Below are 174,826 nucleotides of genomic sequence, written 5' to 3'. Positions count from 1 at the left end.
GACTACATGAACTCCCGCTACGGCAGCCCCGTCGGCGCCTGGAACTTCTGGCAGACCCACCACTGGTACTAAGCCACCAGTGACCGCCTGACGGCGCGAGCGGCAAGAAGTGCGAAGGCCCCGGTGGCCGGACCTCCCCAGGTCCGGCCACCGGGGCCTTCTTTTTCCCATCCCACAGGGTCCGTGTCGCCCGCTGCCTGCGGCCGACGGGCGTCTTTCGGCCGCCGGGCGGCCGCCTGAGCCGCCCGCGCCGCCTACAGCCGCTGGATGATCGTCCCGGTCGCCAGGGCGCCGCCCGCGCACATGGTGATCAGCGCGAATTCCTTGTCGCGGCGCTCCAGCTCGTGCAGCGCGGTGGTGATCAGCCGGGCGCCGGTCGCGCCGACGGGGTGGCCGAGCGCGATGCCGCCGCCGTTGACGTTGACCTTCTCCAGGTCCTGCCCGAAGACCTGGGCCCAGCTCAGCACGACCGAGGCGAAGGCCTCGTTGATCTCCACGAGGTCGATGTCCTTGAGGGACATCCCGGCCTTGCCGAGCACCGCCCGCGTCGCGTCGATCGGCCCGTCCAGGTGGTAGTGCGGGTCGGCGCCCACCAGCGTCTGGGCGACGATCCGGGCGCGCGGCCGCAGCTTGAGCGCGCGGGCCATCTTGCGCGAGGCCCACATCACGGCGGCGGCCCCGTCCGATATCTGCGAGGAGTTCCCGGCGGTGTGCACGGCGGTCGGCATGACCGGCTTGAGCCGGGACAGCGCCTCCATGCTGGTGTCGCGCAGGCCCTCGTCGCGGTCGACCAGGCGCCACATGCCCTGGCCGGCGCCCTGCTCCTCCTCCGTCGTCGGGACCTGGACGGCGAAGGTCTCCCGCTTGAACCGCTCCTCGGCCCACGCGGCGGCGGCCCGCTCCTGGGAGAGCAGCCCGAGCCGGTCGACGTCCTCGCGGGTCAGGCCCCGGTGGCGGGCGATCCGCTCGGCGGCCTCGAACTGGTTGGGGAGGTCGACGTTCCACTCGTCCGGGAAGGGCTTGCCCGGGCCGTGCTTGGAGCCCGAGCCCAGCGGCACCCGGCTCATCGCCTCGACCCCGCAGGCGATGCCGATGTCCATGACCCCGCCGGAGATCATGTTGGCGACCATGTGGTTGGCCTGCTGGGAGCTGCCGCACTGGCAGTCCACGGTGGTCGCGGCGGTCTCGTACGGCAGGCCCATGGCGAGCCAGGCGTTGCGCGCCGGGTTCATGGACTGTTCGCCGGCGTGCGTGACGGTGCCGCCGACGATCTGCTCGACGCAGTCGGGCTGGATTCCGGTTCGGGCGAGGAGTTCGCGGTACGTCTCGCCGAGCAGGTAGGCGGGATGGAGGTTGGCGAGCGCTCCCCCGCGCTTGCCGATGGGGGTGCGTACGGCTTCGACGATGACGGGTTCCGCGGCCATGAGCTCGTCCTCTCCTGCACTGTGCCGGCGCGGCGGGCCGTCCCGGCACCCCGCCCGAACTAGTACGCGTTCTAGTTCTCCCCGCAGTCTTATGACCTGTAACCCCGGCACGCAAGGGTCTTGCACGTGCCTTACACGGATTCCACACGCAACAGTTGGCGCGAGGACCCTTGTCACTTCTAGAACTCGTTACTACCTTCAAGCCAACTTCTGATGGGCCGTCAGACCTTGGAGTCGCCCGATGTCGTGTCCCGCGCTGCCCGAAGGCTTCGACGCCACCGATCCCGACCTGCTCCAGGACCGCGTCCCCTTCCCCGAGTTCGCCCAGCTGAGGCAGACGGCGCCCGTGTGGTGGTGCCCCCAGCGGCGTGGCGTCACCGGCTTCGACGACGACGGCTACTGGGTCGTGACGCGGCACGCGGACGTCAAGTACGTCTCCACGCACCCCGAGTTGTTCTCCTCGACCACCAATACGGCGATCATCCGCTTCAACGAGCACATCCAGCGTGAGCAGATAGATGCCCAGCGCCTGATCATGCTGAACATGGATCCGCCGGAGCACACCCGCGTACGCCAGATCGTCCAGCGCGGCTTCACCCCGCGGGCCATCCGCGGCCTGGAGGACGCGCTGCGCGACCGGGCCCGGAAGATCGTCGCGGAGGCGCTGGCCGCATCGGCCGACGGCAGCTTCGACTTCGTCACGCAGGTCGCCTGCGAGCTCCCGCTCCAGGCCATCGCCGAACTGATCGGGGTACCGCAGGAGGACCGGCTGCGCATCTTCGACTGGTCGAACAAGATGATCGCGTACGACGACCCCGAGTACGCGATCACCGAGGAGGTCGGCTCGAACGCGGCGGTCGAGCTCATCGGCTACGCCATGAACCTCTCCGCCGCCCGCAAGGAGTGCCCGGCCAAGGACATCGTCACGCAGCTGGTGGCGGCCGAGGGCCAGGGCAACCTGGGCTCCGACGAGTTCGGCTTCTTCGTGCTGCTGCTCGCGGTCGCGGGCAACGAGACCACCCGCAACGCCATCAGCCACGGCATGCACGCCTTCCTGACCCACCCCGAGCAGTGGGAGCTGTACAAGGCGACCCGGCCGGCGACGGCCGCCGAGGAGATCGTCCGCTGGGCCACCCCGGTGGTGTCCTTCCAGCGCACCGCCACGAAGGACACCGAGCTGGGCGGGCAGAAGATCAAGGCGGGTGACCGGGTGGGGCTGTTCTACTCCTCCGCCAACCACGACCCCGAGGTGTTCACCGACCCGGACCGCTTCGACATCACCCGCGACCCCAACCCGCACCTGGGCTTCGGCGGCGGCGGACCGCACTTCTGCCTCGGCAAGTCCCTGGCCATCATGGAGATCGACCTGATCTTCAACGCGCTGGCCGACTCGCTGCCCGACCTGCGGCTGGCCGGACCGCAGCCGCGGCGGCTGCGGGCCGCCTGGCTGAACGGCATCAAGGAGCTCCGGGTCAGCCGCGGTTGACGGCCGGCCCGTGGTCCACGACGGCAGGGGCCGCTCCTCCCACGCCCCGGCCCCTGCCGTCCGCGGTACGCACCGTTCCGTTTCCGTCGGGGCCCGTTCACGTCCGGGGCATTGTCCCGGGGGCGGCCTGCCGTCAGACTGCGCGGATGAATCTTCAGGCAAGCGGGCCTGCCGACTGCGTGGAAGCGCGCTGGCAGCGCCTGCCGACGACATGGCGGCTGATGCACGAGCGGGACGGTTCCCCGGTCCTGAGCCGGGGCGTGCTCGCGCTCATCGACGCCGCTTCCGCAGAACCGTCCCTGCGCCGGCTCTACCCGTTCACCACCCAGTTCACCCTGTGGTTCAGCGCCCGCACCAGCCACCCCTTCGAGGTGACGGCTCCGGCGGTCGAGCCGCTGCGCGACGGCCGGTTCCGCGTCCTGAGCCCGACCCAGAAGCGCGTGATCGGCGAGGCCGACACCGCGGAGGCGGCGGTCGCCCTCGTCGTGGCCGGCCTGGCCGGGGCCCCGGGCCCGGACGCCTGATCCGTACGGGGAACGCGGCCTGATCGCGCCCGAGTGGCGCGCCGGCCGCACCCGGCGGATCCTGACAGGACGCGGCGATCCACCGAAGGGGTGCCGGGACGGGTACGAGACCCTCCCGGCACCCCTTCGTCGCGCCCGTTCCCCGCCTCCCCCGCGTGCCCTACGCCCGCGTACGCGCCGCCGCGCCCACCCGCTCCGGCTCGCGCGGCCGCGGCACGCTCAGCCCGGCCGGCAGGACGGCACCGCGCGGCCCCGACAGCACGTAGACCAGCCCGAACCCGGCGGTCACGACGGCCGCACCGCCGACCGCGTCGAGCACCCAGTGGTTGGCGGTGGCGACGATCGCGCACACCGTGATCAGCGGGTGCAGTGCCCCGAGGAGCTTCTGCCAGCCCTTGGGCGCGAGCGTGATGATCACGATCCCGCACCACAGCGACCAGCCGAAGTGCAGCGAGGGCATCGCCGCGTACTGGTTGGAGATCGCGGTCATGGCCCCGTACTGGGGATGGGCCAGGTCCTGCGGTCCGTGCACGGTGTCGATGAAGCCGAGCCCGGGCATCAGCCGCGGCGGCGCCAGCGGGTACAGCCAGAAGCCGACGAGCGCGAGGACGGTGGCCAGGCCCAGGGAGGCGCGGGCCCAGCGGTAGTCGCCCGGCCTGCGCCAGTACAGGACCGCGAGGATCGTCAGCGGCACCACGAAGTGGAACGACGTGTAGTAGAAGTTGAAGAACTTCTCCAGCCAGGGCGTGTTCACCACGGCGTGGTTGACGGCGCGCTCGATGTCGATGCCCAGCGCCCGCTCGACGGCGTGGATCTGGCTTCCGTTCCCCTCGGCGAGGCTGCGGCTGGTGGGCGCGGCGGCCCGGATGTGCGAGTACAGGGAGTACCCCACCCGTATCAGCAGCAGCTCCAGCAACAGGTTGGGGCGCGACAGCACGCGCCGCCAGAACGGCATCAGCGGCACCCGCGACCACCGGGCGGCCGCCGGCCGGCCGTACGCCGTCGGGACGGGCTCGCGCCAGTACGGCGAGGAGCGCGGCAGGAACGGCACCGCGCAGGCCGCCGCCAGCGCGGCGAGCAGCAGCACGTTGTCCCGCACGGGGGCCAGCGCGGCCAGGTTGGGCAGCAGCACGTCGGCGGGCAGGGTCATGGCGAGCACCACGGCCACCGGCCACACGGGCCGGTCCGCGGCGCGCTTGCCGACCTTGCCGGCCACCGCGAGCAGCACCCACAGCAGCTGGTGGCGCCAGCCGGTCGGCGCCACGGCGACGGCCACGCAGCCGGTGACGGCGACGGCCAGCAGCAGCTGGCCGTCGCGGGCGTAGCGGGCGGCGCGGCGCAGGCCGATCCAGCCGATCCCGGCCGCGAGGGCCACGTACAGCAGGATCTCGCCGGGGCCGCTCAGGCCGAGCCGCAGCAGCGCACCGTGGACGGACTGGTTGGCGAGGCTGTCGGGGGAGCCGCCGAGGCCGGTGCCGGCCAGGTGGTGGACCCAGTACGTCCACGAATCGCGCGGCAGGGCCGCCCAGGACACGGCGGTGGCCGCGGCGAAGGTCACGGCGGCGGCCTTGGCGGTGGGCCGGCGGCCGGTGAGCCACAGCAGCGGCGCGAAGAGCAGCAGGGCGGGCTGGAGCGCGGCGGCGAGGCCGACGAGGAAGCCGGCCGGGCGCTCGCCGGGCACCCGGAAGACGGCCAGCAGCACCAGCAGCACGGGCAGGACGGCGGTCTGGCCCGGCGAGGCGGCCGCGCGGACCGGCAGCGACACCATCATCAGGGCGACCAGCACGGGCGCGGCGAGCAGCGCGGTGCGCCTCGGCACGGGGTCGGGCAGGCCGCGCGCGGCGACCAGCCCGACGGCGGCCACGAAGAGCAGCGTCACGCAGGTCCAGGCCACCTCCAGGGAGGGCGCCGCGAGACCGAGGAACGGCTTCAGGACCAGCCCGGCGAAGGGGGTCCCGGTGAACTGGCCGCCGTCGTACAGCGACCCCGGAAAGCCGCTGGGGAGCCTGAACTCGCTGAGCCACTCGCCCGGTGGCACGCGCAGCACGGCTGCGGCCTGTCTGACGGCGAGGACACCGGCCAGTGCCCACAGGAGGAGCCGTGCCGCTCCCAGCCTGCCGCTACCGCCTATGACCCCGGCATGTCCGTTCGCACCACTGTGCTCTGCCGCGTTAGCCACGCCTCGCCGGCCTCCCGCCCTGTTGACCGCAACCTTGACTTCGCCTGGCTGCCGCGTTTCATGCACCACTTGATTACCTGGGGACGACGATATCCCGCAGAGGATCCCTAGGATGGCGGGCATGAGCATCGTGAAGATCAACGCACTGACCGTGCCCGCCGAGCAGCGGGAAGTCCTGGAGCAGCGGTTCGCCTCGCGGGCGGGCTCCGTGGAGGGTTCGGACGGGTTCGAGTGGTTTGAGCTGCTTCGTCCCGTTGAAGGCACGGACCAGTACCTGGTGTACACGCGGTGGCGGTCGGAGGAGGACTTCCAGGCGTGGATGGAGGGGCCCATGAAGGCGGCGCACCAGGGTGGCGGCGCGGGTCCGGGCGGGGGCGAGCGCCCGAAGCCGGCGGCCTCGGGGTCGACGGTGTGGTCGTTCGAGGTCGTGCAGCAGGCGGCGCCGAAGCCTCAGGGCTGAGGCCGGGGGCGGGGCCTCGGTCCTGCGGCCGGGGCGGGGCCTCGGCCCTGCGACCGGGGCTCGTCCTGCGTCGGGGCGGGGGCCCGGTACTGCGGCCGGGGCGGGGTGGGGCGGGCGGGGAGGTCAGCCCCAGAAGCGGTCCTCCTCGTCGATGTCCTGCGTGCACTCGTCGATGTCGGTGATCTTCCCGCCGACGATCGTGAAGAAGAGGCCTCCCTGGATCTCGATGCCGTGGTCCCCGCGGTCGCCGCGGGCCGTGTGGAAGGCCATCACGTGGCCCCGCCCGTCGACCAGCACCGCGTGCAGATCGACCTGGAAGGTGCCCTTCGTCTCCTCGCCGATCCTCCGGTAGAGGTCGAGGACGGCCTCCCGGCCCTTGTGGTGCCCGGAGAGGGGATTGCTGCCCGGGACGTGGTGGACGACGTCGGCCGTCATCAGCGTGCCCATCATCTCCATGTCGCCCTTGCCGAAGGCCTCGTAGCCGCGGCGGATCAGGGCAGCGTCAGGGTGCTCGGACATGGCGTCTCACGCCCTCCGTCTGGGGGATATGCGTCTTTTCCTATCATCGGCCCGTACCTGTGGATATTCCACGCGGCGGGATGTGCGCGGACTTCACAATGGCGCCATGGACATCAAGAGCACGAGCACCGGATCCACCACCACCGCCTCCGTCGGCAACTGGACCGTCGCCGCTGAGCACTTCGCCACACCGGACGCCACCGCGCTGCGCCGCGCGTACTACGCGGAGGTCGCCGGCCGGTACTGGAAGCGGCCCGCCACGGAGGCCGAGATCGACGAGGGCCTGCGGGACGATCCGGCCGACGGCCTCGCCCCGCCGACGGGCCAATTCGTGGTCGGCCGGCTGGAGGGAACGCCCCGGGCCTGCGGTGGCATACGGCTGCTCGACCCCGTCACCGCCGAGCTCACGAGGGTGTATGTGGACCCGCGCGCCCGCGGCACCGGCGGCGGGGCGACGCTGCTCGCGGCCCTGGAGGCGGCGGCCCGCGCGCTGGGCGCCGAGCGGGTGCGCCTCGACACCCGCTCGGACCTGGTCGAGGCCCGGGCGCTGTATGCGCGCGAGGGCTACCGGGAGATACCGGCGTACAACGCGGGGCCGTATGCGGAGCACTGGTTCGAGAAGCCCCTGGTCTGACGCCGCCGCCGAATGTCCGGCTCCGGACCGTGTCAGCCGGAGGCGGGTGCGAGGTCCGCGCCCCGGAAGGGCAGGCCGGTCACGGCGTCGAGGGTGACGACCCGCATGCCCGCCTTCGGCCGGTCCGTCGCCCCGGGTGCCGGAGCCGACGGCCCACCGGCCGGGGAGGCGCTCTTGAGCGAGGTGATCCAGCACGGGTGCCAGGTTCCCCGGGCGTCCTGCTTGGCGATCAGCTCGCTGCTGGTCACCTCGGCGTCGGGATGGGCGGCGCGGGCCTTCTCCTGGGCCTCTTCCTTGGTGAGGACGGCTTTCGGCAGCTGCGGTGCCGCGATGTTGCTCGCCGAGAACGCCAGGATCTTCCGGTCGCCTCCCACGATCACGTCGAGCCGCATGGGCATGAGGACGCCGTCGACGCGCGAGCGCCACGACACCAGCTTGGCCTGGCTGTCCGGCCCGCCGGCCGCCGTCACCCGGGTCGTGTCCGAGGGCGGGGCCCAGGGGAAGTGGGTCTTGGCGAATGCGGAGGCCGTCTCGCGGACCGCGTCGTCGGCGATCGGCGGGGCACCGGGCCGGTCGGGCTCCACTGCCGCGAGTCTGCCCGACCGCACCTCGCGGGACGGCCAGTCGACGACCAGGCTTCCCGACCGGGTCGCGATCTCCAGCCTGCCGGGTTGCCCGTGGGAACCGGGCGTGTACTGAACGTTGTCGGTCGTCACGGAGTCTCCGAAGAACTCCTGGGCGGCGGCCGTGGCCGCCTTCGTCTGCGCGGGATCCGCCCGGTGCCCGTCACTCACGTCGGACACGGTGATCAGGAGTGTGGGCAGCGCGACGGCCGCGAGCAGGCCGGCCCCGGCCGCGCCGATGAACGAGGTCAGCCGGATGTCGGCACGCCGGCGAAGGGGCGGCGCCCCGGCCGCCGCGTGCCGGGGGACGAACCGGCACCACGCGTACCCGGCGGCGCAGCCCGCGAGCGCGCCGAGCGCGTTGGCCGCGAGGTCGCCCGTATCGCAGGCGCGGCCCATGCCGGGGGTCAACGCCTGGGCCACCTCGACGGCTCCGGACAGCACCGCGCAGGCGGCGAACACGGGCAGCGGGCGCCGCGTGAGCAGCGTCGTGAAGAAGGCGAGGGGAATGAACAGGGCGATGTTGAGGAGGCCTTGCTGCGCGATGAGGCTGCCCAGTACATCGCGCTGCACCGTGCACACGCGGGAGGCGGGCGCCTGGGGGTGCAGCCGGTAGAGGGTCGCGGCCAGGACCAGCGCGCCGGCCGTCGTGGCGGCGACGGACACCGAGGGGGACACGGCGTACCTGCGCCCGAGCCACCACGCGGGACCCCCCGCGAGCAGTGCCAGGGCGGCGAACAGGAGCAGGAGTGACAGGTGGCCGCTAAGGGCTGCTTCGATCACGGAAGGGCAATCCTCGGGAGGAGGGGCGGGGTGGAGCGGGCCGGCTCCACCCGGGGGTGGAGCCGGCCGCGGAATGCCGGTCAGCGACCGGCGATCACCGGGAGCCGTCGCAGATGCTGACGGGGGCGTTGTAGAAGGTCCCCTGGCCCTGAACGGCCATCCAGCCGACGATGTCGTTGCAGTCGTCGAAGCCCAGCCAGTCGAAGCCCTCGCTGTGGTCGGTCCCCGCCGACTGGCTGAACCAGCCCTTGTCGTAGCTGTAGCCGTGGTAGTTGAAGCCCAGCTTGGCGGTGATGTTCCCGCCGCCCGTCTTCTCGTAGGTCTCGGACATCGTCCACCACGAGCCCTCGTGGACGTTGTCGGGGCGGATCGACGTCCACAGCTTGCCGTTGCTGAGCTTGGTCATCGAGATGCCGTAGTCCACGTTCCCGGCGGACGCGGCGGGGGCGAGGACGAGGACGAGGCCCAGTGCCACCAGAGAACCCGCCATGGCCATGACAGAGGTGCGCTTGCGCATGTGCTTGTGTCTCCTTGATTCGGTGCGGAACGGGGTGCGCGCTCTGCGCGATCTAGCAGATGGTCACGGGGGCGTTGTAGAAGGTGCCCTGGTTCTGGACCTTGAGCCAGCCGACCACGTCCGCGCAGTCGTTGAAGCCGAGGTTGTTGAACGACTCGAACGAGCTGTCGCCCGCACTCTGCGTGAACCAGCCCTTGTTGTAGCTGTAGCCGTGGTAGTTGAAGCCGTACTGGGCCGTGATGGTGCCTCCGCCGGCCTTGCCGTACGACTCCTCCATCCACCAGTAGCCCGTGCCGTCGTTCTGGGGCCCGATCATGGTGTTGAACTTCCCGAAGGTGAGCTCGGTGACGGACCAGTACTTGCCGGCGTTGCCCGAGGCCATCGCGGCGGGTGCGCCGGCGACGGTCGCCGCCAGGAACACGCTCGCGACGGCCAGGACGGGACGAATCCTCAATGCAGTTCCTCACGTAAAAGGTCACTGATCGAACGGATTCGAATCTAGGCAGGAGTCGATCGGCACACTGAACGGTCAGTGCGGGACTGCTTGACGCTCAGCGCGCGGAACTCGGTGGGGCTGACCCCGTACGCCTCGCGGAAGGAGCGGCTGAAGACCACCGGACCGCTGAAGCCCCACCGGGCGGCGATGGCCTGCACCGGGCGGGCGGCGAGATCGGGGCATGCGAGATCGGCGCGGCACTGCTCCAGCCGGCGCCGCCGGATCCGGGCCTGGACGCTCTCCTGCCGGCCCTGGAAGAGCTGGTGGAGACTGCGCACCGAGATGTGGTGGTGGGCCGCGATGACCGAAGGGCTCAGCTCCGGATCGCCCAGGTTGTGCTCGATGAACGCACGGATCCGCTGGAAGAGGGCCTGTTCCCGGATTTCGGAGGGCAGGTGGTCCTCGGAGTCCAGGTGCTGGGCCAGACAGGCCGCCGCCAGGTCGAGGGCGACCGCGCCCATACGCCGTAAGTCCTCCGGCTCGCACTCGGCGCCGTGGTCCTCGAGGGCCGTCATGAACGAGGCCAGCAGCGCCGCCACCCCGCGGTCACCCCGCATGCGGCGGGCGAGCAACCCGTCCAGACGCTGGGTGCGCAGCGGCACGACCGCCCGGGGAAGCATCAGAATCGTCGCCCGCACCTGCCCGCCCCCGTCGAGCATCGCGTTGTCGGAGGGCCGCGAGGTGTCCCAGAGCATGAGGTCCCCGGGTCCGACGGTGCACTCGTTGCGGTGCTGGGACATCGATGTGGCGCCCTTGCGCACCAACGCCAGCTGGTACTGCTCCGGGTCGCCGCGCCGGATCATCGCGGCCGTGCGCCGCGAGCGCACCGGCGACAGGTCGAACCTGGCCACACGGAGTTCTCCCAGGTCCAGTACGGCGGCCTCGCCCTGGAAATCGGCGGGCCGCTCGCTGCTGAGCGCGGCGGGCATCACCTCACGCGAGATGATGTCCGCGTACCAGTCGAACCGCTCCCCCGCGGGCACCTCGCCCGACGACACCACTGACCACATCTGCGCCCCCCAGCTCGAACCGTTCCTGCACAGCCAAGGATGCAGAGATACGTGGCAGAGGCAGCCGTATTTCGTCAGTGCGCGGCGTGGTCGCGGCGGGCAGCCGCATCGAAGGGCTCCTCGGCGTCCGATCCGCAGAGCTCCGTGTTGATCTCCTTGACCAGCTCGACCAGGTCGGTCGGCCGGTCCGGGCCCCACCAGTCGCCGAGCAGTTCGGCGAGCGACTCCTCGCGGGCCTCGGCGAGCTTCCCGGCGGCCTCCCGGCCGGGCCCGGTCATCACCAGCGGCAGCCCGTCCCGTACGGCCAGTCCGCGCTCTTCGAGCTGGCGCGCGGCATCCGTGATCACCTTCAGCGGAACGGTGGTCCGTTCCGCGAGCACCGCGGGCTCGGCGGAGCCGTACTTCTTGATCCGCAGCAGCAGCCAGCTGGCCGCCGGCAGCAGGTCGAGGCCGGCCTTCTCGGTGATCTTCTCGTAGACGTGGCGGCGGCCCTCGCGGGTGCCGAGGACGGTCAGCGCGCGGGCGACCTCCTCGCGGGAGGAGCGGTGGACGGGGTTGGAGGCGAGGGTCTCGGTGACGTCGGGCGCGGTGACCGAGGCGCGGAGCACGTCCTCCTTGAGGAACCAGGCGACGACGAAGGCGACGAGGACGATGGGCACGGCGTAGAGGAAGACGTCGGTGATGGAGGAGGCGTACGCGTCGAGCACCCGCGGCCGCAGCGCGGCGGGCAGCCGTCCGATGGCCCGCGGATCGGCCTCCACCAGCGCGGCCGTACCGGGCGGCACCGGAAGCCCGGCGAAGGCGGTGGCGAGCTTGCCGTCGAGCCGGTTGGTGAAGATCGTGCCGAAGATCGCGACGCCGAAGGAGGCACCGATGGAACGGAAGAACGTGGCGCCGGAGGTGGCGACGCCGAGGTCGGCGTAGCTGACGGCGTTCTGCACGACCAGCACCAGCACCTGCATGACCAGACCCAGTCCGGTGCCGAAGACGAAGAAGTAGACGCTCATCTCCCAGGTGCCGCTGGTGCGCTCCAGCTGGTGCAGCAGGAGCAGCCCGATCGCGGTCACCCCCGTGCCCGCGATCGGGAAGACCTTCCACCGTCCCGTGCGGCTGACGATCTGGCCGGAGGCGGTGGAGGAGATCAGCATGCCGAGCACCATCGGCAGCATGTGGACGCCGGACATCGTGGGCGAGACGCCCTGCACCACTTGGAGGAAGGTCGGCAGGTAGACCATCGCGCCGAACATCGCGAACCCGATGACGAAGCTGATCACCGAGCAGAGGGTGAAGGTGCGGATCCTGAACAGCCCCAGCGGCAGGACGGGTTCGACGGCCCGCCGCTCCACGAACAGGAAGACGGCGAGCAGTACGGCCCCGAGCACGGCCAGGCCGATGATCCGCTCCGAGCCCCAGCCCCAGGTGCCGCCGAGGGAGGCGACGAGCACGAGGCAGGTGGCGACGCAGGCGATGAGGAACGTGCCGAGGTAGTCGATGGTGTGCTTCAGCCGCCGCACGGGGATGTGCAGGACCGCGGCGATGACGACGAGCGCGACGAGACCGATGGGGAGGTTGATGTAGAAGACCCAGCGCCAGGAGAGGTTGTCGACGAACAGACCGCCGAGCAGCGGCCCGAGGACACTGGTCGCACCGAAGACCGCACCGAAGAGGCCTTGGTACTTGCCGCGCTCGCGCGGCGGGACGATGTCGCCGACGATCGCCATCGACAGCACGATCAGCCCGCCGCCGCCCAGGCCCTGCAGGGCGCGGAACCCGATGAGCTGCGGCATGTCCTGGGCGAGCCCGCACAGCGCCGATCCGATGAGGAAGAGCACGATGGCGCCCTGGAACAGCTTCTTGCGCCCGTACTGGTCGCCGAGCTTGCCCCACAGCGGCGTGGCGGCGGTGGCGGCCAGCATGTATGCGGTGACGACCCAGGACAGGTGCTCCATCCCGCCCAGCTCGCTGACGATCGTCGGCAGGGCCGTGGAGACGATGGTCTGGTCGAGCGCGGCGATCAGCAGGCCGAGCAGCAGGGCGCCGATGGAGACGAGGACCTCGCGGGAGGCGTGTTCGGCGGCGGGGCCGGACCGGTGCGGGTCGGGAACGGGTTGCGCGGGGTCCGTGGTCACATCCTGAGCCATCCGCTCCTCCTCGGGCCGGATCAACATGTCCATCCTGAGCGGTGTGGCCGGATATGGCCTCTCGGGCGGGTTGGGCGGGCCCCGGAGGGTCTGCATAATCGCAGGCAATGGCCAGGGAGGGATTCCAGTGAGCGCTGAGCGCTGTCCAGAATGCGACGCCGTGGGCGTCGACTGCGGGTGCGCGCCGGGGGCCGGTTTCGAGCCACTGCGTGTCCGTCCGTACGTGACGCTCCCCGAGCCGCGTCAGTACGAGGACCCGCCGCCCGCGCAGCCGGTACGGGGCGTGGTGGCCGGCGCCGCGGGCGGGTACGCCCACCCCGGCGAGGCGCCGCGGGGCGACGACACCCCGGCGTACGGCATGACCGTGGCCTGGCCGGACTCCCCGCCGCAGGCGAGCTGGCCGGCCGAGACGGCCCGGCTCCGGGCGATCCCGGCGGAGGGCGCCGGAATAGGGGACGGGGGCCGGGGGAAGGCCGGGAGCGGGGGCTCCGGAAAGCGGTCCGGCGCCACCCGCCGGCGGCGGCTCCCGACGGTCCTGGCCGGCGCGGGCACGGTGGTCGCCGTGGGCACCGCGGCCCTGGCGCTGGGGATGCTTCCGCGCTCCGGCGACAGCGACACCGTCCTGCTGGACGCCAAGCCGTCGGCGCCCGCGGCGAGCGTGGCTCCGGCCGGCCCCACGCAGCCGGCGGCCACGCACAGCCCGTCCCGCTCCGCCTCGGCCTCGACTTCGGCGTCGCCGAGCGCCTCCAAGTCGGCCTCCCCCTCCGCCTCGCCCACCACCTCCCGCAGCTCGGCACCCCCGTCCCCGACCACGTCGACGAGCCCGAGCCGCACGCAGAGCTCACCTCCCCCGGCCCCGAAGGCCCCGACGCTGAGGTACGGGGACTCGGGCCCGGAGGTGGAGAAGATGCAGCGCCTCCTGGCGGGGCGGGGCTACTACCGCGGCAAGATCAACGGCAAGTTCGACAGCCGTACGGAGAACGCCGTCTCGGACTTCCAGTGGCAGAACGGCATCGACGACGACTGGGGCGTCTACGGCCCGCAGACCCGACAGGCCCTGGAGGGCACGGGCTGACCGAGGACGGGGGACTGACGGGGACTGGGGTCTGATCGCTCCCGGAACGGCTCCGGTGACGCGGAGTGGCGCAAACCACCCTCGGTTTTGTATCGTGTAGGAACAAAGTGGTTCCGCCCGCAACCCCTGACCGGTGGGCGGAACCGCTTGTTCTCTTTCCCGCCCCGTCTGGAGCACCGCCGATGTCGGCCAGCACCACCAGCACCACGACCACCGCCCCCGCCGTCCTCACCACCAAGGCCCTGCTCCTGGACATGGACGGCACCCTCGTCAACTCGGACGCGGTGGTCGAGCGCTGCTGGCGGGAGTGGGCCGTGTCGCACGGCCTGGATCCGGAGGAAGCCCTGAAGGTCGTCCACGGCCGGCAGGGCTACGCCACGATGGCGATCCTGCTGCCGGAGCGCCCGATGGAGCTCAATTACGCCGAGAACAGCGTGATGCTCGCCCGTGAGACCGCCGACACCGACGGCGTGGTCCCGATCGGCGGAGCTGCGCGGTTCATGGCCGCGATCGACGGACTGCCGCACGCCCTCGTCACCTCCGCCGACGCGGCCCTGGCCACGGCCCGGATGACCGCCGCCGCCCTGCGCATGCCCGAGGTACGGATCACGGCCGAGTCCGTCAAGGCCAGCAAGCCCGACCCCGAGGGCTTCCTCATGGGCGCCGCGGAACTGGGCGTGGACCCCGCCGACTGCATCGTCTTCGAGGACTCCGCCGCAGGGATCGCCGCGGGCCTGGCCGCGGGCATGCGCGTGATCGGCATAGGCCCCCGAGCCGCGGCCCACGCCCCGACGGCCCACGTCCCCGACCTGACGTCGATCCGCGTCACCGCGACCCCGGGCGGGTCGATCGAGCTCACGCTGACGACCGGCGCCTGAACACGAGGCGGGATCACCGGGGCCTGAGCTCCGGCCGGGCGGCGTCAGAGGGAGTCCGGGGGTTTCCCGACAGTCCACTGTCCTTCCGTGTCGGTCCGGTCCGTCAAGGGCGCTCCCTGCGGTCGCGTCGCTTCGCGATGGCCTTCGGCCACCCTTGACTGCCCGGCCCGCCCCGGAATGCCATAAGACTGTCGGGAAGCCCCCGAAGGACGGTCAGGGGGACGGTCAGGCCAAGAGGTGCGTCAGGGATGCGAACCCCACCACCCGGTTCAGCCACATCCGCCTCACCAGAGCCACCATCCCCGGCCAGGCCGGGGGACGCCCCAGATCGCTACGCGCTCCTCACGTCTCAGCGACCGGCGACCGCCTGTGGCCGGACATAAGCCGCCCAGACATCGTCCATGGCCCACCATTTCGGCGTCTGCGGCCTGCCTGGCGCCGAGAAACGGAAGTCGGAGGCGACAAAGGTGAGTGAGAGGCGACGCAAGGGAGTTGGAGGCGAGGAACGGGTGTTGGAGTGGGAGGGATGGGTGTTGGAGGGGGCGGAACGGGGGTTGGAGGGGGCGGAACGGGCCTTGGGGTGACGAACGGGCGGCCTTGGGGCCAAGGACGGTCGAGAGGGAGCCTGATGCCGGACTTTTCAACCTCTCAGTCAGGCAAGGCCCCTAGCGGGTCCTGATCGGCCACCAAAAGGGACAAACAGGCCGCAGGCGCCAGACCGGAAGGGTTGGTGCAGGCCGTGGGCGGCTTATGTCCAGCCACAGGCGGTCGTCGGACGCTAAGCCGAGTGGAGCGCGTAGCGATCTGGCGCCCCCCTGGTCATGGCCGGGGACGGTGGTTCCGGGAGGGAGGTGTCCGGTCGGGGAAGCTTGGCCGCGTATCGCTGAGGGCCCGTCCTTGAACATGTTCCTCCCGGCCATTCCTTCGGGGGCTTCCCGGCAGTCTTATGGCATTCCGGGGCGGGGCGGTCGGTCAAGGGTGGCCGAAGGCCATCGCGAAGCGACGCGACCGCAGGGAGCGCCCTTGACGGACCGACCCGACACGGAAGGACAGTGGACTGACGGGACGCCCCCGGACACACCACCGACCCCGAGTCGACAGACCCCGCCCCTCCCCCCGAAGCCCCCGCCCCACTCCCCCGACCCCGACCCGCCCCACCCCACCCCCCAACCACGTTCCGCCGTCGCTTCCGGATCGCCCTCCCGTGAAAGAACGAACCGGGGCTTGGCAGGCATGGGCCGGGGCCGGGAGCATCCCGTGCGGCGGTGCGTGTGAGACTCCTGCGAGCGCTGCCGGGACGAACCTCTGCCGGCGGTCCGGCAAGGGTGGGGCGCACATGAACAACAAGGTCAAGGGCCTCGCGGTCGTGGCCGCCGGGCTCGGCGTGCTGGTGGCCGGGGGTCTGCTCGCCCCGGACGGCGAAGGGTCCTCCCGCGGCGGCTGGAAGGCCGAGCCGGCCTCGGGTGCGGCGGAGTACACAGGTCCGGACCCGGTTCAGGAGGAAGTGCTCCAGGACTTCGAAGCCGCGACCACGGCCACAGGCGTGGGTCCCGCCGGCGACGGCGTGAACGCGGTCGGCTGCGTGGCGGCCCGGAATCACCTCGGCTCGACGAGCGGCGCGCAGCTGACCGTGATCGTGGACCGGCTGGCCGGCCGCGGCTGGCGTGTCACCCAGCGCCGGACCACCCCGGTGGCGGTGGCCTTGACCAAGGGCGCGTGGAGCCTGGTCGTCACTCCCGAGCCGCCGGGCGGCACGCCATACCTCTCCCTCTTGGCGATCCGCGACACCCCCGACTGCGAGGAACAGCCGACCTCCCCCTGAAGCGCTCCCCTCAAGCGCCCCCTGAAGCACTCCCCCGAGGCGGCTACTGGCCCACCCTCCCGTCGATCCGCTCCCGCAGGAAGTCGGCGTGGCCGTTGTGGCGGGCGTACTCCTCGATCATGTGGACCAGGACCTCGCGGAGCTCCATCGGCTCTCCGCCGCAGTCTCCCGTGACGTCCAGGCCGGGGGCCCCGTCCACCAGCCGCTCCGCGAAGACGACCTCCGCCCGCCAGGTGGCCCACGCGTCCGCGACCGCCGCCGGGTCGGCCACCGCCCCCGTGAAGTCCGCCGTCGGATCCTCCGGGGTGCGGTAGTGCCGTCGTACGTCCTCGCCCGCCATCACGTGGCGGAACCAGTACTGCTCCACCCCCGCCAAGTGCCGCACGAGGCCCAGCAGGGACAGGTTCGACGGCTCCACCGCGCGCCGTGCCATCGCCTCCGCGCCGAGGCCCGCGCACTTGAGCTCCAGCGTCAGCCGCTGGTCGCGCAGGTAGCCGACGAGGACGGCGCGTTCGCCCCGGAACCCACCGTCGGTGCGGGTGTCCTCGTCGGGGTGGACGAACATGTTGGACCAGCCGAAGCGTCGCTCGGCTCCGGGCGCGCCCGCGGAATCACCGTTGTCGATCACGCCCGCGAGCGTGCTCCCGTACGTACGCCTCCCGCAAGGGGATATCCCGGCCTCCCCGCCTGACTGTCCTCAACCGGCGACTCAACCGGCGACTCAGCCGGCGACTCAACCGGCGACTCAACCGGCGACTCAGCCGGCGACTCAGCCGGCGACTCAGCCGGCGACTCAGCCGGCGATCGCCTCGTACAGCGAGAACGCGGCCAGCGCCGCCATCACGCCCGCCGCGACCTTCGTGATCAGGCGCAGCGGCACGTACTTCATGAGCGTCTTCCCGCCCAGGATCCCGATGCCCGCGACCGCCCACAGGGCCAGGACGGCGCCGAGGCCGACCGAGACGGGGCTGTCGTACCGCGCGGCGAGGTTCGCGGTCATGATCTGGGTCAGGTCGCCGAACTCGGCCACGAGGATCAGCATGAATCCCGCCCCGGAGACCTTCCAGAAGGACTGGTCGGCAGGTGCCTTGACCTCCTCGTCCCCGTCGCTCTTCTTCAGGAGCAGCATGGCCGCGCCCGCGAGGAAGAGGACCCCGACGACGGCCTGGACGAGCCGGTGCGGGAGCAGGGTGAGCACGCTGCCCGCGGCGATGGCGAGCGCGACGTGCACCGCGAAGGCGGCGGCGACGCCGGCGAAGACGTACGAGGCGCGGTAGCGGGTGCCGAGCATCAGTCCGGCGAGGGCCGTCTTGTCGGGGAGCTCCGCGAGGAAGACGACCCCGAAGGCGATCGCCGTGACGGTGATGCTGAAGGTACTGCTGAACACGGGGCGGAACCTCAATCGGTCGGGCAGGACGCCATCGGTACCGAGAGACCTGGGGTGTTTCAGGGGTCGCTTCGGCTCGGCGGCGCCCTGACTGCGTCCACGCACCCGCCGTGGACGGGTGCAGATGAACAAGAACAGGACACTGCGGCCGAAGGTCTCGCTGGCCGACCGCTGTGCGCGGCCTGCCTCCGGGCGCCGGCTGGGGTGACCCAGCAGTATGTCGACGGTCCGGCGAAGAGCTACTCCCCTTCTGCACTCCACAGAATACGTGACGGCCGCCGCGGCCCGAAATAGGCCGTTGGTCCCGTGAAGGCAGCCGGACCTGCCCATCAGGACCCCCACCCGACCGGGCCCCGCCCTCCACCGGGCGCACCCTCCCGCGCGGAGTCCCAACTTCCGTTTAATCCATGCCAGTTGTCCGCCCCAGACGTGACGTGCCCATGTCGCAAACCTGTAACCTTGCGCCCGCCGCCACGCAATCTGGCGCCGCCACCATGGCCGCGCCCCTCCGGGGCTGACCGGCCACAAACCCCCGCATCCAGGGAGCCCCCCTCATGGCCCTCAAGAGCCTCATATCCGGTGTCTACGCGCGTCGAGTTGGCGTGCTCGCGTCAGTAGCCACGCTCGCCGCCCTCACCTCCCTCGTGAACGCGCCCGTCGCCCAGGCCTCCCCGCCCGCCCCCATCAGCGCCGCGGCCGCCCGCTCGTACCTCGCCACCGTCACCCCGAAGACGGAGGGGTCCCTCAGCGGCTACAGCCGCACCCTCTTCCCGCACTGGAGCACCGTCTCCGGCAGCTGCAACACCCGCGAGACCGTCCTGAAGCGCGACGGCGTCGGCGTCGTCACCGACTCCTCCTGCGCCGCCGTGAGCGGCAGCTGGTACTCCGAGTACGACGGCGCCACCTGGACCAACGCCGCCGACCTCGACATCGACCACGTCGTCCCGCTCGCCGAGGCCTGGCGCTCCGGGGCCAGTTCGTGGACCACGTCCAAGCGCCAGCAGTTCGCCAACGACCTCACCCGCCCGCAGCTCATCGCGGTCACGGACAACGTCAACCAGGCCAAGGGCGACCTCGACCCGGGCAAGTGGCTGCCGTCGCGGACCGCGTACCGCTGCACGTACGCCCGGATGTGGGTCGAAGTGAAGCAGTACTGGGGTCTGAGCATGGACTCCGGCGAGAAGTCGGCCCTGGTGGGCATCCTCAACGGCTGCTGACACCCGCCCGCCACCCCGCCCTCGCCCCTGTCCCTCCACCCACCCCTCGCCCCGTCCCGCCGCCCCGGCCGTTCACCCGGCCTCTCCCCCGCCAGGGGGAGGCCAGGCCCCCCTTCCCCGTCGTACCGTGATCGAAGGGGCTACGGAGGAGGGGGAGTTGCATGGCCGGATTGCGTCTGGGGCCACTGCTTCGCTACGTCGACTGGGACACGGGCGGTTCGGCCACGATATGGGTCGAGGCCGACCGCCCGTGCACGGCCGAAGTGCGGTGCACGGGCGGGGCCGGCGGCAGCGTGCGCACCTTCCAGATCGCCGGGCACCACTACGCGCTGGTGCCGGTGACCGGCCTGGCCCCGGGGAGCACCACGGCGTACGAGGTGCTGCTCGACGGCGTGCGCGTCTGGCCCCTGCCCGACACGGCCTTCCCGCCGAGCACGATCACCACCCCCGCGGTGGCCGCGGCCGGGCGGCCCGCCCCGGGGCTGCGGCTGACGTTCGGGTCGTGCCGGCAGGCCGCGCCGCCCGCCGGCAGGCACGGGCCGCACGGTCCGGACGCCCTCGACACGCTCGCGGCGCGGCTGGCCGGCGATCCGGACGAGGTGCGGCCGGATGTGCTCCTGCTGCTGGGCGACCAGGTGTATGCGGACCAGCTGTCGCAGGAGACGAGACAGTGGCTCGCGGCCCGGCGGGATCTGCGGGAGGCTCCCGGCGCGCAGGTCGCGGACTATGAGGAGTACACGCGGCTGTACTACGAGTCCTGGCTCGACCCGGAGATCCGCTGGCTGCTGTCCACCGTCCCCAGCCTGCAGATATTCGACGACCACGACGTCATCGACGACTGGAACACGAGCGCGGCGTGGCTGGCGGAGATGCGCGCGACGCCGTGGTGGCAGGAGCGGGTGCTCAGCGGGCTGATGTCGTACTGGGTGTACCAGCACCTGGGCAATCTCTCGCCGGCCGAGCTGGCGGCCGACCCGCTGTACGAGGCAGTGCGCGCGACCCCGGACGGTACGGATGCACTGCGCGCGTTCGCCGCCGCGGCCGATGCCGATCCCGGCTCGGTGCGCTGGAGCTACCGGCGGGACTTCGGCCGGTCGCGGCTGCTGATGGTGGACACCCGGGCGGCGCGGGTGCTCGCCGAGGGCGGGCGGGCGATGCTCGACCCCGCGGAGCAGCAGTGGCTGCGCGACAATGCCCTCGCCGGGCACGGCGGTTACGACCACCTCCTCATCGGGTCCTCCCTGCCGTGGCTGATGCCGCCGCTGATCCATGACGCGGAGGCGTGGAATGCCGCGCTGTGCCGCGGTGAGCGGGGGCCTCGGTGGGCGCGGATCGGGGAGGATCTGCGGCGGCGCAGCGATCTGGAGCACTGGGCTGCGTTCCCTGCTTCGTTCGCGGCGCTGAGCGATCTGATCGAAGAGGTGGGGACGGGGCCGCGGGCGCCGGCGACGGTGTGCGTGCTGTCCGGAGACGTCCACCATGCGTATGTGGCCGAGCCTCGAATACCCAGTACGGCGCGGATCTTCCAGTTGACGTGCTCGCCGGTGCACAACTCGATCCACACGGTGGTGAAGTGGGGCTTCCGGCTGGGCTGGTCGGGGACGGGGCGGTGGCTGGGCCGCGGGTTCTCGCGGCACGGGCGAACGGGCCGGCCGCCGCTGAGCTGGCGGCGTACGGGCGGGCCGTGGTTCGGGAACCAGCTGATGACCCTGGCCCTGGCGGGCCGTTCGGCCCGGCTCCGGCTGGAGCAGGCGCACAAGGGCCGCAAGGGGCGGGCCGGGAAGACGGGCCGGGGGCCCGCCCGGCTGGTGACGGTGCTGGACCGGGATCTGACGTCGGCGGACTGAGCGGAGCGGGGCCGGTTCCCCGCACGGCGAGGCAGAACGGCATGAAGGGAGGAGCCGGTGGCCCGAGCTGACAGACTGTGCGCCCGGGCAGCCCCCGGGCATACGGCGCACCAACGCCAGGCGTACGCTGTATGGCTGTCAAGCCGCCCCTGCCGCTCCCCCGCGACGTCGCGGCGCTTCACGCCGAAGCACGTCAACCGGACTGGGGAGTCCCGCCTTGTTTGAGACTCTGGGGTCGCTGACAGCGAGCCCATGGATCTACGTCGTGGTGGCGGTGTCCGTCGTGCTCGACGTCTTCCTGCCGGTGCTGCCGAGCGGGGTTCTGGTGATCACGGCCGCGGCCGCCGCGGCCGCCGCCGGTGCGGCCGGGCCGGTGCCGGTGGCCGTGCCGGCGCAGGTGCCGGACATCCTCGCGCTGCTGGTGATCGCCACGACCTCGTCGGTGCTGGGTGACATGGCCGCGTTCCGGCTGGCCCGGCGCGGCGGGGCCCGCCTGGACCGCGCGATCGCCCGGTCCCGTCGGCTGACCCGCGCCCAGGAACGCCTGGGTACGGCGCTGGCCCGCGGCGGCGGCGCCCTGGTGGTGATCGCCCGCTTCGCCCCGGCCGGCCGCTCGGTGGTCTCCCTCGGCGCGGGCAAGACCCACCGCAAGGTCATGGAGTTCCTGCCCTGGTCGGTGCTGGCGGGCATGGCCTGGGCCGGGTACAGCGTGGCCCTGGGGTACTTCGGCACCCAGTGGCTCGGCGCCACCTGGCTCGGTACGGCGGTCTCCGTGATCGCCCTCTTCGCCGCGGGCGCCCTCGCGGCCTTCGTCATCCGCCGCCCCGCCCCGGCAGCGGCCCGGGCGGCGTAGCGACCGCCCCGGGACGGCTCCTCGGAGTCCGCCCGGATCCCCCGGGTGGAGCAGTGCCTCACCCGTTCACCCGGCCCCGATCGCCGCCCCGGGCCCGGGCTCCTAGCGTCCACAGCACGGCGCGCAACCGAATCCGCGTCACATCCGTGCCCTGGCCGCGCCGTTTCGAGGAGCCCGAGGAGTTCTCTCCATGCCCGCCACGCCGCTCGCCCAGCCGCCGAACCTCCGCCTCCTGACGAGGGCCGCGGCCGCGGCCCTCGTCCTCGCCGCGGCCACCCCCGCCGCCTTCGCCCACGCGGCCTCCCCCTCCGCGAACGTCTCCCCCACCGCCGTCGCCCCCGGCGGCCGGGTCAGCCTGAACGTCACCGGCTGCGGGACCAAGACCGGTACGGCCTCGTCCAGCGCCTTCGGCGACGTACGCCTGACCCCCGGCAACCTCGAGGCCACCAACCTCATCGGCAGCGCCACCGTCTTCAGCAACGCCAACTCCGGGGCGTACACCGTCACCTTCGAATGCGGCGGCTCGGGCGGTCAGCGCGTCACCGTCTCCCTCCAGGTCGCCTCCGGCGCGGCCCGCGGCGGGCTGGGCGGCAGCATCGGCGCGATGAGCCCCGGCCGGATCGCCCTGGGCGGCGCACTGGCCGCGGGCGCACTGGGCACCGGGGTCTGGATCCTCCGTCGCCGCTCCCGCCTGGGCTGACCGGCACGGGCGACGCACCCGGCTCGTACGAGTACGAGCCACTGCGGCAGGAGCAGCACGTCAAGACAGGGCCTAGGGGGTGTCTTGTCGATCAGGCCGGATCAGGGAGCGGCGGCGGGCGCCGTGGATCGCAAGGCGGACGAGGGAGGCGACGCGGTGGGGGCACCTCCCAGCGGTAGCTGGGGGACGTCGGCGACCGAGGACAACGCGGCGAGGCGCGGTGCCCACCGCCGCGAGCCCAGCATGATCGGCGAGACGCCCCCTAGGCGGTGACGGCGGCGGTGACGGCCGCGCCGCCGCCCCTGACCTGCAGGCCGTCCAGCAGGTCGCGCGTCGCTTCGGCGATCGCCTCGACGGCGGCCTCGAAGACCTCCTGGTTGTGCGCTGCGGGCGCCCGGAACCCGGACACCTTCCGTACGTACTGCAGCGCGGCGGCGCGGATCTCCTCCTCGGTGGCCTTCTCGGGGATGGCGGGCGGGCGCAGGGTCTTAATGGAACGGCACATACACCCACTATCCCGCTACCGGGGCAGCTCGGCCCCGGAAAGTTTCATGATCAAACCTGCCTGCAGCCGTGCCCGCAGCACCGGATCCGTGACCTCTTCCAGCAGTTCGACGGCCTGCTGCAGCGCGGCGGCGGCCCGCCGGTCCTCCCGCAGGGAGGCGGTCTGGTCGGCCATGTGCCGCAGGGCGATGTCGGCCCGCCGGTGGAAGAGCTGCCCGACGAGCGTGATGACGAGTCCCACCGAACTGGTCACCACCCCGAGGTACAGCTCGCCACTGGTCTCGGCCTTCCAGACCGCGAGCGCCACCCCGAGCAGCAGGACGGCGGCCCCCGCCCCGGCGAACCGCTGGCTGGTGACGAAGCTGCTGCGGGCCTGCGTCAGCCCGTACGCGTAGTACTCGACCAGCACGGACGTGAACTCGGCGTCCCCGTGCCCCTCCCGCCGCCCCGCCGGCAGCCCCCCGACATCGGCGTACTTGGGATCCCCCGCACCACCGCCGGGCTCGGCAACCTGCGCCAACAACCGCGCCCGCTCGGCATCACGCCGCCGCTCGAACCCCTCCCTGGCCGCCCGGTCCAGCCGGACGTACGCCACGCCGCCGACGACAGCGGCCAGCAGCCCGACGCCCCCCACCACCCACTCGCCCATCCCCCGACGATCCCACGCCCCCTCGACACCCGGTCAACCCTCCGAACACGCCAAAGGCCCCCGCCCGCAACCGGTCGGGGGCCTCCGTGCAACGCGCCTCAGCCATGAATGTCAGCGACCAGCCGCCGACCGGTTCGCTTCTCGGCATCGCTGGTGTCGGCACGTGTCGTTCCACTGGTGCAGCCGCCGAAGCTCCTGCAAGGCGGCGACGGGGAAGGGGTGCTCTCCCCACTTCTTTCGGTACCCGGCCTCGCCGTGCGTCCGCAACACCTCCTCGGCGGCCTCCATCACCGCGTGGCTCAGCACGCTGCGGGGCTGTGTGGTGCTCCAGGAGAGGACGCCCGCGTCGTCGGGCTCGTCCCAGCTCGTCGTCAGGTCCGGGAACCGGTAGATGTCGACGCCCACGCTCGCCCCTTGGCGCCGCAGTCGCCACCTCGCTTCGGCCGGTTCGAGGTCGAAGGAGATCCGCTGGACGGTCGAGTCCCCATAGAGCCCGACCATCGCGTGCAACGTGTCGGCCAAGGCGTCCGTGAGGTAGCTGACGATGTCCGTCCACTCCGAAGCGCCATCGGCAATACGGCACGTGGCCCACCCGGCACCGCCCAGTTCCCAGCCGAACCGGAGATCCCCCGTCATCCTCGCCCTCCCGACCCCGCCGGCCGGCCGGCGGTGGATGTCACTTGTGGACGCAAAAGACCCCCCGCCATGATCGGCGAGGGGTCTTCGTGCTGGTGGGCGTGGACGGTTTCGAACCGCCGACATCTGCTTTGTAAGAGCAGCGCTCTACCCCTGAGCTACACACCCGTGGATGAGTGGACAGCCTACATGGCGGGCGCACCCCCCACGCAAACCCGTATCCGTGGGGGAGAATGGACCGGAGCATGGCGGAGGCGGTACGGGAGAGGGATTGTGACGACGGCATCCCGGCGGTGGTTCGGCGGGCGGGACGAGAGTCGGCGGGCGGATGCGCAGGCGGCGAAGGATGCCGCCGCGGCCGCGTTCTACGAGCTGGACACCGCGCAGCGGGATCTGCGGATCTCCATGGAGACCATCGCGGCGGCCGACGGGTCGCCCGCGGCGCGGCAGGCCGGGGAGGGGTTCGCCGCTCTCGGGCAGCGGATCGACCAGGTCAGCCACGTCTACATCGAGGCCGTCGACGCGCACGACCTCGATCGCGTCGATCTCGAAGGGGCCGTCGCCTCGCGGGCGCGGGAGCAGCTGACGCGCGCCCGTGACGAGCTCGTACGGGTCAAGGGGGAGCTGGACCGCTTCGCCCAGGGGCTGCAGCCCCTGCTGGACAAGGCCGAGACGCAGCTGGCGCGGGTGGCGCCCGCGCGGGAGCGGGCCCGGGCCGCGCTGCTCGCGGCGAGCTCCGCCCTGGACGGCGTACGGGCCCAGGGGATGCGGGCCGACGAGTTCGCGGCGCGCCTGGCCGCGCTCGGGCCCGAGCTGACCCTGCTGAACCAGGGCGCCGCGCAGCACGGGGTGCAGGAGACCGTTCAGCGCGCGGACCGGATCCTGCGGGACGCGGAGGCGATACGGGCCGAGGTGGCACGGCTCCCGGAGCGGGCCGCGGAGATCGACCGGCGGCTGGTGAGCCTGCGGACCCGGGCGCAGGCTCTGCGCAACCGGGCGGACCGGGTGGATCCGGTCCTCAGTGAGCTGCGCCGACGGTTCAGTGCCGCGTGCTGGCAGGACCTGCAGCACGTGCCGGAGCAGGCCGTACGCGACGTGGCGAAGGCCGAGGAGCAGCTGAGGGAGGCCGCTCGGGCGCGCGAGGAACAGCGCTGGGCGGACGTGGCTGCGCTGGTCGAGTCGGTCCGGGGTGCGCTGGACGCCACCGACGAGGCGGTGTCGGCAGCGCAGGACCGGCTGTCGCGGCTGGAGGCGGTGGCGCGGGACCCTCAGGCGGAGGTGCAGCGGACCCGGTTCGCGATCCGGGACGCGCAGCGGCTGGCGATGGAGGGCCGCAGTGTGCCCGATCCGCGGCACGCGCGGCCGCTGGACGAGTCGGTGGCGCGGATGGAGCGGGCGCTCGCCGCGCTGGAGGAGCGGCACCCCGACTACTGGCACTTCCTCCAGGAGATGGAGCAGGTGCGGCAGGGCGTGGGGCGGGTCGTCTCCGACATCCGCGGCGGACGCGGGAGCGGCTGAGTCCGCGCGCCCGTCCGCGCTTGTCGCGGCGGGGGCGCGGGCGGATGCTGGAAGGTGGCTGGAATAGGAGGGCGTGATGGCTGCCCACGTTTCGCACACCTCTCGTGCGCCCGGCGCACCCCGCACGACTGCATCGCGCACGACCGCACCGCGCACGAGCCCACCCCCCGTGAACGCGCCCCACGCGGCGTACGGGTGCCACGAGCCCCACGAGCACTACGCGCCGTACGTGTCCCACGGACCGATCGAGCTGCCCGCCCCGCACGTCCCGTACCTGGTGCGGCGCGTCGCGCGCCCGGTCAACACCCGGCTCGACGAGCACCTGCCCACCGACCACAAGCTCAGCCAGGTCTACCGGGTGGGCGCGGGCCTGATGGGACTGCTGCTCATCGTGTTCGGGATCCTGGGGCTGATCGACCAGATCGGGTTCTTCGACACCGGCGGCGCCACGGTGCTCGCCCTGAACACCAACGGCGCGCTGAGCGTCCTGTCGATCTGCATCGGGCTGCTGCTCCTCGTGGGGATGGTGATCGGCGGGAACTTCGCGTCCACCCTCAACATCGTGCTGGGGATCGCCTTCATCGTCAGCGGGTTCGTGAATCTGGCCCTGCTCGACACCGGGATGAACTTCCTGGCCTTCAAGATCCAGAACGTGCTGTTCAGCTTCGTCGTCGGCGTGATGCTGATGTGGTTCGGGATGTACGGGCGGGTGGGCAGCGCCCTGCCGCACGACAATCCGTACTGGCGGGCCCGCAACCCCGAGCAGGCCGCACGCGAGGACCGCGCCGCCGGGCTGAGTCGGTGAGTCACGGCTTCCGGACCGGACCGGACGGCTTCCGGTCCGGAACGATCCGGTCCGGACCGATCCGGCCGTGCCGGCAGGCCCCGGCTCTGTAGCCTGGGGCCATGCCCCGTTACGAATTCCGCTGCCGGACCTGCGAAGACACCTTCGAGGTCAGCCGGCCCATGGCCGAGTCCTCCGCTCCCGCCGACTGCCCGGCCGGCCACGCCGACACCGTGAAGCTGCTCTCCGCCGTCGCCGTGGGCGGTACCAGCAGCGCCCCCGCCCCGTCCGGCGGGGGCTGCTGCGGTGGTGGCGGCTGCTGCTAGGGGGCGTCCGCCGGCGTCAGCGCTTGCGCGACAGGGTGAGGCCGTCCGAGATCGCGAGCAGCACCGACTCCATGCGGGTGTCCGCCGCGACGTGCTCGTTGTACGCGCGGACCCCCGCGGCCGAGCCCGTCGCGGACTCGTCCAGGACGCTGCCGTGGAAGAGGGTGTTGTCCGTGACGATCAGCCCGCCCGGGCGCAGCCGCGGAACGAGCTCCTCCCAGTAGGCGATCTGGCTTTCCTTGTCCGCGTCCACATAGGCCATGTCGATGTGCGGCTCCCGCGGCATGGCGCGCAGCGTGTCCAGCGCCGGGGCGATGCGCAGGTCGATGCGGTCGGCGACGCCCGCCGCCTTCCAGGCCTCGCGCCCGTACGCCGTCCACTCCTCCGAGACATCGCACGCGACGATCACGCCGTCCGCCGGCAGGGCCTGTGCCATCGACAGGGTGGAGAAGCCGGTGAAGGTGCCGACCTCGACGATGTGCCGGGCGCCGGTCAGCCGTACCAGGAAGGCCAGCAGGGGCCCCTGTTCCTCCGCCGACTGCATGCCGGCGACGTCCGGGAACTTCTCGTACGTCGTCGCCACCAGCCCCCGCTGGACCGGGTCCAGCGGGGGGTTGTGGTCGAGCATGTAGCGGTACAACTCGTCAGTGATCTTCGTGCTGTTGCCCTTGGTCATGCACCCAGTGTGCCGACCCGGACCGCCGGTTGACCGCGGATCGACCGCGGATCGACCGCCGATCGGCCCCGGTCGGCCCCCGGTCGGCCCCCGGCCGGACCGGTGGGCCTACCGCCCGGCCTCCCGGGCCACCGCCCCCGCGAACGCCCGCACGATCTCCTCGCCCGCCAGCACGCCCGCCGCCGCCAGGGCCGTGACGTTCGGCGCCGTCCAGCCCGCGTCGGCCAGCTCCCCGTGCCCCGGCCGCCAGGCCGCGTCCGCCGCCAGCAGCAGGTCCGCGTCCAGCAGCGAGTCGCCCGCGGCGAGGGTCGTGGTCGCGCCCGTACGGCGGGCCACCTCGCGCATCGCCGCGCTCTTCGTCAGCGGCCGCGGCACGGCGTAGATCTTGCGCCCCTGGAGGGAGACCGTCCAGCCGCGTGCGTCGGCCCACTCCGTCAGCGCCTTGACCCACTCGTCCGGCACCAGGGCCCGCTCGACGACCAGGTAGGTGAAGAGGTCCTCCGCGATCCGCGCCTTGCGCAGCCACGCCGGGTCCGCCGTCGCCAGCAGGTGCGCGTGCACCTCCTCCAGCGGGGCGCACTCCTGCGCCAGCCGCGAAGCCACCTGGCGCCGCCAGTCCCGGTCCGGGAGGCCGTCGACCAGCAGCTGCCCGCCGTTGGCGCAGATCGCGTACGGCGCCGGCCGCCCGGGGAAGCGGATGCGCTGGTACTGCTTGCGCGTACGGGTCGTCGTCGGGACGAAGACCACCGCGGGATCGGCCGCCAGCTCGGCCAGCAGCGCCGCCGCCGTCTCCGTCATGTACGACAGCGGCTTGCTCTCGTGCACCTCCACGCACAGCAGCCGCGGGGCCACCGGGTCGGGCATGGTCAGGCCGAGCGCGGCCGTCGAGTAGATGAGCGTGCGGTCGAGATCACTGGCTACCAGGACAGTCACTTGGAGGTCACGGCCTTTCCGTCGGCGCCGGTCGCGCCACGCGTGAAGCGGGGGTGGATGAGTCCTACGCAGGTGTAGGGCAGCCCGTCGACCTCTTCCACCGGCACGCCGCGCTGCTCGGCGAGCAGCCGTACGTGGTCCAGGTCGGCGCCGGCGCCGCGCTGCGCCAGGATCTTCCACGGCACGCGCCGCAGCAGGACCCGCGTCGTCTCGCCGACGCCGGGCTTGACCAGGTTCACGTCGTGGATGCCGTACTCCTCGCTGATCCGCTCGACGGCCGCCCAGCCCTCCCAGGTGGGCGTCCGGTCGGCCGCGAGGAGCTCCTTGACCTCGGCGTCGACGGCCTCGGCCACCTCGTCGAAGCGGGCGGCGACGGTGTCGATGAAGGCGGTGGAGACATCGGCTCCGGCGAGCTCGCGGTAGAACTTCGCGCCGTGGAAGTCGGCGGGTCCGACCAGGTCGGACCTGAGGACCGTACGCGATATCAGCCCGGAAACGGTGGAGTTGAGGCAGGCGGAGGGGATCAGGAAGTCCTCGCGGGTGCCGTACGTGGACACGCAGGACCCGGGGTCGGCGAGGACCACGATCTCCGGGTCGAAGCCCGGGCCCCCCGCCTCCCGAGTGGCCCGCAGGGCCGCCGCCAGCTCGCGCGTGATGGCGCCCTTGCCCGTCCAGCCGTCCACGAAGACGACGTCGGCGGGGTCGTGGTGGGCGGCCAGCCAGCGCAGCGCGTTGGGGTCGATGCCGCGGCCCCGCACGATGGAGACGGCGTAGTGCGGCAGGTCCAGGCCGTGCCGGGCCCGGGCCCAGCGGCGCATCAGCACGCCGACGGGGGTGCCGGCGCGGGCCAGCGAGACGAGCACCGGGGAGGGGGAGCGCTCGGCGAGGACGGTCTCGGTGACCGTGCCGACGGCCCGGGCCATGCGGGCGGCGGACGCGGTCAGCGCGCTCCGGTACAGCTCCTGGTACTGGGGCGAGGGCTGGTACTCGACGGGCAGCGACTCGGCGTAGTGGGCGCCGCCCGCCTGGATGGCCTCCTCGCGCTCCTCGGTCGGGGCCTCGAGCGCCACGTCGGAGAGGTCCTGGAGCAGCCAGCCGCAGTCCTCCGGGGCGTACGAGGAGAAGGCGGGGCCGCGCAGCGGCTCGGGCAGGATCGGCTCGGGCATGATCGGCTCCCGCCGGTCGCAGGAATCGCCGCGGAAGGGCTCGGGGACGTACGAGGGGCCGTGCGCCGGAACGTCCGCCGGGACGTACGACGGCACCAGCGCGAGCAGGACCCGGCCGGCGTGCGGGGCCAGACGCGCGAGGAGCCCGTCGGGACCGTGCAGCGCGGCGGTGTCCCCGTGGCCGTCGACGACGGCGACGACGGTGTCGAAGCCGGCGCCCGCGACGTTGTAGGCGTACCGGTCGCCGGGACCGTCGGCGGGGGCGTCGTGGGCGGGGAAGACGAGCCGGGAGCGGATGGCGTAGCCGGGGTCGTCGACGGCGAGCACGGGTGAGCGGGTGGTGGTCGAGAAGCGGACCTCGGCCGCCGCCCCGGACTCCTCCAGGGCCCGCGCGAGGCGCAGCGGGGCGTACATCAGCTCTTCGTTGCCGAGTACGAGGACCCGCCCGGGCTCGGCTCCGAGCGCGTCGGCGAGCTGTCGGGCCAGCGCGGGCAGCGCGGCTTCGAGCCGGGCGCGGTGCTCGGGGGTGAACCCGTGCCGGCCGCCGTCGGGGACCCCGGCGGGCCAGTCCAGCACGACGCGCCCGGCGGGCGCGGCGGGCGCGAGCGGAGCCGCAGCCGGAGCCGGACCGCCCGCGTCCCGGCCCTCGTACTCCTCGACCAGTGCCTGCCCCTTGGCCAGGACCCCCTCGGGGAGGTGCACGGTCCCGGAGGCGAGCGCGATGAGGTCGACGCGGGCGCCGATCTCGGCGGCGAAGGCGGTGAGCCGCTCGCGGTCGGCCGGGGAGCGCATGTCCACGAGGGCGACGACCACGTAGTGCTCGCGGGGGTGGCGGGCGTGCAGGTCGCGGATGGTGTTCAGGACCGTGTTGCCGGTGGAGAACTCGTCGTCGACGAGGACCAGCGGCCCGCTGCCGGCCAGCAGCTTCGGGTCCTGCGGCAGCAGCAGGTGCGAGGTGGCGTGCGAGTGGGCCTCCTCGAACCCGCCGGCGGGCTCGACCCCGGGCACGGGGCGGCGGGTGGAGTGCAGGTAGGGCGCGGCTCCGAGCCCGTCGGCCACACAGTGCCCGAGCCCGGTCGCCGTCTCGGCGTACCCCAGGACCACTGCGGCGGCGGCCTCGTCGCCCAGCAGGGCCCGCACCCGCTCGCCCAGCCCGTGCCCGGCCGCGTAGACGGCCCGCGGGGACTGCGGGACGTGCTTGCCCAGCACCTGTGAGACCAGCAGGTGGGCCCGCTTCGGGTTGCGCCGCAGGGCCAGCCCGAGCAGTTCGTCCAGCCGTGGCGATCCGGGGTCGCCGGCCTCCTCCAGGCGTACGCCCAGCCGCTCGGCCACCCAGGTTCCCGACCACACCGCGTCGATCGTCTTGCCCTTCTCCGTAGTCGTCGCCGTCACGGGTCCGCTCACAGCTGGAGCCCGGCCGTGAGGAGGTCGACGAAGCCGACCTCCTCCTTCGCCACACCGAAGACCTCGGCGCGCAGCATGGTGCGCTCGGCCCAGGCCCGGTGGGGCTTCACCTCGTTCATCTTGTTCGTGTAGGCGGAGCGCATGACTCCGCCGCCGCCGCGCTCGGGGCGCAGGATGTCCTGGGCGTCGCTGAACTCCTCGTGGGAGACCACCGACAGCGCGTGGACGGGCGTGACGTGGGCGGGGTGGATGCAGGTCTTGCCGAGGAGCCCGTTGGCCCGGTCGAGTTCGATCTCGCGCAGGAGCCCGTCGAGGTCGTGCTCGATGAGGGCGGTGCGCAGTTCCTCCACGCCCTCCTGGAGGAAGGGGCTGCGGCGCAGCTGGGGCTTGAAGAGCCGCTGCTGGCTGCGGAAGTACTCCCAGACGGGTCCGGTGACGGTGAAGCCGGTGCCGTCGGCGCGGCTGAGCACGTTGACCACGTCGGCGATGACTCCGGCGACGATCTGGACGTCGTAGGCGGTCATGTCGGGGGTGCGGCGCAGTCCGTAGACCGAGCAGAAGTCGGTGACGCCGAGGCGCAGGGCCAGGACGCGGTCGCGGTACCGGTTCACGGTGCGGGAGATGCCGGCGAGGGCTTCGACGCGGGTTTCGAGGTGGAGGAGGTCGGGGGTCTCCAGGACGGGCATCGCGTACAGCGGCTGCCGGCCGTCGGCCGCCTCCGCCTGGGCGACGGCGTCGAGGAAGGCGGTTCCACGGCTCTCGGTGAACTTGGGGAGTACGAATCCGGCCAGTCTGCGGGCGGAGCCGCCGAGGCGGTGCACGAGGTCGGGTATCTGCTCGGGGGTGCGGACCCGGATGAAGAGGAGCGGGAGCTCTCCGCCGTCGGCGTCGAGGGCGGCGAACTGCCGGACGAGGTTGTCCTCGGCCCCCGCGACATCGGCGTCGCTGATCGAATCCTCCAGGCAGAGGACCATGGAGACGACTCCGCGGGCGGCCTGCTTGCGGACGTCGCCGGCGAGGTTCGGGCGGGTGGCGGGGCTGTAGAGGGTGGCTCCGAGGGCGGCGGCGAGGATGCGGGCGGGGGAGGCGGCGGTGAACTCGGCCGGCTCCTGGTGGAAGAGGTCCTTACGGACGGTGGGCGATATGTGCCCAAAGTGACGCATGTGCTTCCCCCGTACTGCCTCGGCGGCCCCAGTGGCGTGGCCGGTAATAGTACGTACGAACGTGAGTCAAGAGTTCCTCAAGTACATGAAGTTCAGGTAACCCTCTTGCACCATGCCCAGGTCTTTCTTCCGCGACAAGGCTCCACGGGGGGCCGCGTTGTTCCGCGCCGCCCCGGGAGGGCAGGATGACGGGCATGACGCACGCGATGCAGAAGGGCTCGAACATCCCGGTGACCGCCGTGGCGGTCCGGGCGGTGCTGCGCTGGACCGGCGGCTCCGAGGTGCCGGACGTGGACGCCTCGGCACTGCTCGTGGGCCCGGACGGGCGCGTGCGCTCGGACGAGGACTTCGTGTTCTACAACCAGCCCCGGCACCCCTCGGGGGCCGTCTGGCGGCTCGGCAAGAAGCAGCTCGGCGACGGGATCACCGACGCCGTACAGGCGGACCTGCGGGCGGTGCCGCCGGTGGTGGACCGGATCCTGGTGGTGGCCTCTGCCGAGGACGTGCCGTTCCAGCAGGTCAGGGATCTGCGGATCCTGCTGTACGACGCCACGGCGACCGGCGGCTCCGAGCCGCTGGCCTTCTTCGACGTGCGGCCCGAGACGGGGGCCGAGACGGCCCTGATCTGCGGGGAGCTGTACCGCCGCGGGGACGGATGGAAGTTCCGCGCGCTGGGCGAGGGCTACTCGAACGGCCTCGTCGGGCTGGCGACCGACCACGGGATCTCCGTGGACGAGAACGCCGCCGAGGACGCCTCCGCGGCCGCACCCGCCGCCGGGCCGGCCGACGACCGTACGGCCGCGATGAGCCCGCCGGTCCCGCGGCAGGCACCGCCGGCGCCGGTGACGCAGGCCCCGCCGGCCGCGCAGCCGGCGTACGGCTACCCGCAGCCGGTGTCCCCGGCTCCGGTGCCGGTCCCGGCGCCTGTCCCGGTCGGCGACCCGACGTTCCGGCTGCCGGTGCAGGGCCCGCAGTTCCTGCGTCGCTGACGCGCTGCCGGCCGGGGCCGCCGCGGCCGGTCCGCAGCCTGGCCGGGGCCCGCGTCCCCGGTCAGGCCTTGGTGCTCTTGTAGCCCCGCCCCCACTGCAGGCCCCACCCGTACAGCCGGTCCAGCTCGGCCTGGAACCCGTACACGAACTTCACCTCGCGCCGCACGATCAGCTCGCCCTTGACGTGCTCCATGGAGAGCACCGCGCAGGAGCGGGCCTGCGGCTGCCGCTCCTCCAGCGGGATCTCGATCCGCGGCCCGGTGATCGGGTAGAGGGTGATCATGGCGTGCGTCCGGTCGAAGGCCGGCGTCTGGTCGTAGATGTAGACGAACACCAGCAGCCGCTTGATCTCGTCGGCGTGGTCGAGGTTGACGAAGACCGTCTCCCCCGACGGCGCCCCGAACCGGTCGTCGCCGCTGAGCTTCACGTACGGCGGGCTGTTGATGTCCCCGTGCAGGTTGCCCAGGGGCTGGACGACGCCCCGGGTCCCGTCGGCCAGCTCGTAGAGGCAGCCGAGGTCGAGGTCGACGTTGACCATGCCCTGGGTGTGCGCCTGCACCATGTCGGGCTTGAACAGCTTGAACGGATGGCGCAGGAGCCGGCCGCCCTCGCCTCCGCCGCGGCCGCCGATGTCCGAGCTGCGCATCCGCCAGGACAGGTTGACCCGCAGGTTCCCGTGGACCGCCCCCTGTTTGGTGAGCGACACCGTCGGATGCCGTTTGGTCAGCTCGATCGCGGCCGATCCGCTGCCCGAGTCGAACTGCAGGGCGCGGCTGCCCCTGATGCCGTCGAAGAACCCTTCGAAGAATCCCATTCCCCTGTCCCCCCTCATTCTGTGTAGGCGGGGCGGCCTACGCGGACGGGGCGGCCCGGCAGTCCGCAGACCAGCCCGGCCGCCCCGCAGTTGGAGCGTTCCGCATTACCGCCGTGATCATGCCTCGGCGGTGGAACCCTCCAGTTCCAGGCGCTTGTTGCGGCGCACCGAGGACCAGAAGGACCAGGCGATGAGGATCACGCCGACGAGGCCGGTGATGACCTCGTTGATCTCGTACTGGATGGTGACGAGCAGGATGACGGCGAGCGCGCCGATGGCGTAGTGCGCGCCGTGCTCCAGGTAGACGTAGTCGTCGAGGGTGCCCTGGCGGACCAGGTAGACCGTGAGCGACCGGACGTACATGGCGCCGATGCCGAGGCCGAGGGCCATGAGCACGATGTCGTTGGTGATGGCGAAGGCGCCGATGACCCCGTCGAAGGAGAAGGAGGCGTCGAGGACTTCGAGGTAGAGGAACATGAAGAAGGCGGCCTTGCCGGCCATGGCGACGGCCGAGACGGGCTTGCCGCTCTTCTTGGCCGCTTCCTCGGCTTCGTGCTCGGCCTCCTCCTCTTCTTCGAGACGGTTCTCGAAGTAGCCGGAGAGACCGCCGACGATCATGTAGGTGATCAGGCCGGCGATGCCGGAGACCAGGACGGTCTGCGCCTTGTCCACGTGGGCGCCGCCGTGCTGGTGGGCGTTGGCGGCGAAGGTCGCGGACGTGACCAGCAGGACGATCAGCGCGATGCACGCCGACAGCATGTCGATCTTGCCGAGCTTGGCGAGCGGCCGCTCCAGCCATGCGAGCCACTGGATGTCCCGGTCCTCGAAGATGAAGTCGAGGAAGATCATCAGAAGGAACATGCCGCCGAAAGCCGCGATCGCCGGGTGGGCGTCCGTGACCAGCTGCTCGTACATGTCCTTGTTGTTCAGCGCCAGATCGACGGCCTCGATGGGCCCGATGCCGGCGGTGACGGCGACGATCACGACGGGGAAGACCAGGCGCATGCCGAACACGGCGATGAGCACACCGATGGTGAGGAAGATCTTCTGCCAGAAGGCATTCATCTTCTTCAGGATTCCGGCGTTGACCACCGCATTGTCGAAGGACAGCGAGATCTCAAGGATGGACAGGATCGCGACGATCCCGAGTCCGGTCATTCCCCCGTAGAACCCCGCTGCGACCAGACCGAGCGCAGTGACTGCGAACGACCAGCCGAAGGTTTTGAGAACCACTGGCACCCCATCGTCTTGTACGGCTTTACGAAACGTTGACCCCGAAGTCTAGAGCGATGCCCCGGAGCCCCGACGCGTACCCCTGCCCCACCGCTCGGAACTTCCATTCGCCGCCGTACCGGTAGACCTCGCCGAAGATCATCGCGGTTTCGCTGGAGGCGTCCTCGGTGAGGTCGTAGCGGGCCAGTTCCTGGCCGTCCGAGTCGTTGACCACGCGAATGAAGGCGTTGCTGACCTGGCCGAAGCTCTGCCGGCGGGCCTCCGCCTCGTGGATCGAGACCGGAAAGACGATCTTGTCCACCTCGACCGGGACCTTGGTCAGGTCGATGATGATCGATTCGTCGTCGCCCTCACCCTCGCCGGTGAGGTTGTCCCCCGTGTGTTCGACGGAGCCCTCGGGGCTCTTCAGGTTGTTGTAGAAGACGAAGTACGCGTCTCCCAGGACCCGGCCGTCGCGGCACAGCAGCGCGCTGGCGTCGAGGTCGAAATCGGCCCCCGTGGTCGAGCGCGCGTCCCATCCGAGACCGACCAGGACCCGGGTGAGGTTCGGTGCGGCCTTGGAGAGGGAGACGTTGCCCCCCTTGGCGAGTGTGACGCCCATGTTGTGGTCCTCCCCGGACGACGTGGTGATCGCGGCGCGCCCCGCGTGGCGGGCCGCCGGTGAAGCTCGCCGGTGCATCTCTGCGGTGCACCGTCGCAAAGCACGTCCGGCGCCGTACACACAGTGCACGGCGCCGGACGGGTGACTGCTGGCAGGCTCAGACGTTGACGCCGAAGTCCTGCGCGATGCCGCGCAGGCCGGAGGCGTAGCCCTGGCCGATGGCGCGGAACTTCCACTCCGCTCCGTTGCGGTACAGCTCGCCGAAGACCATGGCGGTCTCGGTCGAGGCGTCCTCGGAGAGGTCGTAGCGGGCGAGCTCGCTGTTGTCGGCCTGGTTCACGACGCGGATGTACGCGTTGCGGACCTGGCCGAAGCTCTGCTGGCGGCTCTCGGCCTCGTAGATCGAGACCGGGAAGACGATCTTGGCGACATCGGCCGGGACGCCGGCCAGGTTCACCTTGATCGCCTCGTCGTCGCCCTCGCCCTCACCGGTGGTGTTGTCACCGGTGTGCTCGACCGAGCCGTCCGGGCTCTTCAGGTTGTTGAAGAACACGAAGTTCGAGTCGTTGGCGACCTTGCCCTGGTCGTTGGTCAGGATCGCGCTGGCGTCGAGGTCGAAGTCGACACCGGTGGTGGTGCGAGCGTCCCAGCCCAGACCGACGATGACCGCCGTCAGATTCGGCGCGGCCTTGGTCAGCGAGACGTTTCCGCCCTTGCTGAGGCTGACTCCCACGGGTCCTCCATTGGGTTCATGTGTGGGGCGGTGCCCCGTCGTGCGGTTTCTACCGGGATCAACGCTTCGATCCTAGTGACGGGTTCCCGCCTGTCGGCGTCTTTCCCGGTGAACAGTTCGCGGAACCCGCCCGAAGTGCGGCGATTGTGCGGCGGCCCGACGGGTCCGGGGTATCGCGGGTGCTCCGGGAGGCTCCTCAGAGGCTGTCGAGGGCCTTGATGTACTCGTTCAGGTCACGCGCGTCGGGCAGGCCGTTGACGACGGTCCAGCGCACGACGCCGTCCTTGTCGATGATGAAGGTGCCGCGGACCGCGCAGCCCTTGTCCTCGTCGAAGACGCCGTACGCGCGCGAGGTCTCGCCGTGCGGCCAGAAGTCCGAGAGCAGCGGGTAGTCCAGGTTCTCCTGCTCGCCGAAGACGCGCAGGGTCGGCACGGAGTCGTTGGAGACCGCGAGGAGCTGGACGTCGTCGTTCTGGAACCGCGGCAGCTGGTCGCGCAGCTCGCACAGCTCGCCGGTGCAGACACCGGTGAAGGCGAACGGGTAGAAGAGCAGCACGACGGCCTTCTCGCCGCGGAAGTCGGAGAGCCGCACGGTGGCGCCGTGGTTGTCCTTGAGCTCGAAGTCCGGGGCCTTGGTGCCGACCTCGATCGCCATCTCTCGCATCCCTTCGTTCCCGCATCCCTGCGTTGGGCTGTTCGGGTGGGTCCAGCCTAGGGGGTGTCGTCAAAGTAGCTTCGTCCGCCCGTGAGGGCGGGGCCGGCGGGGTCTGGTGCGTGTGATCGCAAGGCGGAGGTGGGGGTCCCCCCGCCGAAGGCAGGGGGAGGAGGCGACGCTCGCGTCGTCGACCGACGACAACGCGGCGAGCGCGCGTGCCAGACCCCGCCGACCAGAAGGGACTTTGACGACACCCCCTAGGACACCCCCCGGGCCGGTCAGGGCCCGGAACGCACGCACCCCGCCGACCGGAAGGGATTCCGGGGCGGGGTGCGTGTCCGCTTGGCTGCGGGGCGCGGCTCAGCGCTTGGCCTTGGCGGCCTTCGGCGTCACCAGCTTGGTGGAGGTCCACTCCTTGCCGACGGGCAGGCCCTTGGCAAGGGAGAGGCCGGCCGTTTCGGCCGCCTCGCTGATGTCGCTGGCCTCGACGTAGCCGTCACGGCCCGTCTTGGGGGTCAGCAGCAGGATCAGTGCGCCGTCCTCGACCAGCTCGGTCGCATCGACCAGGGCGTCCGTCAGATCGCCGTCTTCGTCGCGGAACCACAACAGCACCGCGTCGGCGACGTCGTCGTAGTCCTCGTCGGCGAGCTCGCTGACGAGCTTCTCGACGGCGTCACGGAATTCCTGATCGACGTCGTCGTCGTAGCCGATCTCCTGGACCACCTGTTCGGACTGGAAACCCAGCCGGGCGGCCAGGCTCTCCGCGTGGTCCGCGGTCGCGCTCACGGGGTGCCTCCTGCTCATGTTCGGTGAATGTCTTCGGCGGCGCGCGTACGCGCAGCATTGGGCGTAGTCCACACGGGCGCGGCGGATCGCGCAAGTACCCGGCCGTCGAGACCGTCGAAACGGTGACGATTACGGCCGTCTCGCCGCAACTTTCAGCCTTCCCGTGTGCACGTCTGGTGATTCATCCCACACCATTCCAGCTCATTCGGCATCATCGGCGACGCTCGGCGGCTTTCCTACCTGTTTGAGGGACGAACGGTCTTGCGAGCCCGCTGATCTTCCTGGGCGTAGGGTGGCGATCGGCCGGACCTGACGCTCATGGCGCCCGAATCTCCGCGGACTCCAGTGATTACCCAGTGGTACGGGTGACGATTCGGACCGAGCGTAAGACGATGGGAGGCGGCGAAACCCCATGGCACGACTCCCCTGACAGCGAAGGAACAGCGTGGCTTCCGCATCCGATCGCAATCCGATCATCATTGGCGGCCTGCCGAGCCAGGTCCCGGACTTCGATCCGGAGGAGACGCAGGAGTGGCTCGACTCCCTGGACGCAGCCGTCGACGAGCGCGGCCGTGAACGCGCCCGCTACCTGATGCTGCGACTGATCGAGCGGGCCCGCGAGAAGCGCGTGGCCGTGCCCGAGATGCGCAGCACGGACTACGTCAACACGATCGCCACCAAGGACGAGCCGTTCTTCCCCGGCAACGAGGAGATCGAGCGCAAGGTCCTGAACGCCACCCGGTGGAACGCGGCCGTCATGGTCTCGCGCGCCCAGCGTCCCGGGATCGGCGTCGGCGGGCACATCGCCACGTTCGCCTCCTCCGCCTCCCTCTACGACGTGGGCTTCAACCACTTCTTCCGGGGCAAGGACGAGGGCGACGGCGGCGACCAGATCTTCTTCCAGGGCCACGCCTCCCCCGGCATCTACGCGCGCGCCTACCTCCTGGACCGGCTCTCCGAGCAGCAGCTCGACGCGTTCCGGCAGGAGAAGTCGAAGGCCCCGTACGGCCTGTCCAGCTACCCGCATCCGCGGCTGATGCCTGACTTCTGGGAGTTCCCGACCGTCTCGATGGGCCTCGGCCCGCTCGGTGCGATCTACCAGGCCCGGATGAACCGGTACATGGAGGCGCGCGGGATCGCGGACACCTCGAAGTCACACGTTTGGGCGTATCTCGGTGACGGCGAGATGGACGAGCCGGAGTCGCTCGGCCAGCTGTCGATCGCCGCCCGCGAGGGCCTGGACAACCTGACCTTCGTCGTGAACTGCAACCTGCAGCGGCTCGACGGCCCGGTCCGCGGCAACGGCAAGATCATCCAGGAGCTGGAGTCCCAGTTCCGCGGTGCCGGCTGGAACGTCATCAAGCTCATCTGGGACCGCTCCTGGGACCCGCTGCTGGCGCAGGACCGCGACGGCATCCTGGTCAACAAGATGAACTCGACGCCGGACGGGCAGTTCCAGACGTACGCGACCGAGACCGGCGCGTACATCCGCGACCACTTCTTCGGCGACGACCAGCGGCTGCGGGCGATGGTCGAGAACATGAGCGACCAGCAGCTGCTGCACCTGGGCCGCGGCGGCCACGACCACAAGAAGATCTACGCGGCGTACGCGGCGGCCAAGGCGCACAAGGGCCAGCCGACGGTGATCCTGGCGCAGACGGTCAAGGGCTGGACGCTCGGCCCGAACTTCGAGGGCCGCAACGCGACGCACCAGATGAAGAAGCTGACGGTCGACGACCTCAAGCGCTTCCGCGACCGCCTGCACATCCCGATCACCGACGCGCAGCTGGAGAACGGCGCCCCGCCGTACTACCACCCGGGTCCGGGTTCGCCGGAGATCCAGTACATGCACGACCGGCGCAGCTCGCTGGGCGGCTACGTGCCGACCCGCGTGGTGCGCGCGAAGCCGCTGCAGCTGCCGGACGAGAAGACGTACGCGGCGGCCAAGAAGGGCTCGGGCCAGCAGTCGATCGCCACGACGATGGCCTTCGTGCGCATCCTGAAGGACCTGATGCGGGACAAGGAGATCGGCAAGCGGTTCGTGCTGATCGCCCCGGACGAGTACCGCACCTTCGGCATGGACGCGTTCTTCCCGAGCGCCAAGATCTACAACCCGCTGGGCCAGCAGTACGAGGCGGTCGACCGCGACCTGCTGCTCGCGTACAAGGAGTCCCCGACCGGCCAGATGCTGCACGACGGCATCTCGGAGGCGGGCTGCACGGCCTCGCTGATCGCCGCGGGTTCGGCGTACGCGACGCACGGCGAGCCGCTGATCCCGGTCTACGTCTTCTACTCGATGTTCGGCTTCCAGCGCACGGGTGACCAGTTCTGGCAGATGGCCGACCAGTTGGCGCGTGGTTTCGTCCTGGGCGCGACCGCCGGCCGGACCACCCTGACGGGTGAGGGCCTCCAGCACGCCGACGGTCACTCCCAGCTGCTGGCGTCGACCAACCCGGGCTGTGTGGCCTACGACCCGGCGTACGGGTACGAGATCGCGCACATCGTCCAGGACGGCCTGCGCCGCATGTACGGGCCCGAGGCGGAGGACGTCTTCTACTACCTGACCGTCTACAACGAGCCGATCCAGCACCCGGCCGAGCCGGCCGGGGTCGACGTGGACGGCATCCTCAAGGGCATCCACCGGGTCTCCGCGGGCTCGGCGGGCTCCATCGGCGCGCAGATCATGGCCTCGGGCGTGGCGGTGCCGTGGGCGCTGGAGGCCCAGCGGATCCTGGCCGAGGAGTGGAACGTCCGGGCGGACGTCTGGTCGGCGACCTCCTGGAACGAGCTGCGCCGCGAGGCCGTCGAGGTGGAGGAGCACAACCTGCTCCACCCGGAGGAGGAGCAGCGCGTCCCGTACGTGACGCGGAAGCTGTCCGGCGCCGAGGGGCCGTTCGTGGCGGTCTCGGACTGGATGCGGTCCGTCCCGGACCAGATCTCGCGGTGGGTGCCCGGCGCGTACACCTCGCTGGGTGCGGACGGCTTCGGCTTCGCGGACACGCGCGGCGCGGCCCGGCGCTTCTTCCACATCGACGCGCAGTCGGTGGTGCTGGCGGTGCTGACCGAGCTGGCCAAGCAGGGCAAGATCGACCGCTCTGCGCTGAAGCAGGCGGTGGACCGGTACCGGCTGCTGGACGTCGCGGCGGCCGACCCGGGCGCCGCGGGCGGCGACGCGTAGCGCCGTGGCGCTGCGCGGGGCGGATGGCTGACGGCGGCGGGCCGGGGCGTGCGGGAGTGCGCCCCGGCCCGCCGCCGGTTGCGCCGGCTCCTGCGGCACTGCGCGGACGGCCGCGGCAGTGCGCCGCTCGGCTTCGCTTTACCCGTTCCTTACGATGCTCCGTATGAAGGAACCCTCCCGCCAGCTGCGGTGGGAGCGGCGGAGCCAGACCCCGCTGCTCGTGCTCGCCGCGGCCTTCACCGTCGCCTACGCCGTGCCGATCGTCGTGCCCGACGCGGACGCGGCCGTGCACCGTGCGTGCGCGGTCACCGAATGGGTGGTGTGGGGGGCCTTCGCCGCCGACTACCTGATGCGGCTGGGCCTCTCGACGGCCAAGAAGGCGTTCGTACGGACGCACTGGCTCGACCTGGGCGCGGTGCTGCTGCCGATGCTCCAGCCGCTGCGGCTGCTGCGGCTGGTCTCCACGCTGCTGCTGGTGGGCCGGCGGGCCCGGATGGCCCCGCAGATCCGGCTGACCACGTACGTGGCGGGGGCGGTGGTCGGGCTGCTGATGTTCGGCTCCCTCGCCGTGCTGAGCGTGGAGCGGGACGCTCCGAACGGGAACATCAAGAACCTGGGCGACGCCGTGTGGTGGAGCTTCACCACGATGACGACCGTCGGGTACGGGGACCACTCCCCCACCACCGGGCTCGGCCGGGTGCTCGCGGTGGGGCTGATGCTGTCCGGGATCGCACTGCTGGGTGTGGTGACCGCCAACATCGCGGCCTGGTTCATCTCCCGGTTCGAGCGCGACGACCGGGTGGAGCGGGCGCAGACCGCCGCGATCGCCGAACTGACCGCGGAGGTACGGGCGCTGCGCGCCGAGATCGGGCGCCTCGGCGGGGCCGCGGCCGCTTCCGTGACGGCCGCTCCCGACACTGCGGCCGCCCCGGGCGCGGGGGCCGGCGTACCGGCCCGGGTGCCCGAGGCGGCCCCGGCGGCGGGTGCCGCTACCGTTCCCACACCTTGAAGGCCCGGATCAGGTAGGGGGATTCGGGGAGCCGTACCCCGTCGCCGGGATACGTCTGGAACTCGCCGGTCTCCGCGCACTCGGCCGACTGGTAGGTGGTCACCGGCCGCCCGGTGCGGTTGACCAGCGACTGGGCGCTGGTCCCGGCGGGCAGCGCCGTACAGCTGTTGATGTCCAGGGTGCTCAGCTCGTGGGCGTGGCGGGTGCCCGTGAACTCCGGCCTCGCCCACAGGCACAGCTGCCCGGTGGCGCAGGCGGGGGCCTTGCCCGGCGGCGGACCGGCGGCGTGTGCGGCGCTCGCCGTGCTCGGGATGAGCGCGGCGAGGGCGAGGACGGTCGCGGCCAGGACGGTGGTGGACCGTGCGGGTGAACTCGTACGCATGACGGGTCAACTCCTTGTGGACGACGGCGCCCCGGACGGTTCCGGAGCGCCTCGGACACCACGCTGACCTGCGAGGACGGCCGGGCGGAAGGGGTCGGAGGCCGGTCCACCCGGATAGGCGACAGCCCCGCCGGAACCGTCCGGCGGGGCTGTCGCGCGTACGCGGTTGACTCGTGCGCGAGGGCGTCGGAGCCGGTGGCCGGCCCGGCTCAGATGTGTGCCGCGCCCGCGCCCGGGGCGGCGTTCTCGCCGCGCTTGGTGAAGCAGGCGACGACGGCGGCGAGCACCGCGACGCAGCCTGCGACGGTGAAGGCGGTGCTCATGCCGTCGACGAAGGTGTCGTGCGCGACCTTGGTGATCGACGAGGCGATCGGCTCCGGGGTCCCCGGCTGGACCGGGGCGATGCCGACCTGGACCCCCTTCTCGGCGAGGTCCAGCTGCTCCGGGGTGAGCGCGGGCAGCTCCGCCCGGTCCCAGTTGTCCCCGAACGAGTTGCCGACGGTGGTGGCCATGACCGCACCGAGGACGGCGGTGCCGAGGCTGCCGCCGACCTGCATGGCGGCCTGCTGGAGCCCGCCCGCCACACCCGAGAGCTCGAGCGGGGCGTTGCCGACGATGACCTCGGTGGCGCCGACCATGACGGGCGCGAGGCCGACACCGAGGAGGGCGAACCACAGCGACATCTGCAGGGTGCTGGTGCCCGGGGTCAGCGTGGACATCCCGAAGCAGGCGACGGCGGTCGCGACCATGCCCGTGACCAGGGGGATCCGCGGACCGACGGCGGTGATGGCGGCGCCGGCCAGCGGCGAGCCGATGATCATCATGCCGGTCAGCGGCAGCAGGTGCAGACCGCTGTCGACGGGGCTCATGCCGTGCACGTTCTGCAGGTAGAAGGTGACGAAGAACAGGCCGCCCATGAAGGCGAAGGCCATCAGCACCATGAGCACGGTGCCCGCGGACAGCGGGAGCGAGCGGAACATCCCCAGCGGGATCAGCGGCTCGGCGACCTTCGACTCCCAGACCGCGAAGAGCACGAAGCAGACCACGGAGCCGATGAGGAAGAGCATGGTCCGGGTGTCGCCCCAGCCCCACTCCGAGGCCTTGATCAGCGCCCAGATCAGCGAGAACATCGCGACCGACAGCAGCAGGATGCCGACGGCGTCGAAGGACTTCGGGGCGTTCTCGGCGCGGTGGTCGACCAGGATGAACAGGCCGAACGCCAGCGCGACGATGCCGACGGGCACGTTGATGAAGAAGACGGACTGCCAGCTGACGTTCTCCACCAGCAGGCCGCCCACGATGGGCCCGGCCGCGGTCGAGGCGCCGATGACCATGCCCCAGATGCCGATCGCCATGTTGAGCTTCTCGGCGGGGAAGGTGGCGCGCAGCAGGCCCAGCGCGGCGGGCATCAGCAGCGCTCCGAACAGGCCCTGGGCCACGCGGAAGGCGATGACGTACTGGACGCCGGACGAGAGCCCGATCGCGGCGGAGGCCGCGGCGAACCCCGCGATGCCTATGAGGAAGGTCTGGCGGTGGCCGAAGCGGTCGCCGAGCTTGCCGGCGGTGATCAGCGAGACCGCGAGGGCCAGCAGGTAGCCGTTGGTGATCCACTGGACGTCGGCGAGCGAGGCGCCGAGGTCCTTCTGGATCGCCGGGTTGGCGACGGCGACGATCGTGCCGTCGAGGGTGACCATCATGACGCCGATCGCCACGGCGAAGAGGGTCAGCCAGGGGTGGCCGCGCAAACCGGTGCGGGCCGGAGCCGGACCCGATTCCTTGGCGAGGGTGATCTGACTAGTCATGCGGACAGGCTAGTGACAGCGACTGACACTTCACAAACGGCTTAACGAGGCAGTGGCTGTCAGGTCGGTCACAGGTACCCTGACCGCTCACTCAGCGTCAGGATGTGCAGGCCGAGCCTGCGGAAAGGACACCCCTCGGTGATGACCGACGAGCGGCCGGTACCGGTGCCGGCGCCCGGACTGCGCGAACGCAAGAAGCGGCGCACCCGGGACGCGCTGCTGCGCGCCGCCCTCCTCCTCTTCATCGCGCAGGGGTACGAGCAGACCACCGTCGACGAGATCACCGACGCCGTGGACGTCTCCCAGCGCACCTTCTTCCGGTACTTCGCGAACAAGGAGGAGGTGGCCTTCGCCGTCCAGGACCTGGTCGAGTCGCACTACGTCGCCGCGCTGCGCGCCCGGCCGCCCGCCGAGGGCCCCTTCGAAGCCCTGCGCGGCGCGGTGCTCGGCGCCTGGGACACGCTCGACGAGGCCCTCTCCGACGTGGTGCCGGTCGACCTCTACATGCGTACATACCAGCTCATCGAGTCGACCCCGGCGCTGCTCGCCGTGCACCTGCGCCGCTCCACCGAGCTGGAGGAGCGGATCGCGCGGCTGATCGCCGAGCGCGAGGGCCTGGACGTGGACGCGGACCCGCGGCCCCGGGTGGCGGTCGCCGCCTTCTCCGGGGTGATGAGGGTCACCGGGCGGCTGTGGGCGCAGGACGAGGACGCGAGCGTGGCCTCGATCCGGCGGATGACCGAGGCCTGCCTTGACCAGATCGGCCCGGCGCTGGCCGCGGACTGGCGCTGAACACCCGTACGGGGTCGCACGGTCGACCGTGAACCCGGTCACCCTGGGCTCCGTGGCCGGATCCGGTCTCCTACGCTGGTCCCAGTGAACCTGCCCGGCCTCGCCCACTCCACCGCCGTTGGCGCCGACCCGCGCCCCGCCGCCCTGCGCACGCTGCTCGCGCTGGCGGTGGTCTTCATCATGCTGGCGACCACCGGCTGGACCGCGGTGCACCGGCCCGACGCGGGCACCACCCTGCGCACCGCCGCCCTCGCGTCCTGGGCCTCGGCCCGGATCGACGGCCGCCCGGTGCCGCCCGCCGACGCCCCCGTACGGACGGTGGCCCGGTTCTTCGCCGGCCTGGACGGATCCCAGCGGGCCCGGCTCGCCGAGGGGTACCCCCTGGTCGTCGGCAACCTCGACGGGGCGCCCGCCGCCCTGCGCTACCGGGCCAACCTGCGCGGCCTGGAGCTGGCCCAGCGGGCGGAGGAGGCACGCAGCCGGGACGTCAGCCTGACCCCGGCCGACCGCACCACGGCCGGCCGGCGCGCCCACCGCTTCGAGTCCCTGGCCGAGCCGGGCCGGCAGATCCTCGCCTTCGACCCGACCGGCGGCGGCCGCGTCGCCGAGGTCTTCGGCGACCTCGACCGGGCGAACCGCGTCTCGGTGGTCGTCCCCGGCGTCGACACCGACGTGCTCACCTTCGAGCGCACCCAGCGCCGCCTCATCGCGCCCGTCGGCATGGCGCAGTCGCTGTACGAGGCCCAGCGCGCGCAGGCTCCCGGCAGCCGGACCGCGGTCATCGCCTGGGCCGGCTACACCGCGCCGACCGGGGTCGGGATGGACGCGGCCACCGGCCGGATGGCGGTGGACGGGGCCGTACGGCTGGAGTCCCTGGCGGCGTCGCTGCCCGGGGACGCGAGCGTGGCGCTGTTCTGCCACAGCTACGGCTCGGTGGTGTGCGGGGTCGCCGCGCACGCGCTGCCGCCGTCGGTGACGGACGTCGTGGTGGCGGGCAGCCCGGGCATGCGCGCGGAGTCGGTGGCCGACCTGCACACCTCGGCCCGGGTGTGGGCCACGCGGGACACCGGGGACTGGATCGCGGACGTACCGCACCTGGAGGTCGGCGGGGTCGGCCACGGGGCGGACCCGGTGTCGCCGGACTTCGGATCGCGGGTGCTGTCCTCGGCCGGGGCGAAGCTCCACACCGGCTATTTCGAGCCAGGTACCGGATCCCTGGACAACTTCGCCAAAATCGGAACCGGCGCATTCGGTTCCATCACGTGTGCGACCGGCGACGATGCGTGCCGGCGTGGAATTTCCGGGACAGAAGCGGACTGACACGTGTAGAGCCCTGGAAAACGGGCTTGGCATCGAGGGGGACGCACAGGGGTGCGTCCCTTTACCATGTGCCGCATGGGTGACGTACTGGCCGGAAATCATGCCGTCTGGGAGTTCGACTCGGACTCGGTGCTCATCCGCTTCGCACGGGGGTTGAGAACGCCGAGGACTCCGAGACTCCTGCACGCCCTCGGGGAGCGGCGCATCCCCTTCGAGGCGTTGGCGGGGGTGAGCGTGAGCGCGACCGGATCCGGGGGGAAACGGGACGCGGTGGTCCTGCGCGCCGTGCCGCGGACGGGTGCCGATCCGCTGATGGAGGCCGCCGCCGGGCAGCTGCGGGAGGTCTGCGATCCGTACCGGCTGGTGCTGCCGGCCGACCGGGCCGGGCAGGCCGCCGAGTTCGCGGACGCCGTACGGGACCGGCTGGGCCCCGAGGCCGCCGAGCCGGCGGAGCGCTTCCTGGTCCGGGTTCCGGAGCCGCCGCTGCAGCTGAAGGCGTACGACGCGCGGATCGGCTTCGACGGCTCGGCCGTCACCTTCCACTGGTCGCGCACGGGTGCCACGAGCACCAAGTGGAAGGCGGGCGACCAGCGTTACCCGCTGGCCGCGCTGAGCGGCATCGAGTGGAGCTCCCCGGAGCGCCCGGGCGGCCACCTGCGGCTGCTGCTGCGGGACGAGGCCGCCGATCCGCGGCCGGACCACGACCTGGCGGCCGCGGTGTTCGCCGTCGGGTACGGGTCGGTGCACGAGTCGCTTCCGTTCGCGGCGGCCGTGCTCGCCGCCCTGCGCGGCCGCACCCCGGTGGCCTCGGTCCCGGCGGCCCGTACGGACGAACGCCTGCACCACCTGGGCGAGTTGTACAGTGCGGGCCTGCTGACGGACGCGGAGTACGCGGCCCTGCGCGACCGCTTCGCCGCCGAAGCCTGACGCGCGACCGGTCCGTGCCCCGGCCCGCGACCGACCGCACCGACCGCACCGCCACCGCCGCCGTTGCCGGGAGGCCCCCCGGCGACGGCGGCGGCAGGCGAGGGATCAGCCCTCGCGGCCCGCGGACGTCCAGGTCATGTCCGGGTAGCGGTCGCCCGCGACCTGGGCGGCGATCGGCTCCAGCAGCGCCAGCTCCGCCGACGTCAGCGTGATCCGGGTCGCGGCGGTGTTCTCCGCGAGGCGTCCGGTCTTGCGGGTGCCCGGGATCGGGACCACCGTCAGCCCGTGCACCTGCGCCCGCTGGTGCACCCAGGCCAGCGCGATCTGCGCCGGGGTCGCCCCGTGCGCCTGCGCGATCTCCCGGACCGGCGCCAGCAGCGCCGCGTTGACCTTGGCGTTGTCGCCGGTGAACCGGGGCTGGAAGCGGCGGAAGTCCGCCGCCGACAGGTCGGCCGAAGCGTCGGCGAACGCCCCGGTCAGGAAGCCGCGCCCGAGCGGGGAGTACGGCACGAAGGCCACGCCCAGCTCCGCCGCCGCGCCCACCGCGGTGCGCTCCACGTCCCGGCTGAACAGCGACCACTCCGACTGGAGGGCCGCGATCGGGTGCACCTCGTACGCCTCGCGCAGTTCGGGGCCGGTGACCTCGCTGAGCCCCAGGTGGCGCACCTTGCCCTCCTGCACCAGCTCGGCCATCGTGCCCACCGACTCGGAGAACGGCACGGCCGGGTCGCGCCGGTGCATGTAGTAGAGGTCGATCACATCGGTCCCGAGCCGGCGCAGGCTGTCCTCCACGGCCTTGCGGATGTACGCGCGGTCGTTGCGGATGCCCCGGTGCTGCGGGTCGTCGGTGCGCTCGATGCCGAACTTGGTGGCGAGGGTAATCTCGTCCCGGTGCTCGGCGACGAACGGCGCGATGAACTTCTCGTTGGCGCCGCGCCCGTAGCTGTCCGCGGTGTCGAAGAGGGTGACCCCGGCGGCCAGGGCCGCTTCCAGGGTGTCGCGGGCGCGGGCCTCGTCGGTCTCCCCGTAGAACTCGCTCATGCCCATGCAGCCGAGGCCCTGGACGCCCACCAGCGGGCCTCCCTTGCCGAGTTCGACCTGCTCGATGGTGTTGTTCTGCGTCATTGCTGTGTCGCCTTCCCCGCGGTCGTTCCCATGGCATACATGTCGATCTTGAAGTCCAGTACGGCGAGCGCGTCGTTCAGCTCCGCGATCCGCGCACGCACCTCGCGCCGCGTCTGTTCCAGCAGTTCGCGCCGCTGGTCGACGGTGTGCTCGCCCTCGCGCACGAGTTCGGCGTAGCGGACCATGTCGGCCACCGACATCCCGGTGGCGCGCAGCTTGCCCACGAAGGCCAGCCAGTGGAGGTCCTTGTCGCTGAACCGGCGCTGTCCCGAGTGGGAGCGGTCCACGTGCGGCATCAGGCCGATCCGCTCGTACCAGCGCAGCGTGTGCTGGGTCAGACCGGTCCGGGCCTCGACTTCGCTGATCGTGTACCGCGTCTGCGTCAGGCTCATGGCGACCACGCTAAAACCTTGGAGTGCACTCCAAGCAAGTAGGCTCGGCCGCATGGAGAGCGTGGAGACCCTGCAGAGCCTGCGGACCATCGAAAACTGGCCGGTGCCGACCGCCGCGGCGGCCGTGGTGCGCGCCGACGGGAGCCTGGCCGGCTCCCACGGCCCGCTGGACCACCGCTTCGCGCTGGCCTCGGTGACCAAGCCCCTCGCCGCGTACGCCGCGCTCGTGGCGTACGAGGAAGGGGCCATCGAGCTGGACGAGCCGGCCGGGCCCGAGGGCTCGACGGTCCGTCACCTGCTCGCGCACACCAGCGGGCTGGCCTTCGACGAGCACCGCGCGATGGCCGCGCCCGGAACGCGCCGGCTGTACTCGAACGCCGGTTTCGAGGTGCTGGGCGACCACATCACCAAGGCCACGGGCATCCCGTTCGCGGAGTACCTGCACCAGGCGGTGTTCGAGCCGCTCGGCATGGCGTCGACCACGCTGGAGGGCTCGCCCGCCAAGGACGGGGTCTCGACGGTCTCCGACCTCGTCCGCTTCGCCGCCGAGCTCCAGGCGCCGCGGCTGCTGGACGTGCGTACGGTCGCGGAGGCCACGTCCGTGGTCCACCCGGGGCTCAAGGGGGTGCTCCCGGGGTACGGGATCCAGTCCCCCAACGACTGGGGGCTCGGCCTGGAGATCCGCGACGGGAAGTCCCCGCACTGGACGGGCGCCTCGTCCTCGCCGCGCACCTTCGGCCACTTCGGGCAGGCCGGCACCTTCCTGTGGGTGGACCCGGACGCCCGCGCCGCGTGCGTGGCGCTGGCCGACCGCGCCTTCGGCCCGTGGGCCGTGGAGGCCTGGCCCCCGTTCACCGACGCGGTCCTCGCCGAGCTCGCCGGCCGCTGACCGCTGATCGCTGACCGCCGGCCGCCGATCCGTCAGGGCAGCTCCCAGATCAGCAGCTCGCCCGGGGATCCGGCGACGATCTCCAGGCCCTGTTCGCCGGTGATCCGCGCCGCGTCCCCGGGACCGAGCTCCTCCCCGTCCAGGCGCAGGTCCCCGCGCACCACGTGCAGGTAGATCCGCTCCGCCGCCGGTACGGCGACGCGCTCGCCCGCGCCGGGCCGGCGGACGTGCAGGACGGCGCCGGCCGCGGGGATCTCGTACGGGGTGCCTTCGGCGATCTGCCGGACCAGCGTGTACGAGGGCTCCCCGCCCCCGGCCAGCGGCGCGAGCCACGTCTGGACGAAGCGCAGCGGCACCGCGCCGTCGTTGCGTTCGATGTGCCGGGCGCCGGACCCGGCGGACAGGTGCTGCACGTCCCCGGGCCGGACCACGGTGCTCTCGCCCGTGCTGCCCTTGTGCGTGAGCTCGCCCTCGACGACCCAGGTCACGATCTCGGTGTTGCCGTGCGGGTGCTCGTCGAAGCCGGCGCCCGCGGCCAGCCGCTCCTCGTTGCAGGCCAGGACCGGGCCGAAGCGCAGGTTGTCCGGGTCGTAGTGCCGGCCGAAGGAGAAGGCGTGCGCGGTGGTGATCCCGGCGTCCGGATCCCCGCCTGCGTACCGGTCGGCCCCGCGGCGTACGTCAATCATGGAAGTCACCGTAGCCCCCCGGTGGCGGGGCGCCACGGGACCGGACTCCGCGCCGCCGCCCCGATAAGGCAGTCTTGTCCCGTGCCCCAACCCGAACGTGAGCATTCCCCCGCGCATCCCGCTCCCGCCCATCCGCACGCCGCGACGCTGCGCCGACTGGAGAAGTCCTCCGGCCGGCTCGCCGCGAACGCGATCGCGCGCATGGACGAGACCCTGCCGTGGTACCGGGCGATGCCCCCGGAGAACCGGTCCTGGATCGGCCTGGTCGCGCAGGCCGGCATCGCCGCGTTCACCGAGTGGTTCCGGCACCCCGAGACTCCGCAGGCGATCTCGACGGACGTCTTCGGGACGGCTCCGCGCGAGCTGACCCGGGCGATCACCCTGCGCCAGACCGTGGAGATGGTCCGGACGACGATCGAGGTCATGGAGACCGCGATCGAGGAGGTCGCGGCCCCGGGCGACGAGTCGATCCTGCGCGAGGCGCTGCTGGTGTACGCCCGGGAGATCGCGTTCGCGACGGCCCAGGTGTACGCGCAGGCCGCCGAGGCGCGCGGGGCGTGGGACGCCCGGCTGGAGTCCCTCGTCGTGAACGCGGTGCTGTCCGGCGAGGCGGACGAGGGCGCGCTGTCGCGGGCCGCCGCACTTGGCTGGAATTCGCCCGAGCACGTGTGCGTGGTGCTGGGCACCGCGCCGGAGGGCGACAGCGAGCTGACGGTCGAGGCGATCCGGCGCGCGGCCCGCCACCACAAGCTCCAGGTCCTGACGGGCGTGCTCGGGGACCGCCTCGTGGTGATCGCGGGCGGCAGCGACAACCCGATCCAGGTGGCGAAGTCCCTGATCGGACCGTTCGCGGCGGGCCCGGTGGTGGCCGGTCCGGTGGTTCCGGATCTGCTGAACGCGACCAAGTCGGCGCAGGCCGCGGCAGCCGGGCTGAAGGCCTGTACGGCCTGGCAGGACGCCCCGCGGCCGGTGCTGGCGGACGATCTCCTGCCCGAGCGCGCGATCGCGTCGGATCCCTCCGCCCGGGAGCAGTTGGTGGAGGAGATCTACAGACCGCTGGAAGAGGCGGGCTCCGCGTTGCTGGAGACGCTGAGTGTGTATCTGGAGCAGGCGAGCAGCCTGGAGGGCGCGGCGCGGATGCTGTTCGTACACCCGAACACGGTGCGCTACCGGCTGCGACGTGTGACCGACGTCACCGGCTGGTCACCCTCGGATGTCCGATCCGCGTTCACGCTGCGGATCGCCTTGATCCTCGGGCGTCTGGCCGACGGCGATCAGCAGTCCTAGACTTTTGTCGGACATCAACAATTACCCCGACGGTTCTTCGTCCCTGTCCCCACGGGCGGCGGGGACCGTCCACAAGAGAGAGTGTGAGGGTGCTCGTACTCGTCGCTCCCGGCCAAGGCGCACAGACGCCCGGCTTCCTGACTCCCTGGCTCGACCTCCCCGGTGCCGCTGACCGCGTCGCCGCCTGGTCGGACGCCATCGGGCTCGACCTTGCCCACTACGGCACGAAGGCGGACGCGGACGAGATCCGCGACACGGCGGTGGCGCAGCCGCTGCTGGTGGCCGCCGGTCTCCTGTCCGCTTCGGCCCTGGGCTCTTCGACGGCCTTCGGCGCCGTCGCGGGCCACAGCGTCGGCGAGATCACCGCCGCCGCGTACGCCGGTGTGCTGACCGACGCGGACGCGCTGTCGTTCGTACGGACCCGCGGTCTGGCGATGGCCGAGGCCGCCGCCGTCACCGAGACGGGCATGGCCGCGGTGCTCGGGGGCGACCAGGCGGTCGTCGTCGCGCACCTGGAGAAGCTGGGTCTGACCCCGGCGAACATCAACGGCGCGGGCCAGATCGTCGCCGCAGGAACGATGGAGCAGATCGAGGCCCTGGTGGCCGAGAAGCCCGAGGGCTCCATGAAGGTCGTCGCCCTCAAGGTCGCGGGCGCCTTCCACACGCACCACATGGCTCCCGCGGTCGCCGAGCTGGAGAAGGCCGCGCAGGCCCTCGCCCCCGCCGACCCGAAGCTGAAGTACGTCTCGAACAAGGACGGCCTCGTCGTCACCTCGGGCGCCGACGTCGTCGCCCGCCTGGTCGGCCAGGTCGCGAACCCGGTCCGCTGGGACCTGTGCATGGAGACGTTCGGCGAGCTGGGCGTCACCGGGATCATCGAGCTCAGCCCGGGTGGCACTCTGACGGGTCTGGCCAAGCGCGCGCTCAAGGGCGTGCCGGCCGTGGCCCTGAAGACCCCGGACGATCTCGAAAAGGCCGCCGCGCTCATCGCCGAGCACGCGGCCTGAGAGAAGGAGCCCACACAGCATGTCGAAGATCAAGCCTGCCAAGGGCTCCCCGTACGCCCGCATCCTCGGCGTCGGCGGCTACCGCCCGACCCGCGTGGTCTCCAACGAGGTCATCCTGGAGACGATCGACTCGTCGGACGAGTGGATCCGCTCCCGCTCCGGCATCGCGACCCGGCACTGGGCCTCGCCCCAGGAGACCGTCGCCGCGATGTCGGTGGAGGCCTCCGGCAAGGCGCTGGCCGATGCCGGCATCTCGCCCGAGCAGATCGGCGCAGTGATCGTCTCCACGGTCTCGCACTTCAAGCAGACCCCGGCCGTCGCGACGGAGATCGCGCACCGGATCGGCGCGGTCAAGCCCGCCGCGTTCGACATCTCCGCGGGCTGCGCCGGCTTCGGCTACGGCCTGACGCTGGCCAAGGGCCTCGTCATCGAGGGATCGGCCCGGTACGTCCTCGTCATCGGCGTGGAGCGGCTGTCGGACCTGACCGACCTGGAGGACCGCGCGACGGCCTTCCTGTTCGGCGACGGCGCCGGCGCCGTGGTCGTCGGCCCCTCGGACGAGCCGGCCATAGGCCCCACGGTGTGGGGTTCCGAGGGCGACAAGTCCGAGACGATCAAGCAGACCGTGCCGTGGGACGAGTACCGCAGCACGGACAGCGAGCAGAAGTTTCCGGCCATCACGCAGGAGGGTCAGGCGGTCTTCCGCTGGGCCGTCTTCGAGATGGCGAAGGTGGCCCAGCAGGCGCTCGACGCGGCCGGGATCACCGCGGAGGACCTGGACGTCTTCATCCCGCACCAGGCAAACATGCGGATCATCGACTCGATGGTGAAGACTCTGAAGCTGCCGGAGCACGTCACGGTCGCCCGTGACGTGGAGACCACCGGCAACACGTCGGCCGCCTCGATCCCGCTCGCCATGGAGCGGCTCCTGGCGACCGGAGCTGCGAAGAGCGGCGACACCGCGCTCGTCATCGGCTTCGGGGCGGGGCTCGTCTACGCCGCGACGGTCGTTACCCTCCCCTAGGGCCCGGGATCCACATCCCGCCCCGTTTCACCCAGTTAGCTAGAGAAGGAGCGCCACATGGCCGCCACGCAGGAAGAGATCGTCGAGGGTCTCGCGGAGATCGTCAACGAGATCGCCGGTATCCCCACCGAGGACGTCGCGATCGAGAAGTCCTTCACGGACGACCTCGACGTCGACTCGCTCTCCATGGTCGAGGTCGTCGTCGCCGCCGAAGAGCGCTTCGACGTCAAGATCCCGGACGAGGACGTCAAGAACCTCAAGACGGTCGGCGACGCCGCGGACTACATCCTGAAGCACCAGGCCTGAGCCTGACGAGCGTTTGTCGCCACCCGGCGGTGGCGCCGTGACAATTCAGCACCCTCTGAGACGTGGAGAAAGAATTCCTGTGAGCCCGACCAATCGCACCGTGGTCGTCACCGGTATCGGCGCAACCACTCCGCTGGGTGGCGACAGCGCTTCGACCTGGGAAGGTCTGCTCGCCGGTCGTTCCGGCGTCAAGCCCCTCGAGGGCGAGCGCTTCGCCGAACTCCCGGTTCGTATCGCCGCCCCGGCCGCCGTGGACCCGAGTGAGGTCCTGCCGCGCCCGCTGGCCCGCAAGCTGGACCGCTCGGCCCAGTTCGCCGTCATCGCCGCCCGTGAGGCGTGGGCCGACGCCGGCTACACCGCCCCGGCGGGCGAGGACGCCGCCATCCTGCCCGAACGCCTGGGCACCGTGATCGCCTCCGGCATCGGCGGCGTCACCACCCTGCTCGACCAGTACGACGTACTGAAGGAAAAGGGCGTGCGCCGGGTCTCCCCGCACACCGTCCCCATGCTCATGCCGAACGGCCCCTCGGCCAACGTCGGCCTGGAGGTCAACGCCCAGGCGGGCGTGCACACCCCGGTCAGCGCGTGCGCCTCGGGTGCCGAGGCCATCGGCTACGCCGTCGAGATGATCCGTACCGGCCGCGCCGACGTGGTCGTCGCGGGCGGCACCGAGGCGGCGATCCACCCGCTGCCGATCGCCGCTTTCGCCAACATGATGGCGATGTCCAAGAACAACGAGAACCCGCAGCAGGCCTCCCGCCCGTACGACAAGGCCCGTGACGGCTTCGTCCTCGGCGAGGGCGCGGGCGTCGTCATCCTGGAGTCCGCCGAGCACGCCGCCGCGCGCGGCGCCCGGGTCTACTGCGAGGTGCTGGGCCAGGGCCTGTCCGCGGACAGCCACCACATCGCGCAGCCGGAGCCGACCGGCCGCGGTGTCGCGGCCGCGGTGCAGAACCTGCTGGACAACACGGGTCTGGACCCGGCCGAGCTGGTCCACCTGAACGCGCACGCCACGTCGACCCCGCAGGGTGACACGGCCGAGCTGAAGGCCCTGCGCAAGGTCCTGGGCGACGACCTCGACCACATCGCGATCTCCGCGACCAAGTCGATGACCGGCCACCTGCTGGGCGGCGCCGGCGGTATCGAGACCGTCGCGACCGTGCTCGCGCTGTACCACCGGATCGCCCCGGCGACCATCAACGTCGACGAGCTCGACGAGGACATCGACGCGGACATCGTCGTCGACGAGCCGCGCAAGCTGCCGGCCGAGGGCCCGATCTCCGCGATCAACAACTCGTTCGGCTTCGGCGGCCACAACGTGACGCTGGCCTTCCGGACCGTCTAGTCGGCGGGACAGTACGTACGAAGGGGCCCGCCCGGCACTCGCCGGGCGGGCCCCTTCGGCATGTCCCGGCCCGGGACTCAGACGACCTGGTGGAGCCAGCGGACCGGGGCGCCCTCGCCCGCGTAGCGGAAGGGCTCCAGCTCGTCGTCCCAGGGCTTGCCGAGCAGTTTGGCGATCTCCGCCTCCAGGTCGGTCTCGCCGCGGGCGGACCGGGCGAGGGCGGCGCGCAGCCGGTCCTCGGGGATCAGGATGTCGCCGTGCATGCCGGTGACGGCGTGGAAGATGCCGAGCTCCGGGGTGGAGCTGTAGCGCTCGCCCTCGGCGGTGGGGCAGGGTTCCGCGGTCACCTCGAAGCGCAGCAGGTGCCAGCCGCGCAGTGCGGAGGCGAGCTTGGACGCCGTGCCCGCTTCGGCCTGCCACGAGAACTCGGCTCTCCAGGTGCCGGGCGAGGCGGGCTGCCTGATCCAGTCGAGGTTCACCCGCACCCCGAGCACGCCCGCAACGGCCCATTCCACGTGCGGGCAGAGCGCGCGCGGAGCGGAATGCACGTACAGAACTCCACGTGTCGTCACCGGGACCTCCAGTGTGGGACGAGGTCGGGAATAAACTCCAGAAAACGGACAGTATGTGACGTGATGTAATGTAACGGAAATTATTTGACAATGCGCAACGGGACCTGCGGCCGAAACGCCACGGGAAAAAGCTACCGTGCGCCAGGGGTCATGGTGTGACGTACGGTCGGTCCGAGGCCGCCGAACACCGAGCATTCACTCAGCAGGACGCCCCCGGAGGACGTGGGGCGACGAGGAGGGGAACCATCCGATGCGCACCACCGCCACGCGACTGCGTGCGCGCACGTCCCGGCGCCGGACCCTCGCGGGCGCGGGCGCGGCGGCGGCCCTCCTGGCCGGGTTGCTGACCGGGTGTCAGTCGGGCGGGTCGGATACGCAGGGTGAGCGCGGGGCGCAGGCCGGGCCGCGCTGGAACACCGCGCCCTCGTCGATCGCCGCCGTCGGCGACTCCATCACCCGCGGTTTCGACGCCTGTTCGGTGCTGGCGGACTGCCCCGAGGTCTCCTGGGCCACCGGGAACGACCCGGCCGTCCACTCGCTCGCCGCCCGCCTGCTCGGCGAGGCGCAGGTGCCGGCGCGCAGCTGGAACCACGCGGTGACGGGCTCCCGGATGGCGGACCTGGCGGGGCAGCTGGCCTCGGCCGCGGAACACAAGCCCGACCTGGTCACGGTGATGGTGGGCTCGAACGACGCCTGCCGCCCCACGGCTTCGTCGATGACTCCGGTGGCGGAGTTCCGGGCCGGCTTCGAGAAGGCCCTCGCCGGTCTGCGCGCGGCCTCCCCCGCCTCCCAGGTGTACGTCTCCAGCGTGCCGGACCTGCAGCGGCTGTGGGAGCAGGGCAAGGACACGCCGATGGTGCGGCAGATCTGGAAGCTGGGGATCTGTCAGTCGATGCTGGCGGACCCGCTGTCGGCGGCCGCCGGTGCGACGGCCCGGCGCGAGCAGGTGCGGGCGCGGGTGGTGGAGTACAACGAGGCGCTGCGCGAGGTCTGCGCGAAGGACGCGCTGTGCCGCTACGACGGCGGCGCGGTGTTCCAGTACCCGTTCGCCGCGGACCAGTTGAGCCGCTGGGACTGGTTCCACCCCGGCAAGGACGGACAGGCCCGGCTCGCGGAGCTGGCGCACCGCCAGGTGACGGCGGCCGAGCCGCCGCGCTGACTGGGGACATGGGGACCGGGGGCGGGTGTCAGGGCCCGCCCCCGGTCCGGTTCATGGGTGTTTTCAGGCCACCTCGGAGGTCCTAGATCTCCAGGGTCGCCGTCAGGCGCGTGTCGCCGTGGGCGTGGCTCGCGCGGACCTCGTACGTGCCACCGATCCGCTGCCAGCGACCGGCCGGCTCGTCCCAGACCTCGAAGGCCCGGGCGGGCAGGGCGATCTCGGCCTCGACGCTCTCACCGGGGCCCGCCTCGACGCCCGCGAAGGCGGCCAGCCAGCTCGCCGGGCGCTCCGCGGCGCCGGACGGCGCGGCGGCGGGGGCGAGGTAGACCTGGACGACCTCGCGGCCGGGCCGGCCGCCGGTGTTGGTGACGCGGACCCGGGCCGTGGTGCCGGTGACCTCCAGCGACTCGTACGCCCAGTCGGTGTAGCCGAGGCCGTGCCCGAAGGGGAAGGCGGGCGCGATGCCCTGCCGCTCGTACGCCCGGTACCCGATGAAGAGGCCCTCGGTGTACTCCAAGCGCCCCTCGGTGGGGATCACCTCGGTGACCGGCGCGTCCGCGAACCGTGCGGGCCAGGTGGTGGGCAGCCGCCCGCCCGGCTCGGCGAGCCCGAGGAGTACGTCGGCCAGCGCGGCCCCGCCCTCCTGCCCGGGGAACCAGGTCAGCAGGACGGCGGCCACCTCGTCCCGCCACGGCAGCTCGACCGGGGAGCCGGCGTTGACGACGACCACGGTGTTCGGGTTGGCGGCGGCGACGGCGCGCACGAGGTCGTCCTGGCGGCCCGGCAGGCACAGGTCGCTCCGGTCGAAGCCCTCGGACTCCACGCGCTCGGTGGTGGCGACGACCACGATGGCGGTGTCGGCGGCGCGGGCGGCTTCCACGGCCTCGGCGATCAGCTCGTCGGCGTCGCGCCGCGGGCCGAGGTGGAGCAGCGAGAACATGATCGCCCTGAGCGGCAGGGTGCTCGTGTCGGGGACCTGGAAGGTCAGCGAGACCTCGACGGCCTCCCCCTCGGTGAGGGTGACGCGGCCGCGTTCGCTGGGGGCGCCGAAGAAGGCCTCGAACGGGTCGGCCTCGTTGCCCATCGGCTGGACGCCGTCCCAGAGGGTCTCGCCGCCGACGGCGAGGGCGAAGGCGCCGAGCCCGCGGGTGCCGAAGGCGTGCTCCCCGCTCTCGCGCGGCACGAACGTCCCGGTGACCTCGATGCTCGCCATGGTCTCGTACGAGGCGCCCGCGGGCAGGTCGTCGCCGATCCACTGGACCTGGCCGGTCGGCAGGCTGCCCTCGCCGAGGACGGCGCCGGAGGCGTCGCGGCAGATCGCTCGCAGCTCGAAGCCCTTGTCGGCGGGGGTGAGTTCGTCGGAGGGGTCGGCGCCGACGGCGAAGGTCAGGGCCCCGTCCGGGAGGGCGGCGCCCAGCCCGTCCAACGGGGAGACGATCCGCTCGGGGAAGACGGTGGCCGAGCCGCCGCCGAGGACGCGGGCGTCACGGGCGGCGGCGCCGAGCAGGGCGACGGTGCGGCCGACGGACGCGTCCAGCGGGAGGGCCCCGTTCTCGTTGCGTACGAGGACGAAGCCGCGGGCGGCGAGCTCGCGGGCCAGCGCCTGGCCGTCGATCGGGGCCGGCGCGGCCTCCACGACGGCCGGGGCGCCCTCCAGGATCCCGACGCGGGCGGCCAGGCGCAGGACGTTGCGCACGGCCTCGTCCACGGTGGATTCGGGGACCTCGCCGGCCCGTACGGCCTCGGCCAGGGCGGGCCCGTAGACGGTCTGCGGTCCGGGCATGGCCACGTCGAGGCCGCCGAGGATGTCGCCGACGGTGGAGCGCGCGGCCATCCAGTCGGAGACGTTGTACCCGTCGAAGCCCCATTCGCCGCGCAGGACTTCGTTCACGAGGTACTGGTTCTCGGTCATCGTGCTGCCGTTGACCTGGTTGTACGCCGTCATGATGCCCCAGGGGTGGGCGTTCGCGACGATGGCCTCGAAGGGCGCCAGGTACAGCTCGCGCAGCGGCCGCGGGGCGATGACGCTGTCGACGGTGAAGCGTTCGGTCTCGGCGTCGTTGCCGACGAAGTGCTTGACGGTGGTGCCGACGCCGCCGTCCTGGACGCCGTTCACGTAGCCGGCGCCGATGGCGCCGGTGAGGTACGGGTCCTCGGAGTAGCACTCGAAGTGCCGGCCGCCGAGCGGGGAGCGGTGCAGGTTGACGGTCGGGGCGAGGAGGACGTGGACGCCCTTGCGGCGGGCCTCCTGCGCGAGGAGGCGGCCGGCGCGGCGGGCGAGCGCGGGATCCCAGGCGGCGGCGAGCGCCGTCGGGGAGGGCAGGGCGATGGACGGGTCGTCGGCGGTCCAGCGCACGCCGCGGACCCCGATGGGGCCGTCGGACATGACCAGGGACTTCAGCCCGATCTCGGGGACGGCGGGCAGGGACCACATGTCCTGGCCGGGCAGCAGGCGGGCCTTGGTGTCGAGGTCCAGCTTGCCGAGCGCCGCCTCTACGGCGTCGTGGCGGACCTGATCGGCATCGGTCACGGCCGTGCCTCCTCGTTGAGTGCGTGCGGGTGCGTGCGGGTGCCTGCGGCGGGGTGCGGTGCGGTTGCCGCCGGGTGTCCCCCATCGTGGACCTGATACCGGTAGAGCGGTAGGGTTCGTAATGTGTTCGTGATGTTCCGATAACGTACGTACGGTCCCGCCGCCGCGGCGGGGCGCGGCGTGAGCGGAAGAGGTGCCGGGGCGATGGCCAGGGCGAGGAGCGAGGAGCGGCGCGGCGACATCGTCCGCGCGGCGGTCGAGGTGATCGCGGAGCGCGGCTACCGCGGTGCGTCGCTGGGCTCGGTGGCCGAGCGCGTCGGCCTGACCCAGCAGGGGCTGCTGCACTACTTCCCGACCAAGGAGGCGCTGCTGGTCGCGGTGCTGGAGGAGCGCGACCGGTGGGACACCGGCGGCGGCTCGCGCGCCTCGGCCGGCACCTGGCGCCTGGACCTGCTGGCCTCGCTGGTGGAGTACAACGCCATGCGCCCCGGCATCGTGCAGACCTTCTCGGCGCTGCTGGGCGAGAGCGTCACCGACGGGCATCCGGCCCGGGAGTTCTTCACCGAGCGCTACGCGCAGGTGCGCTCCGAGATGGCGGCGGTGCTGCGCGCCGAGTTCGGCGACCGGCTGCCCTCGGGCCTCACCCCGGAGGAGGCGGCCCCGCTGCTGACCGCGGTCATGGACGGGCTCCAGTACCAGTGGCTGCTCGCCCCGGAGTCGGTGGACATGCCGGCCGCCTTCCGCTCCTTCCTGACCCTGCTGCGCGGGCCGGAAGGGGCGTAGGGGGTTGTCCGCACCGTCCTACGGGCGGCCCAGCAGCGGGTCGTGGACGGCGCAGGGCGGGCGCCGGGCCGGACCGGGGGCCCGGTAGTAGACCCGGTCGCGCAGGCGTCCCGTCCAGGGATCGCGCTCCGAGCGCCGCTTGACCAGGAGATGGCGGCTGCTGCCCTGCTTCAGATGGGTGCGGTACTCGGCGAGCAGCGGGTCCGCCGGGCCGAGGAAATCCCGGATCTGCTCCTCCACCAGGCAGAACGGACAGTCCGCGCCGGGCATGAGGTGGAACTGTCGGCCCTCGGGGTGGGCATCGTCGGCGAAGGCCGTCAGGGCGAGCGCGCCGCTGAACATCACGCAGACGCCCACGACTTGGGGGCCCGCGGCGTCCGCCGCCTGCCGGATCAGGCCCCGGAGGCCTTCGGTGTCGACCCGCTGGATGCGGGCGGCCAGGGTCCGCACCGCCGCCAGCAGGCTGTGGACCGCGGCCACCAGGGACACGAGGGCGACGGCGGCCACGGCCCAGGCCGGCCCGGTGGCCGCGAGAAGCCACAGCACGCCCGCGTTCAGGAGGGCCATGAGGAGCACGGCCACCCGCAGCCCGGCCCCGCTCGTGCGGACCAGACGGTACGACACGACCAGGAAGGCGCCGGCGAGGACCGGGTCGATCCAGTCGGGCATCGGCGGTTCCTCCGTCAACTCCGGTGAACGCACGGACCGTTACAGCATCGCCCGACCGCCCCGCCACGTCGACCCCCGTACCGGCCCCGGGTGTTCGGGACCCGGCTGGCATGCTGGGCGCGTGAAGATCGCAGCAGCGCAGCTCACCTGCGTCCCGGCCGACATGTCCGCCAACACCGAGCGGGGCGTCGCCCTCGCCGCCGAGGCCCGGGAGCAGGGCGCCGAACTCGTCGTGTTCCCCGAGCTCACCCTCACCGGCTACGAGTTGGAGGCCCTGGCCGCCGACCCCGGGCTGTGGCTGGCGGACGCCGAAGACCCCCGGCTGGACCCGCTGCGCTCCACCGGCATCGCCGTCGCGGTCAACGCCGCGCTGCGCACCGCCGGTCCGCTGCCCGCCCTCGCGACCCTGGTCTACGGGGCGGACGGCAGGCACGTGACGACGTACGCCAAGCAGCACCTGTACGGGCACGAGCAGGGCGTGTTCGCGGCCGGAGAGAGCCCGGGGCGCTTCTCGCTCGGCGGGATCCGCTTCTCCCTCGGCGTCTGCTACGACAACCACTTCCCGCGGCTCACCGGCCTCGCGGCGGCCGACGGCTGCCGGGTGCACCTGGCGAGCTCCCTGTACGGCACGGGCGACGGCATCCGGGAGCGGGCCACCGTCTACCCCGGGATCGCCGAGGAGCACGGGCTGTACGTCGTCCTCGCCAACCACGTCGGCCCGGCGGGCCCGTGGACCGGCTGCGGACGGGCCGCGGTCTGGGCCCCGGGCGGCGCGCTGCTGGCCGAGGCGGACGACCGTACGGCCTCGGTGGTGACGGCGGAGGTCGGCGCCTGAGGGCCCGGACGTCAGCCGATCGCCGGGACCTTCGAGTGGCGTCCGGAGCGGGTGGTCCCGTCCCGTTCCGCGGGAGCCTCCGCCACCGCGGGCTCGCGGTCCCGCACCAGCGCCGGGAGCACCAGGGCGAACGCGGCCGCCGTGTAGACGGCGGTCCACAGCACCCAGCCGCCGGGCGGCGCCCAGTGTGCCGAGAACGGCACCCACGGCCCGTTGACGCCGACCGCGAAGCGCCGCAGCGCCCAGAAGAACGCCGCCGCGTTGGCCAGCGCCAGTCCGGCGACCCCGAAGCCGACGAGACGGCGCCACGGGAACCCTCGCTCGGGCGCGCGGCTCGCGCAGATCAGCACCGCCATCAGCGGCAGGCCCACGGCGAACGGCAGCAGGTAGCGGCCCTGCCAGACCATGCCGAGCTGCTCCGCCTGGGAGGCCTGGGCCACCACCGGCACCACCACGATCCCCACGAGCATGCCGACCAGGGCCACCGCCTCGCGCCCGCGGCCGTACGCCAGCCCCAGCGCGGTGACGACCGCGATCACGCCCAGCCAGACCAGCCAGGTGAAGGCGGGCGCCGGGGTGTCCAGCCAGCCGAAGTAGCCGAGCATCTGGTGGACGTACGTCTCGGTGTTGCCGAAGGTCTGCCGGGCCGCTTCCTTGGCGGTCAGCGTCTTGGGCGTGTTGATCACCGAGTTGTCGGGGTGCGCCCGCGCCCAGAGCAGCGCTCCGGCCATGGCCAGCCCGAGCAGCCCGGTCCACACCCACAGGGCCTTGCGGCGCAGTACCGAACGCAGGACGCCGCGCCGGGCGAGCAGCAGGCCGAACAAGACCGCGCCCGCGAACCAGATCAGCCCCAGCGGGCGGATGTTGATCAGCACGAGCCCGCCGATGCCGACCCGGGCCAGCCGCCGGTTCAGCAGCCGCGGATCGGGCGACATCAGGATCGACAGCAGGGCGGTCCACACGAGGATGCCGGCGGCGATCTCACCCCCGCTGGGGTTGACCATGCCGGCCATGTAGAGGGCCATCGGCGTGGCCGCGGTGAAGACGCCCAGCAGCGCCACCGAGCGCCGGCGCCGCCACTCCGCGGCCGTGACCACGGCGCTCGCCAGCAGGGCCGAGCACAGCGCCGCCGACATCAACCGCATCAGGTACAGGCCCTTGGGGCCGTCGACCAGCAGGCTCGGCCAGCCGGTCACCAGGTAGTACGCCGGGTGGTAGCGGCCGGCGGCGGTGGTGACCTGGACGGTCTTCTCCGAGTGGCCGATCGCGGGCGCACAGGAGGCGGGCTTGTCCTCGTGCCAGGCGTAGCACTCGTGCTGCTTGGGCAGCGGCTTGTACCACTCGGGGAGCTGCACCCCGGTCTCGGCGAACTTGCCCTCGATGCCCGCCACCATGTGCGGGACCATCACCTCGGGGCCGCCGATCTGGCCCCGGGCGACGGCGGCCGCGCGGATGAAGTGGGCGTGCTCGTCCGGGGAGCCGCCGAGGGGGGTGGCGGCGGACCAGGAGGCCGCGAGCGTGAAGAACAGCGCGAAGGCGATGGCCCAGAGCCGCTTCGGGGTCCGGGCCGACCAGTCGGCCAGGCGCGTCAGTGCGGAGATCATCGCTTCCTTCTGATCATCGGATGTAGCTCAGCCAGCTCTGGTCGCCGTCCTTGGAGCACTCGCCCTTCGGCGCGAACTTCGGACACGTCCCGTCCTGCTGCCGGATGGTGTGCGAGACCCAGGGCAGGATCCGGTAGGTGCCGTCCTGCGCCGGCATGTAGCGGTCGGACATCGAGGAGGACACGGTGCCGAGCAGCAGCAGGAGGGCGCAGAGGGTGCCGATCACGGCACCCTCGCGGCCGGGGAAGCCGGTCCGGACCGCGGCGGGTGCGGACGGCTCCGCGTCGGCGGGCGCGGTGGCCCCGGAGGCCGTGCGCCGCTCGGCCGGCTTCAGCGAGACCAGGTGCGCGACCAGCGCGCACAGGATCAGCCCGCAGTAGAGCAGCTGGTTGTTGGTGCGCGTGTACAGCTGGACCGTCTGCGTCTCGTACATGTGCGAAGCGATGTACATGCGCATGACCCACGCGCTGATGAACATCGCGGCGATGGTGACGACCAGCGGCTTGCGCAGACCCAGCCAGATCGCGGCGCCCAGGCAGAGGAAGGTCACGAGGGCGAACAGCCCGACCCCGCCGAACTCCCCCGGCGGCGGCCAGTCGCCCACCTTGCCGGGCATGTCCGTGCGCCACATCAGGTAGTAGGCGGGGTCGGTGAAGTTGTCGAAGCGGAAGTTGTAGTCCTTGGTGGTCTGCCCTTCCTTCAGCATGACCATCAGGTAGCGCCCGGCCACCACGAGGAACGCCGCCAGGGCGCTGCCCATGAAGGCCGCGCCCTTGAGCCGGCCGCTCTTCCACGGGAAGTACAGCAGGGCGGCGAACAGCACGCCGGCCGCACTCCACAGGAACCAGCCCGAGTACGTGAGGAACAGCACGCCCAGCACCGCGCCGAACCCGCCGCCCTTGAGCAGCAGCGGGCGCCAGCCCTCGGTGCCGCTGCGGCGCAGCGCCACGACCATGGCCACCAGCACCGGGATCAGCAGGACCAGCACGGTCTGGCTGTAGGGCTTGTACGCGTCGATCAGCGCGAAGGCGGGCGCGACACCGAAGGCCAGCGCCCGGACGGGACTCAGCAGCAGCCGCCAGGCGAGGTAGACGAGCGGGCCGAAGGCGGCGGCGCCGAGGATCTGGAGGTCCTTGAACGCGTACGCGGTGTTGCCGCCGTGGAACCACTCGGCGTAGTAGCCGAGGGTGTAGAGCGGCATCGGCGGGTAGACCGGTGAGCCCGAGGGCTGACCGTTCGCGACGGCGTGGGCCCATTCCACGATGCGGCCGCTGTCGCCGTTGAGGCCGAACATCGGCCACGGCGTGCCCAGCAGCGCGACGACGGCGCCCGCCGCGACGAAGCCGCTCGCCAGGCCGGCGAGGGCGGCGGCGGCCAGGCGCGTGGCGAGGTCGAAGTGGCGGCCGCCGCGCAGCCGCATCGCCAGCACCACGGCGCCGATGAAGAGGAGCCCGATCAGGGCGAACCGCAGCTGGATCGCGGCCAGGCCGCTGACCTGCGCGATCCGGTTGAGCGGGTTGAGCTTGAAGCCGCGTGCCAGCAGCGGGAGGACCAGGGCCGCGGCGAAGGCCACGAGGGCCTCCATCAGCAGGAGCCCGCCGCGGGAGCGCAGGGCGCGCCGCGGGGCCCGGTCCGCGTCCGAGGACTTCGAGCCGCCGGGGGCGTTCGCGGCCGGTCCGCTCGGGGGAACAGGGCGCACGGCCGCCGGCCCCTCGGTACTGACTGTCACTGACGGAGTCCCTACTGCTGGTCGGTGCTCGGCGCAACGGCCGGTCGTCGTCGTTCTCGGCGATCCACTGCCCGGCTCCGAGCCCACGGCTTCGTCGCCCGGAAGCTCCGACGGTTCCGACGGCTCCGAACGATGGCGGCGGGCGGCGGACTCAAGGACGGTGTGGGACGGCCTCGGCTCGTGCCGCCACGCATACTATCGGTCCGCCGGTGACGGCAACCGGTCCCGGAACCGCGGCGGTGGCAGGCCGGGACGGCCAGGTCAGTCGAGGGCCCCGAATCCTGCGAGCAGGAAGAGCAGCACCCAGCCGCCCAGCGACAGCCAGCCGAGCACCAGGCCGATCGTCGCGAGCCCGGTGCCCTCGTCGCCCCGCGCGCGGATCTGCGCCTTGGCGATGTGCCCGGTGGCCACGGCGCCCAGGCCCGCGGCGCCGAGCGTCGGCAGGCTCAGCACGCCGAGCGCCAGCGAGGCGATCGCCATCCCGTTGACCCGGCGGGCGGGCATCGGCATGGGCAGCGGAACCGGCATGGGCATCGGCCCGTACGCGGCGGGCAGCCCGGCGGCGGCGGCGCCGAACGGGCCCGGCATCGGCCCGGCCGGCAGGTCCGCGACCAACTGCGCGAGCTGGCCGTACGTCTGCGCCTTGTACGCGGCGTCGAAGCGCTGCCCGTACTCCTCGCGGGAGAGCCGGCCCTCGGCGTAGGCGGCCTTGAGCACGTCCACCGTCCGGTCCCGGTCGGTGTTCGAGGCGCGCATCGAGGACTGCGCGCTGGGCGCGGGCTGCCACGGCTGCCCGTACGGCTGCTGCTGCGGGCGGACCGGGTACGGCTGCCCCCACGGCTGTTCGGCCATCCGGCCACCTCCCGAAGCCCCTGCGCGCGGTACGCGTCTCTCCAGGATGGAGGACGAACGGACCGCCACGATAGTTGCGGGACCCGCGGGCCCACACCTGTGACGAGGACGACGTGTGTGATGGGGTGTCGGGCATGACCGACTTCGAGACGATCACGGTTCCGGCCCGCCTCAGCGGATACCCCGGGGTGGCCTTCGGCGGCTACGTGGCCGGGCTGCTGGCCGCGCGGGCGGCCGCGAAGACCGTACGGGTGGACTTCCGCCGGCCGGTGCCCACGGACGTCCCGGTCCGGCTCGCCCCGACCGCCGACGGCGGCGCCCGGCTGGTGGACGGCGAGCTCCTGCTGGCGGCGGCCGGCCCCGCCGAACCGGCCGTGGAGGCTCCCGAGCCCCCGTCCTGGGAGCAGGCCTCGGCCGCGGCCGAGGCCTACCGGGCGGCGCCTCCGGACGGGATGGTCGACTGCTTCGGCTGCGGTCTGCACCGCACCCCCGACACCGGCCTGCGCCTGCACTGCGGCCGGGTGTCCGGCGGCCCGCTGGTCGCCGCCGCCTGGACCCCGGGTCCCGCGCTCGGCGATGCGGACGGGCTGCTTCCGCCCGAGCTGGTGTGGGGTGCGCTGGACTGCCCGGGCAACGCGGCCGGGCGGCTGCTCGACGACCGGCGGGCCGGTGCCGTCACGGCGGCCCTGACCGCGCGGCTGCTGCGCCCGGTGCCGGTCGGCGCCGGCCTCGTCTCGTACGCCTGGCTGCTCGGCAGCGAGGGCCGCAAGTACCGCGTGGGCACCGCCCTGGCCACCGCCGACGGCGATCTGTGCGCGATCGGCGAGGCCCTGTGGGTGGAACCCCGCGCCTAGGCCCTGTGCGGCCCGGCTACTGCGCGTACGGGTTCTGCTGCGGCGCCTGGTACCTGGGCTCGGCCGCGTAAGGCCCCGGGTGGGGGGACTGCTGTCGCGGGGCCGGGTGCTCCGGGTGGCCGGGCTGTCCCGGGTACCCCTGCCGTGCCGCCGCGTCGGGGCCCTCGGCCCCGTCCCGGTCCCCGTCGGCCTGCTCCTCGTCCTCGCCGCGCAGCTCCCGGACCATGAGCGTGGCCCCCGCCACCGCACCCGGCATCAGGAACACCGCGACCAGCGGCACCAGGAACGCCAGTACCAGCGGGACCCCGAAGCCGAGCACCATCGCGCGGCGTCCGCGCAGCAGGGCCAGCCGCTCCTTCAGCTCCACCTCTCGGCGCTGGAGGGCGACGGCGGTGAGCTCCTCGGTGAGGAAGAACCCGGACACGCAGAACCCGATCGCCGGGATCACGGTCTGTCCGACGACGGGGATGAAGCCCAAGGCGAAGAGCAGGATCCCGTACAGCAGCACCCGGACGAGCACCTTGATGCTGTCCCGGGCCGAGATCCACAGCTCCCGGGCCAGCGGCAGCCCGGATTCGGGGGCGTCGCCGCCGACGCTGCGGTCGACCTGCTCCGAGAGGGACTCGTAGAACGGCTGCCCGATCAGCAGGGTCACGGCGGTGAAGGTGATCACCGCGACGAAGAGGCCGAGGCAGAAGACGAGGGCGGTCAGGAAGCCCCGGAACAGGCCGAGCCACGGCGCCGACCAGTCGTCGGCGAAGGGGGTGGCCCAGGCGGTCAGGTCGTCGGCGCCGTAGCCGAGCCCGATCAGCGCGCCGGTGTACAGCACCAGCGCGAGCAGCCCCGGCAGCAGGCCGAAACCCAGCCACCGGCCGTGACGGAACACCCATCTCTGTCCGGCCAGCAGATGACCGAATCCCCCCGCAAGATCACGCATGGGGCACAGCTTACGGCGAAGGCCGCACCCCGTGACCGGGGTGCGGCCTTCGCGCGGCGAGCGCGATCAGACGGCGAGCTCGACCGTGATGTTGCCGCGGGTCGCCTTGGAGTACGGGCAGACCTGGTGGGCCTTCTCGATGAGGTCCTTGGCGGTGGCGACGTCCACGTTCGGGATCGAGGCGGAGATCTTGACGATCAGGCCGAAGCCGTCGTCGTTCTTGCCGATGCCGACCTCGGCGGTGACGGTCGAACCGGAGATGTCCGCGTTCTCGTTGCGGGCGACGACACCGAGCGCGCCCTGGAAGCAGGCGCTGTAGCCGGCGGCGAACAGCTGCTCCGGGTTGGTGCCGGCGCCGCTGCCGCCCATCTCCTTCGGCGGGTTCACGACGACGTCGAGCTGACCGTCGTTGGTCGCGACGCGGCCGTCGCGGCCGTTCTCGGCGGTGGCCACGGCGGTGTACAGAACGTCGGACTGCTGGATGGACATGTGAAGAGATCCTCCTGGTATGCGCCGTGACTCGCGCCCACGATCACGACGGCCTGGGGTGAGCCTAACCGGTGAAGGAAACGATCATCTTTCCGGTGTTCTCGCCGCGCAGCATGCCGAGGAAGGCCTCGGTCGCGTTCTCCACGCCCTCGACGACGGTCTCGTCGGCCACGAGCTCACCGGAGCGCAGCCAGCCGGCGACGTCCTGGACGAACTGCGGCTGGAGCCCGGCGTGGTCGCCGACGAGCACGCCCTGCAGGCGCAGCCGCTTGCCGATGACCAGGGCCAGGTTGCGCGGGCCGGGGGTCGGCTCGGTGGCGTTGTACTGGGCGATCGCCCCGCACAGGGTGGCGCGGCCGTGCACGTTCAGGGAGGAGATGGCGGCCTCCAGGTGGTCGCCGCCGACGTTGTCGAAGTAGACGTCGATGCCCTCGGGGGCGGCCTCCTTCAGCTGCTCGCCTACGGGGCCGTTCTTGTAGTTGAAGGCGGCGTCGAAGCCGTACTTCTCCGTGAGGAGCGTCACCTTCTCGTCCGAGCCGGCCGAGCCGATGACTCGAGCGGCGCCCTTGATCTTCGCGAACTGGCCGACGAGGCTGCCGACCGCGCCCGCCGCGCCGGAGACGAAGACGGTGTCACCCTGCTTGAAGGAGGCCACCTCGAAGAGGCCGGCGTAGGCGGTCAGGCCGGGCATGCCGAGCACGCCGAGGTAGGCGGAGAGCGGGGCGAGCGCGGCGTCGACCTTGGTGGCGTGCTTGGCGTCCACGTCGGCGTACTCGCGCCAGCCGAGGCCGTGCAGGACGTGGTCGCCGACCGCGAACCGCTCGTCGGCGGAGGCGACGACCTCGCCGACCGCGCCGCCGTCCATCGGCCGGTCCAGCTGGAACGGCGGGACGTAGGACTTCACGTCGTTCATCCGGCCGCGCATGTACGGGTCGACGGACATGTGCAGGTTGCGCACCAGGATCCGGCCCGGGGCCGGGGCCGCGACCTCGACCTCGCGCAGGGCGAAGTCCTCGGCGACGGGCCAGCCCTGCGGACGGCGGACGAGGTGCCACTCGCGGCTGACGGCAGGGATCTCAGACATGTGCGCTCCCGAATCGAGGAATCGACGAATACTTCAGTAGGTGAAACAACCATGCGCCTGGATATTTCATGTTGTCAAGTAAATGGGTACTCTGGATCCATGCCCAGTCGTCGCGCAGATCCCCTGACCCTTGAGGTTGTCGAGCTCATCGGCTCCGTCGTGGCCCGCTACCACGAGGAGTACGAGGACGCGGCCGCCAGCCACCAGCTCACCGGCGCCCAGGCGCGGGTGCTGACCCTGCTGTCCCTGGAGCCGATGCCGATGCGGCGGATCGCCCAGCAGCTGAAGTGCGAGCCCTCGAACATCACGGGCATCGTGGACCGGCTGGAGTCGCGCGGCCTGGTCGAGCGCAGGCCGGACCCGGCGGACCGCCGGGTGAAGCTGGCCGCCCCGACGCAGGAGGGCCTGCAGACCGCGGACCGGCTGCGCGAGTCGCTGGACTTCGCGCGCGAACCGCTGGCCGGGCTGTCCACGGCCGAGCGGGCGGTCCTGCGGGACCTGCTCAAGCGGATGCTGGGCTGAGCGCCCGGGGCACTACTCGGTGCAGAAGATCTGCCACCACTTGCACTTCGGCGGCTGCGGCGTCGGGCTGGGGCTCGGCGACGGCGGCTGCGCCGACCCGGAAGCACTCGGCGACGGCTTCCCCGACTGGCTCGGCTTTACGGACGGCCCCGGCCCGGTGGCCCCCTTCGTCGGCCCCGTCCTGCCCGACGCGGAGGCGGACACCGTCGGACCCGGCTGCGCGGACCCCTCGGCGGACGCCCCGGGCCCGGCCGGCTGCGTACCGCCCGCGGTGGCCTTCGCGGACCCGGAGGCCTTCACCGGCTTCAGCGCCGTGGGGGCGGCGGGAGTCCCCTTGCCGCTCGGCAGCGGAGCGGGATCCTGCGGGCCGTTCCCGTCGGTGAGCACCACCTCGGCGGCCCGGTCGGTCGTCTGCCCCTCGGTGACGATCCGGGCCAGCACGACCGTGCCCCCGACCGCGAGCGCCAGGCCCAGCCCGAGCGTCAGCAGCGTCCGGCGGCGCCTGCGGTGCGTGGCGCGGCGCCGCGACCCGGCCCGACCGCCCCGGTCCGCACCGGACAGGACGACGAGCGAGTCCGCGAACGGATCGGCGAGCGGGTTGTCTGCCGCAGTCGGCGCGGAGCCGTACGGGCCGGCGGGCGCGGCGGACACCCCGGGCGCGGCGGGTGGCAGGTACTCGATCGGGGTACCGCAGCCGGCGCACGCCAGGGCGCCGTTGAGGTGTCTCCGGCACGCGTGGCAGTAGTCCATGACGACCGCACGCTACGTGGTTCCCCGCAACATCCGTATCGCGGGTTCGTGGAGGTCCTGTGTGGAATCGTGGCCTCCATGACTGCGTCCGCATCCCCCGGACCCTTCGGTCCGGCCGCCTTCCAGCTGGTGCTCCTGCGTCGGATGGCGGACTTCCGGCCGGACCTCGCCGAGGAGGCGCGGCGGCGCCTCGGCGCCTCGCTCGCCGAACAGCGGGAGGCGAACAAGCGCTGGCAGGCGATGGTCCGCTCGCCCCGCTCGCGCGGTGCGCTGGCCCGCTACCGCTCGGTGCTCGGGCCCCCGGAGTCCGCACAGCCGCGCACCATCGGCGATCTGGAGTGCGAGGCCCTGCTGTGGCCGGTGCCGCTCTGGCCGGACCTGCGCTTCGAGGTGCTGGCGGCGCCGGACGGGGCGGTGTGGAACGAGTGGCTGGTCCGGGCCCCGGGTGCGCGGGGGCCCGTACTGGAGACTCCGCAGGACCTGGCCCCCTGGTCGGCCACGGTCGACGAGGTGGCGCGGGCCTTCGCCCCGGTGCGCCCGCTGGAGGGGACCGCGCCGACCCGGTGGCGTCTGGCGTTCAGCGCGCAGGGGCGGCCGTGCGTGGCGGAGTTCACGTACGGCCTGCTCCAGCGCGTCGCGGTGGACGGGGTCGAGCTCTAGGGGGTGTCCGGGCGACTACGAGGCGAGGAAGGCCCGGACCCCGGCCGAGGTGGCGTCGTCCCCCAGCAGGTCGTTGTGGGCCAGGCAGCCGACCGGCATGTTGGCGGCGCCGGTGAGCGGGACGCTGTTGTCGGGGTTGACGACCTCGTCGCAGTTCGACCAGAAGGTCGCGTACTTCACCGCGCCCGGGGTCTCGTCCCCGGCGTTCAGGTTCTTCACGACGTACGAACCGGGGGTCATGTCCCGGCACGCCTGGTCCCACAGGGCGCAGGCCCACGCGGTGGAGGTGCCGTGGTTGGGGCCGGCCAGCGAGACCCAGTGGCCGACGGTGGCGGTGCCGCCGCCGAACTTCACGTACCAGCGGGCGACCAGCGAGCCGAGCGAGTGCGCCACGATGTCCACCTGGGCGGCGCCGGTCTGCCGGCGGACCTGGTCGACGTACGCGCCGAGCTGTCCGGCCACGACCTCGTTGACGGACTGGTGCGTGTCGTAACCCCACGAGAAGAGCTCGGAGTCCGCGTACCCGGCGGCGCGCAGGTCCTCGCGCAGGCCGCCCCAGACGCCCGGGTCCGCGTTGTAGCCGTGGACGAGGACGACCGGGTTGTGCGGCTGCACAGGGGTGGCGGCCTGGGCCGGGAAGGGGGCGAGGAGCGCCAGGCACAGCGTCAGGAGCGCGAGCAGTTTCTGGCGGGGCGTCAGCATGGGGTCCCCTTTACCTTGTTACGCGCGAGTAGCGCGGTCAGTGGCGGCATGGTGCTGCCTGTCGGTACAGAAATCCACCCCCGTGCAGCACCTCTCGCCCCGTGCGACACACCCGGCCGGAGCAGCCCAACGGGCGCTATGACCCATTCGCCCGAGAAGATATGAAATGCAACCGGCAGCCGCCGGACTCTTGCGCCAGCGCTCTCGGGAGGATCTGCCGTGACCGTCAGTCTTGAGCAGTTGCGCCGCTGCCACGTCGCCGTCGACCTGGGAGCAGCCAGGACCCGCGTCTACGTCAAGGGCGCCGGCCTGGTCGTCGACGAGCCCAGCGTCGCCGCCGTCAACACCCGCACCGGCGCGCTCATCGCGGTCGGTTCCTTCGCCGAGCGGATGACGGGCCGCACGCCCGACTACATCCGCGTCGTGCGCCCCGTCTCCGGCGGCACCGTCGTCGACATCGAGATGGCCCAGCGGATGCTGCGCCACCTGCTCGGCGAGAAGCTGCGCCGCGCCCTGCGCCGCAAGCCCCGGCTGCGGGCCGCCGCCTGCACCCCGCACGACGCCGACCCGCTCGCGCAGCGGGCCGCCGTCGAGACGATGGTCGGGCTCGGCGCCCGGCGCGTCGAACTCGTCGACACCCTGATCGCGGCGGCCGTCGGCTGCGGCCTGCCCGTGGAGCAGCCGACCGCGACGATGATCATGGTGTGCGGGGCCGCCGCCACGCAGGTCGCCGTCCTCTCCCTCGGCTCGATCGTCACCGCGCAGCGGATCCCGGTCGGCGGCGAGGCCATCGACCACGCCGTCGTCCAGCACCTGCGCCACGCGCACGAGCTGATGCTGCCGAGCCAGGCCGTCCGGCCGCTCCAGGTGGCCCTGCACGGCAACGGCATCACCGACGGAGGCCCCGCCTCCACCCTCATCCACGGCCGCGACGTGGCCACCGGGCTGGCCCGCTCCGTCCACGTGGACACCGCCGCCGTCCGGGACGCCATCCACACCCCGCTGACCGCCGTCCTCGACGGCATCGGCAAGGTGCTGCGGGACTGCCCGCCGGACCTGGTCGCCGACCTGACGGACCGGGGGATCATGATGGTGGGAGGCAGCGCCCTGCTGCCGGGCCTGGACCAGATGCTGCGCGACGCCACCGGAATGCCCGTCGCCATCGCGGAACGGCCGGACGTGTGCGCCGTGCTCGGTCTCGGCATGATGCTCGAAGGGAAGATCGCCCCGATGGTCCTCAACCCGCTGGCCGAATGACGAACGCGGCGCCCGGGCCGGCCGATCCCGCGGAACGGGCCGGGCTGCCCGTGCTCCTGGAGGCGGTGCTCAGCGTCGGCTCCGAACTGGAGCTGCAGGCCACCCTCCAGCACATCGTGGACTCGGCGACCGAGCTGTGCGCGGCCCGGTACGGAGCGCTCGGGGTCATCGACCCCGAGCGCATCCGGCTGACCGAGCTGTACACGGCCGGAATGAGCGAGGCGGAGCGCGCCGCCATCCCCCGGCTGCCCGACGGGCGCACGGGCCTGATCGGCACGCTGATCACCGATCCGCGCCCGCTGGTGCTGGAGGACCTGACGAAGGACCCGCGCTCGGCGGGGTTCCCGCCCGGCCATCCCGACATGCACAGCTTCCTGGGCGTGCCGATCCGGGTCCACACGGAGGTCTTCGGCAACCTCTACCTCACCGAGAAACAGGGCGGCGGCACGTTCACGGACGAGGACCTCGCGCTGGTACGGGTCCTGGCCTCGCAGGCGGGGATAGCGATCGGCAACGCCCGGCTGTACGAGACTGCCCGCCGCCGGGAGCGCTGGATCGAGGGCGCCGCCGCGGTCACCACGACCCTGCTGGCCGGCCGCCCGGCCGCCGACGCGCTGATGTGCGTGGCCGAACGGGCCCGGCTGCTCGCGGACGCTGCTGCCGGGGTGGTCCTGCAGCCGACCCCGGAGGGCGGCATGGAGATCGTGGCCGCCTCCACGCACGGGGACCCCGGGGACCTGGTCGGCACGGCGATCGCCCCCGGCTCGCCGGTCCTGGTGCAACTCCTCGGCGGCGAACCCGTCTTCATAGAGGACTCGGCGACCGACCCCCGGATGACCACCCACGTGCGGGAACGATTCGGCCCGAGCATGATGCTGCCGCTCCAGAGCGGCGGCCAGCTGATCGGCACCCTGGCCCTGCCGCGCGCCCGGGGCGGACGCCCCTACGACGCCGTGGACCGGCTGCTGGCCTCGCAGTTCGCCTCCCAGGCCGCGCTGGCCCTCGTACTGGCGGACGCGCAGCACGACCGCGAGCAACTGGCGATCTACGAGGACCGCGACCGGATCGCGCGGGACCTGCACGACCTGGTGGTCCAGCGGCTGTTCGCCACCGAGATGATGCTGGAGAGCACGAAGAAGCGCTCCGCGTCGGCGCCGGCCGGGGACACGGTGGGGGACGAACTCGGCCGGGCGGTGGACGAGCTCGACTCCACCATCCAGGAGGTCCGCACCGCCATCTTCGCCCTCCAGCAGCCGCCGAGCGACGCCCCGACGACGGTCCGCGGCCGGATCCTGCGGGAGACGGGCGGAGCGGCGGTCCTCCTGGGCTTCCAGCCGTCGGTCCACTTCGCGGGCGCGGTGGACGCCCTGCTCCCCGAGCCGGTGACGGGCGACCTCCTCTCCGCCCTGCGCGGCGCCCTGGCCGCGGCCCACCGCCGCTCGCAGGTCACCTCGATCGAGGTCGTGGTGGAGGCGACCCCGACCCGCGTCCGCCTGAAGGTCACGGACGACGGCCGCACGGAGTCGGGGGCCCGGGGGACGACGGTGGACTGGGAGTCGGCGCTCTAGGAGTCGGCCCTGTGGGAGCCGGCGCTCCGGGAGCCGGCGCTGTGGGAGCCTCCGTGCGGCCGTACTACGTCGCGGCGGGCCCGTGGGCGCCCTTGAGGGCGATCCGGGTACTGGACTGCGCCACGCCCGCCTCCCGCTTGAGCCGGCGCAGCAGCGCGTCGAGCGCGGCGGGATCGGCGGCCCGGGCCCGCACGAGGTAGTCGTACTCCCCCGTCACGTGCACCACCTCGGTGATCCCGGGAAGCGTGACGACCCGCTGCTCGAACTCCTCGTTGGTGGTGTCCTGCCGCAGGCTCAGGTCGATGAAGACCACCAGCCCGCCCCGGGTGTCGGCGGCCGGATCCACGATGACGGTGAACCCGCGGATCACCCCGTCCCGCCGCATCCGGCGCACCCGGTCGGCGGTGGCGTTGGCACTGAGCCCGACGCGCACGCCGAGGTCGCGGTACGAGATCCGCGCATCCTGCTGCAGGATGCCGAGGATTTCCCTGTCGAGGCGGTCCATACCGCGATTCTCGCAGTCGAGGCCGATAAGCGCCGCTGCACCCGACGCCCTTGCGCCCACTCTCGTCGCCATGAACGGATTTCTCTCCCCCGCGTTCTCGGGGGCGGTCGCGGGCCTGGGCGTGGCGATGCCGATGGGTGCGATGAGCGTGCTGCTGCTCCAGGAGGCGATGCGACACCGCCGCACGGCGATGGCCGCGGCGGCGGGCATCGCGGCGGTGGACCTCGCCTACGCGGCCGCCGCCACGGCCCTGGGCCCCTGGGTGGCCTCCCACGTCGCCCCGATCGAGGCCTGGATCCGCCTGCTTTCGGCGGCGATCCTCCTGTCGATAGCCGCCCACGCCCTCCATCGCAGCCGCGCACTCGCGGCCCCCGCGGATCCGGCCCCGCCGGCGTCCGGGGCGCCGGATCCGGAGCGGAGCCACGGAACCGGGCGCGGCGGGGCCGCGGCCCGGGCCTTCGCCCGCTACGTCGGCCTCACCGCCGTCAACCCCACCACCGCCCTCTACTTCGCCGCCCTCACCACCGCCCAGGCCTCCGCCCTCACCACCCCCGCCACCGCCGCCGCCTTCCTGGCCGGCGTGGCCGCCGCGTCCCTCCTGTGGCAGCAGACCCTCGTCGCGATCGGCGCCGCCGCCGGCCGCCGGATCTCCCCCGCCGCCCGCGCCTGGACCTTCCGCCTCGGCTACGGCCTCGTCGCCGCCTACGCCCTCAAGCTCGCCTTCCCGCTTCCCTAGGGGGCGTCGAGCCGGGGCCCATAGGGTGGGCCCGTGACGACGACCCGCCTCTCGGCCCGCGCGGCCATCGCCTCCGTGACCGACCCCGGCAGCTTCGCCGAACTCCCCGCCCCGCAGCGGGAGTCCGCCCCCGACGGGCCCCTCGCCTGGGCCGGGTACGACGACTCCCGCGCCCGCGCCACCGCACGCACCGGCGAGGATGAGTCCGTCGTCACCGGGACCGCCCTCATCGGCGGCCGCCAAGCCGCCCTGATCTCCTTCGAGTTCGGCTTCCTCGGCGGTTCCCTCGGCGAGCGCACCGGAGACCGGCTCGAAGCCGCCTACACGTACGCTCGCGAACACCGGCTCCCCCTCGTCTCGCTGATCGCCACCGGCGGCTCCCGCATGCAGGAGGGCATGCTCGCCCTCACCCAACTCCAGCGCGTGGCCCGCCAGTGCGTCCTGACCCGGGCCGCCGGGCTCCCGCAGATCGCCGTGCTCCGCGATCCCACCACCGGCGGCGGCTGGGCCACGCTCGGCGCCGGGGCGGACGTCGTGCTCGCGCTCCCGGGCGCTCAGGTCGGCTTCGCGGGCTCCCGGGTGCGGCCGGCGGACGCGGACCCGGCGGCGTACACCGCCGAGGGCCAGTACGCCGCCGGACACGTGGACGCCGTCGTCCCGCCCGCCGGGCTGCCCGCGGCCCTCGCCGACTGGCTGCGCGTCCTGGCCGCGCCCCGCTCCGCCGAACCGGTCGCGCCCCCGGCCGCGCTGGCGGACGTACCTCCGCCGCCGACCGGCTGGGAAGCCGTACGGCAGGCCCGCCACCCGGACCGGCCGCGCGCCGAGGCGTACCTGGAGGCGTACTTCTCGCTCCGCCTGCCCCTCTGCGGGGACCGGGCGGGCGGCACGGACCCCGGGATGCTGTGCGGGTTCGGGCTGCGGGAGGGGCGGGCCGTCGCGTACGCCGCCCAGTGCGGCACCGCCACCCGCCCGGCCGGATACCGTACGGCGGCCCGCGTGATCCGCCTCGCGGACCGGCTCGGGATCCCCGTGCTCACCCTGGTCGACACCCCCGGCGCGGCCAACGACGCCGCCGCCGAACACGCCGGAGCCGGAGCCGCCATCGCGGACACCTTCGCGGCGGTCGCGGCGGCCGCGGTCCCGGTCACCACCCTCCTGATCGGCGAGGGGGGTTCGGGCGGAGCCCTCGCGCTGGCCGCGCCGGGGAACACCTGGGTCACCCCGGACAGCTACTTCTCGGTGATCGCCCCCGAGCTGGCGGCGGCCATCCTCAAGCGCCCCGCCTCCGAGGCCCCGTCCACGGCGGACCAACTCCGCATCCGCCCGCAGGACCTGGTCGCCCTGGGCGTCGCGCGCGGCGTGGTCGGGCCCGCCTGACCGGACTCCCCGCGTTGTCAGAGGCGTCGGCCAGGATGTCCGTCATGACGGACGGAATAACCTGGCTGGCCGCGCCCCAATCGATCGCCTTCGGCGGCTACAGCGTGGTGATGGCCCGCGGGCTCACCCCGGAGGAGCTCGTCGGACGCCTCGCGGAGAGCGTGCACGGGCCCGAGCACACGGCCGTACCGGTGGGCGACCTCACCGGAGCCGAACTCCTCGCCCTGCTGGTCGACTACGAGGACATCGGCCTGCGCCACGGCCGCAGCGGCGAGTGGTCGTACGCGGTCGCGTACGGGGGCTGGATGGGCGAGTTCGGCGGCAGGCCGCCGCTCTCCCGCGGGGGCGTGGACATCTGCCACCTGGAGTTCGAGGAGGAGAACGGCAAGCCGGTCCCGCCGCAGTTCGCGCACACCCGTGACGGGGTCCTGCTCAGTGCCTTCAACCTGCACCTGGACGGCTCCTGGGGCTACGACGGGGTCGACGGCGAGCCCGGGACGGCCTCGCGCCTGCAGGCCGCGCTGACCGCCGCGGGCCTCCCGGCGGACGAGGGCACGGACGACGACGCGGACGACCGGGAGGTCCACCGCACCGCCCTCGGCGTGCTGGAGCGCCACTTCGGCCTCTCGCTGCCCCGGGAGGAGATCGTGAGCGGCACGCTGCCGGCCGTACTCCTGGAACCGGCGTGAGCGGCCGTACGAAGGCCTGCCCGCGGGAGGGCGGCGAATCCGCCGCCCCCGCCGGACACGGCCCGGCCTACGCCTGCGGCGTCCTCGCGTCGTAGCGGGCGAACCCGCGCCAGCGCAGGGCCAGCAGGAGCAGGACCAGGACGCACCCGAGCCCGCCGCCCGTGATCGCCACGGCCGGTGAGGTCAGGTCGGCGGCGGTCCCGGCGAGGAAGTCCCCGAGCCGGGGCCCGCCCGCGACGACCACGATGAACACGCCCTGCAGGCGCCCGCGCATCTCGTCCGGGGTCGCGGCCTGCATCATCGTGGAGCGGAACACCATGGAGATGGTGTCGGCGCAGCCCGCCGCGGCCAGGAAGAACAGCCCGAGCCACAGGTTCCGGGTGAGCCCGAAGACGGCGATGGCAAGCCCCCAGGCGGCCACCGAGATCAGGATCGCCAGCCCGTGCCGGCGGATCCGGCCCTGCCAGCCGGAGAACAGCCCGCCCAGCAGCGCCCCGACGGCGGGCGCGGCCACCAGCAGGCCGACGGTCTTGGCGTCGCCGCCGTACCAGAGCACGGCGATGGCCGGGAACAGTGCCTTCGGCTGGGCCAGCACCATGGCGGCCAGGTCGGAGAAGAAGGTCATCCGGATGTTGGGGCGGGTGCCGAGGAAGCGCAGTCCGTCCAGTACGGAGGCCCGCCCCCGCTTGCCGCCCTCCCGCTCGGGCAGCATCGCGGGCAGCCGCCACACGGCGTAGAGCGCGGCGCAGAAGGTGACGGCGTCGATCAGGTACGCGGCCTGGTAGCCCCACCAGCCGACGATGAGCCCGCCGAGCACCGGGCCGATCATCGTCCCGGAGGTCATCGTCACCGAGTTCAGCGCGTTGGCGGCGGGCAGCTGCTCGGTCGGCAGCAGCCGCGGGATCATCGCGGAGCGGGCGGGTCCGTTGAGGGCTCCGCACACCGCCTGGAGCGCGACGACCGAGTACAGCAGCCAGACCCGGTGGTAGCCGAGGAGCGCGGCGCCGGCCAGCGCGATCGACAGGGCCGTCAGGCCGAGGGAGCTGTAGAGGCCCAGCTTGCGCCGGTCGAGGGTGTCGGCGATGGCCCCGCCGTAGAGGCCGAAGACGACGAGCGGGACGAGGGAGAAGAGCCCGACGAGCCCGACCGAGAAGCTGGAGCCGGTGATGTCGTAGACCTGGAGCGAGATCGCGAGGGCGGTCATCGCCTGGCCCATCCAGGAGATGGTGCTGCCGACCCACAGCCGCCGGTAGTCCGGGGAGGTGCGCAGCGGGGTCAGGTCGGCGAATATCCGCGTCGCGCGTCGGGCGGGTGTGGGCGTGGGGGTGCTCGTACCGGTCACAGCGGATGATAACCAGCGGGTGTTCGGCGGCCCCAGGCGTTAACGGGCCGGGAACCCTGCCGCGGCGCCGCCTGCGGCCCGGCCCGGTCCCGCACGCGCACCAGTCGCCCCACCCGGATCCGCGGCCTCAGGCCGGGCCGTTCCTTGCCGGTAACTCGCCACTGTCACACGACATTTGACTGAATCGACGTGCGCTCCTCCCCTCCCGTTCAGCTCATGATGAAAAGACTCGTATGTCCAGGGAGGCGTAGTGATCGAACCTGGCAACAGCACCACGAGCACCGGCAGCGCGGACAACGGAGTCCACGCGACCCCTCTCACAGCCCCGCTGACCGTGGGGGTCGAGGAGGAGTTCCTCCTCGTCGACGCCCGCACCTTCCGGGTGGTCCCGGCCGCCCCGCTCGTCCTGGCCACCGCCGCCGGCCTGCCCCACGAAGTGCACCCGGAGGGCACCCGCTACCAGGTGGAGATCTCCACCCCCGTCGCCGACTCGGCGCCCGTGCTGCGCGCGGAGCTCGCCACGCTGCGGCGCACCCTCGCCCGGGCGGCCCGCGCCCACGGCTGTCGGCTGCTGGCCGCGCCCTCGCCGGTCGTGGCCGTGGAGGGGCCGCTGCACCTGACCGACGACGAGCCGCGCCAGCGCGAGCAGCACCGCCGCTTCGGCTCGCTGACCGACACCCTGGTCAGCTGCGGCCGCCACATCCACATCGGGACCCTCGACGTGGACACGGCGGTGGCGGTGTCGAACCGGGTCAGACCATGGCTGCCGACGCTGATCGCGATGGCCGCCAATTCGCCGTTCTGGGGCGGCCGTGACACGGGGCACGCCAGCTGGCGGGCGATGGCCTGGTCGGGCTGGCCCTCGGCCGGGCTGCCGCCGCACTTCACGTCCACGGCCCACTTCCGGCGCTCGGTGCAGACCCTGCTCGGCTCCGGGGCGGCCCTGGACACGAAGATGGTCTATTGGGACCTGCGCCCGTCCGGGCACTGGCCGACGCTCGAGATCCGGGCGCCCGACATGTCCCCCGACATCGACACGGCGATCCTCCAGGCGGAGCTGGTCCGCGCCCTGGTGGCGACGGCCCTGCGGGACATCGCCGAGCTGCGTCCGGAGCCGGCGCTGCGGGACGACGTACTGCGCCTCGCGCGCTGGCGGGCGGCCCACGACGGACTGGAGGGCTTCGGCCTGGACCCGTACACGGGAGCGGAGATCCCGGCGGCGGACCTCGCGGAGGCCCTGCTGGACCTGGTCGCCCCGGAACTCGCGGCGTCGGACGAACTCGACCACGCGGCCAAAACCCTGGGAGGCCTCCTGCGCGACGGCTCGGGCGCCCACCGCCAGCGCGCGGCCTTCGCCCGCCGCCAGGACCTGAACGACGTACTGCGCCACTTGGCGGACGAAACCGAGAACTTCTAGCCCGCTCCCCCTGCGGCCGCAGGCTCACCCTCGCCTGCGGCCTATCAGGACCGCCCGGAACGTGGGCCTATCCCCGGAGGAAGGCGTGGATCGCCGAGGCGATGGCCGTTCCGAGCGGGATGGGAACGGCGTTCCCGATCTGGGTGGCGATCTCGTTCTTGCTCCCGCACCAACGGAACGTCCTGGGGAATCCCTGGATGCGCGCCGCCTCGTAGTGCGTGATCGGACGCAGCTCCGTGGGGTGGAGGTAGCGCCCCTTCTCGGGCTTGAAGAATTCCGTCCGAATGGTCACGGACGGAGCACTCGTACGCAGTCGACCCATGACGTCGCCCGTTCCGTTGGTGTGCCTGTCCCAGCTCTCCGTCGAGAGGTATTCGACGGGAGTCGTCACACCGGGCGGATTCGGCACGTCGAATACCTGGACATCTCCGCTCTCCTCGAGCGTGAACCACTTTCCCCGCAAGTCTTTCCGATTTCCACCCGGCGGAATTGCCTTGTATCGGGCTATCGAAAGAGGCTTTGGATTGCGGCCGATGTGCAACTCGGTCGTGCTGAAAGTGCCCGCGATCTCGGAGCCGATCTCGGCGATACGCTTCTCCCTGTTCGGGAGTTCGGTCCCCCGGATGGAGAGCTTCTTCGATTCGGCAAAGACACTGCCGACGGGTCGCCAATGGTCGACGGCGTCATCGAGGCCGTCGAGAGTCTGCACGCCGTCACCCTTGACGCTTTTCGGCGGCTGCTTGTGCGTCGCGACCGGATAGGACATCCGCCGGTCCTTAACAGCATCACGTCGGACCCCGATGACGATGGCGCGCTTACGCGCCTGGACGGCGCCGTGATCCGCCGAATTCAGGACATAGCGCTTGTTCTTCACCTCCGCCTTTTCGCCGAGCTGGTGCCCAGGCGGATCGACCAGCACATAGTCCTCCAGCTGGCCACCCGCCCCCACCTCTCCGAGCAGGTTGAGGAACTCGTCGGACTTCACGAAGTCCACGACGTTTTCGATCACGAAGACCTTGGGGCGAATCGTGCGGACGACCCGTACGTATTCCTCCCAGAGGCGATTGCGTTCCGCGCCCTTCTTGTCCCGATTCAGGGCGGAGAACCCCTGGCAGGGCGGACCGCCGACCACCACGTCCACGTCGTACTCGGCCGCCGTCGGTTCCCACTCCTCGATCGGACCGACGTGCACCCGCGCCTGCGGCAGGCTCGTGTCGGTCCGGCCGCTGCCGAAGTTCGCAGCGTACGTCGCGGCGGCGGCCCTGTTGTGCTCTACGGCCGCGAGGCTGTGGAAGACCGGCCCCCCGTCGGTAGCTCCGCCGGGCCGGAATTCGTGGAACCCCTGGGTGAAGCCGCCACAGCCGGAGAAGAGGTCAACGACGGTGATCGGGTCGGAGTTGTGGGGACGGGGTTCGCGCATAGGGGTGATCCTAGTCGTGGAGAGCCGCTGCGATGGCCCGCCCGACGGCGGCCGCGAGCGGCGGGGGCATGGCATGGCCGATCTGCCGGTACTGGGACGTCTTGCCGCCAGAGAAGCGCCAGTCCTCCGGGAAGGCCTGGATCAGTGCGGCCTGGTCCAGGGTCAGTCGCGGCGAGCCGTCCTCGGGGAATGTGTCGTCGGGAACGCCGTCGCCGAGGCTTGTCCCGTTGACCCGAAGGGTGGCCCACGCCTTCTTGCTTCCCGTCGGCCCCAGATCGGCTCCGCCCCGTCGCTCCGAGCCGCCGACGAGAGCGGGCGCGATCCGGTCGGCCTCCTTGATCCATTGCGCCGCCCCCGGCCACCCGCCGCGGGCCATGGACGGGCCGAGGACATCACCGACGGTCGGAGGAACCTCGTGGTCCGGCTCGGGCCAGACGAAGCCGGCGGCGTACTCGCGGCGCAGAGCCACGAGGAAGCCACTGTTTCGGTTCTGCGGCACCCCGAAGTCCGCGGCGTTCAGGACGCGCCATCGCGGGAGATACCCCATGCTCAGCAGCTCGGCCTCCATCCACCGGCGCTCTTCGGCGAAATTCTCGCCCTCCACCAGTTCCGGCAGGTTCTCCAGCAGGATGGCCTTCGGCCTTATCTGGAGCGCCAGTTGCACGGCGCGGTTCAGCACGTTCCTTTCCTCGTTGTCCTCGGCGCGGCCGACGGTGGCGGAGGACTTCACCCGCGGTAGTCCACCGCTCACGAGATCGACGCCGAGGATCTCCGGACGTTCCTCCGGCCGAAAGTGACTCAGGTCCATGCAGATGACGTCCCAGGCAGGCCGATTGAGGTCGATCGTGAAGCACGCATCGGCCTTGCTGTCGATCAGGACGACCGGATCGAACCCCGCGCGCTCGAGGCCGAGGGCCTGGGCGCCCGCGCCCGCGCAGATCTCCACTGATGTGAAGCGGCGAGGGGTGGCCGGGACCCGGCGATCCTGTCGAGGCAAGCCGGGGTGCATCGATGCTCCGGATTCGGGCGAGGCGGCTGCCACGGCGAGGCTGCCCGCATGGGCCACGGACCCCGCTCCCATCCCGCCGACACCACGTTGAGCCTCGACGGCTTCCATGGCCACCCTGCGCAGCTCTTCGTCCAAGGCGTCTTCCTCCACCCCGTCGAAGAGGACGAACGGCGCCAGCCTGAGCAGTCTCTTGAGGAAGTCACGGAGAGTGTCACGCTCGGTGACGGTGGTGAGGTCGAGCCCACTCCAAACCCGCAAGATCGCCCGGACGAGATGAGCACTCCCGCCCAGAGCCGCCCGACGCGCGTAAATCTGGTCGAACGCCGCCTCTCCGAGGATGTCGAGGGCGTCGTACGGCTCGGGACGGTCGGGGGAATGGACGAGTTGCGCCCGCCACCACAGTCGCCCCAGCACGTGCCGGGTCAGGTCGGTGCCGAGGACGCGGTCCCCCGGCGGCTTCGGATAGCGCCAGAAGGCGACATCGGGCAAAAGCACCAGGGCGAGGAAGGCCCAGACATCGGGCGCAGCCGCCTCGGCCGGCACCATGTCCATCTCCTTGTGCAGGAGGACGGCCAGCTTCAGGTCGAACTGCGCCCTGCGGGTCCGGTCGCTTTCACCCGGAAATCCCGCCTGCTCCGCCAGGCCCACGACGAGTTCGCGCAGTTCGCGCAGTCGGGCGTTCGGTACCCGGTCCCCGCCGGTGGCCACGTAGACCGCCGCGTCGTGAGCATCGGCCACGCGGCCGGTCAGCTCCGAAATCTCCAGTCGCGCGTACCCCTCGAAGAGGGGCTTGGCCTGCGCGGAGAGCAGCCGGGGGTAGAGGAAACTCATCATGCAACCTCGAAGATTCTGACCGCCGCCTGGAGATCCGAGGCGAACAGCGCCGGCGCCTGAAGTCGGCGTAGCCGGACATCCGTGATCGATTGCCCGGGGAAGAGCCTGTCGAAGAGACCCAGCAGAGTGGAGCCGAGCGATCCCTCGGGAAAGTCCGCCTCATCGGCGAAGTCGTCGCTGTTGAGTCCGTGCTCGATCATCACGCGCGCCACGTCCGCGTACACGGCGGAGAGCACCACGCGGTCGACAGGCCGGGGGCGGCCCGCGTTCCGGAAGGCGGTGGTCGTCACCGCATTGCGCTCGTTGACGAGCAACAGCAGCGAGCCCATGGTGGCGCTCTCGAGGCCTCCGCTGATCTGCAGGTGCCACGCAGCCCCTTCGGGAAACGACGTGCGGGCGAAATCGATCACCGCCATGGGGTACTGAGGCGCATCACCCTGGAGTCGTACCGACGCACGGTCGCTCCACAGCACCGACCCTGCACGGCGCGGCGCGGCAGGTCGTGCGAAGTCGAGATGGTCGGCCAGGAGCAGTGCCGTGTCCAGACGGACCACGCCGCCCAGGTCCTCACCACGGAGACGGACGTCGATCGGGACGGAGACGACCCCGGAGTCCGTCAGCCGCACCTGTCGCGCGGGCCCGCTGAGCCTGGACCCGGTGGCGGTCCACACCGTGGACAACATGAGCGGCGCGTCGGCGGGGAGGCCCGACCCGGCACGGGCACGATCCAGGTCGACCCGCACGACCCTGACCACGTGCAGGTCCATGCCGTAGTCCCAGTCCGGCAGCGCGTCCGAAAGCGGCAGCTCGCCGTCCTCGACCACACGGCGCCACCCCTCGGCGCTCACGACGTCCTCGGGCGGAACGCGGTACGGCAGAACGCGCCTGCTCACGGGCCTGTCACCGCCTCGACACGGACACCGATCTCGGTCATCGTGTCGGCTGCGGGCCTCACGAGGGCTCGCCAGACGCCGTTGCCGCCCTCGATCACACAGTCCTCCGGCTCGTGGAACCGCTCTTCATTGTCCTGCCAACCGATCAACGTCGGCATGCTCGCGCCCACGGGCGGATCGGTCTCGCGGACCCCGGCCCCGGGGAGCACGACGGCCAGTTCGATCCTGACCCGTTGCTGCCCGGGAACCGGCAGTCGGAACTCTTGGACAAGCAGCGAGTCGGCACCGCGATCCTCGTAGTAGGGCTCGCCGACGTACTCCACCCGTGGTCGTCGGCGCGATGGCGTCCCAGTGTCCCCGGCAGCGGTTGCGCCTGAGCGTGAAGCGTTGCCGACCGCGGTCGAGGACGACCTGCCGTCCGGGGACGGCGAGGAGTCCGCCTCCGGCTTGCGGCGCCGCGGATCATGGACGGCCGTGCTGCCGGGCTTCCCGTAATCGGTCGCCCCGCCAACACCCCAGGTCCCTCCCACCAGCCCGGAGAAGTGGCTGCTCGCCGCTCCGAGGGCAACGCTGCTCGCACCCGGTCGGACAGTGCCGTGCAGACTGAGGAGACCCTCGAGTGCCTCATCGATGCGGGTGAACGTCGTCTTCACGAAAGTGCTCTCCGGGTACGAGAGCGACTGCGGATGCCACGCGTCGTGTGTGGGAGGCTCGGCCTTCGCGTAGACCTCGTCCATGCTCACGTCGGCACGAAAGACGCCCGCGTACCCCTGGTTCTCGCTCGGCGGCTTCGGTCCCCGGCGATAGGTGACGACGAGTTCGGCGGGACGCATGAGACACACGTGGTGGACGAGATCCTCGACGTCCATCAGTCGAGAGGCGCGCGTCGGTTCCAATGGTGGTAGGACCCGCTTGACCAATCCGAGGCGTCCCAGATACCGCTTGGGACTCTTGCACTCCAACCGGCTGCCGCCGGGTCCCACCATGTTCTCGTATGCGGCGACGAACAAGTTGAGCGGACGAGTCTGTCGAGGGTCCGGCACCGGCTGTGGAACGCCGTCGCACGACACGGAGAAACGCATGGCCGGCGGCTCGCCACCGACGGAGATCATCTTGGGCCACAGGTGCCAGGCGAGTGAGTCGGCCAGGTACGAGGTGGCCTCCATCGGCTTGAGTTCGTCGAGGTCCGGGTCGACGACGACGATCGTCGTGCCGGTCTCGTCCGGACCGAACGGCTTGAGTCCAAGACGGTGCGCGACGGACTCGGCCTCGGATCCGACAAGCGGCTCCACCACGTCACCGGACGTGTCGCCCCACCAGTGTCGCCCCGTGTAGCGCCGACTCCCCCCGGGCTCGGCCCCCGTGTAGCTCTTGTACAGCGTGCAGCCGATGAGCCGCGTCTCGGCGCCCTGCACGGTCCGGCACCGCGAGTGCACCAGGACGGTACCCGGACGGGACAACAGGAAGAAGATGCCCTTGCCGAAGCCGTACGTCCCGCCACCCAGAGGTGTGTCGCGGGGCTCGCCGATGTTGCGGATGAAGTTGACGAAGTCTCGGTCGGGCCCCACCGCCGCGTCGGCTCGGGTGGGCCCGCCCAGACCTCGTGTGCCTCGGTCGGATACGGCGAGCACGCGGATCGAACCCTGCTTGAGGGTGTCCCGGAGGGGGAAACGCTCCGCTCCGGCCGGCGCACCGTTGAGGAGCATGCGCCGCCAGGCCTCGGCGTGCCCGGGGCCGACCGTCCACAGGTCGATCCCGTAGTCGATCGGCGCGGAGGAGTCGAGCGGGCGAGCGTCCCAACTGTTCTGCGCCGACTCGCGCACCAGGATGGTGAGGAGGTCCAGTTCGGGGCGACCCAGCTGATTACGGATGCCTTCGGCGGCGCTCGCACCTTCCGGCGGGTACGGCTGTGAGTACCAGGACGGCTGCATCACGCGGCTCCCTGCAACAGACTCTCGACCGCCCGGGAGACCTCGGACGGTTGCATGGGAAGAGGGACCGCGCCCGACAGGTCGACGGTGTAGGAGACGTCCAGCACGGACACGGGCACGCCGGCCGCCATGAGCGCCTGCGCGGTCAGTCCTGGGAACTCCGGGCCCACCCGGTACCACCGCTCCTCGCGCACGGCGAACCGAACGTCCTGGTATCTCTCGGCGTCTGTCACGCGATATCCGACACGGGCCAGCGAGTCGAGAAGGGCACTCTCGTCGTCGCACAGACGCAGCAGTCGATCGACGAGCCCGGGGACGGTCTCCCCTACGGTGGGGCCGGCCGCGCGCCGCAGCCCCATCCATACGAGCGACAGTTGCCCGCCCGTGGGCGCTTCGAGCTGGTCGAGGCCGTGTATCCGGGCTCGCCTGCCCTCATCGGCCGTGCTCGTCTTCACCTCGACGGCATCGGTCGCACCGGAGAAGTCGTGGCGGTGGCCTTCAGGACCCGACCACAGACGGTGTGCGCTCGGGTCCAACTCCAGCAGCCGGTGCAGCACGGCGAGTTCGCCGAACAGACCCGCGAGTTGGTCCGGCCCAAGCAGCGTCCCCTGCGTGCGGAAGAGGGACCGCCACCGGTCCAACACGCGGTACAACGCTTTGACCGGGTTCTCGGGCAGTTCCTGCGCGGCGCTCATGATGTCGACACACAACTCGGTGAACAGATCACCCAGGTCGTCGCGCAGGCAAGAGAGATCTGCGTAGAACTGATACGCCTCCTCGTCCTCCAACGGCCGCTTGCGCAGACGCAGACCCGGACCGTCGAGACCGGCGCGCAGCCGCCTGTCGGACGGGATCGGTATCAGGATGTGGCGTCGACCCTCGTAGTCGATCCCGACCACGAGCGGTCCATGGACGACGTCGACCGGAAGCGGGTCGACACGCAGACGCCCGTCGCCTGTGGGTGCCTCGGCCTCCAGCCGCACCCAACTCTGCGCCATGACCCGACGGAATGCCTCCTCGCTCACGTGTCATCGCCCTCGAGGAGACTGAACACGTCCTCCTCTTCCAGCAGACCCACGGGGAGCTTGGCGGAGATGTACTTCTCCACGGTGCTGTCCTTGCCCACCGACTCGGGGAACACGAGTCCGACGCCGATCACGTGTTCCTCGGCCCCCAGCGCCTCACGTGACCCCTCCTTGGAGGGGTGCGGCTCGGAGTCCTTGTCGATCGGGTACAGCACCAGGAGACCGGTGTCCGGCGCCTGGGCCTTCCGCAGTTCCTTGATGCCCGCCTCGTTGAGTCGTGAGGTCTCCCCGGTCAGGTCGACGGCCGCATCGCGGCGGCTCATCAGCGTCTTGATGTCCGCCGTGCCGTCCTTGGCACCCTTGCTCTTGAGGCGGGCACGAGTGATGCGGCCGACGGTCACGTCGGGCCCAAAGGTGTAGTCCTTCTCCCCGACCGGATTGCCGATGACAGCAACGTTCCACCGTCCCAAGGAACCGGCGTTCGAGACCCGCTTGCGGATGTATCCGACGATCAGGTCGGCGTCGTTCTCCGGGGAGTCCTCGTGGAACTTGTAAGTTTGCAGGAAGTCGACGACCCTCTCGTGAGGTACGTCACGGAAAACGTACCGGCCGTCCTCGGGGCATTCATCGGCCCGCACGGAAGTGGCCACCGATGCCTCGACCAGCATGTGTGCGGCCTCGGCATTCCGGCGCAGCCACGCCGCGTCGGTCTGGAAGTAGTGGGTCTGCACGCGCCGGCCGCTGTAGGAGGAGGCAGCCGTGACGGCATCGCGCATTTTCGCGGCCGCGGTCACCCTCAGCGACGGATGGGTCCGCAGGCGTACGGCGAAGGTGAGGGGGTCCTCGCTTTCGGTCAGGTAGACGTCGATGTCGCGACGCATCTCGGTCTCCACCGTGGCGAGGTGACGGAACCACTCGGCGAGCTCGTCCGTCATCCAGATCCTGGGCAGATCGGCATAGCCGTTGCGGAAGCCGAACCAACGACCCATCTGCAGCAGGGTGTCGTAGGCGGAGACGGCTCGGACGAAGTAGCTGACGGAGAGGCCCTCGAGCGTGAGTCCACGGGAAAGGGTGTTGCCGCCTACCGCGATGGCGACGACCGGGCCGTTCTCGTAGTCGAGGCGGTCTTCGCTGCTGGAGTTGTCCATGATGACCCGGCAGTCGTCCAGGACTGCCGGCAACACCTGGAGCAGCTCGTCGAACGGCACGGGCTTCTCGCCGAACTCCTCGGCCGGGACACGAGCGGTCTCCTCTTCCCACAGCCGTCGAAGTCCTTCGACGGCTGTGGGGTCCGCCAGGGACTGTGCAACACGCTTTCGCAAGTGCAGCAGAGGCTCCCTGAAGCTGTTGTGGACAGAGGTGTTGACACTGGTGTGGATCAGCATCGTGTTATGCGGGTTGCCTGTTCCGCGTACCCGCCGAGCTGCCGTGACCAGCCAGAAGTACTCGACGGCGCGTCGCAGCGTGTCAGTGATCACGGGCTCGAAGCCTTCGACTTCGTCCCGTGTCATCGGCCGCACGCAAGGCACGTCATCCTCTGGAACGGACCTGATCATGTCGTGACCGTCGTCGACCTCGTTCGGGTCCTCACCGTCGAGTGCGTAGCGGCCGAACAGGACCTCCGTACCGAAGTGCCCCTTCGGCTTGGGCAGGTTGACGACGAAGTGCTCGGGATAGAGGTCCCGGCTGCTCGGATCGATGAGGAGGTTCGCAAAGGGTGAGGCCGTGTAGCCCACGTAGGCGGACTTCGGCAAAGACTTCATGATGGACAGGATGAGTGGGTTGATCGATTTCGTCGCCACCGTCGCCTGGTCGGCCTCGTCATCGATGATCAGCGCCGGGCAGTCCTTGAGGTAGTCCGAGGCGCTCTCCAGCCATCGGGACAGCTTGCGCAGCACCGTCGCGTTCTTCTTGACCACGCACAGGACATGGGTGTTGTTGCTGCTGCCGAAGTAGGCCGCAGGATTCTGCAGCGGCGTGAAATCCCTGTCGAGCCCCGTCAGCTGGGACCACCGAGAGGGGTTCGGTTCCACCAGCTGCTGGACGAGCCGAGCCTGGGTCTGCCGCCGGAGGCCGTTGTGGATGCCGGCGAGGACGATGAACAGCTTGTAGCCACGATCCGCCGCCTTGGCCATGACCGAGGTGAAGCTGGTCGTCTTGCCCGACTGGACGTAGCCGACGACCAGACCCTTCGTGGTGAAGGCCCGTTCCTTGGGGTGATTGAGAAGGGAGGTGATCCGCGTGGAGGAGTCGTCGAGACTCCGGATCGCGGGTTCCTGCGGCCAACCATCCTTCCGGAGCAGTTCGGCGATCGCCGGCCAGTACTTGTCACCCGGCTGCGGCCCTGTGTACCAGGTGTCCCGGTTGCCGAGGACCACGGACTGCGGCTCCTCAAGCTCCTTGATCCGGATCGTGTCGGCTTCGTGCCGCTCACGGATGCGCTGCATGACGTCCTGGCTGACGCCGAATGCCTCCAACCGCTTCACAGCCTCAACCGGAGGGAAACGATCGAGGAGGGCCACGAACGTCTCATAGTTGTCGTTGAACTCATCGGTCATGGCCTCGACCGCCCCCGGTTCTCGCTCGTTTTGGCCGGTGGGGTCCTCGGGGCCCTTCCGCCTCCACGGTTGTTCAGTGAACGACGCGGGCGCCCCGAAGAGCGCACCGACGTAGCACCCTCATGCAACGTCACACATTATTGAGCGAATCCGTCTTGCCGCACAGGTTCTCAGCCATGATCCACCGCTCAGGGTGGCCACCGGCATGCCGCAAATCAGAAAATACCCTCCATAAAACGACAAAAGTTCGACCATACCCAGACGTCCCGGCGGCGTCGGTGACGGTGCCGGCGCGGAAGCCGCACGTGAAGCGATCAGCCGGGCAGCCTTAAGCAGGTTGGCGGGGTTTGCGAAAGGAGCACTCGCCGTCGTCGACGGGGAGACAGGCAGGGGGCGCGGCCTGGGCAGTCAACGGAATCCTCAGGCACTGCTTCGCCGGCTACCCTGCGGGGCCTCCTGCACAGAGGGTGCGCCGAGGCCGCACCGCGGGCATGCGGGGCCGGGGCCGGGCGCGCAGCATGGGAGTGGGGCCGTCCTCCCGCGGCCCCTCCCGCCGCCGGACCGGGGCGATCACCGCGGGCGTCGCCGGCCGAGGGGCGGCGAGGCACGCCTGCCCGCCCGCGCCGTTCTGCCCGTACACCTGGAGCCCCCCATGTCCCCTCTCCCGGTCCCCGGCAGACCCCGGTCCGCCCCCGCGGCCTTCGCGGCGGTCCTGGCGGCCGCCCTGACCGTCCTGCCGAGCGGCGCCGCCCACGCCTTCACCGGCGCCAACCACGAGGACATCACCCGGGCGGCACTGCCCTGGGAGCCCGTCACGCTGACCGCGATGGCCGACGCCCACGACGGGGCGGTCAACGCCAACGACCGCCGCCCCTACTTCGACGTCGGCACCCTGCACTGCGACAACGCCGACTACCTCGCCCCCCGGTACTCCGCCGGCTACCCCCGCACCCGGGACGAGGCGACCACGGAGCTCCTCGCCTGCATCCGCACCTCCGTCGCCCGCTTCCGCAACGCGGTCCGGGCCGCCGAGGGGCTCGTCGACGCCGACGGCAGGGTACGAGCCGACCAGAGCGACCTGTCCACCCCCTGCACCTGGGACGAGAAGCCCGGGCGGGCCAAGTGCGCCGTCCTCGAACAGCTCGGCCGCGGCTGGCACCAGATCGAGGACTTCTACGCGCACTCCAACTGGAGCGACCGGCCCGCGGCCGGTCCCATCGGCCTGGGCAACCCGCCCGGCCTGGAGCGCACGGACCACCCGCCGTTCCTCGACATCCGCCGCTACATCGCCATGGCGGACGCCGACTGGACCCGGCAGGCACGCGAGGGCATCCCCGCGGACCTCGCGACCGGCTGCTACCCCGACTTCGATTCCACCGGCGTCAAACCCGCCGACTGCGAAGGCCGTGTCGCCCACAACCTCACCCTGAACAAGGACACGGCCGCGTCCGCGCGCGCGAAGACGGGCGACAACTTCCGCCGCGCGACCGCCGGGGCCACCGCCGAACTCACCCGCCAGTGGAACGACTTCAAGGCCGAGCTGCTCACGGCGTACCCCGATCACGGGCGCGGCGCACAGATGGCCTGCGCCCTCGTCCACGACGATCCGGCCGCCGCCTGCCCCTGACGGCTCAGGCCGCTTGGGGGGTGAAGGGGAACAACGCGTCCGCTCCCGGCCGTACGACGCCGTAGCTGCTCTCCGGCACCTCGTTCCAGGCACCGGGCAGATCGCCGAGGGGCTCGGAGACGACGAGGCGGGTCTCGTCCGAGACCTCCTGCAGGAACGCCATGTCGGGGTGCAGCTTGCGCAGGCTGTCGACGCGGCTGCTGTAGAACAGCGACCTGGACTGCCCCTGGCTGGAGTACCGGAAGGCCCAGACGCTCTCACCGTCGCTCACGGCCACCGTCATCTGCAGCGGGAACTCCACGCCCTGCTCGCGGCCGACGCGCTCCACGACTCCGGCCATCCGCGCCACGGCGCCCGGCGGGTCCTCGTCCAGGCCGAAGGTGACGGCGAGGTAGAACATCACTTCGGAGTCCGTCGTCCCCTCGATGTCGAAGAACAGCGCGGGGTCGACGAGCAGGCAGAGCTCCCGGCGTATGAGGTGGAAGTCGGCGATGGACCCGTTGTGCATCCACAGCCAGCGGCCGTGCCGGAAGGGGTGGCAGTTCGTCTGCTGCACGGCCGTTCCGGTCGAGGCCCGGATGTGGGCGAAGAACAGCGAGGACTCGACGTGATCGGCGATCTCGCGCAGGTTGCGGTTGTTCCAGGCGGGCCCCACGTCCCGCAGGACCGCCGGGGTACTGGCGTGATCCGTGTACCACCCGATGCCGAAGCCGTCGCCGTTCGTCGTCTCCACACCGAGTCTCGAGTGCAGGCTCTGATCGATCAGCGAGTGCGCCGGCTTGTAGAGAATGGTGTCGAGCAGAAGAGGCGAACCTGAGTACGCGAGCCATCGGCACATGGGCGACCACCTGTTCCTCGTTCTCCGGCGCGGTCCGGCGGCGGTTTCGAGGAGCAGACTCCAGCGCTGTCAGACACTCGGAACCGGGGTCTTCCCCGCTCCTCGGGGAGAACCGCCACGTGTCGCATTCCGCCCGCCACCGCTCCGCGAACCCCTGATGCCCATGGTCGGCCCAACCCCTGGTGATCGCCACGCGAACAAGGTTGGCGGCATGCTCCTTGGCGACGGAGGGCCGAACGCCTGGCCGCGCAGCCAGCGCAAGGGGTCAGCCGGCCACCCGCCCGAGAACCCGTGGCACCGCGCCCGCCCTGCTCGCCCCGAAAGCAGGCCGAAATCGCGAACTCCACCCATCCCAGGCTCACTTGCTCTTCACTCGTTGGGGTGTAGCGCCACTCCACAGCCTTGACTGGGCCGTGAACGGTTTTCACGCTGAGACGGCTCGCGTGAGCTTCATTCACAAGGGGGGGTCTTGCCGAGCGTAGGTGAGCCGGCCGACGAGCTCGTAGGAATGTTCGAAGTTGCACAGATGGCAGGTGTCGGTCGAACAGTCGTAGCCAACTGGCGCAACCGCGATGGGCGCTTTCCTGCCCCGATCGCGGCTCTGCGCAGCGGTCCGGTCTTCCACGCCAGCCAGATCCGCCGCTACCTCAAGCGGAGGAAGAAGCACATGGCCTACATCATCTCGACGATCAATCTGAAGGGTGGGGTCGGTAAGACCACCACAACCGTTGCGCTTGCGGAGTTCCTGTCTGCCGAGTTCAACAAGAGGGTCCTGGTAATTGACCTCGACCCGCAGACCAACCTCACCACCGTGCTCATCGGAGAGGAGAAGTGGAAGCGGCTCAACGACAAGGACCGGACCCTGGCGACCCTATTCAAGGACGCCCTTCGACCAGAAGACGAAGAGTCGAGGTTCGACATCGCGAACGCCCTCCAGCGTCGCGTCTCCCCGATCGACGAAGTGAGGAAGGTGGATCTCCTGCCCTCGTCGCTCGATCTGATCGACGTCCAGGACCGCCTGGCAACCATGTCTCCCGGACGTTTCTACTCAAACAACCCGACAGATCTGCTACGCAAAGCCGTAAAGCCGATCATCGACGACTACGACTACGTACTCGTCGACTGCCCCCCCGAACCTCGGAATCGTCACGCTGAACGGGCTTCGAATCTCGGACGGCTACATCATCCCGACGATTCCGGACGTGCTCTCGACGTACGGGATTCCGCAAATTCAGCAACGCGTCAAGGCGTTCGCCGACGGCTTGGGCGAGACAATCACCGAAATCGGGATCGTTGTCACCAAATTCCGCAAGGCGTCGACGGTCCACACAAATACGGTACGTCGACTCGAAAATGACCCTCAACTTCCGGTCGTCCTGTCGTCTTACGTACCCGAAGCAAATCAGATTGCCGCATCGGCAGAGCACGTCAGTGCCAGCACTCTGCGACAGAAGTACGGATACCAAGGCCAGCACGATATCTTCCGCGCCTTGACGAAGGAGTTCATCTCGCTGGTCGAGGAGAAGGTATGACAGAAAATCCGTGCACCGAAGGGCCGACCGCCACTTCGCCCGTGGAACCGGCGGGCCCGGCTCTGGCCACCTCTACGACCAACCCCTCGGCGGACTCTCTCGGCGCGGACGTCCAGCACAGCGCGGAGGCGCTGCTGCAGCTCGGGGCTTCCCATCCGGAACTGGCCAGAACCTTGGCGCGCGTGATCGAGGCGATCGCGTTGGAAGCGTCTCGCACAGCACGCTTCTCCAAGACGCTCGGCAAGGCGCTCTCCGGCCCGACGGACACCGCCCGGGAACATGCGGTGGAACGCCGACAGCGGTCCAGTCGACGAGCGAAAGGCTTGATCGACCCCTTCGCCGTTTTTGCGGAGGCCGGCGAGGACGGGATGCGTGCACGGCTCGCGACACTGGATCTGGAACAGCTCAGGGACATCGTCGCCGAACACGGCATGGATCACGACCGGTTGGCCATGAAATGGAAGGACCCCCAGCGCGTCATCGAACGCATCGTCGAACGCGTGGAAGCGAGGAGCAGTAAGGGATCCGCTTTCCGCAGCAGCACCGGCGGCCCTCCCGCCGGGGAAGACTGACGGCGACGAGGAGCGCGGCTGACGGCAGAATCGTCGACATGACCGCCTGTGAGGGCCTTCCCCCGCCGGGCAGGCCCTCACTCTTCGGTGAGCCGACCTTCGTCGAACGGGTCCGCGCTGCGGCGAGGTGTGCGGGCCCCCACCGGACGGCGTCGACTTCGTCCGGCGGGTGATCGTCGTCCGACAGCAGATCGCGCAGGTGTCCGGGCTCAAGAAGCGGGACGTGCCGGCGGCATGCCCGCACCCGGATCACGTCCGCAAGCTCTTCAGTGGCCTGATCCACGCCGCCCCGTTCAAGGACGGCACGCACCCACCCGGCGGGCAGGGTCGGCGGGCATGACGCTCGCCTCGAAGTGCCTCGGGTGCTTCACCGTGACGATCACCACAGACCCGTACGCGACCGAGGCGGCGGCCTCCCTCGCGCCGCGCCCGGGGCGCGAGCAGGTCCAACCGGGGGACTCTCACTCCCAGGTGGTTCCCGGCCAAAGGCTTGAGCCTGGCTCACCGAGGGCGCGGCAGCCCCTGCAAACGCCAAAGCCGCAGGTGAGAACGATTCTTCACCTGCGGCTCGCAGTGGGGCGGGTGGGACTCGAACCCACGGCCGACGGATTATGAGTCCGCTGCTCTAACCGGCTGAGCTACCGCCCCTTCACGGCGTGGCGCGTACATGTGTGCGCGCCGTCTGCCGCAGCATAGCCGCTCATACGATCTCCTGCCTCGGATGCCTCGCATGATCGGCTTCGCCTGCTGAGGGAGACCGTTCTGAGGGCTGCCCGGTTCCAGGACCGGGGCAAAAAGAAAGAGGACCTCGCGTGAGGTCCTCTTCTTTCACGCTCCCCCGACTGGACTCGAACCAGTAACCTGCCGGTTAACAGCCGGCTGCTCTGCCAATTGAGCTACAGGGGACTGCGCTCCCCCGACTGGACTCGAACCAGTAACCTGCCGGTTAACAGCCGGCTGCTCTGCCAATTGAGCTACAGGGGATTGCTGCGGTGCACCGAACAGCCCACCTCCGGCCTTGCTGGAGGGGCGAGCGCCCGTTGCGAGTCATAGATTAGCGCAAGCAGGGGGGTGCTCCGCCAATCGGTATCGCCAGCGGGCCGGGCACCACACGACGAAGGGTGGCAGGCATGCGGTACAAGGTCACGTTCGTGGTCGGACTGGCCCTCGGATACGTCCTCGGCACCCGCGCGGGGCGCGAGCGTTACGAGCAGCTGAAGAAGTCCGCGCGCGGGTTCGCGCAGAACCCGGCGGTGCGCAACGCCGCCGAGAGCGCCGGTCACACGGGGCGCGAGTACGCCGGGAAGGCCTTCGCCGCCGTGAGCGACAAGGTCGGCGACGCGGTGCCCGCCTCCCTCGCCGGGCGGGTACGGGGACTGCGCGACCGGGCCGGCGGCGGCTCCGAGGATGAATGGGGCACCAGCAACACCTGAACCGCGGGAACCAGGCGGGATCCGGCGCCTCCGGGCGGCGGATCCCGCCCCTGCGTGCGGCAGAATTCTCCGCATGGGGATAGTCGCCGGGCTGGACAGCTCTTCCGCCTTCACTCGCATCGTCGTCTGTGACACCGACACCGGTGCCGTGCTGCGCCAGGGGTACGCCCCGCATCCGCAGCCCGCGGGCGATCCCGAGAGCGTCCACCCCCACGAGACCGACCCCCAGGCCTGGCTGCTCTCCCTCGGCGAGGCCGCCGGCGGCGGGCTGCTCGAAGGCGTGCAGGCCATCGGCGTCTCCGCGCAGCAGCACGGACTGCTGCCGCTGGACCAGCAGGGCGCCCTCGTACGTCCGGCCCTGATCGGCAACGACAAGCGCGGCCAGGTCGCCGCCGCCGACCTGATCGAGGCGCTCGGCGGCCGGCAGGCCTGGTCCGAGGCCGTCGGATCCGTCCCGCACTCCGCCCAGCCGGTGGCGAAGCTGGCCTGGCTGGCCCGCACCGAGCCGGAGGCGGCCCGCCGGGTGGCGGTGCTGATGTCCGCGCACGACTGGCTGGTGTGGCAGCTGCTGGGCCGGCCGGCCCGGCGGACCACCGACCGGGGCGGCGCCTCGGGCACCGGGTACTGGTCGCCGGCCACCGGTTCCTACCGCCCCGACCTGGTCGAACTGGCGCTCGGGCACATGGCCCTGCTGCCCGAGGTGCTCGGGCCGGCCGAGGCCGCCGGGATGACGCCGGAGGGGCTGCTGATCTCCGCCGGCACCGGGGAGACCATGGCCGCCGCGCTCGGACTGGGCCTCGGCCCCGGCGACGCGGTGGTCTCGCTGGGCGCGTCCGGATCGGTGATGGCCGTGCACCACGAGGCGCTGTCGGAGCCGGGCGGGCTGATCACCTCGCTGGCCGACGCCAGCGGCATGCACCTGCCGGTGGTGAACACCTCCAATGCGGTACGGGCGCTGCGCGGCACCGCCGAGCTGCTGGGCACCGATCTGGAGGGGCTGTCCGCGCTCGCGCTGAAGTCGACGCCGGGTGCGCACGGCCTCGTACTCCTGCCGTACCTGGAAGGCGAGCGCACGCCCAACCTGCCGCACACCGCCGGGACCCTGTCCGGGCTGCGGCGGGACTCGATGAAGCCGGAGCACCTGGCGCGCGCCGCGTTCGAGGGCATGCTGTGCGGGCTGGTCGACGCGCTCGACGTGCTGCGCTCGCGCGGGGTGGAGATCCGCCGGGTGTTCCTGCTCGGCGCCGCGGCCGAGCTGCCCGCCGTACAGGCCGCGGCTCCGGGGCTGTTCGGGACGCAGGTCGTCGTACCCGCGCCGGCCGACTACGCGGCGCTGGGCGCGGCGCGCCAGGCCGCGTGGGCGCTCGGGGTGCAGCAGGGCACGCTCGCCCCGCACACCCCGCCGGTGTGGCCGGGTCCGGCGGCGCAGGTCTTCGAGCCGGGCGAGGAGTACCCGGCCTGGCAGGCGGTGCGCCAGCAGTACATCGCGACGCGGGAGCAGATCCACCCGGGGGCCTTCCAGGGCTGAGCGCGACGCACGCTCGGGCGCCGGGCCTACTGCCGTTGGAGTACGCCCGGCGGCCGGTCTACTCCTTTTGACCGGCCTTTGCGAAAACCGGTGGGGATCGGCCGCGCGGTGGCCGAAGATGGAGTGAACCCCCTCGATCTTGCCGACCGGAGCCTGCGCGTGCTCATACGACTTCTGCGGACCCATCTGGGTCCGTACCGGAAACCGATCGCCCTGCTCGTCCTGCTGCAGCTGCTGCAGACCAGTGCAAGCCTCTACCTGCCGACACTGAACGCCGACATCATCGACAACGGTGTCATCAGCGGGGACACCGGCTACATCCTGCGCTTCGGTGCGCTGATGCTCGGCGTCTCCCTCGTCCAGCTCGTGTGCAACGTCGGCGCCGTCTACTTCGGCGCCCGCACCGCGGCCGCCGTCGGCCGCGACATCCGCGCCTCGGTCTTCGACCGGGTGCAGAGCTTCTCCGCGCGGGAGCTCGGCCAGTTCGGCGCGCCCTCGCTGATCACGCGTACGACGAACGACGTGCAGCAGATCCAGATGCTGGTCCTGATGACCTTCACGCTGATGGTCTCGGCGCCGATCATGTGCATCGGCGGCATCGCCATGGCGCTCTCGCTCGACGTGAAGCTTTCGGGCGTGCTGCTGGCCGTGGTCCCCGTCCTCGGCCTGTCGGTCGGTGCGATCGTCTTCCGGACGCGGCCGCTGTTCCGCAAGATGCAGGTCCGCCTGGACACCGTGAACCGGGTGCTGCGCGAGCAGATCACCGGCAACCGCGTGATCCGCGCCTTCATCCGCGACGACTACGAGAAGGAGCGGTTCCGGGAGGCCAACGCCGACCTGACCGGGGTCTCCCTCGCCGCCGGCAAGCTGCTCGCGCTCATGTTCCCGACCGTGATCGTGGTCGTGAACGTCTCCAGCGTCGCCGTCATCTGGTTCGGCGCGATGCGCGTCGACAGCGGCGGCATGGAGATCGGTCAGCTGACGGCCTTCCTCGCCTACCTGATGCAGATCGTCATGTCCGTGATGATGGCCACCTTCATGTTCATGATGGTGCCGCGCGCCGAGGTCTGCGCCGAGCGCGTCCAGGAGGTCCTGGACACCGAGTCGAGCGTGGTCCCGCCCGTCGACCCCGTGCGCAAGCTGCTCGCGCGCGGGCAGCTCGAGCTGCGCGGCGCCGACTTCCGCTACCCGGGCGCCGAGGCGCCGGTGCTGCGCGGGGTGGACCTGGTGGCCCGCCCCGGCGAGACCACCGCGGTCATCGGCTCCACCGGCAGCGGCAAGTCCACGCTGCTGGGCCTGGTCCCGCGGCTGTTCGACGCGACCGGCGGCGATGTGCTGGTCGACGGTCAGGACGTACGCCGCCTCGACCCGGAGCTGCTGGCCAAGACGGTCGGCATGGTCCCGCAGAAGCCGTACCTCTTCTCCGGAACCGTCGCCTCCAACCTGCGGTACGGGCGTCCCGACGCCACCGACGAGGAGCTGTGGCACGCGCTGGACGTGGCGCAGGCCAAGGGCTTCGTGTCGGAGCTGGAGGGCGGTCTGGACGCGCCCATCACCCAGGGCGGAACGAACGTCTCCGGCGGCCAGCGCCAGCGTCTGGCCATCGCCCGCACGCTGGTGCAGCGCCCGGAGATCTACCTCTTCGACGACTCCTTCTCCGCCCTCGACTACGCGACGGACGCGGCGCTGCGCGCGGCGCTCGCGCGCGAGACGGAGGAGGCGACGGTGGTCATCGTCGCCCAGCGGGTCTCCACGATCCGCGACGCCGACCGGATCATCGTGCTGGACGAGGGCCAGGTCGTGGGCGAGGGACGCCACCACGAGCTGATGGCCGACAACGAGACCTACCGGGAGATCGTGCTCTCCCAGCTGACGGAGGCGGAGGCCGCATGAGCGGGCCCGGAGGACGGATGATGATGGGGCCGGCCGAGCGGTCCATGGATTTCAAGGGCTCGGGCAAGCGGCTGCTGAGCCAGATCGCGCAGGACCGGGGCAGGCTGTGGGGCATGGTCGCCGCCGTCGTCGGCAGCGTCGGCTGCTCGGTCGTCGGTCCGAAGATCCTCGGCAGGGCCACCGACCTCGTGTTCGCGGGGATCGTCGGCCGGGAGGTCGGGCAGAAGATGCCGCCCGGCACCACCAAGGAGCAGGCGCTGGCGGCGATGCGCGCCGAGGGCCAGGGCGGGATGGCGGACATGCTGTCCGGCACCGACTTCACCCCGGGCAAGGGCATCGACTTCGGTGCGGTCGGGACGGTGGCGCTGTGGGCGCTGGGCGTCTTCGTCCTCGCCGGTCTGCTGATGCTGGTCGCGACGCGGCTGTCGAACCACATCATGAACGGCACCGTGTACCGGATGCGCGAGGAGCTGCAGGCGAAGCTGTCGCGGCTGCCGCTGTCGTACTTCGACCGGCAGAAGCGCGGCGAGGTGCTCAGCCGGGCCACCAACGACATCGACAACATCGGTCAGACGCTCCAGCAGACGATGGGCCAGCTGCTCAACTCGCTGCTGACGATCGTCGGCGTGCTGGCGATGATGTTCTGGATCTCTCCGCTGCTGGCGCTGGTCGCGCTGGTGACGATCCCGGTGTCGGTCTTCGTCGCGGCGAAGATCGGCAAGAAGTCGCAGCCGCAGTTCGTGGCGCAGTGGAAGTCGACGGGCGCACTGAACGCGCACATCGAGGAGATGTACTCGGGCCACACGCTGGTCAAGGTCTTCGGACGGCAGAAGGAGTCCGCGGCGGTCTTCGCCGAGCAGAACGAGGCGCTGTACCGGGCCTCGTTCAAGGCGCAGCTGGTCAGCGGGATCATGCAGCCGGTGATGTTCTTCATCTCGAACATCAACTACGTGCTGGTGGCGGTCGTGGGCGGTCTGCGGGTGGCCTCGGGCAGCCTGTCGATCGGTGACGTGCAGGCCTTCATCCAGTACTCGCGCCAGTTCTCGATGCCGCTGACGCAGGTCGCGTCGATGGCGAACCTGGTGCAGTCCGGTGTCGCCTCGGCGGAGCGGGTGTACGAGCTGCTCGACGCGCGGGAGCAGGAGCCGGACGCCGTGGTTCCGGAGCGTCCGGAGCAGATCCGCGGCCAGGTCACGCTCGACAAGGTGGCCTTCCGCTACGAGCCGGACAAGCCGCTGATCGAGAACCTGTCGCTGACGGTCGAGCCCGGCCACACGGTCGCGATCGTCGGCCCGACGGGCGCCGGCAAGACCACGCTGGTGAACCTGCTGATGCGGTTCTATGAGGTCACGGGCGGCGAGATCGCCCTGGACGGGGTGGACATCGCGAAGATGACCCGCGAGGAACTGCGCGGCGGCATCGGCATGGTGCTCCAGGACACCTGGCTGTTCGGCGGGACCATCGCGGAGAACATCGCGTACGGCGCGGCGCGCGAGGTCACGCGGGCCGAGGTCGAGGAGGCGGCGCGGGCCGCCCACGCGGACCGCTTCATCCGCACCCTGCCGGACGGCTACGACACCGTGCTGGACGACGAGGGCGCGGGCGTCAGCGCGGGCGAGAAGCAGCTGATCACCATTGCCCGGGCGTTCCTGTCGGACCCGGTGATCCTCGTGCTCGACGAGGCGACGAGCTCGGTGGACACCCGTACCGAGGTGCTGATCCAGAAGGCGATGGCGCGCCTCGCGCACGGCCGTACGTCCTTCGTGATCGCGCACCGGCTGTCCACGATCCGCGACGCGGACGTGATCCTGGTGATGGAGAACGGCTCGATCGTGGAGCAGGGCACGCACGAGGAGCTGCTGGAGGCGGAGGGCGCGTACGCGCGCCTGTACGCGGCGCAGTTCGCTCAGGCGGTGGCCGAGGTCGACTAGCGTCGAGGTCTCGGCTTGGTGTGGGGGTGCCCTCGGGAGGGGGCACCCCTTCTCCGTACCGGGCTCGGGTGCGCGTACTCAGTCCAGGTAGCCGCGGAGCTGGTCGGCGAAGGCGTGGTCGCGGAGCTTGTTGAGCGTCTTCGACTCGATCTGCCGGATCCGCTCGCGGGTCACGCCGAAGATCCGCCCGATCTCCTCCAGGGTGCGCGGCCTGCCGTCGGCCAGGCCGTAGCGCAGCTGTACGACCTTGCGCTCGCGCTCGCCGAGGGTGGACAGCACCGCTTCCAGGTGTTCGCGGAGCAGGAAGAAGGCGGCGGACTCCATGGGCGAGGCGGCGTCCCCGTCCTCGATCAGGTCGCCGAGGGCGACGTCGTCCTCCTCGCCGACCGGCGCGTGCAGCGAGACCGGCTCCTGGGCGAGGCGCAGCACCTCCAGTACCCGCTCGGGGGTCAGCTCCAGGTGGACGGCGACCTCTTCGGCGGTGGGCTCGTACCCGCGCTCCTGGAGCATGCGGCGCTGGACGCGGACGACGCGGTTGATCAGCTCGACGACGTGGACGGGCACGCGGATGGTGCGGGCCTGGTCGGCGAGGGCCCGCGACATCGCCTGCCGGATCCACCAGGTGGCGTAGGTGGAGAACTTGTAGCCGCGGGCGTAGTCGAATTTCTCGACGGCCCTGATGAGGCCGAGGTTCCCCTCCTGCACGAGGTCGAGCATGGTGAGCCCGCGGCCCACGTAGCGCTTCGCGACGGAGACGACGAGCCGCAGGTTCGACTCGATGAGGCGCCTCTTGGCCATCCGGCCCATGACGACGAGCTTGTCGAGGTCGAGGGCGAGCCGCAGGTCGAGGTCGGGGGTGTTGCCCAGCTTCTCCTCGGCGAACAGGCCGGCTTCGACGCGGCGCGCGAGCTCGACCTCCTCGGCGGCGGAGAGCAGCGGGATCCTGCCTATCTCGCGCAGGTACTGGCGGAACAGGTCGGCGGAAGGACCCGCTCCGCCGGTGTCGGCGCGCCGGCGGGGCTCGGGCACCTGCTCGATGAGCTCCAGTACCTCGGGCTCTTCCGGTTCCTCGTCCACGGCCTCGACCTCGGGCTCTTCAGCCGCGGTGGCCTCGGTGTCCTGGACGGGCGGGCTCACGTTGACGGTCAGGATCTGGGTCTGCACGGGGGCGACCTCCAGGGCTCCGAGGACGGGGGCACCGCACTTCAGTGTGGGGTACGACACATCACTGCCACGAGGGGCGTGCGTGCACTTTCTGAGTCCGGTGCGTGACCGGATGGTTACCCCCCGCCGGGAATCCCGATGCGGATCGGACGCATGTCCGAGAGTTCGATGCCGTGCGCACGCCCGCCGGTTCCCGGCCCGGGCGCTCGGGCCGGTGGACGGTCGCCGGAGGTGACCTGCGGTCAGGCCGGCTCCACGCGGACCGCGCAGACCTTGAATTCCGGCATGCGCGAGACCGGGTCGAGGGCCGGGTTGGTCAGGGTGTTGGCGCGGCCCTCGCCCGGCCAGTGGAAGGGCATGAAGACCGTGTCCGCACGGATGGCGTCCGTGATGCGGGCCGGGGCCACGGCGCGGCCGCGGCGGGAGACGACCGCGAGCGGGGCGCCCTCGACCGCGCCGATACGGGCCGCGAGGCGCGGGTGGAGTTCCACGAAGGGGCCGGGGGCGGCCGCGTTGAGCTCGTCCACGCGGCGGGTCTGGGCGCCCGACTGGTACTGGGAGACCACGCGGCCGGTGGTGAGCAGGACCGGGTACTCGGCGTCCGGGACCTCGGCCGCGTCGCGGTGGGAGACGGGGGCGAAGCGGGCCCGGCCGTCGTCGGTGGCGAAGCGGTCCAGGAAGAGGCGCGGGGTGCCGGCGTGGGAGTCGTCCGGGCAGGGCCAGAAGACGCCCTGCTCGGCTTCGATGCGGGCGTAGGAGATGCCCGAGTAGTCCGCGGGGCCGCCGGCCGAGGCCCGGCGGAGCTCCTCGAAGACCTCCTCGGGGTCGGTCGGGAAGCCCTTCTCGATGCCGAGGCGGCCGGCCAGGCCGTGCAGGACGTCGAGGTCGGTGCGGACCCCGGGCGGCGGGGTCAGGGCCCGGCGGCGCAGCAGGACGCGGCCTTCCAGGTTGGTGGTGGTGCCGGTCTCCTCGGCCCACTGGGCGACGGGGAGGACCACGTCCGCGAGGGCCGCCGTCTCGGAGAGGACCACGTCCGCCACGGCCAGGAAGTCCAGGGAGCGGATGCGGCCTTCGACGTGGGCGGCGCGGGGGGCCGAGACCACCGGGTTGGAGCCCATGAGGAGGAGGGCCTTCACTTCCGTGCCGAGGGCGTCGAGGAGCTCGTACGCGCTGCGGCCGGGCCCGGGCAGGCTGTCGGGGTCGACGCCCCAGACCTCGGCGACGTGCGCCCGGGCCGCCGGGTCGGTGAGCTTCCGATAGCCGGGGAGCTGGTCGGCCTTCTGGCCGTGCTCGCGGCCGCCCTGGCCGTTGCCCTGGCCGGTGAGGCAGCCGTACCCGGACAGCGGGCGTCCGGCGCGGCCGGTGGCCAGGCAGAGGTTGATCCACGCGCCGACGGTGTCGGTGCCCTTGGACTGCTGCTCGGGCCCGCGGGCGGTCAGGACCATCGCGGAGGAGGGCGCGCAGAACAGGGCGACGGCCTCGCGGAGTTTGGGTACGGGCACGCCGGTGATCCGCTCCACCAGCTCCGGCCAGTGCGCCATGGCCGCGGCGCGGGCCTGCGCCCAGCCGGTGGTGCGCCCTTCGATGAACTCCTCGTCGGTACGGCCCTCGGCCACGACCAGGTGCAGCAGGCCCAGGGCGAGCGCGAGGTCCGTGCCGGGGCGGGGGGCGAGGTGCAGGTCGGCCTGTTCGGCGGTGCGGGTCCGGCGCGGGTCGACGACGATCAGCGTGCCGCCGTTCGCCTTGAGTTCGGTGAGGTAGCGCAGGGCGGGCGGCATGGTCTCGGCCGGGTTCGAGCCGACGAGGACGAGGCAGCCGGTCCGCGGGATGTCCTCCAGCGGGAAGGGGAGTCCGCGGTCCAGGCCGAAGGCCCGCTGGTGGGCGGCGGCGGCCGAGGACATGCAGAAGCGGCCGTTGTAGTCGATCTGCGAGGTCCGCAGGGCGACGCGGGCGAACTTGCCGAGCGCGTAGGCCTTCTCGTTGGTCAGCCCGCCGCCCCCGAACACCCCGACCGCGTCGGGTCCGTGCGTTCGGCCCGTGCGGGCGAGGCCCTCGGCGACGGCGTCGAGGGCCTCCTCCCAGGTGGCCGGCTCCAGCCGTCCCGTGGCGTGGGCGCGGACGAGCGGGCCGGTCAGGCGCACCCGGGAGGAGAGCACGGCGGGGGCGGTCCGCCCCTTGCCGCACAGCGCGCCCCGGTTCACGGGGAAATCGGCCCGCTCCTCCACCACCACGCCCGTGCCTCCCGGCTCGGGGCGGAGGAACATCGCGCACTGCAGCGCGCAGTACGGGCAGTGCGTGGCGGTGGCGGAATCCGGGGTGCGCATGGGGCCCAGCCTGCGCCGCCGGTGTTACGCCGGCCGCCGCCCCCGGTTACGCGCCCCGTACGACCACCTCAGCGCGGACCGCACCCCCCGGTGAGGGCGTGCGGTGCTCGGGCCGGGCCGGCCGGTGGCCGGTCAGGGCCTCGACGGCGGCCCGGCCGTCCAGCCGCCGTCCACGGCCAGTTCGGCGCCGGTCATGTACGCGGCGGCGTCGGAGAGGAGGAAGGCGACCGCCGCGGCCGTCTCCTCCGGGGCGCCGACGCGGCCCATCGGGGCGCCGGGGAAGAGGCCCTCGCCGGCCCGGATGCCGATCGGGGCGGTCATCGGGGTCAGCGTCATGCCCGGGTGCACCGAGTTGACGCGGATCCCCGCCTCGGCGAGCTCCACCGCGCCGATCTTCGACAGGCCGCGCACACCCCACTTGGAGGCCCCGTACCCGGCGGTGAGCGCCAGGCCCATGAGCCCGGCCGCGGAGGAGATGTTGACGATGGAGCCGCCGCCGTTCGCCCGCAGCAGCGGTATCGCGGTCTTGATGCCGATGAACGTGCCGACCAGGTTGATCTCGACGACCTGCCGGAAGTGCTCGACGCTCTCGTGCTCCAGCAGCTGCCCGGTGGCTATGCCGGCGTTGTTGACCAGGCCGTCGATCCGGCCGAACTCGGCGACCGCGTGATCGAGGGCGGCCTGCCAGTCGGCCTCGCTCGTGACGTCGTGCCGCAGGAACCGCGCCGCGCCGCCGAGCTTGGCGGCCGTCGAAGCGCCTTCCGCCTCCAGCACGTCGGTGATCAGCACGCTGCCGCCCCCGTCCACGACGGCCCGCGCCGCCGCCGCGCCCAGCCCGCGCGCTCCCCCGGTGATCACGACGGTCTTGCCGGTCAGATCCACAACGGCCACGGTCCGCACCCCCGACGAAGACATATGACTAATCGGCATACTCAGCCGACGGTGCGTCAGTCTGCCAGAGCGGCCAGGACCCGCGACACCCCCTGCTCCTTCGGCCCCAGGAACCGCGGCTCCGGCTTGAAGGCCGCGTCCAGCGCCGCCTTGCCCGCCGCGAAGACCTCGCGGGTGCCGCCGTAGTACCAGGTCGCGTCGTGCTCGTCGTCCACCCCGACCCCGTACGCGTCCAGGCCCGCCGCATCGCACAGCGCGACGGCCCGGCGTATGTGGAAGCCCTGGCTGATCAGCACCGCCCGCTTCACCCCGAAGATCTCCTTGGCCCGGACGCAGGAGTCCCACGTGTCGAACCCGGCGTAATCGCTGACGACCCGGTCCTCCGGCACCCCGTGGGCCGTCAGGTACGTCCGCATCGCGTCGGGCTCGTCGTACTCGGTGCGGCTGTTGTCCCCGGTGACGAGCACGACCTTGACCTTGCCCGTGCGGTACAGCTCCACCGCCGCGTCGAGCCGTCTGGCCAGATACGGAGTCGGACGCCCGTTCCACAGTCCCGCCCCGAAGACCACCGCCACCTCGGCGGCCGGCGCGTCGGCCGTGGTCCGCAGCCGGTCCGCGGCCGCCGCGTGCGTCCACGCCGAGGGCAGCAGGAATAGCACGCACCCGGCCGCCACCGCCTGGACGGCCCGCCGCCGCCCCGCCACCGTGCTCATCCAGCCCGGCATCAGCTTCCGCTTCGACTTCCGCTCCTGCTTCCGCTCCTGCTCCTGCTCCTGCTCCTGCTTCGGATTCCGCTTCATGATCGGTCCCCCCGTTGCGCCACACGTCGTTCGCACACATTGACGATCTACGGCCGCACCCCAGTTCCCCCCACCCCGCCTTTCACTCGTACGAATGAGCGGGTGAGCTCCCGGTAAACACCCGTCACCCCTGCGCAACGCCACCGACATCTCCGGCCCGCAGGATCGGTTCATGACGGAGCTGGTGCACCCTCCCGAGTCCCTGTCCCTCCCCCTTCCCCCCGCCACCGCCACGGAGCTGCTGACCCGGATCACGGCCCAACTCGGCACGCAGCTCAGCGGATTGCGCCCCTGGCGCCCGGCCGGGGACCGGTCAGACGGAGCCCCCGCATGCAGCCCACCCTCGTCGCCGTCGCCCACGGCAGCCGCGACCCCCGCGCCCTCCCCGCCGTCCTGACCCTCCTCGACCGGATCCGCGAGCTCCGCCCCCGCCTCGACGTCCGGCTCGGCCACATCGAGCTGAACCGGCCCCTGCTCGGCGAGACCCTCCGCACCGCCAGCGGCGCGGCCGTGCTCGTCCCGCTGCTCCTCGGCCGCGGTCACCACGTCAAGCGGGACATCCCCGCGGCCGCCGCCCGCGCCGCCCACCTGGACACCCGCGTCGCCGCCCCGCTCGGCCCGCACCCCCTGCTGGTCGAGGCCCTGTACGAGCGGCTCCTGGAGGCCGGCTGGGCCCCCGGCGCGGGCACGGCCGTCGTCCTCGCCGCCGCGGGCTCCCGCGACCCCGACTCGGCGGCCGACACCCGCCGCAGCGCCGCCCTGCTCTGCGAGCGCCTCGGCGGCGCGCCCGTCGTACCGGCCTACGCCTCCGGCGCCGGCCCCGCGGTCCCCGACGCCGTCCGCGCCCTGGCCGCCCGCGGCCACCACCGGATCGCGGTGGCCTCGTACTTCACCGCCCCCGGACGCTTCGCCGCGCAGTGCGCCGCCGCCTCGCCCGGCCCGGCGGCCGCCCCGCTCGCCGACCACCCGGCCCTGGCCCGCCTCGTGCTCCACCGCTACGACGAGGCCCTGGCCCGGCGGCTCACCCCCCTGCCCGTCGACACCCCCCTGAAACTGGCCACCGCGTAAAGACCTCGCCCGCGCGGATTGCTCGGATTGGTCGCATTGTCGGTGTTCCCGGTTACCGTCTGAGCATGGAAGGCATGGAACGCACCGGCACCGCACCCGTCCCCCACCCCGACCCCGACGCCCCCGGCGCCCCGTACGACGCGTCCGACACCGAGCGCTGGGCCGCCGAGCCCGACAAACGCCCCGGGCGGACCGCCTTCCAGCGCGACCGGGCCCGCGTGCTGCACTCCGCCGCGCTGCGCCGCCTCGCCGGGAAGACCCAGGTGGTCACCCCGGGCAGCCGCTCGTACGACTGGGACGCCAGCCCCCGTACCCGCCTGACGCACTCCCTGGAGTGCGCCCAGGTCGGCCGCGAGCTCGGCGCGGCCCTCGGCTGCGATCCGGACCTGGTCGAAGCCGCCTGCCTGTCGCACGACATGGGCCACCCGCCCTTCGGGCACAACGGCGAGGAGGCGCTGAACGAGTTCGCCAAGGACTGCGGCGGCTTCGAGGGCAACGCCCAGTCGCTGCGCCTGCTCACGCGCCTGGAGCCGAAGCGGTTCGTGCCCGACCCGGCCACCGGCGAGCTCGTCAGCGTCGGCCTCAACCTCACCCGGGCCTGCCTGGACGCCGCCACCAAGTACCCCTGGGCCCGCGGCGGTCACCCCACCGAGCCCGACTCGGTCAAGTTCGGCGCGTACGAGGACGACCTGCCGGTCTTCGAGTGGCTGCGCCGCGGGGCGCCCGCGGACCGCAAGTGCTTCGAGGCCCAGGTGATGGACTGGTCGGACGACGTGGCGTACTCCGTCCACGACTTCGAGGACGGGCTGCACGCCGGGCACCTCGACCCCAACCTCCTCTTCGCCGAGCCCGAGCGCACGGCGATCTGGCGGGTCGCGATCGGCCGGTACGTGCCGTCCGACACCGAGCCGGAGGAGCTGCGCGAGGCCCTCGACCGGCTGATGGAGCAGGAATGGTGGCCGCACGGGTACGACGGGTCGGCCGTCGCCCAGGCCCGCCTCAAGGACGCCACCAGCCAGCTGATCGGCCGGTTCTGCCTGGCCGCCGAGGGCGCCACCCGCGAGGCGTACGGCTCCGGCCGGCTGACCCGGTACGCGGCCGAGCTGGTCGTCCCGCGCGAGGCGCGCAACGAGTGCGCGGTCCTCAAGGCGGTGGCCGACCTGTACGTGATGCAGCGCGACGAGCAGGAGCGGCTGCGCGCCGACCAGCGCATCGTCCTGGCCGAACTCGCCGAGGCCCTCAGCGCCCGGGCCCCCGAGGGGCTGGACCCGCAGTTCCGGGCGATCTTCGATGCCGCACCCGACGACAGAGCGCGCAAACGTGCGGTCATCGACCAGATCGCGGCGCTCACGGACGCCTCCGCGCGCTCCCTGCACGCCCGGCTCACACGGCGCGCGCGCCGCCCCCTCGGGTGAGCCGATCGGGCCATTCCCCCTTCACGCGGCAGGCTCAGTGCGGGACGCTCGCATGTGGTCGCATGTGGCGGAGAGGTTATGAGGAGGCATCAGGTGGTCGACGCACACCGGACATTCGTCATCGTCGGCGCAGGGCTCGCCGGGGCCAAGGCGGCGGAGACGCTGAGGTCCGAGGGGTTCACGGGGCGGGTGATCCTGGTCGGCGACGAGCGCGACCACCCCTACGAACGGCCCCCGCTGTCCAAGGGGTACCTCCAGGGCAAGGAGGAGCGCGACAGCGTCTTCGTCCACGAGCCGTCCTGGTACGCGAAGGCCGACATCGAGCTGCACCTCGGCCAGCCCGCGGTCCAGCTGGACCGGGAGGCCCGCAAGGTGGTCCTCGGTGACGGCACGGCGCTGCAGTACGACAAGCTACTGCTGGCCACCGGGGCCGAGCCGCGCCGCCTCGACATCCCGGGCACGGGCCTGGCCGGGGTGCACCACCTGCGCCGGCTCGCCCACGCCGAGCGGCTGAAGGGCGTACTGGCCACCCTCGGCCGGGACAACGGCCACCTGCTGATCGCGGGCGCGGGGTGGATCGGCCTGGAGGTCGCGGCCGCGGCCCGGGGGTACGGGGCCGAGGTCACCGTGGTCGAGCCGCTGGCGACCCCGCTGCACGCGGTGCTCGGTCCGGAGATCGGCCGGCTGTTCGGGGACCTGCACGCGGAGCACGGGGTCCGCTTCCACTTCGGCGCGCGGCTCACCGAGATCGTCGGGCACGACGGCATGGTGCTCGCGGCCCGGACCGACGACGGGGAGGAGCACCCGGCGCACGCCGTGCTCTCGGCGATCGGGGCGGCGCCGCGCACCGCGCTCGCGGAGACCTCCGGGCTGGCCCTGGTCGACCGGCAGCACGGCGGCGGCATCGCGGTGGACGCCTCGCTGCGGACCAGCGATCCGAACGTGTTCGCCGTCGGGGACGTGGCCGCCGCGCACCATCCGCTGCTCGGGACCCGGCTGCGGGTGGAGCACTGGGCGAACGCCCTCAACGGCGGCCCGGCCGCGGCGCGGGCGATGCTGGGCCAGGAGGTCTCGTACGACCGGGTGCCGTACTTCTTCTCCGACCAGTACGACGTGGGCCTGGAGTACTCGGGGTACGCCCCGGCGGGCGGCTACGACCAGGTGCTGATCCGCGGCGACGTGGCCAAGCGGGAGTTCATCGCGTTCTGGCTGTCGGACGGGCGGGTGCTGGCCGGTATGAACGTGAATGTGTGGGATGTCACCGAGCACATCCAGGCCCTGATCCGCTCGAAGACACCGGTCAACCGCGAAGCGCTGGCGGACCCGTCGGTTCCGCTGGAGTCGCTGGTGGAGGCATAGGGCACGCCCCGCGGGGAGCCCGACGGTCGCGGCAGGGGGCCTGACGGGTTTGCGGGCGCCCGGCCGTAGACTTCACGGGTGGCAGGACGGATCAACGACGACGATGTGAAGGCGGTACGGGACGCGGTCCCGATCGACGCCGTGGTCTCCGACTACCTCCAGCTGCGCAACGCGGGCGGCGGCAACCTCAAGGGCCTCTGCCCCTTCCACGACGAGAAGTCCCCGTCCTTCCAGGTCAGCCCCAGCAAGGGTCTCTACCACTGCTTCGGCTGCCAGGCGGGCGGGGACACCCTCGACTTCATCATGAAGATCGACCACCTGTCGTTCTCGGAAGCCGTCGAGCGCCTCGCCGGGCAGGCCGGCATCACCCTCCGGTACGAGGAGGGCGGGTACACCGCCGGCACCAGCGGCCGCGGCGAGCGGATCCGGCTCGTCGAGGCGCACAAGGCGGCCGCCCAGTTCTACGTCGAGCAGCTGGGCGGCGCCGAGGCCGAGATCGGCCGCAGGTTCCTCGCCGAGCGCGGCTTCGACCAGGCCGCGGCCGAACACTTCAGCGTCGGGTACAGCCCGGCCGGCTGGGACCACCTGACCCGCTTCCTGCGCGGCAAGGGCTTCAGCGACAAGGAGCTGATCACCTCCGGCCTGGCCCAGGACAGCCGCAGCGGCAAGCCCATCGACCGCTTCCGCGGCCGGCTGATGTGGCCGATCCGCGACATCAGCGGCGAGGTGGTCGGCTTCGGCGCGCGCAAGCTGCGCGACGACGACAACGGGCCCAAGTACCTGAACACGCCGGAGACGGCGATCTACAAGAAGTCCCAGGTGCTGTACGGCATCGACCTGGCGAAGAAGGAGATCGCGAAGACCTCGCGGGCCGTGGTGGTCGAGGGCTACACGGACGTGATGGCCTGCCACATGGCCGGGGTCACGACCGCGATCGCGACCTGTGGCACCGCCTTCGGCGGCGACCACATCAAGATCCTGCGCCGTCTGCTGATGGACAACGCGACGGCCGAGGTGATCTTCACCTTCGACGGTGACGCGGCCGGGCAGAAGGCCGCGCTCCGCGCCTTCGAGGACGACCAGAAGTTCGCGGCCGAGACCTCCATCACCATCGCCCCCGGCGGCATGGACCCGTGCGACCTGCGCCTGGCGCAGGGGGACGCGGCGGTGTCCGCGCTGGTGGAGGCGCGTACCCCGCTGTTCGAGTTCGCGCTGCGGCACATCGTGGCCCGGCACAACCTGGAGAACCCGGCGGGCCGCGCGGCCGCGCTGGACGAGGCTGCGCCGGTCGTCGCCAACATCAAGAACATCGCGATCCAGCACGAGTCGGCGGTCCAGCTGGCGGGGATGCTCGGCATCCGCGACGAGCAGTTCGTCGTCAAGCGGGTCGCGCAGCTGGCGCGCTGGGCACGGGAGCGGGGCGGCCAGGGCGGCGGGCAGCAGCAGGGCCGCGGCCGGCCGTCGCCGGCGTCCTCGTACGAGGCGGCCCCGACGGCGGGCGCCCCCGTGGGCGGCGGACCGGCGCTGAACCTGCGCAGCCCCGCGCACCGCACCGAGCGCGAGCTGCTCAAACTGGCGCTCCAGCGGCCGGCCCTGGTCTCGCCGGCCTTCGACGCCTACGGGGTCGACGAGTTCACCGCCCCGCCCTACGCGGCGGTCCGCGAGGCCATCCAGGCCGCGGGCGGCGCCTCCCTGGGCACCGACGACTACCTGGCCCGAGTCCGCGACGCCGCGCCGAACGACACGGTCCGCGCGCTGGTCACCGAGCTGGCGGTGGAGGCCATCCACGCCAAGACCGTGGACGAGGTCTACGCGGGGGTCCAGCTGGTCCAGGTGCGGCTGCGCGCGGTCGACCGCCGGGTCCACGACATCCAGGGCACGATGTCGCGCCTGGGCACCCAGGCCCCGCCGGAGCAGCTGGCGGCGGTCCAAGAGGAGCTCTGGGTCCTCCAGCAGTACGGCCAGCGCCTGCGCAACCGCGGCGCCGAGGGCCTGTAGGCCCGGCATGATCCGAAAGACACGGCCTAGCTCCGTCTTCTGAACCAGTCGCCGCCCGGTATCTCGGTGCCGGACGCGCGCAGCCGCCGGGCCAGCAGCGGGGCCGCGAGGTAGACCCAGGCGGCGGTCCGGGTGCCGTCCGGGCGGACCGCGTTCCGGCACACCCGGTCGTAGACGTTCAGCGGCCGGTCGGGGCCGTGGTACTCCTCCAGCCGGTCCAGGTCGGCCAGCAGCCTCCCGTACACGCCGGGCGCCGCGGTGACCAGCTCGCCGACGATCTCCGACCCCGGGTGCTGGACGGCGTACGGGTAGCCGGGACCGTCGTACAGGAGGGCGTCCGGGAGCCGGGCGGGCTCCTCGGCGGCCGTGCGGCCCCGCAGGAACAGGTCGTGGTTGACCTCCCCCGGGCGCAGGGTCCCGTAGACGAAGAAGGGGAGCTCGGCGGTCATCCTGCCTTCACCTGCGGCCGATCGGCTGATGTCACGGGGCCCTCCCTCGGGTACGGCGGACAGCGCGCTGCCCGGGACTTTGGTCCCGATTCTGCCTGCGCCCCTCCACCGTACGCACCGCTGTTACACAACCTCCCGGTGCCCGTGATCGTCGCCGTCTACCTTCGGTCTGTCCCGCCTCAAGACCCCCTTTGGCTCCCCATGAAGCGACCCACCCGCCCCCTCGCCGCCGCCCTGGCCTGCGCCCTCCTGTGCGCGCTCGCCGTCGGCGGCTGCTCCGCACCCGGAGGGCTGGGCGTCGGCGAGCCCGCGCCACCCGTATCGGCCCAGCCGCGGCCCGAGTCGCTCTGGCCGCTGTGGACCGACCACTCCGTCTCCGGGCCCGGAAAATCGGTCGGCACCCGGGAGCCCCCGCCGCAACCGCTGCAGAACGCGCCCGAAGTGGGACCCGGCGGGCTGCCCGCGGTGAACGTGCAGGACGTTGTACGCGCCGACAAGCAGATGAAGGCCTTCGCGGCGAAGGGCTGGATCGACGCACCCGGCAAGGTCGGACTGCGCCCGCCCGTCTTCCGCGACCTCACGGGCGACGGGGGCCAGGACCTGATCGTCGCCGCCGACGCGGAGACGGGTCGTACCGCGCTGACCGTCTACACCGCCGAGGGCACCCGGATCGTCCCCATCCTCTTCACCGTCGGCCGGCGGCTGGCCGCCGAGACCATCGGCGGCGACCTGCTGCTGCGCACCGCCGCCGACGACGGCTCCGAGCAGGCCGTCCGCTACCACTGGGACGGCGAGCGGATGCGGGTCGTCAGCGACGAACGGCGCTACACCAAGTCCCTGCCGGGCTGCGACAGCGATCGGACCCCGCAGCCGAGGCGCACCGACAGGTACGGCCAGGTGTGCGAGTGAGACCCGTCCTGATCCGCTGCCGCCACCTGCTGCGCGCCCTCGGCCTGCGCTGGAAGATCTCGATCCTGCTCGCGGTCGGCTGCTCGCTGGTCGCGGTGACGATCGGCGTACTGATCCACGATGCGCGGGCCCAACAGATCGGCGACGCGGCCCGGGAGAGCGCGCTCGCGCAGCTGATCCGGGTGCGCCAGGTGTACGAGCTCACGGGGCGGCTGGACGAGGACAAGGTCGGCGAGGCCGACGCGTGGATCGACTGCCCGCGGCTGCCGGGCCCGCTGCGCCGGGCAGCGCTGGCGGGGCAGCGCACCACCTACCTCGACCTGTCCGGGCCGGATCCGGCGGTGTGGGCGGCGCGCCCCGTCGGCGGGGAGCACGTGCTGTCCGTACGCCGGCCGCTGGCCGGGGAACAGGCCGAACTGCTGGAACTGGACCAGCAGCTGGTGGCTTCCGGGGCCGGGGTCGTGACGCTCGCGGCGATCGGCGGCGCGCTGATGGCGAGCCGGCTGAGCAAGGACCTGCGGACGGCGGCCGAGACGGCCCGCCGGATCAGCGAGGGCGAACTGGACGCGCGCATCGGGGCGTCGGGCATGCCGGGGACCCGCAACGAGGTCGCCGAGCTGTCCTCGGCGGTGGACACGATGGCGGCCAGTCTCCAGCAGCGGCTGGAGGCGGAGCAGCGGTTCACGGCGGACGTGGCGCACGAGCTGCGGACCCCGCTGACGGGGCTGCACACCGCGGCCGAGCTGCTGCCGGCGGGGCGGCCGACGGAGCTGGTCCGCGACCGGGTCGCGGCGCTGCGGACGCTGACCGAGGACCTGCTGGAAGTGGCGCGGCTGGACGCGCGCCGGGAGGAGGCGCAGCTGGGGGCGCACGCGCTGGGTCCGCTGGTCACCGCGATCGCGCGGCGGTCGGGGGTGGCGGCCGAGGTGGTCGGCGGCGACTGCCCGGCGGTGGTCCGTACGGATGCCCGGCGGCTGGAGCGGATCCTGACGAACCTGCTGGTCAACGCCCGTCGGCACGGTGGGGAGCCGGTCACGGTGATGGTCTGCGGGAACGAGGTGACGGTACGGGACTCCGGTCCGGGTTTCCCGGTGAAGCTGCTGCGGGAGGGGCCGCAGCGCTTCCTGACGGGTGCGGCCGAGCGGGGGCAGGGCACGGGGCTGGGCCTGACGATCGCCTTCGGTCAGGCCCAGGTGATCGGGGCGCGGGTGACGCTGTCGAACCCGGCTCCGGCGGGCGCCGCAGCGACGGTGACGCTGCCCGCGGTGTGAGCGGGGGGGCGGGAACTCGAACCCCGGCCCGGGCACCGCTTCGGGCACCGGCTCGGGCAGCGGCTCCGGCACCGGCTCGGGCACCGGCTCCGGCCCCCGCTCACCCGGACGGCGTGCTGCACCCGGACGGCCGAGGACGGCGGTCGTGACCTGCGGAAACGACGGCCGCGCGAGGAGATCTGACGGAACATCAGCAGGCGCGTCGCGGCCGGGCCGGGTTTCCTCGGGAACACGACCCCGTGTCTCCAGGAGCCCCCATGCGCCGACGCACCGCCCACGTGCTCACCGCCACCGCGCTGACCGCCGCCGCGTTCACGGGCCCGGTCGCCGGGGCGGTCGCCGCCGCGGAGCTCGGCACGGCGGGCTTCGCACCCGGCGACTTCGCGAAGCTCGAAGTTTGGCCGAAAAACGCCGCTCCCGGGGCCGTCGTCACCGTGAACACCACCGCTTGCGGCGCGGGCAGCCACGCCGACGGCGATGCCACCACGGTCGGCGGCGGCCGCTTCAAGCTGGTTCCCGGCACCCACAAAGAGGTGGTCATCGGGCAGTTCCAGATCGCCCGCGGCACCCGCCCGGGCACCTACGGCATCGGCGCGACCTGCGCCGACGGCAAGTTCGCCACCGGCGACCTGGTCGTCACCGAACGCGGCCCCAAGGGCCACGTCCGCACCGGGGTGGGTGGCGGGACGACCACCACCACCGTCGACCCCACCAAGATCACGGCGGGAGCGGTCGTGCTGGCCGCGGCCGCCGTCGGCGGTACCTGGCTCCTGCGTCGCCGGGCGAGCGGCACGCGGAGCTGACGGGCGCCCACCGCGGCTGCGGCCGCGGTCCGACCGGTACCGTCCCCCGTCGCCCGCCCCGCGAGGTCCCCCCCGTTCGCGGGGCCGGGCGACGGCCTGCCATACGAACACGGGACACGGGCCCGGATCACACCGCCAGGGGGCACCCATGGGCAGAGGCCAGGCCGGTCGCGGCGGGCTCGTCGCGCTCGCCGCCTGCGTCGGCATCTGGCTCGTCGGCAGCGGCTCCGGCCAGTCGACCGGCCCCCCGCTGCCCTCCCCCGCCGACGCGCTCGGCACGCAGGCGCACTACCCCGGCAGCATCGACCCGCTCCCCGGCTCCCCGCCCGCCCGGATCCGGATCCCGTCCATCCGGGTGGACGCCCCGCTGACCGGGCTGGGCCTCGGCCCCGACGGCAGCATCGAGGTGCCGCCGCCCGCCCGCCGCGATCTGGCGGGCTGGTACCAGGGCGGCACCACCCCCGGCGCGGTCGGCACCGCCGTCGTCGTCGGCCACGTCGACCACGCCACGGGCCCGGCGGTCTTCTACCACCTCGGCGCGCTGCACCGCGGAGCCGCGATCGAGGTGCCGCGCGCGGACGGACGTACGGCCGTGTTCACCGTCCACGCGGTCGAGGTCTACGAGGCCGACCGCTTCCCCGACTCCCGGGTGTACGGGCCCTCGCCGCGCGCCGAGCTCCGGGTGATCACCTGCGGCGGGGGCTTCTCGCCGCGAACCGGCTACCAGGGCAACGTGGTCGTCTTCGCCCACCTCACCGGCACGTACTAGCAGGCACCTTGCGGATAGGACCGGATCAGCCCCACTGCTCCAGACCGAGCTTGACCACCAGCGCGGCCACCACCGTCAGCAGCACGCCGCGTACGAACCCGCTGCCCTTCTTCAGCGCCATCCGCGCTCCGACCATGCCGCCGGCCAGGTTGAAGGCCGCCATCAGCGCGGCCAGCTGCCACAGCACCATGCCCTGGTAGGCGAACATCGCGAGCGCCCCGGCGTTCGTGCAGCAGTTGACGATCTTGGCCGTCGCGGAGGCGGTGACCAGGTCGAGGTGGAGCAGCGCGGTCAGGGCGAGCACCAGGAAGGTGCCGGTACCGGGCCCGATGAGCCCGTCGTAGAAGCCGATGCCGAGGCCTGCGAGCCCGATCGCGAGCAGCACCCGCTGCCGGCTGACGGGCGCGGCCGAGGGGGCGGTGCCGAAGCCCGGCTTGAAGATCACGACGCCCGCGACGATCACGAGTACGCCCATGATGAGCGGGCGCATGGTGTCCTTGCTGATCCCGCCGGCCAGCGCGGCGCCGCCCATGGATCCGGCGAGCGCGGCGATGCCGATCCGGACGGCGAGCTTCACGTCCACCGGTGCCTTGCGCGCGTACGTCACCGCCGCGCCCGCGGTGCCGACGATGGCCACGGCCTTGTTGGTGCCGAGCACGGCGGCGGGGTGGGCGTTCGGCAGGCCGAGGAGGAGGGCGGGCAGGAGCAGCAGTCCCCCGCCGCCCACCACCGCGTCGATCCAGCCGGCCGCCGCCGCGGCCACGCACAGCACGATGATCATGGTCGTTGATATGTCAGGCACGGCCACGACCCTATGGAGCCGATGGGTGCAGCAACCATCAATCGCCGGAAACTTGCGCAAAGGTTGAGCTTTGCCGGGCCGGCACCCGGTCGGGGGCCACCGGGGCCGCCGGATTCACGGTCGCGGTCAGCGCCGTCGCGGCCAGCACACTGGCCAGCCCGAGCCCGGCCGCGAGCCGCCGCGCGGGCGGTACGGCGGCCAGCGCGGCCACGCCCGCCCGCAGGGCGGAGGGCCGCCGGGGCCCCCGGTGCCGGGCCGCGGGCGGCGGCGCGGACTCGGAGGCGGGGGCGGGGGCGGGGGCGACGGCGGTGGCGGGGGCGGAGCCGGAGAATCCGACCGGTACGGACAGGGGGACGTGCAGCGGATGGCGCATGGCGCGGCGGCCTCTCGGGATCACACGTGGGTCGGAGTCAGAAGCTGAAGCACTCGGAATGGATGCGTCCGGCCGGCACCCCGGCCCGCAGCAGCGCGCTCTGCGTCGCCTCGGCCATCCCCGGCGGCCCGCACAGGTAGACGTCGTGCTCGGTCAGGTCCGGCACCAGGGCGAGCAGCGCCTGCGGGGCCAGCGGATCGTAGGCCGCGTCGGAGGATCCGAGCAGGTAGTGCAGCCCGGCCCGCCGCTCGGCGGCGATGGCCTCCAACTCGGAGCGCAGTACCAGGTGCTCCGCGGCACCGGCCCGGTAGAGCAGGGTGATCTCCCCCGGCCCGCCGGGCAGCGTCTCGAACAGCGCCCGCATCGGCGTGATGCCGACCCCGCCCGCGATCAGCAGCACCTTGGTCCTGGTCCGCCGGGCGGCGGTGAGCGCCCCGAACGGCCCCGTCGCGATGACCCTGGTCCCGGGGCGCAGCCTGCGGATCCGGCGGGAGTGCCCGCCGAGCGCCTTCACGGTGATCCGCAGGGCGTGGCCCCGGACCGGCGCGGACAGCGAGAACGGCAGGGCGGTGTGCCACAGGCGGCGCTGCAGGAACCGCCAGCGCAGGAACTGGCCCGGCTCCGCGCGCAGTTCCTCCAGGTGCTGCCCGTACACGACGACGGAGACCACCCCGGGCCCCTCGACCCGCACCTCGGCCACCCGCAGCGCGTGCCGCAGGGCCTGCCGTACGGGGACCACGGCCCGGTACCAGACCAGCAGGACGGCCACGGTGGCGTGGGCGAGGGCCCAGAACCAGCCGGTCAGGGCCAGATCGGGCCCGGCGAGCTGGTGGCCGAAGGCCAGCGAGGCGGCGAGGTAGACGAGGAGGTGCACCCCGCGCCAGGTTTCGTGGCTGACCCGGCGGCGTACGGCCCGGGCGGAGCCCACCCCGACGGCGGCCAGCAGGGCCGTCCCGACGAAGGCGGCGGCCACCGCGGGGTAGCCGAACAGCTCCCGGACGGCGGAGACCACGTCGACGCCCTCGTGGACGGCGTATCCGCACAGGGCGAAGAGGGCGTGCCCGAAGCAGAGCAGCAGCACGTGCCGACCGCCGCGCGCATGCCAGCGGGCGAGCCGGTCGGCTCCGACCCCGTGCTCGACGGCGGGCACCCGCGCCATCAGGAAGAGCAGTACGAGCACCCCGTACCCGGCGAGCAGGCCGGTCAGATGGGCGGCGGTCGCGAACAGGGCGTCGAGCCGCGCGGAGGGCCGCACCTGGGCCGCCCACAGCAGTGCCACCAGCCCCGCCCCGCCGAGCATCCCGCCCTTGACCCGCATCGCCGCATCTCGCACGAGGATCACGCTAAGGGCCGTCCGAACCCCGCCGACCTGCCCGAACCCATCCTTAAGTCGCCCTTGAGGGACGCCTCACCGACCCTTAACCCGGGCGCTGAGGTGCGCGTTCCGTCCGGGTAACAGCGGCGATGCGGCGGGGAAACAGCGGACGCGCACGCTCGTGCCATGACCTCGAAGCAGCAGCGTGTGGTGGTGATCGGCGGCGGCCTCGCGGGCCTGCGGCTCGCCGCACGGCTGGGCACGGGCGCAGGTGCCCGTACGGAGGTGACGGTCCTCGGCGAGGAGCCGCACGTTCCGTACAACCGGGTACTGCTGGCAGAGGTCCTGGCGGGCCGGTACGCGCCGGAGGTGACCGCCCTCCCCGACCCCGGCCCGGTGCTGCGCCGGGGCGTCCGGGCGGTCCGCGTGGACCGCGCCGACCGGACGGTCCACTGCGACGACGGCAGCACCGAGCGGTACGACGCGCTGGTCCTGGCCACGGGCTCGAACGCGGTCCTCCCGCCACTGCGCGGGCTGTTCGAGCCGCAGGGGCGGGAACTCCCCGACGGGGTGCACGCGTTCCGCACCATGGACGACTGCCTGGCCCTGACGGCCGCGGCGGGCGCGGGCTCCGGCGTGCGCGCGGTGGTGATCGGCGGCGGCCTCCTCGGCGTCTCCGCGGCCCGCGCCCTGGCCGAGCGCGGCGCCCAGGTGGTCCTGGCCCAGCAGGGCGAACGCCTGATGGAGCGCCAGCTGGACGCCGACGCCTCGGCGCTGCTGCACGCCCATCTGACCACCCTCGACATCGAGATCCACACCCGGTGCCGGGTCCGCGGCCTGACGACGAAGGCACGGGCTGCGGGCGGGCGGCGGGTCAGCGGGGTCGAGTTCGCCGACGGCTACCGGCTCGACGCCGACCTCGTCGTGCTCGCCTGCGGCGTGCGGCCCCGGACCGGGCTCGCGCTCGCCGCCGGACTCGAGGTGCGCACCGGGATCGTCGTGGACGACCGGCTGCGGACCAGCGACCCCCGCATCCACGCCATCGGCGACTGCGCCGAGCACGCCGGCCGGGTGTACGGCCTCGCGGGCCCCGCGCTGGAACAGGCCGACGCCCTGGCGGCGCAGCTGGGCGGCGCGTCCGCCCCCGGGTACACCGGGACCCGCGCCCTCACCCGCCTCACCCTCGGCGCCGCCCCCGCGGGCCCGGGCGCCGCTCCCGGCGGCCCCGGTCCGCTCGACCTCGCCGCCTTCGGCGAGACCACCCCGCTCCCCGGTGACGACGTGGTCCGCCTCGCCGACGCCACCCGCCGGACCTACCGGAAGGTCGTCGTCCGCGACGACCGCCTCGTCGGCGGTGTCCTGCTCGGCGAACTCTCCACCGTGGGCGCCCTCGCCCGCAGCTGGGAGGACGCCGAGCCCCTGACCGACCTGTTCCACCTGCTCACCGACGACGGAGGCTCCTGAACATGGCCGCAGCCACGCCCACGCCCACCCCCGCCATCGTGCTCATCGGCCACGGCATGGTCGGCCAGCGCTACCTGGAGGCCCTCGCCGAGCGCGGGGCCACCGCCACGCACCGCATCACCGTGCTCTGCGAGGAGCCCCGGCCCGCCTACGACCGCGTACACCTCACCTCGTACTTCTCCGGCAGCACCCCCGAGGACCTCTCCCTCACCCCCGCCGGCTTCACGGAGCGGCACGGGATCGAGCTGCACCTCGGCGACCCCGCCGAGTCCATCGACCGCGACGCCCGTACCGTCACCTCCCGCTCCGGGCGGGTGATCCCGTACGACGTGCTCGTCCTCGCGACCGGCAGCCACCCCTTCGTGCCGCCCGTCCCCGGCAAGGACGCCCCCGGCTGCTTCGTCTACCGCACGATCGAGGACCTGCTCGCGATCGAGGAGTACGCGAAGACCCGCACCAGCGGCGCCGTCGTCGGCGGCGGGCTCCTCGGGCTGGAGGCGGCCGGCGCCCTCAAGGGCCTGGGGCTCGACACCCGCGTCGTGGAGTTCGCCCCGCGCCTGATGCCGGTCCAGGTCGACGACGGCGGCGGCGCGGCCCTGCTGCGCACCATCGAATCGATGGGGCTGACGGTCCACACCGGTGTGGGCACCCAGGAGGTGCTCACCGGAGCGGACGGCTCCGTCACCGGCATGCGGCTCTCCGACGGCTCCACCGTCGAGACCGGCCTCGTCGTCTTCTCCGCCGGGGTCCGCCCCCGCGACCACCTCGCCCGCGCCTCGGGCCTGACCGTCGGCGAGCGCGGCGGCATCGGCGTCGACGCCCGTTGCCGCACCTCCGACCCGCGCGTCTACGCCATCGGCGAGTGCGCGCTGGCCGCCGACGGCCGGGTGTACGGGCTGGTCGGCCCCGGGTACGAGATGGCCGAGACGGCCGCCGAGGACCTCCTGGGCCGGGACAGGGAGTTCACCGGAGCCGACCTCTCCACCAAGCTCAAGCTGCTCGGCGTGGACGTGGCCTCCTTCGGCGACGCCCACGGAGCGGCCCCCGGCAGCCTCGACGTCGTCTACTCCGACTCCCGCTCCGGGGTCTACAAGAAGCTGGTCGTCTCCCCCGACGGGGTCCTGCTCGGCGGGGTCCTGGTAGGCGACGCCGACGCGTACAGCCTGCTGCGCCCGATGACCGGCAGCGTCCCGCCGGTCAGCCCCGACCAGCTGGTCCTGCCCGCCGGCCTCGGCACGCCCGTCGCGCTCGGCCCCTCCGCCCTGCCCGACTCCGCGGTGATCTGCTCCTGCCACAACGTCACGAAGAAGGCGATCACCGCCTGCGCGACCCTTCCCGAGGTCAAGCAGTGCACCAAGGCGGGCACCGGCTGCGGCAGCTGCCTCAAGGTGATCGGCCAGCTGCTGCCCGCGGCCGCCGACAAGGGGCTGTGCGGCTGCTTCCCCTTCACCCGTGCCGAGCTCTACGAGATCGTCCGGACCCGCCGGCTGACCTCGTACGAGCAGCTCCTCGACGGCCACGGCCGGGAGGCGGCCCGCGGCGGCGACGGCTGCGAGGTCTGCAAGCCGGCCGTCGGCTCGATCATCGCCTCGCTCGCCCCCACCCTCGGCGCGAGCGGCTACGTCCTCGACGGGGAGCAGGCCGCCCTCCAGGACACCAACGACCACTTCCTCGCGAACCTCCAGCGCAACGGCTCCTACTCGGTCGTCCCGCGCATCCCCGGCGGCGAGATCACCCCCGACAAGCTCATCGTGATCGGCGAGGTGGCCCGCGACTTCGGGCTCTACACGAAGATCACCGGCGGCCAGCGCATCGACCTCTTCGGGGCCAGCGTGGACCAGCTCCCGCGGATCTGGGCCCGGCTCGTGGAGGCCGGGTTCGAATCCGGGCACGCGTACGGGAAGGCGCTGCGCACCGTGAAGTCCTGCGTCGGGCAGACCTGGTGCCGGTACGGGGTCCAGGACTCCGTGCGCATGGCCATCGACCTGGAGCTGCGCTACCGCGGCCTGCGCGCCCCGCACAAGCTCAAGTCGGCGGTGTCCGGCTGCGCGCGCGAGTGCGCGGAGGCGCAGAGCAAGGACTTCGGGGTGATCGCGACGGCCTCCGGCTGGAACCTCTACGTCGGCGGGAACGGCGGGGCCACCCCGCGCCACGCGGACCTGCTGGCCCAGGACCTGTCGGACGCCGAACTGGTCCGGCTCATCGACCGGTTCCTCATGTTCTACATCCGCACGGCGGACCGGCTGGAGCGCACCTCCACCTGGCTGGACCGGCTGGAAGGCGGCCTGGACCACCTGCGGGACGTAATCGTGCACGACTCGCTCGGGCTGTGCGCGGAGCTGGAGGCGCTGATGGCCGACCACGTGGCGCACTACCGCGACGAATGGGCCGAGACCCTGCAGGACCCGGAGCGGCTGCGCCGGTTCGTGTCCTTCGTGAACGCGCCCGGCGCCCCCGACCCGACCGTGAAGTTCGTCCCCGAACGCGACCAGGTCAAGCCCGACCTGACCATTCTCGACATCCGGCCGCTGGAGGCCGTGGGAGGCACCCGATGACCGTGGAACTGCAGGTGGCCGAGGGCTGGCTGACGGTGTGCGAGCTGTCCGAGCTCACCCCCGGGCGGGGGGTGGCGGTCCTGCTGCCCGACGGGGGCCAGGCCGCGGTGTTCATCGACCGCTCGGGTCGTACGTACGCCATCGACAACCGGGATCCGTTCACCGGGGCGGCCGTGCTCTCGCGGGGGCTGGTCGGGCGCGCGGACGGCAGGCCCTTCGTGGCCTCGCCGCTGCTCAAGCAGCGCTTCGACCTCGTGTCGGGGCGCTGCCTGGACGACGAGGGGGCGGCGGTCCGGACCTACCCGGTGCGGACCGCCGTGACCTCGGCGGCGGTGGCGTAGCCGGGCATCAGCCCTGGACGGCCGCCGGGTCCATCCAGACGTACTCCCAGACGTGGCCCTCCAGGTCCTCGAAGGCTCGGCCGTACATGAAGCCGAGGTCCTGGGCCGGGCGGGGTTCGGTGGCGCCGGCCGCGAGGGCGGCGCCGACCACCTCGTCGACCTGCTCCCGGCTCTCCGCGCTCAGGGCGAGCATGACCTCGGTGGTCTTGGTGGCGTCCGCGACCTCCTTGGTGGCGAAGTCCTTGAAGCGGGCCTCGGTCATGAGCATCGCGAAGATGGTGTCGCTGATGACGAGGCAGCCGGTCTGCTCGTCGCTGAACCGGGGGTTGAAGGAGTAGCCGAGCTTGACCCAGAACGCCTTGGCGGCCTCGATGTCCTTGACCGGCAGGTTGACGAAGATCATGGTGGGCATCTCGGTCCCTCTTCTCTCGTGTGTGCGTCTCGTGCGTGCTTTCGAGAGATAGACCGCGGGCCACGGAAAAACTCATCGCTCCCGCGGAAACTTTTCCGAGGACCGCGCCGAGGGCTGGCCACGAGCCGCCGAGCGGGGTGCATGTGCGCAGGTCAGCCCGTGGAGCGGAGCTCCAGGGCGGCCAGCGGGACGAAGCCGCGGGTGTCCTCCCGCCGGAGCAGGGCGGGGTCGGGACCGGAAAGCCTCTTGTGCAGGGCCAGGGCGATCCGCTCGCCCGTGGCCTTCGCCCGCTCCGCGTTCGGCCCCCGGTGCAGGCCGTCGACCGCCGCGTTCCACAGCTGGACCCAGCGCCCGAAGTCCTCGGCGGTCATCTCCCGCGCGGAGTGCAGGGCGGCGTGCGGGCCGAAGGCGTCGCGCCCGTAGTCGGCCGTACGGAACAGGGCCCGCTCCCAGAAGTCCGTGATCCGGGGCAGGTGGACCTCCAGGTCCGTGCCGGCGATCTCGGTGAAGAACGGCCCGATCCGCCGGTCGGCGAAAGCGGCGGTGTAGAAGCGGCGCAGCACGACGGCGAGGTCGGCGCGGCCGGAGATGTCGTTGTCCGCGGCGAACTGGTTCATGGCTTCACCATCTTGGCGCACGCGGGGGTGTGCCAGGGCGGAAAGTCCCGCCGTTCGTCACTTCGTGCGGATCGCGGGCGAGCGGGCCGCGGCGCGCCCCGGACCGTGGTTCCCGGTCCGGGGCGCGCCGGACACCCCCTAGGGGGTGTCCGCAAAGTCCCGCCTGCCCCGCGGCGCCCGGCACGCGCTCTCGGCGCACCGGGCGAAATCCCGAGTACGTCCAGTACACGGGCTCCCGCCCGGCACACCGAGAGCACGCACCGGACACCGCGGGAGCGCCCTGCGGGCGCACGGCGCTACTTTGCGGACACCCCCTAGGAGGCCACCGCCCCGCCCTTCAGCAGCGCGGCCCCCAGCGGGGTCACCGTGTGCAGCACGGCATTGCCCCGGCGCAGGGTGGTCACCAGGCCCGCCTCGCGCATCACGCAGGCGTGCTGGCTCGCGGAGGCCAGCGAGACGCCGGCCCGGCGGGCCAGCTCGCTGGTGGTGGCCCCGTCGCCGATGGCCCGCAGCACCACCGAGCGCGTGTGCCCGACGAGCTTGCCCAGCGTGCGCTGGCGCTGCTCCTCCAGGGGGCGAATCGATTCGCTCCCGGTGGACGCCGAAGCCAGCTGCGCCGCGGCCGGGTAGACCAGCACGGGGGGCAGCTCGGGGTCGTGCAGGGTCACGGCGGTGCGCCGGCAGAAGAACGAGGGCTGCAGCAGCAGCCCGCGCCCCCGCAGCCGTACGTCGCGGTCCACGGGGTAGTCGCACTCCAGGACCGGCGCCCGCCAGCGCAGCATCGGCGGCAGCGAGGCCAGCAGCTCGTCCGCGCCCCCGTCCAGCAGGGCCCGGCCGCGCGCGGCCCGCTCGGCCTCGATCTGGGCCTGGATGTGGGTCCAGTACGGCTCCACGGCCGCACGGTGGTAACCGCGCAGCTCGCCCAGCAGCCTCGGCAGGTGCTTGGTGCCGCCCTCCATGAAGTCCCGCAGCCGCCGCGGGACCGGCGCGTCGGCGCCCCCGCTCACGGCCGAGGGCATGCCGAAGGCGGCCCCGACACCGGTGCCCGCGCCCAGCAGCGCCAGCTCGCGCCGCATCCGCTCGGGGCGGATCCCGCGCAGGGCGTCCAGGCCCACGTCCCACCCGTACTGCCCCTCCACAGGGGTCAGGAAATCGGGAAAATAACCACGACTCGGTATGAGCGCACCGAGCAAGCGTGTTTCACTATTCAACCTGCTCCGGGTTTCGGTACGCCATTCGCCGAAGAGCCGCGCATCACGCCGGTCTCTTAAGCGGTGAAAACTCAGAATCGTTTCCCACAACGCATCGGGACGCCCTGCCATCCGTACGCGTGCCAGGTCCACTCCAGTGAAATGGATACGCAGCACCGAACCCCCACCTGTGCAACCGCAATCCCCCCGCCCCATGAGTATGCATGCCGTCACACGACGTCACCACGCCCTTTCGGCCACAGTTGAAACCCCTTTCGGCGGGGGCGTGACAACCGAAATCCTGTACTCCGCCAGGCACACTCCGGTGCGACCGAAACGCTCCGTGAAGGCCGTGGGGGGCTTTGCGGGGCCTGGCGGTCGGTCGCAGCGGGAAGCGCCGACGTGCCTGGCAGATTGCCGGCAGGCGGTGGACGGGTGGGGATCCGTCCACCGCCTGCTGGCGTAAAGATTTGTTGAACAACAAATAGAGGCGCGTCCGCCCTCGGGGGTCAGGGAACCCGGGGGCGGACGCGCAGTCAGCGGGCCGTGTCAGGCCTGGAGGGGCTCAGCGGCTGTCGCTGCCCTTCGCCTCGGCGGCGGCACGACCGGCCTCCAGGCGCGCCACCGGAATCCGGAACGGCGAGCAGGAGACGTAGTCGAGACCCACCTCGTGGAAGAAGTGGACGGACTCGGGGTCGCCGCCGTGCTCGCCGCAGACGCCGAGCTTGAGGTCGGGGCGGGTCGCCCGGCCGGCCTGGACCGCGCTGCGGACCAGCGCGCCGACGCCGTCCTTGTCGATGGTCTCGAACGGCGAGACCCCGAAGATGCCCTTCTCCAGGTACGCGGTGAAGAAGCTGGCCTCGACGTCGTCGCGGGAGAAGCCCCACACCGTCTGGGTCAGGTCGTTCGTACCGAAGGAGAAGAACTGCGCGGCCTCGGCGATCTGCCCGGCCGTGAGGGCGGCGCGGGGCAGCTCGATCATCGTGCCGATGGACAGCTTGAGGCTGGTGCCGGTGGCGGCCTCGACCTCGGCGATGACCGCGTCGGCCTCCTCGCGGACGATCTCCAGCTCCTGGACGGTGCCCACGAGCGGGACCATGATCTCGGCGCGCGGGTCGCCCTTGGCGTTCTTGCGCTCGGCCGCGGCCTCGGCGATCGCCCGGACCTGCATGGCGAACAGACCGGGGATGACCAGGCCGAGGCGGACACCGCGCAGACCCAGCATCGGGTTCTGCTCGTGCAGCTTGTGCACGGCCTGGAGCAGGCGCAGGTCGTTCTCGTTGGCGTCCTTGCGGGCCTCGGCGAGGGCGACGCGCACCGACAGCTCGGTGATGTCGGGCAGGAACTCGTGCAGCGGCGGGTCGAGGAGGCGGACGGTGACGGGCAGTCCGTCCATCGCCTCGAACAGCTCGACGAAGTCCTTCTTCTGGAGCGGCAGGAGGGCACTCAGTGCCTCCTCGCGCTCCTTGTCGGTGTCCGCGAGGATCAGGTGCTCGACCAGCTCGCGGCGCTCACCGAGGAACATGTGCTCGGTGCGGCACAGGCCGATGCCCTGGGCGCCGAAGCGGCGGGCGCGCAGCGCGTCCTCGGCGTTGTCGGCGTTGGCGCGCACCCGCAGCCGGCGGACGCGGTCCGCGTAGGCCATGACCCGGTGGACGGCCTGGACCAGCTCGTCGGCGTCGTCGGCGCCGGCGTGCATGCGGCCCTCGAAGTACTCGACGACCGGGGACGGTACGACGGGTACCTCACCGAGGTACACCTTGCCGGTGGAGCCGTCGATGGAGACGACGTCGCCCTCCTCGACCACCTTGCCGCCGACCGTCATCCGGCGGCGCTTGGTGTCGACCTCGAGGTCCTCGGCGCCGCAGACACACGTCTTGCCCATGCCGCGGGCCACGACGGCGGCGTGCGAGGTCTTGCCGCCGCGCGAGGTCAGGATGCCCTCGGCGGCGATCATGCCGTCCAGGTCGTCCGGGTTGGTCTCGCGGCGGATCAGGATGACCTTCTCGCCGGAGCGCGACCACTTGACGGCCGTGTACGAGTCGAAGACGGCCTTGCCGACGGCCGCGCCCGGGGAGGCGGCGATGCCGCGGCCCAGCAGCTCGGTCGTGGCGCCCTCGTCGAAGCGCGGGAACATCAGCTGCGCGAGCTGGGCGCCGTTGACGCGCTGGAGCGCCTCGGCCTCGTCGATCAGGCCCTGGTCCACGAGCTGGGTGGCGATGCGGAAGGCGGCGCCGGCGGTGCGCTTGCCGACGCGGGTCTGCAGCATCCACAGCTGGCCGCGCTCGATCGTGAACTCGATGTCGCAGAGATCCTTGTAGTGGGTCTCCAGCGTCGTCATGATCGTCATGAGCTGGTCGTACGACGCCTTGTCGATCGACTCCAGGTCCGCCAGCGGGACGGTGTTGCGGATGCCCGCGACGACGTCCTCGCCCTGGGCGTTCTGCAGGTAGTCGCCGTAGACGCCCGCGTGGCCGCTGGCCGGGTCGCGGGTGAAGGCGACGCCGGTGCCGGAGTCGGGGCCGAGGTTGCCGAAGACCATGGAGCAGATGTTGACCGCGGTGCCCAGGTCGCTCGGGATGCGCTCCTGGCGGCGGTAGAGCTTGGCGCGGTCGGTGTTCCACGAGTTGAAGACCGCCTCGACGGCGAGGTCCAGCTGCTCGCGGGCGTCCTGCGGGAACTCGCGGCCGGCCTGCTTGGCGACGATCTTCTTGAAGCGGGTGACCAGCTTCTTGAGGTCGGCGGCGTCGAGGTCGGTGTCGACGGAGACCTTCTTGGCGGCCTTGGCCTCGTCGAGGGCTTCCTCGAAGAGCTCGCCGTCGACGCCGAGGACGGTCTTGCCGAACATCTGGATGAGGCGGCGGTACGAGTCCCACGCGAAGCGCTCGTTGCCGGCCTGGGAGGCGAGGCCGGCGACCGACTCGTCGGAGAGGCCGATGTTGAGGACCGTGTCCATCATGCCCGGCATCGAGAACTTGGCACCGGAGCGCACGGAGACCAGCAGCGGGTCGTCCGACTGGCCGAGCTTCTTGCCCATCTTCGCCTCGAGGGCAGCCAGGTGGGCGCTGACCTCGTCGCGCAGTGCGGCCGGGGCCTCACCGCTGGCGAGGTAGACCTTGCAGGCCTCGGTGGTGATGGTGAAGCCGGGAGGGACCGGCAGACCCAGGTTGGTCATCTCGGCGAGGTTGGCCCCCTTGCCGCCGAGAAGGTCCTTGAGGTCGCGGTTTCCCTCGGTGAAGTCGTAGACGAACTTCTGATCTTTGTTTTCCGACACGGGTCTCGACTCCTCGAGGACTCGGTGGCTGCCCTGACGGCCAGGAACATACCCAGATCGAAGGCTTCTGGGTACGTCCACTTGGTCGTCATGCGGCTGTAACCACCCGTGCGCCACCAGATCGAAAGTAACCAATGAGTAGCCAGAACCTACGAAGAGCGTTCACCTCCCGAAGCCGGAAGGGCCTCCCGAGGCCTGTTCCCGCTCGGATGAGCGATCATCGATACATTTGCGTTCAACTCTTGAACGAACAAAGGGTGGCACCCAGTGCCACCCTTTGGAAGTCATACCCGTGATTTTCGCGCTCATGTGAGCGCAACCCCACCCATGCGTGGCGTATGTCACGCCGCTGGCGGCACAGTTTGTCAGCTGATTCTCAGCCCCCGGACGTGTCCAGTTCGGCGTCCTCGCTCACGCCGGCACAGTCGTACGGATCCTTCAGCCAGCCATCCGGGAGGACAACCCGGTTGTTTCCGGACGTCCGGCCGCGCGGGCCGTCCGCACTCTCGGGCCACGGCTGGTCCAGGTCGAGCTCGCTCAGATGAGCGTTCAACTCGGCCAGGGACGAGGTGACCGCGAGCTTCTTCCGCATCTCGGAACCCACCGAGAAGCCCTTGAGGTACCAGGCCACGTGCTTACGGAAGTCGATCACCCCGCGCGCCTCGTCGCCGATCCACTCCCCCAGCAGCTGGGCGTGCCGGTGCATGGTGGCGGCGACCTCGCGCAGCGTGGGCTTGTGGAAGTCCTCGGGGCGCCCCTCGAAGGCCGCGACCAGGTCGTTGAACAGCCACGGGCGGCCGAGGCAGCCGCGTCCCACGACCACTCCGTCGCAGCCGGTCTCGCGGACCATGCGGAGCGCGTCCTCGGCGCACCAGATGTCGCCGTTGCCGAGCACGGGGATCTCCGGCACGTGCTCCTTGAGCCGCGCGATGGCGTCCCAGTCGGCGGTGCCGCCGTAGTGCTGGGCGGTGGTGCGCCCGTGCAGGGCGATGGCGGTGACGCCCTCCTCGACGGCGATGCGGCCGGCGTCCAGGTAGGTGAGGTGGTCGTCGTTGATGCCCTTGCGCATCTTCATGGTGACCGGCAGGTCGCCGGCGCCCGCCACGGCCTCGCGCAGGATCGCGCGCAGCAGGTTCCGCTTGTAGGGGAGGGCGGAGCCGCCGCCCTTGCGGGTCACCTTCGGGACCGGGCAGCCGAAGTTGAGGTCGATGTGGTCGGCGCGGTCCTCTTCGACGATCATGCGGACCGCCTTGCCGACCGTCGCCGGGTCGACTCCGTACAGCTGGATCGAGCGAGGCTTCTCGGTCTCGTCGAAGTGGATCAGCTGCATGGTCTTCTCGTTGCGCTCGACCAGGGCGCGGGTCGTGATCATCTCGCTCACGAACAGCCCCTTGCCGCCGCTGAACTCCCGGCAGAGGGTACGGAACGGGGCATTGGTGATGCCGGCCATGGGGGCGAGCACCACGGGGGGCTGCACGGTGTGCGGGCCGATCGCGAGCGGCGGAGGGAGCGTGGTCATCCCCCCATTGTCGCCCAGCCGGACCCGGGCACGCATCTCTTTAGTTAGGCGTACTATCGGAACCATGCCGGAGTTGAGTCCCCGACGGAGGATGCTGGTCCTGGCGATCTGCTGCATGAGCCTGCTCATCGTCAGCCTCGACGTGACCGTCCTGAACGTCGCCCTGCCCTCGATGCGCCGTGAGCTGCACGCCTCGGTCTCCGGCATGCAGTGGACGATCGACGCCTACACGCTGGTCCTGGCCTCGCTGCTGATGCTGTCGGGCTCCACCGCGGACCGGATCGGGCGCCGCCGGGTCTTCAGCGTGGGCCTGGTGTTCTTCACGGCCGGCTCGCTGCTCTGCTCGCTGGCGCCGACGCTGGAGTGGCTGATCGCCTTCCGGATGGTCCAGGCGGTGGGCGGCTCGATGCTCAGCCCGGTCGCCATGTCGATCATCACCAACACCTTCACGGATCCGCGCGAGCGGGCCCGCGCCATCGGGGCCTGGGGCGCGGTCGTGGGCATCTCCATGGCCGTGGGACCGCTGATCGGCGGGCTGCTGGTGGAATCCGTCGGCTGGCGCTCCATCTTCTGGATCAACCTCCCGGTGGGGCTGCTGGCCCTGGCGCTGACGCTGAGGTTCGTCCCCGAGTCGCGGGCCGCCCGCCCGCGCCGCCCGGACCCGGTGGGCCAGCTCCTGGTCATGGCCCTGCTGGGCTCCGTGACATACGGGATCATCGAGGCGCCGAGCGCGGGCTGGGATTCCCCGGTCATCCTCGGCTGCGCGGCCCTGGCCGTGGTCTCGCTGGTGGGACTGCTGGTCTACGAGCCGCGGCGGGCGGAGCCGCTGATCGATCCCCGGTTCTTCCGGAGCGCCCCCTTCAGCGGCGCGACGGTGATCGCGATCGGCGCCTTCGCGGCGCTGTCCGGCTTCCTGTTCCTCAACACCCTGTACTTGCAGGAGGTACGGGGGCTCAGCGCGCTCGATGCCGGGCTCTACATGCTGCCGATGGCCCTGATGACCTTCCTGTGCGCGCCGCTGTCGGGCCGGCTGGTCGGCAACCGGGGGCCGCGGCCGTCACTGCTGGTCGCGGGTACGGCGATGGCGGCGAGCGGGGTGCTGTTCGCCGCCTTCTCGGCGGAGACCTCCACACCGCTGCTGTTCACCGCGTACGTGCTGTTCGGGCTCGGCTTCGGCATGGTGAACGCGCCCATCACCAACACGGCGGTCTCCGGGATGCCCCGGGCCCAGGCGGGGGTGGCGGCCGCGGTCGCCTCGACCAGCAGGCAGACCGGCGGCACGCTGGGCGTGGCCGTGATCGGCGCGGTCCTGGCGGCGGGGACGGCGAACGGCGCCGATTTCGTGGAGGCGACGCGGCCGGCCTGGTGGATCATCACGGGCTGCGGACTGCTCGCACTCGTGGTGGGCGCCGCGACCAGCGGCCGGTGGGCCATGGCGACGGCCGCGCGGACGGCCCGCACGCTGGAGCGGGCGGGGGCGGGCCCGTCCCGGGCTTCGGCTCCACCGCGCGGCTGATCCGGAAGACGGGGCCCGGGTCCTACGCGGCCTTGATCCGCCGGACGGGTCGTGGAGCCCGTCCGGGGTGCCCCTCCGGGGCTACTCGCCGCATTCGAAGTGTTCGGCGTTCGAGTCGATCCGGCCCAGCAGCGCGCGCAGGGCGTCCTGGTCCCGCTGCGAGAACGCCGAGAACAGCGAGAGCTCGACCTCGTCGAGCGCCGCGTTGGTCTTCGCGAGGGCGCTTGATCCGGCCTCGGTGATGGCCACGTTGTGGCGGCGGCGGTCCGCCGGGTCCCGTCGGCGGACGGCCAGGCCCTCGCCCTCCAGGTCGTTCAGGATGCCGACCAGCACGCTCGGATCCACCTCCAGGCGCTCGGCGAGTGCTCGCTGCCCGATGGGGCCGCCCTCCAGGTGCATCAGCGTCATCGCGTGCCGCGGGCTGAGCCCGGCCGTGCTGAGCGCCTGCTTCATGCGGGTCTCGGTGATCGAGCCGTGCCAGGCCAGGAGCAGGCCCAGCCGCTGCGGGGGGTGCGGGGATTCCTGAGCTGCCGTCATATCGGACATCGTAACAATCGAGGAATGGTTGCAGGCATTCGATCGTTGATGTTGTTCAATGATTTAAAACCACCGATCGTTGGAGCTCATCATGTTCATTGCCTACGCCGTCGTCGCCGGCCTGCTCGCCCTCGTCCTGGCAGCGTCCGCCACGTTCACGCTCCAGCGGAACGAGGCGATCGTCACGAGCATGCGGAAGGTCGAGGTCCCGGACGCCTGGCTGCCGCGGCTGGCCGCCCTGAAGGCCGCGGGCGCTGCAGGCCTGGTCGCGGGCCTGTGGGTGACTCCGCTGGGCGTGGCCGCCGCCGTCGGCGTGACCCTCTACTTCATCGGCGCGGTCATCAGCCACCTCCGCGTCAAGGACTTCGAGCTGGCCCCGGCCGCCGTCCTCGCCCTGGTCGCGGCGGCGGCACTGGCCCTACGGGTGGCGGCATAGCCGTCCTGACGGGTGACAGATATTGAAATCTGTCACCCGTCATGCCATGGTTGTTCCATGACCACGAACGAGAACACCCGCACCCTCGGCTCGACCGGCCCCTCCGTCTTCCCGCTGGGGCTGGGCTGCATGGGCATGTCCGCCCTGTACGGGGAGGCCGACCGCAGCGAGTCCATCGCGACCATCCACGCCTACCTGGACGCCGTCCCCGAGGGCGTGAGCGCGCTGCTCGACACGGGCGACTTCTACGGCATGGGGCACAACGAGATGCTCATCGGCGAAGCCCTGCGCTCGGCGCCCGCCGCGGCCCGCGAGCAGGCGCTGACCAGCGTGAAGTTCGGCGCCCTGCGCACCGTCGAGGGCGGATTCACCGGCTATGACGGCCGCCCCGAGGCAGTCAAGAACTTCCTGGCCTACTCGCTCCAGCGCCTGGGCCGGGACCACATCGACGTCTACCGGATCGCCCGCGTCGACCCGGACGTCCCGATCGAGGAGACCGTCGGCGCCATCGCCGAGGCCGTCCAGGCCGGGCACGTGCGGCACATCGGCCTCTCCGAGGTCGGTGCGGACACCCTGCGCCGGGCCGCGGCGGTGGCGCCGATCTCGGACCTCCAGATCGAGTACTCGCTCATCTCCCGCGGCATCGAGGCGGAGATCCTGCCGACCGCCCGCGAGCTGGGCATCGGGGTCACGGCGTACGGGGTGCTGAGCCGCGGCCTGATCAGCGGGCACTTCAGCCGCGACCGGGAGCTCGCGCCGGGCGACTTCCGCGGGATGAGCCCCCGATTCCAGGGCGAGAACCTCCAGCGCAACCTCGACCTGGTCGACGCCCTGCGCAAGGTCGCGCAGGACAAGGGAGTCAGCGTCGCCCAGACCGCCATCGCCTGGGTGCTCTCGCGCGGCGAGGACGTCGTGCCGCTGGTGGGCGCCCGCCGCCGGGACAGACTGGCGGAGGCACTGGGTGCCATGTCCGTGGAGCTGACTCCGGCGGACCTGGCGGCCATCGAGGAGGCGGTCCCGGCGGGAGCCGCGGCCGGCGAGCGGTACCCGGAAGCGCAGATGGCCCACCTCGACAGCGAGCACTGAGCGGGCGGTACGGTCGTACCCATGCCCCCCGCTGCTGCCGAGCCCCTGACACCCGAGCGCATCCTCGAAACCACCGAGGAGGTGCTGCGCCGCTTCGGCCCCACCAAGGCGACCGTGGTGGACGTGGCCCGCGCCCTGGGCGTCAGCCACGGCAGCGTGTACCGGCACTTCCCGTCGAAGGCGGCGCTGCGCGAGGCCGTCACGGACCGCTGGCTCGCCAAGAGCGTCGTCCGCCTGGACGAGATCGCCTCGGCCCCCACCGGGAGCGCGCCCTCCAAGCTGGAGGCGTGGCTGGAGGCACTGTTCGAGGCCAAGCGCCACAAGGCGGGTGACGACCCGGAGCTGTTCGCGACGTACACGGTGCTGCTCGCGGAGAACAGCGACGTGGTGGACCAGCATCTGAACCAGCTGATCGAGCAGCTGGGCCGGATCATCGGCGAGGGCGTCGAGTCGGGTTCGCTCAGTGCGCCCGATGTGCCGGCCGCCGCCCGTGCGGTGTTCGATGCCACCGGCCGTTTCCACGATCCGCAGTACGCGGCGGAATGGCTCAAGCCCACGATCATCACGGAGTTCGAGGCGGTCACCGCGCTCGTGATCCGGGGCCTGCGCGCCTGACCCTCCGAGACGCCCGGAACGAGCCACTCCGGACGACTTGATGATCATTTGGGGCGAGACCGTCTTGTCCGTGCCCCGTCAAACTCCATACGTTCCCCTTGCCACCCTTCATCAGGCACGTTCCAGGGGGAACCTTGTCCGCTCAACCCTCTCAAGCAGCACCGCCCGCAGCTCCGGCCCGTTCCGGCGGCGCCGCGGCGCTCGGCTTGATCCTGACCATCGCGCTCAATGTGGTCGCGCCGATCATCACCTACAACACCCTCGTCGACGACCACGGTTGGAGCGAGGCCTCGGCCCTGCTGGCCAGTGGCGCCTGGCCGGTGCTCGACAGCGCCGTCATGGTGGCCTGGCGGCGCAAGCTCGACGAATTCGCCATCGTCACCCTGGTGTTCCTGGTGATCACCGCGGTGGTCTCCCTCGTGGGCGCCCAGTCCGCCCAGGCCCTGCTGGTCAAGGACTCCTTCGTCACGGGCTTGTTCGGGCTCCTGTGCCTGGGGACGCTGCTCGCGCCGCGGCCGCTGATGTTCTACTTCGGCCGGAAGTTCGGCACGGACGGCACCCCGGCGGGCGTGGCGTACTACAACGGCCTGTGGCAGTTCGAGGGCTTCCGCAACGCCCAGCGGCGCATGACCCTGGTCTGGGGCGTGGTCTACCTCATCGAGGCGGCGGTCCGGATCGCGCTGTCCTTCGCCCTGGACACCTCCACCATGGTGGCCCTCAGCCCCTTCATGATCTACGGGACGCTCGGCGGCCTGGCCCTGTGGACGGTCCGCTTCGTCAAGCGCACCAAGGCGGAGGGCGAGAAGCGGGCCGCCGCAGCGGCGGCGGCCGCCGCTGACGGACAGGCCGCGGGCTCCGCCGCCTGACCGGGCCGCCCGCGGTACATGCGAAAGGCCGGTGGCCCGGTGCGCGATCAGCGCACCGGGCCACCGGCCTTTCAGGCGGTCCTAGCAGCCGAGCAGGCGGCTGCCGAGGTAGCTCTGGATCTGGTCCAGGGAGACGCGCTCCTGCTTCATGGTGTCGCGCTCGCGCACGGTCACCGCGTTGTCGTCCAGGGTGTCGAAGTCGACGGTGACGCAGAACGGCGTGCCGATCTCGTCCTGGCGGCGGTAGCGGCGGCCGATGGCGCCCGCGTCGTCGAACTCGATGTTCCAGTTCTTGCGCAGGTCGGCCGCGAGGCCCTTGGCCTTCGGCGACAGCTGCGGGTTGCGGGACAGCGGCAGGACGGCGACCTTGATCGGGGCCAGGCGCGGGTCGAAGCGCATCACGGTGCGCTTCTCCATGGCGCCCTTGGCGTTCGGGGCCTCGTCCTCGACGTACGCGTCGAGCATGAAGGCGAGCATGGCGCGGTTCACACCGGCCGCCGGCTCGATGACGTACGGGGTGTAGCGCTCACCGGCCTCCTGGTCGAAGTAGGTGAGGTCCTGGCCGGAGGCCGCGGAGTGCGCCTTCAGGTCGAAGTCGGTGCGGTTGGCGATGCCCTCCAGCTCGGAGAACTCGCTGCCGCCGAAGTTGAAGCGGTACTCGATGTCGGCGGTGCGCTTCGAGTAGTGGGACAGCTTCTCCTTCGGGTGGTCGTACCAGCGGATGTTCTCCTCGCGGATGCCGAGGCCGCGGTACCAGTTCCACCGCTCCTGCATCCAGTACTCCTGCCACTGCTCGTCCTCGCCCGGCTTGACGAAGAACTCCATCTCCATCTGCTCGAACTCGCGCGTGCGGAAGATGAAGTTGCCCGGAGTGATCTCGTTGCGGAAGGACTTGCCCATCTGCGCGATGCCGAACGGGGGCTTCTTGCGCGAGGTGGTCTGCACGTGGGCGAAGTTGGTGAAGATGCCCTGGGCGGTCTCGGGGCGCAGGTACGCCTTCGAGCCGGTGTCCTGGGTCGGGCCGAGGTGGGTCTCCAGCATGCCGGAGAACTGCTTCGGCTCGGTGAACTGGCCCTTCACACCGCAGTGCGGGCAGTTGATGTCGGCGAGGCCGTTCTCGGGCGCACGGCCGTGCTTGGCCTCGTACGCCTCCTCCAGGTGGTCCGCGCGGTGGCGCTTGTGACAGGAGGTGCACTCGGTCAGCGGGTCCGAGAAGGTCGCGACGTGACCGGAGGCCACCCAGACCTCGGGGGCCAGGATCACGGAAGAGTCGAGGCCGACGATGTCCTCGCGCCCGGTGACCATGGCCTTCCACCACTGGCGCTTGATGTTCTCCTTGAGCTCGACACCCAGCGGACCGTAGTCCCAGGCAGCCCTGGAGCCACCGTAGATGTCACTGCACGGGAAAACGAAGCCACGGCGCTTGCTCAGGCTGACGATGGTTTCGATCTTGTCGGCGGCCACGGTGCTCTCTTCATTACGAGGACGAACGGCGAAGGCTTTAGGTTACCGGCGCCCGCACCCCCCCTTTCAAATCGGTTCCCCTTCTGCGGCACCGCCCCCGGGCTCCTCACCTGGGTTTTTGACAATCGTTTCCATCTTTGATGAAAATGGATGTCATGAACGTACGACGCCTCATACCCGCCGCCGCCCTCGCCGGAGCCGTAGCCCTCGGCGCCACGGCCCTCACCGCCTGCTCCGGAGCCTCCGGAAGCGGCAAGGACGGCAAGCTCGACGTCATGTCGTCGTTCTACCCGATGCAGTTCCTCGCCGAACAGATCGGCAAGGACCACGTGAAGGTCGACACCCTGACCAAGCCGGGCGTCGAACCGCACGACCTGGAGATCACCCCGAAGCAGACCGGGCAGCTGGGCGAATCCGACGTCGTCCTCTACCTCAAAGGCCTGCAGCCCGCCGTCGACAAGGCCGTCGCCCAGTCCGGCGTGAAGCACGTCGTCGACGCCGCCAAGCTCACCGAGCTGGAGGTCCACGGCTCCTCCGGGCACGACCACGCCCACGAGGGCGAGGCGGGCCACACCGAGGGCGAGGAGGGCCACGACCACGCCCACGGCGAGGACCCGCACGTCTGGCTGGACCCGGTGAAGTACGCCGAGGTCGCCAAGGGCGTCGGCGCGGCCCTGGAGAAGGCCGACCCGGACCACGCGGCGGACTACCGCAAGAACACCGACGAACTGCTCGGCAAGCTGACCGCGCTCGACACCGAGTTCAAGGACGGCCTGCGGAACACCGCGTCCAAGACCTTCATCACCACGCACTCCGCCTTCGGCTACCTCGCCGAGCGCTACGGCCTCGACCAGGAGGGCATCTCCGGAGTCGACCCCGAGTCCGAGCCGAGCCCGGCCCGGATGAAGGAGCTCCAGGCCGTCGCGAAGAAGGACAATGTCTCGACCGTGTTCTTCGAGACGCTGGCCAGCGACAAGACGGCCAAGACGCTCGCCACCGACACGGGCCTGAAGACCGACGTCCTCGACCCGCTCGAGGGAATCACCGACAAGTCCCAGGGCGCTGACTACTTCAAGGTCATGCGGTCCAACCTGAAGAACCTGCAGAAGGCGCTCGGTAGCAAGTAATGGCAGTAACGGAGGCGCGTGCCATGGAGTCCCAGCCCTCGGAGGCGGCGGACCAGCCCGTCATATCCCTGCGCGGGGCCACCGCCTCGCTCGGCTCGCGCCCCGTGCTGCGCGGGGTCGACCTCGCCGTCCGGCGCGGCGAGGTCGTCGCCCTGCTCGGCGCCAACGGCTCCGGCAAGTCCACGGCCGTGCGCGCGATCGTCGGGCAGGTCCCGCTGTCCGACGGCGGGCTGGAGCTGTTCGGCACGGACTTCAAGCGCTTCCGCGCCTGGTCGCGCATCGGGTACGTCCCGCAGCGCACCACCGCCGCCAGCGGGGTCCCGGCCACCGTCCGCGAGGTCGTCTCCTCCGGCCGGCTCGCCCGCTCCCGCTTCGGCATCCTCCGCAAGGCCGACAAGGCGGCCGTCGAGCGGGCCCTGGCCCTCGTCGACATGAGCCCGTACGCGGACGCCTCCGTCAACGCCCTCTCCGGCGGCCAGCACCAGCGCGTGCTCATCGCGCGGGCGCTCGCCGTGGAGCCCGAACTCCTGATCATGGACGAGCCGATGGCCGGCGTGGACCTCGCCAACCAGGAGGTCCTCGCGAACGCCCTGCGCGAGCAGGTCGCCGCCGGCTCGACCGTCCTGCTCGTCCTGCACGAGCTGGGCCCGCTGGAGCCGCTGATCGACCGCGCCGTCGTCCTGCGCGACGGCTGCGTCGTCCACGACGGCCCGCCCCCGGAGGCCGTGGGGCAGCACGCCCTGCCCGGCCACGACCACGTACACCCCCACGCGGCGCACGACGCCGAGCCGCTCCGGACGGGACTGCTGAGCTGATGGACCTCCTCGACTACGCCTTCATGCAGCGGGCCCTGCTCGCCGCCGTCCTGGTCGGCGTCACCGCCCCGGCCATCGGCACGTACCTCGTACAGCGCCGGCAGGCCGTCATGGGCGACGGCATCGGGCACGTGGCCATGACCGGCGTCGCGCTCGGCTTCCTGTTCAACGCGAGCCCGGTGTGGATGGCGACCCTCGTCGCCTTCATCGGCGCGGTCGGCATGGAGCTGATCCGCTCCCGCGGCAAGACCAGCGGGGACATCGCGCTCGCCATGCTCTTCTACGGCGGCCTGGCCGGCGGCGTGATGATCATCAACCTGGCCCCGGGCGGCTCGACGGCCAATCTGACCAGCTACCTCTTCGGTTCGATCACCACGGTCTCCGCCGAGGACGTGACCGCCGTCGTGATCCTCGCGGCCTTCGTCATCGCCGTCACCCTCGGGCTGCGCCGCCAGCTGTTCGCCGTCTGCCAGGACGAGGAGTTCGCCCGGGTCACCGGCCTGCCGGTGCGCTTCCTGAACCTGCTGATCGCGGTCACCGCCGCCGTCACCGTCACCGTGGCCATGCGGATCGTCGGCCTGCTGCTGGTCAGCGCCATGATGGTGATCCCGGTCGCGGCGGCGCAGCGCGTCACCCGCGGATTCACCGCCACCCTGTCGCTGGCGATGGTGATCGGCGTGCTGGTCTCGCTCTCCGGTACGACCCTCACGTACTACATCGACGCCCCCTCCGGCGGCACCATCGTGCTGCTCGCCATCGGCGTCTTCATGGTGATGACCGCGCTGTCGACGCCGCTGGCCCGGCGCCGTGCGAACGCGGCCCGCGCCGCCGAAGAGGTCTGCACGCGCGATGATGTGAAGGTCTAGGCAGGCCTGGGAGGTACGGCCGCCTGGCACAATGGGCCGAGGCCGATACGAGGAGGAACCGGTGGCGACTGCGCCTGGCGAGATGAATACCGCGCCAGTACGAGGACGATCCACCCGGCAGCGGGCAGCCGTCGCCGCGGCGCTGGACGAGGTGGACGAGTTCCGCAGCGCCCAGGAACTGCACGACATGCTCAAGCACCGCGGTGACTCGGTGGGCCTGACCACCGTGTACCGCACCCTCCAGTCGCTCGCGGACGCCGGCGAGGTCGACGTGCTGCGCACCAGCGACGGGGAGTCGGTCTACCGGCGCTGCTCCACCGGGGACCACCACCACCACCTGGTCTGCCGCAAGTGCGGCAAGGCGGTCGAGGTGGAGGGCCCGGCGGTGGAGAAGTGGGCGGAGTCCATCGCGGCGGAACACGGCTACGTGAACGTGGCCCACACGGTGGAGATCTTCGGCACCTGCGCCGACTGCGCGGCCGCCTCCGCCTAGCGGGCGCCTCCGCCTGGGCGGAGCCCGCCTAGAGCTTCTGCAGGTTGCGGTCGAGGAGTGCCCGGAGGCGGTCGACGTCCGCCGGGTCCTCGGCCCCGCGCTTGGGCAGGATCGTCATGGCCACCGCCCGCTTGGCGACGCTGAGCGTGACGAAGGTGTCGGCCGTCTCCGTGTACATCGGCTGCGCGGCCCAGTTGACGCGCGACTGCGTGTCCGCGGTGCTCACGCACACCCCGGCGTCGTCGATCACCGCCGTGGTCTCCCCCGCCTTGGCCAGCAGCCCCGCGAAGGCCCGCGCCGTCAGCTGCGGGCCGAGCAGCGTGAGGACCAGCAGCAGGACCCCTCCCCCGGCGACGAGCAGCGGTCTGCCGAGCGGCCCGCCGCCCATCAGCGCCAGTCCCCCGAAGGCCAGCAGCAGCGCCCCGAAGACGATCAGCAGCATCCGCCTGCGGCGCCCCGCGGGCACCCGGGCGTCACGCGCCCGGAGCGCCTGCGCGACGTCCGCCGTGGTGATCCGGTAGCTGAGCCGTACCGGCACCTGTTCCCCGTCCATGTCCATGACAACGGACCCTATCCTCCGGGCCCGGCCCCGCGACGGCCTTTTCGCGCCGCGGATCAGGCCGTGGAACCGGGCTCGGCCTGGTTCGGGACGGCGCCGCCGAAGCGGCGGTCGCGCTGGGCGTACTCCAGGCAGGCCGCCCACAGGTTGCGGCGGTCGAAGTCCGGCCACAGCACGTCCTGGAAGACCATCTCGGCGTACGCGCTCTGCCAGAGCAGGTAGTTGGACGTGCGCTGCTCACCGCTCGGCCGCAGGAACAGGTCCACGTCCGGCATGTCCGGGTAGTACATGTACTTCGCGAAGGTCTTCTCGTTGACCTTCGACGGGTCCAGCTTCCCGGCGGCCACGTCGCGCGCGATGGCCTGCGCCGCGTCCGCGATCTCCGCACGGCCGCCGTAGTTCACGCAGAAGTACAGGGTCATCGCGTCGTTGTCGACGGTCTGCTCCTGGGCGACCTGGAGCTCCTGGACGACCGACTTCCACATCTTCGGCATCCGGCCGACCCAGCGGATCCGGATGCCCAGCTCGTTCATCTCGTCGCGGCGCCGGCGGATGACGTCGCGGTTGAAGTTCATCAGGAAGCGGACCTCGTCGGGCGAGCGCTTCCAGTTCTCCGTCGAGAAGGCGTACAGGGAGAGGTTCTTGACGCCCATCTCCAGGCAGCCCTTGAGCACGTCGAGCACGACGCCCTCGCCGACCTTGTGGCCCTCGGTCCGCGGCAGCCCGCGCTCCTTGGCCCAGCGGCCGTTGCCGTCCATGACCACCGCGACGTGGTTCGGGACGAGCTCGCCGGGGATCTTCGGCGGGCGCTCACCGGACGGGTGCGGCTCGGGAACCTTGTACTCCCGGCGAGAGCGTCCCAGAATCCCGCGTCGTGCCATGTGTCCAGCTCCTATTTCTCGACGTATCGCAGGGAGCGTAGCCCGCGCTCCAGATGCCAGTGCAAATAGGCGGAGACCAGCCCGCTGCCCTCCCGCACGTGCCGCGCCTCGCAGGCGTCCGCGTGCCCCCAGTCGCCCGTCAGCAGCGCGCTGAGCAGGGCGATGGCCTCCGACGAGGGTACGACGCTGCCGGCGACCCGGCAGTCCCCGCAGACGACCCCGCCCGCGGCGACCGAGAAGTGCCGGTTGGGGCCGTGGATCCCGCACTTCGCGCAGTCCGTGAAGCTGGGCGCGTAGCCGTTGACGGCGAGGGAGCGCAGCAGGAACGCGTCGAGGATGAGGTTCGGCTCGTGCTCGCCGCGCGAGAGCGTGCGCAGGGCGCCGATCAGCAGCAGGTACTGCTGTACGGCGGGCTCGCCCTCGTTCTCGGTGAACCGCTCGGCGGTCTCCAGCATCGCGGTGCCGGCGGTGTAGCGGGCGTAGTCGGTGACGATGCCGTTGCCGTACGGGGCGATGATCTCGGTCTGGGTGCAGAGCGGGAGGCTGCGGCCGATCAACTCGCTGCCCCGGGCGAAGAACTGCACGTCGGCGTGGGAGAAAGGTTCCAGCCCGGCGCCGAACTTGGACTTCGTACGCCGCACGCCGCGGGCGACGGCCCGCACCCGGCCGTGGCCCCGGGTGAGGAGCGTGATGATGCGGTCCGCCTCACCCAGCTTCTGGGTGCGCAGCACGATGCCGTCGTCGCGGAACAGACTCATGCGCCCATTGTCGCCTGCGCCGGGGCGGCGAAAGGCCCTCTGTCCGGACCCGGGTCCGGACAGAGGGCCTTTCGCCCCTTGGGAGGGTCAGGAGGCGGGCGCGGCCTCGTCGTCCGCGTCCGTCTTCACGGCTCCCGGGGCGCTCGCGGCCACGGCGGCTCCGACGGTCGCCTCGGCCAGCGTCTCGGCCTCACCCGCCGTCTTCGCCTCCGGCGCGGCGTCCGGCGCGGCCTCCGGCGCCGCGTCCGGCGCGGCCGACGACTGCGCGGGCAGCTCGGCCTGCGGGGCCTGGTGCGCGTCGTCCGCTCCCAGGCCGTTGAAGATCAGGTTGAGCACGATCGCGGCCGTGGCACCGAGCGTCACACCGCTGTTGAGGAGCGAGGACAGGTCCGTGTCCATGTGGTCCTTGAAGAGCACCGGGACGGTCGCCGGCAGCAGCGCGAAAGCCAGGGAGACACCCACGACCAGCGCGTTCTTCTCCTCCTTGAGGTCGACCTTGGCCAGGGTCTGGATACCGGCCAGCGCCACCATCGCGAACATCACCGTCGCCGCGCCGCCGAGCACTCCGTGCGGGACCGCGGCGACGATCGCGGCGGCCTTCGGGATCAGCCCGAGCACGATCATGAAGACGCCCGCGGCGACCACCACGAAGCGGCTCTTGACCTTGGTCATGCGGACCAGGCCGACGTTCTCGGCGAAGGCCACGTACGGGAAGGAGTTCAGGACGCCGCCGAGGGCGGTCGCGGCGCCGTCGGCGCGCAGGGCGCGGGCCACGGTCTCGCTGTCGATCTCCTTGCCGACGATGTCGCCGACGGCGTAGGTGTCGCCGGTCGTCTCGACCATGGTGATCAGCATGACGATGAGCATCAGCAGGATCGGGAACCAGGCGAACTTCGGGGCTCCGTAGTGGAACGGGGTGGTGATGCCGATCCAGTCCGAGTGGCCCACGTCGCCGAACTTGGCGTCGCCGAGCAGGAAGGCGACGGCGGTGCCGCCGACCAGGCCGAGCAGGATCGCGATGCTGGAGAGGAAGGGCTTGCCGAGCTTCATCAGGACGAGGATGAAGAGCATCGTGCCGCCGGCGTACGCGAAGTTCTTCGGGTCGCCGAAGTCGGGGCTGCCGAGGCCGCCCGCGGCGTCGTTGAGGCCGACGGGGATCAGCACGATGCCGAGGACGGTGATCACCGTGCCGGTGACGACCGGCGGGAAGAGCCTCATGACCGTACGGAAGGCCTTGGGGGGCAGCCAGGCGAAGGCGAAGGTCGCGATGCCCGCCGTGATGACCGCCCCGTAGATGACGAGCAGTCCCGCCGTACCGCCGCCGGCTCCGAGCCCGATGGCGATCATCGGGGAGACCGCGGTGAAGGTGACGCCCTGGATCAGCGGCAGGCGGGCGCCGATCCGGCCGATGCCCCACGCCTGGATGATCGAGGCGATGCCGCAGGTGAACAGGTCGGCGTTGATCAGGTAGACCAGCTGCTCGGTGGTCAGGCCGAGGGCACCGCCCACGATGATCGGGACGATCACCGCACCGGCGTAGAACGCGAGTACGTGCTGGAAGCCGTACAGCGCGAGCTTGGGGAGGGGGAGCACCTCGTCGACCGGGTGCTGGCTCTGCTCTCCGTTGGCGGAAAGCCGGGCGGCGACACGTGCCATCTCTGCCTTGCCCTTCAAGAGGTAGGTAAACGAGAGGAATCTGGTTGTCCCTGGTGAAGTGGGTCGCTATCCCGTTGGTTCGCCAGGGTTGTCAGTGCGTTCACGTGAATCGAAGCCCCGCTGTGTTACCGGCGGCGTCTCGTCGTGTGACCGGAATTGAACGCCTGTGGGGGTGCTCACAGGTATCGTGGACTTCCACAAAGTGTTGACCTCTGGAGAGCCGAGGTCTGTAGGTATCTCCAGTGGCGGATGTCTCCGCAGGGGCGTATCGCAGGCGGCCGCAAAACCCGTACGTGCAGGTCACGGCCCCGCCCAGGTGTCCAATGGGTGGACGGCCGAAGCCGGAACGCACGAATCCCCCCTTCACGCAGAGCGCGAAGGGGGGCGCGTTCGGCCGCACGAGGCCGGATCGTTACCCCGCCGAAGGCGTACCGAGGCCGTGCCGAGCCCGTACCGAAGCCGTACCGAGGCCTTTTCGGCCGCGTTACGGCGCCCGGACCGCCGACAGCAGGCGGGCCACGTCCTCGGAGGCGATCCGCAGCGCGGCGCCCACCGTGGCGAGCACCTCGCGCTCGGCCGGGGTGTACGGGCCGTCCGCGAGGGCGATCCGGGCACCCTGGAGCAGGATCGATTCCCGTCCGGGCCCGGCCAGGTGCGGAGCCAGCGGTTCCAGGGCCTCGTGGAGCTCTATCGCCAGCGCGGCACCGCAGCACTCGGGTACGTCGTACAGCCCGAGCCGGCCCTCGTCGGTGGCCAGCGCCTCCACCAGGGACTCCAGCTGCTCCTCCGTGCAGTCCTGGAACCCCGCCGCCCGTACGGCCGACACGGCGGCCTCCAGCGCGCCGCGCGAGGCGGTCCCGCCGGCCGCGAGCACGGCCAGCGTCACGGTGTGCACGGCGTCGCGCAGCATCGCCGAGAAGCGGGTGGTGGTCAGGTGGTCGAGGACTTCGGTGTCGAAGCGCTCCCGGCAGCCCTGGCACTCGATGACGGGCCCGGCCGCGCCGCGCGGCAGCAGCGGGACGCCGAGGACCGTGAACCGGCGGCGCCCGGTGCGCCGGCGGTAGTTGCGGTCGCCACCGCAGTCGGGGCAGAAGAACTCCCCGTCACCCACGGTGCTCCAGGTGGTACGGATGCCCCAGACCGTCAGCTTCCGGCCGTCCCCACCCCGAACTGGCAGCACGTCGCACCTCCGTCACCTGCCGGCAGCATCGCCGGTTTGGCGTGATGTTAGCCACATCGGTGAGGATCCGTCAGTCGTGTGACAAGACAACCTGCGCCACCCAGGGGACTTGGCCGAACTGCGCCCCCGCGCGCCTCCGTTTTTCCCTACGCTCTGCCGCGTGAACGAGAAGTCCTGTCTGGTGACGGGTGCCGCGAGCGGCATCGGCAAGGCCACCGCCCTTTTGCTGGCCCGGTCCGGCGCCCGGGTCACCGCGGCCGACATCAATGGCCCCGGGGTCGCGAAACTGCGTACGGAACTGGCCGCCGAGGGCATCGGCATCACCGTCGTGGCGGGTGACGTCGCCGATCCGGAGGCCAACCGGGCGATGGTCGACGCGGCCGTGGAGGCGTACGGGAGGCTCGACGTCGCCGTGGCGAACGCCGGGGTGCTCCCCCTTTCGGACGTCAACGAGACCAGCCCCGAGGACTGGGACCACGTCATGGCGATCGACGGCCGCGGCATGTTCTTGACCTGCAAGTACGCGATCGAGGCGATGACCGCGCAGGAGCGGCCCGGCGGGGCGCTGGTCTGCGTCTCCTCGGTCTCGGGGGTGGCCGGGCAGGCCCGGCAGGCGGCGTACGGGCCGGCGAAGTTCGTGGCGTCGGGGCTGACCAAGCACCTGGCGGTGGAGTGGGCCGCGCGCGGGATCCGGGTCAACGCGGTGGCGCCCGGCACCATCCGTACGGAGCGGGTGCTGGCGCTGAAGGACGAGCCGGGCGGCCCCGAGTACCTGGCGGAGGTCTCCGCGGCCCATCCGATGGGGCGCCTCGGCGAGCCGGAGGAGGTGGCCCGGGTCATCGCCTTCCTGGCCTCGGACGCGGCCTCGTTCGTGACGGGCGCGATCCTGCCGGTGGACGGCGGCTATCTGGCCCGCTGAATCCGGGAACGGCGCCGCCCCGCCCCTCCGCGGGGAGGGACGGGGCAGCTCGTACGAGGGATCAGCGGCCCGCGCGGTTGACGGCGGAGATGACCGCCTTCAGGGAGGCGCGGGTGGTGTTGGCGTCGATGCCGATGCCCCACAGGACGCGGCCTTCGATCGCGCACTCGATGTACGAGGCGGCCACGGCGGAGGCGCCCTCGCTCATCGTGTGCTCGGTGTAGTCCAGCAGGCGGACGTCGACGCCGATGCCGTTCAGGGCGTCGAAGAAGGCCGAGATCGGACCGTTGCCGGTGCCGTTCAGGACCGTCTCCACGCCGTCCACGACCGCCTCGACGGTCAGCGTGTCCGTGCCGTCCTTGTCGGTGGCCGTCGAACCGGAGCGCAGCTGGATGCGGCCCCACGGGTTCTCGGGGTTGGGCAGGTACTCGTCCGAGAACACGTCCCAGATGGCCTTCGGCGTGACCTCGCCGCCCTCGGCGTCGGTCTTGGCCTGGATGATCCGCGAGAACTCGATCTGCATGCGGCGCGGCAGGTCCAGCTTGTGGTCGTTCTTCAGGACGTACGCGATGCCGCCCTTGCCGGACTGCGAGTTGACGCGGATGACCGCCTCGTAGGAGCGGCCGACGTCCTTCGGGTCGATCGGCAGGTACGGGACCGCCCACTCGATGTCGTCGACGGTCTTGCCCTGGGCGGCCGCGTCGGCCTCCATGGCGTCGAAGCCCTTCTTGATGGCGTCCTGGTGGGAGCCGGAGAAGGCGGTGTAGACCAGGTCGCCCGCGTAGGGGTGGCGCGGGTGGACCTCCATCTGGTTGCAGTACTCGCTGGTGCGACGGATCTCGTCGATCTGCGAGAAGTCGATCTGCGGGTCGATGCCCTGCGAGAACAGGTTCATGCCCAGCGTGATCAGGTCGACGTTGCCGGTGCGCTCGCCCTGCCCGAACAGGCAGCCCTCGATGCGGTCGGCGCCGGCCATCAGGGCCAGCTCGGCGGCGGCGACGGCGGTGCCGCGGTCGTTGTGCGGGTGCACGGAGATGCAGATGTGCTCGCGGCGGGTCAGGTTGCGGGCCATCCACTCGAAGCGGTCCGCGTGCGTGGACGGCGTCGAACGCTCCACGGTGGCGGGCAGGTTCAGGATGATCTCGCGCCCCTCGGACGGCTGCCAGACGTCGCAGACGGCCTCGCAGACCTCCAGGGCGAAGTCCAGCTCGGTGTCGGTGAAGATCTCCGGGCTGTACTGGTAGCCGAAGGTGGTCTCGGGGCCCAGCAGCTTCTCGGCGTACTCCATGACCAGGCGGGTGCCGTCCACGGCGATCTGCTTGATCTGCTCCTTGGAGCCGCGGAAGACGACCCGGCGGAAGGTCGGGGCGGTCGCGTTGTACAGGTGCACGGTGGCGCGCTTGGCACCGACCAGGGACTCCACGGTCCGCTCGATCAGGTCCTCGCGGGCCTGGGTCAGTACGGAGATGGTGACGTCGTCCGGGATCGCGCCCTCTTCGATGATGGAGCGCACGAAGGCGAAGTCGGTCTCGCCGGAGGAGGGGAAGCCGACCTCGATCTCCTTGTAGCCCATGCGCACCAGCAGGTCGAACATCTCGCGCTTGCGGGCGGGGGTCATCGGGTCGATCAGCGACTGGTTGCCGTCGCGCAGGTCGGTGGAGAGCCAGCGGGGGGCCTTGGTGACGCGGGCGTCCGGCCAGGTGCGGTCCGGGATGTCCACCTGCTCGTACCGGCCGTACTTGTGGATCGGCATCCCGGAGGTCTTCTGGGAGTGGGTCGCGTTGGTGATGGGCGTGGGGCGACCGACAAAAGGCTGCTGGCTCATGGCGTTGGGCTCCTCGCGTGTCCGCGTGTAGTTCGCTGGAACGGCCGACGGCGGTCGTAAAAACCGCAACACCAAACTCCGCGGGGAGGGGGTCGGCCTACGACTACAGACCCTCGCCGCGGCAGCTAAGGAGAAGCAGCCCGAAACGCATGATGGACCGAGCCTATCCGAGCCGCGCCGTAACGCGAGGACCTGTTTCAGTATGCGGGACCGACCTGTCCGATTTATACCGAATGTGAGCTACGTCGCGTTCTGCCGATACAGGTCCGGCCGATCCGTCAACGCGGCGTGACCGCTTTCAGACAACCGAATGAATCATGGTTGCGGGTAGTGACACCGTGATGACCCGCTGCCACATTGCCGGGATGGATGCCTCCCACGTTTCCCGCCACCCCGTCTTCTGCACGGTGGTCCCGCCCCACCTGCTCGACAAGATCGCCCGGTCCCAGCGCGCGGAGCGCGCCGACGCCGCGCAGCGCACCCTCGAACAGGACGCCCTGCTGCGCACCCGGCGCAGCGTCACCACCCTGCGCGGGATCGCCCCCGCCGTGGGGACGCCCGTCTCCGACGAGCCCCGCCGGACCATCTACGACGCCCAGCACCGCACCCGGCTGCCCGGGAAGAAGGTGCGCGGGGAGGGCGCCGAGCCCACCGGCGACGCCACCGTCAACCGCGCGTACGCGGGGCTCGGAGCCACGTACGAACTCTTCCTGAAGGGCTTCGGCCGGCACTCGATCGACGACTCCGGGCTGGCCCTGGACGCGAGCGTCCACTACGGCCAGGACTACAACAACGCCTTCTGGGACGGACAGCAGATGGTGTTCGGCGACGGCGACGGCGACATCTTCCTCGACTTCACCGTGTCGATCGACGTCATCGGGCACGAGCTCACCCACGGGGTCACCCAGTACACGGCGAACCTCGACTACCACGGGCAGTCGGGCGCGCTCAACGAGTCGATGTCCGACGTCTTCGGCTCGCTGATCAAGCAGTACTCGCTGGACCAGACGGCCCAGGACGCGGACTGGCTGATCGGCGCCGGACTGCTGGGCCCGAACGTCAGCGGGGTCGCGCTGCGCTCGATGAAGGCGCCGGGCACCGCGTACGACGACGACGAGCTCGGCAAGGACCCGCAGCCGGCGACGATGGACGGCTACGTGAAGACCTCGCAGGACAACGGCGGGGTGCACATCAACTCGGGCATCCCGAACCACGCCTTCTACCTGGTGGCGACCGAGCTCGGCGGCAAGGCGTGGGAGCGGGCCGGGCGGATCTGGTACGACACGCTGACGGGCGGCGAGCTGGCCTCCGACGCGGACTTCAAGGACTTCGCCCGGCTGTCGGTGGCGGCCGCGGTGGCCCGGTACGGGGACGGCGGCGCGGAGCACCAGGCGCTCCAGAAGGCGTGGTCGGCGGTCGGCCTGGGGTAGAACGCAGGACATGCGGATTCTGGTGGTGCGGACGGGCGGCTTCGCGGGGATCGAGCGCCGGGCCGAGGTGGACACCTCGGGCCGGCCCGACGAGGACGAATGGCGGGCCCTGGCCCAGCTGGCGCTGCGGCCCGTCCCGCCCGCCCCCGGATCGGACCGGGTGCGGGACGGGTTCTCGTACCGGATCACCGTCGACGGGCGCACCGTGTCCTGCCAGGAGCCGAACCTCTCGGAGGCGCAGCGGACGCTGATCTCCCGGCTGCTGAAGGAAGGTGCCTGAGCGGCGGTTTGCCGGAACGGCAACAAGGTTTGCCCCTACGGGCGGGCCGGGCGGAGCATCGGCCGTACCGGCACCCGTACGGGAAGAGGAACCCATGACCGAGCACACGCATGCGCACACGCAGCATCCCCCGGCGTCCGGACCCCCGGCGGGAGAGGAGTTCTGGGACGGCCGCTACGCGGAGAGCGACCGGATCTGGAGCGGCGAGGCCAACGCCATGCTGGTGCGGGAGGTGTCCGGCCTCGCCCCGGGGCGGGCCCTGGACCTCGGCTGCGGCGAGGGCGGCGACGCCGTCTGGCTGGCCCGCCGCGGGTGGACCGTGACCGGCACCGACATCTCCGGGGTCGCCCTCGGCCGGGCGGCCGGGCACGCGTCGGACGCCGGGGTCTCGGAGCGGGTCTCCTTCGCGCGGCACGATCTGACGGAGTCCTTCCCGCAGGGGGAGTTCGACCTCGTCTCGGCCTGCTTCCTGCACAACTACGGGGACTTCCCCCGTGACGCCGTCCTGCGCAGGGCAGCCTCGGCCGTGGCCCCCGGCGGCACCCTGCTGGTGGTAGGCCACGCGGGATGGGCGCCCTGGCAGGAGGACCGGGAGGAGGCGCACTTCCCCACGCCCGGGGAGGTCCTCGCGCAGCTGGAGCCGGTCACGGCGGGCTGGGAGGTGCTGCGGGCCGAGGAGACCGAGCGGGTGCAGGCGAAGCCCGACGGTACGCCGGGGCACCGTACGGACAACGTGGTGCGGGTGCGCCGGCCCGCCTAGCGGCCCGCCTAGCAGCCCGCCGCCAAGACGACGACGGACGGACGCGGCCCCCGGGCGAGGGCCGCGTCCGTCCGTCGTCGTGCGGTGTGGCCGCGCGCCTCAGAAGCCCAGCTTGCGCAGCTGCTTGGGGTCGCGCTGCCAGTCCTTCGCCACCTTGACGTGCAGGTCGAGGAAGACCGGGGTGCCGAGCAGCGCCTCGATGTGCTTGCGCGACTTCATCCCGACCTCCTTCAGCCGGGAGCCCTTCGGGCCGATGATGATGCCCTTCTGGCTGGGCCGCTCGATGTAGACGTTCGCGTGGATGTCCAGCAGCGGGCGGTCCGCCGGTCGGTTCTCCCGGGGGATCATCTCCTCGACCACGACCGCGATGGAGTGCGGGAGCTCGTCCCGTACGCCCTCCAGCGCGGCCTCGCGGATCAGCTCCGCGACCATCACCATCTCGGGCTCGTCGGTGAGGTCGCCCTCCGGGTACAGCGGCGGGCTCTCCGGCAGCAGCGGCGCGATCAGGTCGGCCAGCAGCTGGACCTGGGTGTCGCCGACCGCCGAGACGGGGACGATCTCGGCCCACTCGATGCCGAGCTCGGCGCCGAGCTGGTGGATGGCGAGGAGCTGCTCGGCCAGGGCCTTGGAGTCGACCAGGTCGGTCTTCGTCACGATGGCGATCTTGGGGGTCTTCTTGATCCCCGCGAGCTCCTTCGCGATGAACTTGTCGCCGGGGCCGAGCTTCTGGTCGGCCGGCAGGCAGAAGCCGATCACGTCGACCTCGGCCCACGTGGTCCGCACGACGTCGTTCAGCCGCTCGCCGAGGAGCGTGCGCGGCTTGTGCAGACCGGGCGTGTCGACCAGCACGAGCTGGGCGTCGGGGCGGTGCACGATGCCGCGGACGGTGTGGCGGGTGGTCTGCGGCCGGTTGGAGGTGATCGCGACCTTGGTGCCCACGAGTGCGTTGGTCAGGGTCGACTTCCCCGCGTTGGGGCGGCCGACGAAGCAGGCGAAGCCCGCACGGTGCGGGGCGGTGGACTCGGGGGAACGATCGCTCATACGGGCCATTCTCCCCGATGCGGCCCCCACCGCCGACCAGTCCGCCGTGCGGGGCTCAGGAGAGGGTCAGGCTCAGCACGGCCCGGTAGGCGCCCGGCGGGGTGTACGGCGGCACCGTGAGCGTGACCGAGGCGTCGATCGTGAAGGTCCCGCCGGCCTCCGCGCCGGCCGGCGCGGAGGCGAGCACCGCCCCCTGCGGACCGATCACCCCGGCACCGCCCGCCGCGCACCCGCTCGCGCCGCCCGGCGCGGCCGTGCACCTCGGGGTCCAGCTCAGCGAGGCGCCCGGGATCCGGACCCCGCCCGGCCCCGTGAACTCCGTGACCCTGCCGGTCAGCGTCCATCCCGCCGATCCGCCCCGGGCGTCCTTCACCGTGACCGTCCCGATCCGGCCGGGGGCCGCGCCGCCCTCCCCGTACGAGACCCCGCCCAGCGTGATCGACTCGCCCGCCTGGGTCATCGACAGCGCGCCCGGCTCGACCACCGCCGACACGCTCTGCGTCAGGGTGGGCGCCGCCGCGACGACCGTGTACGCCGCCGGGCCCGAGCCCCGCAGCGCCGACCACGCCGTGCCCTCGTACGCCACCACCGCCGTCGTCGCCCTGTCCGTGACCGGCAGCTCCGCCAGGACCTCGCCCCGCCCGTCCGCCGTGGCCGCCACCCGGTCCGCGGTCTCGGCGGCGCCCGCCCGGCCGGCCACCGTCACGGCCGCGCCCGGGGCGAAGCCGGCGCCGGTGACCCTGACCCGGGCGCCCGGCTTCCCGTACGCCGTGCCGAGCGCGACCGACCGCAGGTTGGCCCGGGTGGGGGTCCCCCCGGCGGTGGCCGGGGGAGGGCTCGCGGTGATCCGTTCGGCGACCGGCGCCGGCGCCCCGGTGACCGCGCAGGTGGTGTCCAGGTCCTGCGGGTGGCTGGTGTGCAGCGTGTATCCGCCCGGGGCCAGGGTGACCCCGCCGGCCCCGGTGACGGTGAACGTGCCGGTCATGGTGACGGCCGGCAGTCCGGCCCCCGCCGGGACGGGGTCGTTCTGCTTCGCCCCGACGACGGTGACCTCGCCGCTCTGCGCGCCCCCCAGCACGATCCGCCCCGTCGGGGTCAGCACGTCGGCCGGGAGATCGGCGCCGGTCGGGTTCACGGCGGGGGTCCGGGCCACCCGGTAGGTCACGGTGACCGTGTCGCCGGCCTTCGACGCCGGATCGTCCACGGTGATCCGGGCCGTGGTCGGCCCGTCGGCGGGCGCCGCACCGGCCTGCTGCGGTACGCAGTGCGTGGGGAACTCCACCGGCCCGGACGGCGCCTCCGCGTCGGCGGCGGCGGGCGGGCCCAGTGCGCCCCCGGTGGTCGCCGCGAGCGCGGCCATGCCGAGGGCCACCGACCATCTCCTGCTGCCCGCCCGTGTGCGCACGGCCCGCCCCCTGAGTCGTGTCGTCGAACTCCCGTCCGCCAGGGGGCCATTCACGAGCGGGCGGCGGGAGAAGTCAATGCACGGATCCGGCACCGACTGATGGCCCATCAGGAGATGGCAGGCTCCCCCTGCCCGCCGGCCGCGCGGAACGTGCGCCGGTACGCCGTCGGGCTCACCCCCAGCGCCGCCTGCACGTGCTTGCGCAGCGACTGCGCCGTCCCGAACCCCGTCTCCCGAGCCACCTGTTCCATCGGCAGGTCCGTCCGCTCCAGCAGCCACCGGGCCCGCTCCACCCGCTGGCCGACGATCCACTCGCCGGGGCTGACCCCCGACTCCTCCCGGAACCGGCGCGTGAACGTCCGCACCGACATGGCCTCCTGGCGGGCCAGGTCGACCAGCCGCACCGGCTCGTGCAGCCGGTCCAGCACCCACGCGCGGGCCGCCGCCGTACTGGCCAGCTGCGGCTGCGGCACCGGGCGGTCGACGAACTGGGCCTGCCCGCCGTCCCGGTGCGGCGGTACGACGGTCCGCCGGGCCACGTCGTTGGCGACGGCGGCGCCGTGGTCGCGGCGCACGATGTGCAGGCACAGGTCGATGCCGGCGGCGACCCCCGCCGAGGTCAGCACGTCCCCGTCGTCGGTGTAGAGCACCCCGGCGTCCACCCGTACGGCGGGGAAGAGCCGCTGGAAGTGCTCGGCGTGCGCCCAGTGCGTGGTGGCCGGGCGGCCGTCCAGGAACCCGGCGGCGGCCAGCACGTATCCGCCCGTACAGATCGAGACGAGCCGTGTCCCGGGCCGGATGTGGGCGAGCGCCGCCGCGAGCCCGTCGGTCAGCCGGCCCTCCTCGTACACCGGCCCCAGCTCGTACGAGGCGGGCACCACCACCGTGTCCGCGGTGGCCAGGAGCTCGGGGCCGTGCTCGACGTGGATCGCGAAATCGGCGTCCGTGCGCACCGGCCCGGGGGCGAGGGCGCAGGTGAGGATCTCGTAGAGCGGCGCTCCGGCGGAATCCTCGGCGCGGCCGAAGATCCGGTGCGGGATGCCGAGCTCGAAGGGCAGCAGCCCGGTGAGTGCGAGGACGGCGACGCGATGAGGGGCCATGGCCCAATCGTATCGAAGGGTGTCGGTCAGGCCACTGTCGTACGGGGCCCTCGTGGCCGGAAGCTGTCTGCGTGACGCAGACAGCCCCCGAGCACCAGCCCGCCCCCTCCCCCACTCCCACGAGTCCGGCCCCGGCCCCGGCCGCCCCCGGCCGCATCCACCGCGCCTGGTTCGTCGCGGCCGTCGCGTTCGTGACGGTCATCGGCGCCGCCGCCTTCGCCTCCCTGCCCGGACTCCTCATCGAGCCGCTGCACGAGGAGTTCGACTGGTCGCGCGGCACGATCGGCTTCGCCGTCTCGGTGAACCTCGCGCTGTACGGGCTCACCGCGCCCTTCGCCGCCGCGCTGATGGACCGTTTCGGCATCCGCAGGGTGGTGGCCCTGGCCCTGCTCGTCATATCCGGCGGTACGGTGGCCACCCTGTGGATGACCGCGTCCTGGCAGCTGGTGCTGTTCTGGGGCGTGCTGGTGGGCCTGGGCAGCGGCTCCATGGCGCTGGCCTTCGCGGCGACGGTGACCAACCGCTGGTTCACCGCCCGGCGCGGGCTCGTGACCGGCATCCTGACCGCGGCCGGCGCCTCCGGCCAGCTGGTCTTCCTGCCCCTGCTGTCCTGGCTGGTGGTGCACCACGGCTGGCGTCCGGCGGCCGTGACGGTGTCGCTGGCGGCACTGGTCGTCGTCCCGTTCGTCTGGCTGCTGCTGCGCGACCACCCGGCGGACGTGGGACTCGCGCCGTACGGGGGCACCTACGCCGAGAAGCCCGCACCGGCCCTGGGAGCGGCGCGACGGGCGGTGACGGTGCTGTTCAAGGCGGCCCGGACCGGCCCCTTCTGGCTGCTGGCGGGCACCTTCGCGATCTGCGGGGCCTCGACCAACGGCCTGGTCAAGACCCACTTCGTGCCGGCGGCGCACGACCACGGCATGCCGGTGACGGCGGCCGCGGGGCTGCTCGCGGTGATCGGCGTGTTCGACGTGATCGGCACCATCGCCTCCGGCTGGTTCACGGACCGCTTCGAGGCGCGCCGCCTGCTGGCGGTGTACTACGCGCTGCGCGGGATCTCGCTGATGTTCCTGCCGATGCTGCTGGCGCCGTCCGTGCACCCGCCGATGGTGCTCTTCATCGTCTTCTACGGGCTGGACTGGGTCGCGACCGTCCCGCCGACCATCGCGCTGTGCCGCGAGCACTACGGGGAGGACAGCGCCATCGTCTTCGGCTGGGTCCTCGCCTCGCACCAGGTGGGCGCGGCCCTGGTGGCCTTCCTGGGCGGCCTGGCCCGCGACGCGTTCGGCTCGTACGACCTGGTCTGGTACGCCTCGGGCGCGCTGTGCGCGATGGCCGCGCTGATGGCGATGGTGATCCGCCGCCGCCCCGCCGCCCCGGCGGCGTGAGCCGGGCGGCCGCGGGCGGCCCCGGGGTCAGGCGCCGGCGGCGGTCGTGGACTTGAGGGTGCCGTCGGGGCCGGCCAGCAGGACCGGGGTGGCCGGGCCGCCGAGGTCGCGGACGGCCGCGCGGTCGGCGTCGGCCACCGCCTCCGCCGAGCTGACCACGGCCGCGGCCTCCAGGGACTCGGCCCCGCTCGCCACCGCCATCGCGACGGCCGTCTGCAGCGCGCTCAGCTTCAGGGAGTCCAGCTCCACCGTCCCGGCGACGTACGTACGGCCGGTCTCGTCCCGCACCGCGGCGCCCTCGGGCACCCCGTTGCGGGCCCGGGCGCTGCGCGCCAGCGTGATGATCTTGCTGTCCTCGGGGGTGATCCCGGTGCTGTCGGTCATGGGCGAAAGCATATGGAGCGTCTCGGCGGGGCCGCACGACGGCCCCGCCGAGACGCTCTCCCCTCCGTCCCCCGTGTCCCCCCGGGACATGCGTCGAGCCCCCTCGGGCTTGAGGCACGCGGGACCAAACCTAAGCGCCCGATAAGCAGAACCTGTGATCCAAAGGTCACTGAGCCCCGTGACCTTCGTCCCGTCCTCGTTCCACCGTCACGGCCGGTCGAGCCGGAGCCGCTCCGCCCTCGGCAGACCCGCGACGACCAGGTCGTACGAGTCCTCGACCAGCTCTCGCACCAGCGCGTCCGGCAGAGCGCCGACCGTGACCGTGTTCCAGTGCCGCTTGTTCATGTGCCAGCCCGGCACGATCGCCTCGTGCTCAGCCCGCAGCCGCACCGCCAGCTCGGGCTCGCACTTGAGGTTGACCTTCAGCGGGTCGGCGTCCAGCGCGCTCAGCGCGAACACCTTCCCCAGCACCTTGAACACCGAGGTCTCGGGCGTGAAGGGGAACTCCTCCACCGCCGCGTTGAACCCCAGGCAGAACGCGCGCAGCTCCGCAGGCGTCACGCGCCCTCCCCCTCCTCGCCCGCCGCCCGGGGCAGCGGCTCCACCAGCACCGTCACGATCTTGTTCCGCCGGCCCGCCGGGGACTCGGCCGTCAGCCGCAGCGGCCGCCCGTCCGGCAGCTCCACGACCGCCGAGGCACCCGCGATCGGCACCCGGCCCAGCGCCTTGGCCAGCAGCCCGCCGACCGTCTCCACGTCCTCGTCGTCGTAGTCCTCGACCTTGAACAGCTCGCCGAGGTCGGTGATGTCGAGCCGGGCCGTCACCCGGTAGCGGTCCTCGCCCAGCTCCTCGACGGGCGCGAGCTCGCGGTCGTACTCGTCGGTGATCTCGCCGACGATCTCCTCGAGGATGTCCTCGATGGTGACGATGCCCGCCGTGCCGCCGTACTCGTCGATGACCACGGCCACGTGGTTGCGCACCTGCTGCATCTCCCGCAGCAGGTCGCCCGCGTTCTTGGTGTCCGGCACGAAGACCGCCGGCCGCATCGCGGTGGTGACCAGGTCGGCCTCCGCCTCCCGGCTGATGTGCGTCTTGCGGACCAGGTCCTTCAGGTACACGATGCCGACGATGTCGTCCTCGTTCTCCCCGGTCACCGGGATGCGCGAGAAGCCCGACCGCAGCGCCAGCGTGGTCGCCTGACGGACCGTCTTGTACCGCTCGATGCAGACCAGGTCGGTGCGCGGCACCATCACCTCGCGCACCAGCGTGTCGCCGAGCTCGAAGACCTGGTGCACCATCCGGCGCTCCTCGTCCTCGATCAGCGACTCCTTCTCCGCCAGGTCGACCATCGCGCGCAGCTCGGCCTCGGAGGCGAACGGCCCCTTGCGGAAGCCCTTTCCGGGCGTCAGCGCGTTGCCGATGAGGATCAGCAGCTGCGGGATGGGCCCCATGACGCGGGCGAGCGGGACCAGGACGTACGAGGCCGCCGTCGCCGTGTTGAGGGGGTGCTGGCGGCCGATGGTGCGCGGGGAGACCCCGACGGCCACGAAGGAGACCAGCACCATCACGGCGATCGCGATGAGCAGGGCCTTCCAGTTGTCGCCGAACTCGTCGAGGCAGACGTACGTGACGAGTACGCCGGCCGCCATCTCGCAGGTGACCCGCACGAGCAGCGCCACGTTGAGGTAGCGGGTGGGGTCGGCGGCGACCTGCGCCAGCTTCTCGCTGCCGCGCCGGCCCTCCCGTACGGCCTGCTCGGCGCGGAAGCCGGAGATCCGGGCGATCCCGGACTCGGCGCACGCCGCGAACCAGGCCACCACCACCAGCAGCACCGCGCCGGTGATCAGCTGCGGGGCGGTCACGAGACGGTCGGGGCCGGGGACGGACCGGTCATGCCGCGCTCACCGCGCCAGCCGTCGACGATGGCCGCCTGCAGGCCGAACATCTCGGCCTTCTCGTCCGGCTCCTCGTGGTCGTACCCGAGCAGGTGCAGCACCCCGTGGACGGTCAGGAGCTGGAGCTCCTCGTCCATGGAGTGCTGCGTCGGGGCTTCCTCGCCCTGCTTCTTGGCGACCTCGGGGCAGAGCACGATGTCGCCGAGGAGCCCCTGCGGGGGCTCCTCGTCGTCCTTCGTCGGCGGACGGAGCTCGTCCATCGGGAAGGACATGACGTCGGTGGGACCGGGCAGGTCCATCCACTGGATGTGGAGCTGCTCCATGGCGTCCTCGTCGATGACGATGACGGAGAGCTCGGACAGCGGGTGGATCCGCATCCGGGTGAGCGCGTAGCGGGCGATGTCGAGGATCGCCCGCTCGTCGACCTCGGTTCCGGACTCGTTGTTGACGTCGATCGACATGGTGCGCTGGGTTCTACTTCCGCTGGTAGCCGTTCCGGGACTGCTGGGCGTCCTGGCTGTCGTCGTACTTCTCGTACGCATCGACGATACGGCCGACCAGCTTGTGCCGGACGACATCCTCGGACGTGAGCCGCGAGAAGTGGATGTCCGGAACCCCTTCGAGGATCGTCTGGACCTGGCGCAGACCCGACTTGGCGCCGCCGGGCAGGTCGACCTGGGTGATGTCACCCGTGATGACGATCTTCGAATCGAAGCCGAGCCGGGTCAGGAACATCTTCATCTGCTCGGTGGTCGTGTTCTGCGCCTCGTCGAGGACGACGAACGCCTCGTTGAGGGTGCGGCCGCGCATGTACGCGAGCGGCGCGACCTCGATCGTGCCCGCGGCCATCAGGCGCGGGATCGAGTCCGGGTCGATCATGTCGTGCAGCGCGTCGTACAGCGGGCGCAGGTACGGATCGATCTTGTCGAAGAGGGTGCCGGGCAGGAAGCCGAGCCGCTCTCCGGCCTCGACGGCGGGGCGGGTCAGGATGATCCGGCTGACCTGCTTGGACTGCAGGGCCTGGACCGCCTTGGCCATGGCGAGGTAGGTCTTGCCGGTACCGGCGGGGCCGATGCCGAACACGATCGTGTTCTTGTCGATCGCGTCGACGTACCGCTTCTGGTTGAGGGTCTTGGGGCGGATGGTGCGGCCGCGGCTGGAGAGGATGTTCTGGGTGAGCACCTCCGCCGGGGTCTCGTCCGGCCCGTTGCCGTTGCCGCTCGCCTTGAGCATGGCGATCGAGCGTTCCACTGCGTCCTCCGTCATCGGCTGCCCGGTGCGGAGCACCAGCATCATCTCGTCGAACAGGCGCTGGACCAGAGCGACTTCCGCCGCGTCTCCGACCGCGCTGACCTGATTGCCCCGAACATGGATGTCGGCCTTCGGGAAGGCCTTCTCGATCACGCGCAACAGGGCGTCACCAGAGCCGAGCACCGCGACCATCGGATGCCTGGCCGGAACGGTGAAGTGGGCTCGCGCCTGCCCCGGCGCCGGGTTCTGGGCTGTGGGTGTCTGAGTCATGGGCCGGCACTGTGGCCTGCACATACCTCCCGCTGAGGGGCCGCGCCGATCGACGACCTCCGGAGTACCAAGGGTACGACTCCGCCGCGCCATCCCCGAGGGGTTTTCCCCGCCCTCTCCCGGCCTCTCGGCGCGCTCCCGCGGGACGGGTCAGACCGGGTGCCGGAAGCCGATGGTCGGGACCGCCCTGCGCCGGGAGGCCGGCTCTCCGCCCGGCGGGACCAGCGCGTCCAGGAAGCCGTACCGCGGCCGCAGGGCCTCGGGGGCCGTACGCCACCAGTGGGCCACCTCCGGCCAGCCCGGGGCCGACAGGGAGCCGCCGAACTCCTGGACCGACAGGGCCGCCGTCAGGCCCGCGAAGGCCAGCCGGTCCGCCAGCGGCCAGCCCGCCAGGGTGCCGGTGACGAACCCCGCCACGTAGACGTCCCCCGCCCCGGTCGGGTCCAGCTCCTCCACCGCGATCCCGGGCACCTCCGCCGTCTCCCCGGTCCGCCCGTCCACCGCGTACGAGCCCTCCGCGCCCATCGTCACCACCGCGACCGGCACCTTCTCGGCCAGCGCCCGGGCCGCGGCTCTCGGACAGTCGGTCCGCGTGTACCGCATCGCCTCCCCCGCGTTCGGCAGGAAGGCCTCGCAGTGCTCCAGGTCGGGCAGGGCCCCCAGGTCCCAGCGGCCGCTCTCGTCCCACCCCACGTCCGCGAAGATCCGCGCCCCGCGCCGCGCCGCCTCCGCGATCCACGGCTCCGTCCGCCCCTGCGCCAGCGAGGCCACGGCCGCCCGGGTGCGCGGCGGGCACTGCGGGAACGGCCCGGGGCCCGCCGGGGGCGGGGCCTCGTGGCCGTGCGAGACCATCGTGCGCTCGCCCTCGTACGCCATCGAGACCGTGACCGGGCTGTGCCAGCCGGGGATGGTCCGCGACATCGACAGGTCGATCCCCTCGCCCTGCTCCAGCGCGTCCCAGCAGTACTCGCCGTAGTGGTCGTCGCCGAACGCCGCGGCCAGGGAGGTGCGCAGGCCGAGCCGGGCCAGGGCGGTGGCCATGTTGGCCACCCCGCCGGGGCTGGAGCCCATGCCGCGGGCCCAGGACTCCGTACCGCGCACCGGGGCCGAGTCGAGGCCGGTGAAGATGATGTCGAGGAAGACCGTGCCGGTGAGGTAGACGTCGAAGCCCGGCTCCCGGGGGTCCCGCAGCGGGCCGAGCGGGTCCAGCGCCGCGGCTGCGCTGTCGAGCGGGTCCACGGCTGCGCTGCGGCTGGTGCGGCTGTCCCGACTGGTCACGGTGTACTCCCGGCTCTGGTGCGAAGGCTCGTTTCCGCAAGCGGGCATGCGGTGGAAAGCTGCCAGCCCTGCCCGCCCCGAGCAGGGCCAAACCACAGTGTGGCGCACATCACTCTCTTGGCGCTCTTCTCGTGGTCGTGAACGAGTTGATAGACAAGGGGACCGCGGCCTCGCGGAAATCCCGCCCCACCTGCGCACCACCGGGAAGAGCCGTGTCCGACAACACCTCCGCGCCGCCCGCCGCCTGGCCCCTGGTGGCCCTCTTCACGGCCGGGTACGTCGCCCCCTACCTGCTTCCCACCGTCGTCGGACGCCTCGACGCCCATCTCCCGCTGGGCCCCGCCCAGGCCGGGCTCGTCGGCACGGCCCTGCTGCTCGGCTCCGCCACCGCCGGATTCACCCTCGCCTCCCGGATCCCCCGTCGCGGGCCGCGCCCGGCGGCCCGGCTCGGGCTGCTGCTCGCCGTCCTGGGCTACGGCACCGCGGCCGCCACCTCGCTGCTCCCGCTGGTGGTCGCGGGCGTGGTGGTCGGCGGCTTCGGCTCCGGCAGCGCCACCGCCGTGGCCGCCGCCGGGATCGCCGGACACCGCGATCCGCACCGCATCTCCTCCCTCGGGCTCCTGTCGGTCTCGGCGACCGCGGGGGCCCTGTACCTGACCCTGCCGCACCTCGGCGGCGGGCACGGGCTCCCCTTCGCGGCCATCGCCCTGGTCGCGGCGCTGGCCTGGCCGGCCACCGGCCGGCTCGGCGGGCCCACCCGCCCGGGTCCCGCCGTACGGAGCTCCGGACGGCCGCCGTACCCGCGCGCCGGGGCGGTCCTGGCCGGCTGCCTGCTGCTCTGGTCGCTGACCCAGGAGGCGCTGTGGGGCGTCAGCGGCCGGATCGGCGCCGAGCAGGCGGGGCTTTCCGAGGCCACGCTGGGCGCCGTCTTCGCGGTGGCGCTGGGCGCGGGACTGCTCGGGGTCACGGGCGCCTCCGCGTTCGGCACCCGGCTGGGGCGGGCCCTCCCGATCGGCGCGGGCACGGCGGCCATCGCGGGCTGCGTGGTGCTGACCTCCTCCGCGGACGGGCTCGCCGGATTCGCGGCCGGGGAGATCCTGTGGAACGCGGTCTACCCGGTCGTCCTCTCGTACCTGATCGGCCTCGCGGCCGCCCTGGACCCGCGCGGCCGCTGGGCCGTCTTCGCGGGCGCGGCCTCCTCGCTGGGCACGGCCTGCGGGCCCGTGGTGGGCAGCCTGCTCGCCGAGGCGTTCGGCCTCCCGGGCATGGGGCTGGTGCTGGGCGGGCTGCTGCTCACGGTGGCCGGGCCGCTGACCGCCGTCGCCCTGCACGCGGGCCGGAACCCGGCGGCCGCGGCCGAGGTGGCGGACCTGCGCACCGAGGCCCCCGCCGCGGCGGTGCCCCCCGCCGCCGGTTCCGGGAAGCCGCGCCGGGTGCTGCTGCTCTCCCCGGCCGCCCGCCGCTCCCGCGACCGCCGGCGCGACACCTCGGGCGTCTAGACGGCCGAAGCGGCCCCAGGTGTTCCCCCGGGCCGTGTCTCGTGGATCAGGCCCGCTTCGGCAGGGGAACGCGCGCCAGGTCCGCGGCGATCGTCAGCTCGCCCTCGAAGCCGGCCGCGCGGGCCTGGCGTTCGAACTCCTGCGGGTCCGAGTAGCGCTGCGAGAAGTGCGTCAGCACGAGGTGCCGTACGCCCGCGTCCCGCGCGGTCCGGGCCGCCTGGCCGGCGGTGAGGTGCCCGTGGTCGGTGGCGAGCGCCTCGTCCTCGTCGAGGAACGTGGACTCGATCACCAGCATGTCGGCGCCCGCGGCGAGCGCGTCCACGCCCGGACACAGCCGGGTGTCCATCACGAAGGCGAAGCTCTGCCCCGGCTTGTGCTCGCTGACGTCGTCGAGCGTGACCCCGCCCAGCCGCCCCTCGCGCTGGATCCGGCCCACGTCGGGCCCCTTGATCCTGTGCCGCGCGAGCAGTTCGGGCACCATGCGGCGCCCGTCCGGCTCGGTCAGCCGGTAGCCGAAGGACTCCACCGGGTGCGAGAGCCTGCGGGCCTCCAGGACGTACGAGGGCTCCTCGGCCAGCGTCCCGTCCGCGGCCACGGGCTCCTCGCGGAGCGCGACGGTCTCCCGGTAGGCGGTGGCGTAGCGGAGCCGGTCGAAGAACTTCTGCCCGGAGGCCGGGTAGTGCGCGGTGACCGGGTGCGGGACCCGGTCCAGGTTGATCCGCTGGATCACCCCGGCGAGCCCGAGGCTGTGGTCACCGTGGAAGTGGGTGACGCAGATCCGGTTGATGTCGTGCGCCGCCACCCCCGCGCGCAGCATCTGGCGCTGGGTTCCCTCGCCGGGATCGAAGAGGATCCCCTCGCCGTCCCAGCGCAGGAGGTAGCCGTTGTGGTTGCGGTGGCGGGTGGGCACCTGGCTGGCGGTGCCGAGCACCACGAACTCTCGTACGGACACGGTGCTATCCCGGGGGCCACTGGAGGCCGCGGCCGCCGAGGACGTGCGCGTGGGCGTGGAAGACGGTCTGGCCGGCGCCGGCGCCGGTGTTGAACACCACGCGGTAGCCGTGGTCGTCGAGCTTCTCCTCGGCGGCGATCCGCCCGGCCTCGCGCAGCAGGTCGGCGGCGACGGCCGGCTCGGCGGCGGCGAGCGAGGCGGCGTCGGGGTAGTGCACCCGGGGGATCACCAGGACGTGCGTGGGCGCCTGCGGGTTGATGTCCCTGAAGGCGAACGTCGTCTCGGTCTCCCGGACCACGGTCGCCGGGATGTTCCCCGCGACGATCTTGCAGAACAGGCAGTCCGCCTGCGGTTCCCCGGCCATTGCTCCGCCTTCCCAGACTGCGGCGCCCGCGGACGGGCCGCCGGCGCCGACGATGATCAGCCCCGGCATCGTATCCGGCGCCGTCGGCGCCCTCACGCGCGTTTCGGCAGGGCCGGGGCCGGACTCAGGACCAGCGGCCGGTGCGCGCCAGCAGGACCGCCGTCGCCGCGGTGCCGGCGGTGGAGGTGCGCAGGACCGAGGTGCCCAGGCGGTAGGGGTGGGCCCCGGCCTCCGCGAAGACGGCCAGCTCCTCCGGGGAGACCCCGCCCTCCGGTCCGACGACCAGGACGATGGAGCCGCCGGCCGGCAGCTCCGCCGTGGCCAGGGCCTCCGAGGGGGCGTCCCGGTCCTCGTGGAGGACCATCGCCAGGTCGGCCCCGGCCAGCAGCGCCGCGACCTGCTTGGTGGACATGGCCTCCGCCACCTCCGGGAAGCGCACCCGGCGGGACTGCTTGCCCGCCTCCCGGGCCGTGGCCCGCCACTTGGCCAGGGACTTGGCGCCGCGGTCGCCGCGCCACTGGGTGATGCAGCGCGAGGCCTGCCAGGGGACGATGGCGTCCACGCCGGTCTCGGTCATCGTCTCGACGGCGAGCTCGCCGCGGTCCCCCTTGGGCAGGGCCTGGACGACGGTGATCCTGACGGCCGGCTCCGGCTCCTCCTCGATCGAGTTCAGGTCCATGACGACCAGCCGGTCCTTGCCCTCGGCTGCCTTGACGACCCCCTCGGCCCAATGACCGCGCCCGTCGGTGAGGACCACGTCCTCACCGGGGTTCAGCCGCTTCACCGACACCGCGTGCCGGCCCTCGGGGCCGTCGAGCACGAACTCCGGCCCCGCGGGGACCTTTTCGACCACGAACACGGGGGCGGTCATGACGTACTCCTGTTGTTCATCGACTTCAACGCGGACTGGGCCTCGGCCAGTTCGGCCGCCAGCACCTCCACCAGCTCCCCCGCGGGCAGCGCCCGCGCCAGCCGGTGCCCCTGGCCCGCCCACAGGGCCATGCCCTGCGGGTCCCCGGCCGCGGCGGCCGCCTTGCGCAGCCCCGCGGTCATGTGGTGGATCTGCGGGTAGGCGGCCGGGGCGTACGGCCCGTGCTCCCGCATGAAACGGTTCACCAGACCCCGGGCCGGCCGTCCCGAGAACGCCCTGGTCAGCTCGGTGTGGGGGAACAGGGGGTCCGTCAGCGCCTGCTTGTGCAGCGGGTGCGCGCCCGACTCGGGGCAGGCCAGGAAGGCCGTGCCGAGCTGCGCGGCCTCCGCGCCCGCCGCCAGCAGCGCCGCGATCTGCGAGCCGCGCATCAGGCCGCCCGCCGCGATGATCGGGAGGGCCACGGCCTCCCGTACCTGGGCCACCAGCGCGAGCAGGCCCACGCCCGCCGTGCCGTCGGCCTGCGGGTCGTCGCGGTGGGTGCCCTGGTGGCCGCCGGCCTCCACTCCCTGGACGCAGAGGGCGTCGGCGCCCGCGGCCTGGGCGGCGCGGGCCTCGTCGACCGAGGTGACGGTGACGACGGAGTACGTACCGGCCTTGCGCAGGGCGGCGAGGACCGCGGGTGCGGGGCAGCCGAAGGTGAACGAGACCACGGGGACCGGGTCTTCGAGGAGGATCGCGAGCTTGGCGTCGTAGCCGTCGTCGCTGGTGCCGATGACGTCCTCGTCGGCCAGGGACAGCTCGTACCAGCTGGCCTCGCCGGCCAGCTGCCCGCGGTACGCCTCCACGGCGGCCGGGTCCACGTAGCCGGTCTGCGGCATGAAGAGGTTCACGCCGAACGGGCGCCGGGTGAGCGCGCGCAGCTGTTTGATCTCCTGGTACATGCCGTCGGCGGTCTTGTAGCCGCCGGCCAGGAAGCCCAGGCCGCCCGCCTCGCACACGGCGGCGGCCAGCGGCGGACAGGAGGCGCCGCCCGCCATGGGAGCCTGCACGATCGGGTGGGGGGAGAGACCGTACGGTGCGGTGGACATGGACTGCATCGTGCCATGTCCCGCTCACCGGGCTAAATCACGGCATTCGCCTGGCATAGTCCGCTTCCCGGGCGGCGTCCGGATCGATGCGGCGAGCCCGGTCCGGGGCATCCCCGGACCGGGCTCGTACGTCTGCCGAAGGGCCGGTCAGCGGCCGTTGAAGGCGTCCTTCAGGCGGCTGAACAGGCCCTGCTGGCCCGGCGCGAACTGGCCCATGGGCCGCTCCTCGCCGCGCAGCTTGGCGAGCTGGCGCAGCAGCTCCTCCTGCTGGGCGTCCAGCTTGCCGGGGGTGGTGACCTCGACGTGGACGATCAGGTCGCCGCGGCCGCCGCCGCGCAGGTGCGTGACGCCGCGCCCGTGCAGCGGGATCGACTGGCCGGACCCGGTGCCGGGGCGGATGTCGATCTCCTCCATGCCGTCCAGGGTCTCCAGCGGGCACTTGGTGCCCAGGGCCGCGGCCGTCATGGGGATGGTCACCGTGCAGTGCAGGTCGTCCCCGCGCCGCTGGAAGGTCGGGTGCGACAGCTCGTGGATCTCCACGTACAGGTCGCCGGCGGGGCCGCCGCCGGGGCCGACCTCGCCCTCGCCCGCGAGCTGGATCCGGGTGCCGTTCTCCACACCCGCCGGGATCTTGACCGTGAGGCTGCGGCGGGAGCGGACCCGGCCGTCGCCCGCGCACTCGGGGCACGGGGTCGGGACCACGGTGCCGAAGCCCTGGCACTGCGGGCAGGGGCGCGAGGTCATGACCTGACCCAGGAAGGAGCGGGTGACCTGCGACACCTCACCGCGACCACGGCACATGTCACACGTCTGCGCCGAGGTGCCGGGGGCGGCGCCTTCGCCGGAGCAGGTGGTGCAGACGACGGCCGTGTCGACCTGGATGTCCTTGGTCGTGCCGAAGGCGGCCTCGTCCAGCTCCAGGTCGAGGCGGATCATGGCGTCCTGGCCGCGGCGGGTCCGCGAGCGCGGGCCGCGCTGCGAGGCCTGGCCGAAGAAGGCGTCCATGATGTCGGAGAAGTTGCCGAAGCCGCCCGCACCGAAGCCGCCCGCGCCCCCGCCGCCTCCCGAGGAGGACAGCGGGTCGCCGCCGAGGTCGTAGACCTGCTTCTTCTGCGGGTCCGAGAGCACCTCGTAGGCCGCGTTGATCTCCTTGAAGCGCTCCTGCGTCTTCGGGTCCGGATTCACGTCCGGGTGGAGTTCACGCGCGAGGCGGCGGAAGGCCTTCTTGATCTCGTCCTGCGATGCGTCGCGGCGCACGCCGAGAACGGCGTAGTAGTCCGTGGCCACTTACGACTCCGCCAGGATCTGTCCGACGTAACGTGCCACTGCGCGTACCGCTCCCATCGTTCCGGGGTAGTCCATGCGGGTCGGTCCGACCACGCCGAGTTTGGCGACTGTCTCGCCGCCCGAACCGTAGCCGACCGAGACGACGGACGTGGAGTTCAGTCCCTCGTAGGCATTCTCATGCCCGATCCGTACGGCCATTCCCGACTCGTTGGCCTCGCCCAGCAGCTTGAGGAGCACGACCTGCTCCTCGAGTGCTTCGAGCACCGGCCTGATCGTCAGGGGAAAATCGTGTCCGAAGCGCGTGAGATTGGCGGTCCCGCCGATCATCAGCCGCTCCTCGGCCTCCTCGACCAGCGTCTCCAGCAGGGTCGAGAGCACGGTCGACACCGTGCCGCGGTCCTCCGGGTCGAAGGACTCCGGCAGATCCTGCACGAGCTGCGGCACGTCGGTGAACCGGCGCCCGACGACCCGGCTGTTGAGCCGCGCCCGCAGATCCGCGAGCGAGGTCTCGCCGAACGGCGTCTGGCAGTCGACGAGCCGCTGCTCGACCCGGCCGGTGTCGGTGATCAGTACGAGCATGAGCCGGGCCGGAGCCAGCGACAGCAGCTCGACGTGCCGGACCGTGGACCGGGTCAGGCTCGGGTACTGGACGACGGCGACCTGCCGGGTCAGCTGCGCGAGCAGCCGCACCGTGCGGCCGACGACGTCGTCGAGGTCGACGGCGCCGTCGAGGAAGTTCTGGATGGCCCGGCGCTCGGGCGTCGACAGCGGTTTGACCCCCGCCAGCCTGTCGACGAAGAGCCGGTAGCCCTTGTCCGTGGGGATCCGGCCGGCGCTGGTGTGGGGCTGGGCGATGTAGCCCTCGTCCTCCAGCACGGCCATGTCGTTGCGCACGGTGGCGGGCGAGACGCCGAGCCGGTGCCGCTCGGTGAGCGCCTTGGAGCCGACCGGCTCCTCCGTCCCGACGTAGTCCTGGACGATGGCGCGCAGCACCTCGAGTCTGCGTTCGCTGAGCATCGCGCACACCTCCAGCTGGTCGTCGGCGCTCGTCGTGGTCGGTTTCATCTGCTTCGTTGGCACTCCGGGCGTTCGAGTGCCAGAGATCCCCCGGCCAGTGTACGGCCGGGTAGTCAGGCCCTGGCAAGGGCGGCCCGCCAGGGTAGCGTCGCGGCATGGACGTGCGTTGGGAAGAGGCGGGCTGGGAGCGGCTGACCGGACGGGCCGGACGGCGACGGCTCCCGGTGTGGGACTGCACCGTGGGACTGGTGGTGGGGGACGAGTCGGTGCTCCTGATCGATCCCGGTTCGTGCGTGCGCGAAGGCGCGCAGCTGCGGGCCGAGGCGGAGCGGCTGACCGGCCGGCGCGTGACGCATATCGCATTCACGCACGGCCATTTCGATCACGTACTGGGCGGGGCGGCGTTCGCCGGGGCCGAGGTGTACGGGGCGGTCGGGCTGGACGCGGAGCTGTCGACGGGCCGGGAGGAGCTGCGCGCCGACGCGGTCCGGCAGGGGCTGGCGGAGGCCGAGGCCGCCGAGGCGGCGGACCTGCTGGTGATGCCGAGGCATTCCGTCTCGGGCGAATGGACGCTGGAGCTGGGCGGGGTGCAGGTGCTGCTGGCCAACGTCGGGCCCGGGCACACCCGGTACGACCTGGCCGTGTTCGTGCCGGGCGAGCGCGAGACGGTGTTCTGCGGTGACCTCGTCGAGGAGTCGGGCGAACCTCAGGCGGGCAGCGACGCGGTGCCGGCGCAGTGGCCGGCCGCGCTGGACCGGCTGCTGTCGCTGGGCGGGGACGACGCGCTGTACGTGCCGGGTCACGGAGCGGTGGTCTGCGCCGGCTTCGTCCGTGAGCAACGCGACACACTGGCACGGCGGTTCGGCGTGTCGGGCCCGTGAGCCCGCGCTCTCTCCTACTCTCGGCCGGATGCGCGAGTACTCCCCCGACCTGACCCCGCAGTGGAAGCGCCCCAAGCCGGTGCCGGAGGTGCCGGCGGACACCGACCTGGTGGTCGAGGTGGCGGGCACGGACTTCTGCGGCGCCGTGGTGGCCTGCGAGGCGGGCACGGTGACCCTGGAGGACCGCTTCGGCAAGCGGCGGGTCTTCCCGCTGGAGCCGCGGGGGTTCCTGCTGGAGGGCGCCGTGGTGACCCTGACCCGCCCCTCACGGGCCCCTGCGGCGCCCTTGCGCACGGCGTCGGGCTCGGTGGCGGTCCCGGGGGCGCGCGCCCGCGTGGCGCGCGCCGGGCGGATCTACGTGGAGGGCCGGCACGACGCGGAGCTGGTGGAGCGGGTCTGGGGCGACGACCTGCGGATCGAGGGCGTGGTGGTGGAGTACCTGGAGGGCATCGACGACCTGGCGGCCATCGTCGCCGACTTCGCCCCGGGCCCGGACGCCCGCCTGGGGGTCCTGGTGGACCACCTGGTCCCGGGTTCCAAGGAGTCCCGCATCGCGGCGTCGGTGACCTCGTCGGACGTCCTGGTCGTCGGCCACCCGTACGTGGACGTCTGGCAGGCGGTGAAGCCGTCCGCGCTGGGCATCTCCGCCTGGCCGGTGGTCCCGCGCGGCCAGGACTGGAAGACGGGCGTCTGCAGGGCGCTGGGCTGGCCGGAGAACACCGGGGCCGCCTGGCAGCACATCCTGTCCCGCGTCACGTCCTACAAGGACCTGGAGCCGGTCCTGCTGGGGCGGGTGGAGGAGTTGATCGACTTCGTCACGGGTGGCGGTGAGGCCTGACGCCCTTGAAGGTGCCGAAGTCGCTCGTGTTCAGCTCGATGCCGAGCAGCTCCAGCGGCAGCGGCTCGCCGAACTTCGAGATCCGCTGGGAACGGTAGTCGGCGTCGTCTCCCTTACCGGCCGGGATGGTCAGCAGGACGCATTGGGCAACGATGGGATCGATGATCAGGTAAGCAGACACCCGACCCGCGGCATAGATCGAACGCTTGACCACATAATCCCTGTCGACGCTGGTCTTGGAAACGACCTCCACCACCAGCGTGATCAGCTGCGACGGAAGGAGTCGGCCCGACTCGGGCTGCGCCTCGCGATCCAGAACCACCAAGTCGGGCACGGGCTCGCTCGCCTCGTCGATGATGTCGACGTCCTGGGTCTGCAGCCGTGCCCACCGCTTGCGCGGGATCTGGTCCTGCACGTCCTCCACGATCAGGTTGTGCACCAGATCGGGACCGGCCATCATCACGATTTCCCCCCGGAGGAGCTCGACCTTGACTCCGTCGGGAGGCTGGAACCCCTCGAAGAACTTGGCCATCCCACGCTCGTCCACAGCGGTCATCTCCGTGGTCCTCCACATCCGCCGCGTACTGTCGACGGCAGCCTAGGAAAAGAGTAGGCAGGCGCCGGCCGGTTCGGCGGGGATTCACTCCGGCGAGTGGCTCAGTCCACCAGGTCGCGGACCACCGCGTCGGCCAGGAGCCGGCCGCGCAGGGTCAGGACGGCCCGCCCGGCCTCGTAGGGCGCGGCGTCCAGCAGCCCGTCCGCGAGGGCCTTGCGGGAGGCCGCGAGGCCGGCCGGGGCCAGCAGGGACAGCGGGACGCCGTCCACCAGGCGCAGCTCCAGCAGGATCCGCTCCACCCGGCGGTCCTCCTCGGACAGCAGCTCGCGCCCCGCGCCCGGGGAGCGGCCCTCCGCGAGGGCGGCGGCGTAGGCGCCGGGGTGCTTGACGTTCCACCAGCGGACCCCGCCCACGTGCGAGTGGGCTCCGGGGCCCGCGCCCCACCAGTCGGCCCCGCGCCAGTACAGCTCGTTGTGCAGGCAGCGGCCCGCCTGGGAGGTGGCCCAGTTCGAGACCTCGTACCAGGAGTACCCGGCCTCGGCCATCACCGAGTCCGCGATCAGGTACCGGTCGGCGTGCACGTCGTCGTCGGTCATCGGGACCTCGCCGCGGCGGATCCGCCGGGCCAGCTGCGTGCCCTCCTCCACGATCAGGGCGTACGCGCTGATGTGGTCCGGGCCGGCGCCGAGGGCGGCGGCCAGGGAGGCCCGCCAGTCCTCGTCGGACTCCCCCGGGGTGCCGTAGATCAGGTCCAGGTTCACGTGCTCGAAGCCCGCCGCCCGCGCCTCGGCGACGCAGGCCTCCGGCCGCCCGGGCGTGTGCGTGCGGTCGAGCACCTTCAGGACGTGCTGCTTCGCGCTCTGCATGCCGAAGGAGATCCGGTTGAAGCCCCCGGCCCGCAGCTCGGCGAGGTACTCCGGGTTCACCGACTCCGGGTTGGCCTCCGTGGTGACCTCGGCGTCCTCGGCCAGGCCGAATTCCTCCCGGATGGCCGCGAGCATCCGTACGAGGTCCGCGGCGGCCAGCAGCGTCGGCGTACCGCCGCCCACGAACACCGTCCGCACGGCCCGCGGGTCGTCGCCGAGCACCTTGCGGGCGAGGCGGACCTCGTCGATCAGGGTGTCGGCGTAGTTCTCGCGGGAGGCGAGCACGCCGCCGGTGCCGCGCAGCTCGGTCGCGGTGTACGTGTTGAAGTCGCAGTACCCGCACCGCGTGGCGCAGTACGGGACGTGCAGGTAGAACCCGAGCGGCCGCTCCCCGGCACCCGCCAGGGCGTGCGACGGCAGCGAGCCGTCTTCGGGCATGGGTTCACCGTCGGGCAGTGCGGAAGGCATGCCCCCATTGTCCCGCACCCCGGACGGGGGCCCGGCCGCTCACCGCCGCCCCCGGGCCCCTCGTACCGCCCGCCGCCGCGCTACGCCTCGCGCGAGCCCTCGTACATCTCGTCGATCAGGTGCTTGAACTCACGCTCGACGGCCGGCCGCTTCAGCTTGAGGCTGGGCGTGAGGTCGCCGTGCTCCACGTCGAGGTCGCGGGGCAGGATCCGGAACTTCTTGACCGTCTGCCAGCGCTGCAGGCCCTCGTTGAGGGTCTGGATGTACGTCTCGACCAGCCGGTTCGTCTCGGCCGCGGCCAGGACCTCGGCGTACGTCCTGCCCTCCAGCCCGTTCTCGGCGGCCCAGCCCATGATCGACGGCTCGTCGAGGGCGACCAGGGCGGCGCAGAAGTTCCGGTCGGCGCCGTGCACGACGATGCTCGACACGTACGGGCAGATCGCCTTGAACCGGCCCTCGATCTCGGCAGGGGCGACGTACTTGCCGTTCGAGGTCTTGATCAGGTCCTTCTTGCGGTCCGTGATGCGCAGGTAGCCGTCGGGCGAGAGCTCGCCGATGTCGCCCGTGTGCAGCCAGCCGTCCTCCTCCAGCACCTCGGCGGTCTTCTCGGGCTGCAGGTGGTAGCCCTGCATGATGCCGGGGCCGCGCAGCAGGATCTCGCCGTCGTCGGCGATGCGGACCTCGGTGCCGGGGAGCGGCTTTCCGACGGTGCCGGTGCGGTAGGCCTCGCCGGGGTTGACGAAGGAGGCTGCGCTGGACTCGGTGAGGCCGTAGCCCTCGAGGATGTTGATGCCGGCGCCGGCGAAGAAGTAGCCGATCTCGGGGGCCAGGGCGGAGGCGCCGGAGACGGCGGCGCGCAGCCGGCCGCCGAAGGCCTCGCGGAGCTTGGAGTAGACGAGCGCGTCGGCGATCTTGTGCTTGGTGGCGAGGCCGAAGGGGACCGCGGGGCTGCCGGTGCGCCGGTAGTTGTCCTGGCTGGTCTTGGCGTACTCGCGGGCCACGCCCACCGACCACTGGAAGATCTTGTACTTGGCGCCGCCGCCTGCCCGGGCCTTGGCGGCGACCCCGTTGTAGACCTTCTCGAAGATGCGGGGGACGGCCGCCATGTAGGTGGGCTGGACGACCGGCAGGTTCTCGATGATCTTGTCGATGCGGCCGTCGACGGCGGTGACGTGCCCGACCTCGATCTGGCCGGAGGTCAGGACCTTGCCGAAGACGTGCGCGAGCGGCAGCCACAGGTACTGCACGTCGGTGCTGGAGATCATGCCGGTGGCGACGGTGGCCTTGGCCATGTACGACCAGTTGTCGTGCGGCAGGCGTACGCCCTTGGGGCGGCCGGTGGTGCCCGAGGTGTAGATGAGCGTGGCGAGCTGGTCGGCGGTGATGGCCCCGATCCGCTCCTTGACCGCCTCGGGGTGCTTGGCGAGGTACTCCTTGCCGCGCGCCTCCAGGTCGGCGAGGGAGAGCACCCAGCCTTCCGGATCGCCGTCGGCCGGTACCGCGTCGGCGGCCTCGACGACCACCACGTGGGCGAGGTCGGGCAGCTCGGCGCGGCGCTCGCGGGCCTTGGCCAGCTGGGAGGCGTCCTCGGCGATCAGCACGCGGCTGGCCGAGTCGGAGAGGATGAACGCCGACTCCTCGGCGTTGGTGCTGGGGTAGATCGTGGTCACCGCGCCCCCGGCGCACATGACGCCGAGGTCCGAGAGGATCCACTCGACGCGGGTGTTGGAGGCGAGCGCGACCCGGTCCTCGGGCTGCAGGCCCAGCTCCAGCAGGCCGGCGGCGATGCCGAAGACCCGCTCGGCCGCCTGTCCCCAGCTCAGCGACTTCCAGTCGTCGGGGCCGCTGCCGCCGGCCGCGGGCACCGGGAACCGGTAGGCCTCGGCGTTCGGCGTGGCGGCGACACGCTCAAGGAAGAGGGCCGCCACGGTGGGCGGGCGGTTCTCGATCAAGGTCTGTGTGTCGCTCACGGACGTCCTCCGGACCACGCGGCAGGGCCTGTCATTCAGGGGCTTGTAACTGGCGAGTAACCATCGAGCAGTGATCAGACTAGGTGTCCTCCGGCCGGGGCGTAAGAGTCGGCGAGCGGCCGATTCATAACGAAACAGGCCCCCGCGCATCAGCGTGGGGGCCTGTTCCGTACGACGGTGCTCGGTGGAGCCCGCCGCGGACTACTTCTTCTTGCCGGCGGACTCGTCGCTGGAGAGGACGGCGATGAAGGCCTCCTGGGGCACCTCCACCGAGCCGACCATCTTCATGCGCTTCTTGCCTTCCTTCTGCTTCTCCAGCAGCTTCCGCTTACGGGAGATGTCACCGCCGTAGCACTTGGCGAGGACGTCCTTGCGGATGGCGCGGATGGTCTCGCGGGCGATGACGCGCGAGCCGACGGCCGCCTGGATCGGCACCTCGAAGGCCTGCCGCGGGATGAGCTCGCGCAGCTTGGCGACGAGCCGCACGCCGTAGGCGTAGGCGGCGTCCTTGTGGGTGACGGCGGAGAAGGCGTCGACCTTGTCGCCGTGCAGCAGGATGTCGACCTTCACCAGGCTGCCGGACTGCTCGCCCGTGGGCTCGTAGTCCAGGGAGGCGTAACCGCGCGTCTTGGACTTCAGCTGGTCGAAGAAGTCGAAGACGATCTCCGCGAGCGGGAGGGTGTAGCGGATCTCGACCCGGTCCTCGGAGAGGTAGTCCATGCCGAGCAGCGTGCCGCGGCGGGT

161 protein-coding genes, 4 tRNA genes and 1 pseudogene (1 of these 166 running past the window's edge) are annotated in these 174,826 nt (G+C 71.9%); 74 read left to right on the top strand and 92 right to left on the bottom strand.

The annotated features are described in order from the left end of the window. Positions 1–254 precede the first annotated feature (254 nt). Positions 255–1,424 carry a steroid 3-ketoacyl-CoA thiolase gene (locus tag ACFYZS_RS15290; RefSeq protein ID WP_389011632.1) on the bottom strand — a complete coding sequence of 390 codons (1,170 nt, stop codon included), beginning with the start codon at positions 1,422–1,424 and terminating at the stop codon, positions 255–257. Positions 1,425–1,665: 241 nt separating this feature from the next. Here ACFYZS_RS15290 and ACFYZS_RS15285 point away from each other — a divergent pair, with 241 nt between their 5' ends. Further along, the gene (locus ACFYZS_RS15285; RefSeq protein WP_229340071.1) at positions 1,666–2,910 is read left to right on the top strand and encodes a cytochrome P450; all 1,245 of its coding nucleotides are present in this window, start codon (positions 1,666–1,668) and stop codon (positions 2,908–2,910) included. 146 nt (positions 2,911–3,056) lie between these two features. Next, positions 3,057–3,434, top strand: coding sequence for a DUF6193 family natural product biosynthesis protein (locus ACFYZS_RS15280; protein WP_389011629.1), 378 nt, complete (start codon positions 3,057–3,059; stop codon positions 3,432–3,434). Positions 3,435–3,594: 160 nt separating this feature from the next. Here the strand turns inward: ACFYZS_RS15280 and ACFYZS_RS15275 are convergent, their stop codons facing one another. Then, positions 3,595–5,613 (bottom strand): bifunctional glycosyltransferase 87/phosphatase PAP2 family protein, encoded by a 2,019-nt coding sequence (locus ACFYZS_RS15275; RefSeq protein WP_389011626.1) that lies wholly within the window; start codon positions 5,611–5,613, stop codon positions 3,595–3,597. A 121-nt stretch (positions 5,614–5,734) separates the two neighbouring features. On the opposite strand from ACFYZS_RS15275, the gene ACFYZS_RS15270 reads away from it, so the two are divergent. Continuing rightward, complete coding sequence (locus ACFYZS_RS15270) at positions 5,735–6,073, top strand: antibiotic biosynthesis monooxygenase family protein (RefSeq protein WP_389011623.1); 339 nt, start codon at positions 5,735–5,737, stop codon at positions 6,071–6,073. A gap of 123 nt (positions 6,074–6,196) precedes the next feature. Here the strand turns inward: ACFYZS_RS15270 and ACFYZS_RS15265 are convergent, their stop codons facing one another. Further along, a complete protein-coding gene (locus ACFYZS_RS15265; protein WP_389011621.1) occupies positions 6,197–6,592 on the bottom strand; it encodes a nuclear transport factor 2 family protein in 396 nt (131 codons plus the stop codon). Between the two features lie 106 nt (positions 6,593–6,698). Here ACFYZS_RS15265 and ACFYZS_RS15260 point away from each other — a divergent pair, with 106 nt between their 5' ends. Beyond that, on the top strand, positions 6,699–7,226 hold the full coding sequence (locus tag ACFYZS_RS15260; RefSeq protein WP_389011618.1) for a GNAT family N-acetyltransferase: 528 nt from the start codon (positions 6,699–6,701) through the stop codon (positions 7,224–7,226). 32 nt (positions 7,227–7,258) lie between these two features. Here the strand turns inward: ACFYZS_RS15260 and ACFYZS_RS15255 are convergent, their stop codons facing one another. The 5 genes from ACFYZS_RS15255 to ACFYZS_RS15235 all read right to left on the bottom strand — a co-directional run bounded on the left by ACFYZS_RS15255 (position 7,259) and on the right by ACFYZS_RS15235 (position 12,796). Continuing rightward, positions 7,259–8,632: a VanZ family protein gene (locus tag ACFYZS_RS15255; protein ID WP_389011615.1), complete on the bottom strand. Its 1,374-nt coding sequence runs from the start codon at positions 8,630–8,632 to the stop codon at positions 7,259–7,261. Positions 8,633–8,726: 94 nt separating this feature from the next. Further along, the gene (locus tag ACFYZS_RS15250; RefSeq protein WP_389011612.1) at positions 8,727–9,149 is read right to left on the bottom strand and encodes a hypothetical protein; all 423 of its coding nucleotides are present in this window, start codon (positions 9,147–9,149) and stop codon (positions 8,727–8,729) included. Between the two features lie 52 nt (positions 9,150–9,201). Further along, positions 9,202–9,603 carry a hypothetical protein gene (locus ACFYZS_RS15245; protein ID WP_389011609.1) on the bottom strand — a complete coding sequence of 134 codons (402 nt, stop codon included), beginning with the start codon at positions 9,601–9,603 and terminating at the stop codon, positions 9,202–9,204. 44 nt (positions 9,604–9,647) lie between these two features. Next, the gene (locus tag ACFYZS_RS15240; RefSeq protein WP_389011606.1) at positions 9,648–10,655 is read right to left on the bottom strand and encodes a helix-turn-helix domain-containing protein; all 1,008 of its coding nucleotides are present in this window, start codon (positions 10,653–10,655) and stop codon (positions 9,648–9,650) included. A 74-nt stretch (positions 10,656–10,729) separates the two neighbouring features. Continuing rightward, entirely contained in the window at positions 10,730–12,796 is a 2,067-nt protein-coding gene (locus ACFYZS_RS15235; protein WP_389011603.1) for a DHA2 family efflux MFS transporter permease subunit, read from the bottom strand. 223 nt (positions 12,797–13,019) lie between these two features. Here ACFYZS_RS15235 and ACFYZS_RS15230 point away from each other — a divergent pair, with 223 nt between their 5' ends. The 3 genes from ACFYZS_RS15230 (at position 13,020) to ACFYZS_RS15220 (ending at position 16,571) form a co-directional block, all read left to right on the top strand. Then, positions 13,020–13,871 (top strand): peptidoglycan-binding protein, encoded by an 852-nt coding sequence (locus tag ACFYZS_RS15230; RefSeq protein WP_389011600.1) that lies wholly within the window; start codon positions 13,020–13,022, stop codon positions 13,869–13,871. Positions 13,872–14,053: 182 nt separating this feature from the next. Further along, positions 14,054–14,749, top strand: a complete 696-nt coding sequence (locus ACFYZS_RS15225) for an HAD-IA family hydrolase (RefSeq protein ID WP_389011597.1) — start codon at positions 14,054–14,056, stop codon at positions 14,747–14,749. 1,336 nt (positions 14,750–16,085) lie between these two features. After that, the gene (locus ACFYZS_RS15220) at positions 16,086–16,571 is read left to right on the top strand and encodes a hypothetical protein (protein ID WP_389011594.1); all 486 of its coding nucleotides are present in this window, start codon (positions 16,086–16,088) and stop codon (positions 16,569–16,571) included. A gap of 43 nt (positions 16,572–16,614) precedes the next feature. Here the strand turns inward: ACFYZS_RS15220 and ACFYZS_RS15215 are convergent, their stop codons facing one another. Next, a complete protein-coding gene (locus tag ACFYZS_RS15215; protein WP_389011689.1) occupies positions 16,615–17,136 on the bottom strand; it encodes a DinB family protein in 522 nt (173 codons plus the stop codon). A gap of 228 nt (positions 17,137–17,364) precedes the next feature. Then, positions 17,365–17,958, bottom strand: coding sequence for a TMEM165/GDT1 family protein (locus ACFYZS_RS15210; protein WP_389011591.1), 594 nt, complete (start codon positions 17,956–17,958; stop codon positions 17,365–17,367). A 572-nt stretch (positions 17,959–18,530) separates the two neighbouring features. On the opposite strand from ACFYZS_RS15210, the gene ACFYZS_RS15205 reads away from it, so the two are divergent. The 4 genes from ACFYZS_RS15205 (at position 18,531) to ACFYZS_RS15190 (ending at position 22,575) form a co-directional block, all read left to right on the top strand. Then, positions 18,531–19,175 (top strand): HNH endonuclease family protein, encoded by a 645-nt coding sequence (locus tag ACFYZS_RS15205; RefSeq protein ID WP_389011686.1) that lies wholly within the window; start codon positions 18,531–18,533, stop codon positions 19,173–19,175. A 161-nt stretch (positions 19,176–19,336) separates the two neighbouring features. Then, positions 19,337–21,022 carry an alkaline phosphatase D family protein gene (locus ACFYZS_RS15200; RefSeq protein ID WP_389011589.1) on the top strand — a complete coding sequence of 562 codons (1,686 nt, stop codon included), beginning with the start codon at positions 19,337–19,339 and terminating at the stop codon, positions 21,020–21,022. Between the two features lie 217 nt (positions 21,023–21,239). Then, positions 21,240–21,875 (top strand): DedA family protein, encoded by a 636-nt coding sequence (locus ACFYZS_RS15195; RefSeq protein ID WP_389011587.1) that lies wholly within the window; start codon positions 21,240–21,242, stop codon positions 21,873–21,875. A 190-nt stretch (positions 21,876–22,065) separates the two neighbouring features. Continuing rightward, positions 22,066–22,575: a hypothetical protein gene (locus ACFYZS_RS15190; RefSeq protein WP_389011585.1), complete on the top strand. Its 510-nt coding sequence runs from the start codon at positions 22,066–22,068 to the stop codon at positions 22,573–22,575. 262 nt (positions 22,576–22,837) lie between these two features. On the opposite strand, the gene ACFYZS_RS15185 is transcribed toward ACFYZS_RS15190, so the two are convergent. The 4 genes from ACFYZS_RS15185 to ACFYZS_RS15170 form a co-directional block, all read right to left on the bottom strand. Then, positions 22,838–23,080, bottom strand: coding sequence for a DUF2277 domain-containing protein (locus ACFYZS_RS15185; RefSeq protein WP_389011583.1), 243 nt, complete (start codon positions 23,078–23,080; stop codon positions 22,838–22,840). A 15-nt stretch (positions 23,081–23,095) separates the two neighbouring features. Further along, positions 23,096–23,728 (bottom strand): hypothetical protein, encoded by a 633-nt coding sequence (locus tag ACFYZS_RS15180; protein WP_389011581.1) that lies wholly within the window; start codon positions 23,726–23,728, stop codon positions 23,096–23,098. A gap of 111 nt (positions 23,729–23,839) precedes the next feature. After that, positions 23,840–24,364: a hypothetical protein gene (locus tag ACFYZS_RS15175; RefSeq protein ID WP_389011579.1), complete on the bottom strand. Its 525-nt coding sequence runs from the start codon at positions 24,362–24,364 to the stop codon at positions 23,840–23,842. Positions 24,365–24,457: 93 nt separating this feature from the next. Next, positions 24,458–24,532 (bottom strand) — tRNA-Val (locus tag ACFYZS_RS15170). A 105-nt stretch (positions 24,533–24,637) separates the two neighbouring features. Here ACFYZS_RS15170 and ACFYZS_RS15165 point away from each other — a divergent pair. From ACFYZS_RS15165 to ACFYZS_RS15155, 3 genes are all read left to right on the top strand, one after another. Beyond that, positions 24,638–25,882 (top strand): hypothetical protein, encoded by a 1,245-nt coding sequence (locus tag ACFYZS_RS15165; RefSeq protein ID WP_389011576.1) that lies wholly within the window; start codon positions 24,638–24,640, stop codon positions 25,880–25,882. 169 nt (positions 25,883–26,051) lie between these two features. Then, positions 26,052–26,687 (top strand): DUF4383 domain-containing protein, encoded by a 636-nt coding sequence (locus tag ACFYZS_RS15160; protein WP_389011573.1) that lies wholly within the window; start codon positions 26,052–26,054, stop codon positions 26,685–26,687. Between the two features lie 101 nt (positions 26,688–26,788). Beyond that, a complete protein-coding gene (locus ACFYZS_RS15155) occupies positions 26,789–26,992 on the top strand; it encodes a zinc ribbon domain-containing protein (protein ID WP_030160452.1) in 204 nt (67 codons plus the stop codon). 16 nt (positions 26,993–27,008) lie between these two features. Here the strand turns inward: ACFYZS_RS15155 and ACFYZS_RS15150 are convergent, their stop codons facing one another. From ACFYZS_RS15150 to ACFYZS_RS15135, 4 genes are all read right to left on the bottom strand, one after another. Then, positions 27,009–27,668, bottom strand: a complete 660-nt coding sequence (locus ACFYZS_RS15150; protein ID WP_389011569.1) for an O-methyltransferase — start codon at positions 27,666–27,668, stop codon at positions 27,009–27,011. A 108-nt stretch (positions 27,669–27,776) separates the two neighbouring features. Then, the gene (locus ACFYZS_RS15145) at positions 27,777–28,601 is read right to left on the bottom strand and encodes an HAD family hydrolase (RefSeq protein WP_389011566.1); all 825 of its coding nucleotides are present in this window, start codon (positions 28,599–28,601) and stop codon (positions 27,777–27,779) included. Further along, positions 28,598–31,159 carry a phosphoribosyltransferase gene (locus tag ACFYZS_RS15140; RefSeq protein WP_389011563.1) on the bottom strand — a complete coding sequence of 854 codons (2,562 nt, stop codon included), beginning with the start codon at positions 31,157–31,159 and terminating at the stop codon, positions 28,598–28,600. Before ACFYZS_RS15140 ends, ACFYZS_RS15145 begins: the two co-directional genes overlap by 4 nt. Positions 31,160–31,167: 8 nt before the next feature. After that, entirely contained in the window at positions 31,168–32,334 is a 1,167-nt protein-coding gene (locus ACFYZS_RS15135; protein WP_389011560.1) for an HpcH/HpaI aldolase/citrate lyase family protein, read from the bottom strand. 194 nt (positions 32,335–32,528) lie between these two features. Here ACFYZS_RS15135 and ACFYZS_RS15130 point away from each other — a divergent pair, with 194 nt between their 5' ends. Then, positions 32,529–33,323 (top strand): TerD family protein, encoded by a 795-nt coding sequence (locus ACFYZS_RS15130; protein ID WP_389011683.1) that lies wholly within the window; start codon positions 32,529–32,531, stop codon positions 33,321–33,323. Positions 33,324–33,384: 61 nt separating this feature from the next. Here the strand turns inward: ACFYZS_RS15130 and ACFYZS_RS15125 are convergent, their stop codons facing one another. The 6 genes from ACFYZS_RS15125 to ACFYZS_RS15100 all read right to left on the bottom strand — a co-directional run bounded on the left by ACFYZS_RS15125 (position 33,385) and on the right by ACFYZS_RS15100 (position 38,145). Next, positions 33,385–34,137 (bottom strand): Tellurium resistance, encoded by a 753-nt coding sequence (locus tag ACFYZS_RS15125; RefSeq protein ID WP_389011557.1) that lies wholly within the window; start codon positions 34,135–34,137, stop codon positions 33,385–33,387. Positions 34,138–34,254: 117 nt separating this feature from the next. Beyond that, positions 34,255–35,370: a DUF475 domain-containing protein gene (locus ACFYZS_RS15120; protein WP_389011554.1), complete on the bottom strand. Its 1,116-nt coding sequence runs from the start codon at positions 35,368–35,370 to the stop codon at positions 34,255–34,257. 25 nt (positions 35,371–35,395) lie between these two features. Continuing rightward, a complete protein-coding gene (locus tag ACFYZS_RS15115) occupies positions 35,396–35,971 on the bottom strand; it encodes a TerD family protein (protein ID WP_030160469.1) in 576 nt (191 codons plus the stop codon). Between the two features lie 157 nt (positions 35,972–36,128). Continuing rightward, positions 36,129–36,704 (bottom strand): TerD family protein, encoded by a 576-nt coding sequence (locus tag ACFYZS_RS15110; RefSeq protein ID WP_030160471.1) that lies wholly within the window; start codon positions 36,702–36,704, stop codon positions 36,129–36,131. A gap of 196 nt (positions 36,705–36,900) precedes the next feature. Continuing rightward, complete coding sequence (locus ACFYZS_RS15105; RefSeq protein ID WP_389011550.1) at positions 36,901–37,359, bottom strand: peroxiredoxin; 459 nt, start codon at positions 37,357–37,359, stop codon at positions 36,901–36,903. Positions 37,360–37,719: 360 nt separating this feature from the next. Beyond that, positions 37,720–38,145: a DUF3052 domain-containing protein gene (locus ACFYZS_RS15100; RefSeq protein ID WP_030009300.1), complete on the bottom strand. Its 426-nt coding sequence runs from the start codon at positions 38,143–38,145 to the stop codon at positions 37,720–37,722. 445 nt (positions 38,146–38,590) lie between these two features. Here ACFYZS_RS15100 and aceE point away from each other — a divergent pair, with 445 nt between their 5' ends. Further along, a complete protein-coding gene (gene aceE, locus ACFYZS_RS15095) occupies positions 38,591–41,323 on the top strand; it encodes a pyruvate dehydrogenase (acetyl-transferring), homodimeric type (RefSeq protein WP_389011547.1) in 2,733 nt (910 codons plus the stop codon). A gap of 163 nt (positions 41,324–41,486) precedes the next feature. Further along, positions 41,487–42,332: a potassium channel family protein gene (locus ACFYZS_RS15090; protein ID WP_389011544.1), complete on the top strand. Its 846-nt coding sequence runs from the start codon at positions 41,487–41,489 to the stop codon at positions 42,330–42,332. Here the strand turns inward: ACFYZS_RS15090 and ACFYZS_RS15085 are convergent. Together ACFYZS_RS15085 and ACFYZS_RS15080 are read right to left on the bottom strand one after the other, a co-directional pair. Next, positions 42,313–42,714 carry a peptidase inhibitor family I36 protein gene (locus ACFYZS_RS15085; protein ID WP_389011541.1) on the bottom strand — a complete coding sequence of 134 codons (402 nt, stop codon included), beginning with the start codon at positions 42,712–42,714 and terminating at the stop codon, positions 42,313–42,315. The genes ACFYZS_RS15090 and ACFYZS_RS15085 overlap by 20 nt on opposite strands. 209 nt (positions 42,715–42,923) lie before the next feature. Then, positions 42,924–44,516, bottom strand: coding sequence for a DHA2 family efflux MFS transporter permease subunit (locus ACFYZS_RS15080; RefSeq protein ID WP_389011538.1), 1,593 nt, complete (start codon positions 44,514–44,516; stop codon positions 42,924–42,926). 141 nt (positions 44,517–44,657) lie between these two features. Between ACFYZS_RS15080 and ACFYZS_RS15075 the strand changes: the two genes are divergently transcribed. The 3 genes from ACFYZS_RS15075 to ACFYZS_RS15065 all read left to right on the top strand — a co-directional run bounded on the left by ACFYZS_RS15075 (position 44,658) and on the right by ACFYZS_RS15065 (position 47,555). Next, the gene (locus ACFYZS_RS15075; RefSeq protein ID WP_389011535.1) at positions 44,658–45,308 is read left to right on the top strand and encodes a TetR/AcrR family transcriptional regulator; all 651 of its coding nucleotides are present in this window, start codon (positions 44,658–44,660) and stop codon (positions 45,306–45,308) included. A gap of 168 nt (positions 45,309–45,476) precedes the next feature. Further along, positions 45,477–46,628 carry an alpha/beta hydrolase gene (locus tag ACFYZS_RS15070; RefSeq protein WP_389011680.1) on the top strand — a complete coding sequence of 384 codons (1,152 nt, stop codon included), beginning with the start codon at positions 45,477–45,479 and terminating at the stop codon, positions 46,626–46,628. Positions 46,629–46,703: 75 nt separating this feature from the next. Next, the gene (locus ACFYZS_RS15065) at positions 46,704–47,555 is read left to right on the top strand and encodes a DUF4429 domain-containing protein (RefSeq protein WP_389011532.1); all 852 of its coding nucleotides are present in this window, start codon (positions 46,704–46,706) and stop codon (positions 47,553–47,555) included. Positions 47,556–47,660: 105 nt separating this feature from the next. Here the strand turns inward: ACFYZS_RS15065 and ACFYZS_RS15060 are convergent, their stop codons facing one another. Together ACFYZS_RS15060 and ACFYZS_RS15055 are read right to left on the bottom strand one after the other, a co-directional pair. Further along, the gene (locus tag ACFYZS_RS15060) at positions 47,661–48,680 is read right to left on the bottom strand and encodes an aldo/keto reductase (protein ID WP_389011529.1); all 1,020 of its coding nucleotides are present in this window, start codon (positions 48,678–48,680) and stop codon (positions 47,661–47,663) included. Continuing rightward, positions 48,677–49,072 carry a MerR family transcriptional regulator gene (locus ACFYZS_RS15055; RefSeq protein WP_229339976.1) on the bottom strand — a complete coding sequence of 132 codons (396 nt, stop codon included), beginning with the start codon at positions 49,070–49,072 and terminating at the stop codon, positions 48,677–48,679. The genes ACFYZS_RS15060 and ACFYZS_RS15055 overlap by 4 nt, the downstream gene beginning before the upstream one ends. Before the next feature lie 70 nt (positions 49,073–49,142). On the opposite strand from ACFYZS_RS15055, the gene ACFYZS_RS15050 reads away from it, so the two are divergent. Continuing rightward, a complete protein-coding gene (locus ACFYZS_RS15050; protein WP_389011677.1) occupies positions 49,143–49,961 on the top strand; it encodes a serine hydrolase domain-containing protein in 819 nt (272 codons plus the stop codon). Positions 49,962–49,993: 32 nt separating this feature from the next. Here the strand turns inward: ACFYZS_RS15050 and ACFYZS_RS15045 are convergent, their stop codons facing one another. Further along, on the bottom strand, positions 49,994–50,647 hold the full coding sequence (locus ACFYZS_RS15045) for a pirin family protein (RefSeq protein WP_389011526.1): 654 nt from the start codon (positions 50,645–50,647) through the stop codon (positions 49,994–49,996). An 81-nt stretch (positions 50,648–50,728) separates the two neighbouring features. Between ACFYZS_RS15045 and ACFYZS_RS15040 the strand changes: the two genes are divergently transcribed. The 5 genes from ACFYZS_RS15040 to fabF all read left to right on the top strand — a co-directional run bounded on the left by ACFYZS_RS15040 (position 50,729) and on the right by fabF (position 55,616). Next, positions 50,729–51,934 carry a CdaR family transcriptional regulator gene (locus ACFYZS_RS15040; protein ID WP_030160498.1) on the top strand — a complete coding sequence of 402 codons (1,206 nt, stop codon included), beginning with the start codon at positions 50,729–50,731 and terminating at the stop codon, positions 51,932–51,934. Positions 51,935–52,023: 89 nt separating this feature from the next. Beyond that, entirely contained in the window at positions 52,024–52,941 is a 918-nt protein-coding gene (locus tag ACFYZS_RS15035; protein ID WP_389011522.1) for an ACP S-malonyltransferase, read from the top strand. A 19-nt stretch (positions 52,942–52,960) separates the two neighbouring features. Continuing rightward, on the top strand, positions 52,961–53,965 hold the full coding sequence (locus ACFYZS_RS15030; protein ID WP_389011519.1) for a ketoacyl-ACP synthase III: 1,005 nt from the start codon (positions 52,961–52,963) through the stop codon (positions 53,963–53,965). 57 nt (positions 53,966–54,022) lie between these two features. Next, entirely contained in the window at positions 54,023–54,271 is a 249-nt protein-coding gene (locus ACFYZS_RS15025; protein ID WP_030009997.1) for an acyl carrier protein, read from the top strand. A 79-nt stretch (positions 54,272–54,350) separates the two neighbouring features. Continuing rightward, complete coding sequence (gene fabF, locus ACFYZS_RS15020) at positions 54,351–55,616, top strand: beta-ketoacyl-ACP synthase II (protein ID WP_389011516.1); 1,266 nt, start codon at positions 54,351–54,353, stop codon at positions 55,614–55,616. 77 nt (positions 55,617–55,693) lie between these two features. Here fabF and ACFYZS_RS15015 read toward each other — a convergent pair whose 3' ends face one another. Continuing rightward, positions 55,694–56,188, bottom strand: coding sequence for a DUF3145 domain-containing protein (locus tag ACFYZS_RS15015; RefSeq protein WP_030160508.1), 495 nt, complete (start codon positions 56,186–56,188; stop codon positions 55,694–55,696). Between the two features lie 250 nt (positions 56,189–56,438). Here ACFYZS_RS15015 and ACFYZS_RS15010 point away from each other — a divergent pair, with 250 nt between their 5' ends. Continuing rightward, a complete protein-coding gene (locus tag ACFYZS_RS15010; RefSeq protein ID WP_389011513.1) occupies positions 56,439–57,347 on the top strand; it encodes an SGNH/GDSL hydrolase family protein in 909 nt (302 codons plus the stop codon). A gap of 82 nt (positions 57,348–57,429) precedes the next feature. Here ACFYZS_RS15010 and ACFYZS_RS15005 read toward each other — a convergent pair whose 3' ends face one another. Next, positions 57,430–59,877, bottom strand: coding sequence for a beta-glucosidase (locus ACFYZS_RS15005; RefSeq protein WP_389011510.1), 2,448 nt, complete (start codon positions 59,875–59,877; stop codon positions 57,430–57,432). Between the two features lie 204 nt (positions 59,878–60,081). Between ACFYZS_RS15005 and ACFYZS_RS15000 the strand changes: the two genes are divergently transcribed. Next, entirely contained in the window at positions 60,082–60,660 is a 579-nt protein-coding gene (locus ACFYZS_RS15000; RefSeq protein WP_389011507.1) for a TetR/AcrR family transcriptional regulator, read from the top strand. Positions 60,661–60,678: 18 nt separating this feature from the next. On the opposite strand, the gene ACFYZS_RS14995 is transcribed toward ACFYZS_RS15000, so the two are convergent. After that, the gene (locus tag ACFYZS_RS14995) at positions 60,679–61,329 is read right to left on the bottom strand and encodes a hypothetical protein (protein ID WP_389011504.1); all 651 of its coding nucleotides are present in this window, start codon (positions 61,327–61,329) and stop codon (positions 60,679–60,681) included. Between the two features lie 121 nt (positions 61,330–61,450). Between ACFYZS_RS14995 and ACFYZS_RS14990 the strand changes: the two genes are divergently transcribed. Further along, the gene (locus tag ACFYZS_RS14990) at positions 61,451–62,164 is read left to right on the top strand and encodes a carbon-nitrogen hydrolase family protein (protein WP_389011501.1); all 714 of its coding nucleotides are present in this window, start codon (positions 61,451–61,453) and stop codon (positions 62,162–62,164) included. An 11-nt stretch (positions 62,165–62,175) separates the two neighbouring features. On the opposite strand, the gene ACFYZS_RS14985 is transcribed toward ACFYZS_RS14990, so the two are convergent. The 3 genes from ACFYZS_RS14985 to ACFYZS_RS14975 all read right to left on the bottom strand — a co-directional run bounded on the left by ACFYZS_RS14985 (position 62,176) and on the right by ACFYZS_RS14975 (position 66,349). Continuing rightward, complete coding sequence (locus ACFYZS_RS14985) at positions 62,176–63,768, bottom strand: DUF2142 domain-containing protein (RefSeq protein WP_389011498.1); 1,593 nt, start codon at positions 63,766–63,768, stop codon at positions 62,176–62,178. A gap of 13 nt (positions 63,769–63,781) precedes the next feature. Beyond that, positions 63,782–65,467 (bottom strand): hypothetical protein, encoded by a 1,686-nt coding sequence (locus ACFYZS_RS14980; protein WP_389011495.1) that lies wholly within the window; start codon positions 65,465–65,467, stop codon positions 63,782–63,784. 291 nt (positions 65,468–65,758) lie between these two features. Then, positions 65,759–66,349: a DUF1707 and DUF4190 domain-containing protein gene (locus tag ACFYZS_RS14975; RefSeq protein ID WP_389011492.1), complete on the bottom strand. Its 591-nt coding sequence runs from the start codon at positions 66,347–66,349 to the stop codon at positions 65,759–65,761. Between the two features lie 134 nt (positions 66,350–66,483). On the opposite strand from ACFYZS_RS14975, the gene ACFYZS_RS14970 reads away from it, so the two are divergent. After that, complete coding sequence (locus tag ACFYZS_RS14970) at positions 66,484–67,203, top strand: hypothetical protein (protein WP_389011489.1); 720 nt, start codon at positions 66,484–66,486, stop codon at positions 67,201–67,203. A 16-nt stretch (positions 67,204–67,219) separates the two neighbouring features. On the opposite strand, the gene ACFYZS_RS14965 is transcribed toward ACFYZS_RS14970, so the two are convergent. From ACFYZS_RS14965 to ACFYZS_RS14955, 3 genes are all read right to left on the bottom strand, one after another. Then, positions 67,220–68,140, bottom strand: a complete 921-nt coding sequence (locus ACFYZS_RS14965; RefSeq protein ID WP_389011486.1) for an EI24 domain-containing protein — start codon at positions 68,138–68,140, stop codon at positions 67,220–67,222. A 66-nt stretch (positions 68,141–68,206) separates the two neighbouring features. After that, positions 68,207–68,629 (bottom strand): organic hydroperoxide resistance protein, encoded by a 423-nt coding sequence (locus ACFYZS_RS14960; RefSeq protein ID WP_266788214.1) that lies wholly within the window; start codon positions 68,627–68,629, stop codon positions 68,207–68,209. A gap of 64 nt (positions 68,630–68,693) precedes the next feature. Then, positions 68,694–69,713: an NADP-dependent oxidoreductase gene (locus ACFYZS_RS14955; protein ID WP_389011482.1), complete on the bottom strand. Its 1,020-nt coding sequence runs from the start codon at positions 69,711–69,713 to the stop codon at positions 68,694–68,696. Between the two features lie 99 nt (positions 69,714–69,812). Between ACFYZS_RS14955 and ACFYZS_RS14950 the strand changes: the two genes are divergently transcribed. Next, positions 69,813–70,235, top strand: coding sequence for a MarR family winged helix-turn-helix transcriptional regulator (locus tag ACFYZS_RS14950; RefSeq protein ID WP_389011479.1), 423 nt, complete (start codon positions 69,813–69,815; stop codon positions 70,233–70,235). Positions 70,236–70,247: 12 nt separating this feature from the next. Here ACFYZS_RS14950 and ACFYZS_RS14945 read toward each other — a convergent pair whose 3' ends face one another. Then, a complete protein-coding gene (locus ACFYZS_RS14945; protein ID WP_389011476.1) occupies positions 70,248–70,985 on the bottom strand; it encodes a hypothetical protein in 738 nt (245 codons plus the stop codon). 78 nt (positions 70,986–71,063) lie between these two features. Between ACFYZS_RS14945 and ACFYZS_RS14940 the strand changes: the two genes are divergently transcribed. Continuing rightward, positions 71,064–71,645, top strand: coding sequence for a hypothetical protein (locus ACFYZS_RS14940; RefSeq protein WP_389011473.1), 582 nt, complete (start codon positions 71,064–71,066; stop codon positions 71,643–71,645). A gap of 15 nt (positions 71,646–71,660) precedes the next feature. Here the strand turns inward: ACFYZS_RS14940 and ACFYZS_RS14935 are convergent, their stop codons facing one another. Continuing rightward, positions 71,661–72,347, bottom strand: a complete 687-nt coding sequence (locus tag ACFYZS_RS14935; protein ID WP_389011470.1) for an esterase/lipase family protein — start codon at positions 72,345–72,347, stop codon at positions 71,661–71,663. Positions 72,348–72,566: 219 nt separating this feature from the next. On the opposite strand from ACFYZS_RS14935, the gene ACFYZS_RS14930 reads away from it, so the two are divergent. Both ACFYZS_RS14930 and ACFYZS_RS14925 read left to right on the top strand, forming a co-directional pair. After that, positions 72,567–73,604, top strand: a complete 1,038-nt coding sequence (locus tag ACFYZS_RS14930; RefSeq protein WP_389011467.1) for a rod shape-determining protein — start codon at positions 72,567–72,569, stop codon at positions 73,602–73,604. Then, entirely contained in the window at positions 73,601–75,172 is a 1,572-nt protein-coding gene (locus ACFYZS_RS14925) for a GAF domain-containing protein (RefSeq protein ID WP_389011464.1), read from the top strand. The genes ACFYZS_RS14930 and ACFYZS_RS14925 overlap by 4 nt, the downstream gene beginning before the upstream one ends. Before the next feature lie 64 nt (positions 75,173–75,236). On the opposite strand, the gene ACFYZS_RS14920 is transcribed toward ACFYZS_RS14925, so the two are convergent. Then, on the bottom strand, positions 75,237–75,677 hold the full coding sequence (locus tag ACFYZS_RS14920; RefSeq protein WP_389011461.1) for an Lrp/AsnC family transcriptional regulator: 441 nt from the start codon (positions 75,675–75,677) through the stop codon (positions 75,237–75,239). Positions 75,678–75,747: 70 nt separating this feature from the next. Between ACFYZS_RS14920 and ACFYZS_RS14915 the strand changes: the two genes are divergently transcribed. From ACFYZS_RS14915 to ACFYZS_RS14905, 3 genes are read left to right on the top strand one after another with little or no spacing between them, the layout of a single operon-like run. Continuing rightward, entirely contained in the window at positions 75,748–76,413 is a 666-nt protein-coding gene (locus ACFYZS_RS14915; protein WP_389011458.1) for a LysE family transporter, read from the top strand. Positions 76,414–76,446: 33 nt separating this feature from the next. Further along, entirely contained in the window at positions 76,447–77,790 is a 1,344-nt protein-coding gene (locus tag ACFYZS_RS14910; protein ID WP_389011455.1) for a carboxyl transferase domain-containing protein, read from the top strand. 44 nt (positions 77,791–77,834) lie between these two features. Beyond that, a complete protein-coding gene (locus ACFYZS_RS14905; protein ID WP_389011452.1) occupies positions 77,835–78,479 on the top strand; it encodes a hypothetical protein in 645 nt (214 codons plus the stop codon). A 67-nt stretch (positions 78,480–78,546) separates the two neighbouring features. Here the strand turns inward: ACFYZS_RS14905 and ACFYZS_RS14900 are convergent, their stop codons facing one another. Then, on the bottom strand, positions 78,547–79,821 hold the full coding sequence (locus ACFYZS_RS14900; RefSeq protein WP_389011448.1) for an MFS transporter: 1,275 nt from the start codon (positions 79,819–79,821) through the stop codon (positions 78,547–78,549). A gap of 250 nt (positions 79,822–80,071) precedes the next feature. Between ACFYZS_RS14900 and ACFYZS_RS14895 the strand changes: the two genes are divergently transcribed. Next, positions 80,072–81,238: a glutamate--cysteine ligase gene (locus ACFYZS_RS14895; protein WP_389011445.1), complete on the top strand. Its 1,167-nt coding sequence runs from the start codon at positions 80,072–80,074 to the stop codon at positions 81,236–81,238. A 67-nt stretch (positions 81,239–81,305) separates the two neighbouring features. Here the strand turns inward: ACFYZS_RS14895 and ACFYZS_RS14890 are convergent, their stop codons facing one another. From ACFYZS_RS14890 to ACFYZS_RS14865, 6 genes are read right to left on the bottom strand one after another with little or no spacing between them, the layout of a single operon-like run. Then, positions 81,306–82,658, bottom strand: coding sequence for a DNA cytosine methyltransferase (locus ACFYZS_RS14890; protein WP_389011442.1), 1,353 nt, complete (start codon positions 82,656–82,658; stop codon positions 81,306–81,308). 10 nt (positions 82,659–82,668) lie between these two features. Continuing rightward, positions 82,669–84,501 (bottom strand): DUF6339 family protein, encoded by a 1,833-nt coding sequence (locus tag ACFYZS_RS14885; protein WP_389011439.1) that lies wholly within the window; start codon positions 84,499–84,501, stop codon positions 82,669–82,671. Further along, the gene (locus tag ACFYZS_RS14880) at positions 84,498–85,394 is read right to left on the bottom strand and encodes a hypothetical protein (protein ID WP_389011436.1); all 897 of its coding nucleotides are present in this window, start codon (positions 85,392–85,394) and stop codon (positions 84,498–84,500) included. The genes ACFYZS_RS14885 and ACFYZS_RS14880 overlap by 4 nt, the downstream gene beginning before the upstream one ends. Beyond that, complete coding sequence (locus ACFYZS_RS14875) at positions 85,391–87,328, bottom strand: hypothetical protein (protein WP_389011433.1); 1,938 nt, start codon at positions 87,326–87,328, stop codon at positions 85,391–85,393. Before ACFYZS_RS14875 ends, ACFYZS_RS14880 begins: the two co-directional genes overlap by 4 nt. Further along, positions 87,325–88,350, bottom strand: coding sequence for a PD-(D/E)XK motif protein (locus tag ACFYZS_RS14870; RefSeq protein WP_389011430.1), 1,026 nt, complete (start codon positions 88,348–88,350; stop codon positions 87,325–87,327). Before ACFYZS_RS14870 ends, ACFYZS_RS14875 begins: the two co-directional genes overlap by 4 nt. After that, entirely contained in the window at positions 88,347–90,908 is a 2,562-nt protein-coding gene (locus tag ACFYZS_RS14865) for a Z1 domain-containing protein (RefSeq protein ID WP_389011427.1), read from the bottom strand. The genes ACFYZS_RS14870 and ACFYZS_RS14865 overlap by 4 nt, the downstream gene beginning before the upstream one ends. A gap of 652 nt (positions 90,909–91,560) precedes the next feature. Here ACFYZS_RS14865 and ACFYZS_RS14860 point away from each other — a divergent pair. Continuing rightward, positions 91,561–92,535, top strand: coding sequence for a hypothetical protein (locus tag ACFYZS_RS14860; RefSeq protein ID WP_389011424.1), 975 nt, complete (start codon positions 91,561–91,563; stop codon positions 92,533–92,535). Between the two features lie 4 nt (positions 92,536–92,539). On the opposite strand, the gene ACFYZS_RS14855 is transcribed toward ACFYZS_RS14860, so the two are convergent. Then, positions 92,540–93,373, bottom strand: coding sequence for a class II glutamine amidotransferase (locus tag ACFYZS_RS14855; protein WP_389011421.1), 834 nt, complete (start codon positions 93,371–93,373; stop codon positions 92,540–92,542). A gap of 508 nt (positions 93,374–93,881) precedes the next feature. Here ACFYZS_RS14855 and ACFYZS_RS14850 point away from each other — a divergent pair. From ACFYZS_RS14850 to ACFYZS_RS14840, 3 genes and pseudogenes are all read left to right on the top strand, one after another. Then, a pseudogene (locus tag ACFYZS_RS14850) lies at positions 93,882–94,448 on the top strand (AAA family ATPase); the annotation flags it as partial. 67 nt (positions 94,449–94,515) lie between these two features. After that, on the top strand, positions 94,516–94,905 hold the full coding sequence (locus tag ACFYZS_RS14845; RefSeq protein ID WP_389011674.1) for a ParA family protein: 390 nt from the start codon (positions 94,516–94,518) through the stop codon (positions 94,903–94,905). Then, positions 94,902–95,477 (top strand): hypothetical protein, encoded by a 576-nt coding sequence (locus ACFYZS_RS14840; protein ID WP_389011418.1) that lies wholly within the window; start codon positions 94,902–94,904, stop codon positions 95,475–95,477. Before ACFYZS_RS14845 ends, ACFYZS_RS14840 begins: the two co-directional genes overlap by 4 nt. Positions 95,478–96,051: 574 nt before the next feature. Here the strand turns inward: ACFYZS_RS14840 and ACFYZS_RS14835 are convergent. The 3 genes from ACFYZS_RS14835 to ACFYZS_RS14825 all read right to left on the bottom strand — a co-directional run bounded on the left by ACFYZS_RS14835 (position 96,052) and on the right by ACFYZS_RS14825 (position 96,461). Continuing rightward, positions 96,052–96,125, bottom strand: a tRNA-Ile gene (locus ACFYZS_RS14835). Between the two features lie 185 nt (positions 96,126–96,310). Beyond that, a tRNA-Asn gene (locus ACFYZS_RS14830) sits at positions 96,311–96,383 on the bottom strand. 5 nt (positions 96,384–96,388) lie between these two features. Further along, positions 96,389–96,461: transfer RNA gene (locus tag ACFYZS_RS14825), tRNA-Asn, on the bottom strand. Positions 96,462–96,607: 146 nt separating this feature from the next. Here ACFYZS_RS14825 and ACFYZS_RS14820 point away from each other — a divergent pair. The 4 genes from ACFYZS_RS14820 to ACFYZS_RS14805 all read left to right on the top strand — a co-directional run bounded on the left by ACFYZS_RS14820 (position 96,608) and on the right by ACFYZS_RS14805 (position 102,262). Then, complete coding sequence (locus ACFYZS_RS14820) at positions 96,608–96,910, top strand: YtxH domain-containing protein (RefSeq protein ID WP_389011415.1); 303 nt, start codon at positions 96,608–96,610, stop codon at positions 96,908–96,910. 73 nt (positions 96,911–96,983) lie between these two features. Next, entirely contained in the window at positions 96,984–98,438 is a 1,455-nt protein-coding gene (locus ACFYZS_RS14815) for an FGGY family carbohydrate kinase (RefSeq protein WP_389011412.1), read from the top strand. A 159-nt stretch (positions 98,439–98,597) separates the two neighbouring features. Beyond that, positions 98,598–100,331 carry an ABC transporter ATP-binding protein gene (locus ACFYZS_RS14810; RefSeq protein ID WP_389011409.1) on the top strand — a complete coding sequence of 578 codons (1,734 nt, stop codon included), beginning with the start codon at positions 98,598–98,600 and terminating at the stop codon, positions 100,329–100,331. Beyond that, complete coding sequence (locus tag ACFYZS_RS14805; protein ID WP_389011406.1) at positions 100,328–102,262, top strand: ABC transporter ATP-binding protein; 1,935 nt, start codon at positions 100,328–100,330, stop codon at positions 102,260–102,262. The genes ACFYZS_RS14810 and ACFYZS_RS14805 overlap by 4 nt, the downstream gene beginning before the upstream one ends. A gap of 78 nt (positions 102,263–102,340) precedes the next feature. On the opposite strand, the gene ACFYZS_RS14800 is transcribed toward ACFYZS_RS14805, so the two are convergent. The 4 genes from ACFYZS_RS14800 to ACFYZS_RS14785 form a co-directional block, all read right to left on the bottom strand. Beyond that, on the bottom strand, positions 102,341–103,486 hold the full coding sequence (locus ACFYZS_RS14800) for an RNA polymerase sigma factor (RefSeq protein WP_389011403.1): 1,146 nt from the start codon (positions 103,484–103,486) through the stop codon (positions 102,341–102,343). A gap of 182 nt (positions 103,487–103,668) precedes the next feature. Beyond that, on the bottom strand, positions 103,669–105,750 hold the full coding sequence (locus tag ACFYZS_RS14795; RefSeq protein WP_389011400.1) for a molybdopterin oxidoreductase family protein: 2,082 nt from the start codon (positions 105,748–105,750) through the stop codon (positions 103,669–103,671). A 132-nt stretch (positions 105,751–105,882) separates the two neighbouring features. Further along, positions 105,883–106,665, bottom strand: a complete 783-nt coding sequence (locus tag ACFYZS_RS14790; protein ID WP_389011397.1) for an SDR family oxidoreductase — start codon at positions 106,663–106,665, stop codon at positions 105,883–105,885. A gap of 32 nt (positions 106,666–106,697) precedes the next feature. Continuing rightward, the gene (locus ACFYZS_RS14785; protein ID WP_389011671.1) at positions 106,698–107,366 is read right to left on the bottom strand and encodes a vancomycin high temperature exclusion protein; all 669 of its coding nucleotides are present in this window, start codon (positions 107,364–107,366) and stop codon (positions 106,698–106,700) included. A gap of 405 nt (positions 107,367–107,771) precedes the next feature. Here ACFYZS_RS14785 and ACFYZS_RS14780 point away from each other — a divergent pair, with 405 nt between their 5' ends. From ACFYZS_RS14780 to dnaG, 4 genes are all read left to right on the top strand, one after another. Then, positions 107,772–108,509 carry a sirohydrochlorin chelatase gene (locus ACFYZS_RS14780; protein WP_389011394.1) on the top strand — a complete coding sequence of 246 codons (738 nt, stop codon included), beginning with the start codon at positions 107,772–107,774 and terminating at the stop codon, positions 108,507–108,509. A 65-nt stretch (positions 108,510–108,574) separates the two neighbouring features. Then, positions 108,575–109,924, top strand: a complete 1,350-nt coding sequence (locus tag ACFYZS_RS14775) for a deoxyguanosinetriphosphate triphosphohydrolase (protein WP_389011391.1) — start codon at positions 108,575–108,577, stop codon at positions 109,922–109,924. A gap of 93 nt (positions 109,925–110,017) precedes the next feature. Next, positions 110,018–111,283: an NAD(P)/FAD-dependent oxidoreductase gene (locus ACFYZS_RS14770; RefSeq protein WP_389011388.1), complete on the top strand. Its 1,266-nt coding sequence runs from the start codon at positions 110,018–110,020 to the stop codon at positions 111,281–111,283. A 78-nt stretch (positions 111,284–111,361) separates the two neighbouring features. Then, entirely contained in the window at positions 111,362–113,281 is a 1,920-nt protein-coding gene (gene dnaG / locus ACFYZS_RS14765; RefSeq protein WP_389011385.1) for a DNA primase, read from the top strand. A 26-nt stretch (positions 113,282–113,307) separates the two neighbouring features. Here dnaG and ACFYZS_RS14760 read toward each other — a convergent pair whose 3' ends face one another. Next, the gene (locus ACFYZS_RS14760) at positions 113,308–113,730 is read right to left on the bottom strand and encodes a gamma-glutamylcyclotransferase family protein (RefSeq protein WP_389011382.1); all 423 of its coding nucleotides are present in this window, start codon (positions 113,728–113,730) and stop codon (positions 113,308–113,310) included. 201 nt (positions 113,731–113,931) lie between these two features. Between ACFYZS_RS14760 and ACFYZS_RS14755 the strand changes: the two genes are divergently transcribed. The 4 genes from ACFYZS_RS14755 (at position 113,932) to ACFYZS_RS14740 (ending at position 117,482) form a co-directional block, all read left to right on the top strand. Beyond that, positions 113,932–114,639: a hypothetical protein gene (locus ACFYZS_RS14755; RefSeq protein ID WP_389011379.1), complete on the top strand. Its 708-nt coding sequence runs from the start codon at positions 113,932–113,934 to the stop codon at positions 114,637–114,639. Further along, positions 114,636–115,910 carry an ATP-binding protein gene (locus ACFYZS_RS14750; protein ID WP_389011376.1) on the top strand — a complete coding sequence of 425 codons (1,275 nt, stop codon included), beginning with the start codon at positions 114,636–114,638 and terminating at the stop codon, positions 115,908–115,910. The genes ACFYZS_RS14755 and ACFYZS_RS14750 overlap by 4 nt, the downstream gene beginning before the upstream one ends. A 257-nt stretch (positions 115,911–116,167) precedes the next feature. Further along, on the top strand, positions 116,168–116,713 hold the full coding sequence (locus ACFYZS_RS14745; RefSeq protein WP_389011373.1) for a hypothetical protein: 546 nt from the start codon (positions 116,168–116,170) through the stop codon (positions 116,711–116,713). 148 nt (positions 116,714–116,861) lie between these two features. Next, positions 116,862–117,482 carry a class F sortase gene (locus ACFYZS_RS14740; RefSeq protein ID WP_389011370.1) on the top strand — a complete coding sequence of 207 codons (621 nt, stop codon included), beginning with the start codon at positions 116,862–116,864 and terminating at the stop codon, positions 117,480–117,482. A 25-nt stretch (positions 117,483–117,507) separates the two neighbouring features. Here the strand turns inward: ACFYZS_RS14740 and ACFYZS_RS14735 are convergent, their stop codons facing one another. Genes ACFYZS_RS14735 through ACFYZS_RS14725 form a run of 3 tightly spaced genes read right to left on the bottom strand, consistent with a single transcriptional unit; the run spans position 117,508 to position 119,990 of the window. Beyond that, positions 117,508–118,284, bottom strand: coding sequence for a sulfite exporter TauE/SafE family protein (locus tag ACFYZS_RS14735; protein WP_389011367.1), 777 nt, complete (start codon positions 118,282–118,284; stop codon positions 117,508–117,510). A gap of 37 nt (positions 118,285–118,321) precedes the next feature. Further along, complete coding sequence (locus ACFYZS_RS14730) at positions 118,322–118,657, bottom strand: hypothetical protein (RefSeq protein WP_389011364.1); 336 nt, start codon at positions 118,655–118,657, stop codon at positions 118,322–118,324. A gap of 37 nt (positions 118,658–118,694) precedes the next feature. Next, a complete protein-coding gene (locus ACFYZS_RS14725; RefSeq protein ID WP_389011361.1) occupies positions 118,695–119,990 on the bottom strand; it encodes a ferric reductase-like transmembrane domain-containing protein in 1,296 nt (431 codons plus the stop codon). Positions 119,991–120,158: 168 nt separating this feature from the next. Between ACFYZS_RS14725 and ACFYZS_RS14720 the strand changes: the two genes are divergently transcribed. From ACFYZS_RS14720 to nirD, 3 genes are read left to right on the top strand one after another with little or no spacing between them, the layout of a single operon-like run. Beyond that, on the top strand, positions 120,159–121,436 hold the full coding sequence (locus ACFYZS_RS14720; protein WP_389011358.1) for an NAD(P)/FAD-dependent oxidoreductase: 1,278 nt from the start codon (positions 120,159–120,161) through the stop codon (positions 121,434–121,436). 2 nt (positions 121,437–121,438) lie between these two features. Beyond that, on the top strand, positions 121,439–123,991 hold the full coding sequence (gene nirB / locus ACFYZS_RS14715) for a nitrite reductase large subunit NirB (RefSeq protein WP_389011355.1): 2,553 nt from the start codon (positions 121,439–121,441) through the stop codon (positions 123,989–123,991). Further along, the gene (nirD, locus tag ACFYZS_RS14710) at positions 123,988–124,332 is read left to right on the top strand and encodes a nitrite reductase small subunit NirD (protein WP_389011352.1); all 345 of its coding nucleotides are present in this window, start codon (positions 123,988–123,990) and stop codon (positions 124,330–124,332) included. The genes nirB and nirD overlap by 4 nt, the downstream gene beginning before the upstream one ends. Before the next feature lie 7 nt (positions 124,333–124,339). Here nirD and ACFYZS_RS14705 read toward each other — a convergent pair whose 3' ends face one another. From ACFYZS_RS14705 to dusB, 5 genes are all read right to left on the bottom strand, one after another. Further along, positions 124,340–124,744, bottom strand: a complete 405-nt coding sequence (locus tag ACFYZS_RS14705) for a VOC family protein (RefSeq protein ID WP_389011349.1) — start codon at positions 124,742–124,744, stop codon at positions 124,340–124,342. A 152-nt stretch (positions 124,745–124,896) separates the two neighbouring features. Next, entirely contained in the window at positions 124,897–125,361 is a 465-nt protein-coding gene (locus ACFYZS_RS14700; protein ID WP_389011346.1) for a group III truncated hemoglobin, read from the bottom strand. Between the two features lie 314 nt (positions 125,362–125,675). Then, positions 125,676–126,728 carry a helix-turn-helix domain-containing protein gene (locus ACFYZS_RS14695; RefSeq protein ID WP_389011343.1) on the bottom strand — a complete coding sequence of 351 codons (1,053 nt, stop codon included), beginning with the start codon at positions 126,726–126,728 and terminating at the stop codon, positions 125,676–125,678. A 388-nt stretch (positions 126,729–127,116) separates the two neighbouring features. Next, entirely contained in the window at positions 127,117–129,825 is a 2,709-nt protein-coding gene (gene ppdK, locus ACFYZS_RS14690; RefSeq protein WP_389011340.1) for a pyruvate, phosphate dikinase, read from the bottom strand. 376 nt (positions 129,826–130,201) lie between these two features. Beyond that, positions 130,202–131,344 (bottom strand): tRNA dihydrouridine synthase DusB, encoded by a 1,143-nt coding sequence (dusB, locus tag ACFYZS_RS14685; protein WP_030162758.1) that lies wholly within the window; start codon positions 131,342–131,344, stop codon positions 130,202–130,204. Between the two features lie 64 nt (positions 131,345–131,408). On the opposite strand from dusB, the gene ACFYZS_RS14680 reads away from it, so the two are divergent. Further along, positions 131,409–132,860 carry an MFS transporter gene (locus ACFYZS_RS14680; protein WP_389011336.1) on the top strand — a complete coding sequence of 484 codons (1,452 nt, stop codon included), beginning with the start codon at positions 131,409–131,411 and terminating at the stop codon, positions 132,858–132,860. A gap of 81 nt (positions 132,861–132,941) precedes the next feature. On the opposite strand, the gene ACFYZS_RS14675 is transcribed toward ACFYZS_RS14680, so the two are convergent. Continuing rightward, a complete protein-coding gene (locus ACFYZS_RS14675; RefSeq protein ID WP_389011333.1) occupies positions 132,942–133,397 on the bottom strand; it encodes a MarR family winged helix-turn-helix transcriptional regulator in 456 nt (151 codons plus the stop codon). A gap of 91 nt (positions 133,398–133,488) precedes the next feature. Between ACFYZS_RS14675 and ACFYZS_RS14670 the strand changes: the two genes are divergently transcribed. The 4 genes from ACFYZS_RS14670 (at position 133,489) to ACFYZS_RS14655 (ending at position 136,400) form a co-directional block, all read left to right on the top strand. Then, entirely contained in the window at positions 133,489–133,833 is a 345-nt protein-coding gene (locus ACFYZS_RS14670) for a DoxX family protein (RefSeq protein WP_389011330.1), read from the top strand. A 57-nt stretch (positions 133,834–133,890) separates the two neighbouring features. Continuing rightward, positions 133,891–134,919 carry an aldo/keto reductase gene (locus ACFYZS_RS14665; protein WP_389011327.1) on the top strand — a complete coding sequence of 343 codons (1,029 nt, stop codon included), beginning with the start codon at positions 133,891–133,893 and terminating at the stop codon, positions 134,917–134,919. Positions 134,920–134,940: 21 nt separating this feature from the next. Next, positions 134,941–135,534 carry a TetR family transcriptional regulator gene (locus ACFYZS_RS14660; protein WP_389011325.1) on the top strand — a complete coding sequence of 198 codons (594 nt, stop codon included), beginning with the start codon at positions 134,941–134,943 and terminating at the stop codon, positions 135,532–135,534. Between the two features lie 206 nt (positions 135,535–135,740). Further along, entirely contained in the window at positions 135,741–136,400 is a 660-nt protein-coding gene (locus tag ACFYZS_RS14655; RefSeq protein ID WP_389011322.1) for a VC0807 family protein, read from the top strand. An 81-nt stretch (positions 136,401–136,481) separates the two neighbouring features. Here the strand turns inward: ACFYZS_RS14655 and ACFYZS_RS14650 are convergent, their stop codons facing one another. Continuing rightward, positions 136,482–137,864 (bottom strand): glycine--tRNA ligase, encoded by a 1,383-nt coding sequence (locus ACFYZS_RS14650; protein WP_389011319.1) that lies wholly within the window; start codon positions 137,862–137,864, stop codon positions 136,482–136,484. A 155-nt stretch (positions 137,865–138,019) separates the two neighbouring features. Between ACFYZS_RS14650 and ACFYZS_RS14645 the strand changes: the two genes are divergently transcribed. From ACFYZS_RS14645 to ACFYZS_RS14630, 4 genes are all read left to right on the top strand, one after another. Further along, entirely contained in the window at positions 138,020–138,991 is a 972-nt protein-coding gene (locus tag ACFYZS_RS14645; RefSeq protein ID WP_389011316.1) for a metal ABC transporter substrate-binding protein, read from the top strand. Positions 138,992–139,014: 23 nt separating this feature from the next. Further along, positions 139,015–139,806, top strand: a complete 792-nt coding sequence (locus ACFYZS_RS14640) for a metal ABC transporter ATP-binding protein (protein ID WP_389011313.1) — start codon at positions 139,015–139,017, stop codon at positions 139,804–139,806. Then, positions 139,806–140,672 (top strand): metal ABC transporter permease, encoded by an 867-nt coding sequence (locus ACFYZS_RS14635; RefSeq protein WP_389011310.1) that lies wholly within the window; start codon positions 139,806–139,808, stop codon positions 140,670–140,672. Before ACFYZS_RS14640 ends, ACFYZS_RS14635 begins: the two co-directional genes overlap by 1 nt. Positions 140,673–140,733: 61 nt before the next feature. Next, positions 140,734–141,165, top strand: a complete 432-nt coding sequence (locus ACFYZS_RS14630; protein WP_134075427.1) for a transcriptional repressor — start codon at positions 140,734–140,736, stop codon at positions 141,163–141,165. Between the two features lie 28 nt (positions 141,166–141,193). Here ACFYZS_RS14630 and ACFYZS_RS14625 read toward each other — a convergent pair whose 3' ends face one another. The 5 genes from ACFYZS_RS14625 to ACFYZS_RS14605 form a co-directional block, all read right to left on the bottom strand. Then, positions 141,194–141,724 (bottom strand): hypothetical protein, encoded by a 531-nt coding sequence (locus ACFYZS_RS14625; protein ID WP_389011307.1) that lies wholly within the window; start codon positions 141,722–141,724, stop codon positions 141,194–141,196. 56 nt (positions 141,725–141,780) lie between these two features. Next, complete coding sequence (locus tag ACFYZS_RS14620; protein WP_389011304.1) at positions 141,781–142,605, bottom strand: isoprenyl transferase; 825 nt, start codon at positions 142,603–142,605, stop codon at positions 141,781–141,783. Between the two features lie 11 nt (positions 142,606–142,616). Continuing rightward, positions 142,617–143,363 carry a DNA repair protein RecO gene (gene recO, locus ACFYZS_RS14615; RefSeq protein WP_389011301.1) on the bottom strand — a complete coding sequence of 249 codons (747 nt, stop codon included), beginning with the start codon at positions 143,361–143,363 and terminating at the stop codon, positions 142,617–142,619. An 87-nt stretch (positions 143,364–143,450) separates the two neighbouring features. Beyond that, the gene (locus ACFYZS_RS14610; protein WP_389011298.1) at positions 143,451–145,019 is read right to left on the bottom strand and encodes a nucleobase:cation symporter-2 family protein; all 1,569 of its coding nucleotides are present in this window, start codon (positions 145,017–145,019) and stop codon (positions 143,451–143,453) included. A gap of 484 nt (positions 145,020–145,503) precedes the next feature. Then, a complete protein-coding gene (locus ACFYZS_RS14605; RefSeq protein WP_389011295.1) occupies positions 145,504–146,199 on the bottom strand; it encodes a TerB family tellurite resistance protein in 696 nt (231 codons plus the stop codon). 160 nt (positions 146,200–146,359) lie between these two features. On the opposite strand from ACFYZS_RS14605, the gene ACFYZS_RS14600 reads away from it, so the two are divergent. Further along, complete coding sequence (locus ACFYZS_RS14600; protein WP_389011292.1) at positions 146,360–147,118, top strand: SDR family NAD(P)-dependent oxidoreductase; 759 nt, start codon at positions 146,360–146,362, stop codon at positions 147,116–147,118. Positions 147,119–147,179: 61 nt separating this feature from the next. Here ACFYZS_RS14600 and leuA read toward each other — a convergent pair whose 3' ends face one another. Next, positions 147,180–148,943, bottom strand: coding sequence for a 2-isopropylmalate synthase (leuA, locus tag ACFYZS_RS14595; RefSeq protein ID WP_389011289.1), 1,764 nt, complete (start codon positions 148,941–148,943; stop codon positions 147,180–147,182). Positions 148,944–149,308: 365 nt separating this feature from the next. Between leuA and ACFYZS_RS14590 the strand changes: the two genes are divergently transcribed. From ACFYZS_RS14590 to ACFYZS_RS14580, 3 genes are all read left to right on the top strand, one after another. Next, positions 149,309–150,373 carry a M4 family metallopeptidase gene (locus tag ACFYZS_RS14590; protein WP_389011286.1) on the top strand — a complete coding sequence of 355 codons (1,065 nt, stop codon included), beginning with the start codon at positions 149,309–149,311 and terminating at the stop codon, positions 150,371–150,373. A 10-nt stretch (positions 150,374–150,383) separates the two neighbouring features. Next, positions 150,384–150,653, top strand: a complete 270-nt coding sequence (locus tag ACFYZS_RS14585; protein WP_385583029.1) for a protealysin inhibitor emfourin — start codon at positions 150,384–150,386, stop codon at positions 150,651–150,653. A 94-nt stretch (positions 150,654–150,747) separates the two neighbouring features. Continuing rightward, on the top strand, positions 150,748–151,413 hold the full coding sequence (locus ACFYZS_RS14580; protein WP_389011282.1) for a class I SAM-dependent methyltransferase: 666 nt from the start codon (positions 150,748–150,750) through the stop codon (positions 151,411–151,413). 99 nt (positions 151,414–151,512) lie between these two features. On the opposite strand, the gene era is transcribed toward ACFYZS_RS14580, so the two are convergent. From era to ACFYZS_RS14565, 3 genes are all read right to left on the bottom strand, one after another. Further along, on the bottom strand, positions 151,513–152,463 hold the full coding sequence (gene era / locus ACFYZS_RS14575; protein WP_037837453.1) for a GTPase Era: 951 nt from the start codon (positions 152,461–152,463) through the stop codon (positions 151,513–151,515). A 46-nt stretch (positions 152,464–152,509) separates the two neighbouring features. Next, complete coding sequence (locus ACFYZS_RS14570) at positions 152,510–153,814, bottom strand: beta-xylosidase (RefSeq protein WP_389011668.1); 1,305 nt, start codon at positions 153,812–153,814, stop codon at positions 152,510–152,512. A gap of 152 nt (positions 153,815–153,966) precedes the next feature. After that, complete coding sequence (locus tag ACFYZS_RS14565) at positions 153,967–154,959, bottom strand: GlxA family transcriptional regulator (RefSeq protein WP_389011279.1); 993 nt, start codon at positions 154,957–154,959, stop codon at positions 153,967–153,969. A 71-nt stretch (positions 154,960–155,030) separates the two neighbouring features. Between ACFYZS_RS14565 and ACFYZS_RS14560 the strand changes: the two genes are divergently transcribed. After that, entirely contained in the window at positions 155,031–156,347 is a 1,317-nt protein-coding gene (locus ACFYZS_RS14560; protein ID WP_389011276.1) for an MFS transporter, read from the top strand. A 27-nt stretch (positions 156,348–156,374) separates the two neighbouring features. On the opposite strand, the gene ACFYZS_RS14555 is transcribed toward ACFYZS_RS14560, so the two are convergent. The 6 genes from ACFYZS_RS14555 to ACFYZS_RS14530 all read right to left on the bottom strand — a co-directional run bounded on the left by ACFYZS_RS14555 (position 156,375) and on the right by ACFYZS_RS14530 (position 161,425). Beyond that, positions 156,375–156,731, bottom strand: a complete 357-nt coding sequence (locus tag ACFYZS_RS14555) for a cytidine deaminase (RefSeq protein ID WP_389011273.1) — start codon at positions 156,729–156,731, stop codon at positions 156,375–156,377. 207 nt (positions 156,732–156,938) lie between these two features. Then, positions 156,939–157,292, bottom strand: coding sequence for an MmcQ/YjbR family DNA-binding protein (locus ACFYZS_RS14550; RefSeq protein ID WP_389011269.1), 354 nt, complete (start codon positions 157,290–157,292; stop codon positions 156,939–156,941). Next, positions 157,289–158,593 (bottom strand): hemolysin family protein, encoded by a 1,305-nt coding sequence (locus ACFYZS_RS14545; RefSeq protein ID WP_389011266.1) that lies wholly within the window; start codon positions 158,591–158,593, stop codon positions 157,289–157,291. Before ACFYZS_RS14545 ends, ACFYZS_RS14550 begins: the two co-directional genes overlap by 4 nt. Then, a complete protein-coding gene (gene ybeY, locus ACFYZS_RS14540; protein WP_389011263.1) occupies positions 158,590–159,087 on the bottom strand; it encodes an rRNA maturation RNase YbeY in 498 nt (165 codons plus the stop codon). The genes ACFYZS_RS14545 and ybeY overlap by 4 nt, the downstream gene beginning before the upstream one ends. 13 nt (positions 159,088–159,100) lie before the next feature. Further along, positions 159,101–160,147: a PhoH family protein gene (locus ACFYZS_RS14535; RefSeq protein ID WP_376018218.1), complete on the bottom strand. Its 1,047-nt coding sequence runs from the start codon at positions 160,145–160,147 to the stop codon at positions 159,101–159,103. A 150-nt stretch (positions 160,148–160,297) separates the two neighbouring features. After that, positions 160,298–161,425: a carbohydrate kinase family protein gene (locus ACFYZS_RS14530; protein ID WP_389011259.1), complete on the bottom strand. Its 1,128-nt coding sequence runs from the start codon at positions 161,423–161,425 to the stop codon at positions 160,298–160,300. A gap of 212 nt (positions 161,426–161,637) precedes the next feature. Between ACFYZS_RS14530 and ACFYZS_RS14525 the strand changes: the two genes are divergently transcribed. Further along, complete coding sequence (locus tag ACFYZS_RS14525) at positions 161,638–162,924, top strand: MFS transporter (protein ID WP_389011256.1); 1,287 nt, start codon at positions 161,638–161,640, stop codon at positions 162,922–162,924. Between the two features lie 46 nt (positions 162,925–162,970). On the opposite strand, the gene ACFYZS_RS14520 is transcribed toward ACFYZS_RS14525, so the two are convergent. From ACFYZS_RS14520 to hrcA, 6 genes are all read right to left on the bottom strand, one after another. Continuing rightward, a complete protein-coding gene (locus tag ACFYZS_RS14520; protein WP_389011253.1) occupies positions 162,971–163,876 on the bottom strand; it encodes a ribonuclease Z in 906 nt (301 codons plus the stop codon). 4 nt (positions 163,877–163,880) lie between these two features. Next, a complete protein-coding gene (locus tag ACFYZS_RS14515; RefSeq protein ID WP_229339811.1) occupies positions 163,881–164,240 on the bottom strand; it encodes a histidine triad nucleotide-binding protein in 360 nt (119 codons plus the stop codon). Between the two features lie 124 nt (positions 164,241–164,364). After that, a complete protein-coding gene (locus ACFYZS_RS14510; RefSeq protein WP_389011248.1) occupies positions 164,365–165,111 on the bottom strand; it encodes a 16S rRNA (uracil(1498)-N(3))-methyltransferase in 747 nt (248 codons plus the stop codon). After that, positions 165,108–166,199, bottom strand: coding sequence for a nitronate monooxygenase (locus tag ACFYZS_RS14505; RefSeq protein WP_389011245.1), 1,092 nt, complete (start codon positions 166,197–166,199; stop codon positions 165,108–165,110). The genes ACFYZS_RS14510 and ACFYZS_RS14505 overlap by 4 nt, the downstream gene beginning before the upstream one ends. A gap of 147 nt (positions 166,200–166,346) precedes the next feature. Then, positions 166,347–167,486 (bottom strand): molecular chaperone DnaJ, encoded by a 1,140-nt coding sequence (gene dnaJ, locus ACFYZS_RS14500; protein ID WP_030297168.1) that lies wholly within the window; start codon positions 167,484–167,486, stop codon positions 166,347–166,349. Beyond that, positions 167,487–168,503 (bottom strand): heat-inducible transcriptional repressor HrcA, encoded by a 1,017-nt coding sequence (gene hrcA, locus ACFYZS_RS14495; protein WP_053689062.1) that lies wholly within the window; start codon positions 168,501–168,503, stop codon positions 167,487–167,489. Between the two features lie 155 nt (positions 168,504–168,658). Here hrcA and ACFYZS_RS14490 point away from each other — a divergent pair, with 155 nt between their 5' ends. Both ACFYZS_RS14490 and ACFYZS_RS14485 read left to right on the top strand, forming a co-directional pair. Continuing rightward, on the top strand, positions 168,659–169,384 hold the full coding sequence (locus tag ACFYZS_RS14490) for an MBL fold metallo-hydrolase (RefSeq protein WP_389011241.1): 726 nt from the start codon (positions 168,659–168,661) through the stop codon (positions 169,382–169,384). 28 nt (positions 169,385–169,412) lie between these two features. Then, the gene (locus ACFYZS_RS14485) at positions 169,413–170,222 is read left to right on the top strand and encodes a DUF3097 domain-containing protein (RefSeq protein ID WP_389011238.1); all 810 of its coding nucleotides are present in this window, start codon (positions 169,413–169,415) and stop codon (positions 170,220–170,222) included. Here ACFYZS_RS14485 and ACFYZS_RS14480 read toward each other — a convergent pair. The 4 genes from ACFYZS_RS14480 to lepA form a co-directional block, all read right to left on the bottom strand. Then, positions 170,200–170,796 (bottom strand): Uma2 family endonuclease, encoded by a 597-nt coding sequence (locus ACFYZS_RS14480; protein ID WP_389011235.1) that lies wholly within the window; start codon positions 170,794–170,796, stop codon positions 170,200–170,202. The genes ACFYZS_RS14485 and ACFYZS_RS14480 overlap by 23 nt on opposite strands. Positions 170,797–170,879: 83 nt before the next feature. Further along, positions 170,880–172,112, bottom strand: a complete 1,233-nt coding sequence (gene hemW / locus ACFYZS_RS14475; RefSeq protein WP_389011232.1) for a radical SAM family heme chaperone HemW — start codon at positions 172,110–172,112, stop codon at positions 170,880–170,882. A gap of 80 nt (positions 172,113–172,192) precedes the next feature. Next, complete coding sequence (locus ACFYZS_RS14470; protein WP_389011229.1) at positions 172,193–174,082, bottom strand: AMP-dependent synthetase/ligase; 1,890 nt, start codon at positions 174,080–174,082, stop codon at positions 172,193–172,195. Between the two features lie 201 nt (positions 174,083–174,283). After that, positions 174,284–174,826: the final stretch of a translation elongation factor 4 gene (gene lepA / locus ACFYZS_RS14465; protein WP_134075450.1), read on the bottom strand. Its footprint extends 1,323 nt past the window's final position; only the last 543 of its 1,866 coding nucleotides appear in the window; the start codon falls outside the window, past its right edge; its stop codon occupies positions 174,284–174,286.

The organism is Streptomyces sp. NPDC001903, assembly GCF_042891345.1.
Classification (GTDB): domain Bacteria; phylum Actinomycetota; class Actinomycetes; order Streptomycetales; family Streptomycetaceae; genus Streptomyces.
The sequence above is the reverse complement of the archived record's forward strand: the minus strand, read 5'-3'. Positions and strand labels throughout refer to the sequence as shown.

Excerpts from the sequence above, each read along its gene's own strand:
- ACFYZS_RS15175 (WP_389011579.1), bottom strand. The coding sequence starts at position 24,364 with ATGACGGGGGATCTCCGGTTCGGCTGGGAACTGGGCGGTGCCGGGTGG.
- ACFYZS_RS14555 (WP_389011273.1), bottom strand. The coding sequence starts at position 156,731 with ATGACCGACAGCACCGGGATCACCCCCGAGGACAGCAAGATCATCACG.
- ACFYZS_RS14570 (WP_389011668.1), bottom strand. The coding sequence starts at position 153,814 with ATGGCCGCGCTCGCGGCGACCACCGGGGGCGCACTGGGCCCGCCCGCC.
- ACFYZS_RS14535 (WP_376018218.1), bottom strand. The coding sequence starts at position 160,147 with ATGACTCAGACACCCACAGCCCAGAACCCGGCGCCGGGGCAGGCGCGA.
- nirB (WP_389011355.1), top strand. The coding sequence starts at position 121,439 with ATGGCCGCAGCCACGCCCACGCCCACCCCCGCCATCGTGCTCATCGGC.
- ACFYZS_RS14795 (WP_389011400.1), bottom strand. The coding sequence starts at position 105,750 with ATGCGCACCCCGGATTCCGCCACCGCCACGCACTGCCCGTACTGCGCG.
- era (WP_037837453.1), bottom strand. The coding sequence starts at position 152,463 with ATGGCCCGTATGAGCGATCGTTCCCCCGAGTCCACCGCCCCGCACCGT.
- ACFYZS_RS14705 (WP_389011349.1), bottom strand. The coding sequence starts at position 124,744 with ATGCCCACCATGATCTTCGTCAACCTGCCGGTCAAGGACATCGAGGCC.
- ACFYZS_RS15060 (WP_389011529.1), bottom strand. The coding sequence starts at position 48,680 with ATGACGCAGAACAACACCATCGAGCAGGTCGAACTCGGCAAGGGAGGC.
- ACFYZS_RS15200 (WP_389011589.1), top strand. The coding sequence starts at position 19,337 with ATGGCCGGATTGCGTCTGGGGCCACTGCTTCGCTACGTCGACTGGGAC.
- ACFYZS_RS14590 (WP_389011286.1), top strand. The coding sequence starts at position 149,309 with ATGGATGCCTCCCACGTTTCCCGCCACCCCGTCTTCTGCACGGTGGTC.
- ACFYZS_RS15115 (WP_030160469.1), bottom strand. The coding sequence starts at position 35,971 with ATGGGCGTCACACTCGCCAAGGGGGGCAACGTCTCCCTCTCCAAGGCC.
- ACFYZS_RS14785 (WP_389011671.1), bottom strand. The coding sequence starts at position 107,366 with ATGCCGGGCTGGATGAGCACGGTGGCGGGGCGGCGGCGGGCCGTCCAG.
- ACFYZS_RS15045 (WP_389011526.1), bottom strand. The coding sequence starts at position 50,647 with ATGATTGACGTACGCCGCGGGGCCGACCGGTACGCAGGCGGGGATCCG.
- ACFYZS_RS14700 (WP_389011346.1), bottom strand. The coding sequence starts at position 125,361 with ATGAACCAGTTCGCCGCGGACAACGACATCTCCGGCCGCGCCGACCTC.
- ACFYZS_RS14905 (WP_389011452.1), top strand. The coding sequence starts at position 77,835 with ATGACGGACGGAATAACCTGGCTGGCCGCGCCCCAATCGATCGCCTTC.
- ACFYZS_RS15025 (WP_030009997.1), top strand. The coding sequence starts at position 54,023 with ATGGCCGCCACGCAGGAAGAGATCGTCGAGGGTCTCGCGGAGATCGTC.
- ACFYZS_RS15030 (WP_389011519.1), top strand. The coding sequence starts at position 52,961 with ATGTCGAAGATCAAGCCTGCCAAGGGCTCCCCGTACGCCCGCATCCTC.
- ACFYZS_RS14855 (WP_389011421.1), bottom strand. The coding sequence starts at position 93,373 with ATGTGCCGATGGCTCGCGTACTCAGGTTCGCCTCTTCTGCTCGACACC.
- ACFYZS_RS14790 (WP_389011397.1), bottom strand. The coding sequence starts at position 106,665 with ATGTCTTCGTCGGGGGTGCGGACCGTGGCCGTTGTGGATCTGACCGGC.
- ACFYZS_RS14920 (WP_389011461.1), bottom strand. The coding sequence starts at position 75,677 with ATGGACCGCCTCGACAGGGAAATCCTCGGCATCCTGCAGCAGGATGCG.
- ACFYZS_RS14860 (WP_389011424.1), top strand. The coding sequence starts at position 91,561 with ATGTCCCCTCTCCCGGTCCCCGGCAGACCCCGGTCCGCCCCCGCGGCC.
- ACFYZS_RS15225 (WP_389011597.1), top strand. The coding sequence starts at position 14,054 with ATGTCGGCCAGCACCACCAGCACCACGACCACCGCCCCCGCCGTCCTC.
- ACFYZS_RS14670 (WP_389011330.1), top strand. The coding sequence starts at position 133,489 with ATGTTCATTGCCTACGCCGTCGTCGCCGGCCTGCTCGCCCTCGTCCTG.
- ACFYZS_RS14565 (WP_389011279.1), bottom strand. The coding sequence starts at position 154,959 with ATGGCCCCTCATCGCGTCGCCGTCCTCGCACTCACCGGGCTGCTGCCC.
- ACFYZS_RS15000 (WP_389011507.1), top strand. The coding sequence starts at position 60,082 with ATGGCCAGGGCGAGGAGCGAGGAGCGGCGCGGCGACATCGTCCGCGCG.
- ACFYZS_RS14745 (WP_389011373.1), top strand. The coding sequence starts at position 116,168 with ATGCGCCGACGCACCGCCCACGTGCTCACCGCCACCGCGCTGACCGCC.
- ACFYZS_RS15265 (WP_389011621.1), bottom strand. The coding sequence starts at position 6,592 with ATGTCCGAGCACCCTGACGCTGCCCTGATCCGCCGCGGCTACGAGGCC.
- ACFYZS_RS14885 (WP_389011439.1), bottom strand. The coding sequence starts at position 84,501 with ATGATGAGTTTCCTCTACCCCCGGCTGCTCTCCGCGCAGGCCAAGCCC.
- ACFYZS_RS14660 (WP_389011325.1), top strand. The coding sequence starts at position 134,941 with ATGCCCCCCGCTGCTGCCGAGCCCCTGACACCCGAGCGCATCCTCGAA.
- ACFYZS_RS14585 (WP_385583029.1), top strand. The coding sequence starts at position 150,384 with ATGCGGATTCTGGTGGTGCGGACGGGCGGCTTCGCGGGGATCGAGCGC.
- ACFYZS_RS15285 (WP_229340071.1), top strand. The coding sequence starts at position 1,666 with ATGTCGTGTCCCGCGCTGCCCGAAGGCTTCGACGCCACCGATCCCGAC.
- ACFYZS_RS15090 (WP_389011544.1), top strand. The coding sequence starts at position 41,487 with ATGAAGGAACCCTCCCGCCAGCTGCGGTGGGAGCGGCGGAGCCAGACC.
- ACFYZS_RS14635 (WP_389011310.1), top strand. The coding sequence starts at position 139,806 with ATGGACCTCCTCGACTACGCCTTCATGCAGCGGGCCCTGCTCGCCGCC.
- ACFYZS_RS15055 (WP_229339976.1), bottom strand. The coding sequence starts at position 49,072 with ATGAGCCTGACGCAGACGCGGTACACGATCAGCGAAGTCGAGGCCCGG.
- ACFYZS_RS15250 (WP_389011612.1), bottom strand. The coding sequence starts at position 9,149 with ATGCGCAAGCGCACCTCTGTCATGGCCATGGCGGGTTCTCTGGTGGCA.
- ACFYZS_RS14915 (WP_389011458.1), top strand. The coding sequence starts at position 75,748 with ATGAACGGATTTCTCTCCCCCGCGTTCTCGGGGGCGGTCGCGGGCCTG.
- ACFYZS_RS14515 (WP_229339811.1), bottom strand. The coding sequence starts at position 164,240 with ATGGCCGGGGAACCGCAGGCGGACTGCCTGTTCTGCAAGATCGTCGCG.
- ACFYZS_RS14620 (WP_389011304.1), bottom strand. The coding sequence starts at position 142,605 with ATGGCACGACGCGGGATTCTGGGACGCTCTCGCCGGGAGTACAAGGTT.
- ACFYZS_RS14665 (WP_389011327.1), top strand. The coding sequence starts at position 133,891 with ATGACCACGAACGAGAACACCCGCACCCTCGGCTCGACCGGCCCCTCC.
- ACFYZS_RS14965 (WP_389011486.1), bottom strand. The coding sequence starts at position 68,140 with ATGCGTGATCTTGCGGGGGGATTCGGTCATCTGCTGGCCGGACAGAGA.
- ACFYZS_RS15190 (WP_389011585.1), top strand. The coding sequence starts at position 22,066 with ATGCCCGCCACGCCGCTCGCCCAGCCGCCGAACCTCCGCCTCCTGACG.
- ACFYZS_RS15235 (WP_389011603.1), bottom strand. The coding sequence starts at position 12,796 with ATGGCTCAGGATGTGACCACGGACCCCGCGCAACCCGTTCCCGACCCG.
- ACFYZS_RS14720 (WP_389011358.1), top strand. The coding sequence starts at position 120,159 with ATGACCTCGAAGCAGCAGCGTGTGGTGGTGATCGGCGGCGGCCTCGCG.
- ACFYZS_RS14510 (WP_389011248.1), bottom strand. The coding sequence starts at position 165,111 with ATGACCGCCCCCGTGTTCGTGGTCGAAAAGGTCCCCGCGGGGCCGGAG.
- ACFYZS_RS14840 (WP_389011418.1), top strand. The coding sequence starts at position 94,902 with ATGACAGAAAATCCGTGCACCGAAGGGCCGACCGCCACTTCGCCCGTG.
- ACFYZS_RS15155 (WP_030160452.1), top strand. The coding sequence starts at position 26,789 with ATGCCCCGTTACGAATTCCGCTGCCGGACCTGCGAAGACACCTTCGAG.
- ACFYZS_RS15075 (WP_389011535.1), top strand. The coding sequence starts at position 44,658 with ATGACCGACGAGCGGCCGGTACCGGTGCCGGCGCCCGGACTGCGCGAA.
- ACFYZS_RS15080 (WP_389011538.1), bottom strand. The coding sequence starts at position 44,516 with ATGACTAGTCAGATCACCCTCGCCAAGGAATCGGGTCCGGCTCCGGCC.
- ACFYZS_RS14955 (WP_389011482.1), bottom strand. The coding sequence starts at position 69,713 with ATGTCTGAGATCCCTGCCGTCAGCCGCGAGTGGCACCTCGTCCGCCGT.
- ACFYZS_RS14935 (WP_389011470.1), bottom strand. The coding sequence starts at position 72,347 with ATGCTGACGCCCCGCCAGAAACTGCTCGCGCTCCTGACGCTGTGCCTG.
- hemW (WP_389011232.1), bottom strand. The coding sequence starts at position 172,112 with ATGCCTTCCGCACTGCCCGACGGTGAACCCATGCCCGAAGACGGCTCG.
- ACFYZS_RS15280 (WP_389011629.1), top strand. The coding sequence starts at position 3,057 with ATGAATCTTCAGGCAAGCGGGCCTGCCGACTGCGTGGAAGCGCGCTGG.
- ACFYZS_RS15240 (WP_389011606.1), bottom strand. The coding sequence starts at position 10,655 with ATGTGGTCAGTGGTGTCGTCGGGCGAGGTGCCCGCGGGGGAGCGGTTC.
- ACFYZS_RS14820 (WP_389011415.1), top strand. The coding sequence starts at position 96,608 with ATGCGGTACAAGGTCACGTTCGTGGTCGGACTGGCCCTCGGATACGTC.
- ACFYZS_RS14970 (WP_389011489.1), top strand. The coding sequence starts at position 66,484 with ATGACCGACTTCGAGACGATCACGGTTCCGGCCCGCCTCAGCGGATAC.
- ACFYZS_RS14960 (WP_266788214.1), bottom strand. The coding sequence starts at position 68,629 with ATGTCCATCCAGCAGTCCGACGTTCTGTACACCGCCGTGGCCACCGCC.
- ACFYZS_RS15010 (WP_389011513.1), top strand. The coding sequence starts at position 56,439 with ATGCGCACCACCGCCACGCGACTGCGTGCGCGCACGTCCCGGCGCCGG.
- ACFYZS_RS15215 (WP_389011689.1), bottom strand. The coding sequence starts at position 17,136 with ATGTTCGTCCACCCCGACGAGGACACCCGCACCGACGGTGGGTTCCGG.
- ACFYZS_RS14625 (WP_389011307.1), bottom strand. The coding sequence starts at position 141,724 with ATGGACATGGACGGGGAACAGGTGCCGGTACGGCTCAGCTACCGGATC.
- ACFYZS_RS15130 (WP_389011683.1), top strand. The coding sequence starts at position 32,529 with ATGACGCACGCGATGCAGAAGGGCTCGAACATCCCGGTGACCGCCGTG.
- ACFYZS_RS15180 (WP_389011581.1), bottom strand. The coding sequence starts at position 23,728 with ATGGGCGAGTGGGTGGTGGGGGGCGTCGGGCTGCTGGCCGCTGTCGTC.
- ACFYZS_RS14945 (WP_389011476.1), bottom strand. The coding sequence starts at position 70,985 with ATGGACTACTGCCACGCGTGCCGGAGACACCTCAACGGCGCCCTGGCG.
- ACFYZS_RS14925 (WP_389011464.1), top strand. The coding sequence starts at position 73,601 with ATGACGAACGCGGCGCCCGGGCCGGCCGATCCCGCGGAACGGGCCGGG.
- ACFYZS_RS14775 (WP_389011391.1), top strand. The coding sequence starts at position 108,575 with ATGGAAGGCATGGAACGCACCGGCACCGCACCCGTCCCCCACCCCGAC.
- ACFYZS_RS15220 (WP_389011594.1), top strand. The coding sequence starts at position 16,086 with ATGAACAACAAGGTCAAGGGCCTCGCGGTCGTGGCCGCCGGGCTCGGC.
- ACFYZS_RS15290 (WP_389011632.1), bottom strand. The coding sequence starts at position 1,424 with ATGGCCGCGGAACCCGTCATCGTCGAAGCCGTACGCACCCCCATCGGC.
- ACFYZS_RS14675 (WP_389011333.1), bottom strand. The coding sequence starts at position 133,397 with ATGACGGCAGCTCAGGAATCCCCGCACCCCCCGCAGCGGCTGGGCCTG.
- ACFYZS_RS14940 (WP_389011473.1), top strand. The coding sequence starts at position 71,064 with ATGACTGCGTCCGCATCCCCCGGACCCTTCGGTCCGGCCGCCTTCCAG.
- ACFYZS_RS14890 (WP_389011442.1), bottom strand. The coding sequence starts at position 82,658 with ATGCGCGAACCCCGTCCCCACAACTCCGACCCGATCACCGTCGTTGAC.
- ACFYZS_RS14485 (WP_389011238.1), top strand. The coding sequence starts at position 169,413 with ATGCGCGAGTACTCCCCCGACCTGACCCCGCAGTGGAAGCGCCCCAAG.
- ACFYZS_RS15135 (WP_389011560.1), bottom strand. The coding sequence starts at position 32,334 with ATGCGTCACTTTGGGCACATATCGCCCACCGTCCGTAAGGACCTCTTC.
- ACFYZS_RS15270 (WP_389011623.1), top strand. The coding sequence starts at position 5,735 with ATGAGCATCGTGAAGATCAACGCACTGACCGTGCCCGCCGAGCAGCGG.
- leuA (WP_389011289.1), bottom strand. The coding sequence starts at position 148,943 with ATGAGCCAGCAGCCTTTTGTCGGTCGCCCCACGCCCATCACCAACGCG.
- ACFYZS_RS14985 (WP_389011498.1), bottom strand. The coding sequence starts at position 63,768 with ATGATCTCCGCACTGACGCGCCTGGCCGACTGGTCGGCCCGGACCCCG.
- ACFYZS_RS14755 (WP_389011379.1), top strand. The coding sequence starts at position 113,932 with ATGAAGCGACCCACCCGCCCCCTCGCCGCCGCCCTGGCCTGCGCCCTC.
- ACFYZS_RS15260 (WP_389011618.1), top strand. The coding sequence starts at position 6,699 with ATGGACATCAAGAGCACGAGCACCGGATCCACCACCACCGCCTCCGTC.
- ACFYZS_RS14505 (WP_389011245.1), bottom strand. The coding sequence starts at position 166,199 with ATGTCCACCGCACCGTACGGTCTCTCCCCCCACCCGATCGTGCAGGCT.
- ACFYZS_RS14580 (WP_389011282.1), top strand. The coding sequence starts at position 150,748 with ATGACCGAGCACACGCATGCGCACACGCAGCATCCCCCGGCGTCCGGA.
- ACFYZS_RS14865 (WP_389011427.1), bottom strand. The coding sequence starts at position 90,908 with ATGACCGATGAGTTCAACGACAACTATGAGACGTTCGTGGCCCTCCTC.
- ACFYZS_RS14480 (WP_389011235.1), bottom strand. The coding sequence starts at position 170,796 with ATGTGGAGGACCACGGAGATGACCGCTGTGGACGAGCGTGGGATGGCC.
- ybeY (WP_389011263.1), bottom strand. The coding sequence starts at position 159,087 with ATGTCGATCGACGTCAACAACGAGTCCGGAACCGAGGTCGACGAGCGG.
- ACFYZS_RS14610 (WP_389011298.1), bottom strand. The coding sequence starts at position 145,019 with ATGGCACGTGTCGCCGCCCGGCTTTCCGCCAACGGAGAGCAGAGCCAG.
- nirD (WP_389011352.1), top strand. The coding sequence starts at position 123,988 with ATGACCGTGGAACTGCAGGTGGCCGAGGGCTGGCTGACGGTGTGCGAG.
- ACFYZS_RS14730 (WP_389011364.1), bottom strand. The coding sequence starts at position 118,657 with ATGCGCCATCCGCTGCACGTCCCCCTGTCCGTACCGGTCGGATTCTCC.
- ACFYZS_RS15185 (WP_389011583.1), bottom strand. The coding sequence starts at position 23,080 with ATGTGCCGTTCCATTAAGACCCTGCGCCCGCCCGCCATCCCCGAGAAG.
- ACFYZS_RS14780 (WP_389011394.1), top strand. The coding sequence starts at position 107,772 with ATGCAGCCCACCCTCGTCGCCGTCGCCCACGGCAGCCGCGACCCCCGC.
- dusB (WP_030162758.1), bottom strand. The coding sequence starts at position 131,344 with ATGACCACGCTCCCTCCGCCGCTCGCGATCGGCCCGCACACCGTGCAG.
- ACFYZS_RS15105 (WP_389011550.1), bottom strand. The coding sequence starts at position 37,359 with ATGGCGATCGAGGTCGGCACCAAGGCCCCGGACTTCGAGCTCAAGGAC.
- ACFYZS_RS14950 (WP_389011479.1), top strand. The coding sequence starts at position 69,813 with ATGCCCAGTCGTCGCGCAGATCCCCTGACCCTTGAGGTTGTCGAGCTC.
- ACFYZS_RS14760 (WP_389011382.1), bottom strand. The coding sequence starts at position 113,730 with ATGACCGCCGAGCTCCCCTTCTTCGTCTACGGGACCCTGCGCCCGGGG.
- ACFYZS_RS14490 (WP_389011241.1), top strand. The coding sequence starts at position 168,659 with ATGGACGTGCGTTGGGAAGAGGCGGGCTGGGAGCGGCTGACCGGACGG.
- ACFYZS_RS15065 (WP_389011532.1), top strand. The coding sequence starts at position 46,704 with ATGGGTGACGTACTGGCCGGAAATCATGCCGTCTGGGAGTTCGACTCG.
- ACFYZS_RS15085 (WP_389011541.1), bottom strand. The coding sequence starts at position 42,714 with ATGCGTACGAGTTCACCCGCACGGTCCACCACCGTCCTGGCCGCGACC.
- ACFYZS_RS15150 (WP_389011569.1), bottom strand. The coding sequence starts at position 27,668 with ATGACCAAGGGCAACAGCACGAAGATCACTGACGAGTTGTACCGCTAC.
- ACFYZS_RS14645 (WP_389011316.1), top strand. The coding sequence starts at position 138,020 with ATGAACGTACGACGCCTCATACCCGCCGCCGCCCTCGCCGGAGCCGTA.
- ACFYZS_RS14805 (WP_389011406.1), top strand. The coding sequence starts at position 100,328 with ATGAGCGGGCCCGGAGGACGGATGATGATGGGGCCGGCCGAGCGGTCC.
- ACFYZS_RS14640 (WP_389011313.1), top strand. The coding sequence starts at position 139,015 with ATGGAGTCCCAGCCCTCGGAGGCGGCGGACCAGCCCGTCATATCCCTG.
- ACFYZS_RS14815 (WP_389011412.1), top strand. The coding sequence starts at position 96,984 with ATGGGGATAGTCGCCGGGCTGGACAGCTCTTCCGCCTTCACTCGCATC.
- ACFYZS_RS14995 (WP_389011504.1), bottom strand. The coding sequence starts at position 61,329 with ATGCCCGACTGGATCGACCCGGTCCTCGCCGGCGCCTTCCTGGTCGTG.
- recO (WP_389011301.1), bottom strand. The coding sequence starts at position 143,363 with ATGAGTCTGTTCCGCGACGACGGCATCGTGCTGCGCACCCAGAAGCTG.
- hrcA (WP_053689062.1), bottom strand. The coding sequence starts at position 168,503 with ATGCTCAGCGAACGCAGACTCGAGGTGCTGCGCGCCATCGTCCAGGAC.
- ACFYZS_RS14740 (WP_389011370.1), top strand. The coding sequence starts at position 116,862 with ATGGGCAGAGGCCAGGCCGGTCGCGGCGGGCTCGTCGCGCTCGCCGCC.
- ACFYZS_RS14975 (WP_389011492.1), bottom strand. The coding sequence starts at position 66,349 with ATGGCCGAACAGCCGTGGGGGCAGCCGTACCCGGTCCGCCCGCAGCAG.
- ACFYZS_RS14680 (WP_389011336.1), top strand. The coding sequence starts at position 131,409 with ATGCCGGAGTTGAGTCCCCGACGGAGGATGCTGGTCCTGGCGATCTGC.
- ACFYZS_RS15125 (WP_389011557.1), bottom strand. The coding sequence starts at position 34,137 with ATGGGATTCTTCGAAGGGTTCTTCGACGGCATCAGGGGCAGCCGCGCC.